205 protein-coding genes, 4 tRNA genes and 1 pseudogene (1 of these 210 cut by a window edge) are annotated in these 230,686 nt (G+C 58.9%); 99 read left to right on the plus strand and 111 right to left on the minus strand.

Annotated elements, in window-relative coordinates:
• The first annotated feature begins 58 nt into the window (after positions 1-58).
• The 4 genes from HY29_RS00005 to HY29_RS00020 all read left to right on the plus strand — a co-directional run bounded on the left by HY29_RS00005 (position 59) and on the right by HY29_RS00020 (position 1,914).
• Positions 59-370, plus strand: a complete 312-nt coding sequence (locus tag HY29_RS00005; RefSeq protein WP_034789507.1) for a DUF736 domain-containing protein — start codon at positions 59-61, stop codon at positions 368-370.
• 17 nt (positions 371-387) lie between these two features.
• Positions 388-768: a helix-turn-helix transcriptional regulator gene (locus HY29_RS00010; protein WP_081811140.1), complete on the plus strand. Its 381-nt coding sequence runs from the start codon at positions 388-390 to the stop codon at positions 766-768.
• A gap of 91 nt (positions 769-859) precedes the next feature.
• Positions 860-1,315, plus strand: a complete 456-nt coding sequence (locus HY29_RS00015) for a mobile mystery protein A (protein ID WP_034789509.1) — start codon at positions 860-862, stop codon at positions 1,313-1,315.
• Positions 1,315-1,914, plus strand: coding sequence for a mobile mystery protein B (locus HY29_RS00020; RefSeq protein ID WP_034789510.1), 600 nt, complete (start codon positions 1,315-1,317; stop codon positions 1,912-1,914). The genes HY29_RS00015 and HY29_RS00020 overlap by 1 nt, the downstream gene beginning before the upstream one ends.
• A 27-nt stretch (positions 1,915-1,941) precedes the next feature.
• Here HY29_RS00020 and HY29_RS00025 read toward each other — a convergent pair whose 3' ends face one another.
• On the minus strand, positions 1,942-3,216 hold the full coding sequence (locus HY29_RS00025) for a tyrosine-type recombinase/integrase (RefSeq protein ID WP_034789512.1): 1,275 nt from the start codon (positions 3,214-3,216) through the stop codon (positions 1,942-1,944).
• 293 nt (positions 3,217-3,509) lie between these two features.
• Positions 3,510-5,072, minus strand: coding sequence for a glutamine-hydrolyzing GMP synthase (guaA, locus tag HY29_RS00030; protein ID WP_034789518.1), 1,563 nt, complete (start codon positions 5,070-5,072; stop codon positions 3,510-3,512).
• Positions 5,073-5,583: 511 nt separating this feature from the next.
• Between guaA and HY29_RS18110 the strand changes: the two genes are divergently transcribed.
• The gene (locus tag HY29_RS18110) at positions 5,584-6,738 is read left to right on the plus strand and encodes an aspartyl/asparaginyl beta-hydroxylase domain-containing protein (RefSeq protein ID WP_051600948.1); all 1,155 of its coding nucleotides are present in this window, start codon (positions 5,584-5,586) and stop codon (positions 6,736-6,738) included.
• On the opposite strand, the gene HY29_RS00040 is transcribed toward HY29_RS18110, so the two are convergent.
• Positions 6,739-8,046 carry an RsmB/NOP family class I SAM-dependent RNA methyltransferase gene (locus HY29_RS00040; protein WP_034789520.1) on the minus strand — a complete coding sequence of 436 codons (1,308 nt, stop codon included), beginning with the start codon at positions 8,044-8,046 and terminating at the stop codon, positions 6,739-6,741.
• A 170-nt stretch (positions 8,047-8,216) separates the two neighbouring features.
• Between HY29_RS00040 and HY29_RS18115 the strand changes: the two genes are divergently transcribed.
• Positions 8,217-8,828, plus strand: a complete 612-nt coding sequence (locus HY29_RS18115; RefSeq protein WP_051600949.1) for a GNAT family N-acetyltransferase — start codon at positions 8,217-8,219, stop codon at positions 8,826-8,828.
• A 50-nt stretch (positions 8,829-8,878) separates the two neighbouring features.
• On the opposite strand, the gene HY29_RS00050 is transcribed toward HY29_RS18115, so the two are convergent.
• The 3 genes from HY29_RS00050 to HY29_RS00060 all read right to left on the minus strand — a co-directional run bounded on the left by HY29_RS00050 (position 8,879) and on the right by HY29_RS00060 (position 11,521).
• On the minus strand, positions 8,879-9,340 hold the full coding sequence (locus HY29_RS00050; protein WP_155838147.1) for a hypothetical protein: 462 nt from the start codon (positions 9,338-9,340) through the stop codon (positions 8,879-8,881).
• A 185-nt stretch (positions 9,341-9,525) separates the two neighbouring features.
• Positions 9,526-10,980 (minus strand): IMP dehydrogenase, encoded by a 1,455-nt coding sequence (gene guaB / locus HY29_RS00055; RefSeq protein ID WP_034789523.1) that lies wholly within the window; start codon positions 10,978-10,980, stop codon positions 9,526-9,528.
• Positions 10,981-11,107: 127 nt separating this feature from the next.
• Positions 11,108-11,521 (minus strand): hypothetical protein, encoded by a 414-nt coding sequence (locus tag HY29_RS00060; protein WP_034790360.1) that lies wholly within the window; start codon positions 11,519-11,521, stop codon positions 11,108-11,110.
• A 265-nt stretch (positions 11,522-11,786) separates the two neighbouring features.
• On the opposite strand from HY29_RS00060, the gene HY29_RS00065 reads away from it, so the two are divergent.
• Positions 11,787-12,083 (plus strand): dodecin family protein, encoded by a 297-nt coding sequence (locus HY29_RS00065; protein WP_051600951.1) that lies wholly within the window; start codon positions 11,787-11,789, stop codon positions 12,081-12,083.
• On the opposite strand, the gene HY29_RS00070 is transcribed toward HY29_RS00065, so the two are convergent.
• Together HY29_RS00070 and HY29_RS00075 are read right to left on the minus strand one after the other, a co-directional pair.
• Positions 12,080-12,787 (minus strand): RlmE family RNA methyltransferase, encoded by a 708-nt coding sequence (locus tag HY29_RS00070; RefSeq protein WP_034789525.1) that lies wholly within the window; start codon positions 12,785-12,787, stop codon positions 12,080-12,082. The two genes, HY29_RS00065 and HY29_RS00070, sit on opposite strands and share 4 nt — an antisense overlap.
• Positions 12,777-13,934: a Ppx/GppA phosphatase family protein gene (locus HY29_RS00075; protein ID WP_051600952.1), complete on the minus strand. Its 1,158-nt coding sequence runs from the start codon at positions 13,932-13,934 to the stop codon at positions 12,777-12,779. The genes HY29_RS00070 and HY29_RS00075 overlap by 11 nt, the downstream gene beginning before the upstream one ends.
• Before the next feature lie 174 nt (positions 13,935-14,108).
• Here HY29_RS00075 and hspQ point away from each other — a divergent pair, with 174 nt between their 5' ends.
• Entirely contained in the window at positions 14,109-14,438 is a 330-nt protein-coding gene (gene hspQ / locus HY29_RS00080) for a heat shock protein HspQ (protein WP_422119907.1), read from the plus strand.
• Positions 14,439-14,468: 30 nt separating this feature from the next.
• On the opposite strand, the gene HY29_RS00085 is transcribed toward hspQ, so the two are convergent.
• Both HY29_RS00085 and rfaE2 read right to left on the minus strand, forming a co-directional pair.
• Positions 14,469-16,244: an SLC13 family permease gene (locus HY29_RS00085; RefSeq protein ID WP_034789528.1), complete on the minus strand. Its 1,776-nt coding sequence runs from the start codon at positions 16,242-16,244 to the stop codon at positions 14,469-14,471.
• 81 nt (positions 16,245-16,325) lie between these two features.
• Positions 16,326-17,786, minus strand: a complete 1,461-nt coding sequence (gene rfaE2 / locus HY29_RS00090) for a D-glycero-beta-D-manno-heptose 1-phosphate adenylyltransferase (RefSeq protein ID WP_034789529.1) — start codon at positions 17,784-17,786, stop codon at positions 16,326-16,328.
• Between the two features lie 158 nt (positions 17,787-17,944).
• On the opposite strand from rfaE2, the gene HY29_RS00095 reads away from it, so the two are divergent.
• From HY29_RS00095 to HY29_RS00115, 5 genes are all read left to right on the plus strand, one after another.
• Positions 17,945-19,402: a cryptochrome/photolyase family protein gene (locus HY29_RS00095; RefSeq protein ID WP_081811144.1), complete on the plus strand. Its 1,458-nt coding sequence runs from the start codon at positions 17,945-17,947 to the stop codon at positions 19,400-19,402.
• Positions 19,399-20,715, plus strand: a complete 1,317-nt coding sequence (locus HY29_RS00100; protein WP_034789530.1) for an NAD(P)/FAD-dependent oxidoreductase — start codon at positions 19,399-19,401, stop codon at positions 20,713-20,715. The genes HY29_RS00095 and HY29_RS00100 overlap by 4 nt, the downstream gene beginning before the upstream one ends.
• Positions 20,712-21,521, plus strand: a complete 810-nt coding sequence (locus HY29_RS00105; RefSeq protein ID WP_051600953.1) for a DUF1365 domain-containing protein — start codon at positions 20,712-20,714, stop codon at positions 21,519-21,521. Before HY29_RS00100 ends, HY29_RS00105 begins: the two co-directional genes overlap by 4 nt.
• Positions 21,518-22,741 carry an SAM-dependent methyltransferase gene (locus tag HY29_RS00110; protein WP_034789532.1) on the plus strand — a complete coding sequence of 408 codons (1,224 nt, stop codon included), beginning with the start codon at positions 21,518-21,520 and terminating at the stop codon, positions 22,739-22,741. The genes HY29_RS00105 and HY29_RS00110 overlap by 4 nt, the downstream gene beginning before the upstream one ends.
• Before the next feature lie 170 nt (positions 22,742-22,911).
• A complete protein-coding gene (locus HY29_RS00115) occupies positions 22,912-23,598 on the plus strand; it encodes a hypothetical protein (protein ID WP_034789533.1) in 687 nt (228 codons plus the stop codon).
• 81 nt (positions 23,599-23,679) lie between these two features.
• On the opposite strand, the gene HY29_RS00120 is transcribed toward HY29_RS00115, so the two are convergent.
• The 3 genes from HY29_RS00120 to tpiA all read right to left on the minus strand — a co-directional run bounded on the left by HY29_RS00120 (position 23,680) and on the right by tpiA (position 26,746).
• Positions 23,680-25,317: a CTP synthase gene (locus HY29_RS00120; protein WP_034789535.1), complete on the minus strand. Its 1,638-nt coding sequence runs from the start codon at positions 25,315-25,317 to the stop codon at positions 23,680-23,682.
• A gap of 63 nt (positions 25,318-25,380) precedes the next feature.
• Positions 25,381-25,902: a preprotein translocase subunit SecG gene (gene secG / locus HY29_RS18120; protein WP_051600954.1), complete on the minus strand. Its 522-nt coding sequence runs from the start codon at positions 25,900-25,902 to the stop codon at positions 25,381-25,383.
• 94 nt (positions 25,903-25,996) lie between these two features.
• Positions 25,997-26,746 carry a triose-phosphate isomerase gene (gene tpiA, locus HY29_RS00130; protein WP_034789538.1) on the minus strand — a complete coding sequence of 250 codons (750 nt, stop codon included), beginning with the start codon at positions 26,744-26,746 and terminating at the stop codon, positions 25,997-25,999.
• An 85-nt stretch (positions 26,747-26,831) separates the two neighbouring features.
• Between tpiA and HY29_RS00135 the strand changes: the two genes are divergently transcribed.
• From HY29_RS00135 to HY29_RS00145, 3 genes are read left to right on the plus strand one after another with little or no spacing between them, the layout of a single operon-like run.
• Positions 26,832-28,745, plus strand: coding sequence for a peptidylprolyl isomerase (locus HY29_RS00135; protein WP_034789545.1), 1,914 nt, complete (start codon positions 26,832-26,834; stop codon positions 28,743-28,745).
• On the plus strand, positions 28,742-30,169 hold the full coding sequence (gene trpE, locus HY29_RS00140; RefSeq protein ID WP_034789547.1) for an anthranilate synthase component I: 1,428 nt from the start codon (positions 28,742-28,744) through the stop codon (positions 30,167-30,169). The genes HY29_RS00135 and trpE overlap by 4 nt, the downstream gene beginning before the upstream one ends.
• A complete protein-coding gene (locus tag HY29_RS00145) occupies positions 30,166-30,750 on the plus strand; it encodes an anthranilate synthase component II (protein WP_034789548.1) in 585 nt (194 codons plus the stop codon). Before trpE ends, HY29_RS00145 begins: the two co-directional genes overlap by 4 nt.
• On the opposite strand, the gene HY29_RS00150 is transcribed toward HY29_RS00145, so the two are convergent.
• Positions 30,747-31,223, minus strand: coding sequence for a pyridoxamine 5'-phosphate oxidase family protein (locus tag HY29_RS00150; protein WP_034789550.1), 477 nt, complete (start codon positions 31,221-31,223; stop codon positions 30,747-30,749). The two genes, HY29_RS00145 and HY29_RS00150, sit on opposite strands and share 4 nt — an antisense overlap.
• Positions 31,224-31,385: 162 nt before the next feature.
• Here HY29_RS00150 and trpD point away from each other — a divergent pair, with 162 nt between their 5' ends.
• Genes trpD through lexA form a run of 3 tightly spaced genes read left to right on the plus strand, consistent with a single transcriptional unit; the run spans position 31,386 to position 33,964 of the window.
• Positions 31,386-32,420 carry an anthranilate phosphoribosyltransferase gene (gene trpD, locus HY29_RS00155; protein WP_034789551.1) on the plus strand — a complete coding sequence of 345 codons (1,035 nt, stop codon included), beginning with the start codon at positions 31,386-31,388 and terminating at the stop codon, positions 32,418-32,420.
• Positions 32,417-33,220 (plus strand): indole-3-glycerol phosphate synthase TrpC, encoded by an 804-nt coding sequence (gene trpC, locus HY29_RS00160; RefSeq protein WP_034789553.1) that lies wholly within the window; start codon positions 32,417-32,419, stop codon positions 33,218-33,220. Before trpD ends, trpC begins: the two co-directional genes overlap by 4 nt.
• A gap of 60 nt (positions 33,221-33,280) precedes the next feature.
• Positions 33,281-33,964 (plus strand): transcriptional repressor LexA, encoded by a 684-nt coding sequence (lexA, locus tag HY29_RS00165; protein WP_034789555.1) that lies wholly within the window; start codon positions 33,281-33,283, stop codon positions 33,962-33,964.
• Here lexA and HY29_RS00170 read toward each other — a convergent pair.
• Positions 33,961-36,078 (minus strand): ComEC/Rec2 family competence protein, encoded by a 2,118-nt coding sequence (locus HY29_RS00170; RefSeq protein WP_051600955.1) that lies wholly within the window; start codon positions 36,076-36,078, stop codon positions 33,961-33,963. The two genes, lexA and HY29_RS00170, sit on opposite strands and share 4 nt — an antisense overlap.
• A gap of 18 nt (positions 36,079-36,096) precedes the next feature.
• On the opposite strand from HY29_RS00170, the gene gltX reads away from it, so the two are divergent.
• Entirely contained in the window at positions 36,097-37,566 is a 1,470-nt protein-coding gene (gene gltX / locus HY29_RS00175) for a glutamate--tRNA ligase (protein ID WP_034789558.1), read from the plus strand.
• A gap of 39 nt (positions 37,567-37,605) precedes the next feature.
• Positions 37,606-38,910 carry a citrate synthase gene (gltA, locus tag HY29_RS00180; protein WP_034789560.1) on the plus strand — a complete coding sequence of 435 codons (1,305 nt, stop codon included), beginning with the start codon at positions 37,606-37,608 and terminating at the stop codon, positions 38,908-38,910.
• An 84-nt stretch (positions 38,911-38,994) separates the two neighbouring features.
• Here the strand turns inward: gltA and HY29_RS00185 are convergent, their stop codons facing one another.
• Positions 38,995-39,153, minus strand: coding sequence for an entericidin A/B family lipoprotein (locus HY29_RS00185; protein ID WP_034789562.1), 159 nt, complete (start codon positions 39,151-39,153; stop codon positions 38,995-38,997).
• A 158-nt stretch (positions 39,154-39,311) separates the two neighbouring features.
• Between HY29_RS00185 and purQ the strand changes: the two genes are divergently transcribed.
• Together purQ and HY29_RS00195 are read left to right on the plus strand one after the other, a co-directional pair.
• On the plus strand, positions 39,312-39,980 hold the full coding sequence (gene purQ / locus HY29_RS00190; protein ID WP_034789568.1) for a phosphoribosylformylglycinamidine synthase subunit PurQ: 669 nt from the start codon (positions 39,312-39,314) through the stop codon (positions 39,978-39,980).
• Positions 39,981-40,016: 36 nt separating this feature from the next.
• The gene (locus HY29_RS00195; RefSeq protein ID WP_034789570.1) at positions 40,017-41,027 is read left to right on the plus strand and encodes an adenosine deaminase; all 1,011 of its coding nucleotides are present in this window, start codon (positions 40,017-40,019) and stop codon (positions 41,025-41,027) included.
• 85 nt (positions 41,028-41,112) lie between these two features.
• On the opposite strand, the gene HY29_RS00200 is transcribed toward HY29_RS00195, so the two are convergent.
• Entirely contained in the window at positions 41,113-41,451 is a 339-nt protein-coding gene (locus tag HY29_RS00200; protein ID WP_034789571.1) for a hypothetical protein, read from the minus strand.
• Between the two features lie 419 nt (positions 41,452-41,870).
• Between HY29_RS00200 and HY29_RS00205 the strand changes: the two genes are divergently transcribed.
• Positions 41,871-44,291, plus strand: coding sequence for a TonB-dependent receptor plug domain-containing protein (locus tag HY29_RS00205; RefSeq protein ID WP_155838150.1), 2,421 nt, complete (start codon positions 41,871-41,873; stop codon positions 44,289-44,291).
• A 116-nt stretch (positions 44,292-44,407) separates the two neighbouring features.
• Here the strand turns inward: HY29_RS00205 and HY29_RS00210 are convergent, their stop codons facing one another.
• Positions 44,408-45,037, minus strand: coding sequence for a hypothetical protein (locus tag HY29_RS00210; RefSeq protein WP_155838151.1), 630 nt, complete (start codon positions 45,035-45,037; stop codon positions 44,408-44,410).
• Between the two features lie 162 nt (positions 45,038-45,199).
• Between HY29_RS00210 and purL the strand changes: the two genes are divergently transcribed.
• Positions 45,200-47,467, plus strand: a complete 2,268-nt coding sequence (gene purL, locus HY29_RS00215; protein WP_034789580.1) for a phosphoribosylformylglycinamidine synthase subunit PurL — start codon at positions 45,200-45,202, stop codon at positions 47,465-47,467.
• A 63-nt stretch (positions 47,468-47,530) separates the two neighbouring features.
• Here the strand turns inward: purL and HY29_RS00220 are convergent, their stop codons facing one another.
• Together HY29_RS00220 and HY29_RS00225 are read right to left on the minus strand one after the other, a co-directional pair.
• Positions 47,531-48,148: a porin family protein gene (locus HY29_RS00220; protein WP_034789581.1), complete on the minus strand. Its 618-nt coding sequence runs from the start codon at positions 48,146-48,148 to the stop codon at positions 47,531-47,533.
• 349 nt (positions 48,149-48,497) lie between these two features.
• On the minus strand, positions 48,498-49,493 hold the full coding sequence (locus tag HY29_RS00225; protein WP_051600956.1) for a M20/M25/M40 family metallo-hydrolase: 996 nt from the start codon (positions 49,491-49,493) through the stop codon (positions 48,498-48,500).
• Positions 49,494-49,634: 141 nt separating this feature from the next.
• On the opposite strand from HY29_RS00225, the gene HY29_RS00230 reads away from it, so the two are divergent.
• From HY29_RS00230 to grxD, 3 genes are all read left to right on the plus strand, one after another.
• On the plus strand, positions 49,635-49,871 hold the full coding sequence (locus tag HY29_RS00230; RefSeq protein WP_034789583.1) for a BolA/IbaG family iron-sulfur metabolism protein: 237 nt from the start codon (positions 49,635-49,637) through the stop codon (positions 49,869-49,871).
• 70 nt (positions 49,872-49,941) lie between these two features.
• Positions 49,942-51,813, plus strand: coding sequence for a M2 family metallopeptidase (locus tag HY29_RS00235; RefSeq protein WP_034789586.1), 1,872 nt, complete (start codon positions 49,942-49,944; stop codon positions 51,811-51,813).
• 79 nt (positions 51,814-51,892) lie between these two features.
• A complete protein-coding gene (grxD, locus tag HY29_RS00240) occupies positions 51,893-52,231 on the plus strand; it encodes a Grx4 family monothiol glutaredoxin (RefSeq protein WP_034789589.1) in 339 nt (112 codons plus the stop codon).
• 3 nt (positions 52,232-52,234) lie between these two features.
• On the opposite strand, the gene HY29_RS00245 is transcribed toward grxD, so the two are convergent.
• Positions 52,235-52,474, minus strand: coding sequence for a hypothetical protein (locus HY29_RS00245; RefSeq protein ID WP_162176652.1), 240 nt, complete (start codon positions 52,472-52,474; stop codon positions 52,235-52,237).
• Between the two features lie 213 nt (positions 52,475-52,687).
• On the opposite strand from HY29_RS00245, the gene rimO reads away from it, so the two are divergent.
• On the plus strand, positions 52,688-54,043 hold the full coding sequence (gene rimO, locus HY29_RS00250; RefSeq protein WP_034789594.1) for a 30S ribosomal protein S12 methylthiotransferase RimO: 1,356 nt from the start codon (positions 52,688-52,690) through the stop codon (positions 54,041-54,043).
• Here the strand turns inward: rimO and HY29_RS00255 are convergent.
• Positions 54,025-54,729, minus strand: coding sequence for a DJ-1/PfpI family protein (locus tag HY29_RS00255; protein ID WP_034789597.1), 705 nt, complete (start codon positions 54,727-54,729; stop codon positions 54,025-54,027). The genes rimO and HY29_RS00255 overlap by 19 nt on opposite strands.
• Positions 54,730-54,795: 66 nt before the next feature.
• Between HY29_RS00255 and HY29_RS00260 the strand changes: the two genes are divergently transcribed.
• The 3 genes from HY29_RS00260 to HY29_RS18130 all read left to right on the plus strand — a co-directional run bounded on the left by HY29_RS00260 (position 54,796) and on the right by HY29_RS18130 (position 57,462).
• Positions 54,796-55,761, plus strand: coding sequence for a GlxA family transcriptional regulator (locus HY29_RS00260; RefSeq protein ID WP_034790442.1), 966 nt, complete (start codon positions 54,796-54,798; stop codon positions 55,759-55,761).
• 100 nt (positions 55,762-55,861) lie between these two features.
• Entirely contained in the window at positions 55,862-56,785 is a 924-nt protein-coding gene (locus HY29_RS18125) for a GIN domain-containing protein (protein WP_051600957.1), read from the plus strand.
• Between the two features lie 23 nt (positions 56,786-56,808).
• Complete coding sequence (locus tag HY29_RS18130) at positions 56,809-57,462, plus strand: GIN domain-containing protein (RefSeq protein ID WP_051600958.1); 654 nt, start codon at positions 56,809-56,811, stop codon at positions 57,460-57,462.
• Here the strand turns inward: HY29_RS18130 and HY29_RS00275 are convergent.
• Positions 57,459-58,286 (minus strand): PPK2 family polyphosphate kinase, encoded by an 828-nt coding sequence (locus HY29_RS00275; RefSeq protein WP_034789604.1) that lies wholly within the window; start codon positions 58,284-58,286, stop codon positions 57,459-57,461. The two genes, HY29_RS18130 and HY29_RS00275, sit on opposite strands and share 4 nt — an antisense overlap.
• A gap of 76 nt (positions 58,287-58,362) precedes the next feature.
• Complete coding sequence (gene rpsD / locus HY29_RS00280; RefSeq protein WP_034789607.1) at positions 58,363-58,980, minus strand: 30S ribosomal protein S4; 618 nt, start codon at positions 58,978-58,980, stop codon at positions 58,363-58,365.
• A 178-nt stretch (positions 58,981-59,158) separates the two neighbouring features.
• Here rpsD and HY29_RS00285 point away from each other — a divergent pair, with 178 nt between their 5' ends.
• A complete protein-coding gene (locus HY29_RS00285; protein WP_034789612.1) occupies positions 59,159-59,974 on the plus strand; it encodes an SDR family NAD(P)-dependent oxidoreductase in 816 nt (271 codons plus the stop codon).
• A 5-nt stretch (positions 59,975-59,979) separates the two neighbouring features.
• Here HY29_RS00285 and HY29_RS00290 read toward each other — a convergent pair whose 3' ends face one another.
• A complete protein-coding gene (locus HY29_RS00290; protein ID WP_034789614.1) occupies positions 59,980-61,185 on the minus strand; it encodes a CaiB/BaiF CoA transferase family protein in 1,206 nt (401 codons plus the stop codon).
• Positions 61,186-61,442: 257 nt separating this feature from the next.
• Here HY29_RS00290 and HY29_RS00295 point away from each other — a divergent pair, with 257 nt between their 5' ends.
• Both HY29_RS00295 and HY29_RS00300 read left to right on the plus strand, forming a co-directional pair.
• Positions 61,443-63,362 (plus strand): propionyl-CoA synthetase, encoded by a 1,920-nt coding sequence (locus HY29_RS00295; protein ID WP_034789617.1) that lies wholly within the window; start codon positions 61,443-61,445, stop codon positions 63,360-63,362.
• An 81-nt stretch (positions 63,363-63,443) separates the two neighbouring features.
• Entirely contained in the window at positions 63,444-64,745 is a 1,302-nt protein-coding gene (locus tag HY29_RS00300; RefSeq protein ID WP_051600959.1) for a glycosyltransferase, read from the plus strand.
• On the opposite strand, the gene HY29_RS00305 is transcribed toward HY29_RS00300, so the two are convergent.
• The gene (locus HY29_RS00305; protein WP_034789619.1) at positions 64,735-65,676 is read right to left on the minus strand and encodes an isopenicillin N synthase family dioxygenase; all 942 of its coding nucleotides are present in this window, start codon (positions 65,674-65,676) and stop codon (positions 64,735-64,737) included. The genes HY29_RS00300 and HY29_RS00305 overlap by 11 nt on opposite strands.
• A 228-nt stretch (positions 65,677-65,904) precedes the next feature.
• On the opposite strand from HY29_RS00305, the gene HY29_RS00310 reads away from it, so the two are divergent.
• From HY29_RS00310 to HY29_RS00325, 4 genes are all read left to right on the plus strand, one after another.
• Positions 65,905-65,994, plus strand: a tRNA-Ser gene (locus tag HY29_RS00310).
• Between the two features lie 153 nt (positions 65,995-66,147).
• Positions 66,148-68,526 carry a glycoside hydrolase family 3 N-terminal domain-containing protein gene (locus tag HY29_RS00315; protein ID WP_241765093.1) on the plus strand — a complete coding sequence of 793 codons (2,379 nt, stop codon included), beginning with the start codon at positions 66,148-66,150 and terminating at the stop codon, positions 68,524-68,526.
• Positions 68,523-69,545: an SMP-30/gluconolactonase/LRE family protein gene (locus HY29_RS00320; RefSeq protein WP_034789635.1), complete on the plus strand. Its 1,023-nt coding sequence runs from the start codon at positions 68,523-68,525 to the stop codon at positions 69,543-69,545. Before HY29_RS00315 ends, HY29_RS00320 begins: the two co-directional genes overlap by 4 nt.
• Positions 69,536-70,909, plus strand: coding sequence for a GntP family permease (locus HY29_RS00325; RefSeq protein WP_051600960.1), 1,374 nt, complete (start codon positions 69,536-69,538; stop codon positions 70,907-70,909). The genes HY29_RS00320 and HY29_RS00325 overlap by 10 nt, the downstream gene beginning before the upstream one ends.
• Here the strand turns inward: HY29_RS00325 and HY29_RS00330 are convergent, their stop codons facing one another.
• Positions 70,910-71,680, minus strand: coding sequence for a thiazole synthase (locus HY29_RS00330; RefSeq protein WP_155838152.1), 771 nt, complete (start codon positions 71,678-71,680; stop codon positions 70,910-70,912).
• A gap of 59 nt (positions 71,681-71,739) precedes the next feature.
• Positions 71,740-71,952, minus strand: coding sequence for a sulfur carrier protein ThiS (thiS, locus tag HY29_RS00335; protein ID WP_034789654.1), 213 nt, complete (start codon positions 71,950-71,952; stop codon positions 71,740-71,742).
• A 62-nt stretch (positions 71,953-72,014) separates the two neighbouring features.
• On the opposite strand from thiS, the gene HY29_RS00340 reads away from it, so the two are divergent.
• The 4 genes from HY29_RS00340 to aat all read left to right on the plus strand — a co-directional run bounded on the left by HY29_RS00340 (position 72,015) and on the right by aat (position 75,135).
• The gene (locus HY29_RS00340) at positions 72,015-72,458 is read left to right on the plus strand and encodes a type II 3-dehydroquinate dehydratase (protein WP_034789657.1); all 444 of its coding nucleotides are present in this window, start codon (positions 72,015-72,017) and stop codon (positions 72,456-72,458) included.
• A 6-nt stretch (positions 72,459-72,464) separates the two neighbouring features.
• Positions 72,465-72,941: an acetyl-CoA carboxylase biotin carboxyl carrier protein gene (gene accB / locus HY29_RS00345; protein WP_034789663.1), complete on the plus strand. Its 477-nt coding sequence runs from the start codon at positions 72,465-72,467 to the stop codon at positions 72,939-72,941.
• A gap of 1 nt (position 72,942) precedes the next feature.
• Positions 72,943-74,313: an acetyl-CoA carboxylase biotin carboxylase subunit gene (gene accC, locus HY29_RS00350; protein WP_034789672.1), complete on the plus strand. Its 1,371-nt coding sequence runs from the start codon at positions 72,943-72,945 to the stop codon at positions 74,311-74,313.
• Positions 74,314-74,388: 75 nt separating this feature from the next.
• Positions 74,389-75,135, plus strand: a complete 747-nt coding sequence (aat, locus tag HY29_RS18745; RefSeq protein ID WP_081811175.1) for a leucyl/phenylalanyl-tRNA--protein transferase — start codon at positions 74,389-74,391, stop codon at positions 75,133-75,135.
• A 35-nt stretch (positions 75,136-75,170) separates the two neighbouring features.
• Here the strand turns inward: aat and HY29_RS19660 are convergent.
• From HY29_RS19660 to HY29_RS00370, 3 genes and pseudogenes are all read right to left on the minus strand, one after another.
• A pseudogene (locus HY29_RS19660) lies at positions 75,171-75,524 on the minus strand (DUF2155 domain-containing protein); the annotation flags it as partial.
• Complete coding sequence (gene mlaD / locus HY29_RS00365) at positions 75,524-76,087, minus strand: outer membrane lipid asymmetry maintenance protein MlaD (protein ID WP_051600962.1); 564 nt, start codon at positions 76,085-76,087, stop codon at positions 75,524-75,526. The pseudogene HY29_RS19660 and the gene mlaD, both read right to left, overlap by 1 nt.
• Positions 76,080-76,472: an NADH:ubiquinone oxidoreductase subunit NDUFA12 gene (locus HY29_RS00370; RefSeq protein WP_034789679.1), complete on the minus strand. Its 393-nt coding sequence runs from the start codon at positions 76,470-76,472 to the stop codon at positions 76,080-76,082. Before HY29_RS00370 ends, mlaD begins: the two co-directional genes overlap by 8 nt.
• A gap of 197 nt (positions 76,473-76,669) precedes the next feature.
• Between HY29_RS00370 and HY29_RS19545 the strand changes: the two genes are divergently transcribed.
• Together HY29_RS19545 and HY29_RS18135 are read left to right on the plus strand one after the other, a co-directional pair.
• The gene (locus tag HY29_RS19545; RefSeq protein WP_034789680.1) at positions 76,670-78,910 is read left to right on the plus strand and encodes a TSCPD domain-containing protein; all 2,241 of its coding nucleotides are present in this window, start codon (positions 76,670-76,672) and stop codon (positions 78,908-78,910) included.
• 181 nt (positions 78,911-79,091) lie between these two features.
• Positions 79,092-79,835, plus strand: a complete 744-nt coding sequence (locus tag HY29_RS18135) for a pentapeptide repeat-containing protein (RefSeq protein ID WP_051600963.1) — start codon at positions 79,092-79,094, stop codon at positions 79,833-79,835.
• 60 nt (positions 79,836-79,895) lie between these two features.
• On the opposite strand, the gene aspS is transcribed toward HY29_RS18135, so the two are convergent.
• Positions 79,896-81,728 (minus strand): aspartate--tRNA ligase, encoded by a 1,833-nt coding sequence (aspS, locus tag HY29_RS00385; protein WP_034789682.1) that lies wholly within the window; start codon positions 81,726-81,728, stop codon positions 79,896-79,898.
• A 97-nt stretch (positions 81,729-81,825) separates the two neighbouring features.
• On the opposite strand from aspS, the gene rnd reads away from it, so the two are divergent.
• The gene (gene rnd, locus HY29_RS00390) at positions 81,826-82,992 is read left to right on the plus strand and encodes a ribonuclease D (protein WP_034789685.1); all 1,167 of its coding nucleotides are present in this window, start codon (positions 81,826-81,828) and stop codon (positions 82,990-82,992) included.
• 9 nt (positions 82,993-83,001) lie between these two features.
• Here rnd and HY29_RS00395 read toward each other — a convergent pair whose 3' ends face one another.
• Genes HY29_RS00395 through HY29_RS00410 form a run of 4 tightly spaced genes read right to left on the minus strand, consistent with a single transcriptional unit; the run spans position 83,002 to position 88,424 of the window.
• Complete coding sequence (locus tag HY29_RS00395) at positions 83,002-84,480, minus strand: Ppx/GppA family phosphatase (protein WP_051600964.1); 1,479 nt, start codon at positions 84,478-84,480, stop codon at positions 83,002-83,004.
• Positions 84,480-86,654: an RNA degradosome polyphosphate kinase gene (locus tag HY29_RS00400; protein ID WP_081811150.1), complete on the minus strand. Its 2,175-nt coding sequence runs from the start codon at positions 86,652-86,654 to the stop codon at positions 84,480-84,482. The genes HY29_RS00395 and HY29_RS00400 overlap by 1 nt, the downstream gene beginning before the upstream one ends.
• 25 nt (positions 86,655-86,679) lie before the next feature.
• On the minus strand, positions 86,680-87,405 hold the full coding sequence (locus HY29_RS00405; protein ID WP_034789688.1) for a P-loop NTPase family protein: 726 nt from the start codon (positions 87,403-87,405) through the stop codon (positions 86,680-86,682).
• Positions 87,402-88,424: a hypothetical protein gene (locus HY29_RS00410; RefSeq protein ID WP_034789697.1), complete on the minus strand. Its 1,023-nt coding sequence runs from the start codon at positions 88,422-88,424 to the stop codon at positions 87,402-87,404. The genes HY29_RS00405 and HY29_RS00410 overlap by 4 nt, the downstream gene beginning before the upstream one ends.
• Before the next feature lie 106 nt (positions 88,425-88,530).
• On the opposite strand from HY29_RS00410, the gene purM reads away from it, so the two are divergent.
• The 4 genes from purM to HY29_RS00430 all read left to right on the plus strand — a co-directional run bounded on the left by purM (position 88,531) and on the right by HY29_RS00430 (position 92,765).
• Positions 88,531-89,556 carry a phosphoribosylformylglycinamidine cyclo-ligase gene (purM, locus tag HY29_RS00415; RefSeq protein ID WP_034790493.1) on the plus strand — a complete coding sequence of 342 codons (1,026 nt, stop codon included), beginning with the start codon at positions 88,531-88,533 and terminating at the stop codon, positions 89,554-89,556.
• Positions 89,553-90,143, plus strand: a complete 591-nt coding sequence (gene purN / locus HY29_RS00420) for a phosphoribosylglycinamide formyltransferase (RefSeq protein WP_034789698.1) — start codon at positions 89,553-89,555, stop codon at positions 90,141-90,143. Before purM ends, purN begins: the two co-directional genes overlap by 4 nt.
• 119 nt (positions 90,144-90,262) lie before the next feature.
• Complete coding sequence (locus HY29_RS00425) at positions 90,263-90,640, plus strand: hypothetical protein (protein ID WP_034789700.1); 378 nt, start codon at positions 90,263-90,265, stop codon at positions 90,638-90,640.
• A gap of 169 nt (positions 90,641-90,809) precedes the next feature.
• Positions 90,810-92,765 carry a hypothetical protein gene (locus HY29_RS00430; RefSeq protein WP_034789703.1) on the plus strand — a complete coding sequence of 652 codons (1,956 nt, stop codon included), beginning with the start codon at positions 90,810-90,812 and terminating at the stop codon, positions 92,763-92,765.
• Positions 92,766-92,833: 68 nt separating this feature from the next.
• Here the strand turns inward: HY29_RS00430 and ndk are convergent, their stop codons facing one another.
• Positions 92,834-93,256: a nucleoside-diphosphate kinase gene (ndk, locus tag HY29_RS00435; RefSeq protein WP_034789706.1), complete on the minus strand. Its 423-nt coding sequence runs from the start codon at positions 93,254-93,256 to the stop codon at positions 92,834-92,836.
• 144 nt (positions 93,257-93,400) lie between these two features.
• On the opposite strand from ndk, the gene HY29_RS00440 reads away from it, so the two are divergent.
• Complete coding sequence (locus HY29_RS00440; protein WP_034789709.1) at positions 93,401-93,733, plus strand: zinc ribbon domain-containing protein YjdM; 333 nt, start codon at positions 93,401-93,403, stop codon at positions 93,731-93,733.
• 4 nt (positions 93,734-93,737) lie between these two features.
• Here the strand turns inward: HY29_RS00440 and HY29_RS00445 are convergent, their stop codons facing one another.
• Positions 93,738-94,211: a DNA polymerase III subunit chi gene (locus tag HY29_RS00445; protein WP_034789712.1), complete on the minus strand. Its 474-nt coding sequence runs from the start codon at positions 94,209-94,211 to the stop codon at positions 93,738-93,740.
• A gap of 5 nt (positions 94,212-94,216) precedes the next feature.
• A complete protein-coding gene (locus tag HY29_RS00450; protein ID WP_034789714.1) occupies positions 94,217-95,683 on the minus strand; it encodes a leucyl aminopeptidase in 1,467 nt (488 codons plus the stop codon).
• A gap of 116 nt (positions 95,684-95,799) precedes the next feature.
• Between HY29_RS00450 and HY29_RS00455 the strand changes: the two genes are divergently transcribed.
• The 7 genes from HY29_RS00455 to rpmG all read left to right on the plus strand — a co-directional run bounded on the left by HY29_RS00455 (position 95,800) and on the right by rpmG (position 104,649).
• Complete coding sequence (locus HY29_RS00455) at positions 95,800-96,942, plus strand: LptF/LptG family permease (RefSeq protein ID WP_051600965.1); 1,143 nt, start codon at positions 95,800-95,802, stop codon at positions 96,940-96,942.
• Positions 96,942-98,063 (plus strand): LPS export ABC transporter permease LptG, encoded by a 1,122-nt coding sequence (gene lptG / locus HY29_RS00460; RefSeq protein WP_034789717.1) that lies wholly within the window; start codon positions 96,942-96,944, stop codon positions 98,061-98,063. The genes HY29_RS00455 and lptG overlap by 1 nt, the downstream gene beginning before the upstream one ends.
• 67 nt (positions 98,064-98,130) lie before the next feature.
• Positions 98,131-100,731, plus strand: coding sequence for a type I DNA topoisomerase (gene topA, locus HY29_RS00465; protein ID WP_034789719.1), 2,601 nt, complete (start codon positions 98,131-98,133; stop codon positions 100,729-100,731).
• A gap of 62 nt (positions 100,732-100,793) precedes the next feature.
• Positions 100,794-101,288 carry a hypothetical protein gene (locus tag HY29_RS00470; protein ID WP_155838153.1) on the plus strand — a complete coding sequence of 165 codons (495 nt, stop codon included), beginning with the start codon at positions 100,794-100,796 and terminating at the stop codon, positions 101,286-101,288.
• A gap of 72 nt (positions 101,289-101,360) precedes the next feature.
• Entirely contained in the window at positions 101,361-103,649 is a 2,289-nt protein-coding gene (gene rnr / locus HY29_RS00475) for a ribonuclease R (protein WP_034789725.1), read from the plus strand.
• A 4-nt stretch (positions 103,650-103,653) separates the two neighbouring features.
• The gene (locus HY29_RS00480; RefSeq protein WP_034789728.1) at positions 103,654-104,397 is read left to right on the plus strand and encodes an NUDIX hydrolase; all 744 of its coding nucleotides are present in this window, start codon (positions 103,654-103,656) and stop codon (positions 104,395-104,397) included.
• An 84-nt stretch (positions 104,398-104,481) separates the two neighbouring features.
• A complete protein-coding gene (gene rpmG / locus HY29_RS00485) occupies positions 104,482-104,649 on the plus strand; it encodes a 50S ribosomal protein L33 (protein ID WP_034789743.1) in 168 nt (55 codons plus the stop codon).
• Positions 104,650-104,710: 61 nt separating this feature from the next.
• Here the strand turns inward: rpmG and HY29_RS00490 are convergent, their stop codons facing one another.
• Genes HY29_RS00490 through HY29_RS00500 form a run of 3 tightly spaced genes read right to left on the minus strand, consistent with a single transcriptional unit; the run spans position 104,711 to position 107,731 of the window.
• Positions 104,711-105,937: an MFS transporter gene (locus HY29_RS00490; RefSeq protein WP_034790497.1), complete on the minus strand. Its 1,227-nt coding sequence runs from the start codon at positions 105,935-105,937 to the stop codon at positions 104,711-104,713.
• Between the two features lie 37 nt (positions 105,938-105,974).
• Positions 105,975-107,345 carry a PleD family two-component system response regulator gene (locus HY29_RS00495; RefSeq protein ID WP_034789745.1) on the minus strand — a complete coding sequence of 457 codons (1,371 nt, stop codon included), beginning with the start codon at positions 107,343-107,345 and terminating at the stop codon, positions 105,975-105,977.
• The gene (locus HY29_RS00500) at positions 107,342-107,731 is read right to left on the minus strand and encodes a response regulator (protein ID WP_034789747.1); all 390 of its coding nucleotides are present in this window, start codon (positions 107,729-107,731) and stop codon (positions 107,342-107,344) included. The genes HY29_RS00495 and HY29_RS00500 overlap by 4 nt, the downstream gene beginning before the upstream one ends.
• 137 nt (positions 107,732-107,868) lie before the next feature.
• Between HY29_RS00500 and HY29_RS00505 the strand changes: the two genes are divergently transcribed.
• The 7 genes from HY29_RS00505 (at position 107,869) to HY29_RS00535 (ending at position 113,214) form a co-directional block, all read left to right on the plus strand.
• Positions 107,869-109,140, plus strand: coding sequence for a DNA polymerase IV (locus HY29_RS00505; protein WP_034789749.1), 1,272 nt, complete (start codon positions 107,869-107,871; stop codon positions 109,138-109,140).
• Positions 109,141-109,223: 83 nt separating this feature from the next.
• Positions 109,224-109,685, plus strand: coding sequence for a RidA family protein (locus HY29_RS00510; RefSeq protein ID WP_034789751.1), 462 nt, complete (start codon positions 109,224-109,226; stop codon positions 109,683-109,685).
• Between the two features lie 6 nt (positions 109,686-109,691).
• Positions 109,692-110,417 (plus strand): glycerophosphodiester phosphodiesterase family protein, encoded by a 726-nt coding sequence (locus tag HY29_RS18140; RefSeq protein ID WP_051600966.1) that lies wholly within the window; start codon positions 109,692-109,694, stop codon positions 110,415-110,417.
• Positions 110,418-110,426: 9 nt separating this feature from the next.
• Entirely contained in the window at positions 110,427-111,593 is a 1,167-nt protein-coding gene (locus HY29_RS00520) for a GNAT family N-acetyltransferase (protein ID WP_034789753.1), read from the plus strand.
• Between the two features lie 29 nt (positions 111,594-111,622).
• Positions 111,623-111,997, plus strand: coding sequence for a hypothetical protein (locus HY29_RS00525; protein ID WP_155838154.1), 375 nt, complete (start codon positions 111,623-111,625; stop codon positions 111,995-111,997).
• Complete coding sequence (locus HY29_RS00530) at positions 111,994-112,428, plus strand: HIT family protein (RefSeq protein WP_034789757.1); 435 nt, start codon at positions 111,994-111,996, stop codon at positions 112,426-112,428. The genes HY29_RS00525 and HY29_RS00530 overlap by 4 nt, the downstream gene beginning before the upstream one ends.
• A 51-nt stretch (positions 112,429-112,479) precedes the next feature.
• Entirely contained in the window at positions 112,480-113,214 is a 735-nt protein-coding gene (locus HY29_RS00535) for a LuxR family transcriptional regulator (protein WP_081811151.1), read from the plus strand.
• Positions 113,215-113,223: 9 nt separating this feature from the next.
• Here the strand turns inward: HY29_RS00535 and gatB are convergent, their stop codons facing one another.
• A complete protein-coding gene (gene gatB / locus HY29_RS00540; RefSeq protein ID WP_034789760.1) occupies positions 113,224-114,735 on the minus strand; it encodes an Asp-tRNA(Asn)/Glu-tRNA(Gln) amidotransferase subunit GatB in 1,512 nt (503 codons plus the stop codon).
• Positions 114,736-114,889: 154 nt separating this feature from the next.
• Here gatB and HY29_RS00545 point away from each other — a divergent pair, with 154 nt between their 5' ends.
• Complete coding sequence (locus HY29_RS00545) at positions 114,890-115,267, plus strand: hypothetical protein (RefSeq protein WP_034789770.1); 378 nt, start codon at positions 114,890-114,892, stop codon at positions 115,265-115,267.
• A gap of 215 nt (positions 115,268-115,482) precedes the next feature.
• The gene (locus tag HY29_RS00550) at positions 115,483-116,367 is read left to right on the plus strand and encodes a mechanosensitive ion channel family protein (protein WP_034789773.1); all 885 of its coding nucleotides are present in this window, start codon (positions 115,483-115,485) and stop codon (positions 116,365-116,367) included.
• 177 nt (positions 116,368-116,544) lie between these two features.
• Here HY29_RS00550 and HY29_RS00555 read toward each other — a convergent pair whose 3' ends face one another.
• Both HY29_RS00555 and gatA read right to left on the minus strand, forming a co-directional pair.
• On the minus strand, positions 116,545-117,024 hold the full coding sequence (locus HY29_RS00555; RefSeq protein WP_034789776.1) for a hypothetical protein: 480 nt from the start codon (positions 117,022-117,024) through the stop codon (positions 116,545-116,547).
• Between the two features lie 10 nt (positions 117,025-117,034).
• A complete protein-coding gene (gatA, locus tag HY29_RS00560) occupies positions 117,035-118,507 on the minus strand; it encodes an Asp-tRNA(Asn)/Glu-tRNA(Gln) amidotransferase subunit GatA (RefSeq protein ID WP_034789779.1) in 1,473 nt (490 codons plus the stop codon).
• Between the two features lie 137 nt (positions 118,508-118,644).
• Here gatA and HY29_RS00565 point away from each other — a divergent pair, with 137 nt between their 5' ends.
• Positions 118,645-119,085: a DUF6491 family protein gene (locus HY29_RS00565; RefSeq protein ID WP_034789782.1), complete on the plus strand. Its 441-nt coding sequence runs from the start codon at positions 118,645-118,647 to the stop codon at positions 119,083-119,085.
• A gap of 33 nt (positions 119,086-119,118) precedes the next feature.
• The gene (locus HY29_RS00570) at positions 119,119-119,502 is read left to right on the plus strand and encodes an SET domain-containing protein (RefSeq protein WP_162176653.1); all 384 of its coding nucleotides are present in this window, start codon (positions 119,119-119,121) and stop codon (positions 119,500-119,502) included.
• Positions 119,503-119,505: 3 nt separating this feature from the next.
• On the opposite strand, the gene gatC is transcribed toward HY29_RS00570, so the two are convergent.
• Complete coding sequence (gene gatC / locus HY29_RS00575; RefSeq protein ID WP_034789806.1) at positions 119,506-119,793, minus strand: Asp-tRNA(Asn)/Glu-tRNA(Gln) amidotransferase subunit GatC; 288 nt, start codon at positions 119,791-119,793, stop codon at positions 119,506-119,508.
• Between the two features lie 79 nt (positions 119,794-119,872).
• Here gatC and ruvX point away from each other — a divergent pair, with 79 nt between their 5' ends.
• The 10 genes from ruvX to rsmA all read left to right on the plus strand — a co-directional run bounded on the left by ruvX (position 119,873) and on the right by rsmA (position 130,954).
• Complete coding sequence (ruvX, locus tag HY29_RS00580) at positions 119,873-120,331, plus strand: Holliday junction resolvase RuvX (RefSeq protein ID WP_034789857.1); 459 nt, start codon at positions 119,873-119,875, stop codon at positions 120,329-120,331.
• Positions 120,328-121,242, plus strand: coding sequence for an AEC family transporter (locus HY29_RS00585; protein ID WP_034789858.1), 915 nt, complete (start codon positions 120,328-120,330; stop codon positions 121,240-121,242). Before ruvX ends, HY29_RS00585 begins: the two co-directional genes overlap by 4 nt.
• Before the next feature lie 56 nt (positions 121,243-121,298).
• Positions 121,299-122,246 (plus strand): aspartate carbamoyltransferase catalytic subunit, encoded by a 948-nt coding sequence (locus tag HY29_RS00590; protein WP_034789859.1) that lies wholly within the window; start codon positions 121,299-121,301, stop codon positions 122,244-122,246.
• Positions 122,243-123,523, plus strand: coding sequence for a dihydroorotase (gene pyrC, locus HY29_RS00595; protein ID WP_034789860.1), 1,281 nt, complete (start codon positions 122,243-122,245; stop codon positions 123,521-123,523). The genes HY29_RS00590 and pyrC overlap by 4 nt, the downstream gene beginning before the upstream one ends.
• A gap of 68 nt (positions 123,524-123,591) precedes the next feature.
• Positions 123,592-124,209: a glycerol-3-phosphate 1-O-acyltransferase PlsY gene (gene plsY / locus HY29_RS00600; protein WP_034789861.1), complete on the plus strand. Its 618-nt coding sequence runs from the start codon at positions 123,592-123,594 to the stop codon at positions 124,207-124,209.
• The gene (gene dprA / locus HY29_RS00605; RefSeq protein WP_034789862.1) at positions 124,206-125,312 is read left to right on the plus strand and encodes a DNA-processing protein DprA; all 1,107 of its coding nucleotides are present in this window, start codon (positions 124,206-124,208) and stop codon (positions 125,310-125,312) included. Before plsY ends, dprA begins: the two co-directional genes overlap by 4 nt.
• A gap of 161 nt (positions 125,313-125,473) precedes the next feature.
• A complete protein-coding gene (locus tag HY29_RS00610; protein ID WP_155838155.1) occupies positions 125,474-127,663 on the plus strand; it encodes an LPS-assembly protein LptD in 2,190 nt (729 codons plus the stop codon).
• 160 nt (positions 127,664-127,823) lie between these two features.
• Positions 127,824-129,068, plus strand: a complete 1,245-nt coding sequence (locus HY29_RS00615) for a peptidylprolyl isomerase (RefSeq protein WP_034789864.1) — start codon at positions 127,824-127,826, stop codon at positions 129,066-129,068.
• Positions 129,069-129,119: 51 nt separating this feature from the next.
• Positions 129,120-130,115, plus strand: coding sequence for a 4-hydroxythreonine-4-phosphate dehydrogenase PdxA (pdxA, locus tag HY29_RS00620; protein WP_241765097.1), 996 nt, complete (start codon positions 129,120-129,122; stop codon positions 130,113-130,115).
• A complete protein-coding gene (gene rsmA, locus HY29_RS00625; protein WP_051600969.1) occupies positions 130,112-130,954 on the plus strand; it encodes a 16S rRNA (adenine(1518)-N(6)/adenine(1519)-N(6))-dimethyltransferase RsmA in 843 nt (280 codons plus the stop codon). Before pdxA ends, rsmA begins: the two co-directional genes overlap by 4 nt.
• A 58-nt stretch (positions 130,955-131,012) precedes the next feature.
• On the opposite strand, the gene katG is transcribed toward rsmA, so the two are convergent.
• The 15 genes from katG to HY29_RS00700 all read right to left on the minus strand — a co-directional run bounded on the left by katG (position 131,013) and on the right by HY29_RS00700 (position 148,109).
• Complete coding sequence (katG, locus tag HY29_RS00630) at positions 131,013-133,205, minus strand: catalase/peroxidase HPI (RefSeq protein ID WP_034790504.1); 2,193 nt, start codon at positions 133,203-133,205, stop codon at positions 131,013-131,015.
• Between the two features lie 268 nt (positions 133,206-133,473).
• Entirely contained in the window at positions 133,474-135,627 is a 2,154-nt protein-coding gene (locus tag HY29_RS00635) for a sodium-translocating pyrophosphatase (protein WP_034789895.1), read from the minus strand.
• Between the two features lie 142 nt (positions 135,628-135,769).
• Positions 135,770-136,711 carry a thiamine-phosphate kinase gene (gene thiL / locus HY29_RS00640; protein WP_051600970.1) on the minus strand — a complete coding sequence of 314 codons (942 nt, stop codon included), beginning with the start codon at positions 136,709-136,711 and terminating at the stop codon, positions 135,770-135,772.
• A 26-nt stretch (positions 136,712-136,737) separates the two neighbouring features.
• Positions 136,738-137,697: an acetyl-CoA carboxylase carboxyltransferase subunit alpha gene (locus tag HY29_RS00645; RefSeq protein WP_034789897.1), complete on the minus strand. Its 960-nt coding sequence runs from the start codon at positions 137,695-137,697 to the stop codon at positions 136,738-136,740.
• 47 nt (positions 137,698-137,744) lie between these two features.
• Positions 137,745-138,665 carry a type II secretion system F family protein gene (locus tag HY29_RS00650; protein WP_034789899.1) on the minus strand — a complete coding sequence of 307 codons (921 nt, stop codon included), beginning with the start codon at positions 138,663-138,665 and terminating at the stop codon, positions 137,745-137,747.
• 13 nt (positions 138,666-138,678) lie between these two features.
• Complete coding sequence (locus HY29_RS00655; protein ID WP_241765098.1) at positions 138,679-139,662, minus strand: type II secretion system F family protein; 984 nt, start codon at positions 139,660-139,662, stop codon at positions 138,679-138,681.
• A 12-nt stretch (positions 139,663-139,674) separates the two neighbouring features.
• The gene (locus HY29_RS00660) at positions 139,675-141,075 is read right to left on the minus strand and encodes a TadA family conjugal transfer-associated ATPase (protein WP_034789902.1); all 1,401 of its coding nucleotides are present in this window, start codon (positions 141,073-141,075) and stop codon (positions 139,675-139,677) included.
• A complete protein-coding gene (locus HY29_RS00665; protein WP_034789916.1) occupies positions 141,072-142,286 on the minus strand; it encodes a CpaE/TadZ family protein in 1,215 nt (404 codons plus the stop codon). Before HY29_RS00665 ends, HY29_RS00660 begins: the two co-directional genes overlap by 4 nt.
• Entirely contained in the window at positions 142,286-142,555 is a 270-nt protein-coding gene (locus tag HY29_RS00670) for a hypothetical protein (RefSeq protein WP_034789936.1), read from the minus strand. The genes HY29_RS00665 and HY29_RS00670 overlap by 1 nt, the downstream gene beginning before the upstream one ends.
• Before the next feature lie 10 nt (positions 142,556-142,565).
• The gene (locus HY29_RS00675; RefSeq protein ID WP_051600971.1) at positions 142,566-143,855 is read right to left on the minus strand and encodes a type II and III secretion system protein family protein; all 1,290 of its coding nucleotides are present in this window, start codon (positions 143,853-143,855) and stop codon (positions 142,566-142,568) included.
• Positions 143,855-144,742: a Flp pilus assembly protein CpaB gene (cpaB, locus tag HY29_RS18145; RefSeq protein WP_162176654.1), complete on the minus strand. Its 888-nt coding sequence runs from the start codon at positions 144,740-144,742 to the stop codon at positions 143,855-143,857. Before cpaB ends, HY29_RS00675 begins: the two co-directional genes overlap by 1 nt.
• A 179-nt stretch (positions 144,743-144,921) precedes the next feature.
• Entirely contained in the window at positions 144,922-145,911 is a 990-nt protein-coding gene (locus tag HY29_RS00685; protein ID WP_034789938.1) for a threonine ammonia-lyase, read from the minus strand.
• A gap of 46 nt (positions 145,912-145,957) precedes the next feature.
• A complete protein-coding gene (gene galU, locus HY29_RS00690) occupies positions 145,958-146,830 on the minus strand; it encodes a UTP--glucose-1-phosphate uridylyltransferase GalU (protein ID WP_034789941.1) in 873 nt (290 codons plus the stop codon).
• A 112-nt stretch (positions 146,831-146,942) separates the two neighbouring features.
• Positions 146,943-147,209, minus strand: a complete 267-nt coding sequence (locus HY29_RS00695; RefSeq protein ID WP_034789943.1) for a hypothetical protein — start codon at positions 147,207-147,209, stop codon at positions 146,943-146,945.
• Between the two features lie 132 nt (positions 147,210-147,341).
• On the minus strand, positions 147,342-148,109 hold the full coding sequence (locus tag HY29_RS00700) for an SDR family NAD(P)-dependent oxidoreductase (protein WP_034789944.1): 768 nt from the start codon (positions 148,107-148,109) through the stop codon (positions 147,342-147,344).
• A 59-nt stretch (positions 148,110-148,168) separates the two neighbouring features.
• Between HY29_RS00700 and HY29_RS00705 the strand changes: the two genes are divergently transcribed.
• Genes HY29_RS00705 through HY29_RS00715 form a run of 3 tightly spaced genes read left to right on the plus strand, consistent with a single transcriptional unit; the run spans position 148,169 to position 151,074 of the window.
• A complete protein-coding gene (locus HY29_RS00705) occupies positions 148,169-149,290 on the plus strand; it encodes a Re/Si-specific NAD(P)(+) transhydrogenase subunit alpha (protein ID WP_034789946.1) in 1,122 nt (373 codons plus the stop codon).
• Positions 149,287-149,652: a proton-translocating transhydrogenase family protein gene (locus HY29_RS00710; RefSeq protein ID WP_081811152.1), complete on the plus strand. Its 366-nt coding sequence runs from the start codon at positions 149,287-149,289 to the stop codon at positions 149,650-149,652. The genes HY29_RS00705 and HY29_RS00710 overlap by 4 nt, the downstream gene beginning before the upstream one ends.
• Before the next feature lie 3 nt (positions 149,653-149,655).
• The gene (locus HY29_RS00715; protein WP_034789953.1) at positions 149,656-151,074 is read left to right on the plus strand and encodes an NAD(P)(+) transhydrogenase (Re/Si-specific) subunit beta; all 1,419 of its coding nucleotides are present in this window, start codon (positions 149,656-149,658) and stop codon (positions 151,072-151,074) included.
• Here the strand turns inward: HY29_RS00715 and folK are convergent.
• The 5 genes from folK to HY29_RS00740 form a co-directional block, all read right to left on the minus strand.
• Positions 151,071-151,595: a 2-amino-4-hydroxy-6-hydroxymethyldihydropteridine diphosphokinase gene (gene folK, locus HY29_RS00720; protein WP_081811153.1), complete on the minus strand. Its 525-nt coding sequence runs from the start codon at positions 151,593-151,595 to the stop codon at positions 151,071-151,073. The two genes, HY29_RS00715 and folK, sit on opposite strands and share 4 nt — an antisense overlap.
• On the minus strand, positions 151,588-151,953 hold the full coding sequence (gene folB / locus HY29_RS00725; protein ID WP_034789956.1) for a dihydroneopterin aldolase: 366 nt from the start codon (positions 151,951-151,953) through the stop codon (positions 151,588-151,590). Before folB ends, folK begins: the two co-directional genes overlap by 8 nt.
• Positions 151,950-152,786, minus strand: a complete 837-nt coding sequence (gene folP / locus HY29_RS00730) for a dihydropteroate synthase (protein ID WP_034789959.1) — start codon at positions 152,784-152,786, stop codon at positions 151,950-151,952. Before folP ends, folB begins: the two co-directional genes overlap by 4 nt.
• Before the next feature lie 400 nt (positions 152,787-153,186).
• Positions 153,187-153,585, minus strand: a complete 399-nt coding sequence (locus HY29_RS00735) for a hypothetical protein (RefSeq protein ID WP_034789964.1) — start codon at positions 153,583-153,585, stop codon at positions 153,187-153,189.
• A gap of 170 nt (positions 153,586-153,755) precedes the next feature.
• Positions 153,756-153,831 (minus strand) — tRNA-Lys (locus HY29_RS00740).
• 100 nt (positions 153,832-153,931) lie between these two features.
• Here HY29_RS00740 and HY29_RS00745 point away from each other — a divergent pair.
• Complete coding sequence (locus HY29_RS00745; RefSeq protein WP_155838156.1) at positions 153,932-154,705, plus strand: hypothetical protein; 774 nt, start codon at positions 153,932-153,934, stop codon at positions 154,703-154,705.
• Here the strand turns inward: HY29_RS00745 and tgt are convergent.
• The 4 genes from tgt to HY29_RS00765 form a co-directional block, all read right to left on the minus strand.
• Positions 154,614-155,756: a tRNA guanosine(34) transglycosylase Tgt gene (gene tgt, locus HY29_RS00750; protein WP_034789968.1), complete on the minus strand. Its 1,143-nt coding sequence runs from the start codon at positions 155,754-155,756 to the stop codon at positions 154,614-154,616. The two genes, HY29_RS00745 and tgt, sit on opposite strands and share 92 nt — an antisense overlap.
• Positions 155,757-155,803: 47 nt before the next feature.
• Complete coding sequence (locus tag HY29_RS00755; RefSeq protein WP_051600973.1) at positions 155,804-156,796, minus strand: amidohydrolase family protein; 993 nt, start codon at positions 156,794-156,796, stop codon at positions 155,804-155,806.
• Positions 156,797-156,892: 96 nt separating this feature from the next.
• Entirely contained in the window at positions 156,893-157,780 is an 888-nt protein-coding gene (locus tag HY29_RS00760; protein WP_051595031.1) for a division plane positioning ATPase MipZ, read from the minus strand.
• A 46-nt stretch (positions 157,781-157,826) separates the two neighbouring features.
• The gene (locus tag HY29_RS00765; protein WP_034789977.1) at positions 157,827-158,276 is read right to left on the minus strand and encodes a hypothetical protein; all 450 of its coding nucleotides are present in this window, start codon (positions 158,274-158,276) and stop codon (positions 157,827-157,829) included.
• Between the two features lie 68 nt (positions 158,277-158,344).
• Here HY29_RS00765 and panC point away from each other — a divergent pair, with 68 nt between their 5' ends.
• Positions 158,345-159,223 (plus strand): pantoate--beta-alanine ligase, encoded by an 879-nt coding sequence (gene panC, locus HY29_RS00770; RefSeq protein WP_081811154.1) that lies wholly within the window; start codon positions 158,345-158,347, stop codon positions 159,221-159,223.
• Here panC and hisC read toward each other — a convergent pair.
• The 4 genes from hisC to xylB all read right to left on the minus strand — a co-directional run bounded on the left by hisC (position 159,207) and on the right by xylB (position 164,362).
• On the minus strand, positions 159,207-160,298 hold the full coding sequence (gene hisC, locus HY29_RS00775) for a histidinol-phosphate transaminase (RefSeq protein WP_034789981.1): 1,092 nt from the start codon (positions 160,296-160,298) through the stop codon (positions 159,207-159,209). The two genes, panC and hisC, sit on opposite strands and share 17 nt — an antisense overlap.
• 53 nt (positions 160,299-160,351) lie before the next feature.
• On the minus strand, positions 160,352-161,392 hold the full coding sequence (locus tag HY29_RS00780) for a LacI family DNA-binding transcriptional regulator (RefSeq protein ID WP_051600974.1): 1,041 nt from the start codon (positions 161,390-161,392) through the stop codon (positions 160,352-160,354).
• 165 nt (positions 161,393-161,557) lie between these two features.
• Positions 161,558-162,904 (minus strand): xylose isomerase, encoded by a 1,347-nt coding sequence (gene xylA / locus HY29_RS00785; RefSeq protein WP_051600975.1) that lies wholly within the window; start codon positions 162,902-162,904, stop codon positions 161,558-161,560.
• A 12-nt stretch (positions 162,905-162,916) separates the two neighbouring features.
• On the minus strand, positions 162,917-164,362 hold the full coding sequence (gene xylB / locus HY29_RS00790; RefSeq protein WP_034789983.1) for a xylulokinase: 1,446 nt from the start codon (positions 164,360-164,362) through the stop codon (positions 162,917-162,919).
• A gap of 180 nt (positions 164,363-164,542) precedes the next feature.
• Between xylB and HY29_RS00795 the strand changes: the two genes are divergently transcribed.
• Complete coding sequence (locus tag HY29_RS00795; protein WP_051600976.1) at positions 164,543-165,505, plus strand: aldose 1-epimerase; 963 nt, start codon at positions 164,543-164,545, stop codon at positions 165,503-165,505.
• 9 nt (positions 165,506-165,514) lie between these two features.
• On the opposite strand, the gene HY29_RS00800 is transcribed toward HY29_RS00795, so the two are convergent.
• Both HY29_RS00800 and HY29_RS00805 read right to left on the minus strand, forming a co-directional pair.
• The gene (locus HY29_RS00800) at positions 165,515-166,573 is read right to left on the minus strand and encodes a LacI family DNA-binding transcriptional regulator (RefSeq protein WP_034789985.1); all 1,059 of its coding nucleotides are present in this window, start codon (positions 166,571-166,573) and stop codon (positions 165,515-165,517) included.
• Between the two features lie 140 nt (positions 166,574-166,713).
• Positions 166,714-167,838 carry an endo-1,4-beta-xylanase gene (locus HY29_RS00805; RefSeq protein WP_034789987.1) on the minus strand — a complete coding sequence of 375 codons (1,125 nt, stop codon included), beginning with the start codon at positions 167,836-167,838 and terminating at the stop codon, positions 166,714-166,716.
• 168 nt (positions 167,839-168,006) lie between these two features.
• On the opposite strand from HY29_RS00805, the gene HY29_RS00810 reads away from it, so the two are divergent.
• Complete coding sequence (locus tag HY29_RS00810; protein ID WP_051600977.1) at positions 168,007-169,701, plus strand: glycoside hydrolase family 43 protein; 1,695 nt, start codon at positions 168,007-168,009, stop codon at positions 169,699-169,701.
• A gap of 61 nt (positions 169,702-169,762) precedes the next feature.
• Here the strand turns inward: HY29_RS00810 and HY29_RS00815 are convergent, their stop codons facing one another.
• The 9 genes from HY29_RS00815 to HY29_RS00855 all read right to left on the minus strand — a co-directional run bounded on the left by HY29_RS00815 (position 169,763) and on the right by HY29_RS00855 (position 182,392).
• Complete coding sequence (locus HY29_RS00815) at positions 169,763-172,351, minus strand: glycoside hydrolase family 3 protein (RefSeq protein WP_206741896.1); 2,589 nt, start codon at positions 172,349-172,351, stop codon at positions 169,763-169,765.
• A gap of 71 nt (positions 172,352-172,422) precedes the next feature.
• Entirely contained in the window at positions 172,423-173,850 is a 1,428-nt protein-coding gene (locus HY29_RS00820; RefSeq protein WP_034789990.1) for a sugar porter family MFS transporter, read from the minus strand.
• Positions 173,851-174,083: 233 nt separating this feature from the next.
• The gene (locus tag HY29_RS00825; protein WP_155838157.1) at positions 174,084-174,464 is read right to left on the minus strand and encodes a hypothetical protein; all 381 of its coding nucleotides are present in this window, start codon (positions 174,462-174,464) and stop codon (positions 174,084-174,086) included.
• Positions 174,465-174,558: 94 nt separating this feature from the next.
• Entirely contained in the window at positions 174,559-175,584 is a 1,026-nt protein-coding gene (locus tag HY29_RS00830) for a DUF3137 domain-containing protein (protein WP_034789997.1), read from the minus strand.
• Positions 175,585-175,623: 39 nt separating this feature from the next.
• Positions 175,624-176,613 (minus strand): isoaspartyl peptidase/L-asparaginase family protein, encoded by a 990-nt coding sequence (locus HY29_RS00835; protein WP_034789999.1) that lies wholly within the window; start codon positions 176,611-176,613, stop codon positions 175,624-175,626.
• Positions 176,614-176,656: 43 nt separating this feature from the next.
• Entirely contained in the window at positions 176,657-179,395 is a 2,739-nt protein-coding gene (locus tag HY29_RS00840; protein ID WP_034790001.1) for a valine--tRNA ligase, read from the minus strand.
• Positions 179,396-179,477: 82 nt separating this feature from the next.
• Complete coding sequence (locus tag HY29_RS00845; RefSeq protein WP_051600979.1) at positions 179,478-180,221, minus strand: DUF2497 domain-containing protein; 744 nt, start codon at positions 180,219-180,221, stop codon at positions 179,478-179,480.
• Between the two features lie 111 nt (positions 180,222-180,332).
• Entirely contained in the window at positions 180,333-181,622 is a 1,290-nt protein-coding gene (locus HY29_RS00850) for a TolC family outer membrane protein (RefSeq protein ID WP_051600980.1), read from the minus strand.
• 116 nt (positions 181,623-181,738) lie between these two features.
• A complete protein-coding gene (locus HY29_RS00855) occupies positions 181,739-182,392 on the minus strand; it encodes a protein-L-isoaspartate O-methyltransferase family protein (RefSeq protein ID WP_034790006.1) in 654 nt (217 codons plus the stop codon).
• A 153-nt stretch (positions 182,393-182,545) separates the two neighbouring features.
• Here HY29_RS00855 and HY29_RS00860 point away from each other — a divergent pair.
• A tRNA-Cys gene (locus HY29_RS00860) sits at positions 182,546-182,619 on the plus strand.
• A 325-nt stretch (positions 182,620-182,944) separates the two neighbouring features.
• Positions 182,945-183,020, plus strand: a tRNA-Asn gene (locus HY29_RS00865).
• Positions 183,021-183,149: 129 nt separating this feature from the next.
• Here HY29_RS00865 and HY29_RS00870 read toward each other — a convergent pair.
• The 4 genes from HY29_RS00870 to HY29_RS00885 form a co-directional block, all read right to left on the minus strand.
• Positions 183,150-183,740 (minus strand): exopolysaccharide biosynthesis protein, encoded by a 591-nt coding sequence (locus HY29_RS00870; protein WP_034790008.1) that lies wholly within the window; start codon positions 183,738-183,740, stop codon positions 183,150-183,152.
• Positions 183,740-185,116, minus strand: coding sequence for an L-serine ammonia-lyase (locus HY29_RS00875; RefSeq protein WP_034790010.1), 1,377 nt, complete (start codon positions 185,114-185,116; stop codon positions 183,740-183,742). Before HY29_RS00875 ends, HY29_RS00870 begins: the two co-directional genes overlap by 1 nt.
• 70 nt (positions 185,117-185,186) lie before the next feature.
• Positions 185,187-186,371: an FAD-dependent monooxygenase gene (locus HY29_RS00880; RefSeq protein ID WP_034790012.1), complete on the minus strand. Its 1,185-nt coding sequence runs from the start codon at positions 186,369-186,371 to the stop codon at positions 185,187-185,189.
• A gap of 26 nt (positions 186,372-186,397) precedes the next feature.
• A complete protein-coding gene (locus HY29_RS00885; RefSeq protein ID WP_034790546.1) occupies positions 186,398-186,601 on the minus strand; it encodes a zinc-finger domain-containing protein in 204 nt (67 codons plus the stop codon).
• Positions 186,602-186,719: 118 nt separating this feature from the next.
• On the opposite strand from HY29_RS00885, the gene HY29_RS00890 reads away from it, so the two are divergent.
• Positions 186,720-187,673: an ABC transporter ATP-binding protein gene (locus tag HY29_RS00890; protein WP_034790014.1), complete on the plus strand. Its 954-nt coding sequence runs from the start codon at positions 186,720-186,722 to the stop codon at positions 187,671-187,673.
• 57 nt (positions 187,674-187,730) lie between these two features.
• On the opposite strand, the gene trxA is transcribed toward HY29_RS00890, so the two are convergent.
• Genes trxA through tsaE form a run of 6 tightly spaced genes read right to left on the minus strand, consistent with a single transcriptional unit; the run spans position 187,731 to position 197,021 of the window.
• On the minus strand, positions 187,731-188,051 hold the full coding sequence (gene trxA / locus HY29_RS00895) for a thioredoxin (RefSeq protein ID WP_034790016.1): 321 nt from the start codon (positions 188,049-188,051) through the stop codon (positions 187,731-187,733).
• Between the two features lie 58 nt (positions 188,052-188,109).
• Complete coding sequence (gene addA, locus HY29_RS00900) at positions 188,110-191,634, minus strand: double-strand break repair helicase AddA (protein WP_051600981.1); 3,525 nt, start codon at positions 191,632-191,634, stop codon at positions 188,110-188,112.
• Entirely contained in the window at positions 191,627-194,686 is a 3,060-nt protein-coding gene (addB, locus tag HY29_RS00905) for a double-strand break repair protein AddB (RefSeq protein WP_034790018.1), read from the minus strand. The genes addA and addB overlap by 8 nt, the downstream gene beginning before the upstream one ends.
• Complete coding sequence (locus HY29_RS00910; RefSeq protein WP_034790020.1) at positions 194,676-195,404, minus strand: nucleotidyltransferase family protein; 729 nt, start codon at positions 195,402-195,404, stop codon at positions 194,676-194,678. Before HY29_RS00910 ends, addB begins: the two co-directional genes overlap by 11 nt.
• Positions 195,401-196,495, minus strand: a complete 1,095-nt coding sequence (locus HY29_RS00915; protein WP_034790022.1) for an aminoglycoside phosphotransferase family protein — start codon at positions 196,493-196,495, stop codon at positions 195,401-195,403. Before HY29_RS00915 ends, HY29_RS00910 begins: the two co-directional genes overlap by 4 nt.
• On the minus strand, positions 196,479-197,021 hold the full coding sequence (gene tsaE, locus HY29_RS00920; RefSeq protein WP_338390427.1) for a tRNA (adenosine(37)-N6)-threonylcarbamoyltransferase complex ATPase subunit type 1 TsaE: 543 nt from the start codon (positions 197,019-197,021) through the stop codon (positions 196,479-196,481). Before tsaE ends, HY29_RS00915 begins: the two co-directional genes overlap by 17 nt.
• Positions 197,022-197,101: 80 nt before the next feature.
• Between tsaE and HY29_RS00925 the strand changes: the two genes are divergently transcribed.
• The 3 genes from HY29_RS00925 (at position 197,102) to HY29_RS00935 (ending at position 199,608) form a co-directional block, all read left to right on the plus strand.
• On the plus strand, positions 197,102-198,346 hold the full coding sequence (locus HY29_RS00925) for an NAD(P)/FAD-dependent oxidoreductase (protein WP_034790023.1): 1,245 nt from the start codon (positions 197,102-197,104) through the stop codon (positions 198,344-198,346).
• A 17-nt stretch (positions 198,347-198,363) separates the two neighbouring features.
• The gene (locus tag HY29_RS00930) at positions 198,364-198,684 is read left to right on the plus strand and encodes a 2Fe-2S iron-sulfur cluster-binding protein (RefSeq protein WP_034790026.1); all 321 of its coding nucleotides are present in this window, start codon (positions 198,364-198,366) and stop codon (positions 198,682-198,684) included.
• A gap of 135 nt (positions 198,685-198,819) precedes the next feature.
• Positions 198,820-199,608 (plus strand): thioesterase family protein, encoded by a 789-nt coding sequence (locus tag HY29_RS00935; protein ID WP_034790048.1) that lies wholly within the window; start codon positions 198,820-198,822, stop codon positions 199,606-199,608.
• A gap of 6 nt (positions 199,609-199,614) precedes the next feature.
• Here HY29_RS00935 and HY29_RS00940 read toward each other — a convergent pair whose 3' ends face one another.
• On the minus strand, positions 199,615-200,547 hold the full coding sequence (locus HY29_RS00940) for a toll/interleukin-1 receptor domain-containing protein (protein ID WP_034790049.1): 933 nt from the start codon (positions 200,545-200,547) through the stop codon (positions 199,615-199,617).
• Between the two features lie 146 nt (positions 200,548-200,693).
• On the opposite strand from HY29_RS00940, the gene ychF reads away from it, so the two are divergent.
• Entirely contained in the window at positions 200,694-201,791 is a 1,098-nt protein-coding gene (gene ychF, locus HY29_RS00945) for a redox-regulated ATPase YchF (RefSeq protein ID WP_034790051.1), read from the plus strand.
• A gap of 42 nt (positions 201,792-201,833) precedes the next feature.
• Here ychF and HY29_RS00950 read toward each other — a convergent pair whose 3' ends face one another.
• Both HY29_RS00950 and HY29_RS00955 read right to left on the minus strand, forming a co-directional pair.
• Positions 201,834-202,874: an acyltransferase family protein gene (locus tag HY29_RS00950; protein ID WP_051600982.1), complete on the minus strand. Its 1,041-nt coding sequence runs from the start codon at positions 202,872-202,874 to the stop codon at positions 201,834-201,836.
• Between the two features lie 102 nt (positions 202,875-202,976).
• The gene (locus tag HY29_RS00955) at positions 202,977-204,041 is read right to left on the minus strand and encodes an ATP-grasp domain-containing protein (RefSeq protein ID WP_034790055.1); all 1,065 of its coding nucleotides are present in this window, start codon (positions 204,039-204,041) and stop codon (positions 202,977-202,979) included.
• 387 nt (positions 204,042-204,428) lie between these two features.
• Here HY29_RS00955 and HY29_RS00960 point away from each other — a divergent pair, with 387 nt between their 5' ends.
• Positions 204,429-205,214 (plus strand): enoyl-CoA hydratase/isomerase family protein, encoded by a 786-nt coding sequence (locus tag HY29_RS00960; protein ID WP_034790057.1) that lies wholly within the window; start codon positions 204,429-204,431, stop codon positions 205,212-205,214.
• An 87-nt stretch (positions 205,215-205,301) separates the two neighbouring features.
• Here the strand turns inward: HY29_RS00960 and HY29_RS00965 are convergent, their stop codons facing one another.
• Entirely contained in the window at positions 205,302-205,676 is a 375-nt protein-coding gene (locus HY29_RS00965; RefSeq protein WP_155838158.1) for a hypothetical protein, read from the minus strand.
• A gap of 255 nt (positions 205,677-205,931) precedes the next feature.
• Between HY29_RS00965 and HY29_RS18150 the strand changes: the two genes are divergently transcribed.
• Positions 205,932-206,651 (plus strand): 4'-phosphopantetheinyl transferase family protein, encoded by a 720-nt coding sequence (locus HY29_RS18150; RefSeq protein ID WP_051600983.1) that lies wholly within the window; start codon positions 205,932-205,934, stop codon positions 206,649-206,651.
• Positions 206,652-206,655: 4 nt separating this feature from the next.
• On the opposite strand, the gene HY29_RS00975 is transcribed toward HY29_RS18150, so the two are convergent.
• From HY29_RS00975 to aceB, 4 genes are all read right to left on the minus strand, one after another.
• The gene (locus HY29_RS00975) at positions 206,656-207,096 is read right to left on the minus strand and encodes a universal stress protein (protein ID WP_034790061.1); all 441 of its coding nucleotides are present in this window, start codon (positions 207,094-207,096) and stop codon (positions 206,656-206,658) included.
• Positions 207,097-207,098: 2 nt separating this feature from the next.
• Positions 207,099-208,718, minus strand: a complete 1,620-nt coding sequence (locus tag HY29_RS00980; RefSeq protein WP_051600984.1) for a BCCT family transporter — start codon at positions 208,716-208,718, stop codon at positions 207,099-207,101.
• Between the two features lie 478 nt (positions 208,719-209,196).
• Positions 209,197-210,819: an isocitrate lyase gene (locus HY29_RS00985; protein WP_034790063.1), complete on the minus strand. Its 1,623-nt coding sequence runs from the start codon at positions 210,817-210,819 to the stop codon at positions 209,197-209,199.
• 45 nt (positions 210,820-210,864) lie between these two features.
• The gene (gene aceB, locus HY29_RS00990) at positions 210,865-212,502 is read right to left on the minus strand and encodes a malate synthase A (RefSeq protein ID WP_051601020.1); all 1,638 of its coding nucleotides are present in this window, start codon (positions 212,500-212,502) and stop codon (positions 210,865-210,867) included.
• Between the two features lie 155 nt (positions 212,503-212,657).
• Between aceB and HY29_RS00995 the strand changes: the two genes are divergently transcribed.
• Positions 212,658-214,097, plus strand: coding sequence for a helix-turn-helix domain-containing protein (locus HY29_RS00995; protein ID WP_034790065.1), 1,440 nt, complete (start codon positions 212,658-212,660; stop codon positions 214,095-214,097).
• Between the two features lie 29 nt (positions 214,098-214,126).
• Here HY29_RS00995 and HY29_RS01000 read toward each other — a convergent pair whose 3' ends face one another.
• From HY29_RS01000 to HY29_RS01025, 6 genes are all read right to left on the minus strand, one after another.
• Positions 214,127-215,539: an alanine/glycine:cation symporter family protein gene (locus HY29_RS01000; RefSeq protein WP_034790087.1), complete on the minus strand. Its 1,413-nt coding sequence runs from the start codon at positions 215,537-215,539 to the stop codon at positions 214,127-214,129.
• 42 nt (positions 215,540-215,581) lie between these two features.
• Positions 215,582-216,556, minus strand: coding sequence for a hypothetical protein (locus tag HY29_RS01005; protein ID WP_034790090.1), 975 nt, complete (start codon positions 216,554-216,556; stop codon positions 215,582-215,584).
• A gap of 42 nt (positions 216,557-216,598) precedes the next feature.
• Complete coding sequence (locus HY29_RS01010) at positions 216,599-218,383, minus strand: amidohydrolase family protein (protein WP_051600985.1); 1,785 nt, start codon at positions 218,381-218,383, stop codon at positions 216,599-216,601.
• A 7-nt stretch (positions 218,384-218,390) separates the two neighbouring features.
• Complete coding sequence (locus tag HY29_RS01015; RefSeq protein ID WP_034790092.1) at positions 218,391-219,638, minus strand: amidohydrolase family protein; 1,248 nt, start codon at positions 219,636-219,638, stop codon at positions 218,391-218,393.
• Positions 219,638-220,975 (minus strand): amidohydrolase, encoded by a 1,338-nt coding sequence (locus HY29_RS01020; RefSeq protein ID WP_051600986.1) that lies wholly within the window; start codon positions 220,973-220,975, stop codon positions 219,638-219,640. Before HY29_RS01020 ends, HY29_RS01015 begins: the two co-directional genes overlap by 1 nt.
• A 91-nt stretch (positions 220,976-221,066) precedes the next feature.
• Entirely contained in the window at positions 221,067-224,033 is a 2,967-nt protein-coding gene (locus HY29_RS01025; RefSeq protein WP_034790095.1) for a TonB-dependent receptor domain-containing protein, read from the minus strand.
• 384 nt (positions 224,034-224,417) lie between these two features.
• Between HY29_RS01025 and HY29_RS01030 the strand changes: the two genes are divergently transcribed.
• Positions 224,418-224,897, plus strand: coding sequence for an Lrp/AsnC family transcriptional regulator (locus HY29_RS01030; RefSeq protein ID WP_034790097.1), 480 nt, complete (start codon positions 224,418-224,420; stop codon positions 224,895-224,897).
• 239 nt (positions 224,898-225,136) lie between these two features.
• Here the strand turns inward: HY29_RS01030 and HY29_RS01035 are convergent, their stop codons facing one another.
• Together HY29_RS01035 and HY29_RS01040 are read right to left on the minus strand one after the other, a co-directional pair.
• Positions 225,137-226,882: a sulfatase family protein gene (locus tag HY29_RS01035; protein ID WP_051600987.1), complete on the minus strand. Its 1,746-nt coding sequence runs from the start codon at positions 226,880-226,882 to the stop codon at positions 225,137-225,139.
• Positions 226,879-228,354, minus strand: coding sequence for an MFS transporter (locus tag HY29_RS01040; RefSeq protein ID WP_081811159.1), 1,476 nt, complete (start codon positions 228,352-228,354; stop codon positions 226,879-226,881). The genes HY29_RS01035 and HY29_RS01040 overlap by 4 nt, the downstream gene beginning before the upstream one ends.
• 20 nt (positions 228,355-228,374) lie before the next feature.
• On the opposite strand from HY29_RS01040, the gene HY29_RS01045 reads away from it, so the two are divergent.
• Together HY29_RS01045 and HY29_RS01050 are read left to right on the plus strand one after the other, a co-directional pair.
• Entirely contained in the window at positions 228,375-229,055 is a 681-nt protein-coding gene (locus HY29_RS01045) for a TetR/AcrR family transcriptional regulator (protein ID WP_051600988.1), read from the plus strand.
• 99 nt (positions 229,056-229,154) lie between these two features.
• Positions 229,155-230,686 carry the 5' portion of a TonB-dependent receptor gene (locus HY29_RS01050; RefSeq protein WP_034790101.1) on the plus strand. The gene runs 760 nt beyond the window's last position, so 1,532 of the gene's 2,292 nt are visible here — the first part of the coding sequence; the start codon lies at positions 229,155-229,157; its stop codon lies beyond the right edge, outside the window.

Genomic DNA, 230,686 nt, shown 5'->3' on the forward strand with positions numbered 1-230,686 from the left:
CCGGGTTCAAGCGGGCCCGCAAGGCCCTTCATGCCAGAGCCAGCAAAGGAGACTAGAGATGGCAACAATTGGTACCTTCAGCCAGAAGGACGGAAAATGGACCGGGACGATCCGGACCATGACGATCAATGTGAAAGCGCAGATGGTGCCGGTTGCCGAACCGGCAGAAGGCGGGCCGGCTTACCGCATCTTCGCAGGCGGCGCCGAGCTAGGTGCGGCCTGGCAGGAAGAGAGCAAGGATGGCGAAACCCCCTACCTCGCCGTGAAGCTGGATGATCCGGGGTTCGACAAGCCAATCCGGGCTGCCTTCTTCGAGAAGGAAGAGGATGGTAGCGGCGTGCTGGTCTGGAACCGGCAGAAGCTGAACTGAACCGGAGACGTGTCGTCATGGGATATGAATTGCGGACAGGCGGACTGGAGTCGCTCAAGCACCTCGCAAAGGATGTCTATTCCTTTGGTCCGGGGCCCGGGTCCAACGCGAAATCGTCCCGTGACGACACGTTTCGCCAGCTCATCGCCAACAACAGGACTGTGCGGCGCCCCGAATTGCGCAAACTGGTTCCCCTGTCTGACACGACGATCTACGAACTTGAACGTCGGGGGAAATTTCCAAAGCGCTTCTACCTAACACCCAAATGCGTCGTCTGGCCGCTCAAGGACGTGCTCGAATGGATCGAGGAGCGTCGGCGTATTACTGAAGACGGGCGGCCCGAAGACACGCCTGTTCCCGACGTTCATCAGCGGAAGAGCCGCCCGACATGTAATTGAGCGCCACAAAACAGGTAGCGGCCTGTTTACAAAATATTTTAAATAAGGATATAGCCTGTTTTTAGAATCGTAAAAAACAGGTTGCAGCCTTATGAAAAAGACCCGCCAACGCTCGCGCCAGGCCCTGGACCAGCGTTTCTCGACCATTCGGGAAGCGGTAGATTTTGCGCGGCCAAAGTCAGGTTGGGTACGGACGCTTCGGGAGGCGCTGGGCATGACCCGTATCCAGCTCGGAAAACGCATGTCGATCACGCCGCAAAGTCTTGCTGACATCGAACGCTCTGAAACCGAGGGGAAGATCCGCTTGGAAACGCTTGAACGTGCTGCCGACGCGCTTGATTGCGAAGTTGTCTACTTCCTCCTGCCGCGGGACCGGCTAGAGCAACGCGTCATGAACCGCGCCCGTGAAATCGCGGCGAAACAGATCCGAGCCATCTCTCATACAATGGCCATGGAAGATCAGGCTGTGCCTGACAAGGAACTGAATGAGCGGATCGACCGGTTCATACGAGAGAGCCTCGATGAGCGCGACCTCTGGGAGTCCTGATGACTGACCTGTTTCAGGAACCAGACGACGCAACGCCCCTCGATCCTGACGAACGGGCAGGACTTCTGCAGGACTGGATCGCAACACGCGCTGAACTGAACGCTGCAGAGCAGGACAATATCGATACCGCCGCCGCCTGGGTCTTCCGGCGGCGGCGCGCACCCATCCTCAGCGTCGAATTCACGAACGACCTGCATCGCCGGATGTTCAATGACGTCTGGGCGTGGGCAGGCACTTACCGCGCGACCGAACGCAATGTCGGCGTCGCGCCTTATATGATCGGCGTCCAGATGGCCCAGCTATTCGACGACGCAAATTACTGGGTCGACCACGAGACCTATCCCGCCGACGAGATTGCAGTTCGCCTGCATCACCGGCTCGTCGCCATTCACCCTTATCCCAATGGGAACGGGCGCCTTTCTCGCATGATGGCCGACCTCCTGATCCAACGCTTGGGCCAACCAGCCTTCAGCTGGGGCAGCGAGGTCCTGGGTGGCCAGATTGCTGACATGGGCGAGCTCAGAGGCCAATACATTGCAGCCCTGCGTGCGGCGGACCGCCATGACATCACTGCCCTGATGGAATTTGCACGGTCATGAGGCCAACATTGGCGCTTGCGAGCAAGATTATGGATCGAATTTAGGATCAAGCTGGAGATCAAAACCCAATTCAGCCGATGCCGGCGGCGTAAGCACCGGTTGCCTTTGATGCCCTTGTGACCACGCATCGATTGTGTCCGCCCATTCCTGCATCATGTGACGCCGGCCATCGGCATACTCGGCCTTGTTATAGACACCGCGTGACGTGCGACGGTCTTCATGGGCGAGCGCCTTTTCGACCCAGTCCCGATTGAAGCCGAGCTCATTCAGAAGCGTAGAACCGGTGCGCCTCAGATCGTGGACGGTGAACCGTTCCAGCGGCAACCCCGCCTCCTGAGCCGTTTCCCAGGCCGCCGAGGTTAGTCGATTGAGCGTGGCGTTTGAGATCGGCTTGTAGCAGTCGTAGCGGGACGGAAAGACATAGCGCGATCCTCCAGCGCAGGTCTTGAGTGCCACAAGAATATCAAGCGCCTGACGTGACAGATAGACATTGTGAGGCAGTCCCGTCTTCATCCGCTCCTTCGGGATGGACCAGACCGCGTTGTCGAAACTGATTTCGTCCCAGGTCGCCAGGCTGACTTCGGATTTCCGCTTCATGGTAAGCAAGATGAATTTCAGCCCGAGCTTGAGCGTTGGGGTCGCGATCAGCTCTTCGAGCACGCTGTAGAAGATCCTGATCTCGAGCGGTGAGAGAGACCGGTCCCGCGGGCGCACTTTGGCGATAGAGGCCGGCGCAACTTCGTCAGCAGGATTATCGACCTTCACGCCATGCAGCCTGGCATATTTGTAGATCAGATGGACAAATTCCCGAACGTGAAGCGCCGTAGACGGAGCGCCACGCTTCTTCACCTTCCCGCACAGGGCCCGGAGATCCTCCGGTGTAACCTCACTCAGCAGGTAGCTCCCAAAAGCGGGAAGGATGTCCCTGTTCAGAATGTGCCGGCGCATGTCGCGCGTGCTCTCGGCCATGTCATCGCTGTCGATCCATCGATTGGCCATGTCGGAGAATGAACCCGCTTCGGACAGGCGCGTCTTTGACCGCTTCTTCTCCTTGGCCGGCGAAACACCAGACTCTACGAGCCGCCTCGCATCCATGCATTTCTCGCGAGCCGCTGCCAAACCGACGCCCCCGCTCCCGTAACGCCCGATGGTCAGCGTCTCTCGACGCCCATTGATCCGGTAGTCATACCGGAACGTCACAGTCCCTACAGGTGAGACGGTTACATACATGCCATCCCGATCCGCGACCTTGTAAGTTTTATTCTTTGGTTTCAACGCCTTGATGGCTACGTCTGTCAGCATCCTAACCCTTTCCGGTCATTTTTACCGTCACTCGAAATGGCGACGGTAAAACCTGACTTTTCCCTGTTCTTTCAATTGCCTAGCTCTCTATTTTTACCGTCAGGGGCAATTTTGGCTTGACGGTAAATGGCAATTTAGAGGGATAGGCCGGGAACGCATACCGTCAGCTTTACCGTCACCGGCTCGCATTTGGCGGTAAAAAATGGTGATAGGAGTCGAAAGAAATACGCCACTAAGCGTTTGAACCTAATGGCGTTTTTAAAAGATTTCGAAAGATCATGAGAGTGATGAAATCATTCCCACTCGATCGTGCCGGGGGGTTTACTGGTCACGTCATAGACGACGCGGTTCACGCCTTTGACTTCATTGATGATGCGTGTTGCAACGCGGCCGAGGAAGTCATGCTCGAACGGATAATAATCCGCGGTCATACCATCTGTTGAGGTCACCGCGCGCAAGGCGAGCACAGCTTCATAGGTACGCTCATCGCCCATCACGCCGACCGTATTGACCGGTAGCAGTACGCTGAACGCCTGCCAGATTTCATCATAAAGCCCCGCCTTGCGGATCTCGTCGATATAGATCGCATCGGCCTTGCGCAGCGTGTCTGCTTTCTCGCGGGTAATCTCGCCCGGAATACGGATAGCAAGGCCCGGCCCCGGGAATGGATGGCGGCCAATGAAGCTATCCGGCAGGCCAAGCTCGCGGCCCAGCGCCCGCACTTCGTCCTTGAACAGTTCACGCAGCGGCTCAACCAGTTTCATGTTCATGCGTTCCGGCAGGCCGCCCACATTGTGATGGCTCTTGATCGTCACACTCGGCCCGCCAATGGCCGATACACTCTCGATCACATCCGGGTACAGAGTGCCTTGCGCCAGGAAGTCTGCGCCGCCGATCTTCTTCGCTTCTTCTTCGAACACATCAATGAAGAGGCCGCCAATGATCTTGCGCTTGCGTTCCGGGTCCGACACACCATCAAGCTTGCCGAGGAACAGGTCTGACGCATCCACGTGCACCAGCGGAATATTGTAATGCTCGCGGAACAGGCTGACCACCTGCTCGCTCTCGCCTTGGCGCATCAACCCGTGATCGACATAAACGCAAGTCAGCTGCTCGCCGATCGCTTCGTGGATCAACACTGCCGCAACGGAGGAGTCGACGCCGCCGGAAAGTCCGCAGATCACGCGCCCCTTGCCCACCTGCTCGCGGATCTTTTCGATCGCCTCGGCGCGATAGGCCGCCATTGTCCAGTCGCCTTTCAGGCCGGCTACGCCATGCGTGAAATTACGCAGCAATTCGCGCCCGTGAACCGTGTGAACGACTTCAGGGTGGAACTGCGTACCGTAAAATTTCCGCTCCGGGTCTGCGATGATGGCATAGGGCGCCCCGGGAGATTTCGCGATCACACCAAAGCCGGGTGCCATCTCGGCGACATGGTCACCATGGCTCATCCAGACCTGCTCTGTATCGCCGCCATGGAACAGGTCTGACAGGATCGGGTCATCTACAACCTTCTCGATGAAGGCCCGCCCGAATTCACGGCTGGTGCCGCTCTCAACCTTGCCGCCCAGCTGCTCCATCATCACCTGCTGACCATAGCAGATGCCCAGCACAGGCACGCCCAGCTCGAAGATGGCATCATCGGCGCGCGGGCTGTCTTCCCATGTCACACTGGAAGGTCCACCAGACAGGATCACGGCCTGCGGCCCATAGGCCTCCAGAAAGGCGCCATCCACCTTGTTGAACGGGTGAATTTCACAATAGACGCCGCTCTCACGCAGGCGGCGGGCGATCAGCTGCGTCACCTGGCTGCCGAAGTCGACAATGAGGGCGCGTTCGTGTCTCTGCTCAGTCATGTCGCCCGATAGCCGAGGAAGAAGGATTCGTCCATATCCGGCAGGCGTCTTGGGCCGTTTAAACTGCAATCATGCGCGCTTCAACGGCGTCTCGCTTTCCAGCCACTGGCTGACCTGATGGCCAAAGCGAAGTTTTACCCCGTCCACACACGCCATGCTGATCCGGCATTGAGACAGCGCAGACTGTGACCATGCCTCTACCTGGACATCCGAGAATAAGGCAGGAACACAGCCGGATGGAACAGCCCAAAGGGCCCGAATGGCTTCAGATACAGGCCCTGCGGTGAAAGCGCGATGCTGAGGCACAGGCTGATGAACGCGACCGGAAAGGCGAACAGAATGACAATGAAAACAAGTATGGCGCGTCCCTCACCTCAAACCCGAATATCGCCATCCCGCACGTTCCATGACAAGCCCCGATGAAATGCCCGGCGCCACCGCAGCGCACCGCCTTGACGGCTTGCGACCCATCTGCCCTATGCTCCCCTCTGCTGCCAAGAGAGGCCCGAGCATGGATGCAAAGCTACAGCAGGCCCGCAACATAGCGAGACAAGGCATGCAGGCGCTTTCTCAGCGTCAGGGCGCCGCCGCAGAGGCCGCCTTTGGGCAGGCCATCGAACTCGGCTGGACTGGCGCGGACATATGGATTCTCCTGTCACACGCCCGCTCTCTGAAAAAGGATATCACCGGCACGGAAGCCGCGCTGCAAAAGGCCCTAAGCCTTGAGCCGGAAAACCCGCGCGCCCTGCTCTATATGGGGTCCTTTCTGGAATCGTGCAGCCAGCATCTCCGTGCACGGTCATTCTATGAGCAAGGCATATCTTTTGCCGTAGCGGCGCAGGACCAGACACCCGAACTGGCAGACCTGATAAACCGCGCGCGGCGGTTTCTCGCCAATATGCCCAAGGATGTCCGCCACCCGGTCGATGATTTCATCGACGTGCACAATCTGGGCGGCGACCCCGAAGATGAATTGCTGATCCAGTCACTGCAGATCCTGGCAGAGCGCAAACGCCCCTTCGTGTCTCAGCCCTCACGCTTTCTCTATGCAGGACTGCCCAATCGCCAGTTTTTCCGGCGCGACGAATTAGAGTGGACCGGCGCGCTGGAAAGCCAGACAGACGCTATAAGGACGGAACTGGAAGGGTTGTTGGCCCGGCCCGAGGCCTCACGTTTCGCTCCCTATGTCGAAAGCAACAGTCAGAAAGGGGCACCGAACGACACCCCGATGACGAACAATCCGGACTGGAGCGCATTCTATCTAATGAAACAGGGCAAACGCGTGGAGGAGAACATTGCACTCTGCCCGCAAACTATGGCCGCGATAGAGGCCATAGGCGATGATGCCTTCCCCTCGCCCCAGCCATCTGTGCTATTCTCACAATTGAAGCCCGGCACGCGTATCCCGGCGCATGTCGGCATGTTTAATACGCGTCTGATCTGTCACCTGCCGCTGATCATTCCGGAAAAATGCGGCTTCCGCGTGGGGAATGAGACGCGCGAATGGACACCCGGCGAGATGTTCATCTTCGACGACTCCATCAATCACGAAGCCTGGAACGAAAGTGCCGAGCCTCGCTTCATCCTGATTTTTGAAATCTGGCGTCCGGAACTGTCAGCCCGCCAGCGTCGCTTACTAACGGAATTGTTCGCCCCAGGCTTTTGATTAGCCTGCCTTGCGCAGCACCGCGAAGAAGAATCCATCCGTGCCGGCGCGGCGTGGCGTCAGACGCACGCTGCCTGTTGGTCCGCGATAGCGTTTCACGGCGGCGGCGCCCTCTTCCGTCAGCAGGCCGGAGGCAATCGCCGACTCTGCCGCATCTTCCTCCGTAAACTCTGGATGCGTCGCCAGGAAACCCGCCACGCGGTCCTCATCTTCTTCCATCAGGAAAGAGCACGTCGCATAGAGCAGCCGCCCGCCGGGCTTCACGAAAGCACTCGCGGCCGCAAGGATCTCTTCCTGCTCCTGCATGCGTTTTTCCAACTGCTTCTCTTTCAGGCGCCATTTCGCGTCCGGGCGGCGACGCCAGGTGCCGGTGCCGGTGCAGGGCGCGTCCACGAAGACGAGATCCATCTGCGCTGTCAGGTCGACCAGCTGCGTTGGCTCGCTTGGGTGAACCAGCTGCACATTGTGCGCGCCGGAGCGTTTCAGACGCGGGATCAACGCTGAGAGGCGACGTCCGTCAATGTCATAGGCAAAGATCTGTCCCTTGCCCCGCATCTGTGCCGCGATGGCTAGCGTCTTGCCGCCGCCGCCCGCGCAATAGTCCAGCACCTGCTCGCCCGCTTGCGCATGGGCTGCAGCCGCCGCGATCTGGGAGCCTGCATCCTGCACCTCGACCCAGCCCTTGGAATAGGCCGGAATGCTCTCAAGGCTCGCCTCGCGTTCGCTCGGATCGCGCGCAGGGATGTGGAACGCATTGACCAGCAGCGGAGACTCCTCAGCCTTTGCGCTGCGCAGCGGTTGGGACGCCTTCTCCGCATCCACTTTCAGCGTGTTTACCCGCAAATCGACATCCGCGCGCACCGCCATGGCCTGCGCCTCGACGACCGCCTCCTCGGCGAACACACGCGCCATCATCGGCGCCATCCATTCCGGGAAATCCCCCTGCACATGCGGCGGCGCGACCGGGTCTGGCGCCATGACCAGACGTTCGCGCTCTTCCAGCGTCAGCTTGCTGGGCGCGTGGTCTTCATCCATCGCGTCGTCAATCTGGCGGATATTCCAGCCCCAGGCATGTGCCAGCGCACCCAGGATCAGGCCGCGTGGGCTGTCATCCCCCATGGCGTGGGCAATGGAGTTGCGCTTGCGCAGCGCGTCCAGCACAAGGCCGCTGACCCAGGCCCGGTCCTTGGACCCGGCATAGCGCGCCCGCTTGCCCCAGTCCCGCGCAGCCGACTTCACCGGTTGATGCCGGTTCAGCACGTCTGTCAGAACATCGATAGCTGCTGCGATACGTCCGCCATTGCGCATGGGAATTGCCTCACGGGTTCAAATCAAGCGCCCTGTTAGCGCGCGAGGCCCGATAAGGGAACCTGCGGTGTCAGCAGCACTCCAGGGCTCGCCGGCCCCGCTTCAATGCATCGCCTTGCCCGGGCACGGGAATTGTCGTCCTATGCCGTCGACTGTAAGGGAGCCGCTATATGCTGGAACTGAACCTGCCGCAGGAGATCAAGCCCGCCAACCCGCTTGACTGGCAGGCGCTGGGCGACATCACCGCAGAGGCCTTCTCGGACGATCCCGTCAACCGCTGGATATTTGGCAATGAAGACGCGATCCGGGCCACCTTCCGCCTTCTGGCGCGGGACGTCTATCTGCGGCATGGCCTCTGTCACATCATCGGGGATGATGCGGCCTCGATGTGGTGCATGCATGATGCGAGCCGCGAGCCGAGCCCGCTCAGCACGCTCAAGCTCGGCTGGTCCCTTCTCACCAAAGGCTCAAAAGGCGCGCTTGGCCGCGCCATGAAAGCAGGCGACGTGATGGACAAGCATCACCCGAAACAGCCTCACCTCTACCTCTTCACCATCGGCACACGGAAGGCTGCGCGCGGCAAAGGCTATGGCAAGCTGCTGATGAGAACGATGCTGGAGGGCGCAGACCGTGACGGCCTGCCCTGCTATCTGGAAAACTCGAACCCGGACAATACCGGCTTTTACATGAGCCACGGCTTCGAACGCATGCAACTCTTCGAAGTCGGCGAAGGCAGCCCCCCGCTAGAGGCGATGTGGCGAGATGCGCGTCCCTCGCAATGACCATCACCATCAAAGTCGCAACCGCCCAGTTCGCCTGGGGCGCAGGTCAGCTAGCAGCCGTCACCACTGCGTTGCCATCTTGAGGAATTGAAAATGGTTGCGGTGCCCTCGCCTGTTTCAACTTCGAAGCTGCTGGAGACGCGCACCAGGTTGAAGGCGTAGTGAACACGTAGATTCCCGCTTAGCGGCCCGCAAGTGATCTGCGCATCCATTGTGGTCAGATTACCATTGGAACTGAAATTCTCTTCCGAGATCACGCACTGGCGATCAGCATATGTCTTGAGGAAGGTCTGATCCACCGCGCTCAGCGAGTTGTTGCTATCGTCGATGCATATTGACCCGCTACTGGTTTCACGCTCGTTCTTGGTGCCGTCCGGCATCGTCTGAGTCATAAAAGAGGTATCGGTCCAGGCACCTTTACCGAAGTCACCCGATGCCTGGGCCACAGCTGGTAGTCCAGGCAAACCCATGGCCAGTCCGGCCAACGCCACACCCATGATGGAAGGTCTCATTTATTGCGTCCCCTAAAGCAGTATTGAGCGATCAGACTAGTCGCGGCCTTCACCCCGTCAAGTCGGATACGCTACCGCCCCATCAGAAAGCTCGGCCTCAACGGCACTCGCACGGCACTCATGGCCAGCTGTGTCCACAGCCTCACCTTCTCGGTTACGCGGGTCTTGGCGCGGAAACGCTCTGCCTACCGCGTCAGCGAATAGTTCGGGCTTTCCCGCGTCATCTGCACGTCGTGGACATGGCTTTCCTGCAGGCCAGCGCCGGTAATTTGGACAAACTCCGCCTTCTGATGAAGCTCGTTGATATCCTTTGCGCCGACATAGCCCATGGCTGCGCGAAGCCCGCCGACCATCTGGTGTACGATCGGCCCCAGCGGACCCTTGAATGGCACCTGGCCTTCAATGCCTTCCGGCACCAGCTTCTCCTGCGCCGCATCCTTCTGAAAATAGCGGTCGGCTGAGCCGCGGGCCATGGCGCCGAGGCTGCCCATGCCGCGATAGGCCTTGTACGAACGACCCTGATAGAGGAACACTTCACCCGGCGCTTCTTCCGTGCCTGCGAACATGGAGCCCATCATCGCCGTGGAGGCCCCGGCGGCCAGCGCCTTGGCAAAGTCGCCCGAGAATTTGATCCCGCCATCGGCAATCACGGGAATTCCGCTTGCCTGAGCGGCATTCGCGCACGCCTCAATCGCCGTCAGCTGTGGCACGCCTACACCGGCAACGATCCGCGTGGTGCAGATGGAGCCCGGCCCGATGCCAACCTTCACGGCATCCGCGCCCGCATCGATCAGTGCCTTGGTGGCTTCGGCGGTCGCAACATTGCCTGCAATGATCTGCACGGAGTTTGATATCTTCTTCGCGCGTGTCACGGCATCAGCAACGGATTTGGAGTGTCCGTGCGCTGTGTCGATCACAACGCAGTCCGCCCCGGCCTCGATCAGCGCTTCGGTGCGCTCAAACCCTTCATCGCCCACGGTAGACGCAGCGGCGACGCGCAGGCGTCCTGCGGCGTCCTTGGCGGCGTTCGGGTTCACGGCGGCCTTGTCCATGTCCTTCACGGTCAGCAGACCCACACAGCGATTATCATCATCCACGATCACGAGGCGCTCGATCCGGTGCTTGTGCAGCAGGCGGCGGGCCTCTTCATTGGACGTATCCATCTTTACCGTCACGACCTCGCGGGTCATCAGGTTGGCGACTTTCTCATTCTTGTCGTCAGCAAAGCGCGTGTCACGGTTCGTGATGATGCCAACCACCTTGCCGGACTCGTCCACAACAGGCACGCCGGAGAAACCGGTGCGCTGCTTCAGCTCGATCAGTTCACCCAGGCTGGCGGTCGGGTTAATCGTGAGCGGGTTCATCACCACGCCGCTCTCATATTTCTTCACCATGGCGACTTCGCCGGCTTGCTGCTCGACTGTGAAGTTGCGGTGGATCACACCGATGCCGCCGGCCTGCGCCATGGCAATGGCCAGGCGCGCCTCGGTGACGGTGTCCATCGCCGCAGAGATCAGCGGAATGTTCAGCGGAATGGCTTTGGTGAGGAAGGTGGAAACGTTGACTTCCGCGGGCATGACCTCGCTTGCGCCAGGCTGCAGAAGCACGTCGTCGAAGGTAATGGCTTGTCGGATTTTCATCTGGGGAGCTCCCTTTTTGGCCCCATAAGGGAGTCGCGGGCCTTTGTGAAGTCCTCTCCTGAAAATCCTGCTGCAAGACAGCCATTCACGGATGAATGGGCTTTTGCCTGTCCGGGGCTGCGCTCAATCAGTCGACACAGATTGTCGGCGCGGCCTTGCCATCTTCGACGGTGGCATAGCAACCAAACGGGCTGTCGGTGACCTGGCAGGTGCCGGTAACGGTCTCGTCTGGCTGGGGCATCGTCTCACCGATATTCAGGCGGCACTGGCCAAGGCAGTCATCATTGTCGGAACAGGTCTTGCCGGCATCGGCATAAGTCTGCACGCATTGCTGCCAGCCCAGCATGCCATCGCGGCGCACTTCCCCGCCCGCGGCTTCACATTCGGCGCGCTCAGCCGCTGTGGCGAGCTCACCATCAAAACTGATCTTCTCATATGGGTCAGTGCCGCCGCCATAGGCCTGATCTTCGCCATAGACCTCCTGAAGATAGGCACATCCGGCCAGCAGAAGGAAAGACGCAAGAAGAAGAACACGGCGCATATAATGGATTCCTTGGGATGAGGGCAGATCTGGCATCCGCTCCGGAAAATAGCAGATTATGCCGGGTCTACGCGTCAAGAAAGCGAAAACCTAGCAGCGACAACAGCATCTGCGCACGTGGTACCCCCCGGACAGCGGCGCGCTACCGGGTTGGCACGGTATTAGCATCGGAAAATGGAACGATATGAAGACGTGCCGCATAAATACGGTAACCCTCGATTTCATCGGGGTGACAAGTCAGAAGACTAAAGGAAGCACAATAAACATGGGATCAGCCGCTGGGATTGAACGCCAAATCATCGGGACATCCAATGTCTCCGTCGATGACGCGATTGAACGCGGCCTGACAGCGGCGCACATCAAATATGGTGCCCCCACCTGGTTCAATGTCGGCAATGTCCGCGGAATTATCGATAATGGCCGCGTATCCCACTATGAAGTCACGCTGGAACTTGGCTTCGATACGGCTGAAAAAGCCCCTGAAGCAGGCGACTATTTCCGCTCTGCCTGCCGCGGCAAGCCCCTTCACCGCATGCGCCCCAGCCTGGATGTGCGCTACTAGCCCTTGAAGCCCTTTGCCACCACGAAGATTTCCGGACTGCCGGCCCGGCTGGCGGGCGGCTTGATATGTTTCACGGTCTTGAAGTGCGCCTTAAGTGTGTCGAGCACATCCTTGGTTGCGCCGCCCTGAAACACTTTCGAACAGAAATTCCCGCCGGGCGCGAGGTGCTCAATGGCAAACGCCACGGCCATCTCGACCAAGGCAACAGTGCGCAAATGGTCCGTTTGCTTGTGGCCCGTCGTATTGGCCGCCATGTCTGACAGGACGAGGTCCGGTTTCCCGGTCAGCCCCTTCAGCAGCTCGGCCACATCGTCGGCTTCGGTTGCATCTCCCAGCACGATATAAGCGCCCGGCACCGGTTCCACCGGCAGCAAGTCAATTCCGGCAACTTCACTCGCACCCTTCTCGACCGCTACCTGCAGCCAGCCTCCCGGCGCACAGCCAAGATCGACCACCCGCTGGCCTTTGCGCAGCAGGCCTATTTTCTCGTCAATTTCGAGCAGCTTGTACGCCGCTCGCGCACGATAGCCTTCATCCTTGGCCTTGCGGACATAGGGGTCCTGCAACTGGCGCTCGATCCAGCGCTTTGAGCTTTCATTCTTGGCCCGGTGCGCCGTTACCTTGCGCTCATTCATCTGGCGGCCAGATGTGTTTTTGTCCGTCTTGCCAGGGCCCTTCCAGCGGCGCTTGTTATCATCCGGCATGTCCAGCTTCTCCGCTATTCGTATTAGATGTAGATGCCTGGGCCGTTTCATGGCCTGCCTCGCCGGCCTTCTTGCCACCGCGCCCGCCACGGCGTTTTCGGCGCGGTTTCTTCTGGCCGTACATCATGCTCAGCAACAGGCCTTCTCTCAGGCCCCGGTCACCAACCCGCATGCGCCCGGCCGGGAAGGACGTCCATAGGGATTCCAGGATCGCACAGCCTGCCAGCATCAACCCGGCACGCTCTTCCCCAATCGTCGGCAGCGCCGCACGGCCTTCCGGCCCGGACTCCACCAGCAGGCGCAGAACATCCTGCCCTGACTTTCGGCTCAGCCAGGTGCCGTCCACACGGTCCCGGCGATAGCGGTCCAGCTTCAGGTGCACCCCTGCAAGACATGTCACCGTGCCAGACGTGCCAATCAGATGCGCGCCGCGCTGGCCCATGGCAGACCGTATGGCGGGCGTCCCCTGCCAGGCATCAATCACGCCCGTGCAGTGTTCCATCATTGCGGTGTAGGATTCTGTCTCAGGCAAATGCGCGAAGGCCTCGGTCAGTGTCACGACGCCCAGCGGCAGGCTCGTCCAGTTCTGGATCGGCGCGCGATGGATCAGCCCTTTCAGGCCATTGGCCCGCGCCATCTCGGCATTCAGCCAAGACAATTCAGTTGAGCCGCCGCCAATATCCACGACCAGCACGGATGGTGCATCTCCGCCGATCAGGTCATGACAGCCAATGCTGGCCAGCCGGGCCTCTTCCTTGGCACCGATGATCTTGAAGGTCAGACCGGTTTCCTCATGCACGCGCTGGATGAAGTCCGGGCCGTTCTCGGCCTTGCGGCAGGCTTCCGTCGCAATGCAGCGGACCTTGCCGACGCCGTGGGATTTCAGTTTCCGACGGATTGCGTGCATCGCATCCATGGCGCGCTCAATGGAGGCATCGGACAGGCGGCCCGTCTCGTGCAGGCCCTCCCCCAGTCTTGCGATCTGGGAATGCGAATCGACCACACGGAAAGTCTTCCCGTGCGGCGCTGCCACCAGCAGGCGGCAATTATTTGTCCCAAGATCTACGGCAGCATACAGCTCCGAGGCCTTGGCGGGGCGCGGTCGGCCGCGATTACCGCGCCGTCCCGCTGCTTTTTTGTCAGCCATAGTGTGGCCCAAATTTATGTCTTGTTGCATGGTGTACCACAGGAGCGGGAAATGGCCAGACGCACATCTCTCTTCGGGTGGCTGCGACGCAGCAAAAAGAACGGAGGTCGCAAGACCTCTGAAGGCGCCCTATTGCTCGATAAACCCGTCAATCCTGACCATCGTTACAATGACGTGACCCCCCTGGTCGCCAAGTTCCAGATCGGCCAGGTTGTGCGCCACCGGCACTTCCCTTTCCGGGGCATCATCTTTGACGTGGATCCTGTATTTGCGAATACAGAAGACTGGTATGAATCCATCCCGGAAGAAGTGCGCCCCCGCAAGGATCAGCCCTTCTACCACCTGTTCGCGGAGAATGAGCGCACGCACTATGTCGCTTACGTCTCTGAGCAGAATCTGGTGCCGGACGAGTCAGACACGCCGCTCAACCATCCGGACATTCCGGAATGGTTCGACATGACCCCGCGTGGCACCTACGAACTGAAAAAAGGCGTCGCCAACTAGGCTGGCCGGCCTCACGCCAAGCTGTAATATTCAGTGCAGATAGAACATGTAGATCGCCAGGCTCGTTGCCAGGCCGACCATCAGATTCATTGGCACCCCGATCTTCAGGAAGTCAGAGAAGCGGTAATTGCCTGCCGCGTGCACAATCGTATTCGTCTGATAGCCGATCGGGGAGGCAAAGCTCGCACTTGCCCCGAACATGACCGCCACGACCAGGGCGCGCGGATCGATCCCCAACTGGCCGCCCACAGCGATTACCAGCGGGGTCATGATGACGGCCACAGCAGTATTGGTCACCACTTCCGTCAGGCCGGAGGTCAGTAGGTAGATCAACAGCACCAGCCAGAATGGCGACGCCATCCTCAGCACAGGCTCCAGCCCGCTGACCAGCGCCTCGACACCGCCCGCAGACTGCAGCCCCTCCCCGACCATCAGCATCGCCACAATCAGCGCCAGGACGCTTGCATCCATCGCTTCAAAGGCATCGTTCAGCGTCAGACAGCCAAAGGCCAGCACGGCTCCCACACCGATCATGGAGGTAATCAACAGCGGCACGCCCAGCACGGCAGACGACAGGATCACCGCCAACAGGATCGCAATCGCCAAGGGCCCACGCTTGCGGCGGAACGGCTCCACTTTCAGCGACCGGTCGATTACCAGCCCGCTTGACGTTGCCAGATCTCTCAGCTCCACCTCAGTGCCATCGATGATCATGCGGTCTCCGGCCTTGAGGCGCGCATTTGCCAGGTTTGGCCCCGGTAGGCTGCCGAACCGGGTCAGTCCGCGCACCGTCACCGCATGACGTGACAGGTATGACATGTCGGAAATGCGCCGCCCGATATTCGGATCGTTCGGCGTTACAGTTGCATGAGCATGTTCTTCTTCGCCCGCTTCATGCTGGCGAAGCTTGATGCCAATCCGGAACAGACCGCTATCGATCAGCGTGATCAGCTCCTCCAGATTGGCCCTCAGGGTAATACGGTCACCCGCTTTCAGCTCCGCGCCCTCCTGGGTGATGGCCAAGCGCTGATTTCCCCGGTTCAGAGAGACGATGTTGATACCCTTCTTGGTCAGTTCCGGCACGGCCTCTGCCAGCTTGCCTTCTGCCGCAGAGTCTTCACGGACAAACACATCCGTCAGATAGGAGGTATCCAGCGCCAGCGCCTTCACATCGCCCTGCTCTTTCGGCAGTAACAACCAGCCGAGCCCCAGAAGCATCGCAATCCCGCAGGCAAAGGTCACAAGCCCCACAGGCGTGATCTCGAAAATCGTGAACCGCTCCAGTCCGCTCTCGTGCGCCACACCGGCGACCAGCAAGTTCGTGGACGTCCCGATCAGCGTGCATGTGCCGCCAAGGATCGAAATATACGATAGCGGGATGAGCAGCTTCTTCTCGGAAATCTTCAGCCGCTGGGCCAGCTCGATCACAATCGGCAGCAGGATGACGACCACGGCCGTATTGTTCACAAAGGCCGAGGCAATCGAAACGGTCGCGCCCAGTAACAGCAACGCCCCCATCGTGGACGTATCGGCCACTTTCAGCACCGTCGCCGCCAGGGCATCCAGCACACCGGTCCGCCTGAGAGAGGCGGCCAGAATGAACATCGCCCCGATCGTGATTGGCGCGCTATTGGAGAACGCAGACGCAATGCCGTCCTGGTTCAGATAGCCAAGCAACAGGAAACTTGCTGCCCCGATCAGTGCCAAGGCTGCTGCGGGCAGCAATTCCAGGAAAAAGCCTACAAACATCAGCGCCAGAATGCTGAGGGAAATCAGGGCAGCATGCTCTGAAAGAAACAGCTCCATATGGGCGATCCTGTAGTAAAACTTCCAGTGACAACGCCCGCCTATCGCGCTGGTTGCATTAGACGGTACAGCTTTTCAGGCCTATTTCGTCTGGGCCCGCTCAATCGCCGCTGTGGTTGACTGGCCATCGACCAGCGGAACGATATGCACACTGCCGCCGCGTGCCTGAACAATGTCAGCCCCGACAATCGTGTCGATGGAATAATCTCCGCCCTTGACCAGCAAATCCGGCTGCAGCGCCTCAATCAGGTTCAGCGGCGTGTCTTCCTCAAACACAACGACCGCATCCACCGCCGTCAAGCCGGAAAGAACGCGCGCCCGAGAGTCGGCATTGTTGACCGGCCGGGACGGCCCTTTCAGGCGAGATACCGAAGCATCCGAATTCAGCCCCACCACGAGGCGGCCGCAACGCGACTTCGCCTCTTCCAGCACGCGCAGATGTCCAGGGTGGAGGATATCAAAACAGCCATTGGTAAACCCGACCGTCAGGCCAGTATCACGCCAGGCTTCCACTTGGGCCTTCGCCGCGTCCAGAGACAGATAGCTGACACCGCCATTGCGCAGGCCCATCAGCAACGCGGTCTCCAGCTCCGCCGCGGACACCGTAGCTGTCCCTGCCTTGCCGACGGCAATGCCAGAGGCTGCAATCGCCAGGCTCACGGCATCTGACAGGCTCGCCCCACCTGCGAGCCCCAGCGCCAGAGCGGCAATGCTCGTATCGCCCGCGCCGGAGACGTCATACACTTCACGCGCCTGCCCGCTATGATGCTGCGGGGCGTCTCCTTCCTCGGCAAAGCTCATGCCCTTGGCAGCGCGTGTCACGACAACGGATTTTGCCGGCAATACGGATTGCGCGGCTGTCAGCGCGGTTTCGATCTCCTGATCCGACTCCACCGGCAGGCCCAGCGCAATTGCCAATTCGCTCGCATTCGGCTTCAGCAGGTCTACCGCGCCATAGCGCGCAAAATCCCGCCCTTTCGGGTCGGCGATCACGGGCACGCCATTTTCTGCGCCAGCCTTCAGCGCGGCGGCGATCACACCATCCGTCACGGCGCCCTTGGCATAGTCTGACAGGATGATCACGGCAGCATTCGCCGCCTCATCCGCAATGGAGGCAATCAGCTCAGCCTCGGATGCGGGATCGATCGTGGCTGTGTCCTCGGCGTCCACGCGCAGCAATTGCTGTCCCCCAGCCACAAAGCGCGTCTTCAGCGTCGTGCTGCGCCCGCGCATGGCGATCAGGTCGGCTTCAATGCCCTCGATATTGCCCAGCAATTCGGCCAGCTCCCGCCCCTCGGCATCATCCCCGACAACGCCCAGAAGGCTCGCAGACATACCAAGAGACGACAGGTTGCGCGCCACATTCCCCGCGCCGCCCGGCATGGCGGCTTCACGCGCCCGCCGCATGATCGGCACCGGCGCTTCCGGGGAAATCCGCGTGACGCTGCCATAGACGAATCGATCCAGCATCACGTCGCCAACACATACTACGCGCTTGCCAGAAGCGGCCCGGATCAGACCTGTTAGGGGTCCACCTGTCATGACGTCTACCTGTCTTTACGGGTGGGTGATTCCACGCCTTCTGGTCCACCTATAACCGCGCAGACACAGGGGCGGAAGGCTAAGCGGTGATAAGCTTGATCCAGTTGGCTGGTTCACGCGTAAAGACAACGCAACACCCGATAAGACTTGAGGAAATCGTGACGCAATCTGCCCCCGCCATTGTCTGGTTCCGTGAAGATCTCAGATTGACGGACAACCCTGCCCTGCAGGCAGCCGTGTCGTCAGGCCGTCCACTCGTGCTGCTCTATATTCATGATGAAGTAACCAAGGGCCTGCGCCAGCTGGGTGGCGCCTCCAAATGGTGGCTCGACAAATCCCTTAAGGCTCTCGCCGCTGACATCGAAGAGGCAGGCGCACAGCTCACCCTGCGCTCGGGCAAATCCGCTGATGCTCTGGATGAGGTCATCGAGGAAACCGGCGCGGACGCGATCTTCTGGAACCGTCGCTATGACAAGCCGGAGCGAGATCTGGATGCCGCTATCAAGGAAGATCTCAAATCTCGCGGCCTCTCCGTCAGCAGCTATAATGCCCGCCTGCTGAACGAGCCCTGGGAAATCGAAACCAATGCGGGCGGCTACTACAAGGTGTTCACGCCCTACTGGAAAGCCGCAAGCCAGGGCTATCGCCCCGCACCGACCCTCGGAAAGGCCTCCACCCTGTCCGGCCCGAAGGTGACGTCGGAGAAGCTGAAAGATTGGGGGCTGCACCCGTCCGGGCCCGATTGGTCAACCGGCTTTGACGACGACTGGACCCCCGGCGAAGCAGGCGCGATCCGGCGGCTGAAGGATTTTCTCGACGGCCCGGTCAATGGCTACAAGCAAAACCGTAATCGTCCGGACCTGGACGAGTCCACGTCAGGTCTCTCCCCCCATTTGCGCTTCGGCGAAATCGGCCCGGCCCAGATATGGCGCGCCGTTCAGGCGGGGATGGAGTCCGGTCAGGTGAACGAGACTGACGGCCGGAACTTCCTGTCGGAAATCGGCTGGCGCGAATTCTCCTACAGCCTGCTCTACTACAATCCGGATATCTCGACCGAGAATTACAACGAGTCCTTCCAGCATATGCCCTGGCGCACGGACAGTTCCGCCTATGCGGCCTGGACCAAGGGCCAGACCGGCTATCCCATCGTCGATGCCGGCATGCGCCAGCTCTGGCAGACCGGCTGGATGCATAATCGTGTACGGATGATTGTCGCCTCCTTCCTGACCAAGCACCTCCTCCTGCCCTGGCAGAAGGGAGAAGAATGGTTCTGGGATACGCTGGTCGATGCAGACCCCGCCAACAATCCCGCCAGCTGGCAATGGACGGCTGGCTCCGGCGCCGACGCCGCCCCCTATTTCCGTATCTTCAATCCGATCACTCAGGGTGAGAAGTTTGACGAGACAGGAGACTATGTCCGCACATGGTGCCCGGAACTGAAAGACCTGCCGCTGAAGCATCTTCACGCGCCGTGGGAGGCCGATGACGACACGCTGGAAAAGGCAGGTGTCAAACTTGGCGAAACCTACCCCAAACCTATTGTTGAGCATTCCGGCGCGCGTCAGCGTGCGCTCGATGCTTATGATACCCTCAAGGAAAAGAGAGACGCTGCATGAAACGCATCGCCATCATTGGTTCCGGCATTTCCGGACTAGGGGCAGCCTATGCCCTTAAGGACACTGCCGAGGTAACGGTCTTCGAGAAATCAGATCGCGCCGGAGGCCATGCGTGCACGCACATCTTTGACTATGACGGCCACGAGACCGCCGTCGATCTTGGCTTCATCGTCTACAACGCCCTGAACTATCCGAACCTGATTGGCTTCTTTGATGCCCTGAACGTATCAACACAGGCGTCTGACATGAGCTTTGCCGTATCTGATCCGGATGGCTGGGAATGGGCCTCCACGCTGAAAGGCATCTTTGCCCAGCGCCGCAATTTGCTCAGCCCCAGATTTCACCGTTTCTGGCGCACCATTCTGAAGTTCAATGATATCGCGAGAGAAGAGCTTGCCTCCGGCGCCATCCAGGACACGACCCTTGGCGCGTGGCTGGACCGGCATGGTTTCTCTGCAGAGTTTCGCTCGAACTACATCCTGCCCATGGGCGCAGCGATCTGGTCCACATGCGAGAAGAAGATGCTGGACTATCCGGCCATCAGCTTCTTCCAGTTTTTCGACAATCACCGCCTGATGCACAAGGAGCGCCCGAAATGGCGCACCGTCGCTGGCGGCAGTCGTAACTATGTCGACCGCGTCGCGCGTTTGCTGGGCCCACGGCTACGTTTGAATACCGGGGTGCAGCGCATCTTCCCCTTTGGTGAGCACGTCGCGGTCGTCACAGATGCTGGCAGGACTCACGTCTTTGATGATGTGATTATTGCCACCCATTCAGATCAGGCCCAGCGCATGGTGGAAGGCAAGTTCGACGAGCAATCCTTCCTGCTCCGCTCTGTCCGCTATCGCCCGAACCGCATCTATCTTCACCGTGACCCGGCGCTGATGCCGTCCCGCAAGGCGGCATGGGCCAGCTGGAACGTGCTGAAGCAGGATAGCGGCGACATCTGCCTCTCCTATTGGATGAACCGCCTGCAGGGCCTGCCGGATGAGCGCCCTGTCTTCATCACGCTGAACCCGGATACCCCGCCGCGCGATGATCTCACCTTCCTGAAATACAATTTCGACCATCCGCAATTCGACGCGGCTGCTGAAGCGGCCGTGCGTGGGCTGAACCGCATCCAGGGCCAGGATGGCCTCTGGATCGCCGGCGCATGGATGGGGCGCGGCTTCCATGAGGACGGCCTGAAGTCAGGACTCTCTGCGGCGCTCTCCCTTGGTGGTCAGGTGCCGTGGCAGGCCGAAGGGGTGGACATTATCCAGCCCTCCCGCAAACTGCGCGCTGTGCCCGCTGCTGCAGAGGTGTCTGTTTGACCTCCCCCGCCCTCAATCTGTGGACCGGCCAGACCGTGCATGTGCGCTACAAGCCGTTTGAGCGCCGCTTTGCCTATGATCTCGTCCTGATCGATGTGGACATTGACCGCTTGGACGAAGCCGCGCGCTCATCGCCTTTGTTCAGCGTCAATGGCTCTGGCCTGTTCGCCTTTCATGAGGCTGACCATGGCCCCCGCCAGAAAGGCGCGGCCCTGCGCCCCTGGGCGGAAGACATGCTGTCTGGCGCTGGTGTGGATCTGGACGGCGGCGCGATCCGCCTCGTCACCTTTCCGCGCCACCTGTTCTACAAATTCGCGCCGCTCTCGCTCTGGTATGGCTATGGCCCGGACGGAGAACTGCGCGGCATCATCTATGAAGTGAACAATACGTTCGGAGAGCATCATTGCTATGTCGCCAAGGTCTCAGGCGCCCGCGATGTTCATGCCGCGCCGAAATCCTTTCACGTCTCGCCCTTCTTTGACGTCACAGGAACCTATTGTTTCACCCTGCGTTCGCCGGAAGATAAGCTGGGAGTTGTCGTGGAAAGCCTGAAAGACGGAAACCGCCTGCACATGGCCAATATCACAGCGCGAAAGCGTCCTGCGACAACAGCGAATTTGCTGAAACTCTCCCTGAAAAATCCCCTTTCCACGCTTGGTGTCACGCTAGGCATTCACTGGCAGGCATTGCAGATCTGGCGGCGCGGCGCGAAGTATCGCTCAAAACCTGACGCGCCGGAATCGCCCGCGACGATTGCATCCGGCTTACAAATGCGTAATCCTGACAGCAGGAGGGATGCCGCATGACCCAGGTCATACTTGCCAGCAGCCAGTCCATTCGGAACCTGAAAAGTGTTCCGACCAGCTTTCGACTGGCCGCCTTTGCTCTGCTCAAGACCAGCAAGGGACACATCACATTTGTCCTGCCGGATGACCGTGCCCTGAAGTTCCAGAATGACCAGCCCGGCCCGGACGCGACCATCATCGTGCATGATTATGACTTTGTGAAACGCGCCATGGCCGGCGGCGATGTCGGCTTTGCCGAGGCCTATATGGATGGCCAATGGTCCACGCCAAATCTGACCGAAGTGCTGCGCTTCTTCTCCGCGAATTTTGACAAGGTCGGCAAGCTGGCTGTTGGCGGCGTCATCGTGCGTTGGGCCAACATGATCCGCCACATGTTCAATCGCAATTCCAAGGAAGGTGCAAAGAAGAACATCATGGCCCATTATGATCTGGGCAATGATTTCTACAGCCTTTGGCTGGACCCCTCCATGACCTATTCGTCGGCCATGTTCGACAGCCCGAACATGAGCCTACAACAGGGCCAGCACAACAAGTATCAGAACATCTGTGACCGGATCAATGCCGGGCCGACCTCTGAGATTCTTGAGATCGGCTGCGGCTGGGGCGGGTTTGCCGAATACGCCGCCAAGCACCGCGGATCAAAAGTCACCTGCCTCACCATCTCCCCATCCCAGCGCGAATACGCCATGGCCCGCATGCAGCGCGAAGGCCTGTCAGAACGCGTCGATATCCGCCTCGAAGACTATCGCGACCATAAGGGTACCTATGATGGGGTCGCCTCTATTGAAATGTTCGAAGCCGTCGGTGAATCCTACTGGCCGAGCTATTTCGCGAAAATCTATGAGAGCCTGAAACAGGGCGGCAAGGCCGCGCTTCAGATCATTACCATCGATGACGAGCTGTTTCCGCGCTATCGCAAACGCGTGGACTTCATCCAGCGCCACATCTTTCCGGGCGGCATGCTGCCCAGCGAAACGGCGCTGAAGGAAGAGTTCCAGACCGCTGGCCTGCGCCATGACGGCGTCACCTATTTCGGTCAGGACTATGCCCGCACCTGTCATGAATGGGCTCGCGCCTTCAATGACAAATGGGACGAGATCAAGCAGATGGAATTCGACGAACCCTTCCGCCGCATGTGGAACTTCTACCTCTCCTATTGCGAAGCAGGCTTCCTCGACGGTCGCATCAATGTTGGCCAGTTCCAGGTCTCGAAAGCTTAAAATCCCAAGTTTCAAAAGCGCTTTGGTTCCGTAAAATCCGTAGGTTTTTCCGGGGCCAAGGCGGGGATAACTTCCCCGAAATCCCGCACGGTCCTGAATTAAATCATTTAAATACAGCGCATCAGGAATTCTGAATCCTGCGCAAAGCGCGCTGCTCCATCCTCAGTGGTATGGATTTGCGCTACACGCCCCCACCGCAGATACGCGCCGCTGTCTGGCTGATGCTGAATGTGCTGAGCACGGAGCTTGTCCGCCTGTTCGCGCAGTATGGCATCAATCGCCATACGCCGCTTCTGCCGCGTCGTGTGATCGAAAGTGTCAGCCGCTTCCTGTCTCAGGCCGAGCCTGCCCTGCGCCGCTGTCTTTGGCTTGCCGCCGCTGAGCTTGGCGCCCTGCCCGCCTCAGTCCGCACATCGAAGCAAAGCGCAGCCTCTCGCCCGAGCACCCCTTCCGATGCGCCAAAGCGAGACTCCCAGCCCCTCTTCCGCCTGTTCGAAACGAAGGGCGCAAAGCGCCCCGGCACTGTCCCGCCAACTCCCATTCGCACGACCGGCCCACGCATCCGCTTTCTGGATACGGACGACATACCGGACATCCATGAATATCCGAAATTGCCGGAAGATATCCTGCCGGCGAAACGTCTCGTCCGCCGTCTGACGGCCCTCGACCATGCGCTGGACTTTCGCCAGGATTATATCGACACGATCCGCCGGCATCTCGGCACAGCGCGCACCATGATTGCAAAGGCATCGAAACGCCTGTTCCATCGCGGGCCGCTTACGCGGCTGCAAGGTGAGACCGCCCGTCTGCTGGAACAGGAAGCGCACGATGTGCAGCCCTGGTTCAACTCCTCCTGAGCCTACATTCCCCAAAAGCAAAACGCCCGGCCGGAGTTTCCTCCGCGCCGGGCGCTTGTGCTGCTTTCAGAAAATGCCGGTCTAAACCAGACGGCTCTGCTTCACGGCGGCTTCAATAAAGCTCGCAAACAGAGGGTGCGGTTCAAACGGGCGGGATTTCAGCTCCGGGTGATACTGCACGCCAATGAACCATGGATGGTCCGGCAGCTCGAAAATCTCCGGCAGCTTTCCGTCCGGTGACAATCCGGAGAACAGGCCGCCTGCCTTTTCGAGTGCTTCCATGTAAGCAGCGTTCACCTCATAGCGGTGACGGTGACGCTCGGAGATGTCCTGCGTGCCATAGATCTCGGCAACCTTGCTGCCTTCCTTCAGGCGAGCCGGATAGGCGCCCAGGCGCATCGTGCCGCCCTTGTCGGTTTTCTCGTCGCGCAGAACGGTCTCGTTGCCCTTGGTCCACTCTTCCATCAGGCCGACCAGCGGCTCCGGTGTCTCAGGGTCATTCTCGCTCGTGTTCGCGTCGATGATGCCCGCCATGTTACGCGCCGCCTCGATGACGGACAGCTGCATGCCATAGCAGATGCCAAAGCAGGGCACCTTGCGCTCACGCGCAAACCGCGCCGCACGCATCTTGCCATAGGCCCCGCGTTCCCCGAAGCCGCCCGGCAGGATGATGCCATGCACGCCTTCCAGAATGTCGAGCGGGCGGTGCTCGTCATCGAATTCCTCGGAATTGATAAGGCGCACATCCACTTTCACCTTGTTGGCGAGGCCGCCATGGGCCAGCGCTTCGGCGACGGATTTGTAGGCATCCGGCACATCGGTGTACTTGCCGACCAGGCCGATGCAGACATTGCCATCGGGATGATGCGTCGTGTGGGCAATCTCATGCCAGCCGGACAGGTCCGGCTCCGGCGCGTCATCAATACGGAAATGGGCAAGCACTTCCTTGTCCAGACCTTCTGTGTGGTAGGATTCCGGCACATCATAGATGTGGCCCACATCGCGCGCTTCGATCACGCTGGACGGGCGCACATTACAGAAGCTGGCAATCTTGCCCTTCTCATTCTCCGGAATCGGCCGGTCACAGCGGCACAGCAGGATGTGTGGCTGGATACCGATGGAGCGCAGCTCCTTCACGGAGTGCTGAGTCGGCTTGGTCTTCATCTCGCCCGCGGCCGGAATGTAGGGCAGCAGCGTCAGATGGATAAAGCAGGCGCGTTCTGGTCCCAGTTCCTGGCCCAGCTGGCGGATCGCCTCGAAGAAGGGCAGGCCTTCAATGTCGCCCACCGTGCCGCCGATTTCGCACAGCACGAACTCCACATCCTCACCCGGATCGGACAGGACGAAATCCTTGATCTCGTTCGTCACATGCGGGATCACCTGGATGGTCGCGCCGAGATAGTCGCCGCGGCGTTCCTTCTCGATGATGTGCTTGTAGATGCGGCCTGTCGTGATGTTGTCCGACTGGCGGGCCGAAACGCCGGTAAAGCGCTCATAGTGGCCAAGGTCCAGATCAGTCTCCGCCCCGTCATCGGTGACATAGACCTCGCCATGCTGGCGGGGGCTCATCGTGCCGGGGTCGACGTTCAGATAAGGGTCAAGCTTGCGCAGGCGGACCTTGTAGCCACGTGCCTGCAGCAAAGCGCCGAGTGCTGCGGAAGCGATACCCTTGCCAAGGGAGGACACCACGCCGCCTGTAATAAAAATATAGCGGATCATGGGATCACCCTGATGCCGTGATTCGGAAATATTTGACGCAGGGAAAACACCTACGCGGCGCAATTATTGGGGATTACTTTCCCCGTCGTCACCTTCCGGCGCAGTCTCCGTAGCCGTGGCCTCATCTTCAGGGGCCAATTCCACAGGCGTATCGACGGTCGGGTCTGTCAGGGTTTCGGGCACACTGTCTGCAGCCTCAGCTTCTGCCTCGCCCAGGCCTTCCTGGCCTTCCAGCAGCGGAGCTGTCGGATCCAGAATGTCTGTTGGATCCAGCAGGTCTGTCGCGCTTCCGGTGCCCGTGTCTGTCTCATCCGCGCCAAGCGCCCGCTCGACTTCCGTGCGGGTGTCATTGTTGCGGTTGGCAAGGGTCGTCAGCGCCAGGCTGGTGACAAAGAAGATGCCGCCAAAGATGATCGTGGACCGCACCAGAGCGCCAGCAGCGCCCCGTCCGGACATCATTGCGCCAGCACCACCGCCGCCGCCACCGCCCAGTCCAAGGCCACCGCCTTCGGACTTCTGAAGCAGCACGAGGCCAGTCATCACGATACTCGCAATGATATGAACGGTGAGTATGACAGTCTGCATGACGGGTGCGTCCCAGTGAAATTCAAGCGGCCCGCATATCGTTATTGAACGCGGACGCCAAGCCTTGAGCTTCAGTCTTGTTTAATTTGGCAGTCTACTTTGCTTGCGCGTAGATGGCGAGGAAGTCGGCTGCCTTCAAGCTGGCACCGCCAATTAGACCGCCATTTACGTCATCTACGGCCAAAATCTCCCCTGCATTGTCCGGTTTCATGCTGCCACCATACAGCAACGGGATGAGATCTGCCTTTTCCGGGCCGAATCGCTCGCCCAAGCGGGCGCGAATTGCGCGGTGCACTTCGTCAATCTGTTCCACACTGGCAACTTCGCCCGTGCCGATGGCCCAAATTGGTTCATATGCGATGACAATTTGTTCGGCGTCTGCACCTGCGGGAATCGAGCCTTCGATCTGGCTGGCCACGAAGCCCAGCGTCTCGCCCGCCTTGCGCTGTTCCAGGCTTTCCCCAATGCAGATGATCGGCGTCAGGCCTGCCCGAAGGGCTGCTTCGGCCTGCGCTGCGACCGTTTCATTCGTTTCGGCATGGTCCATGCGGCGTTCGGAATGGCCAACAATGACATGCGATGCGCCCGCATCTGCAAGCATTTCAGCAGATATGTCGCCTGTATGCGCGCCGCTGGCAGCCGTGTGACACGTCTCCCCGCCCACCTTCAGCGCAGAGCCCTCAGCAGCCTCTGCGGCAAGGGCCAGAAGGGTCGCCGGCACGCAGAGCAGAACCTCCACCCCTTCGCGTCCATTCCCCAGTTCGGAAGCGACCGTCCGGATTTCCCCAAGGCTTTCTTTGAGCCCATTCATTTTCCAGTTACCGGCTATCAGTGTTCTGGCCATAAGCTATCCCTATCTTGAAAGACATTGCCGGGTCGCCTAGCAAGCACTGGACCACCCCTCAACCTGCCAGAAAGACGCTGCCGATATGCTAGCCTTGATGAAAAGCCTGATGAACTCCTTCGTCGGGAAAATTATTGTCATGATCATCATCGCGGGGATGGCGTTCTGGGGCGTTGACCAGATGTTTGCGCAGATCCGGGGCGGCCTGGGGTCAAACCTTGCTGCTTCAGGCAGCCGCTCGATCGATCCGCAGGATTTTGACCGCCGCGTCGAGAGCGTGATCCGGAACATCAATGCCGAGTCGGAAGAGCCGATGACGAAGACCCAGCTGCTGGAACAGGGCATGATTGACCAGCTGTTCCAGATGGAAGCTGCCAAGCTCACCCTGCTCGGCTTTGCCGAGTCTATCGGCATCCACCCGTCTGCTGATGCTGTGGTAGAGGAACTGAAGACGGTTGACGCCTTCAAGAACCCGCTCACCGGCGCGCTGGATCTCGATACCTATCGCCAGGTGCTCTACAGCAGCCGCGTCAGCCAGAAGGAATACGAGCAGCAGGTCGCCGATGATCTGATCCTCAAGGCTCTGCGCAATGGCGCCAATGCCGCGATCTATCCAGCCAAGACGCTATCGAATCTGCAGGCGCGCTATATCGGCGAGGAGCGTGAGGTTGCCTGGTATCTGCTGGACGCCACCAAGCTGCCGGAACCTGCCGCCCCGACGGATGAGGAAGTGCGCGCCTTCTATGACGAGAACCTCGAAAGCCTGAAACAGCCTGAGCGCCGCATGATCGACATGCTGAAAATGTCGTCGGAAGACTTCATCTCCCAGGTTACCGTGACCGATCAGGAAATCGCCACGATCTATGAGGCCAGCAAGACCGAGCGCTATTCAGAGCCGGACACCCGCACCTATGTGGAGCTGTATTTCGATACACGCGAAGCGGCCCGTTTGGCCTTTGGCCTGCTCGCGGCCGGCGGAGACTCTGCCAGCCTTCAGGGTGTGGCCAATCGCGAAACCAAGACAGGCCGCAAGGAAGGCACGGCTGACAAGGATCTGGCCGAAGCCATGTTCGGCCCCGGCAAGCAGAGCGGTGCCCTGTTCGGCCCGGTCGAGCGCGGAAACCAATGGATGGTTGCGCGCCTGATGTCTGTTCAGCCGGGCGCTGTGCTGCCGCTGGAACAGGTGGAACAGGAAATTCGCGACCAGCTTTCCCGCGAGCGCGCTGAAGTCCTGCTGTATCAGAAAATGGAAGACCTCGACCGTGCCATCGGCGCCGGCTACCCGCTCAGCCAGATTGCTGAGGAGCTGAATGTTCCGATCATGACCTTCGCCCCGGTTGGCCCGCAAGGCGTGACCGAGGAAGGCGCGCCCATTGTCAGCCTGATCAATGCCGGTGACGCCTTCACACAGGCCTTCCAGATTCCAGTGGGTGAAACCAGCAACCGCTATGACGGACAGACCGGTATCTACCTGACATCGCCGCGCGAGATCATCGAGGCCTACACGCCGGAATTCGACCAGATCAAGGATCGCGTCCGCCGCAACCTGACGCGCGAGCGGGAAAGCAATGCCCGCCAGACGGCTCTGGACCAACTCAAGGCTCGACTGGAATCCGGCGAGACCACGCTGGAAGCCGAGGCCCGCAAATCCGACACTGAAGTCGAAGGCCCGCCTGCCCCGATCTCGCGTCGCAATGCAGCCGACACCGGTCTGCCAACCCAGGCCATCGCCTCTATCTTCTCCGGCAAGGAAGGCGAAGTCTTCACCTTCCCGAGCCGCGACGGCAATATTGTCCTGGTCCTTGAAGTGCTCAGCATTACGCCGCCGAACGAAACCCAGATGGCCAGCCTCGCACCGATTGCCGACACATCGCTGATCTCGTCCCTGCAGTCTGATCTCAATCAGGCTCTGGATGGGGAAATCCAGGCTTATATGAAACTGCGCACCAATGACGGCGCCCTCAACGCCTACAAAGCGACGATCTCGACAGACCAATGAGTAAGGCAAAACTGATCGTCCGGCGGCGCATCGGGGATATTGAAACACCCGTTGCAGCCATGCTGAAGCTCGGCGACGAGACGCCCGGCAGCTTTCTGTTCGAGTCCATTGCGGGCGGCGAACGTCTGGGCCGCTATTCCTTTATCGGGCTGGAACCGGACCGCTGGTTCCGCATCCTGAATGGCACGGCAGAGATCGCCAGCGATGCAGCATTCTCTGATGCCAAAGCGCAGGATGGCGACCCCGTCACCGCACTGAAGGCGTTTGTGCGCGACGCCCGCGCCTCGGCTGACGAGGCCCTGCCGCCCATGGCGTCCGGTGCGTTCGGCTATGTCGGTTATGACATGATCCAGTATGTCGAGCCGGTGGAGATCACCAAGCCGGACATGCTGAACGTGCCCGAGGCCCTGCTGGTCGTGCCGCGTGTCGTGATCGTGTTCGATCACATCTATCAGGAGATCCTGCTGATCGGCCGCGTTGAAGATGGCCGGGATGCAGAGATCAATGCCCTGCTGGATGAGGTAGAGGAAAAGCTGGAGCGCCTGCCCCAGATGCCGCCCAAGGACCAGGCCCCAGTGCCGGTCGAGCCGGTCTCGAATACCTCTCAGGAGCGCTATTTCGAGATGGTCGAAAGCTGCAAGGACTATATCCGTGCAGGCGACATCTTCCAGGTTGTGCCCAGCCAGCGTTTCTCGACGCCCTTTCCGCGCAGATCCATCAGCTTCTATCGCGCCCTGCGCCGACTGAACCCGTCTGCCTTCATGTTCCACATGAATCTGGGCGATGTCTGCCTTGTCGGCTCCAGCCCGGAAATTCTCGTGCGCGTCCGCGATGGCCGCGTCGCCATCCGCCCGATTGCAGGCACCCGTCCGCGCAGTGGCGATGCCGAGGAAGACGCCCGCCGCGCAGACGACCTGCTGAACGATCCAAAAGAGATCGCCGAGCATCTGATGCTGCTGGACCTTGGCCGCAATGATGTGGGCCGCGTCGCCGCCTATGGCAGCGTGACGGTCACCGAGCAGTTTATCGTGGAGCGCTATTCCCACGTCATGCACATAGTCAGCCATGTCGAGGGAGACTTGCGCGAGGGCCTCGACAGTGTGGATGCGCTGTTTGCCGGCTTCCCGGCGGGCACTGTTTCCGGCGCGCCAAAGATCCGAGCCATGCAGATCATCGACGAGATGGAAACCCATCGCCGCGGCATCTATGGCGGCGCGGTCGGCTATTTCGGCTGGAATGGCGATCTGGATACCTGCATCGCCCTGCGCACGGCAGTCATCAAGGATGGCCAGCTGCACATTCAGGCCGGCGGCGGAGTCGTGCTCGATTCCAAGCCGCAATACGAATATGACGAAACCGTCCACAAGGCAGGCGCCCTGCGCCGTGCTGCCGAACTGGCCGCCTCCTATGAGTTTGACCAATGAGCGCGAAGAAGAAGCACGTCCTCGTCATCGACAATTATGACAGCTTCACCTGGAATCTCGTCCACTATCTGGAAGAGCTGGGCGCAGAGACGCGCGTTGTGCGCAATGATGAGCTGACGGTTGAGGAAGCGCTGGCGAGCGGTGCGGATGGCATCCTGCTGTCGCCGGGGCCCTGCTCTCCCAATGAGGCGGGAATCTGTGTCGCGCTGATCCAGAAGGCGCCAAAGAGCCTGCCGATTCTGGGTGTCTGCCTTGGCCACCAATCCATCGGCCAGGCCTTTGGCGGCGAGGTGATTACCGCGCGCGAAATTCGCCATGGCAAGCTGTCAGACATCCACCAGAAAGGCGGCGACCTGTTCGAGGGCCTGCCGGAAACCTATCGCGTCGTGCGTTATCACTCCCTGGCCGTGAAGCCGGATGATCTGCCCGATGTGCTGGTGGCCGATGCCTTCACCGATGATGGGGAAGTCATGGCCCTGCACCACAAGACGCGGCCGATCTATGGTGTGCAATTCCATCCGGAAAGCATTCTCACCGAACACGGCCACGCCTTGCTCAAGAACTGGCTGGACAAGCTCTAGAAGCGAATCTCGAAATGCTCGCCAATGTCCGGTTTGGAATCGGTGAGGTTTGCCTTGGCCACTTCGAACATGAAGACGGCGCCATTCTTGGCGGTCCAGACTTCACCGTCCTTGAGGGACAGCTTCAGCAGCTGGACATCCGGATCATTCTTGCCGTCTTCGTACCAGCTGGCGGCAACGAAGCTCCAATACTCTTCCAGCTTCTGTGGGTTGATCTCTGGCGTGATGCGTCCCCGCAAGCTGGCATAGAGGCCCTTCTTGTCATTGCACAGAATATAGTGGGCATCCTGACCATCGGCATGATCGGTCATGTAGGTGCCCTTGGCCGTGATGAACCAGATTTCTTTACGGCTTTCGTCCACATAGTGGGACATCGGCACGGCGCGGCCATCAATCACCAGCATGCCGGTTCGGCAATCATCCAGCCTGTCCCAGAATTTCTCGGCCTGTTCGTTTTCTGCAATCTTCGTCATGAGGGGGAATCTCCATTGTCCGGTATCTGCAGTCTGAACGCCGCTCTCCTGCCCCCAGTTCCATCAGCTTTGCCGGATTGCGACACGCAATTGCCGGTTCAGGGTTGATTTCATCGCCCGCGGCAACCTATGCACCAGCGGACGTAATCCCAAAGGCATGACATGTCAGAAGAAACTTCCCTTACCATTGCCCTGAAGGCCGTTGCGCGCCGCCAGCCTCTCGACCGGGAGACTCTGGAAGGCGCCTTCGACATGCTGCTGTCCGGCGAGGCTTCCCCGGAAGAGACCGGCGCGTTTCTGATGGGCCTGACCGTGCGCGGCGAGACCGCGGATGAGTTGACCGCAGGCGCCACCATCATGCGCCAGCATGCCCGCAAGGTGCATGTGGAAGGCCCGGTCCTCGACACGTGCGGCACGGGCGGGCTGACCTGGAAGAGCCTGAACACATCAACTGCCAGCGCCATTGTGATCGCGGCCTGTGGTGGCCGGGTCGCCAAGCATGGCAACCGCTCGGTACCGCCGAAATCCGGCTCCGCTGATGTGCTGGAAGCCCTGGGTGTGAACCTTGATATTGATGAAGAGACGTTTCTGAACTGCCTTGATGGCGCAGGCGTCGCCTTCCTCTATGCGCGCAGCCATCACAGCGCGATGCGCCATGTTGCACCGGTTCGCTCCAAGCTGGGCATTCGCACCATCTTCAATCTGCTGGGCCCGCTCAGCAATCCGGCAAGCGCCGAGTATCAGGTGCTGGGCGTTCCGGCGCCGGAATGGGTGCGCCCGATGGCAGAGACGCTGAACCGGCTGGGCACCCAGCGCGCCTGGGTCGTGCATGGCCTGGACGGCATTGACGAGATCTCCATCGCGGGCACGACAAAGGTCTGCGAAGTCAAAGACGGTGAGCTGCGCGAGTTTGAAATCACGCCGGCTGATGCAGGCCTGGAGACGAGCCCGCTCTCCACACTGGAAGGCTCCAGCGTTCAGGAGAACGCCCTCGCGCTGACAGACCTGCTGGATGGCAATGAAGGCCCGTTCCGCGATGTTGTTCTGCTGAATGCGGCCGCAGGGCTCCACGTCTTCGGCAAGGCTGACAGCCTGAAGGAAGGCGTCGCCATGGCGGCCGATGCAATCGACACCGGCCGCGCGCGTGATACGCTTCGCAAACTTGTTGCCTTCTCCAATGGACAGACGCCCGAATGACCACCGCCCTCGACCGCATCATTGAGTACAAGGTGGACGAGGTTGCCACGCTGAAGCGTGAGCGTCCTCTGGCAGACCTTGAAGCCCGCCTTAAGACGGCGCGGCAGCCGCGCGGCTTTGCGAAGGCGCTGGATCTGGTTGCGGCCCGCGACGAGAATGCCCTGATCTGCGAGCTGAAGCGCAAGAGCCCGTCTGCCGGGGACATCCTGCCCGGTGCTGATCCGGTGGCCATCGCGCAGGAATATGAGCATGGCGGCGCGGCCTGTCTCTCCGTGCTGACAGATGGGCCGAGCTTTGGCGGGAGCCTGGATGACTTTCAGGCCATCCGCTCGGTCGTCAGCCTGCCGATGCTGCGCAAGGATTTCATGATCGATCCCTATCAGGTGGTCGAATCACGGGCCTATGGCGCGGACTGTGTTCTGGTCATCATGGCCTGCCTCAGCGATGCCCAGGCAGAAGAGCTGACCGGCACAGCGCTGGAACTCGGCATGGATGTATTGCTGGAAACCCATGATGAGGAAGAGCTGGAACGCGCGCTGAAACTGCCGTCTCCCCTGATTGGCGTGAACAACCGAGACCTGAAGCGCATGGTCACGGATCTCAGCACGACGGAGCGGCTCGGCCCCCTGATTCCAGAGGGCAAAGTGCTGGTCGCCGAAAGCGGCGTTTCGTCTATCGAGAGCATAGACCGATTGCGCAAAACCGGCGCCCGGCGCTTTCTGATCGGCGAAAGCCTTATGAAAATGGAAGAAGGGCGCGCCCAACTAGTCACAAAAATGAGGGTAACGGGCACAGATTGACCCGAAGCATGAACACATGTAGAACATAAGTGAACACAGATTCGCTTAAGGGAGTGCCCGGTGCTTACCAGTAAACAGAAGGAATTGCTGCTCTTTATCAATGAGCGCATTCAGGAGACAGGCGTTTCGCCGTCATTCGATGAGATGAAGGATGCGCTGAACCTCGCCTCCAAATCTGGCATCCACCGCCTCATCACGGCACTTGAGGAACGCGGCTTCATCCGCCGCCTCGCGCATCGTGCCCGCGCACTGGAAGTGCTGAAGCTGCCGGAATCTGCCACCCCGGCCACGGCCCCGCGTGGACGTAAGGAATTCAAGCCGGCTCTCGTCGCTACAGGCCAGCCTGCGCCAGAGCCGACCTCTCGCACGGTGCCGCTGATTGGCCGCATCGCGGCGGGTCTGCCAATCTCTGCCATTCAGGAAGACAATGGCCAGGTGAATGCGCCGGATGGCCTTCCCGAGGGCGATGAACATTTCGCGCTGGTCGTGCAGGGCGATTCCATGATCGATGCCGGCATCCTGGAAGGCGACATCGTGATCTGCCGCCGCACAGACACCGCAAATACAGGCGACATTGTTGTCGCTCTGATCGATGGCGAAGAAGCCACGCTGAAGCGCCTGCGCCGCAAGGGCGCCTCTGTGGCACTGGAAGCCGCGAACCCCGCCTTTGAGACCCGCATTTTCGGACCCGACCGGGTACAGGTTCAGGGCCGCCTGGTCGCGCTGGTCCGCCGGTACGACTAGTCAGGTTCTGCAGAAGCCGGACAGGGTTTCCAGAGACGCGGATGGCAGATGCCTCGCGTCTCTGTCATGGCCCCGTCGGTCTTCAGTGTGATGCCATTCAGGCGCAGCACATCTGCCCAATAGATCGGACTCGCGCAGCCAGCCTGCGTGCCAGACACGGCTTGGCGGAGTTCATACGCGGCCTGCGTTTCCGGTATGCAGGTGGCGCTTGGCAGGTCAGGATCATTGAGGGCAATTCGGCCTGCGCCTGTCTCAAGGATGCAAGGCCAAGCAGAGCAAAGCCCTGCCGGTTCCAGCGCGCTGAAGCGCATGGGTGAGAGGCCGTCGCCGTCGATATAGGCAAGCCGCGCGACATCTCCGTCTGCTTGCCGCACGAAGACATCTCCAGATGGGCTCCAGTGCACAGCCATGGCAGGCGCGGCCATCCAGATCCAGACCGCAGGCCCGATCGCCAATGCAGGCAAGAGCGCCCTGCCCCATCCCTTCGCCATGACCGAGACCGCCAGAGCGAGGCTCAACAAGGCCAGTGTCAGGCCCGGCATCTGCTTGCCTGCTGACAGCATTGACGGGGCATGATCGGCGCAGAAATGCGCAATCATCAGGATCACTTCCAGCGAGTATCCAAACAGGCGCAGGCCGAAATCGCCATATCCGAAGGGCGTCAGGATCAGGGCAAAGGCCGCCAGCGGCGCGGTCGCAAAGGTGATGACCGGCATGGCCAGCAGGTTTGCGAGCAGGCCCAGCCCGGCCAGACGGTCAAAATGATAGAGCGCAAAAGGCGCAGTGGCTGTGCCCGCGACGAATGAGGTGACGGCCAGCGATGACCAGCTATAGCTTAGCTTGCCCATCACACGCTCCCGCGTTGCGCGGCGGTTCGTCCATGCTTCATAGGTCGCGATCAGCGCGCCGGAGGCTGCAAACGACATCTGGAAACCGGGCGTCATGACGCTTTCCGGCTGCATCAGCACGACAAGGATCATGGCAATCGCGAAAGACCGCATACTGAGCGCAGCTCGGTCGAACAGCACCGCGCCAAACACAACGGCAGACATGATGAAAGCACGCTGGGTGGAAACGCTCGCACCAGAGACGATGAGGTAAGCGAGGCTGGCCATCAGCGCGACAATGGCGGCGGGCTTCTGCACAGCCACGCGCAGGGCCAGCGGTTCGATCAGGGCCAGCGCGCGCCAGGTGAGGAAATAGACCAGCCCGCCAACAATCGCCATGTGCAGGCCGGATATCGCAAGCAGGTGCGCAAGACCGGAATTGCGCAGGGCCTCCTGATCCTCCAGCCGCATATAGCTGCGGTCTCCGGAAATCAGCGCGGCGGCAAAGCCCCCGGCCCGTTCCCCTGCCGCCTGCTGGACATGTCCCGCCAGTTGCCGGCGTAGCGCGGCTATCCTGAGGCCGATCTGGTGCCCCCATCCCGACGGCGCGCCCAGCGTGCCACCCCGGCAGCGGCCCTGCACATAGCCGACACCGCCCAATTGCTGGAACCAGGCCTGCCGCTGGAAATCATATTCCCCCGCCATGGAGGGCGCAGGCGGCGGCCGCACCACGGCCCAGCAGCGCACAAACCTGCCGGGCGAGACTTCCAGCCGGGCGCGGTGGGTCAGGCGCACATATTTCGGTGTCTCGGCGAGCGAATGCCGCGCCATGGCGTGGACCTGAATGCGCAGGCGCGGCCCCTTTGCGCCGGGCTCCACCTCTGTCAGCCAGCCTTCCAGCATGACAGGCCGGGCCTGACCCTCAACAACCGGAGCCGCAACCAGATACGACCGCAGACTGGCCGCCCCCGCTCCCAGCGCAACACCGAACAGCATCCATATGGCGAGTTGCACGCCATCCAGAACAAGGCTGCGGCGGCTGAGGATAACCAGCAAAAGCGCGCCAAGTGGCAGGGAGATCATCGCCCAGAGCGGCGGCTCCCACGGCAAGAGAAAGTACGCGCCCGCGCCCGCCGTCATGGAAAAAGCGAGCAGCAATGGCCGCACATCCACCGAGGCAATCGACCAGAGACCGCCCCATTCAACTGTATTGTGAGCGCGCTGCCCCTTGCCTTTGCTCGCAGTCTTGTGTTTCTGCGGCGCAGGCGCACGTATCGCGCCTGTCATGCGGAGCCTGCCTGTCCTATGAGCGTCATTACGCGTTTTGCCCCCTCTCCCACCGGCATGTTGCATATTGGAGGGGCTCGGACAGCACTTTTCAACTATCTCTATGCGAAACGGCACAACGGGAAGTTTCTTCTCCGCATCGAAGATACCGACCGCGAGCGCTCTACCGATGAAGCGACCGCCGCGATTCTCGAAGGCATGGAATGGCTTGGCCTGACGGCAGATGAGAAGCCGCTGATGCAGTTCTCCCGCGCTGGCCGTCATACGGAAGTTGCGCTCGACATGGTCTCCCGTGGCACGGCCTTCCGCTGCTATGCCACGCAGGAAGAGCTGCAGGCCCGCCGCGAGCTGGGCGAGGAAAAGCGCCAGGCCGCCAAGGCGGAAGGCATTTCCGAAGACGAGAAATCCACCTTGCTGGCTGAGGCCAATGATCTGCTGGGGCCTTACCGCTCCCCCTGGCGCGATGGCGCACCTGCCCCGTCAGAAGACGCCCCCTATACGATCCGCCTGCGCGCGCCGGATGGCGGAGACCGGATTGTTGACGATGGCGTACAGGGCACGGTCCGCATTCAGGCGAGCGAACTGGATGACATGATCCTGCTGCGCGCCGATGGCACGCCGACCTATATGCTGGCCGTTGTGGTCGACGACCATGATATGGGCGTGACCCATGTCATCCGCGGCGATGACCATCTGCGCAACACATTCCGCCAGATCCCGATTTATGAAGCCATGGGCTGGGACATTCCGAAATATGCGCATGTTCCGCTGATCCACGGCCCGGATGGCGCCAAACTGTCCAAGCGCCACGGCGCGCTTTCCACGCTGGCTTATCGCGAGATGGGCTATCTGCCGGAAGCCATGAAGGCCTACCTGTTGCGCCTCGGCTGGAGCCATGGCGACCAGGAGATTTTCACGGATGATGAGGCCGCCGCCTTGTTCGACATCAGCGGCATCAACAAGGCCCCAGCGCGGCTGGACCTTGAGAAGCTGGGGCAGATCAATTCCCACTTCATGCGCCAGGCAGATGATGAGCGCCTGTTCGGCCTGCTGAAACCCTCTCTGGAAGCAGAAAAGCCTCTGACTGAGGCGGAAACGGCCCGCATTCGCGCCGCCCTGCCCGAGATGAAGGATCGCGGCACCACACTGCCCGAACTGGCTGAAGCATTTGCCTTCCTGAAGGACATTCGCCCGATCGAATTGAACAAGAAAGCCCGCAAGGCTCTCAAGGGAGAAGGACTTGACCGCCTCGCCGGTCTGCGCGACGAACTGCAGCAATTGCCGCAATGGTCAGCGGAGACTATATCAAGCGCAATTGGTTCCTATTGCACCGCACAAGACCTATCTATGGGACAGGTAGGTCCGCCGCTGCGCGCAGCATTGACTGGGGGGCTTCCCGCGCCGGATATCGCGCCGGTGCTGGAGTGGCTGGGCCGAGATGAAGCAATGGGACGGATTGATGATCAAATTGCGCAGGGCCGGGAATAGCCCCGGGCTCGCGCTGTAGTGAACAAGAAGGGCAAGTTGATGGAAAATAAAGTGAAAGACGCCGGTACAGCCAAGATTGAGGTAGACGGCAAGACCTATGAGCTTCCGGTTTATTCCGGCACCCACGGACCGAATGTTGTCGACGTCCGCAAATTCTACGCCCAGTCCGGCCAGTTCACCTTTGACCCGGGCTTCACCTCTACCGCCAGCTGCGAAAGCCAGATCACCTTTATCGACGGTGAAGAAGGCATTCTTCTGCACCGCGGTTACCCGATTGGCCAACTGGCCGGCAAAGCCACTTTCCCTGAAGTCTGCTATCTGATCCTGAACGGCGAACTGCCGAGCAAAAGCGATCTCGGCACCTTTAACGAAGAGATCAAACAGCACACCCTGCTCCACACCCAGCTGGACCGCTTCTTTGACGGTTTCCGCCGTGACAGCCACCCGATGGCCATGCTGACCGGCGCTGTTGGCGCGATGGCATCCTTCTATCCTGGCGCCATGGACAGCGAAGATCCGGAAGAACGCCGGCTGGCTTCCATCCGCCTGATCGCGAAAATGCCGACGCTGTGCGCCCGTATCCTGAAGTACACTATGGGCCAGAAATTCGTCGATCCACGCAACGAACTGTCCTATGCCGAGAACTTCCTCAGCATGTGCTTCTCCGTCACGGCGGAAGACTACAATGTTGACCCGAAGATCGCGAGAGCGATGGACCGCTTCTTCATCCTGCACGCAGACCATGAGCAGAACGCCTCCACCTCCACGGTGCGTCTGGCTGGTTCTTCGGGCGCGCACCCGTTCGCAGCTGTCGCCGCTGGCGTTGCCTGTCTGTGGGGCCCGAGCCATGGCGGCGCGAACGAGGCCTGCCTCAACATGCTGCACGAGATCGGCAGCGTTGACCGCATTCCGGAATTCATCGCCCGCGCGAAAGACAAGAATGACAGCTTCCGCCTGATGGGCTTTGGCCACCGCGTCTACAAGAACTACGACCCGCGCGCGACCGTGATGCGCGAGTCCGCTCACGAGGTTCTGGACCTCCTGGGCCTGAAGGATCAGCCGATCCTGAAAGTTGCCATGGAGCTGGAGCGGATTGCCCTGGAAGACGAATACTTCGTCGACAAGAAGCTCTATCCGAATGTCGACTTCTATTCCGGCATCATCCTGGATGCGATCGGCTTCCCGAAGCAGATGTTCACCGTGCTGTTCGCCCTGGCCCGTACCGTTGGCTGGATTGCCCAGCTGAACGAAATGCTGGACGATCCGACCCAGCGTATCGGCCGTCCGCGCCAGATCTATACCGGCGCCGCGATGCGCGACTATGTGCCGATGGATCAGCGCTAAGCGCGCCTCCTGTCACAGGACATGAAAAAGGCCCCGGCATTGCGCCCGGGGCCTTTCTTTTTGGGAACTATTCGGGAGCCCCGGTCAGTCTTTCTTGGTGATCTTGTCTTTCACATCCCGCGCCGTATCGGAGACGACTTCTCCGCCAGCCTGAACGTCCTTTCCGACGCCCTCGACCGTGTTGCAGGCTGTCACCATGGGCAGCGCGGACAGCGCAAGGGCGGCAATCAGGATTTTCTTCATCTCTCGTCTCCCAGACAGTTAAAGCGCTGACAGAATGTGCCTGAAGCCGGATTTCGGCAAGGCGGCAGCGGCGTATGCGGCAATCGGCCTGCTCTTATGACGCAATGACGGCAAAAGCCTGTTCCCTTCCTGCCCGACTCCCTGCTAAAGGCCTGCGCATGAAAACTGCCGTGATTGTCTTCCCCGGATCGAATTGTGACCGCGACGCGCATGACGCCCTCGCCAAGGTAACGGGCAAGGCCCCTGCCATGGTGTGGCACAAGGATGGGACCATCCCCGAGGGCACGGACCTCGTCATGGTGCCGGGCGGCTTCTCCTATGGGGACTATCTGCGCTGCGGTGCGATGGCTGGCAATTCTCCGGTCATCTCACAGCTGCACGCCCATGCTGAACGCGGCGGTTACGTTCTCGGCGTCTGCAATGGCTTCCAGATTTTGTGTGAAACCGGCCTTCTGCCAGGGGCGCTGATGCGCAACGCTTCGCTTAACTTTGTCTGCCGGCCGCAGGCCCTGAGTGTGGAAAGCGCGAACACTGCCTACACATCCGCTTATGACAGCAAGCGCGAGGTGATCATTCCGGTCGCCCATCATGACGGCAACTACTTTGCCGATGATGCAACCCTGGACGCGCTGGAAGGCGAAGGCCGTGTGGCATTCCGTTACAGCAATGGTCAGAACCCGAATGGCTCTGCCCGCGACATTGCCGGTATCCTCAGCGAGAATGGCCGCGTACTGGGCATGATGCCTCACCCTGAGCGCGCAATTGGCGGTCATGAGGGCGGCACAGACGGTCTCGCCGTATTCGAAAGCTTGCTCTCAGCCGCCTGATCCGGCTCTATGGGCCTGCCTGACAGGAGCCCTCACATGTCTGCACATTCCGATCTCATCGCCCGCCTGCCGAAGGCTGAGCTGCACCTTCATATCGAAGGCAGTTTCGAGCCGGAACTGATGATGGCGATTGCAGAGCGCAACCGGATCGACATTCCGTTCAAGACGCTGGAAGAGGCCAAGGCCGCTTACGACTTCTCGAACCTTCAGGAATTCCTGGATATCTACTATCAGGGCATGAATGTGCTGCGCACCGAGCAGGACTTTCATGACATGACCTGGGCCTATCTGGAGCGCGTGAGACAGGACAATGTTGTCCATGTCGAAATGTTCTTCGACCCGCAAGCCCATACCGAGCGCGGCGTGCCTTTCGGTGTCGTGGCCGAGGGCATTCTGGCGGCGCTGAAACGCGGTGAGGCCGAGCTGGGCATTACGTCGGAACTGATCATGAGCTTCCTGCGCCACCTGTCAGAGGGCGACGGCTTTGTCCTGCTGGACGAGTCCATTCCGTGGCACGAGCATTTCATTGGGGTGGGTCTGGACAGTTCAGAGGTCGGTCACCCTCCCCTGAAGTTCAAAGGCCTGTTCGAGCGCTGCCGGGAGCTGGGCTTCAAGCTGTGCCTGCATGCCGGCGAGGAAGGCCCGCCTGAATATGTGCGCGAAGCCCTGCTGGATATTGGTGCAGACCGCATCGATCATGGCAATCGCGCCATGGAAGACCCTGCCCTGATCCAGGTGCTGCGCGATACGCAGACACCGCTGACCAATTGCCCGCTATCCAATCTGTCGCTCTGCGTACTGGATGATTTGAAAAAGAGCCCCGTGAAGACGCAGCTCGAAGAAGGCTTGCTGGTCTGCGTGAACTCAGACGATCCGGCCTATTTTGGCGGCTACATGAACCAGAATTACGAAGCGATTACAGACGCGCTGGACCTGTCCGCAGACCAGATCATCCAGCTCGCGCGGAACAGCTTTACAGGCAGCTTCCTCAGCCAATCACAAAAAGACCTGCACCTGTCTGAAATAGATCGCGTCATAGCCGGCTGAGAAAAGAGACAAAGATCACTGACAGGTCAAAAGGGGCGCAGACGCGCAGCCGCTCCCGCGCCCCTCTTCTATGCTAACTTAATTTTTAAGTCCCGCACGGACAGATTTCTTCAACAAGTCCGCAATACTGTTTGCAAAAATAACCATCATTATATGTGATGACGCAGCCCGGAGGGGCCTTGTAGCCTTCGCACGGCTTATCAGGTGGGAAAATTTGCCGCCCCGTATCAAGATTTACAGAAGAAACCTTGATCACACGCGCTTCATTCTGGTCGAGCGTATAGCCCAAATCATTCAGCGCCTTTTGAACAGAGTGTGCAGACTGGGGCGCAGCCGCTGCATCCGGGCTGTCTGTGCTTGGTAATGCAAAAGCAGACATGGATGCCGTGAACAGAATAGCACCTAAAATAAAACCAGCTTTCATGGGAAACCTCCTGAGTCTTAAATTCATTACGCCCTACCAAAAGTAATATTACCACAACTAAAGGTAGACATTAAGATCCTCTTTTGCCCGTTATCCGATATAATTCGACTCCAGGGACTACCAGAGGAGGCTGGCGCCTTCCCCTTCCCGTAACAAATTGATTCCTTTGTGAATAAGCCGTGGCCCAATGGGGTTAAGTACAGCTGACTGTGCAGATGCCTAATTCTTGTTCAGCTGAATAAGTTTCACTATTGGCTGTGTTTATCAGGCGACAAATGTGTGACGCTGAAAGCACAATTCTGAAGTGACTTGCGTTAATCCAGCAATTTCTTGCCTTACAGCCCTGTAACCTCCCCCCGGAGGCGACTACTTCTTGCCTGTGGGGCGTAGTAATCATAATTACAGGAGTAAACTGCAAGATGACCAAGTTGCGGACATTGCTCGTTACGGCTTCTTCCTTTGCCGTGGCTGCAGCTATCTCTCCCGCGTTCGCTCAAGATGACACAACCCAGTCATCGGACGAATTGCGGCAGGGTGAAATCGTCGTCACCGGTACACGCACGGCAAACCGGACAGCACTGGAAACAGCTGTTCCTGTCGATGTGTTCCCGGTGGAAGAACTGACCGAGACCGGCCGTGTGGAACTGAACCAGATTCTGGCCACAACCGTGCCGAGCTTCAACTTCAACCAGACAGCCATCAATGACGGTACGGACATCATCCGCCCCGCCACCCTGCGCGGCCTGTCTCCTGACCAGACGCTGGTACTGCTGAACGGCAAGCGCCGTCACATCTCTGCGCTGATCAACATCAACGGCTCTGTGGGTCGCGGCTCTGCTGCTGTGGACCTCAACTCCATCCCGACCAGCGCCATTGGCAACGTTCAGGTTCTGCGTGACGGTGCCTCTGCCCAGTATGGCTCTGACGCTATCGCAGGCGTGATCAACGTCATCCTGCGTGAAGCAGATCATGGTGGCGGCCTGAACATTCGCTACGGCGCTCATGTCACCGATCTGGAAGGCCTGGACCGCAGCGAAGTTGATGGTCAGACGACCAATATTGGCGGCTGGGCTGGCTTCGGCCTCGGCAACAATGGCTTCCTGACAGTCTCCGGCGAATACTCCCTGCGCCAGCGCAGCAACCGCGCCGGCCTGGATCCACGTCAGCAATTTCCTGACACCCCTGCTTATGCCGAAGCAGAGCGCACCTTCGACCGCCTGAACCATGTCTATGGCAACGGCCGTATGGAGAACATCAACTTCTTCTTCAATTCCGGCTATACGCTGAACAACGGCGTAGAGCTCTACGCTTTTGGTGGCGTTCAGGAACGTGAGGCGGAAAGCCCGGGCTTCTATCGCCGCGCAATCGATTCCCGCAACATCCCCTCCATCTATCCGGGCGGCTTCCTGCCGATTATCGGCGGTGACGTGACGGACTACAGCCTTGGTGGCGGCTTCCGCGGTACGGCTTCTGGCTGGGACTATGATGTCAGCGCAGTCTATGGCTCCAACGAGCTGGACTATTCTGTCAACAACTCCCTGAACGTGTCGCTTGGACCGGACAGCCAAACGTCCTTCGATGCCGGTTCTCTGGCATTCGATCAGCTCACGATCAATGCAGATGTCGTCAAAACATTCTACAACATGCTGCCGGGCGAAACGTCTCTGGCCTTTGGTGTGGAATATCGTGACGAGACCTTCGAAATCACGGCAGGTGAGCCGGCTTCCTACATCCAGGGCCCGTTCCCTGGCGCTGCGGGCAGCCAGGTGTTCCCAGGCTTCACACCCGAATCCGAAGTGGATGAAGGTCGCGATGCTGCCGGTATCTATGGCGAAATCGAATGGGTTCCGAATGAGAAGACGCTTCTCTCCGCAGCTGTGCGGTATGAAGACTATTCTGACTTCGGTGATGCTGTAACCGGCAAGGTTGCAGGTCGTTACGAGTTCACGGACCAGATTGCTGTTCGCGGTGCGATCGCCACTGGCTTCCGCGCTCCAAGCCTTCAGCAGCAATACTTCACGGCGATTTCCACCAACTTCATTGATGGTGTGCCGTTTGAAGTGGGTACGTTCCCGGCAACGTCTCCTGCAGCCCTCGCCCTTGGCGGTGGCCAGCTGGATGCTGAAGAATCGACCAGCTACTCCCTGGGTACGGTGATCACGCCAACGAATGACTGGTTCGTCACCATCGACGCCTACCAGATCAATATCGACGACCAGATCTTCCTGACGGAAAACCTGGGTGGCGACGATGTTGATGACGTTCTGGCAGATGCCGGGGTGACCGGTGTTCAGCGGGTTCGCTTCTTCCAGAACGGTATCGAAACCGAAACCAAGGGTGTCGACATCGTTACGAAGTATGGCTTCGACTTCGACGCCATGGGTACGCTGGATGTGTCTGCTGCATTCAACTATTCAAAGACGGAAGTCACTTACGTTCCTGAGAACACAGTGATCCCGTCTCTGACTCTGTTCGGCCGTGACCGTACGCTGACCCTTGAGGAAAGCGCTCCGGAAACCAAGCTGATCTTGAACGCGGACTATTCCTACCAGCAGGCCGACTTCAACGTGCGTGCGACCCGCTATGGCGACGTTCTGGTGCCATCCACCAACCCCGACAATGACTTCACTCTGGAATCCGACTGGATCCTCGACGCCTCTGTCGACTTCCATGTCTCAGAGAAGTTCAGCGTTGGCATCGGTGCGGACAACATCCTGGACGAGTATCCAACCATGACGCCGGACGGCCTGAGCTTTAACGGGATCTTCCCGTACTCAAGCCGCAGCCCGTATGGCTTCTCCGGTCGCTTCGTCTACGCCCGCGCCAGCTATAACTGGTAAGCAGGCGATCTTTCATCGGCGCCTTGCGGCCTGATGTAATGACAAGCTGAAACAAAGCTGGCCCGTCTCATATGAGGCGGGCCAGTTTCGTTCAGGGGATTGAACTTTCTTGGGGATCAGGTGCCAGAATCGGCGGGGGCTTCTTCGCCCGTCTCTTCCGTGTCTGCCCCTTCGAGATTGGACTCGATCGGCGGACGACATGACTCGATCAATTCCTCAACCATCGGGTCTGTCGGCATCACGTAAGCGCTATCGCCTGCGACGAAGCGAAGGTCGCCGTCACCATTGGCCAGAGCATTGGCCGCCGTTGAGCGGGTATCGAACATACCCACGATTTCCTGACTCTCTTCATCGACCTGGGCCACGATGGCCGCATTGCTGGCCGAGGTGAAAACCCCGACCTGGGACGGAGCGTCCTTGCCCGCAAATGTGCGGCGCAGAACCAGCACGTTCTGGGCATTTTCACCTGCAAAGGCGTCTGGCTGCTGGCAGGTGATCGACAGGCTGACCGCGCCATCTTCCGACATGTAGGCCACTTGCTGGCCGCGGGGCGTATCGGTCTTCTCCCACGCGCCTTTGACTTCGGTCACTTGGATCTCAGGAGCCTTGTCGGCTTTCTTGGCGTCCTTGTCGGCGGAATTAATGGGGGCTGGGGCCGGCATGGCCTCTCCATCCGCCTTGGTGACGTTCTGCCCGCAGGCTGCGGCAAGCAGGGGTGCTGCCAGGATAATCAGATGTTGTTTCACGGTCGGCTCCTTTCCAAAGCTGCCTGTTTCCATTGTTTCAAACGCCCTTACCCACGGAAGGCTTCGTTAAAATGCGTTCATTTCGCGAAAACCGGCCTTCTGAGGCCTCTCAACGGCAATAGAGTCTGGCGACTCGTGGCGATTGCGGCTAAAGCGCCGGGCATGACTGACACATCCGCGATCCTCGCCCACCTCACCGCCGAGCAGGACGAAACTGCCGGCTTGGAACATGGCATCAAGGCCGATGAATGGGAGCGACTTGTTACCCGTCTCGAGCGTAAGCCGAACCTTGTAGAACTCGGCATCTATTCGGTGATGTGGTCCGAGCATTGCTCCTACAAATCATCCCGCCGTCACCTGTCGAAATTCCCGACCAAGAATGACCGCGTGATCCAGGGGCCGGGCGAAAATGCCGGTGTGATCGACATTGGCGATGGCCAGGCCGCCATCTTCAAGATGGAGAGCCACAACCACCCCTCCTATATCGAGCCCTATCAGGGCGCTGCGACCGGCGTTGGCGGCATTTTGCGCGATGTTTTCACCATGGGCGCGCGGCCGATTGCGCTGGTCAATGCGCTGCGCTTTGGCTCGCCTGACCATCCAAAGACCCGCAGCCTAGTCTCCGGCGTCGTGGCGGGCATTGGCGGCTATGGCAATTGCGTCGGCGTGCCGACCGTTGCGGGCGAGACGCAGTTCGACGAGGGCTATGATGGCAACATCCTGGTCAATGCGATGGCGGTTGGCCTCGCCGATCAGGACAAGATCTTCTATGCGCGGGGCGCAACGCCGGGTAATCCGATCTTCTATGTCGGCTCCAAGACGGGCCGCGACGGCATCCATGGCGCAACCATGGCGTCTGCCGAATTCTCCGAAGGTGACGAAGAGAAACGTCCGACCGTACAGGTCGGCGACCCGTTCACCGAGAAGCTGCTCATCGAAGCCTGTCTGGAACTGATGGCGACGGACGCCATCCAAGCGATCCAGGACATGGGCGCCGCGGGCCTGACCTCCTCCTCCGTCGAAATGGCGGCCAGTGGCGGAGAGAATGGCGAAGGCATTGGCGTGGTCATGGACCTCGACAAGGTGCCCCAGCGCGAGGAAGGCATGACCGCTTACGAGATCATGCTGTCGGAGAGCCAGGAGCGCATGCTGATGGTGCTCTACCCCGACAAGATTGATGTCGCGAAAGCCGTGTTCGACAAATACGATCTCTCCGCAGAAGTCATTGGGCACACCACGGATACGGGTCACCTCGTGCTGACGCAGTTTGGCGAGACCGTCTGCTACATTCCCGTTGCCCCGCTCGCCGAAGACGCACCGAACTATGACCGCCCATGGAACGAGCCGCCGAAGCGGGCAGCTTTTGACGTCACGAAGTATGACGCGCCAAGCGATCATGGCGAGACACTGCTGAAGCTGATGTCCTGCCCTGACATGGCCTCCAAGCGTTGGATCTGGGAACAATATGACCGCCATGTGATGGGCGACACGGTCGATAGCTCTCAGTCCCAGGGGGACGCAGCGATTGTGCGCATTCACGACACGAACAAGGCACTGGCCATCTGTTCCGATTGTAACCCGCATTATGTGGCGGCAGACCCGTTCGAAGGCGGCAAGGCCGTTGTGGCAGAGGCCTATCGCAACCTCTCTGCCGTTGGCGCGACACCGATTGCGATCACGGACAATCTGAATTTCGGGAACCCGGAAAAGCCGAATACGATGGGCTATATCGTAAAGGCGATCGAAGGCATGGCAGAAGCCTGCCGGGACCTCGACTTCCCTGTCGTGTCCGGGAACGTGTCGCTCTACAATGAGACCGATGGCAAGGCGATCCCGCCGACCCCTGTTGTGGGCGGCGTGGGCCTGATCGAAGACCTCACCAAAGTGGCAACGCTGAAAGGTGCGCAGGAGGGTGATGTTGCCTTCCTGATTGGGGCGGACGGAAATGAGCTTGGCGCGTCCCTCTACGCCCGCACCATTCTGGGCCTCAAAGGCGAAGCACTCGGCACCTCCCCCACAGTGGATCTGACAGAGACGGTGCGTATCAGTACGGCAGTCCGCAAACTGATCAAGGATGGCGCTGTACGCGCCGTGCATGATGTCAGCGATGGGGGCGTTGCCTGCACGCTGACAGAAATGGCGCTTGCGAGTGGCGTCGGCGTGGAAATCTACGGGCCAGACTCCGGTCATGCGGGATACCTGTTCGGGGAAGACCAGAACCGGTTCGTGATTGCTGTCGATGCGGCTGATGAAGAAGTCACGCACCAGAAACTGAAAGACCTTGGCCTGCCCTATACATACATCGGCAAGTTCAAGGGTGATGTGATTGAGTTCGCACTGGTGGGCGCAGAGCGGCAGTCCATTTCGCTCGCGAAGCTGCGCGAGGCCCACGAAGGCTGGCTGCCGACTTACATGAATTCCGTGGACTGAATGTGAAAAGCCCCTCCCGCATTCTGCGAGAGGGGCAATGCCTTCAGCTACAATAGCGTTCGATTAGAACTTGTAGCCGAGACCCAGCATCACACCATTGGTGTCGGTGCTGTCGAAGGAATAGTAGGTGTAGTCACCACGCAGTTCCCAATTGTCATTGAGGTCATAGGTCATACCTGCGCCGATGGCCGGGCCATCTGCAGAATCCTCAATGTTGATGGCGGTGCCACCTGGCGTGTTCACGGATGCGTCCACGTCGATATAGGCATAACCTGCACGAGCGAAGAGATTCATACGCTCCGTAACCGGCAGGTCTGCGCGGCCATAGAGACCGACCAGATAGTTCAGGCCGATATCGCCTGATGCGCCGATGACGTCTTCAAAGTCACCATCATCATTGTCATCAAGATTGAACTCGTCTTCGTCGACATTGTAGTCGAACTCACCATCATCAATGCCGCTGGCCAGTTCACCTTCAAGGCTGAAGACATTGTTGAACTTGTAGCCAAGACGTGCGGCGATGCCATTGGTATCCACACCGCTGTCAGCACCATCCGGCTTGATGTCCAGATACTGATACCCGCCGTCCAGATAGAGGCCTGTGTCATTGTCATAAGACTGGGCATTCGCCGTTGCTGCCAGACCCGTAGCTGCAGAGGCAATCAGAATATACTTAAACATGTGGTCTCCTTTAAGACAAAATCAGCTCCCGCCAGATCGACGAGACCACAAGGAAACCGTGTCCGAACTGTGTTCGTTCCGATGACAATTCCGCAAGCTGCAGCAGTTGCAGCAAAGCCACATATTCTTAACGCGGATTAACCGCGCATGAAGTTGTTTTAATGGAACTTTTCCAGTTCCACGGTCTGAAATCTGCAAGCCCCCTCAGGGGTATGCGCAGTGATGCAGGAACCAAAACGAAAGCAAGGCGTAACGCAGGGTTGCTCAGAACAAGAAACACATATTGGGCCCTCAAAAGGTTGACTGTCGGGCCTTAAAGTATACTCTGTACACGCCTGTTATTAGGGCTTTAATAGTTGCCCTCAATCCACGCATCGGACTTTTTGGCAGCCAGCGCGATCGTATCCCCTGCCCTGAGAAAAAAGTCATGTGTGATGTTCACATAATCATCGGAAGGCTGGTGATAGCCGGCATGGTCCTCAACGCCGAAGTAAAGGAACGGAATTCCGGCCGTATAAAAGGCGCCATGGTCGGATGCCTCCGTCCAGTCATCATGCCCAAGCTCCGGCTGGTCATGCCCGACAAGAAGTGACACAGGCGCTTCGGCCGCGATCTCTTCGACCAGCGGCAACAGCGCGGGCGTGTGGTATGTGCCCGCCACATAAAGCTCGCCTGCCTCCGAGCGGCTGACCATGTCGAGATTGATATTGAGAGCCACGCGCTTCATATCGAGGGCGTCTGACGCAACCAGCGCTTTGGCGCCTTGCAGCCCGATCTCTTCGCCATCCAGAGCGGCAAAGGCGACATCATGCGCAGGACGGTGGCGTTTGAAGTATTCAGCAATCGCGATCATGGCCGCCACGCCCGACGCATTGTCATCTGCGCCATTATAGATCTCACCATCTATCACGCCGAGATGATCATAGTGCGCCGTGATGACCAGCATCGGCCCCTTGCCGGGTGTCTTGCCAGGCATCCAGCCAAGCACATTCACGCCCTCTTCCGGCAATTTATCATCTGACGCGTCCTCCGGTGCCGTAATCGGGAATGGATGTTTGTAATTGTCGCCAACAGGTTCCAGCCCAATTGTCTCGTAGCGCTTCAGGATGAAATTCATCGCGGCATCTGCGCCTTCGGTGCCGGTACGGCGGCCCTGCAGGGCATCCGAGGAAAGCGTCTCCGTCAGGTTCAGCATGGCCGGCCCGTCAATATACTGGGTCTGATAATGCGTGAGGGCAGCAGCCTGATCAGAATTATCACGCGTCGACAGAAAGAAGACGACTCCCCCGATGATCGTCAGGACGAGCAGGATTTCGGAAATAATAAAGGCGCGGCCGATCTTCATGAGATGGAGGTCCTGTATGCTATGAAAGACGCGAATACCCTATTCGCATGGCGCGTCTCTCACAACGCCCGTGCACCGATGCTTGACGCCGCACGCCGGAAACGCCACCTGTGCCCGGCACCAGGATGAAGGAAGACTGCCATGGCCATGTCCCGCGATACGTTGCTTGGATATCTGACGGATGCATTTCCGGAAGCAGAGATCACGCTGACGGACCTCGCCGGAGATGACAATCACTGGCAGGCGGAGATCGTCAGCCCGCAATTCGCCGGACTGCCCCGGGTTAAACAGCATCAGATGGTATATTCTGCCCTGAAAGGCGCGATGGGCGGGGAACTTCATGCGCTGGCACTGAAGACAAAGGCCCCATCTTCTTGAACAAGCTGGATTGACGCAACGAACGGTTCGCGGTTGTTTGCCCTGCATCCAAGGATGAGGAAACAACCTTATGAAACGTTTGACCCTGACAAGCAGCGTGATCGCGCTGAGTCTTGTGCTGGCCTCGTGCGCCGCGCCGGAAAGCTCTGAAGCGACAAAGACTGATCTGGCTGAAACGACAACAGAAGCCCCAGCCGAAACCGACCACGCTGCAGAGATCGCCGAAGCGCGCGCTTTCCTTGAGATGGCGGAAGCAAAGCTGGCCGCGCAGAGCAAGATTGCCGCGCAGGCCTACTGGAACCAGGCGACCAACATTACCGAAGAGACCAATGCTGCAGCCGCAGAGGCTGGTGCTGTCTCGACCAAGCTGGCCGTGTCGCTGGCCAATGAGTCCAAGAAGTTCGATGTGGATGTCCTGCCGGCAGACCTTGCCCGCAAGATGAACATCCTGCGCTCCAGCATCACCATTCCAGCCCCGTCTACCCCCGGCGCGGCGGAAGAGCTTTCCAAGATAACGACCAATCTGGACGCCACCTATGGCACCGGCAAGTTCACCTATAAGGGCGAAGCGCTCAATCTGGACCAGCTGTCCACGATCATCGAAACCAGCCGCGACCCGGAAGAGCTGAAAGCCGTCTGGGAAGGCTGGCGTACGATCTCTCCTCCAATGAAGGATGACTATGCTCGCATGGTCGAGATCGCCAATGAAGGCGCCGAGGAACTGGGCTTCCCTAGCCTGGATCAGATGTGGCTGTCTGGCTACGACATGCCACCGGAAGACATGGAAGCGGAAGTCGAGCGCCTGTGGACGCAGGTCGAGCCGCTCTACAAGGAGCTGCATTGCTACACGCGCGCCAAGCTAAACGAGAAATATGGCGACGATGTACAGCCACGCACCGGCCCGATCCGCGCCGATCTGCTCGGGAATATGTGGGCCCAGCAATGGTCCAGCATCTATGACATCGTGAAGCCGGCCGATGTGGTCGCGCCAAGCTATGATTTGACAGAGCAGCTTCAGGAAAAAGGCTACACGCCGATCAAGATGGTGGAGACCGGCGAAGCCTTCTTCACGTCACTGGGCTTCGATCCGCTGCCGAAGACGTTCTGGGAACGCTCCATGATTGTGCGCCCGGCGGATCGGGAAGTGGTTTGCCACGCCTCTGCCTGGGACCTGGACGATGAGGACGATGTCCGCATCAAGATGTGTACTGAGGTGAACGCGGAAGACTTCTACACCGTGCACCACGAGCTGGGTCACAATTTCTACCAGCGCGCCTACAAGGATCAGGACTATCTTTACAAGAACGGCGCACATGATGGCTTCCATGAAGCGATCGGTGACTTTGTCGGCCTGTCCATCACGCCAATCTACCTGCAGCAAATCGGCCTGATCACGGAAGACCAGATCCCGCCGGCAGACGCCGATACGGCGCTGCTGCTGAACACGGCGCTCGACAAGATCGCCTTCCTTCCCTTTGCTCTGACCGTAGATGGCTGGCGCTGGGATGTGCTGTCGGGCAAAACTGCACCGGAAGCGTACAATCAGGCCTGGTGGGATCTGCGCCTGAAGAACCAGGGTCTTGTACCGCCAGCCCCGCGTCCGGCCGATGCGTTTGACCCCGGCGCGAAGTACCACGTTCCGGGCAACACGCCCTATCTGCGGTATTTCCTGAGCTACATTCTGCAGTTCCAGTTCCACAAAGCCGCCTGTGAGCAGGCCGGATGGGAAGGCCCGCTGCATCGCTGTTCCATCTATGACAACAAGGAAGTTGGCGAGCGCTTCAACGCCATGCTGGAAGCGGGTGCATCAGAGCCTTGGCCGGACACGCTGGAGAAGTTCACTGGCACCCGCCAAATGGATGGCAGCGCGATCATCGAATACTTCGATCCGCTGATGCTGTACCTGAAAGACCAGAACGCCGACGAAAGCTGCGGCTGGTAATATCACTTACCCGGCAGCTTCGCTTCTTGACGCTGCCGGGTATCCACCACACATGCTGTGCAGACAGCGGAGATATCTAATGACTGATCAAGCCACACTCGACGCCATCGGCAAGGCCGTGAAGAGCAATGACGTTGTCCTTTTCATGAAAGGCACGCCGACCTTCCCGCAGTGCGGTTTCTCATCCGTCGTGGTTCAGGTGCTCGATTATCTTGGCGTGGAATATGTCTCCACCAACGTTCTCGAAGATCAGGCTGTCCGCGAAGGCATCAAGGTCTATTCCGAATGGCCGACCATCCCGCAGCTTTACGTCAAAGGCGAGTTCGTTGGCGGCTGTGACATCGTCAAAGAGATGTTCGAAAGCGGCGAGCTGCGCGACTTCCTGAAGGAAAAAGGCATTGAGCTGGAAGAGGCCTAAGCCTCAGCCCTGCTCTGCCGCATAATTTGCAACCATTTGATACGCATCCATCGGGCTGTCAGCCTGTACGATGGCGGGTGATGCCAGGAACATGGCGCTGAACGCCAAGCCGGCCATATAGCCCTTACGGCGACGGAATGGCATCGGATAACAGGCTTTCGCGGCACGGCGCCATTGCTTCAGCGTGTACCAAACCAGGTAGACGCCAAGCAGCGCGAGGCCCCAGCCTGCCAGATTAATCATCCATCCTTCCATATTCGCCTCTACTATCGAGTGTTCACCCGATATCATGGCTAACAGAGTGACATTTCCACGACTCCAAGTTTTTGGACCAATTTGGGACAAGGCCTGCAACGAAGTGGTAACCATATTTCAGCCTGCATGGAGGACATGAGGGTTGGGCGGCTCTGTCGGCATGGTCTTCCCAGACATTGGCTTTCGTTATAGCAGGACGCGATGAACACGACACCGATTGCCCCTGCCCCGATCCGGCCCGCGAAATCCCCGAAAGTGGGGATTGTGTCCCTTGGCTGCCCAAAGGCGCTGGTGGATTCCGAGCGTATCATTACGCGGCTACGTGCCGAAGGGTATCAGATTGCGCCGGATTATGATGGCGCAGACCTTGTGCTGGTGAATACGTGCGGTTTCATCGACAGCGCTCGCGATGAAAGCCTGGATGCCATCGGTGAGGCCATCGAGGCAAATGGCAAGGTGATCGTGACGGGCTGCCTCGGCGCAGAGCCCGACGTGATCGAGAAAGCCCACCCTAAAGTGCTCGCGATTACCGGGCCGCACCAGTACGAAGCGGTCATGGACGCGGTGCATACACATCTGACGCCGCCGCACAATCCTCACCTTGATCTGGTGCCGGAAGCTGGCCTGCGCCTGACGCCTCGCCATTATGCGTATTTGAAGATCTCGGAAGGCTGCAACAATCGTTGCTCCTTCTGCATCATTCCAAAATTACGCGGAGACCTCGCCTCCCGGCCGATCCACCACGTGCTGACGGAAGCCGAGCGCCTGGTCGGCGCAGGTGTGAAGGAATTGCTGGTGATCAGCCAGGACACGTCCGCCTACGGCCTGGATGTACGCTACAAACCGGAAACCTGGCGCGGCACTGAGTATCAAACGCGCTTCCTTGATCTGGCAAAGGGGCTCGGCAGCCTCGGCGTCTGGACGCGGATGCACTATGTCTACCCTTACCCGCATGTAGATGATGTCATCCCGCTGATGGCGGAAGGCCTGATCACACCCTATCTGGACATCCCGTTCCAGCATGCCTCTGCCCCGGTCCTGAAGGCCATGAAGCGTCCAGCCAAGCAGGACCGCGTTCTGGAGCGTATCCAGCAATGGCGCCGGGACGTGCCGGAGCTTGCCATCCGCTCGACATTCATTGTCGGTTTTCCCGGTGAGACGGACGAGGACTTCGACATCTTGCTGGACTTCATCCGCGAAGCCAGGATCGACCGGGCGGGTTGTTTCAAATACGAGAACGTCGCCCATGCCGACAGCCGTGACCTGCCCGGGCATATCCCCGAAGAGGTCAAGGAAGAACGCTGGCACCGCTTCATGGAAGTTCAGGCGCAGATCTCTGCAGACCGGGCAGCCGCTCAGGTCGGCACGGTTCAGGATGTCATCCTCGACGGCCCTGGCGAAGAGCCGGGGGAGATGATTGGCCGGACGAAAGCCGATGCGCCGGAAGTCGATGCCGTGGTTTACCTGGAGAATGCGAGCCACCTGAAGTCAGGTGATATTGTCCCGGCAAAGATTACCGGCGCCGACGATTACGACCTCTACGGGGCTCCCGCCTGAGCGCGCATCAGCTCACCCGCCTCATGGGCTTCGGCCCGCCGGGAATCCATCAGCTTGGACATGTGAGCATTGTAGGCTGAAAGCGTTGCCGCCTCAGCCAGTTCCGGACGTCCTCCGGGGAATGGCGGAGCTGGCGCGTACTCATAGCCGAGCGTCAGGGCCTTGGCGTAATCCTCTCCGGCAATCTCAGCCACCATCGTCAGGGCGAAATCGATCCCGGCGGTGACACCGCCGCCCGTGAAAGTATTGCCATCGCGCACAACGCGGCCCTCATCGATGACGGCGCCGAACTCGGTCAGCAACTCCCGCCATGCCCAGTGGCATGCAGCCCGCTTCCCCTGAAGCAGCCCTGCCGCGCCAAGAATAAGCGAGCCGGTGCAAACTGATGTGACATAGGTCGCGCTCTGCCCAAGGCGGCGAACATGACCCACGAAGTCTTCATCCAAAGCGACTTTCGTCGCGGTTAAGCCACCCGGCACACAGAGGAGATCGCATTGTTCGATTTCAGAGAGTTTCGACGTACGTCCGATGACAAGATTGCCTTCCGCGAGAATGTCACCGCCATCCCGGCTCGCAATTATGGTTTGGGCATCGGGTAGTCGGCACAAGACCTGGTGCGGTCCGGTAAAGTCTAGCTGCGTCATGTTATCGTAGACGGCGAACACGGTGGTGAATGTCTGGCTCATGGCTGCCTCCTTGCTGACCCGTCTTCCATGGACTATGTCTGCGTTGGCAGAAAGGACATTGTTCCCATGTTTTCAGCCAACTCCTGCCCCCGCGAAATCGGCGTGCTCATTTTTGAAGACTTCCAGCTGTTGGACGCTGCAGGTCCCATTTCCGTTTTCGAGATGCCCGTCCGCGGTATGTCGCCGCCGCCTTACCGCCTGACGCTCTATTCAATGGCAGGCGGCGCGGTCCGCGCATCCAGCGGCGTTCGCATGCATTCGGAGATACTCCCCGACAGCCTTACACTGGACACGTTGGTCGTCTCCGGGGGTGAAGGCACGCGAGAGGCCATGCATGACGCGGATTTCCTCAATGCCATTCGCGACGTATCCAGCCGCACCCGGCGGACAACATCTGTTTGTTCAGGAGCCATGTTGCTCGCTGCTGCAGGGCTTCTTGACGGTCGGCGCGCCACAACGCACTGGCGCCGGTGCCCGGACATGGCGCGGCACTTTCCCGACGTGACCGTAGAAGCAGACCGGATCTTCGTTCAGGATGGCAAGTTCTGGACATCTGCAGGCATTACGGCTGGGATTGATCTCGCTTTGGCTCTGGTAGAGGAGGACCTTGGCGCAGAGGTCACGCGCCGGGCCGCGCAAGAGTTGGTGGTCCATCACCGCAGGCATGGCGGCCAGTCTCAGTTCTCCGTCATGCAGGATGTGAAACTGCTGTCTGGACGCTTTGAACCTCTCATCGACTGGATTCGTGCAAATCTGGCCAGCGACCTGAAAGTTGAGCAAATCGCCGAACAAGTCGGGATGAGCCCAAGGAATTTTGCACGGGTTTTCCGGTCCGAAATCGGCAGCACACCCGCAAGATTCGTGGAGAAGCTGCGGTTGGAATCAGCTCGCCAACACGTCGAGACCACGGGCATATCTCTGAATGAAATTGCCCGGAAAACAGGGTTTGGCGACAGTGAACGCATGCGGACCGCCTTCGTCCGGGCCTATGGACAACCCCCAATGGTGCTGCGGCGGCAAGGCCGAAACTGACCGGATCCGATTACAAGAACCACAGTTTTATCGAAATTCGACGATTGACATATCGTATTTCGATATAAATATGGGGAATATAAAGTTCTGGAGAATACTCATGAAACGCACAGCCATCTCTGTTGCCGCGCTCACCCTTGCGGCTATGCCTGCCCTCGCCGAGACCAAATCCTATGATGTGTCAGATTTCGACGCTGTCGATGTGAGCGGCGCCATTGTTGTCGAATACACGCAAGGGTCGTCGCACTCCGTCACTGTGGACCAAAAGGATGGCGACTTCTCCGACATCCTGATCGAAACCAAGGGCGACGAGTTGCAAATCAAGCGCAAGAGCCTGGAAAAGGCCAAATGGCGCAAAAACATGTCGATCAGGTACAAGAATGGCGAACTGGTCGTCAAAGTGAATGGCGATGTGAAGCCGAGCTACAAGGTCACTGTTACCTCTCCCTCGATTACCGAACTGGATGTTTCCCAGTCCTCCATGCTAACGGCGGAAAATATCTCGGCCGACGAGCTGGAACTCGACAGCTCTTCCAGCGCATCCCTCACTGTCAGCGGCAATTCGAAGAAAACAAGCATCGAAGCCTCATCAAGCTCTGATGTGGACGCAGAAGACCTGATCAGTGACAAGTTGAACATTGATGCCTCTTCCAGCGCAGATGTAAGCGCAAGCGCGTCTGGCGCGGGCCCGGTCGATGTGGAAGCGTCTTCAAGCTCCGATGTGGAAGTCTCCATTTCTGGCCTGCCGAATGTCGAAATAGACGCATCCTCAAGCGCAGACATTTCTGTTGAGGGAACCTGCAACATGATCGACATCGAGGCGTCTTCCTCTGCCGATGTGGATGCCGATGACCTGATCTGCATGTCGGCCAAGGTCGCGGCATCCAGCAGTGCAGATGTCGGCGTCCACGCATCCAAATCCATCACGGCGTCAGCCAATAGCGGCGGTGACGTCATTGTCCACGGTGACCCGGCTGAGCGTGATGTCAGCAAATCAAGCGGCGGCGACGTCGACTTCAACTAATCCCTGAACGGAAGGAAACTCTCATGAAAAAGCGCATTCTGTTCGCGGCAGCCTCCGCTGCCCTTGCAATCACCGCCTTCGCGCCATCCAGCTACGCTGATGTCAGCAAGACTTATGATGTCTCCAATTTTGATGAACTGGACGTGGCCGCAGGGGTAGAAGTGAAATTCACGACTGGCCCTGACTATTCGTTACGCGCAGATTTCACCAAGGGTGGGCCTGACGATGTGAAAGTCCGTCAGGATGGTGACCGCCTCTATCTTGCCCGCAAGAACACCTCCAGCCTGAGCAACAAGAAGATGCGCGTCACCTTCCATGTGACCGCGCCGAATCTGGAGGAGATCGAAGCGAGCTCCGGCTCCTCCCTTCTCGCGGAAGGGCTGAAGGCGGATGATATGGTGATCAACGTCTCCAGCGGTGCATCCGTCTCTGCCTATGGCAGCTGCAACAAGCTGAACATCAAGGCCTCGTCAGGTGGCTCGGCCAATGCGAAGGAGCTGACCTGCAAGAGCGTGAAAGCCGGCGCCAATAGCGGCGGGTCCGTCCGCGCCTATGCGAGCGACGAAGCCAAGAGCAAAACATCCAGCGGAGGCAGTGTCGACATTTACGGCAACCCTGCCTCACGATCCGCCAACAAATCCATGAGTGGCGGATCTACCGACTTCCACGGCGGCTAACCGATATCGAAATCGTCCGGCTTGTATCCCGGGTTTGGCCATTCGAGATTCATATCTTCGAGGGCCCCGCGGACAAGCCGGGCGATCATCGCATTCCGGCGCGTTCGGCTGTCTGACGGGATGACGTACCAGGGCGCATGCTCAGTGGAACAGCGTTCGATTGCTGTCTCATATGCCGCCATGAATTTCGTCCAGTCCTTGCGATCTTCCAGATCTCCCGGATTGAACTTCCACAGCTTGTGCGGCTCAACCAGGCGCTCGGCCAGGCGCTCGCCCTGCTCTTCATGTCCGACATTGAGCATGCATTTGACGATGATGATACCATTCTGTGTAAGGTGTTTCTCGAAAGCGTTGATTTGGTCATAGCGCTGATCAATCTCTTCCGCGCTGGCCCAGCCGCGGACTTTCACCACCAGAACATCTTCATAGTGTGAACGGTCGAAAATGCCGATATGCCCCTTTTTGGGCACGGCATTGTGGACGCGCCAAAGATAGTCACGCGCCAGCTCGTTCGCGCTCGGCGCCTTGAACGCCTTCACCTCCATGCCGAGTGGAGTCGTGTCAGCAAACACACCCCGAATGGTGCCGGACTTGCCCGCTGTGTCCATGCCCTGAAGCATCACCAGAATCGATTGCTTCTTGTGGGCGTACAGCATGTCTTTCAGCTCATTGATGACAGCAGCGTCCTTTTTCAGGCTAGTCTTGGCGTCATCCTTGTTGGCGAAGATGTCATCGTCCCGCGTTGGCCGCTCGGCAAGGCTGAAGGGCTTGCCAGGTTTTGCGATGAGGTGATCGCGCACATGCTTGATGCTGGGTATGTCCATATGGGGCAGGTCTCCAAAAAGAAAGGCCGCACCAGTCTGGCGCGGCCCATCATATAGTTCAAGAAATTCAGTCCTCTTAAGAGGAGTAGAATTCGACCACCTGTGCCGGTTCCATCTGGACCGGGTATGGCACGTCGGAGAGTTCCGGAACGCGCACATAAGTGGCTGACATCGCTTTCGGGTCGACTTCGACATATTCCGGAACGTCACGCTCCGGGCTGCCGAGTGCTTCAAGCACCAGAGCCAGGTTACGGGACTTTTCGCGGATCTGAACAACATCGCCCGCTTTCAGGCGGACAGAACCGATATTGCAGCGGCGACCATTCACCATCACGTGACCGTGGTTGATGAACTGACGGGCAGCAAAGATCGTCGGAACAAATTTCGCGCGATACACAACGGCATCAAGACGGGATTCGAGCAGACCGATCAGGTTCTCGGAGGTGTTGCCCTTCATGCGGTTCGCATCTTCGTAAATACGAAGGAACTGCTTCTCCGTGATGTCGCCGTAGTAGCCTTTCAGCTTCTGCTTCGCCATCAGCTGCATACCATAGTCGGACGTCTTGCTGCGACGGCTTTGACCGTGCTGGCCCGGCTTGTAGTTACGCTTGTTTACAGGAGATTTGGGGCGGCCCCAGATGTTTTCACCGACGCGACGGTCGATTTTGTACTTCGCGCTATGGCGACGAGACATGGTAGTACCTCATTATCGACGCGGGCCGGTGGGCGACGCTCATTCGCACCCACGATTTCAACGGCGGCACCGCACCATCCCGTTGTGAAGCGCGGGGTAAACACCAAACATCTTCTTCCGTCAAGCTGCGCACCTGCTACAGGTAGAGGTAATCATAAAGACCATAAGGGAGGAAAACATGGGTTTACTGGACGGACGTGTGGCAATTGTCACGGGCGCAGGCAGCGGGATCGGGCTGGCAGCTGCGGAAGCACTGGCTCAGGAGGGCGCCGCAGTGCTGGCGACAGACATTGACGAGGACGGCCTCAAAGTCACCGCCAGCCGCATCAAGGCGAATGGCGGCACCGTGGAGACCCTGCAACAGGATGTGACCGATGAGGCGATGTGGGATACCGCTTTTGAGACAGCCGAAAGCAAGCTCGGTGCGCCCTCTATCCTGATCAATAATGCCGGTATTGCAATTGGCGGGGCTATAGCGGACTTTTCGCTGGATGACTGGCAACGCCAGATGAGCGTGAATGTCGATAGTGTCTTCCTGGGCACGCGTGCAGCGATCCGGCGGATGCAGGAAAATGGCGGCTCCATCGTGAACATCTCATCCGTCGCCGGTCTGAAGGGCGCAGCGGGCCTCAGCGCCTATTGCACGTCCAAGGGGGCGGTGCGTCTGTTCACAAAGTCCGCTGCCGTGGAATGCGCTCAGATGGGCTGGCCGATCCGCGTGAATTCGGTCCATCCCGGCATCATCGACACGCCGATCTGGCAGAAGTCCATCTCAAGGCTAACCGAAACCATGGACGCGGAGACGGCCAGTATCATGACAGCGCCAGATGGCTCCAACGAAATGAATGTTGCGCTTCTGGGCGCACAATCCTCTCCGATGGGCCGGGCCGGACGGCCAGACGAGGTGGCAAACCTGATCGTCTTCCTGGCGTCAGACAAGTCCAGCTATATCAACGGACAGGAACATGTCGTCGATGGCGCGATGACGGCCTGACGCGCTCAGACAATCCCCGACTGTTTCAGCTTTTCGACCTGCTCTGGCGTCAGCTCCAGCAGGTCAGTCAGCACATCAGCTGTGTGCTGGCCGAGGCGGTCGGGGCCTGCCCAGCGGATCTTGCCGGGCGTACCGGTCAGGCGCGGGACGATGTTCTGCTGCAGGATGCCAGGCCAGCGCTCTGATGGCACTTCCACAAGCGATTGACGTGCCTTGTAGTGCGGATCTTCCAGCATGTCGGAGGCCCGGAATACCTTACCCACGGGGACGGCCGCCTCGACCATCTCGGCTTCGATTTCGTCAATCGTGCGGCTGGACGTCCATTCATTGATAATGGCGTCCAGCTCGGCCATGTTCTCGCCGCGCCCCGCATGCGTGTTGAAACGCGGATCGTCTTTCAGGTCTGGCTGGCCAATGGCCTTGCAAAGGCGCGCAAAGACGGTCGGCTGATTGGCGGCAATGATGACCATGCCGTCCCTGCCATCATAGATGTTGGACGGCGCGATGGACGGCAGGACGGATCCTGAGCGTTCGCGCGTATAGTCTTCAAACTGGTATTCCGGCACCAGTCCCTCCATGAAGGCCAGGACGGATTCATAGATGCTGGTATCGATCATCTGGCCTTCGCCGGTCTTCTCGCGGTGGTGTAGAGCCGCCAGCGCGCCGAAGGCCGAAAAGAGACCGGCCAGACTGTCACCCAGTGAGATGCCCGCCCGGGAGGGCTTGCGGTCCGGCTCCCCCATCAGATAGCGCACACCGCCCATCGCCTCACCGACCGAGGCATATCCCGGTCTCGAAGAATATGGTCCGGTCTGGCCGTAGCCGGATACGCGGATCATGATCAGGCCTGGATTGACCTTTTTGAGCTCCTCATATCCCAGCCCCCATTTCTCCAGAGTGCCGGGTCGGAAATTCTCAACCAGAAAGTCAGCCTCCGAGACAAGTTGCTTCAGAAGGCCTTGCCCCTCCTCGGTCCGCAAATTCAGCGTGATGCAGCGCTTGCCGCGCGCACAGACACTCCACCAGAGCGGAAAGCCATCACGGCCCCATTCGCGCAGCGGATCGCCCTGCCCTGGCGGTTCGACCTTGATCACATCAGCGCCCATATCCGCAAACATCTGGCCGCAAAATGGCCCCGCCACCAACTGGCCGAGCTCAATGACCCGCAGATCCGTCAGCGGACCTGACCGCTCTGTGCTGGTTTCTGTCATATGCTCCTCCGGTATAATTCTGGCTGAGATCATTCCTCCGGACTTTATGCCGGGGAAGTCAATCTCTCCCCCTGTTTCCCTTCTAGACAGATGCGACCGATTTACCCAATCCGGCTTCAATCACCCATTTGTCACCCCGGATTAGACTAAAGGCGTATTGTCTTGTGTCGCATCAGGCGTAACAGCTAAGATCAGGCCTCGCTTGGGACAGCTCTCTCCTTGCCCGTCTCTGTTATAGGAGGCCAAGGGAGAAATGCATGACCAGCTACAAAGACGTCTACACTTCATGGAAATCTGCGCCGGAAGCCTTCTGGGCAGAGGCGGCCAAGGCCATAGACTGGGTGAAACCAGCGGACGCGGTTTTTGATCCTGACCAAGGCGTTTACGGGCGCTGGTTTGCAGGTGCCGAATGCAACACGGCCTACAATTGCCTCGACCGTCATGTGGAGGCAGGCCGGGGTGAGCAGAACGCCCTAATCTATGACAGTCCGATCACTGGGGCACAAAAGACCTATACCTATTCAGAGTTACTGGAAGAGGTCGCGACGTTTGCTGCGGCGTTGCAATCACGCGGCATCAACAAGGGTGACCGCGTGGTGATCTATATGCCGATGATCCCGCAGGCTGCAATTGCCATGCTGGCTTGCGCGCGTATTGGCGCCATTCATTCCGTGGTCTTTGGCGGCTTTGCCCCGCACGAGCTGGCGACCCGGATTGATGATGCGACGCCGAAGGCAATGATCTGCGCGTCCTGTGGCATCGAGCCGAACCGTATCATCCCGTACAAGCCGCTTGTCGATGAGGCGATCAACCTCTCCCACCATAAACCGGACACCTGCATCGTTTTCCAGCGTGAGCAAGTGACGGCAAATCTGGATCACGACCGGGATGCTGACTGGATGGACCTGATGCAGGATATGTCAGCCAGGGGTGAGCGCGCTGACTGCGTGGCTGTTGCGGCCACAGATCCGCTTTATGTGCTCTACACTTCCGGCACGACTGGAAAACCGAAAGGCGTCGTGCGTGATACTGGCGGTCACATGGTGGCGCTGAAATGGTCGATGGAGAACGTTTATGGCGTGAAGCCGGGTGAAGTCTTCTGGGCTGCATCCGATGTCGGCTGGGTCGTGGGGCACTCCTACATCGTATACGCATCATTACTGCTGGGCTGCACCACAGTAATGTTCGAAGGCAAACCCGTCGGCACACCTGATGCAGGTGTTTTCTGGCGAATGATTGATGAGCACAAGATTTCCGTCCTTTTCACCGCGCCGACAGCTCTGCGCGCGATCAAAAAGGAAGACCCGCAAGGCAGTTTGCTGAAGGATTACGACATCAGCAGCCTGCGCACCCTGTTCCTGGCCGGCGAACGCGCCGACCCGGATACCATACAGTGGTCGGAGAAACTTCTGGATATCCCCGTCATCGACCATTGGTGGCAGACGGAAACCGGCTGGACGATCGCAGGCAATCCGATGGGCATTGAGCACTTACCAGTCAAATACGGATCGTCCACCGTGCCGATGCCGGGATATGAAATCCATATTCTGGATGAGGGGGGCCATGAAGTGCCGCGCGGAGACCTTGGCGCAATCTGTGTAAAGCTGCCCCTTCCCCCCGGATGCCTGCCGACGCTGTGGAAGAATGATGACCGCTTCCGTGATAGCTATCTGGCAAACTTCCCCGGCTATTATGAAACCGCTGATGCGGGATACATGGACGAGGATGGCTATCTCCACATCATGGCGCGCACGGATGATATCATCAATGTCGCGGGCCACCGCCTCTCCACGGGTGGTATGGAAGAAGTGCTCTCCGCCCACCCGGCCGTAGCGGAGTGCGCGGTGGTTAGCGTCGCAGACAGCTTGAAAGGCCAGGTGCCGGTTGGCTTCATCATCCTGAAGGCAGGCGTTGATGAGCCCTCCGAACAGATTGAAGCCGAATGTGTGAAGCTTGTCCGTGAACATATCGGCGCGGTCGCTTCGCTAAGGAAGGTGATGACGGTGGGCCGCCTTCCCAAAACACGCTCCGGCAAGATCCTGCGCGCAACGATACGCAAGATCGCAGATGGAGAAGATTGGGCCATGCCAGCCACGGTGGATGATCCGAAAATCTTCAATGAAATTGAGGGCGTCATGAAATACCACAAGGTCGGCGCAATGCCCCCAACCGAATAGTGGCTTCCACTCTATTGCATTGAAGTTTCGGCGATATACGCCTATCGAAAAGGTCATGCGTTACCAAGAGAGCGTGGACCAATGAGCCAACTGCGCGGATTGCTCTGCACCTATGGAACCCGTGGCGATGTGGAGCCCTTTCTAGCACTGGCTCAGCGGCTAAAGTCTTTCGGTGCGGACGTAACTCTGGCCACATCGAAACGCTATCAGGAGTGGATCGAGCAAGCAGGCATCACATGCTTCCCTATGTCGGATGCCCCTCTGGCACTGATCGACTCTCCAGATGGCAAAATGATGCTGGAAGGTGGCGTCAGTGTTTTCAAGCGCATGGCCGCAGGAATGGGTCTTGCCAAAAAGTCTGCTCCCCTCACGGAGCAAATGATCGCAGACAGCTGGGACGCCGCACAGGCCTGCTCTCCTGACTTCATCGTCTTCCATTCCAAGCAATTCGGTGCACCACACATTGCAGAGAAACTGGGCATCCCGGCCTTCCTTGGACTGCTGCAGCCGATGATAGTTCCGACGCGGGAGTTCCCGGCCATGGGCCTGCCCTCGCTGTCTCTGCCGGGATACAATTGGTTGACCTATACACTGGTCAGCAAGGGCTTTGCCGCACAGCGCAAGAGTGTAAACCATTTTCGGGAAAGCAGTCTGGGCCTGCCGCCTGTGCGCTCCTCGGCTCAGGTTCTCTTCCCCCAAGGGCGCGGCTCCATTCCCATCCTTCACGCGATCAGCCCATCGGTTCTGAAACGCCCGGATGACTGGCCGGATCATGCCCACATCACTGGATACTGGTTCCTCAAGAAAGAGACCGATTTTACGCCCTCAGAGGATCTGACAAGATTTCTGGAGGCTGGACCGCCTCCAGTCTTTGTCGGCTTTGGCAGCATGACGAGTTCAGACCCGGAGCAACTTGCCCACATCGTGACGGGGGCGCTGAAACAGGCCGGCGTGCGCGGTATCATTGGTTCCGGATGGGCAGATCTGAAAATTGAGACATCTGACGAAGTCATCGCAATCGGCCCCACAGCCTATGATTGGCTGTTCCCGAAAATGTCTGCTGTGGTGCATCATGGCGGCGCAGGCACGACTGCAGAGGGCTTTCGCGCAGGCGTACCTTGCGTGGTCTGCCCCTTCTTCGGGGATCAGCCTGGCTGGGCGAGACTGAGTGAAGAACTGGGCGTCGGCGCAAGGCCAGTTCCTCGCAAGAAGCTGACGGCAGACAGGCTCGCGGCGTCCATCACAGATGCGGTATCAAATACGGCGTTACGCGTGAATGCCGCGAAACTTGCCAAGGACATGGCCAAAGAGGACGGCGTTGCGACCGCCCTTGATCTGATTTTCCAGCATGTGCGCCCTAAAGGCGATCAATTCAGGCTTTGACGAGGCCGATCTCTCTCAAACGCTCCATCAGATAGTCCTGAGCCGTAATTGCTGGCTCGGCCTTGCCACCTTCAGCGACGCAGCCCGGCAGCGGATCTATCAGATAGTCCTGATTGAAGTGCAGGAAGAAGGGTGTCGAATAGCGCGGAAATTTGGCGCGTTCCGGCGTCGGGTTCAGCACACGGTGCGTGGTCGACGGCAGCACGCCCGCCGTGAGCCGTTGCAGCATGTCTCCGCAATTGATCACCAGCGCGCCCTCAGGCGGGTTCACGTCCAGCCACTTGCCAGAGCGGTGTAGCGCCTGCAGGCCCGCCTCTTCCGCGCCCAGCAGCAAGGTGATGACATTGATGTCTTCATGCGCCCCTGCCCTCACAGTGCCTTCCGGCGGCGGGCTCATCTGCGGCGGATAGTGCAGCAGACGCAGAATGGAATTGCCAAAATTGACCTTGTCATCGAACCAGCCTTCCGAGAGGCCCAGATGCAGCGCGACCCCTTCCAGGATCTGGCGGCCCATCTCATCAAGCGCATTGTAAAGCGCGCGCGTGCTGTCATCGAAGGACGCGACTTCAGGCACAGAGGGCGTATCCGTCATGGTCGCGCGATACGGGCTGTCTGCGGGCAGATCCCGGCCTGTGTGCCAGAACTCTTTCAGGTCGGCATAGGCGTTGCCCTTGGCGTTTTCGGTGCCGAATGCGGTATAGCCACGCTGGCCGCCGCCCTCGCGGCCATCATATTGGGCTTTCACCTCTTCAGGCAGGTCGAAGAAGGCCTTGGTTGCCGCCAGATTGCGATCAATGATGCCCTGGTCGACCGTGTGCTCCGAGACGACGGCAAAACCGGTTTCCCGAAAAGACTGGCACAACGCGTCGCCAAACGCTTTCTTGTCCTGGCGGAACAAGGAGAATGGAACCGGCTTGAAATACTCTGTCATCGTGATCGCCTGCCTCTTTATCGGGAGTTTAGAGGCATATTTTATCACATGTCTTCAAGCCTGCCACACGGCCAGTTCACATAGCGGCAATATGGCGTAGCTTGAAATGGCTAGAGAAATCTGCCCGACCTCCGCTTTCTTGCAGCTCGGAGTGAACATTTTCCCGTCTCACGGGGTAACAGGGCTTGCGATCAGGTTAGGCTTTCACTAGACCGCTATTTCCGCGCTGGAGAGGTGGCCGAGTGGCTGAAGGCGCGCCCCTGCTAAGGGCGTATACGTTAACGCGTATCGAGGGTTCGAATCCCTTCCTCTCCGCCACTTTCCCAATCAATGCAGATTGATATCCTACCCTGCCTTGTCACATCCAAGCCTGTAACCGTTTTCATGTTAGCGTTGACAACGTTGTTCAGGCGAACAAAACTCCCCCTGAAACACGTACGCAAAAATGCGCGACCATGGGGAGGATTATACATGACCGATAGCCGGATACGCTTGCGTTTGCCTTTAGTTCTGATGGGGCTGGGCTTTGCGCTGGTCGGCAGTTCCTGTGCCACCCCTTCCCCGCAAACAACCGAATCGGTTGCCGAAGCCACGCCGACAGAAGTGCCCCCGGAAGCCTGCAAGCCCATCGACAGCCTGACGACGGCCAGCACGAGGGTAAAAGATCTGATCGCCCAAATGACATTGGACGAGAAACTCGGTCAGCTGAATCAGGCCGCTGGAGGGCGCAGCAAATCCCTGAATTCCAAACTGACACCTGAAGAACTGGAAAAGGTCCGCCGGGGCGAGATCGGCTCTTATTTGCATGTCGCCGGAGCGGAGCCCCTGGGAGAGCTTCAGAGAGTGGCGGTAGAGGAAAGTCGACTAGGCATCCCCCTACTCTTCGCCATGGATGTGGTTCACGGCTACCGTACCATTTTCCCGGTACCGATCGCGATGGCCGCCACCTGGGATCCGGAAGACTGGAAACAGGCTGCAGCAATCTCTGCTGACGAATCCTCGGCCGCTGGCCTGCACTGGACCTTCGCGCCGATGGTCGATATTGCCCGTGACCCGCGCTGGGGACGGATCGTCGAAGGGGCTGGAGCAGATCCCTATCTTGGGGCGCGCATGGCCAAAGCACAGGTCGAGGGCTATCAGGGCACGGACCTCTCTTCTCCCGAAACCATCCTTGCCACAACCAAGCATTTCGGCGCCTATGGCGCGCCGACAGGCGGACGTGACTATGGCAGCGCTGACATCAGCGAGCAGAGCCTGATGGAAATCTACATGCCGCCATTCTATGCGGCGACGCGTGCTGGCACAGGCTCCATGATGACGGCTTTCAATGATATTGCTGGCGTACCGACGACGGCGAATGAAACCTTGATCGACGGCCTGTTGCGCGAAAAGTGGGGCTTTGACGGGATGATCGTCTCGGACTGGAACGCTATTGCAGAGCTGATGAATCATGGCGTGGCCGCGACACGGGAAGAAGCCGGCGTGCTGGCGCTTAAAGCGGGCGTCGACATGGACATGACCAGCAATGTTCTGCCCGCAGATATCCGAAATGCGGTGCAGGCTGATGACTGCCTTATGCAGGACCTGGATGCCGCAGTGGCACGCATTCTGACGGCCAAGGAGCGTCTCGGCCTATTTGATGCGCCCATGGCCTATCATGATGCCCAGCGGGAAAAAGAGACATTACTCAGCCCGCAACACCGCCAGGCCGCTCGTAAAGCCGCCACGCGCGCCATGGTACTACTGAAGAACAAGAACGGCGCCCTGCCCCTGTCCAGCTCACCGCAAACCATTGCCGTGATTGGCGGACTTGCTGAAGACAAGATGACCCAGCTGGGGTCATGGCGCGCACAGGGCAAGCCTGAAGATGTGGTCTCGCTTCTGGACGGATTGAAGCAGAATGCGCCTGAAGGCACACGGATCACCTATGCGGCAGGGGCTTTTCCAAAGGGCGATGGAGAGGCGACCCTCGACACAGCAATAGCAACCGCCTCAGCGGCTGACCGTATTCTGCTCGTCATCGGTGAGGACTATGACCTTTCCGGTGAGGCGCGCAGCCGGTCCGACATTACCTTGCCTCGCAATCAGGCAGCGCTGGCGGAGGCGATGTTCGCCACCGGCAAACCTGTCACGATCATTCTGGTCACGGGGCGTCCGCTGGCCATTGAGAGCGAGGCCGCTCAGGCAGACGCCGTACTGAACACCTGGATGCTGGGCGTCGAAGCCGGCAACGCGTTGGCAGACGTAATCTGGGGCAAGACATCGCCTGCAGGACGCCTGCCTATAGAATTCCCGAGACGGACAGGTGCTGTACCGCACACCTATTCAGAATATCCTGGTGGTCGCCCGGCGGATCCTGACCTCACAAAGGATACCAATAGGTTCATGGATATTCCGATCACGCCGCTCTTCCAATTCGGGCATGGTCTCAGCTATTCACAGTTTGAGTATGGAGAGCTGAACGCGGCGGCCAGTACAGTACAGACAGGAGAAGACATCATTCTAAGCATTCCGGTTACCAATACCGGTAAGATGGATGCGGACGAAGTCATTCAGCTCTACATGCGTGACCCATATGCCAGTATTGCCCGGCCGAAGCGTGAGTTGCGCGGGTTCCAGCGCGTCAACATTCCGGCTGGAGAAACAAGAACGCTCACCTTTACACTCAGCCCGGATCAGGCCGCGATCTACAAAAGCGGACAAGGCTGGGTTGTCGAGCCGGGTAAACTGGAATTTGTGGTCGGGGCCTCAGCTGCTGATATACGCAGTAGCACCGAGATTACGCTGACCCAGCAAACGATAACCGGCACACCGGCAAGTGCCCTTTCGACAAGGACGCGCATCGAATGACCTACACACGCAGACTGTTTCTCGCCTCTGCTGCTGGCACCGGACTCGCTTCGGCCTGCGCCATGCCGCACCTGCCTTCCTTGCAGAAATCCCTGGATGTCGAAATCCTGGACAAGTCTGCGCGAGACCTGATCAGTCCAGGGGCAAGGCTGGACGTTCTAGCCTCCGGCTATACCTGGAGCGAAGGTCCCGTCTGGGACAGAAAGCGCCGATGCTTGTACTTCTCGGATGTTCCAGAGAATACTTGCTGGAAGTGGACCGAAGATGAAGGCGCGACGGTTTTCCTGCGCCCGTCGGGCGCGCCAGCGGACGAGACAAATGGCTTTCGGGAGCCCGGCGCGAATGGCTTGGCGATCAGTCATGATGGCCGCCTCCTGATCTGCAATCACGGCCGACGGGCCGTGCAGTCGATGGACATAGACACCAAACAACGCACAACTCTGGTAAGCGCATATGATGGCAAGCCGCTGAATAGTCCGAACGATGTTGTCGAAGCGTCAGACGGAACGCTGTTCTTTACGGATCCGCCCTACGGGCTGGAAGGTATGAATGACTCTCCATTAAAGGCCCAGGATGCCAATGGCGTCTATCGCTTCTCGCCTGATGGTAGCCTGACTCGCGTCATCAGTACAATGACGTTCCCGAACGGCGTGGCGCTCTCACCGGATGAGACAACGCTATATGTCACACAGTCTGATCCGGATGCTGCTCACCTGCTGCGGATGGGACTGGGTGGCACGGAACCGGAACTCCTTTTCGATGCAGCGCCCTATATGGCAGAGGACGCTCCGGGCCTGCCGGATGGCCTCGCCATTGACGAGACAGGCCACATTTTCACAACCGGCCCCGGCGGCGTTTTCATCCTGTCTGCTGACGGCATACCGCTTGCGCGCATCAAGACCGGCAAGGCAACCGCCAATTGCTGCTTCGGTGATCCTGACGGACGAACCCTTTACCTGACGGCGCATGACACATTGATGCGTATCCGGACGAGAACACGCGGGCTGGGATGGAGCTGATCGAGAGCCTTCAGGCCTACCAGCCTCTCATCGCGGCAGGGCTTGGGATTGCAGCCCTGCTGGTCCTGATCCTGAAAGCAAGATTGAATGCGTTTGCCGCCTTGCTGCTGATCAGCATTTTCAGCGCCCTTGCCGCTGGGCTGACACCCGATCAGTCCTTTGCGACAATCACAAGCGGCATGGGGGGCACACTGGGCTTCATTGCGACGATCATCGGCCTCGGTGCCTTGTTCGGCGCAATCCTGCAGGCCTCCGGCGCGCTTCAGGCGCTCGCGTCAAAGCTCTCCAACACAGCGAGCTTCAGGACGAACCAATGGCAAGTCGCGGGCATCGCCCTTCTGGCCTCCACGCCTGTCTTCTTTGATGTGGGATTGATCATTCTGGCGCCATTGATCCTGACAATGGCGCACGCCAAATCCCGCGCGCCTCTGGCGCTTGGTCTGCCCCTGATGGCAGGTCTGGCTGTGGGCCATGCCTTTCTACCGCCCACACCGGGACCCGTCGCAATTGCCGAATTGCTGGGTGCGCAACTGGGCTGGGTGATCCTGTTCGGGGCGATCTGTGGCACAGTGGCTCTGGCTGTCTCAGGGCCGCTGCTCGCCGTGTTTCTTGAACGGCAAAGCCTGCTCCCGGAAGGCGACTCAGAGTTCGACTTCGAAACTGTAGAGCCCGCAGACCCGGCAGCATCTACAGACCGGTTTGGCCGCGCCGTGTTTCTTATTGTGCTGCCTCTGGCGCTGATCCTGCTGGGGACGCTCGCGGAGCTGCTACCGGCCGGACCCTTGCGATACATTCTGGCGGTCACGGGACACCCTTTCAGCGCGCTGCTGATTGCCTGTGGCGCAACATGGGTCCTGCTCTATCCCGCGACACCGGAGAGCCGAAAACTGATGTCGGACGCCATGGCCAAGGCTTTTGAGCCAACAGGCGCCGTTATCCTCGTCACGGGCGCTGGCGGGGCATTCAAGCAGGTTTTGGTGGACACCGGCGCAGGCACCCAGATTGCGGATGCTGCACTAAGCGTAGGCTTTGGCGCGCTTCTGACAGGCTATGTGCTGGCGGTCATCCTGCGCCTTGCCCAGGGTAGCGCGACCGTCGCCATGATCACATCAGCCGGGCTGACTGCGCCCCTACTGATTGCTGCGCCGCTGACCCCACCGCAATTGGGGCTCCTGACAATCGCCATCGCCGCCGGGGCCAGCACAGCCAGTCATGTGAATGATAGCGGTTTCTGGCTGGTCGGGCGGATCTTCGGAATCACCCCGGGCGAAACGCTCCGCACATGGACGGTCTCCACAACCCTGATCAGTGTTGTCGGTTTTGCGATGTGCTCGCTGATTTACGTGTTACTGGCCGTCTTCTGATCAGATCAGCCCGGCAAGTGGGGAGCTTGGATCAGCATACATCTTCTTGGGCATGCGACCGGCGAGGTAGGCTTCACGGCCTGCAATCACCGCATGCTTCATGGCGCTGGCCATAAGGATCGGATCCTTGGCGGCGGCGATAGCCGTGTTCATCAGCACGCCGTCACAGCCAAGTTCCATCGCCATGGCCGCGTCAGACGCCGTACCGACACCTGCATCCACGATCACCGGGACACGTGTCTGCTCCACGATGAGGCGAATATTCACCGGGTTCATGATTCCAAGACCGGAACCAATCAGGCTGCCAAGCGGCATGATCGCGCAACACCCAGCGTCCTCAAGCATCTTCGCGTAGACCGGATCATCCGAGCAGTACACCATCACCTCAAAGCCATCGGCGATCAGGGCCTTGGCCGCTTCGAGCGTCTCCGGCATGTTCGGATAAAGCGTTTTCTGGTCTGCCAGCACTTCCAGCTTCACCAGATTCCAACCGCCCGCCTCGCGCGCCAGGCGCAGCGTGCGAACAGCTTCGTCCGCCGTGTAGCACCCAGCCGTGTTGGGCAGATAGGTGAACTCGTCCGGTTTGACGAAATCCGTCAGCCGCTCCTGATCTGGGTCAGAGAGATTCACGCGGCGTAGCGCGACCGTGACAATCTCGGCACCGGCGGCACGTGCCGCATCGGCATTCTGCTGGTAGGATTTATACTTTCCGGTCCCGACAATCAGGCGGGAATTATAGGTTTTGCCGGCAATGGTAAGGGAATCTGTCAAAGGTCTAACCTTGGTCTGGTAGGAAATAGAGTGGAGCGATATCTTGCCAGTTTAGAGGCCTAGCCCCCACCCACGAACTGGACAAGCTCGATCCGGTCACCCTCTTCGATGACCGTGCTGGCATGTTCGGATTTGGGGACGATCTCAAGATTGCGCTCGATTGCAATTCCGCGCTGATCCTTGCCTGACTCGCCTGCCAGTTGCGTAACAAGCATCGCAATCGTCGTCCCGGGCTCTACTGAGCGCGTCTCGCCATTGACTGTAACCAGCATTCGAGTTTTCTCCGTTCATCTGCCCCTTGCCTTGCCAGGCGATACAGAGCAAGACGGACACTATGTCTAAACCGGTATATGTACTTGGAGGCCCCAACCTCAACCTTCTCGGCTCACGTGAGCCGGAGATTTATGGCCGCGACACGTTGGAAGACATCCACACACGGCTGAGAGTGCTGGCAGGCGAGCTTCCGCTGGAAACCCGTCAGACGAATCACGAGGGTGAGTTGGTAAGCTGGATTCAGGAAGGCTCGGCCAAAGGCTCAGCCATTATCCTGAACGCAGCTGCATATACGCATACCTCAATTGCAGTGCATGATGCACTCAAGGCCTGTACGGTACCGGTTATAGAAGTTCATCTATCAAATCCGGCGGCGCGCGATGCGTTTCGTCAGGTGAATTATGTTTCCCCCGCTGTGAAGGCCACGATTGCGGGCCTGGGTGCCTATGGCTATGAGCTGGCGCTTTTGGCGGTTAAGACCCTTCTGGGCCAGAAAGAGACCTGATATTTCATGAGTACGACAAAGAACAAGCTGGATACCGGCCTCGTCCGGGAACTCGCAGCCATCCTGCGTGAAGCTGACCTCGGCGAACTCGAAGTTGAGCATGAGGGCCTTCGCATTCGCGTTAGCAAGCCTGCCGCGCCGGTCGTTCAGGCCGCCGCTTACGCGCCTGCCCCGGCAGCAGCGCCCGCCGCCCCTGCTGCGGCAGCCGCGAGCGCCCCGACAGCTGAAGCAGCTGCGCCTGCTGCCTCCGACAATGCCATCAAATCCCCCATGGTCGGCACAGCCTACCTGTCACCTGAGCCGGGCGCGAAAGCCTTCGTCTCCGTAGGCGACAAGGTGAAAAAAGGCGATACCCTGATGCTGGTTGAAGCCATGAAGACCTTCAACCCGGTCGAGTCCGACAAGGCGGGTGTCGTTAAAGAGATTTATGTTACCGACGCCCAGCCAGTCGAATATGGCGAAGCTCTGATACTGATCGAGTAATATGGCCGAGCAACCTGTCATCAAGAAGGTTCTCATCGCTAATCGCGGCGAGATTGCCTTGAGAATTCACCGCGCATGCAAGGAAATGGGGCTGTCTACGGTCGTGGTCCATTCCGAAGCAGACAAGGATGCCATGGCGGTTCGCCTGGCTGACGAGAGTGTCTGCATCGGCCCGGCGCCTTCCTCGCAAAGCTATCTGAAGAAGTCGCAGATCCTGGCCGCTGCCGAGATTACCGGCGCAGATGCGATCCACCCCGGCTATGGCTTCCTGTCAGAGAACGCCCAGTTCGCCGAGATGGTCGAAGCACACGGTCTGGCCTTTATCGGCCCGACTGCTGAGCATATCCGCATCATGGGCGACAAGATTGCGGCTAAGCAGGCCATGATCGAGGCTGGCGTCCCCTGTGTGCCAGGCTCTGAAGGCGCTCTTTCAAGCATTGCCGAGGCCAAGAAAGCGGCCAAGAAGATCGGCTTCCCTGTTCTGGTAAAGGCCTCAGCTGGCGGCGGTGGCCGCGGCATGAAGCTGGCCATGACAGAGGGCGACCTGGAAAACGCTGTCCGCACTGCAAAGACCGAGGCGAAAGCTGCCTTCGGTGATGATGCCGTATATCTGGAAAAATACCTTCAGGGGCCACGTCACATCGAAGTGCAGGTCATTGCCGATACGCATGGCAACGTCGCACACTTGTGGGAACGGGACTGCTCTCTGCAGCGCCGCAACCAGAAGGTCTTTGAGGAAGCCCCATCGCCTGCTCTCAATCAGGCGCAGCGCGAAGAAATCGGCGGCATCGTTGCCCGCGCGATGGAAAAGCTGGGCTATCGCGGCGCCGGCACCATCGAATTCCTCTATGAGGACGGCAAGTTCTACTTCATCGAAATGAACACCCGCCTTCAGGTAGAGCACCCCGTTACGGAGATGATCACGGGCATCGACTTGGTGCGCGAACAGATCCGCATCGCCGAAGGCAAGGAACTGTCATTCCGCCAGGAAGACGTCATGCTGGTGGGTCACGCGATTGAGTGCCGGATCAATGCCGAGCATCCGGAGACATTCATTCCGTCACCCGGCCTGATCACGGACTTCCACGCCCCTGGCGGCCCCGATGTTCGCCTCGATAGCGCTGCCTATGCAGGCTATCGCATTCCGCCGCATTACGACTCGCTGATCGGCAAGCTGATCGTGCATGGCCGTACCCGTCGTGAGTGCCTTATGCGCTTGCGCCGCGCCCTGTCCGAGATGGTCGTCGGCGGCGTCTTCACTACGCTGGACCTGCACCGCAGGCTGGTTGAAAACGAAGACGTTCTGGCCGGTGAGTACAATATCCACTGGCTGGAAAAATTCCTTGCTGACGCAAAAGAGGCTGGCGAGTAATCCTGCTGCAGCCCAATGCCAGCAGCATCATTTTGGAGGGTGGACATCTGAGTGTCCGCCCTCACATATGAAGCCATGTCTTCACGCTTTGGTACGTCTGATCTGCTAGCCTGCTACAGGCGTGGCGTCTTCCCGATGGGAGATGCTCGCAATGATCCGAACCTTTTCCTGGTTGATCCGGACATGCGCGGGATCATCCCGCTCAAGGGCTTTCATGTGCCAAAGCGGCTTGCCCGGACCGTGAAGCAGGATCCGTTCACTGTCACCGCTGACCAGGCCTTTACGCGCGTCATGGAAATGTGCGCCGAGAGCACGGCAGGACGCGAGAGCACATGGATCAACTCCCCAATCCTGAACCTGTACAGCGCCCTGCATCGTGAGGGGCACGCCCACTCCATCGAGTGCTGGGACGGCGAAGATCTTGTTGGCGGCCTTTATGGCGTCTCTGTCGGCGGCGCGTTCTTTGGGGAGAGTATGTTTTCCCGCGCGACCGACGCCTCCAAGATCGCACTGGTGCATCTTGTCGCGCGTTTACTGACGGGAGGATATGTTCTGCTGGACGCGCAATTCCACAATCCGCACCTTGAACAGTTCGGCCTTTACGAAGTGCCGCGTGCGGAGTTCAAGAAAATGCTGAGAAATGCCCTGACCGTAGAGGCCGATTTCTATTGTGGGTCTTCGACTGCGGACGGATCCTCGACGATTTCGATGCCTGGCGGCACTTCATCATCATATGTCACGTCATCATCATCCGGTACCGATGCTTTAGACGGCAATTTCACCGGGTCCGGTGCGCTGCAGCGGATCACCCAGATGTCGTAAACGGGATGTTCCAGAGCGCTGAGGCCTGGGGAGGATGCATACATCCAGCCGGAAAAAAGCTCCGGATTTTCATCGCTGACCGTGTTCACATCCTCGGCAGCAACGGCAGCCTCCATCGTTTCGACGGCAACGGGCTGCGTGGAGTTGATCTTGAGAAACGCCGCGCTCTCCGGCGCTTCTTCAGGCGGAGTCTGATAGCAAACCTTCAGCTCTACCTTCAAAGAGCCGAATACGACCGGCTCACCAACCTTGACCTCAATATCCGTGGATCGGCCGGTGATCTTGTCCAGCGCGCGCAGGGTTGCGCGATCCTTCTGCACATAGGTCGCGGCATGCGCCGCCCCAGCCACAACAGCGCAGATTGCGAGGGCAGAGACAGCGAATTTCATTATTGATAATCCTCGTCAGGGTATGAATCATCACTTGCGCCAGATGCATCGCCCGCAGGCTTGGCTGCAGACGCCCCAGATGCAGCCGCATCCGAGTTGCCACTATCATCCCCACCGTTTCCTGATGCGAAAGAAGCAAACAACGTCAGCAGGTCCACACTGCCACGCGTGTAAATGATCTCACCTGAGCCATCCTTGGCGATGTTGTCGAAGCTGCCGCCGGGTTCCAGTGCCACATAGCTGCCGCCCAGAAGGCCATCCGTGGAGACGCGGGCATCCGTGTCTTCAGGCAGGTCCCATTTGTCGTCCACGCTCAATGTGACGACAGCCTCAAAGCGCTTGGGGTCTCCCTCAACCGCCTTGACGATGCCCGCCTTGACCCCGGCAATACGCACATCGGTACCACGTGATACACCTGAGATATTATTGAAGCGCGCCGTCACCTGATACTGATCACCGGATGCTTTCACATCCGTTCCCTGGCCAATTGCGAACCACAGGAATACGCCCGCAACGGCAACGACGAGTGCACCAATCAGGGTTTCAAACAGTGATTCACGCATCAGGCGTCCAAGCCTCATAGTCTCCGGTCGCCTTCTGGCGTGCCCGGTCATTGGAAATGCTGCCCTTCGGCTTTGTAGCGTATGGCGTGCCGGTCATGTTCGGCTTGTGATCTGTCTCCCAGTCACGGCGGGTAAGCGGCATACGGGTCGGCGGCTCGTCCACAGTATGGTGCAGCCAGCCATGCCAGTCCGCTGGAACCTTCGACGGCTCTGCGAGGCCCTTGTACATCACGTAGCGGCGCTTGCGCCCTTCGAGGGACGGCTTGCGCTCCTCGAAATAGCGATTGCCATACTCATCGGTGCCGACATAGGTCGAGCGCCGTTTGATGTCGAAGGAAGCTCCGAGCGTGTGCCCGCTCCACCAGGTGAAAATCTGTTTCAGCATCGTCTTGATGTCCTGACCTGTCTTGTTGGCCGTAATATGGCGTCTTCGCGGCAGTTAATCCATAGAGCAGCCGCAGGCAATGCGACGCACAAAACTCATTTCACATTGGCGATTTTGAGGCAGCTCAGCTTGATACAATGTCTGCGAAGGGTCACCCTGTTTGGAATGATTCGCCATTATTTCGCAGGGAGGCGGGAATGACCAAGGCCGAGCTGAACTCCATACTACAGGCTGCGGAGATGGATGGCTTGCTGTCAGGCCCGCTTGATCTCGTTGATATCTGGCGCGCGGCAGGCCGCCACCGCAGGCCGGCAACGCCCGAATCGCTGCGCAATGTAACGTCCGCCTATGCATCCGCCAGCCTGCTGGAGGCCACTCAGATCGCCACAGCGGAAATGCTGGAGCGCCTTGGCAACGCCCCGCGTAATGCCGAACTGGCCGAAGCCGTCGCTTCTGGCCTGCCACAGGACATCCTTGAAGAGGCTCTGCGCCAGCCTGATGGCATCCTGCGCACGGCAGATGCCTTGCGCATCGCTGCCGTGAACACGCCTCCCCCGCCACCTGCCGTCTTTGCCGCGGACAGTGTTGAAGAGGATATCGAGTCGGAGCTGCTCGAAGCGCTGAAGGAAGGCGCCGAAATCATTCTGGCGCAAACGGACCTTCCGGCCTCGCGCACGTCTTGCCGACTGCTGGATGTCTCACTGGCCGTCAGCCCTGAGGGCTTGGAGGCAGACCTTCTGACTTCCGTGACAGATGCTGCCTCAAAGAGCCTGGGCGATGGCCTGCTACTGATTCACGGTCTCGGCGCCGCCGTCATGTCTCTCGGCCTGGCCTATGACAGCGATGAAGGCCGCGAGATGGCCGCTGCGATCTGTGCACTCATCAAAGCCGTGGCGACCGGCGCTTCCCTCTCAGCCACCCATGCAACAAGTCTGGGTATTGAGGCGCGGCGGGCCAGCAGCAAGAAGGCCTGCCAGGTAAAAATTCTACCGATCAGCGACCTGCCGGACATTATGCCTGATTGCGATAGCGATGCGAGTGGACCGGTCACGACCGTCCTCGCCTTTTCCGACGATGGCCCCACTCTGACACGCAGCGCGCGTCTCGCCATTGCCAGAAAAGCCCCTGAATCCCTCCCGATCATTTTGCAACGCATGGCCAATGGAGGCGCAGATGATCTTGAAAGCGCACTTGGTGCCGACAGGCTAAAAGATCGGGGCTTTTCTGAAGCGGCTCTGGACCGCGTCAAACGCGCCTTGAGCGAAGGCTTGCCGCTGAATGCCGCGTTCTCCCGCTGGGTACTCGGCGATGAGATCATCAGCCAGGATCTGAAGCTGCAGCCCGAGAATTTTGATTCGGATGGCTGCGGGTTGCTCTCCGCCATGGGCTTTTCCCGCAAGGATATTGCCGCTGCTGAGGCGGCTGTAGGCGGAGCCACAGAGAACATTGCCGCAGAAGCGATCGCAAGCTGCGGACTGGATACTACCGTTTCGCCCGAGGCCGAGATCGCATTTGCCAAAGCCTGCGCCGAGGCACTGGGCGATGATGTCATGGTTCGAATCACGGGGCGCGCCGGCCTGGACATGGCCGATGCTGCGCTGGATGCGGGGCTCTCCACCCTGCTCATCGGGATTCGTGCGCCTGCGGGCGATGAGGTGGCCGAGCGCATGGAACACATCCTCAGTCTGGCAGAAGAACTGGCCTCCGAAGCGGAGGCGCCTGTCATGGCTTCCGGGTCCATGGCGACAAGTCAGAGCGGGTCTCGCACGCGACTCCCGGACCGGCGCAAGGGCTACATCCAGAAGGCCTCCGTCGGCGGTCACAAAGTGTATCTTCACACGGGTGAGTTCGAAGACGGCTCCTTGGGCGAGATCTTCCTGGATATGCACAAGGAAGGCGCCGCTTTCCGCAGCCTGATGAACAATTTCGCCATCGCGACCTCCATTGGCCTGCAATATGGCGTGCCGCTGGAAGAATATGTGGATGCCTTTGTGTTCACCCGATTCGAACCTGCCGGTGCGGTGACGGGCAATGACCGCATCACCAAGGCCACCTCGATTCTTGACTATATCTTCCGCGAATTGGCCGTGTCCTATCTCGGCCGGGATGATCTGGCAGAAGTGGACGTGACCCATGATGGCCTGGGGCGAGGCGAAGGCGATGCCACCCGCCAGCCTGCCGCCTTTACCGAGGAAGCCGCCCAGATCATTTCCCGCGGCTTCTCACGGGGCCAATTGCCAGACAATATCGTAATTCTGGACAAGAAACGCGAAGAAAAGCTGACCGAGGAAGAGGCTGAAGCTGAGCAGCAGGACATGCCTGAATACCTAACAGAGGCCTGCCCGGCCTGTGGCAGCTTCACGTTGTTCCAGATCAGCGAGGATGGCGATGTAGAATGCGATACGTGCGGCGAAGAAGGTCGCCAAACGCTCGATTAGAGACACTCATTACTGTTCCGTAACAGAGTATCCGCGCGTTTCTACTGTCGCAGTCTCAGATGGTCAGTGGAGTTTACGCCGCGTTAGACCCCATGGCGTAATTGCAACACTTGCTCCTGTTTTATCAGTTCTTACTGTTTGTTCAGTTTGGAGTGACAAAACAACGCGATATGCCAATTGCATGACCCGTACAGGTTTCGCCCTCGTCTCCATGCTGGCTGTCGCCATGAGCGCGCCAGAGGCCTCAGCGCAAGGCCAGGCTGTCGCTTGGTCGCCTGGCTATGCCGGTGCCTGTGGGCAGTGCGACCTGTCAGGCCGCAACCTGACAGGCTGGGATCTTACGGGCGGCAATTACTCAGGCGCGAATTTCGAATACTCCTTCATGCGCAGTATTGAAGCCGGAAATGCCAATTTCGAGCAGGCAAAGGTGACAGGCGCAGACATGCGCGGTGCCATCCTGACATCGGCAAAGCTGTCCGGAGCGATTCTTTCGGATGCCCGCCTGCAGGGGGTTCGCGCAACCGGCGCAGAATTCCGCAACGCCACGATGCAGGGCATCAGCCTGCAGGGCGCCCTTCTGGTCGGCGCAAACTTCGCCTCATCGGATATGACCAGAGCGCGGCTGGATTCAGCAGACCTTTCCGGGGCCAATATGACTGGCAGCTGGCTGAATGACGGCATCCTGACCGGGGCCATATTCAATGGCGCCAACATGACCGGCGTAAGCCTGAACAATGCCCGTGTGGACGGCGCATCCTTCAAGGATGTCCGGTTCATCGATGCAGACCTCAGCCATCTGGCTGGTCTGGAAACGGCTGACTTCACAGGCGCATGCGTCTCTCTCAGCACACAGCTGCCTGAGGAGCTAACGCTGCCACTCTGCTCCATGCCTACGCTCAGCCCTGCCCTGATCGCAGCGCAATAAAGCGCACGAAAAAGGGCGGAACTTCCGTCCCGCCCTCTTTCATCATTGCACTGCCTGAAATCAGGATTTCATCTGCGGCGCCATGCGGATGTTCAGCTCTTTCAGCTGACGCTCGTCCACCGGGCTCGGCGCGCCCATCATCAGGTCGCGTGCCTGCTGGTTCATCGGGAACAGCGTCACATCGCGAATGTTCTCCGCATCAGCCAACAGCATGACAATCCTGTCGACGCCCGGCGCAATACCGCCGTGCGGCGGGGCACCATAACGGAACGCGTTCAGCATGCCGCCGAACTCCGTCTCGACAACGTCAGCACCATACCCAGCCAGCTCAAAAGCTTTCAGCATCAGTTCCGGGCTATGGTTCCGGATCGCGCCTGAGGATAGCTCAACACCGTTGCAGACGATGTCATACTGGTAGGCCTTCAGATCCAGCAGCTTTTCTTCTGTATCGGCAGCCAACAGCGCATCCATCCCGCCTTGCGGCATGGAGAACGGGTTGTGGCTGAAGTCGATCTTCTTGTTGTCTTCGTCCCATTCATACATCGGGAAGTCGACAATCCAGCAGAGACGGAAGACACCATCTTCGATCAGCTCCAGTTCTTCGCCAATCTTCGTGCGTGCTGCACCAGCCAGCTTGTAGGCATCGCCTTTCTTGCCGGCTGAGAAGAAGATGCCGTCGCCAGCGCCAAGGCCCAGCTTTTCAAGCAGCGCAGCCAGATGGGCTGGCTCAAAATTCTTCAGGACCGGGTCCTGGCTGTCGACACCGCCGCCGTCGGCTTCCTTCAGGCGAGCATAGCCGAGGCCTGGCGCCTGCATCTCTTTCTTCGCCCATTTATCGAGCTCATCGAAGAATTTGCGGGATTTCTCGGCAGCTGCTTTCGGCGCCGGGATCGCGATCACACGGCCACCGCCACCGATGATCTTCGCAAAGATGCCAAAGCCGGTCTTGCTGTCATCCTCGAAGAAGTCCGACACATCAGCCAGCTCGATCGGATTGCGAAGGTCCGGCTTATCGGAGCCATACTTTGCCATCGCTTCGGCATACGGGATCCGCGGGAATGGACCTTCCGGCACCTTTCGGCCCTTGCTTTCCCAGTCGGCGAACTCATCGAACACGCCGCGCATGACGGGCTCAATCGCACCGAACACGTCTTCCTGCGTGACAAAGCTCATCTCGATATCGAGCTGATAGAACTCGCCCGGAGACCGGTCTGCGCGCGCGTCTTCGTCACGGAAGCAAGGCGCAATCTGGAAGTACCTGTCAAAGCCGGACACCATTAGCAGCTGCTTGAACTGCTGCGGCGCCTGCGGAAGCGCGTAGAACTCACCAGGGTGAATACGGCTCGGCACCAGAAAGTCGCGTGCGCCTTCCGGGCTGGAGGCCGTGAGGATCGGTGTCTGATACTCAGTAAAGCCTTGCTCCAGCATCCGGCGACGCAGGCTGGCGATGACCTGGCTGCGCAGGATCATGTTCTTGTGCAGCGTCTCACGGCGCAGATCCAGATAGCGGTGCTTCAGGCGGATGTCTTCCGGATAGTCCGGCTCGCCGAAGACTGGCAGGGGCAGCTCGGACGCTTCGGACTGGACGGTGACTTCGCCCGCAACCACTTCAATCTCGCCTGTGGCGAGGTTCGGGTTCACGAGGCTTTCATCGCGGGCGACGACCTTGCCTTCCAGCGTGATGACGCTTTCTGCGCGCAGGCGCTCAACCGTTCCAAAGCCGGGAGACCCCGGATTGAAGACGACCTGAGTCAGCCCGTAATGGTCACGCAGGTCGATAAACATCACCCCGCCATGGTCGCGACGGCGGTGCAACCAGCCAGACAGTTTAACGGTTTCCCCGACATGGGACTTGCGAAGCTCCCCGCAGGTGTGGGTGCGATAGGCGTGCATCGGATGCTCTCTCCGGAAATTCGGTCCAATAATTTTAAGGCGCGAAAGGCATTCAAGCTCTCGCAATTGTCAAGGCGATGCGATACGCAAGCGCGCGATGACTGACAACACCCTGACTCCCATTACTGAGCAATCCGCGCTGGAAGACCTGTGCGGAAAGCTCGCTGAATCCGACTTTATCTGTGTCGACACCGAATTTCACCGGGAAACAACATATTGGCCGGAACTCTGTCTTGTTCAGGCCTCTGCCCCCGGCGTTGAAGGCCTGATCGACCCACTGGCCGAGGATCTGGACATCGGGCCCTTCCTGGACCTGATCGCCGCAGACAACCGGATCAAGGTTTTCCATGCCGCACGGCAGGACATCGAGATCTTCAATCGCCTGATCGGCCACCCTCCGGGCCCGATCTTCGACACTCAGATCGCCGCAATGGCGCTCGGCCTTGGTGATTCGATCTCCTACGACAATCTGGTTCAGCGCGTTCTGAAGCGTCAGATCGACAAATCCAGCCAGTTTACGGACTGGACGCGCCGTCCGCTGAGCCAGAAACAGCTGATCTACGCGCTCGGGGATGTCACGCATTTGCGCGATGCCTACCTCAAAATGCGCGATGAACTGGAAGAAACCGGCCGCATGGGCTGGGTACGTGAAGAAATGGCGGATCTCGAAGATCCCGCAAAATACGACACTGACCCTAACAATGCCTGGCAACGTCTGAAGCTGCGCAAGCCGAAGAAAGACTATGCCGCCATCGTCGTGGCCGTCGCCGCATGGCGCGAATCCTTGGCGCAGGAGCTGGACAAGCCCCGCCGCCGCATTCTGAAGGATGATGCGATCCAGGAAATCGCCAGCCAGAAGCCGCGTAGCGAAGCTGATTTCAACCAGCTGAGAGCCGTGCCGAACGGATTCATCCGCTCAAAGCATGGTCAGGGCCTGATCGAAGCGGTTGTCGATGCCATTGAAAATCCGGACGCCTACGCCCCGGAAATGGAGAAGCGCCCGCAGAATGCCCAGATCCCCGCAGGTGCGCCGGAACTTCTGAAAGTGCTGCTGAAGCATGTGTCGGACGAAAACAATGTCGTGCCGCGCCTGATCGCGAACGCTGCAGATATCGACCGTATCGCACGCGGCGAAACCGGCAGCGACATCGCCGCGATGCAGGGCTGGCGCTATGACATGTTTGGTCAGAAGGCCCAGGCGCTGCTGAATGGCAAGCTGGCCGTCTCTTTCGAAGGCGGTCAGGTTCGCCTGTTTGACGTCTAGGCAAACGCGCTAATCAATTGATGTGTCCGGCTTCAGGTTCAGCTGGCTGGCCGTCTGCGACAGCCGTCGGCGAACTGTATCCGACACCATGGCCTCGTCTGCCTTGCCAACGCGCAGTTGCAGCGTATCCCCGCGCCTTACCAGATTGGCACGTCGCAGGATCGGTCCGGACCGCCCTGAAAACACAGCGCCCAGCCGCATTGCACTACCGATCTGGCGTGCCCGCTCATCCTGTTCCGGCGTCGTCAGGCCTTCATATTCGGCAGGGCGTTTGAAATCCTTCTCGTACCGGCAGCCAATGGCGTAGGCGATCAAGGCCCGTTCGCTGTGGGAAAGCCCTGCATAGGGTGCCCGCAAAGCCTGATCATAAGCCATGATGGACCGGTGATCGGGGTGAAAGCGCCCTGCACTGTCGGCCATCATACAGGCGGCCTGCTCAATGCGCTTGTCCGCAGCGGGTGAGCCGAACAGGTCCGGTTCTGGAGCAAGCGCCGGTGCGATGAAATCATGCAAAGCCTGACCGAACTGGATCTGGTTATGGTCCAGGCGGGCGAAAGCGATCACGCCATCCATCAGCGGATCGGCTGTCGGCGTCCCGGTCAGGTCACGCAGCACCCCTTCCCTCAGACCGCTGGACGATATGCTGACACCTTCCAGCGCACTCATTGCCAGGATTTCCTGCAAGAGCATCGCGGCAATCGGGAGATGCTTCGCCCGTCTCTTGTCGATTGCTTCGAGCATGGACCGAGATGCCGCATTGGTCATGCTGTCGAGACACACCTTGGTGACACGAGACGCCTGGCTCTCGGTCATCTGATAGCCCTGCAGCACCTGCAGCGAGTAATTTTCCAGCTGCATGTTCAGCTTAGCCAGGGTTCGCCACGCGCCGCCCACCGCGTAGAATCGGCCGCTGGCGCTGGACAGGACGCGGGATTTCTTCAACTCTGCACGGATGGTCTTGCGCAGGGTCTTTGGATCGAAGTCTCCTTCCGCCAGGGATAACGGGCCCAGCATCAGGCTTTCTCCCCGTGCAGAGCGGCCACCGACACGTTTGAACTCAAGGCTGGAGCCACCAAGGTCACCAATAATGCCCTCGGGCTTGTAGAAGCTCGCCTCCACACCCAGCGCAGACAGGCGCGCCTCATCTTCCCCGGAGAGCGTGAGGATTTTACGCCCCAGAACACGCGAAGCCGTCTTGATAAAATCAGGCCCGTCCTCTGCGGACCGCACAGCAGCCGTCGCCACAGCCGTAAAGTTCCGCAGACCCAGCGCCTTCAGAATGGCCCGGTAGCGGCCCAGCGCCCGGATCGCTGCCTCTCTGCCCTCGACAGAGAGATGCCCCGTGCGCATCAGCCCCTGGCCGAGACCCGCCATGACCTTTTCATTGAAGGTCGGCAAGATGGAGGCCCCAAGCACATCATAAATCACCAGACGGACAGAGTTTGATCCGATGTCGATGATCCCGGCACGTTCCGATTTCGGAAACATCAGCTAATGACACCCTTCTTGGGTTGCAGTCGCGGCGGCAAGCTCACTTCCAGTGCGCTGCCCCGACCGGAGAGGCTGGGATTGTCCATGAAATAGGTATGCGCCGAGAAAGGCTTCGAACTGCCCGATGTCTCAACACGCGAATAATCGCCATCCTCATTCATGATCCAGCTTTGCTGTTCGTCATTCAGATTGGCCACCATGATCTGGTTCATCACCTGGCGATGCACAGTCGGGTTCTCGATCGGCACCAGCGCCTCGACACGGCGGTTGAGATTGCGCGGCATCCAGTCAGCGGAAGAGATGAAGACTTTTGCATTCGGAGACGGCAGCGACTCTCCGTTGGCAAAGCACACGACTCGCGAATGCTCCAGGAAGCGGCCCACAATACTCTTCACAGAGATGTTCTCTGACATACCGGGCACACCAGGACGCAGGCAGCAAATGCCGCGCACGACGAGAATGATCGGTACCCCGGACTGGCTGGCCTTGTAGAGGGCATCAATAACTTCCCCATCGACCAGCGAATTCATCTTAGCCCAGATGCCGCTTGGCTTGCCCTTTTTGGCATGCGCCGCTTCGGCCTCGATCATGCTAATCAGCTTTTCCTTGAGGTTCAGCGGAGACATGGACAGCTTTTCAAGCACAGGTCCGACTTCCGGCGGATCGCGATAGGCTGTTACAAAGTTGAACAGCCGGTTCGCATCACGCCCCAGCGCCGGGTCTGCCGTGAACAGGGAAAGGTCTGTATAGATACGCGCATTGATCGGGTGATAATTGCCGGTGCCGTAATGGGTATAGCTGCGCAGCTCCTGCCCCTCGCGGCGCACAACCAAAGAGACTTTGGCATGCGTCTTGTACTCAATAAATCCGTACACGACTTGAACGCCTGCGCGTTCCAGGTCTCGTGCCAGACGCAAGTTTGCCTCTTCATCGAAGCGCGCCTTGATCTCGACCAGGGCGGTGACGTTCTTGCCTGCCTCTGCGGCCTCGATCAGAGCCGCCACAATCGGGGAATTGTTCGTTGTGCGATACAGGGTCTGCTTGATCGCAACGACCTGCGGGTCGGCCGCAGCCTGGCGAACAAACTGCACCACGACATCAAATGTCTCGAACGGGTGATGGACCAGAATGTCCTTCGCCCGGATCGCTGCAAAGCAATCACCGCCCATTTCCCGGATACGCTCCGGATAGCGCGGTTCATAGGACGGGAATTGCAAATCCGGCCGGTCGTCCACGATCAGCTCTGACAGCTGCGCCATGCCGAGGATACCATCATACAGAACGATATCTTCCTGCTCGGCGCCAATCTCTCGCGTAATCAATTCACGCAAATCCGTTGGCGCACTGGACTGCATCCGGATGCGGACAATACGTCCGCGCCGACGCTGTTTCAGCAGAACCTCGAATTCCCGGATCAGGTCTTCGGCCTCTTCCTCGATCTCGATGTCGCTGTCGCGGATTACGCGGAACAGACAGCGGTCCTTCTCTTCAAATCCGGGGAAAAGCTCTTCCAGGAACATGCCGATCACATCTTCCAGGGCAATAAAACGCAGCGTGCTTTTCGTACCATTGGGCAGACGGATGAAACGGCGCACAAAGGCTGGCAGCGGAATGATGCCAACATGCTGCTCGCCGCCCCGCTTTGAGACCAGATTGATGGCGACCGAAAAGCCGAGATTGGGAATGAACGGAAACGGATGGGCCGGGTCCACCGCCAGAGGGGTCAGTACCGGGAAGATATTCTTGCGGAAATAGGTGTCGAGTTCGGCCTTGTCCTTGCGGGTTAGCTCGCTGACAGCCAGAACGTCGATGCCCTCCGCATGCATTTCTTCCTTCAGGTTTTTCCAGCACGCCTGCTGGTCCGCGATCAGTTGCAGGGAAGCCTGCTCAATCCGCGTTACCTGTTGAGCCGGCGTCAGCCCATCCTGGCTGGCCTTGACCACGCCTGCCCGCACCTGCTCCCGAAGGCCCGCATAGCGCACCATCTCGAACTCATCGAGATTGCTCGCCGAGATAGACAGGAAGCGCAGACGCTCCAGCAGCGGATGATCCGGATTGGCGGCCTCATCAAGGACACGGCGGTTGAATTCCAGCCAGGACAGTTCCCGGTTGATGAATCGCTGCGGCGAGTGCATCTGCTGTTTCAGGCTTTGTGTTGCCCCATCCGGCATCAGGCGCGCTCCGTGTGTGTATCCACTACAATAGTGACCTCTGATCCGGGTCCGACCAGCCAAGCTCTTCAAGAACTTCCCGCGCCAACGGCACAGATGGGGCTCGTCCGGTCAATGTGACCCGCTCACTCAGTCTTTCCGCAAAGGTTTCGATTGCCTCATAGGAAAGATCCAGTCTTGGCACCAGATATTTAACAACCTCCGGATCGAGTTTGAGAAAATGCTTCTTTGCTGCCATTTCCAGGCGCGCTTTCAGCATGGGTTCGTCCGGATCATCAATCTCGACAACAGGAAGGGCATTGAGGCGGGACTTCAGATCAGCAGAAGATGTATGCCATTGGCCTGGGCTGCGGCGTGACGTCAGCAATGCCCGTCCGGTTCCCGCCGAAATCATGTTGATCAGGGTCAGCAGGCTGTCCATCTTCTTTACCTGGTCGGCGTCGTCGATCACGACATGCGCACCGGCCAGCGTCGACAGCTCCTTTTCGCGCATACGGGAAAACTCGTGCGCGGAATAAAACCGTCCCTCGAATTCCTGACACCATGCACGACCAAGCGCGGTCAGGCCTGACCTTGCAGGTCCCTTCACGCACACAACCGGAAACGGCCAGTTCTCAGGCCCGCTCAGGATGGAAACGGCCGTCTCGTTCGCAGCCGTCACCAGCAGGGAGTCCAGTGTGGGCTGCTTCTCCGGAAATCCGAGGCTCAGCTGGCTTGGCGTAGAGGCCTTATGCGCGCCAGTCTTGCTCACTGTCCCCCCAATGATGCCGAAACGGCCGAGCGCAATACCCAGCCATGGTCATCCTGGGACAGGGAAACGCCGCGCTGCAGCAGATCATTCTGCAGCCGTGGCGGGTCTCCCGCATAGGAGAAGTTCACCAGCGCGCCATCCCGGGCGATGGCATCGATCTTGAGATCAGAGATGAAGGGAGACCGCGCAAGCGCGCCGCGCAGCGTGTTCCATTCCGCCAGGGACGTATAGCGCACGCTGGCTTTCGCGGCGGTGCGCTCTCCGCTGCGGATGATGGAGGTGCGCTTCCAGTTCTCGTCCAGCAATTTCAGCATAGCGACCACCGCACCATCCATCGTCTGCGCATAGGGCGTCGTACCGATCGTTTCCGTGCCAGCCGTGGTGACGACGGACACTGTCACGCGCCACGCATTCTCACTGCCGGAGAGTTCCGCCAGGATGCCCCGCCGCGCGCCAAGCGCGGAGGCCTCTGGCGAGAGTTCCATCCAGTTGCTGAATTGCGTGTAGCCACCACCGCTGGATGTCACATAGGGCGAAAGCGTTTCGCTGCGGCCCGTGCCCAGCGTTTCGCGCCACGCATATTCCAGCACATCATTGGACGCCAGCGGCACCAGAAGAGACATGGGTGCCTGCGTATCGACATAGGGCACGCCCAGCGAGTCGAGATGCGCGCGCACCATGCGTGGATTGTAAACGACCGCCAAAGTGCCGCGATAACGCCCGGCGCCGGCTGTTTCTTCCTGCACATCAACGGCGGCCGACAGGCGATTGGCCAGCGCGTAATCGATCGGCACGCCGCCTGCGGCAATGACATCTTCCGGCAGGGTAATGCGCTCAATCAGGATGCGCGCGCCTTTGGTCCGCGCAGCGCCCATGGCCTGCTCACGTGCCTGGATCAGGCTGTCGGCCACTTCATCCACCTCGATATTGGAGACAGTGTAGACATCACGCGTGTCTGCGTGCGCACTGAAACCAGACGCAATCGCGACGAAAAGCGAAGCGAGAAAAATACGAATCATGGTCAACGGCCTCCGTGTAGCATTTCTTTTAGCAAGCCCAGGCTGAAGCTGGAACCGCAAGCGGCACTGGCAGAGACGTTTTCCCCATGCTAACGCGCAGGTCATGATGAGTGATACGCCCAAAACGCCCCTTTCCTACCGCGATGCCGGTGTCGATATTGAGGCAGGAGAAAGGCTGGTTGAGGCCATTGGCCCGCTGGCAAAAGCAACCGCCCGTGCTGGTGTCATGGGAGGTCTCGGCGGCTTCGGCGCGCTGTTTGACCTGAAGGCCTCGGGCTATGAAGACCCGATCCTGGTCTCGGGCACGGATGGCGTCGGCACAAAGCTGATGCTGGCCTTTGAGACGGGCATTCACAACACAGTCGGGATCGACCTGGTCGCCATGTGCGCCAATGATGTGCTGGCACAGGGCGCTGAACCCCTGTTTTTCCTGGATTATTTTGCAACTGGAAAACTTGAGGCGGGCATTGCAGAAGCCGTAATTGCCGGCATCGCCGAAGGCTGCCGCCAGTCTGGCTGCGCACTGGTTGGCGGCGAAACGGCAGAGATGCCAGGCATGTACCCGCCGGGCCATTACGATCTGGCGGGCTTCGTTGTCGGCGCCGTGGACCGCGCCAAGGTTCTGCCCCGCATGGGTGACATGGCCGAAGGCGACGTGCTGATCGGCATCGCCTCATCCGGCCCGCACTCAAACGGTTATTCCCTGATCCGCCGCATTGTGGAGCGTGAAGGCCTGTCTTACGAGGCGTCCTCTCCCTTCTCGAATGAGAGCCTGGGGGAAGCGCTGCTGACGCCCACGCGCCTTTATTCCGATGCTGCCCTGCCACTGATCAAGGGGGACCTTATCAAGGGCCTCGCCCACATCACCGGCGGCGGCATCACCGAGAACACGCCGCGCATGTGCCCGGACCATCTCTCCCCCCGCATTGACCGGTCGGCCTGGACACCCAAACCCGTCTTCGAATGGCTTCAGGAAGCAGGCGGCGTTGAGCTGGACGAGATGCACCGCACCTTCAACATGGGCATCGGCATGATCTTCGCTGCTGCGCCAGACAAGGTGGACTCCGTGATTGCCCAGCTGAAAGAGGCCGGTGAGCAGCCCGTCATCCTCGGGGATCTCGTCAGCGAATGACACGCCTCAATCTGGCTATCCTGATTTCCGGGCGCGGCTCCAACATGAAGGCGCTGCTGGAAGCGGCGCGCGATCCCGCCTATCCGGCAAGGCCAGTCATGGTCCTCTCCAACCGCCCGGATGCGGGCGGGCTTGAAACTGCTACAGCCGAAGGCGTCGCAACGGCCGTCGTTGACCACAAGGATTTCGGCAAGGACCGCGAGGCTTTTGAGCGCGCTATGGACGCCAAGCTTGAAGCCGCCGGCACGGAGATTATCGCGCTGGCCGGATTCATGCGCGTGCTGACTCCCTGGTTTGTGGAGAAATGGTCGGGCCGCCTGATCAATATCCACCCGTCCCTGCTGCCGAAATACAAGGGCTTGGACACGCATCAGCGCGCCATTGATGCGGGCGATGCGGAGGCTGGCTGCAGCGTGCACTGGGTCACCGCAGGCGTGGATGAAGGCGCGGTCATTCAGCAGGCCCGCGTGCCGATCCAGCCCGGTGACACAGCCGATGCCCTTGCCGCGCGCATCCTGCCCGAAGAGCACAGCCTCTATCCCGCAGCCCTGGCCAAGGCCTGCGCAGAGATCAAGGCGCGCGCTTAGCCCTTCCAATAGACCCGGTCCTCATCCCCCTCCGTTAAAGGCGGAGGTGGCCTGCAGAGAAGACGGGGAAATCGCACTCCAATTCGTCGCATAGAGCGCCCCTGTAGGCTCTCGTCACGATGCCTGCTGTCTCGCTCTTCTCTCCCATGCCGGGTCTCCCCTGGTATCTGCTGCCCATCTGGCCGCTGATCTATCTGCGCATCCTGCGTCTGAAGGCATGGTTCCGGCAGAATGGCGGCCCCGGCTCACAGATGCTCTGGGGCGTGATGAAGAATGGCCGCGTCATCGTGCTCAGCCTGTCGGATGACCTATCCGTGCCACGTCCGTGCTCTTTTCGTGCGCCTGTGTCTGGCAGGCTCGGTGCGGCGCTGAGCGGTGAAGATTTCGTTCGACCTCCGCACCTGCGTGCCACGCCCACGCTGGCGTCAGCTGCGCCACATGTCCTGCTCATGCTCAGCGAAAGCGCAAATCACGCCCCCCCACGCCCGGACACCTGACCTCGGATTCAAATCCTGAAACCAACAACCGGAGGGCCCCCACCTGTCCGGACACCTGTGCTGAAAGCATGAAGTTCAGATAAGACAAGAACGCCCCCCTTTAGGGGTATGCCATGAGCGCAAATCCAGACTAGCGTGTGTTTCATTGCGACGCTGGAGAACCGATTAGATGTTCCGACTTGTTATTTCTGCCTTTTTGCTCTTGTTGGTCGCAAGCCCCGCCATGGCTTGGGATAGCTTTCCCGCCACCTTCGGCGGGTATAACTGCATGGGGAAAACGTCCAAGAAGGCGACGACCTGCATCCACCCTTCCAGCCGATACCTGAAATCCGAGGCCGGTCCCGTCGAGGTAAGTTACAAACTGCTGCGGGCGCGTAATGCCAAGGATCTGAAGGCGCTCTTCGCCGCCCAGGGGCTTGATGAAGCAGCCATCGCGGCTGTGGCGGCCCGAAAGGGGCTTTCAGAAAAGGAGCTTGTCTCGAAACTGGTCGTGCGCGGCGTGGTAACGGTGGAAGGACAGCGCGAAATCCTGCCGCCAGTCTACCCCTATGTGTTTCCGATTTCAGACAGGATTTTTCTGGTCAGGCGGTTTGACGACACCTACGGCCTGATAAACCTGAACGAGTCCCCCGCCGCCAAGCCCATCGACATCGCCTTCGACGAGGTGATCGAACTGGACGAGTTCACGCTGAAACCCCTTCGCCTTGTTTTCAAGGGCCGATCCAATCAAGGCTATATGTGTTACACGATGATATCATCGGTCGACGGCAGTGTGACCCGGATAGACAATGTCGTTGGCGGCGCGTCAGACCCATCGCATTCATGGGCAACCATACGTGAAAACGCGCGGAAGGACTTTTGGGTATTCGGTCCGGAATATATCGGATTCAACGTGCGGATCGATCCGCAAACACCGGCGCACACGCCCGAGATAAATGCCGCCGACGCGCTCGTCATCGTGAACACCGATACCGGCTATATCGAGCGCATGGATACGCCCATGCAATGGATCCTTTTGCCGGACGAACACTACGAATGGCATAACGACCACTGGACCGCGATGTACCAGGTTGGCGACGTGAAGGAGGGTCTCGAAATCTCAGGTCGTTCCATGTTGCTGCCCTATGACGAAACAGGCGCACCAATTGAATCTTCCTTCCAGGGCCAACCGCTGATCGGGATGGTGCCGTTCGTGCAGAATGAGAATAATTGGAAAAATGGCCTCATGGCCGGCGAGATATGGGCCCTGGCTTATGCAGATGGCGATGATCTGACATTCCGCATGGTTGAGGCCTACAATTTTGATCTGGCCAATCCAACGCCGCCGTTGAATGAACTGGCGGAAGTCTCCGATATCTGGATGGGTCGTTCTGACGAGGATGACGTCGAAAGCCTTCTCTCCGAGGAAGAGCGCGAGTCCAGTTTTGGCAGGACCGTGTTTGGCAAGCCGTTTCTCGCCGTGAAGGACATCAATCAATCCGCCGACGGCACCGGTGTGGCCTATAGTCTACCGGAATGGTCTGCGTTTGATATTCGCACGAACCCGATCAAGTACAGAAACGTCACGACGATTATGTGGAACTCCGAGAATTCCTTCAGCGCAGCAGGCAAAAGCACAACGCCGCAGGAAGCGGTCAACGCACAGCATGTCAACACGATCAGGCAAGCTATATTCAACGCGCCGGGCGCGGTGGAAGCGCGAGCTGTCGCAGCGCTCGAACGTCAGAACGAGGAATATGTTGCAGAGGCGCACCGGATCATGGCGGGCGCACAAAGCACGACGCGCGACAACGCAACGCTCCGGAAGGCTGCCCTGGTTTCAGGGGGCGACATCGTCTCCTTCTACTTCAACAAAAATCGCAACATGCCGGATGTGATCTTTGCCTCGAATGTCTGCGGGCAATTCGGAAACGACAGCAATGAATGCCTGACGGTGCTGCCATGGCTGAATACTTATTGGGCGGAGAAGGAACGTGATCGGCAGCGGGAACTCGAACGAAACGCAACGCGGGTCGCCAATGCTGAGGAAGAACGCCAACGGGCCATGACACGCGAAAGCTATACCGGCCCCAAGAAGCCGGAAATCCAGTATTGCTGGAGCGAAAACGGCTTCTGGAATTGCTAGACTGAATCAAAAAAGGCCGCACCTTCCGGCGCGGCCCTTAAAAATCTCACCTGCCCGAAGGCAGAACCTTAGCCGACGATCTCGGCTTCGGAGAAGAACTGGGCGATCTCGATCGCAGCGTTCTCTTCAGAGTCCGAACCGTGGACAGAGTTTTCGCCGATGGATTTCGCGAACAGTTTGCGGACCGTGCCGTCAGCGGCTTCTTCCGGGTTCGTTGCGCCCATCACTTCGCGGTGTGCGGCAACGGCGTTTTCGCCTTCCAGAACCTGCACGACAACCGGGCCGGAGGTCATGAATTCAACCAGTTCACCAAAGAACGGACGCTCGCGGTGAACGCCATAGAAGCGCTCGGCCTGCTCTTGCGTCATGCGAATACGGCGCTGGGCGATGATGCGCAGGCCGGCTTTTTCGAAGACGGCATTGATGGCGCCGGTCAGGTTACGCTCGGTGGCGTCAGGCTTGATGATGGAAAAGGTACGCTGCACAGCCATGATGACTTCCTGTTTATGGGGGAAACTGTTTCTCGCGGGCCTATAACCGGGCCCACTCGCCGGGGCAAGCATGGAAGGCGGCTCTTGCGCAGATCGGTTCTGCGGCCTAGGGCGATCCCTGTAACAGTTTCAAGGATTTCGCGGATGAGCACGCTTCCCCCCTGCCCCAAATGTGGCTCCGAGTTCACCTATGAAGACGGCGCGCTGCTGATCTGCCCGGAATGCGCCCATGAATGGAGCGCCACGGAATCGGAAGATACCGGAAGCGGCATCAAGGACTCCAATGGCAACCCGCTCGCCGATGGCGACTCGGTTGTCGTGATCAAGGATCTGAAGGTCAAAGGCAGCTCGCTCGTCGTGAAACGCGGCACCAAGGTGAAAAACATCCGCCTCGTCGACGGCGACCACGACATTGACTGCAAGATTGACGGCATCGGCCAGATGAGCCTCAAGTCCGAGTTCGTGAAGAAGGCGTAGGCAGCTATTTTCCGGCTTCGTTCCAGCCACCACTTGATGTCTGCTGGAAATAGCGCGTCACAAGGCCAGCATCCTTGGCGGCCTTGAATTGCTGGCGGGCGAGACTGCGCGTGTCATGGTCGCCATCATCGAACATGACCATGCAGCGCGTGTAAGGCGCATCAACCGGCGCCGTGGTTCCATCCATCAGGAACAGAGCATTGGCGGTGTTCACATTCTCCACCTTGTCGGCCAGCAGAATGGGCTGGCGCGAAGCATCGAGGCCCGGCGCTTCGGCCTGGCCATGAGGCAGGAAGGTCCGCTCGTCAAAGGTCCATAGGAAGGCGTCGAGCGCAGCCCGGCGCTCAGGATTCGGGCTGACGGCCAGAACCCGCCAGCCCACCTCCAGGCATTTCTGCATGAGCGGCGCCGCAGCCTGCTCCAGCGTAGTGCGGGAGAGATGGTAGAACCACCATTCCGGCTTTGGCGCCTCAGTCATACTAATCAGCTTTCGTAATTGTCAGCGATCCAGCGATCCAGCAGGCGCGGACCGAAGCCGGATGCCCAGCTGACATCGAAGGCCGCTTTCTCGCCCTCAACCCAGGCCACACCGGCAATGTCGATGTGCGCCCATTTCACGCCATCCTTCACAAAGCGCTTCAGGAATTGCGCCGCCGTGATGGAACCCGCCGCACGGCCGCCAATATTGCGCATGTCCGCGAATTTGGACTTCAGAAGCGCGTCATATTCCGGGCCCAGCGGCAGGCGCCAGACGCGCTCGCCTTCGGCCTGGCCAGCCTTGGACAACTCGTCCGCCAGATCGTCGCTGGCGGTGAAAAGGCCGGCATGATGGTGGCCGAGGGAAATCACGATTGCGCCGGTCAGAGTCGCAAGGTCAATCATGGCTTTCGGCTTGAAATGCTCCTGCGCATACCAGAGCACATCGCACAGAACGAGACGGCCTTCGGCGTCAGTGTTCTGCACTTCGATGGTCTGGCCAGACGCGGACTTCAGAATGTCACCCGGGCGGATCGCATTTCCGTCCGGCATATTCTCGACCAGGCCAACCAGGCCGATGACATTGACCTTCGCCTTACGCTCGGCGAGCGCGCGGATCGTGCCGGTCACAGCCGCTGCGCCGCCCATATCACCGCGCATGTCTTCCATGCCTGGCCCAGGCTTCAGGGAGATGCCACCCGTATCGAAGCAGACGCCCTTGCCGATCAGGATCACCGGATCATCGCCTTCCGCGCCGCCCATCCATTTCATGATGCCGAGCTGGCTTTCCTTCGCGCTGCCCTGGCCGACGCCCAGCATGGAGTTCATGCCCAGCTTGGCGAGCTGCTCTTCGCCGAGCACTTCGACTTCAACACCAAGATCGCTCATGTCTTTCAGCCGGCCCGCAAAGGAAGCCGGATAGAGGTCGTTCGGCGGCAGATTTACCAGGGTCCGCGCCAGCATGGTGCCTTCGGCGCCAGCGTTCAGAGGCTCAAACGCTTTTTCAGCGGCGGCAACATCATCAACGATGAAGGTGACGCTTTCCAGAGTCGGCTTCTGATCATCTTTCAGCTTGGTGAAATAGTCATCAAACCGGTAGGCCGCGAGCTTCGCGCCGACTGCCATACGCGCTGCATCTTCAGCGGAAGCGGCATGAATGGCGAGAGATTTAAAGCCGCTGCCGGAGTGGGACTTGTAAAGATTGGCGCCCAGGCCTTCCAGAACACGCGCATCGCGCTTGTCTGTCTTGCCACCACCAATCAGCACAGCCCGGCGGGTGTCACTGCCTTTCGGCATCACGATGAGAGATTGCTGATCTTTCTTGCCGGAAAAGCGACTGCCTTCCATGGCTTCTGCCAGCAGGTCGCCTGAGGCAGTATTCAAATCAGCTGCCGCAGCAGGCAAACCGCCGTCCTCATCAACGATAAAGGCAACGATCTCGGCTTTGGCATTGTCTGCGAATGTGATTTTCATATGCGGATTCTCCATTTGCAGCGGAAACTAAACGTCGACGCGCGCAGCGCAACTCGTTAGCTAGGGAAATATCACCCGTTTCTGAAGGATTCTGCGAAAAGCCTGCCTTACGCCCTATGACCAAAGTCCAGACATATCTGTTTTTCGAAGTCCTGAGGGCTGTGGTCATCATTGTCGGTGGGCTGTCCATGCTTGCCCTTCTCGCGCAGGGCCTCTCGCGGACCGACCTGATTCTGGAGAACCGCCAGTCCGCGGCCACCTACTTCTACATTGTCATGCTGGGCGCACCGCAGATCATTGCCTTGTTGCTGCCGCTCGCTTTGTTCGTGGCCAGCGTCTGGTCCCTCAATCGCATTCACAAGGATAGCGAGATCGTCGTCGCTCAGGCCGCCGGCATGACCCGCTGGCAGGTCGCCTCGCCGCTGATCCGCCTCGCCGTCATCTGCGCAATTGCCCATTTAACCGTCAATCTGTGGGTCCAGCCGCTGGCACAGCGCGCGATGCGGGAAACCGTCGCGACAGCGCGGGCGGACCTGGCTGCCGCCTTGATCCGGCCCGGCCAGTTTACCAATAATGGCGGTCAGCTGACCTTCTATGCTCGTGAACAGGTGGGCGGCGAGCTGAGAGGCGTGCTGATCTCCGACATGACGGACGCAGAACACCCGACAGACATTCTGGCCCGCAGCGCGGCGCTAATCGAAGTGGACGGCAAGCCGACCCTTCTTCTGCGCGATGCGACTAGCCAGCAACTGGACGAGAACGAGCAGCTTTCCATTCTGGAGTTTGACCAGTATTTGTTCGATCTCAGCGAGTTCATGAAGGAGGAATCAGACCTCGTGCTGAAAGCCTCCGACAAATACCTCTACGAACTCTTTTTCGTGGACCGGACCAATTATTTCGAACTGAAAGAAGCCGATGCCTTCCTGGCAGAGGCAAATAGCCGAATGACCACGCCGCTGCTGAATATCGTCATGGTCCTTCTGGCAATCTATGCCGTGCTGGGCGGCGATTTCAGCCGAAAGGGCTACAGCCGCCGGATCGGCTATGCGACAGGCGGCGCCATTGGCATTCTGATTGTGCAGCTTGTCCTACAGTCTCAGGCGGCGAGTGACCCGGCGCTGAATATCCTGCAGTGGCTGGCGCCGTTGTCAGCGATTGGTTTGCTCAGCTACATCTATTTTGGGCGCGGCAGGCATCTGGGCAAAATCGAACGCCCGCATATTGATCTGTTCCGCGGCGCAGGAGGCGCGGCCAGCTGATGCCCCTGTTTTCCCGTATTCAGTTTTACATTCTGAAAGAGTGCCTGACCGGACTTGCCCTTGTGCTGGGCATCCTGCTGCTGGCGATCCTGATGATCGATGTGGTGGAGCAGCTGCGGACGGTCGGCGGCGATGTCTCACTCAGCATTCTCGGCGCGGTGCGCCTGTCCCTGATGAAGCTGCCCCAGATTGTCGAGCAGACGCTGCCCTTTGCCTTGCTGGTTGCGTCCATGATGGCTTTCACGCGCCTGAACCGCCGCTCCGAACTGTCGATCATCCGCGCGAGTGGTATTTCCGCCTGGCGCTTCCTGACCCCGGTCATGGTGCTTGGACTTTTCATGGGCCTGTTCACGATGATGGTGCTGAACCCCTTCGCCGCACGCCTGACGGAATCCTTCGAGATGACCCGCGACCGCCTGCTGAATGAAGGCCGGCCCACGCTTTCGGTCTCCGATACCGGCATCTGGCTGCGCCAGGGTGATGAAACGAACCAGATCGTGATCCATGCCAAGCGCGTGGAAGAAGGCGGCGTGAACCTTCAAGATGTGAAGATGATCCAGGAGGAGCGCCTCTACGCCAATGGGCGCCCGACCAATGATTTCGCCTTTGCCCGCCGCATTGATGCCGACCGGGCGATCCTGCGTGATGGCTTCTGGCAGCTGGAAGGCGTGGTGGAGAACATCCCTAACCAGCCGACAGAGCGCAAAGCCAATCTGGCCATTCCGACAACGCTGGATGCCAGCACGCTGCTCGACAAGTTTGCTTCGCCCAACACGATCGGCTTCTGGGACCTTCCCCATTTCGTGCGCCAGACCCAGGCAGCGGGCCTGGATGCCTCGCGCTACAAAATGCAGCTCAGCGCGCTTCTGGCCCTTCCGGCATTGTTTGTGGCGATGGCCCTGATCGGCGCGGTGGTTTGTCTGCGTCTTCAGCGCATGGGCGGCAATTCCCAGCTGCTGGCCATCGGATCACTTGCAGCTGTGGGACTGTATTTCTTTACCCAATTCTCTTCCAGCCTGGGAGCGACCGGCGCCGCGCCTCCTATAGTGGCTGCTTGGAGTCCGCCGTTATTTGTCTTGTTCTGTACCCTCACCTACATCGCCTACAAAGAAGACGGCTGATCACAGCACGGCCTTGACAGCCCACGTCTCCGCCCCCCATCTCTCGCCGCCTTAAAGAGGTAAGCGCATGAAACTTGTTGTCGTCGAGTCGCCCGCCAAGGCAAAAACCATCAATAAATACCTCGGCAAGGACTATAAGGTCCTGGCGTCGTACGGCCATATCCGCGATCTGCCCTCTAAGAACGGGTCGGTGGACCCGGACAATGATTTCGAAATGATCTGGGAGGCGGATTCCAAATCGTCCAAGCGAATCTCCGAAATCGCCTCCGCGCTGAAGGAAGCCGACACGCTTATTCTCGCGACCGACCCGGATCGCGAAGGAGAGGCCATTTCCTGGCACCTGGTCGAAGCCTTGCGCAAGCGCCGCGCCCTGAAGAAGGACACGCCGGTCGAGCGCGTCGTCTTCAACGCCATCACCAAGAACGCCGTGACCACTGCGATGGAGCACCCTCGCCAGATCGACGCCGAGCTGGTGGACGCCTATCTCGCCCGCCGCGCGCTGGATTATCTGGTCGGCTTCAACCTGTCGCCGGTGCTGTGGCGCAAGCTGCCCGGCAGCCGCTCGGCTGGTCGCGTTCAGTCTGTGGCGCTGCGCATTGTCTGCGATCGCGAGAATGAGATTGAGCTCTTCAAGCCTGAGGAATACTGGAACGTGCTGGCCAGTCTGCGCGCGCCGGACGGGACGGATTTCGAAACCCGCCTCTACAGCCTGGATGGCGAGACGCTGAAGAAATTCACGCTCGGCAACAAGGGCGACGCCGACAAGGCGCTGGAGATCGTGCGCGGCGGTGGCTATTCCGTCAGCTCGGTTGAGGCAAAGCCGGTCAAACGCAACCCGCCGCCGCCCTTCATTACGTCCACGCTTCAGCAGGAGGCCTCCCGCAAGCTGGGCTTCACGGCCAAGCGTACCATGCAGGCTGCCCAGAAGCTCTACGAGGAAGGCCGCATCACCTATATGCGGACCGATGGCGTGAACATGGCCGAGGAAGCCTATGTGGCTGCCCGCTCCATGATCCAGTCGAATTATGGCGCGCGGTATCTTCCGGAAAAGACACGCCGCTATTCTTCAAAGGCGAAGAATGCGCAGGAGGCTCACGAAGCCATCCGCCCGACCAATTTCGACCTGCGCCCGGAAGAGTATCATGGCGATGGAGATCTGAAGAAGCTCTACACGCTGGTCTGGCGCCGTGCAGTCGCCTCGCAAATGGAAACCGCCCGCTTTGAGCGTACAACCATCGACCTGACCTCCAAGGACAAGCGCGCTGTTCTACGCGCGACCGGCCAGGTTCTGGTGTTTGATGGCTATATCAAGCTCTACACAGAAGGCCGCGACGAGGGTGATGACGGCGACGATGCCGAGAACCGCCTGCCGAAAATGCAGGAAGGCCAGCATGCCGATTTGCTGAAGGCCGACGCGACACAGCACTTCACCACGCCGCCGCCGCGCTACACCGAAGCCTCGCTGGTCAAGAAGCTGGAAGAGCTCGGAATCGGCCGCCCGTCGACCTATGCTTCCACGCTGTCGACGCTGGAAGACCGCGGCTATGTGCGCCTGGAAAAGAAACAGCTGATCCCCGAAGACAAGGGCCGCCTCGTGACGGCGTTCCTTGAGAACTTCTTCCAGCGCTATGTGGAGTATGACTTCACTGCCGGCCTGGAAGAGAAGCTGGACATCATCTCTGACGGCAAGCTCGACTGGAAAACCTTCCTGAAGGAGTTCTGGCAGCAATTCATTTCCGATGTCGACCAGACGAAAGACCTGCGCGTTTCTGAAGTGCTGGATGTTCTGAACGAGGAACTCGGCGCCTATGTGTTCCCGCGCCAGGATGCCGATGGCAATCCGGTCGAGAATCCGCGTCAGTGCCCACTCTGCAAAGAGGGTGAGCTGTCGATGAAGCTCGGCCGCTATGGCGCGTTTGTCGGCTGCTCCCGTCACCCGGAGTGCAAATATACGCGGCAATTCTCCGCCACGGGCGAGCAAAGCGCGATCAATCCGGATGGCGAGGAACTGGGCATCCACCCGGAAACGGGCCAGACCGTGTTCCTCAAGACCGGCCGCTTTGGCCCCTATGTCGAGATGGCAACGGACGACAAGCCGAAGCGTGCTTCGCTAACCAAGGCCGAGAAGGAAAACCCGCAGGCCCTGACACTGGACCGCGCCGTAGAGCTGCTCTCCCTGCCCCGCGAAGTCGGCAAGCACCCGGAAGATGGCGAGCCGATCCTGGCGAATTTCGGTCGCTTCGGCCCTTATGTTCAGCACGGCAAGACCTATGCGAACCTGAAAGACCCGAATGATGTCTTCACCATCGGCCTGAACCATGCGGTCACGCTGATCGCAGACAAGAAGGCCAAGGGCGCAGCCCGCGGCGCGGCGACGGCGCTCAAATCCCTGGGCGATCACCCGGATGGTGGTGCAATCGAGGTCTTCGAAGGCCGCTATGGCCCTTATGTGAAGCATGGCAAGACCAACGCCACTCTGCCCAAGGATGTGACGCCGGATACGGTGACGCTGGAACAGGCCATCGAGCTGATCAACGCGAAGGCAGCCAAAGGCGGCAAGAAGAAAGCCCCGGCGAAGAAAGCTGCCGCCAAGAAGCCTGCGGCAAAGAAAAAGGCCCCCGCGAAGAAAAAACCGGCGGCGAAAAAGGACTCAAATCCGGAAGGGTAAGCAAAGCAATCAGCTTGATTCAGTTCGCATACACGGGCAATATCCCTACCTAGGGAGGCCTAATGCGAAAAATATCCCCACTTCTGATTGCGGCCGTTTTCTGTCCTTCATTGGTTAGCTTCGCCGATACTGTAGCTACTTGCTCAGGGGATTCTGCAGGCAGATCCTACTATATGTATGGAGGCATTATTCCAGAGGGCGAATCTGGTTTTGGTGAAGACTCCACCCCTAGTATGAAGGTTTCTCTCACCCTTTCAGATGAAGGAAACTGGGATATTTTATGGGTCGATGCACGAAATGAGATTTACTCAGCTAGAGATTCAGGTGGCAACGTTTCATTTATCGGCATTGGAGCCACTGGCTTCTCAATCGGTGTAGTCTATAACACGGATGTCGGGTTGGTGACTGGTATTTACGCCTTATCACTTCGCCCGGACAACAAATGGGAGTTGAGTATTTCCCAGCAAAAACAATTAAATAGTTTCACAAACACCGGCTTCGAAGTGGTCGCTTGCCAATATGTAGATCTCGACAACATCATCGAGAAAATACGATAAGAGTGTTTGCATCAAGCCGCTTTGCAGTAAAAACCCGCGCAATTTGGCGCGAGTCCGCTTATATGCGGGTGTATGAGTTTTCCAGATAAGCAAACGGTCCTCGATTATATACGGGACCATCCGAACGCCACCACGAAGCAGGACATTGCGCGCGGCCTGAAAGTTAAAGGCCGCGACCGCGCCACTTTGCGCGAGATCCTGAAGGAACTGGAGCAGGACGGCACGCTTGAGCGCACAGGCAAACGCGCCTGGGCACAGGCCGACCGCCCGCCCCCGACCGGCGTGGTACAATTCACCCACCAGGACGAGAATGGAGACCTGATCGGCAAGGCCGTTGGCGACAATGGCCCCTTCGGCCCGGACATCATCTATACCGGCCTCTCCGGCAAGCCACGCGGCAAGGTGACCGAGCCCGGCGAAGGCGACCGCGCGCTCTGCAAGATCAAGCTGGTCGATGGCGTGTGGCAGGCCCGCGCGCTGACCGTGCTGGAGAAGCGGCTGAGCAATTCGATTGTCGGCCTCTATTCGCAGGGCCCGCGCGGCGGCAAGGTGACCCCGTCCAACCGTAAGGAACGCCGCGAATTCCTGATTCAGGAAGCGGACCGCAATGGCGCAGAAGATGGCGATCTCGTCATCACGGTGCCAAAGCCCCAGGCCCGGCGCCAGTATGGCCCGAACCTTGGCATTGTACGCGAAGTGATCGGCCATATTGATGACCCGCGCTCAGCTAGCCTGCTGGCCATTCATGCGCACGATATTCCGGTCGAGTTTCCGGAAGCCGCATTGGAACAGGCACGCGATCCGAAACCGGCAAAGGCCGAACGCGAAGACCTGACGCAAATCCCGCTGATTACCATCGACCCGCATGATGCCCGCGACCATGACGATGCCGTCTTCGCCGAGCAGCTGGACGATGGCTGGCGCGTGATTGTCGCGATTGCCGATGTTGCCGCTTACGTCACCGAGAATTCTCCGTTGGACCGCGAAGCCCTGAAGCGCGGCAACTCCACCTACTTCCCCGACCGGGTTGTGCCGATGCTGCCCTTTGAGCTGTCTGCGGACGAATGCTCCCTACGTGAGGGCGAACTGCGCCGGTGCATGGCGGTGGAGATGATCTTCGACAAATCCGGCACCAAGCGCTCCCACCGCTTTATTCGCGGCATGATGAAGTCTGCCGCCAAGCTCTCCTATCAGGAGGCCCAGGCAGCGATTGATGGCAAGCCGGGCGGCAAGGCCGGCGAGATGCTGGAGGATGTGCTGAAGCCGCTCTGGGGCGCATACGCCGCTGTGGCCCGGGCGCGGGACAAACGCTCCCCGCTTGATCTCGACCTGCCGGAGCGCCGCATTATCTTCTCCGAGGACGGAGAGATTGAAGGCATCATCACCAAGGAACGCCTTGAGGCCCACCGCCTGATCGAGGAGTTCATGATCCAGGCAAACGTGGCCGCTGCGGAAACGCTGGAAAAGCAGAAAAGCCCGCTGGTCTATCGTGTGCATGATGTGCCGAGCGATGCGAAGATCGCAGCCTTTGCGGAATTCCTGCAGACGATCGACATGAAATGGCATGTTGGCGAGCGCCCGCAGACAGAGAAATTCAACCGCCTGCTGAAGGATATTCAGGACGGAGACTATGCCCAGATGGTGACGCAGATGGTGCTGCGCACACAGGCACAGGCGATCTATTCGGAAGAAAATCTCGGCCATTTCGGCCTGAACCTTGTACGCTATGCCCACTTCACCTCTCCGATCCGCCGCTATGCCGATTTGATCGTGCACCGTGCACTGATTGCGGCTCTGAACCTTGGGCCGGATGGCCTGTCGAAAGACATGTCCGTACGGCTGGAGGAGATTGCAGAGCATATTTCCGGCACGGAGCGCCGCTCCATGGCTGCGGAACGCGAAGCAACAGACCGCTACCTCGCCATCTTCCTGGCTGACCGGGTAGGCGCAGAGTTCGAGGGTCGCATCACCGGTGTCACCGGCGCAGGCCTGTTTGTGGCGCTGGCGGGGTCCGGCGCGGATGGCTTTATCCCCATCTCATCCATCTCTGACGATTATTGGGTGCTGGATGATGCCGCCATGCAGATCTATGCGCGCGGCTCTGGCAAGACCTATGGCCTCGGCCAGATCGTGAAGGTGCGCCTGAAGGAAGTGACACCATTGCAGGGCGGTCTGCTGCTGGAAATGCTGTCAGAGCCCATGCCCGCCCCAAAGGGCCGCAGAGAGGCGCGTAGCAAGACAGATGCAGATAGACCCTCCCGCAGAGGCGCTCCGGGTCGTATCAAGTCCAAACAGAGTGGAAAACCGAAATTCAGCAAGAAGACCTTGCCCAAGCACAAGCGGCGCGGCCGCAAGAAGTAGATTTATGCCTGATACTGCCCCGAAGACTGGTCTGATCGGATCGGCCTATGACAAGGAAGATGTCGGCGATGTCGTCGAGACCGGAAAGCGCAGCCTGCGACCGAAAGATGCGGCAACGCTGATTCTGGTGCGCCGGGATGCCTCCCAGCCGCGCGTCCTGATGGGCAAGCGCTCTGGCGGGCATGTCTTCATGCCGGACAAATATGTCTTTCCAGGCGGACGCGTAGACCCCGAAGACGGCCGGGCGACCTCTTATTGCGAGCTCCGGCCTGAAGTGGAGGCCAAGCTGCGCATCCAGGCGCGCCGCAAGCCACGCGCCTTCGGCCTGACTGCCATCCGCGAGACATTCGAGGAAACCGGCCTTCTGGTGGCGCGTGAGGCGGAAATGCCGGACACTTATGTCAAAGGCTGGAAGCGCTTCCACGCGCTGGACGCAGCGCCGCATCTGTCTCCGCTCACCTTCATTGGTCGGGCTGTCACGCCGCCCTACAGACCGCGCCGATTCGATGCCCGATTCTTCATGGCAGAGGCCGAAGAGGCACTGATTGACGAGCGTCCACCGGTCGACGGCGCTGAGCTGTCAGACCTGCAATGGGTGACGCTGAAAGACGCTCTGGACCTGGATTTGCCCAATGTGACGCGTTTTATGCTGGGCGAAATCGAGGAAAGGCTGGAAAAACCGGACCTGCAACGCGGCCCGCCCTTCCTGAAATGGACGCGCAGCGGACACAGTTCAGACCGCCTCTAGCAGCAATGGCGCTTGACTTCCGGTCCGCACCTCGCCATTAAGCCGCTTTCCTGTTTCAGACGCTAACATAAGCGAGCTTTCGTCATGGCCAAACCAGCCACCATCAAGATCCGCCTCAACTCGACGGCCGACACCGGCTTCTTCTATGTGACGAAGAAAAACCCGCGCAACATGACCGAGAAAATGGTCAAGCGTAAATACGACCCGGTTGCCAAGAAGCACGTCGAGTTCAAAGAAGGCAAGATCAAGTAAGATCCTGTTTTCTGTGAAGATTTCAGAAAGCCCGCTCAATGAGCGGGTTTTTTGTTGCCTGCTACTCTTCCGGCGCGCCGTGATGCAGGTCTCGCGTTTTGCGGATGCCGGGAAACATACCGGCCCATGCGGCGGCAATACCTACAGCGGCATAGCCCCCGGCCACCACGGTAAACACCGCGCCCCATTTGGCTGCCATGAATCCGGCCCGCGCCTCGCCAAGTTCATTGGACGCGCCCAGGAAAATGGAATTCACCGCATTCACTCGGCCGCGCACCTGATCCGGCGTCCAGAGCTGTACAAGCACCTCGCGGATATAGACTGACACCATGTCGAACGCCCCGACGCACATCAGGGCCAGGATGGACAGCCACGCGACTGTAGAGTGGCCGAATACGACCGTTGCCAGACCGAACAGGGCGACAGAAATGAACAGGATGATGCCAGCATGATCCTTGATCGGGAATGCTGTAATGATGCCCAGCATGATCAGCGCGCCTATCCCTGGCGCGGCGCGCAGCAGGCCCAACCCTTCTTCCCCGATGTGCAGGATGTCGCGCGCATAGATTGGCAGCAGCGCCACCGCGCCGCCAAGCAAAACAGCAAACAGATCGAGCGAGATCGCCCCTAGAACGATCTTCTGCTTCAAGACATAGCTGAAGCCCCCCAGCAGCGTGCTGAGGCTTGTGGGCTCACGCTCAATGCGCTGTTCAGGCTTCGGGATGGAGAAGATGAGCACAGCCGCGATGCCGAACAGGACAACTGCCGTCGCATAGGCTGCGCCATGATAGAGACCGTAGAGCAAGCCGCCCGCGACAGGCCCGAAGATAGACGCCGCCTGCCATGAGGAAGCGATCCAGCCAACGGCATTCGCGAAATCCTCTCGCGGCACCAGATTGACCGCCAGGCTGGATGAGGCTGGCGTAAAGAATGCCCTGGCACATCCAAATACGGTCAGCGTGCCCAGCACGACAAGCGGCTGGAAAGTGCCCGTGACAGCCAGAAACAGGATCATCGCCGCACAGGCCAGTTCTACCGTAACCGCAACGCCCATGACATTACGGCGGCCGAGCCGATCCGCCGTAACGCCGGTGACGACCACAAGCAGCAAGGCTGGCAGGAATTGAACCAGTCCGATCCACCCTAGCAGAGCCGCATTCTGGGTCAGATCATACATCTGCCAGGCGACCGCCACAGACACGATCTGCGCTGCCAGCGATGTCAGGAAGCGCGACAGGAAATATCTGCGATAGGAGGAATGGCGAAATGCCGCGAACCGGTCAGTCATGATGCGGCCCACTGAGCCCGTATCAGCCGGAAGTCAATCAGGCGGCCTGATTCTCTACGCGGTTCCGGCCAGAGGACTTGGCCTGATAGAGCGCCACATCGGCGCGCTTGACCAGATCAGCCACCGTGTCTTCCGGCCCCAGTACGGTACCGACGCCCGCGCTAACCGTGATGCTGATCTCGCGCTCTCCCTTGTTCACCGAAAAGGGCTGGGCTGCGACGGCCTGACGAATACGCTCAGCCGCAGCGCAGGCAAGGTCTCCTGGGGTCTCCGGCATGATGACGAGGAATTCCTCGCCGCCCGGCCTGCAGACCACGTCCAGCGCCCTCACATTGGATTTCAGGCGACTGGCAACTTCGATGAGCACTTCATCGCCAGCGTCATGGCCATAGGTGTCGTTGACGGATTTGAAGTGGTCGATATCCGCCATCATGACGGAAACAGGCGCACCGCCCATAACCGCGCGGCGCATGAAAGAGTCGAGCTGATTCGTCATGAATCGGCGATTGTAGAGCCCGGTCAGCTGGTCGATGATGGACAGCTCAAGCCCGCGGTCCACGCGCTCTCTCAGCATGTCGATATAGCGGGCACGGCGAGCCTGTGTGCGGACCCGCGCCAGCAATTCCTGCCGATCCACCGGAGAGAAGATCACATCGCTGGCGCCAAGCTCCAGGCCCTTACCGGCGCGCTGCTGGTCTTCGGGATCACACAGTAGAAGAATGGACAGCGAGCGTGTGGCTTCATTGGATTTGAAATGCGCGCATAGCTTGAGGGCGTCAAAACGGTCGCTGAGCATCGACAGCAACAGGATATCCACGCCCTGTTCCGCAAGGTCTGAAAGCCCGCCTGCCTCTATCAGCGTAACGGCATTATGGCCGCCCGATCGCAGCATGTCCGCAATGCGGGCAGAGCTGCGCGGATTGTCGTCCACCACGAATACACGGGCTGGCTTGTCGCGAATTCTCTGCAGCGGGTTTTCGTTCAATTCGTCCCTCAGGCCACTACTGGCCTGCCGCTGGCGAAGTTCAGCGGCAACGGAATTGTAGCGTGTCAGCGCCCCGATCCGCGACATAAGCGCGAAATCTTCAAATGGCTTGGTCAGGAAGTCTTCCGCGCCCGCATCCAGTCCGCGGATACGGTCTTCAGTGTCATTCAGGGCCGTTACCATGACGACCGGAATGTGAGCGGTCTCGTTGTCAGCTTTCAGGCGCTTGCAGACCTCATATCCATCCATGCCCGGCATCATGACGTCCAGCAGGATAATATCCGGCTGTTCATCCTTGGCTCGGCCAAGCGCCTGCATGCCGTTTTCGGCAAGCAAAACAGTATAGTATTGAGCTTCTAGTCGAGCTCTGAGCAGACGCCGGTTGGCTTCAATATCATCAACAACGAGGATTCTGGCACTCACGCCGCCTCCTTGGGCATCAATGCCTCAACCGCCTTGATGAAAGTTGATATCTGGATGGGTTTGGAGAGATACCCCTCACAACCCGCTTCGCGCACACGCTGTTCGTCTGCCCGCATGGCAAATGCGGTGACAGCCAGCACCGGAATGTGCGCGACCTTGTCATCATCTTTCAACCAGCGCGTAATATCCAGGCCGGAAACTTCGGGCAGCTGGATATCCATGATGATGAGATCGGGCAGTTCCCTGCGGGCGATCTCAACGGCTTTTGCGCCATCACGGCACTGGTAAGTCTCGAAGCCATAGGCGTCCAACAAGTCGCAAAACAAGCGCATGTTGAGTTCATTGTCCTCAACAACCAGAACTTTCCTGGTTTGCGTCTTAGTCATGATGATTGCGGATGCCTTTGGTTCTGGGCGATTCTAGGAGTTGAATTCCAGCTACACTCTAATTCCTTAACACGGGTTTACGAGTTTCTGTCGAACCGATTGCTCGAATTCGAGGAACATGGCAAGAACATCCTGAAATGTATACTTTATGCCGTGAATGCTACCACATGGCCGACGAGGCACATGATGTCTGCCCGCAATGTGCTGGGCGGCGCGTTCTTCAGCACCCAGCCCTCAGATCGCTCACCATTGCCCACATGGATTGCGACGCCTTCTTCGCGGCAATCGAGAAGCGTGACAACCCAGACCTGAAAGACAAACCCGTCATCGTCGGCGGCGGTCAGCGCGGCGTGGTGGCGACCTGCTGCTACATTGCACGCCTGTATGGCGTGCGGTCTGCGATGCCGATGTTCAAGGCGCTGAAGGCCTGTCCGGATGCTGTCGTGGTTCGCCCGAATGGCGACAAATACCGCGAGGCAGCGCAGCAGATCCGCGCAAAGATGGGGGCCCTGACGCCGCTTGTGCAGCCGGTCTCTGTGGATGAGGCGTATATGGATCTCTCAGGCACGGAAGCGGTGCATGGCGCGCCACCGGCGGCATCCCTCGCTCGCCTTGCGGCCGAGATCGAGCGGGACATCGGCGTGACCGTTTCGATAGGCCTCTCAGTGAACAAGTTTCTCGCCAAGACCGCCAGCGAACTGGACAAGCCCCGCGGCTTTGCCGCCATCTCGGTGGAAGAGGCAGAAAGCCTGCTGGGCCCGAAACCCATTGGCTTCCTGCATGGGGTTGGGCCCAAACTGGCCGCACGACTCGAATCGGATGGTTACGATCTGGTGGAAGACATCCACCGCGCCGACGTGAAAACGCTAATTTCACGCTATGGCGAGACAGGCATGTGGCTGAAACAGCGGGCGCATGGCATCGACAACAGGCCTGTACGCATCGACGAAGAACGTAAATCCGTTTCAGCCGAAACCACCTTTAACGAGGATGTCTCCGATGCCGCATGGCTGGAGGACCAACTTTGGCGGTTGTGCGTGAAGACGGCGGACCGCGCAAAGAAAACCGGCCTGGACGGCGGCGTCGTGACGCTGAAACTGAAGACTGCCGATTTCCGGACGCTGACCCGCCGCGTCTCTCTTTCGGAACCGACACAGCTGGCACAGACTGTCTTCCGGGCCGCCAGAGTATTGCTGGCGAAGGAGACGCGGGCGCGTGTGCGCTATCGCCTGATCGGGGTTGGCCTGTCCGAACTCTCTGATCACAAAGCTGATGGCGCAGACCTGCTGGACCCGTTGATCGCCAAGCGCGCGGCAGCCGAGCGCGCCTCTGATATTGCGCGGGAAAAGTTCGGCACGGACGCTGTGATCACCGGCCGGGCTGCGCGGATGAAAAAGCTGCAACCCTGATACTCGTATTTTCAATCTCCCGCCCCTTGCCGAGCGCGGCAGGCAGGGTCTAGGGACGCAGGGACACCAACAAGGAGCATTTCATGTCCACACCAGAAGCTCGTCTCGACGCCCTCGGCATCGTCCTGCCAGCGCCGATGAAACCTGTCGCCACCTATGTGCCATACGTTCAGACAGGCAATCTGCTGTTTGTCTCCGGTCAGGTCAGCGCATCTCCGGACGGACTCATCAAAGGCCGCCTTGGCGAGGATATGGAACTGTCTGCAGGCCAGCAGGCCGCGCGTATTTGCGGCATCAATCTGATCTCGCAGTGCCACGCGGCCCTGGGCGATCTGTCCCGTATCAAGCGTGTGGTGAAACTTGGTGGGTTTGTGAATGCCGCCCCTGGCTTCACCGACATTCCGCAAGTCATCAATGGCTGTTCAGACCTCATGGCTGAAGTCTTCGGCGATGCCGGCAAGCATGCCCGCTCGGCTGTTTCCTGCCCGGAACTGCCCCTCGGCGTAGCCGTCGAAGTGGACGGCATCTTCGAGATTGCAGGCTAAGACACTATGGCGGAGCGGTTCTTCCCTGCAGACTATGCCTACGCCCATAGAGGGCTATGGGGCGCAGGCTGTGTGGAGAACACGCTCCCCGCTTTTCAGGCCGCAATCGAGGCTGGCCTGGGCATTGAATTCGATGTGCGACTGACGGCAGATGACGAGATCGTCGTGTTTCACGATAGCGATCTCTCGCGCCTCTCCGACCACACTGACAAGATCAACCAGCTATCCTGCGAACAGCTTCAGGCCGTGCAGCTTATTCTGGGGGTCCGCATCCCTACTTTCCGCGAATTGCTGGACATCTGGCCACGCCACCTGCCGCTGCTAACCGAAATGAAGGTCGACAAGGACACAGACCCGGCCGCGCTGGCACAGCAGACAGGTGAAATGCTGCTGGCCTATGATGGCCTGGCGGCCGCGATGAGCTTTTCCGAGGCCTGCGTGCGTGCGCTTCCGGAGGGCCTGATGCGCGGTCAACTCGTCGGGCCCACCGAGACAATTGGGACTGAGAGTTTCAAGAGCGTCATCGAGCGCGCCCTGTCGGATGGCATTGACTATGTGGCGGTCAATATCTCCGACGTAAGCAAAGCGGCGGAACTGATCCCCGCAGACTATCCGCGTGTTACATGGACGGTGCGTACCGAAGGGGAAGCACGCGAAGCCGCAGATAAAAAAGCGGCAATCATCTTCGAACTGCTCGCCCCGGCACTGGTCACAGGCATCGCCTTGCCCTAGTTTCGAGGTATGGACGATACCGCGCTGAAAATCAGTTTTGCTTCAGCGCTGGCCGATGTCAGCCCCGAAGAATGGAACGCCGTCGCAAACCCGAAAGGCGTTCGCTATGATCCGTTCCTCAAATGGGAATTCCTGGAAAGCATGGAAAGCTCCGGCGCGGCCAGCGCAGCGACGGGCTGGATGCCGCGCCACATCTTGCTGCGGGATGCATCCGGAAAACTCAAAGCCGCCATGCCGCTCTATGGCAAGAGCCATTCGCGCGGAGAGTTTGTGTTCGACCATTCCTGGGCCGATGCGTTTGAACGCGCCGGCGGGGTCTATTATCCGAAACTGCTGGGCGCCGTACCGTTCACGCCCGTGACCGGACGCCGCTTTCTGGTGGAGCCCGGCCCGGATGAAGCGCGCCTGAAGACCGCCTTGCTCTCAGGCGCGATCCAGTTGGCCGAAAGCAATGAACTCTCCTCTTTGCATATCAACTTCCTGCCAAAGGAAGACGCAGAGATGATGGAACGCAACGGCCTGTTATTACGCACGGACCAGCAATTTCACTGGCAGAACAAAGACTATCATACGTTCACAGATTTTCTGGATGACCTCTCTTCTGCCAAACGCAAGAATTTGCGCAAGGAGCGGCAAAAGGCTCAACAAGGGCTGGAGTTTGTGCATCTGCGCGGAGACGAAATAACCGAAGAGCATCTCGATACGTTCTTCGTCTTCTACATGGACACGGGCAGCCGCAAATGGGGGTCGCCCTATCTGACCCGCCAGGCCTTTTCCCTGCTGCGCGAGCGTATGGCCGACGACTTGCTGTTTATCTTTGCGATGGAGAATGGCGTGCCGATTGGCGGCGCCATGAATCTGGTCGGGTCGGACACGCTCTATGGCCGCTATTGGGGTTGCACCGTCCACAGACCAATGCTGCACTTCGAGACCTGCTATTATCAGGCCATCGACTATGCCATCGAGCATGGACTGGAATTCGTGGAAGCTGGCGCTCAGGGCGGTCACAAGCTCGCGCGCGGCTATGCGCCCGTGACAACCTACTCCACGCACTGGATCGCCCATCCGGGCCTGCGCAATGCCGTTGCAGACTATCTGGAGCGCGAACGCGAAGCCGTGGAATCCGATATAGAATATCTGAGCGAACGCACGCCTTTCAAGAAAGGTGAGCCATGACGGCCGTAATAATCCGACGCACAACGGGCATGGAAGAAGCCGCTGTGATTACGTCTGCCTTGCAAGCAGGCGGTTACTCACCTTCAATCTCCAATTTTCACCATGCGGTGAATAACTGGCTGCTCGTGCCGGCGCTTGGAGGTGTGCACATCTATCTACCCGCCCAGGAATATGAATCGGCGAAGGCATATTTGCGTGAATTGCACGCTTCTGCCGCCAAGACGCTTGAGGCAGAATTCGGCCCAGCTGACATGAAACCCCTCAAATCAAGGCGCATAAGGGGCATGCTTACCCTGATATTGCTGAGCACTCACATTGCAGTCCTTTATCTGATATTCCGCGGTGCCTTAAGTTTAAAGCAGCGCCTGCTCCCCACTCAAAAGAAAGGACTCCCTCAACAATGACCCTGCACGCAACCTATGACCCCGACAATATCTTCGCCAAGATGCTGCGCGGAGAGATCCCCTGCGTGAAAGTGTATGAGGATGATGTGGCCCTGGCCTTCATGGATGTCTTTCCGCAGTCTGAAGGGCACACGCTTGTGATCCCGAAAGGCGTTGAAGCTCGCAACTTCCTGGAAATGCCCACGGACAAGCTTGGGGCCTACATGCAACGTGTACAGAAAGTTGCAAAAGCTGTGGAGCAAGGCCTGTCCCCCGACGGCCTGGTCGTCACGCAATTCAATGGCAGCGCGGCTGGGCAAACCGTATTCCATCTGCACTTCCACATCATCCCCCGCTGGGAAGGCAAGGATCTGGGCCGCCACGCAGGCGGCGGAATGGCCGATACTGAAGTATTGGGCGAGCTTGCCACACGAATCCAAGCCAAATTGTAGATTAATCCATATTAATGGAGTATACAGGCGTTCTCACATAAGGGTGGACGCGTGAGAATATCTCTCAGGGACTTCATAGAGAGAGCGAACGACACTGAGGATACTGAGGCGTTATTTCGCTCATTCGATCAACTCGTCAGGCAATATGGCATAGACGTTTCGTCTTACCATATCCTGGCAGAGCAATTGCGCAGGGTGCCGCTGGAGGCAGGCATGATACGCCATACCTTCCCTGTGGAATGGTCCGAGAGATATCTCAGTGAAAAGTATGCTGACATTGACCCCCTCTTGAGTCAGGCGCGCTCTGAAGCATATCCGTTTCACTGGTTCAAAGTCGAAGACAAGATGAAGCTGTCGCAGCAGCAACGCGTCTTCCTGAAGGAGCTGAAGCAGGCTGGCTTGAGAGATGGCCTTGCCATACCGATCTTCGGCCCCATCGGCACCATGGCCTTTTTCGGACTTGGCAGCATGACCGGACCGCTGGACCTGGAAGCGCAAGATATCGCTGAGCTGCAACTGGCGTGTCAGTACACGCACAACACATTCATCACGCTTTCTGCAGACTTCCCCATCAGGGAACCTGTCCCGCCGCTCTCACCGAGAGAAACGGAAATCCTCACACTTGTAGCGGCAGGACTATCCAACATCGCGATAGCCGAAAAGCTCGGCATTACGGAAAACACTGTCGACACGATCCTGCGCCGCGCCTTCAAGAAGCTTGGGGCGAACAACCGGATTACGGCCGTCCTGAAAGGAATAGGCTCCGGCCTGATCCTGCCGGAGTAAGCCCCGTTCCTAGAGGCCCAGCTTTGCCTTCAGGATATCATTCACGGCTTTCGGATTGGCCTTGCCACCAGAAGCTTTCATGACCTGACCGACAAACCAGCCCATCGTCTTCGGCTTTTCCTTGACCTGAGCCACCTGCTCCGGATTGGCCGCGATGATCTCATCGACAACTTTCTCGATGGCGCCGGTGTCCGTGACCTGCTTAAGGCCATGCTTTTCGACAATGTCTGCCGCTTCGCCTTCGCCCTCAATCATCCGGGCAAAGACGTCCTTGGCAATCTTTCCGCTGATCGTGTCATTGGAAATCAACTCGATCAGGCCACCCAGGCTGGCAGCAGAAACCGGGCTGTCCGACAGCTCCATATCCTGCTTGTTCAGATAACCGAAAAGCTCTTGCGTCACCCAGTTGGCAGCGAGTTTCGGGTCGCGGCCCTTGGCGACTTCTTCAAAGAAATCAGCTTTCTCTGCATCCGCGCTGAGCACGCCGGCATCATAGCGCGAAAGGCCATAATCGGCCTCAAAGCGGGCGCGCTTCTCATCCGGCAGTTCCGGCAGGCTTTCGCGAATCTCGTCGACCCAAGCCTGCTCGAATTCCAGAGGCAGCAGGTCCGGATCCGGGAAATAGCGGTAATCATGCGCGTCTTCCTTGGAGCGCATGGACCGCGTTTCGACCTTTACAGGGTCAAACAGGCGCGTTTCCTGATCGACGACGCCGCCATCCTCCAGAATTTCGATCTGACGGCGGGCTTCATATTCGATCGCCTGCTGAATGAAGCGGAAGGAGTTCATGTTCTTCAGCTCGCAGCGCGTGCCCAGATGGCTGAAATCACCCGTTTCGCGGAATTTCTCATACTGACCCGGGCGACAAACGGAGACGTTCACGTCAGCGCGCAGATTGCCCTTGTCCATATCGCCATCACACGTGCCCAGCGCGATCACGATGGCACGCAGCTTCTTAACATAGGCCGCCGCTTCCGCAGGCGTGCGGACATCCGGCTTGGAGACGATCTCCATCAGCGCCACGCCAGAGCGGTTCAGGTCCACATAGGTGGAGCTCGGGTCCATATCGTGGATGGACTTGCCGGCATCCTGCTCCAGGTGCAGGCGCTCGATCCGGCACGGGAAGGAATAGGCCTCGCCGCCATGGGCTGGCTCAACGTCCACTTCAATCTCGCCTTCGCCGATAATCGGATGGGCGAACTGGCTGATCTGATAGCCCTGCGGCAGGTCAGGATAGAAATAGTTCTTCCGATCAAACCGGCTCCAGGTATTGATCTGGGCCTTAAGGCCCAGGCCCGTCCGAATCGCCTGTTCAACACAGAACTTGTTAATGACCGGCAGCATGCCCGGCATCGCCGCATCCACGAGGGAGACATTGCAGTTCGGATCAGAGCCGAATGCCGTGGACGCGCCCGAAAAGAGCTTTGCATTGGAAGAGACCTGGGCATGAACTTCGAGGCCCATGACAAGCTCCCAATCGCCGGTTTCGCCCTTGATTGTATACGGTGTGCGCGCTGACATATTCTTCTCTGCTAACAGTCTGTTTCAACGGCTCTTCTAGCCGTCGTCTCCCCCGACTGTCGAGCCGGTAATCCCATTGGATTGGCCTGCCCCCTTCCAATTTGTCGCATATCGTTGGATATTCGGGCACGTGGAGGAAACAAGGGGCCGTAGAATGCTCTTCAAAATGATGATGGATGCGTCCCGCCATGAGGAAAAACCTGTCGTTCGCGGCTTCCTCAAGCATCTGATCTTTGGCTTTTCGGTCGGGGTCGCTGTCGGCACGATCATGCTGATGTGCCTGCTCTTGTCGCTCAAGAACATGGATCTGGGAATGCCATGGATCTGGGCGCTGGCGATGATCCTGCAATGCGGACCGATTGGCGGTCTCATCGGCATCGGCGTGTATGTGTCCAGGATCACAACCCGCGATGAGGATGACGAGGATGACCAAGGTGGCCCCGGTGGCAATGCGGCGGAAGAAACAGCAGATCAGATTGTTGTTCGGCCTGCCGGACATGGCGCTGGTACGCTGAAGCCCTCAAAGGCCTAGGGTGGGCCTCAATTAGGATCCCCGTGATTAGCCAGATATGATTCACTGTATTCAATAATGATTACCGTGATGAGGGATCTTTCTTTTCAGAATGATTTCGGGTGATGTCCTGAAATTGCGGAATGTATTTTGCTCCGAAATGGGTAATGAAGAGGCAGCGGTATAAGCGTCTCTATGCGTAAACGGCCGGACCGAATGAATGGGGCAAACCACAAATGACGTGGAAAACGATTGAGAGCTGGGAGGCGCACCTTCATCCCGACAGATGGTCTGGTGCGCTGATCATCCTCGCGATGTTCCTGATCGCCGGACTTTTGCTATCGCGCATACTCAAACGGACGATCCTTCTGATCGTTGCGCGCGACCACGACAATCGCCTCGACCGCATGTCCATCGCGTTTCTCTCGAAGGTCGCGAGCGCTTTTGTCTGGATCCTGGTCCTGATGCTCTACGCGCACATGATCCCGGCGCTCGACAAACTAGCCACGGCCTTGTTGGCAAGCGTTTCAGTCGCGTCTGTTGTCTTCGGCCTGGCCGCACAATCGACCCTCTCGAATTTCGTGGCAGGCTTCAGCCTGATCTTCTATCGCCCGTTTCGGCTTGGCGATAAATTGCAGATCACCGCGCCGGGTGGCGTCGAAACCGGGATCGTGGAGGACGTGTCGCTGGGTTACACCATGCTGAAAACCTACGATAATCGTCGGGTCATTATCTCGAACGCCTCAATTTCAAGCTCGACCATGATCAACCTGTCCGCCAAGGAACTGCGGACCATGGCGATGATCCCGATCTCGATCGGCTATGACTCCGATATCGATAAGGCGCGCGCGCTGATCCTGGAAGTTGCCGCAGGGCTTCCCGATATCCAGGAGGTTCTCAATTGCCCGGTCACCAATCTGGGCGCCTCTAGCGTCGATTTCAGTCTTCGCGTTTGGTGCGCGGATTCTACCATTGCGGCCGGCGTCAAGAACACCGTGCTCGAAGCCGTGAAGAAGCGCTTCGACGCAGCCGGGATCGAGATTCCTTACGCTTACCAGAACGTTGTGATCAAAGAGCTGCCAAAATCGATCGAGCAGGAAAAATCGGGCGAGACCGAGTGATCAGGAACCAATTCTAATCAAGATTCATATAATGCTTGGAGCGTCATTCACGGGTACTCCGGATTCGTTGATCTGGAGGGCGTGTGTGTGGCCAAGCCCAAGCGTTATGATTAAGGGCGGAAGACTGCGCCACCCCTGAACGCACCCCATCCACTGGTCTGGAAAAGTTGGTTTTGACTAGTCGTCGTTCAGCTTGCCAGCGGCCTTGGCACGGCGCACACGCTCTGCGCGGGCGGCCATACGGTCCTTGATCGGCGCGGACTGTGAGACACGCAGCGGGGAAGCATCGTCTTCCTCTGTAGGAGCAGCAGGCGGCGGCGTATCATCCTCCAGCTTGCCTTCCTCGATCAGCTGTTTGCGGCGCGCCGCAAGACGGGCCTCACGCGCAGCCTGCGCAGAGCTTTTGCCGGAGAACATGCCGGATAGTCTGGAAGTTGCCGCTCCGCCTGACTGGCCAGCCTCTTCAGCGCGGCGTTTGCGGCGTGAGAGGATCCGAGTAATGCGGAAAGCAACATAGGCCGCCACCAGAAACGCGACCAGCAACATGCCGCGCATCTCCGGCGCAAACAGGCTGTAGCCATATTGCGCCATCATCCCCCACATCAAAGCGAGGCTGAAGACGAGAAGAATACCGAAGAGTGTCAGAAACCGGGTCATGCCCCGAAGACTACCACCACTTTTCAGGCTTTGCCACGAAGCCGGCTGCACGTTCCAATTCGCCGCCCACGCGGAAGCAGGCCGCCTCGTCCAGCGCCTTGCCGATCACCTGCAGGCCAAGCGGCAGTCCGCCAGCAGACAGGCCAGCCGGAATGGAGATGCCCGGCAAACCTGCCAGGTTTGCCGTTACCGTGAAGACGTCATTCAGGTACATCTCCACCGGATCACCACTCTTTTCGCCAAAGGCAAAGGCCGGTGACGGGCAGGTTGGCGTCAGGATGGCATCGCAGCTTTCAAAGGCTTCGACAAAATCATTGAGGATCTTCGTGCGAACCTTCTGAGCACGCAGATAATAGGCATCGTAATAGCCAGACGAGAGCACATAGGTGCCGATCATCAGGCGGCGCTGCACTTCGGCGCCAAAGCCGTCAGCGCGGGTCGCCTCATAGGTGCCAGCCAGATTGTCCCCATCGACACGAGCGCCGTAGCGCATGCCGTCATAGCGGGCGAGGTTTGAGGAGGCCTCGGCCGGGGCCACGATGTAGTAGGCTGGCAGAGCGTATTTTGTATGCGGCAGGCTGATGTCGACTATCTCGGCACCTGCGGCTTTCAGCCATTCGATGCCTTGCTCCCACAGCTTGTCGATTTCCTCCGACATGCCGTCCATGCGGTATTCCTTTGGAATGCCGATGCGCATGCCTTTGACGCCCTTGGCCACATCGCTGCGCCAGTCCGGCGTCTCAATGTTCAGGGACGTGGAATCCTTCGGGTCATGGCTGCACATGGCTTCCAGCAGGATTGCGCTGTCTTCGACCGTCTTGGAAATCGGGCCCGCCTGGTCCAGCGAGGAGGCAAATGCCACCATGCCGTAGCGGCTGGCGCGGCCATAAGTCGGCTTGATCCCGACTGTGCCGGTAAAGGCTGCAGGCTGGCGGATGGAGCCGCCCGTATCTGATGCCGTCGCCGCGAGACACAGATCGCCAGCGACCGCCGCTGCAGAGCCACCTGAAGAGCCACCCGGCGTCAGATCCCGATTGTCTCCCTCACGGCGCCACGGGTTTACCACAGGCCCGAAGCGCGACGTCTCGTTGGAAGAGCCCATGGCGAACTCGTCCATGTTCAGCTTGCCGAGCATGACGGCGCCCTGATCCCAGAGGTTTTGCGTCACCGTCGACTCATAAGTCGGCGTGAACTCGCCCAGAATGTTGCTGCACGCCGTCGTGCGTACACCGGCCGTGCAGTACAGATCCTTGATGCCGAGTGGTGCACCTTCCAGCTTGCCGCCCTCGCCCTTGGCCAGACGCGCATCGGAAGCGTCTGCCATGGCCAGAGCCTTTTCCGGCGTCTCGACAACATAGGCGTTCAAAACACGTGACTGCTCGATTGCCTGGATGAAATCCTGCGTTATCTCGCGCGCAGAAAAGGATTTGGCCTTCAGGCCATCCAGGGCAGCAGCAAGGGTCAGCTTGGTCAGTTCGGTCATGGAGCACGCTCTTTGTAGATTCAGACCGCTTGCTATGACGTCTTGCAGGGAAAGTTCAAGTCTCCGTGAGCCTTCTTGTCAGTTGAACCAGCCTGGAGCAGGCTGTTTTTCAACATCAAACAATGTGTGAGGAATCCATGCGCCCCCTACTCTACACACTTGCAGCCCCCATTTTCCTGGCGGCCTGCGCCTCAACCCCGGCCGGCGAACAAACACCTCGCGGTGTCGCCAAATATGCCGATGACCCGCGCCTAGGCGAACAAGTCGACCGCATCTGCTTTGCCAGCTCAATTGACAATTTCGGCAACAATACCCGTGATACACTGACCGTTCGCGAAGGACGTGACCATTACCTGATCGAAGTGATGGGCGCGTGCACAAATCTGGATGATGCCATGAGAGTCGGGCTCGTCTCGACGGGCAGTTGTTTGCGGGACATGGACTCGATCATCGTATCGACCCAGATCATGGACAGCCCAAGCGACAGCCCGTTCGATACCCAGCGCTGTGTGGTGAAGTCCATCCACAAATGGAACCCGGACGCCGAAGAATCTTCGACTGAGCCCCAGGAAGACTAGTGGCTGCACTGTAAAGGCATGCTACAAAGCGGCATGCCAGAAAACATACAGGCCTCAATGATTGAGGTACGCCAATCCCCTTTTCACGGTCGCGGCCTGTTCGCGACCGTTTCCATTTCTTCGGGGGAGGTGATCGCCGTCTATCCCCTGCTCATACTCAGCGAGGAAGACACGGAAGCGGTGCGGAAAACGCGCCTCTATCACTATGTTTTCTATGTTGATGAAAACGCCGAGGGAAAGATGCGCGCGGCCATCGCTTTTGGCCTGATCTCGATGTGCAATCATAGCCCGGAGGCGAACGCCGTCTTCGAAGTGGATGGCGAAGCACAGACGGTCACGCTAAGCGCCGGACAGGATATTGCCGCCGGCACCGAAATTCTGATCGATTATGAAGAGTTCGCTGAAGAAGCGATCTGATGTCTATTCGACCGCCTTCGGCACAACGAAGAAGCCATCTTCGCTGCGCGGGGCATTAGCCAGAACCTGATCCTGGATATTGCCATCGGTTACGACATCTTCGCGCATGGGCAGTTTGGTCTCGACGACAGAGGTCATCGGCTCCACGCCGTCCACGTCGACTTCGTTCAACTGGTCGATCCAGCCCATGATGCTATTCAGCTCACCGGTCAGGTCTTCCACATGTTCCTCGGTCACGGCGATACGCGACAGGCGGGCAACCTTGCGTACATCATCCTTCGTAACACTCATGTCTGGCTCCAGTCCGGCAGTTTGAATGGCTCGAATACGCCATAGGCAAGCTCGCTTCAAGGCGCTATGTGGGCTGCAAATGCCTGTAACTGATCTCGCAGACTTTCCGCGCACTGGCGCCCTTCTCGGACTGGACCCGGGTACCAAGACGCTGGGCGTCGCCTCAGCCGATGCGCTGCGCATGATTGCCAGCCCTGTGGAGACCATTCCGCGCGGCAAGAAGCTGGCCCCTGTTCTGGACCGCCTGTTCCACATCTATGATGACCGGCGCGCCGTGGGGCTCGTCATGGGCCTGCCCCTGAATATGGATGGTAGCGAAGGCCCGCGCGCCCAGTCTGTCCGCGCCATGGCCTGGCACATCCTGCAGAGGCGCGACGTGCCCCTGCTGTTTCAGGATGAGCGCCTCTCCACCGCCGAGGCCGAGCGCGCAATGATCTCTGCCGATATCTCACGCCGCCGCAGGGCCGAACGGATCGATGCCTCAGCCGCTGCGATCATCCTGAAAGACGCCCTGCATAATCTGGCACAGCTGCCGTGAGCGGCTTTCTCTATGCCCTGCTTCCGGTCATCGCGATCGTATCGCTGGGGCATATCCTGTCTGTCCGCAAATGGATTCCCACCGAGAGCTGGCGCGCTATTGAGCGTTTGTCCTATGTCGTCCTGTTCCCGGCCCTGATCATCCGGACTCTGGCCAATGCGCCGTTCGAGACCGCCCCCTGGGGACTCGCTGCGGCGCTGATCCTGGCGCAGCTTACACTTGGCGCTTTTGGCCTTCTGGGGCGGTTCATGCCGAACATGCCCGGCCCGGCCGTTGGCTCAGTCATCCAATCCAATGTGCGCTGGAACACAATGATTGGTCTCTCCATCGGCAGTCTCCTGTTCGGGGAGCAGGGATTGGCACTGGTCACCATTGCCGCCGCCGTGATGATCCCGACGGCCAACATCATCTCCGTCTACGCGCTGATCTCCCATGCCGAAAACCTGCATGGACCTAAACCCAACCCGTTTGTTGCCTTGTTCAGGAACCCGATCGTACTCGCCTGTATTCTTGGCCTCGCCCTCGCGGCCGCGAACATCTCCCTGCCCCGACTGCTGGATGACAGTTTGCGTATCCTGGGCGATGCGGCGTTGGCGCTTGGCCTGTTGGCGGCCGGGGCGGGTGTGGACCTGTCAGCCCTGCGCCGCGCCGGGCCACGCACTTTCGGCTGGTCTCTTGTCAGACTGCTCGGCCTGCCGGCTCTGGCGGTTGGCTTTTGCGTCTTGCTAGGCGTGACAGGCATGCCGCTGGTCGTTGCCCTGATCTGCGCGGCCACGCCTACCGCGACCAGCTCTTACATCCTGTCCAAGGAACTTGGCGGCGATGCGCCCCTGGCGGCTAACCTGATTGCTGTGGAGACCGTGCTCGCCATGGTCACCATGCCTGCGCTTTATCTGCTTCTCACCAGCTGAGGGCCTTGCCCGAAGCCAGAATCGCGCCTAAACCGCCGAAAATCGAAAGGGCCTCCATGAGCAAGGCGGCATATCACTACACCTTCGAGCACGAGCATTTGTTAGGCATTGAAGGCCTTCACCCGCTCGATATCACTCACATTCTGGACCTCGCGAATGAGTATGCGGAAGCGACTCGGGCGGGCCAGCGCGCCGATCCGGTCTTGTCCGGAAAGACGGTGGTGAACCTGTTCTTCGAGAACTCCACCCGCACGATGAGCAGTTTCGAGATTGCCGCTCGCCGTCTTGGCGCGGATGTCATCTCGATGCCGGTGGCTCAGTCTTCGGTCAAAAAGGGCGAGACCCTGATCGATACGGCGATGACACTGAACGCCATGAAACCGGATGTGCTGGTGGTCCGTCACTCGGCCTCCGGTGGTGCAAAGCTGCTGTCTCGCAAGGTCGATTGCGCGGTCATCAATGCTGGCGACGGCACGCACGAGCACCCGACGCAAGGTCTGCTCGATACGCTGACGATCCGCCGCAACAAGGGCCGGGTCGAAGGCCTGAAAGTGGTCATCTGCGGAGACATTGCGCACTCCCGCGTTGCCCGCTCCACCACTCAGGCGCTGCACCTGCTCGGCGCAGAGGTGCATTTGTGTGCGCCGCGTACGCTGTTGCCCTCGGGAACAGAGACATGGGGCGCAGCCTCTGCCACGTCTGACTTTGACGCCGCCCTGCAAGGCGCGGATGTCGTGATGATGCTGCGTCTGCAGCTAGAACGGATGGACGGCGCCTATTTGCCCAGCCGACGCGAGTATTTCAGCTATTTCGGCCTGACGCAGGAACGTCTCTCCCTCGCCCGGAAAGACGCCATCGTGATGCACCCCGGCCCGATGAACCGGGGCATTGAGATTGAAAGCGCGATTGCCGATGGCGACCGCTCTGTGATTACCGAACAGGTCGAAATGGGCGTCGCTGTGCGTGAAGCCGTCCTTCACCTGCTGGCAGGAGGCCGCTCATGAGTCTCTCCATATACAATGCCCGCCTTCTGGACCCGGCTACTGGCCTGGACGAGACCGGCGCGGTTCTGATCGAGCATGGTCTCCTGACCGCGATCAGCCCCGGCGCGACGGGACCACATTCTGATGCAAAAGAAAGCCTGGATGCTGGCGGGCTCTGCCTCGCACCAGGCCTGATCGACCTACGCGTCAAAACCGGCGAGCCCGGCGATGAGCAGAAAGAAACGCTGGCGACGGCCTCCCGCGCCGCTGTTGCGGGCGGGGTGACAAGTCTGGTCGTCATGCCGGACACAAAGCCCGTGATTGATGATGTGGCACTTGTCCGCTTCATCTCGGATCGGGCGAAGACCAGCGCCAAAGCACGCATCTACCCGGCAGGTGCGCTGACGACGGGTCTCAAAGGCGAGGCGATGGCCGAGATCGGACTGATGGCAGATGCCGGCGCGGTTCTGTTCACCAATGGTGACGAGCCGCTGCAGAATGCCTCCATCCTGAAGCGCGCCATGACTTACGCCGCTAGCCGTGGCGCGATCATCATGTCCAGGCCTGACGACCGCGCCCTGAAAGGGTCCGGCGTCATGAATGGCGGCGCGTTCGCCGCCCGCAAGGGTCTTGCCGGTATCCCGCGCGAAGCTGAATGGATCGGCGCTGCACGGGACCTGATGTTGGCAGAGACCACAGGGTGTACGCTGATATTGGATCAGGTATCGACACCGCGCACGCTGGAACTTGTCGCGAAATCCCGCTCGGAAGGCGCGAGCGTCTTCACGACGGTCGCCGCCCACAGCCTGTTCTTCAATGAACTCGATATCGGCGACTATCTCACCTATTGCAAAGTTAACCCGCCCTTCCGGGATGAGGACACGCGGCTCGCCATGATCCAGGCGCTGAAAGCAGGTGAAATTGATGCCGTCGTATCGGCCCACGATCCGCAGCCACCAGAAGAAAAACGCCTGCCATTCGGAGAGGCGAGCTTTGGCGCGGCCGGTCTGGAGACCACGCTCGCCGCCCTGCTCAGCCTTGTCCATGATGGTCCTCTCAGCCTGCTGGAAGCGTTGGCACCGATCACCTGCCGCCCGGCAGACATGATTGGCCTGCCGCAAGGCCGACTCGCTGAAGAGGCGCCTGCTGATCTGATCCTGTTTGATCTGGGCAAGCCATGGCTGTGCGAGCGTGAGCATCTTCGCTCCCGCTCGACCAACTCCCCCTTTGACGGCCGCCGCCTTCAGGGACGGGTGATGCAGACTTTCATTGCTGGCGAATGCGTATTCACACGTTGATAATACGAGACTCTTGCTAGCCTGACGTTTCGTCCGTAGGCTTTCAATCGGGAATTTAGGAGAATGGGATGGAGGCCTCACTGGCATTTCCACTCGCGGCAATCTGCGGCTATCTGGCGGGGTCTATCCCCTTTGGGCTGCTGATTACCAAGGCTGCGGGACTGGGAGACATCCGGCAAATCGGCTCCGGTAATATCGGCGCGACCAATGTGCTGCGCACCGGCCGCAAGGATCTGGCGCTTGCCACCTTGCTGCTGGACAGTCTGAAAGCGGGGCTTCTCGCCCTTGGCTTTGGCCTGCTGGCTGGCCGGGAGGTCGGCTTCATGGCTGGCGCTGCAGCCTTTGTCGGGCATTGCTATCCCATCTGGCTGGGTTTCAAGGGCGGCAAAGGTGTCGCGACCTATGCGGGACTGTTGCCCTTTGTTTCTCTGCCAGGCTTCTACGTCGCCGCACCCATCTGGCTTGGTCTGTTCGCCGTCACGCGGATTTCCTCGCTCGCCGCGCTGACAGCAGCTGCGCTCGTTCCGCCTGGCGCTTGGCTGCTGGGGGAGCGCAACAATTTCATTCTGGGTGGTCTGGCCCTGCTGTCCCTTTTCGTTTTCTGGACGCACCGCGCAAATCTCGGCCGCTTGCTGAAAGGTCAGGAACCTCGCTTAGGCGCCAAGAAGGAAAAGCCGGACGCATGACACCGGGACGGCCACTGACAGACCAGGAACGTCTGGAGTGGCTGCGACTGGCCCGAACGCCCTATGTCGGCCCGGTCACCTTCTTCCAATTGCTCCACCGTTACAAATCAGCCAGCGCCGCCCTTGAGGCACTGCCGGAACTAACTCGCAAGAGCCGCTCCGGCCGCGAACTGGTACCGCCTGCCCCAGATATGGTTGAGCGCGAACTTGCTGCGACAGAAAGATATGGCGCACGCATCATCGCGAGTTGCGAACCAGACTATCCGCAATTGCTGAAGGCGCTCGATCCCCCTCCACCTGTTCTGACAGCGCTCGGAAATCTCGACCTTGCCCACAAGCCCACCGTTGCCATAGTCGGTGCACGCAATGCCTCCGCAGCAGGCAAGAAGCTCGCACGGGACATTGCGAGCGATCTGGGCAAGGCAGGTTTCGTAACGGTCTCTGGCCTGGCGCTCGGCATTGATGGGGAAGCTCACGCCGCGAGTTTGCAATCTGGCACGATTGCCGTGCTCGGCGGCGCAGTTGATCACATCTACCCGCCCCAGCATGATCGCCTTTATGCCGAGATCGCAGAGAATGGCCTGATCCTGTCCGAAAGCTATTTTGGATATCGCGCCAAGGCGCAGGATTTCCCCCGCCGTAATCGCATCGTGACGGGACTGGCACGGGGGGTTGTCGTGGTCGAGGCCGCAGAAAGATCCGGCTCGCTCATTTCCGCGCGCATGGCCGGGGAACAGGGCCGCGAAGTGATGGCCGTCCCCGGCTCACCGCTGGACCCGCGCTCGGCAGGCACCAATCGCCTGATCCGTCAGGGTGCTACACTGGTGCGCAATGCGGACGACATTCTGGAAATGCTTTCAAGCCTGCCCTTTGCCGGCATGGCCTCAGACACAACGCTTTATGAAGGTGAGCCGTCAGATGACCTGCCGGAAGGCCTGGAGGAGAGAGTGCGTCAGGCCCTTTCGCCTAGCCCGATGCCTATTGATGAGATTGCCCGCGCGGCTGGCGCAACTCCGGCGCAATGCGCCGCAATTCTTATGGAGTTGGAACTGTCAGGCGATGCCGTGACACTGCCGGGCGGTCTGGCAGCGCTTGCCTTTTAAGGCATGTGTCATCGCTGCATCTTAAAACATATGAAAATTCAGCCATAAGCGCCTCATGGCTGGACGATTCCCGCCTTCCTCTCTAAGCCTTCTGGAAACCATGTGCCCGCGCGGCACGAACTGCGCTTGCGGGCGCGCAGATAGTCGTAAGGGTACGCGTTTTGGCAAAATGGCATCATGTTGCAGCTGCATTGGGTATGGCGGCCTGCCTGCCATGGTGTGCAGTTGCTCAGGAAGGCAACGCAGAACCGGCAGCTCCTGCACAAGATGAACGCGTTGTTCTGGAAGCAGACTATGTCTACGAGGTACGCGACGAGAACAAGCTGGTCGCAGAAGGCAATGTAGAAGCCCTGTATCAGGGCCGTATCCTGCGGGCAGACAAGCTGGTCTACGACCGCACAACCGATCGCGTTCGCGCGTCAGGAAATATCGTCATTATCGACACGGATGGCAGCCAGCAATTCGCTGACGAAATCGAGGTCGATTCCAAGCTGGCGGATGGCTACGCAATTGGTTTTTCAGCGCGTCTTGCTGACGGTGCAACAGTGGCAGCCAATTCCGCCATTCGGCAGGGGGATGGCGTCGATGCTCTGGATCAGGTTGTCTACACAGCCTGCCCCGTCTGCGAAGACCATAAAACACCAACCTGGTCTATCCGCGCCCGCCGCGCTGTGCTGGACCAGGAAAGCCAGATGATGTCGTACCGCGATGCGGTGGTTGAAGTGGCCGGTATCCCGGTCTTTTACTTCCCCTTCCTCGCACACCCGGACCCGAACTCTGACCGCCGCTCCGGATTGCTGATCCCGTCTGCAGGACTTTCCTCAAAGCTCGGCTTATTTTATCAGCAGCCTTATTATTGGGCGATTTCCGACTCTTCGGAGATGACCATCTCCCCCTTGGTCAGCCAGAATGTAAATCCTCTGATGGAACTGGACTTCCGAAAGAAATTCTATTCCGGCTCGATCAACTTCAATACAAGCTTCACCAAGGAGCAAGACTTCGACAGCGATGGTGAGCTGTTCGGTGAGGATACCTGGCGCAGCCACATCTATGGTAGCGGCCTGTTCGCCATCAATAATCACTGGAAATGGGGCTTTGGCGTCGAGCACCAGTCAGACGATCTTTATGATCGCCGTTACGACATTGACGGTCAGGACAGGCAACGCGGACTATATGCAAGCCAGCCTCGGCGCTTGCTATCGCAATTGTTCCTCGTCGGGCAAGGTGATGATTACTACACCGATGTTGCTTTACTGAAGTTTCAAGGCCTTCGTGCAGGTGATGATGATGGCGAGCTACCAACGGCCACCCCCATATTCTTCGGCCAGAAATACTGGGATTTGGGCAAGTTTGGCTATGCGAGCGTAGATGCATCCAGCGCGATCCTCAGCCGCGATCTCGGCGCGGATTCCCGGCGCGTCAGCCTCGGCGGTGACTGGACGGATCTGAACATCCTGCCTGGCGGTTTTACCTTGAAAACCTTCGCCGAAGCGCGCGGCGACTACTACGCCCTGGACAAGGACGTATCCGGCAAGGCCAATGTCTCCCGCTTCGTCGGCAATATTGGCACCCAGCTCGCCTATCCCATGATCCGGCCGGGTGAAGTGGTGGATATTACTGTCGAACCAGCCGTTATGGTTGCTTGGGGCCTGTCCAATGTAAACGATCCCGCCATCCCCAACGAAGACAGCCAGCTATTTGAATTTGATGAGTCGACCCTTTACGAGGCGAACAGTTTCGGCGGCTACGATTTGTATGAAGGCGATGGCAAATTGTCTGCCGGCCTGACAACGCGCGCTGTATGGAAGAATGGCCTTGACCTCAGCACGACAGTTGGCCGGCGCTGGCGTTCCCGGCCCGATCCCAACTTTAATGATGCCAGCAATCTTGATGGCACGTCATCCGACTGGGTTGTCGCCGCTTCCGCCAAATATGGCGAAGCATTCCGAGTGGATACCAGAGCGCGTCTGGATGAGGACGGCCTGCAACTCAATCGTATCGATACGACTGTATCCACACGCTTCGATCGCTTCCGCGCTGTGGGGCAGCATTACTACACGATCAGCAACCGTGACGCCGTGCAGCCCAACGTAACGCAAGGTATCTTCCTGCGCGGTGAAATACAGGTGACCGACCAATACTCTTTCTTCTTCGGTCAGTTGCGGGATATCGAGCAAAAGCTTAATGCGAGACAGCAATACGGCATCGCTTTCGAGGATGACTGCTCCAGGTTTGAGCTGGTCTACGAACGATCCGAACTCACGGACCGGACCCTGGGCCCGGAAGAGAGCTTCATGATCCGTTTCTCCCTGAAAACAATTGGAGATTTCGGGTCCAACGAGTTTGATTGATTCGCTGTTTCCGGGGCGTGAAGAGCGCCGCTCTTTTCCTAATTTCCTGTAAGATATCAGGGGGCACTGCCCTGATACGTTGCGCAGGCTCACAGGACTAGTATGGTCCGCTTGAACAGTACGCCATGGGGCCCGGTGGGGCACTCAACGGAGGCCATAAATGGTACGTCAGATCTTTGCCGCTATATCGGTTTTCGCGCTGTCCCTGACAGGCGCCGCGGCGGCTCAGGACGCCAGCAGTCAGGAACGCCTGGCGCTTGAAGGCATCGCAGCCATCGTTAACGACCAGCCGATTTCCTATTCCGATGTGCGCCAGCGCGCGCGTCTGCTACTGCTAAGCTTTGGGGGGCAACAGCCCAGCCAGGAGCAGATTCAGCAGATCACCGGCCAGGCTCTAGAGCAGCTGATCGATGAGCGGCTTCAGCTTGAAAAAGCCTCTGAGTACGAAATGGAGATTGAGCCCGAAGCCATTAATGGCGCCGTCGACGACATGGCACGCCAGTCCGGCGCAACGGGTGAACAGCTGAAACAGCAATTGCTGTCAGCTGGCGTCAATCCAGCCAGCCTTGAAGACCAGATGAAAGCCGAGATCGCCTGGAGCCGCGTTATGTCTGGCCTCTATGGCAGCCGTATCCGTATCTCCGACAACCAGGTGGATGACCAGATGGAGCGTCTGCGCAGCTCCCTGAAGAAAACCCAGTACCGCGTTGCCGAGATCTTTCTATACGCGCCAGACCCGGAAACAAAGGAACAGGCCCTCCAGGCGGCAGGAACCATTATCGAACAGCTTAATCAGGGCGCCGATTTCCGCATTGCAGCCCAGCGCATCTCCTCTGCCCCAACAGCGGCGACTGGCGGGGACATGGGCTGGATTACGGCAGAAGATCTTGAGCCTGAACTGGCCAGCGCCATCCAGGCCTCGGCCCCGCCTAGCCTGCTGAAGCCGATTGCTGTGGCTGACGGGGTCTACATTCTGAATGTCCTCGCCAAGCGCGAACCTGCAAAGCTGACCACGAAGGTTGACCTGAAGCGTCTGCAAGTCACAGACGGCTCGGAAGCGGACCTGCAAGCCGCTCTGGATACGATCCAGTCCTGCGATGACGTGCAAAGCACTGCCAACTCAAAATCCAACCTGCGCTATGCAGATATCAAGGATATTGATGTCGACGAACTGGGCCCGGAAGGCAAAACCCTGGTGCTGAACACGGAAGTTGGCCAGCCGACAGATATCTTCTCAGCGGGCCGCGGCCTTGCCGTGATGTATGTCTGCCGCCGCGAAGATGGCGCCGAGGCTCTGCCGTCCCGCGAGGACATGAAGAACTCCCTGAAAGACCGGGAACTCAACATGATCTCCGAGCGCGAGCTGCGTGACCTGCGCCGCGAAGCGACGATTATCTATCGCTAAGGCCTTGCGTCACCTCGCGTTTAGGTCAAAACCGCACGCGTGAGTGAAACCGTGACCAAACCTCTTGCCTTGACCATGGGCGACCCCGCCGGGGTTGGCCCACAAATCACCATGGCGGCCTGGCAGCAGCTGCGAGATTCGCCGCAGCACGGCTTCTTCGTCATTGGTGCGCCGGAGCTTTATGCCCCACATATGGCGGTTGAGATTATCAATCACCCAGATGAGGCACCGGAGATATTTCAGAAGGCCCTGCCCGTTCTGCCACTGGCCAACATGCCCCTCCCCAAACCCGGCCAGCCAGACAGTGACACAGCGCCAGCGATCATCAAGACTATTGAGACCGCGGTCTCTCTCTGTCTTGAAGGCCAGGCCGATGCCGTTGTTACCAATCCGATCAACAAGGCCCTGCTCTATGGTGCGGGCTTCAAGCATCCGGGGCATACTGAGTTCATAGCAGCGCTGTGCGAGTCTGCCTCCAAGAGGCCAACACAACCGGTCATGCTTTTGACAGGCGGCGGTCTGCGTGTTGCGCTCGCGACCATCCACATACCATTGCGCGAAGCCTGCAACGCGTTGACGACATCCGCTCTGATCGCGCTTGGGCAAATTGTATCGACGTCCATGCGACAGGATTTTGGCCTACTTGCCCCCAAGATTGCCTTCACCGGCTTAAACCCACATGCGGGTGAAAACGGCACGATCGGGCGCGAAGAGGTCGAGATCATCAATCCTGCAGCAGAGCAATTGCGCGCAGCCGGCATCGATATCAGCGATGCACGCTCTGCTGATACGGTCTTCGCCGAGGCCCTGACAGGCCGGTTTGATGCCATCATCGCCATGACACATGATCAGGGTCTGATCCCTGTAAAAACACTGGATATCTGGGGCGGCGTAAACAGTACGCTGGGCCTGCCTATCGTACGTACGAGCCCGGATCATGGCACGGGATATGATGCTGCCGCCGAAGGTAATGCACGGCCTGACAGCCTGATCGCAGCCATAAAACAATCCCGTCTGATGACGGATAATCGCAAGAGACTGGCATGAATGCTGACCCGACACCTCCCGGCCTGACACAGGCGACCGCCAGAAAAGCGCTCGGCCAGCACTTCCTGTTCGATCCGGATATCCTTCGCCGCACGGCCCTGGCCGCAGGGCCGATTGAAGGCCGGACAGTTATCGAGGTTGGCCCCGGCCCTGGCGGCCTGACACGCGCACTTCTGGACAATGGCGCGGCCAAACTTATCGCCGTTGAGGCAGACGAGCGCTTTGCCGAGGCGCTCAAGACATGGCCAGAACACGCTGAAGGCCGTCTGCATGTAATCCTGAAGGATGCCCGCAAGGTGAAGTGGGAATCCATGCTGACAGAGCTGGGCGCGGATATGCCGGCGATGATTATTGCAAATCTTCCGTATAATGTTGGAACCCCCCTGCTCATCAACTGGCTGAAATCCGGCCCATGGCGCGGAGACATGGCTCTGATGTTTCAGAAGGAAGTGGCCGAGCGGGTCTGCGCTGCGCCGGGAACGGACCATTACGGACGCCTCGCTGTGCTGACTCATGCCGTAACCAAGCCCCACATGGCATTCACCCTGCCGCCGGGTGCCTTCCGCCCGCCGCCAAAAGTGGATAGCGCTGTCGCCGTGCTACATCCTCTGCCGGAGGGCGAGGCATACCCGCACTTGGCCAAGCTGGAAGAGGTCGCCGGCGCAGCCTTTGGACAGAGACGCAAGATGCTGCGCGCCGCGCTAAAGCCCCTCGCCAAGCGGCATGGCATCAAGGCGGCTGAATGGCTGAAGGAGATCGGCATAGACCCGACCGCACGCGCCGAAACCCTGACGCAGGAAGAATTCCAGCGCATGGCGTCTTCCCTGATCAAGTCATAGAAAAAACGGCGCCCTGGTTTCCCGGAGCGCCGTCTTCTTGTTTCAGCAGATAGCCGGATCAGGCGAGATCGAACCGATCCGCATCCATCACCTTGGTCCATGCAGAGACAAAGTCCTGCACAAACTTTTCCTTGGCATCTTCCTGCGCATAAACTTCGGAAAGCGCGCGCAGCTGTGAGTTTGACCCGAACACGAGGTCAACCCGCGTCCCCGTCCATTTCACATTATCCGTCTTGCGGTCACGGCCCTCAAAGACGTGTTTGGAATCGCCCTTGGCTTTCCAGGCCGTCTCCATATCCAGAAGGTTCACGAAGAAATCATTCGTGAGCTTTCCTGGACGCTCCGTAAACACACCATGTTTTGACCCGGCATGATTGGCGCCCAGGACCCGCAGGCCGCCGACCAGCACAGTCATTTCAGGCGCGGACAGGGTCAGCAATTGTGCACGGTCTACCAGCAACTCTTCAGCGGGCACGGAATACTCAACCTGCAGATAGTTGCGGAAGCCATCGGCTTTCGGTTCCAACACATCGAAGGAATCGGCATCCGTCTGCTCATCAGTTGCATCAGTACGCCCCGGCGTGAATGGCACGGCAACAGAGTGGCCAGCATCTCTGGCAGCCTTTTCTACAGCCGCGCAGCCACCGAGAACAATCAGATCGGCCATGGAGACTTTCTTGCCGCCCGTCTGGGCATAGTTGAAAGCCTTCTGGACGCTTTCCAGCAGTTTCAGCACCTTCTCCAACTGCACCGGCTGGTTCACTTCCCAGTCTTTCTGCGGAGCCAGGCGTATACGCGCCCCATTGGCACCACCGCGCTTGTCTGAGCCACGGAACGTGGATGCAGAGGCCCATGCGGTCGTCACAAGCTCGGCTACTGTCAGGCCGGAAGACATGATCTTGTCTTTCAGATCAGCAATGTCGGCCGCATCAATCAGTTCATGATCCACAGCCGGAACCGGATCTTGCCAGACCAATTCCTCACTCGGAACTTCCTCACCCAGGTAACGCGAGACCGGGCCCATATCGCGGTGGGTCAGTTTGAACCAGGCGCGGGCGAAAGCATCGGCAAACTGGTCAGGGTTCTGATGGAAGCGGCGAGAGATTTTCTCATATTCCGGATCCATACGCATCGCCATGTCAGCCGTCGTCATGATTGTGACCTGCTTGCCGGAGGAGTCATGCGCTTTCGGCGCCATGTCTTCTTCCTTCACGTCTTTCGGCTGCCACTGCCAGGCACCGGCCGGGCTCTTCACGAGTTCCCATTCATAACCGAACAGCATGTCGAAATAGCCATTGTCCCATTTGATCGGATTGGGCGTCCAGGCGCCTTCAATGCCGCTGGTGATGGTGTCATCGCCATTGCCAATGCCGAAATTGCTTGTCCAGCCAAGCCCCTGTTCCGCAATGTCTGCGCCTTCCGGTTCTGCGCCGACCATGCCGGCATCACCAGCGCCGTGGCATTTCCCGAAAGTATGGCCGCCGGCGGTCAGCGCGACGGTCTCTTCGTCATTCATGGCCATGCGAGCGAATGTTTCGCGGATGTCCTTGCCCGAAGCAATCGGGTCAGGTTTTCCGTCCGGGCCTTCCGGGTTCACATAGATGAGGCCCATCTGAACTGCGGCCAGCGGATTCTCCAGCACACGCTCACCGCTGTAGCGGCTGTTCGGCTTGTCGCTTGTTGCAAGCCATTCCATTTCCGTGCCCCAGTAGATGTCTTTCTCGGGTTCGAAAATATCTTCACGGCCACCGCCATACCCAAAGGTCTTGCCGCCCATGGACTCAATGGCGCAATTGCCGGCCAGGATCATGAGATCCGCCCAGGAAATCTTGTTTCCGTATTTCTTCTTGATTGGCCACAGCAGACGCCGTGCCTTGTCGAGGTTGGCATTATCCGGCCAGCTGTTCAGAGGCGCGAAGCGCTGGCTGCCAGAAGAAGACCCACCGCGGCCGTCACCGGTCCGATAGGTACCGGCGCTGTGCCACGCCATACGAATGAAGAAGGGGCCATAATGGCCATAGTCTGCCGGCCACCAATCCTGGGAGTCGGTCATCAGATCATAAAGGTCCTGCTTGATGGCCTTCAGGTCCAGCTTTTTGAACTCTTTGGCGTAGCTGAACTCACCGCCCAGCGGATTGCCGAGTACGGGGTTCTGATGAAGAATGCTCAAATCAAGCTGGTTTGGCCACCAGTCGCGGTTGCTGCGTCCGCGCATGCCATGCATCACCGGACACTTGCCCTCTGGGGTCATGTCATTTCCGTCCATAGTACTCTCCCAATATATATTTGGTTGCTGCGACCTGGTCGGGATTGCTCGGCCAGGCTGGATACATCTTCCGCGAACATATTCAGGATTTCCGGTCCGGATCTGTCTGCGATCATGGGACAATACCCCAATCAATTGAATAGAACCAATTGATACAATCCGGACATGATATAGTAATTATCTATGGATAAGCTACGTGCATGAAAAAGCCCCCGGCGATCTGACACCGGGGGCCCCTTGAAAGGAAAGGCTTTTACAGGCCGGCGAGCACAGCCAGCAGAAGCAACGCCACGATGTTCGTGATCTTGATCATCGGGTTCACGGCCGGACCAGCAGTGTCCTTATAGGGATCGCCCACTGTATCGCCTGTCACAGCAGCCTTGTGGGCTTCCGAGCCCTTGCCGCCATGATGGCCGTCTTCGATATACTTCTTGGCATTGTCCCAGGCCCCGCCACCGGAGGTCATCGAGATGGCCACAAACAGGCCCGTCACGATCACGCCCAGCAGCATCGCGCCGACCGCGGCCAGAGCGGCTCCCTTGCCTGCGATCACGAAGATCACGGCAAACAGCACGATCGGCGAGAGCACCGGCAGCAGCGATGGCACGATCATTTCCTTGATCGCGGCCTTGGTCAGCAGGTCCACTGCGCGGCCATAGTCCGGCTTCACTTCGCCTTTCATGATGCCCGGCATTTCACGGAACTGGCGACGCACTTCCTCGACCACAGCCTGAGCTGCGCGGCCAACGGCCATCATCGACATGCCACCGAACAGGAAGGGCAACAGACCGCCAAACAGAAGGCCAACCACAACGTAAGGGTTCGCGATCGAGAAGTTGACGGAGACATTATAGAAGAAATCCCCCTCCACGGCGCGCGCCGAGAAGTATTTGAGGTCTTCCGAATATGCCGCGAACAGAACGAGCGCGCCAAGACCGGCTGAGCCAATGGCATAGCCCTTGGTTACGGCCTTGGTCGTATTGCCCACTGCGTCGAGCGCGTCTGTCGTGTCACGCACTTCTGATGGCAGTTCCGCCATCTCGGCGATCCCGCCCGCATTGTCCGTCACCGGGCCGAAGGCATCCAGTGCAATGATGATCCCGGCCAGGGCCAGCATGGTCGTCGTTGCGATGGCAATGCCAAACAGGCCAGCCAGATTATAGGTCAGGATAATGCCCGCAATGATCACGAGCGCGGGAAGCGCCGTAGATTCAAGCGACACAGCCAGCCCCTGGATCACGTTTGTGCCGTGACCGGACTCGGATGCCTTTGCGACAGACCGCACCGGCCGATACTTGGTCTCGGTATAGTAAGCCGTGATGACAACAATCAGCCCGGTAACGACCAGACCGGCCACGCCGCAGATAAACAGGTCCAGCCCGGTGATCTCACCGGTCAGGCCCAATTCAGCTGCTGCACCATCCATGACGCCGAAGCCGGCCGGCATGACGGTCGCGATGGCCAGTGCCAGGCCGCCAATCGACAGAACGCCTGTCACGATCAATCCTTTATACAGCGCGCCCATGACATCTGTTTTGCCGGGCCCGAGGTTCACAAAGAACGTGCCAACGATGGATGTCAGGATGCAGACTGCGGCAATCGCCAGCGGCAAAAGCATGATCTCGGTGATGTAGCTGGAGCCTGCGAAATAGATCGCGCCGAGCACCATGGTCGCAACCAGCGTCACGGCATAGGTCTCGAACAGGTCAGCCGCCATACCGGCACAGTCACCGACATTATCGCCCACATTGTCTGCAATCGTCGCAGCATTACGCGGATCATCCTCCGGTATGCCTGCTTCCACCTTGCCGACCATGTCTCCGCCGACATCCGCGCCCTTGGTGAAGATGCCACCGCCAAGACGCGCAAAGATCGAGATCAGAGACGCACCGAAGCCGAGCGCAACAAGAGAGTCGATGATCTGGCGCTTCTCTTCCTCAACCGTAAGGTCGAGACCAACCACCATGGTCAGCAGGCCGTAATAGATCACGATCCCCAGCAGCGCGAGACCGACCACAAGCATGCCTGTGATCGCGCCGGATTTAAACGCCAGCTTAAGCCCGGCATTGAGGCCAGACTTGGCCGCTTCCGTCGTGCGCACGTTTGCCTGAACAGACACTTTCATGCCGATGAAACCGGCAGCGCCCGAAAGAACAGCGCCAATAATAAAGCCGAGCGGTGCATGCCAGTTACGAAATGCGACAGCCAGAAGCACAACAACGACGACGCCGACTATGGCGATCGTCCGGTATTGTCGGCCGAGATAGGCGTTAGCGCCTTCTTGAATTGCTTGAGCGATTTCGCGCATTCGCGCGTCACCCGACGGGGCCTTCATGATCGAATTGATCTGAAGCCAGCCATAAAGGACTGACAAGACGCCCGCTGCTAGAGCGAGATAATACCACATGGGTTAGGTTTCCTCCCTTAAAAACAGACTTCAACGCCAGGTTATACCCTGATCATGTACTGCTTATTATAGGTATCTAGCCTGCCCGCCCTGTTCATTATAGGCAATATCGCTCGCTTAAAGGGCGAGTCAGCCCAGATCCTCACCATCCATGCTCAAAGCCGAGGGTTTCGGGGAGGTTAACGCGATCCCCCTGCCACAAAGCCCTCAAGCCAGGGGCAGCGGTCATTTCGCCAATAATCTCAATATCCATTACAGAGTCAGCGGCGAGGGAGAGGATTTCGTCCCGCTTGTTTTTTTCGGCTGAAAACAGGACCTGATAGTCATCGCCCCATGTCATGAGCCGTAGAGCTTCAGACAGATCACGAGGATTCCCGGCGAGAGAAATATTTTCGAGATTGATCTCAATCCCGCATCCGGACGCTTTTGCCATCTGTGCAGCGTCTCCGAGCAGGCCATCCGATACGTCCATGGCTGCTGAAGCGTGCTGGCCAACCAGCCCCGCAATGCGGGCGATGGGCAGTTGAGGCTCCCGATACGCGGTCACCCAGCGATCCTCTGTATCGCCGCGCTGCAGAGCGTCAAAGCCGAGACAGGCTGCACCGATCTGCCCCGTAAGCCAGACATCCTGACCCGGCCTGGCACCCATGCGCCGCACGGGTCGCGCGCCCTGGCAAACCCCGGTCAGGGTGAGAGACAGGAACAGGCCCGCAGTCGCCCTTACTGTATCGCCGCCCAACAGCTGGATGCTATGCACAGCCAACTCGTCCCCGAGGGCCTTGGCGAAGTCTGCAAGGTCAGATTCCGGCCTCTGCTGAGGCCAGCCCAGTGTCAGCAGGGCTTCAGCGGGCAAAGCCCCGGCAGAATAGATGTCGGAGACATTCACACGGACCAGCTTCCGCGCGACAGAGCCGAGCGGATCATCGGCGCGGAAGTGAACGCCTTCCACCATCGCGTCGACAGTCGCCACCACAGGTGCGCTGCCTGCCCGGCTCAATTCGGCGACGTCATCCATAAGCCCCGCAGCCCCGGATGAGCGGGCCAGCGGCGCGAAATAGCTGGAGATCCAGTCCTTCTCGGGCATTCTGTCAGGCCAGCGGGCCTACGGCACTACAGCCCTTCGCGGCCGATGGCGTAGAAACGCTCCTTGCGTTGGGTGCGCAGCTCAGCCGGGCTCATGCCTTCCAGCTCTTTCAGCGCCGCATCCAGCGCCTTGGCCGCATTTGCCATGGCCCGCTTCGGATCGCGATGTGCGCCGCCGACAGGCTCCTTCACCACATCGTCGATAACCTTGGTCTTCAACAGGTCCGGCGCAGTGATCTTCATCGCTTCGGCAGCATCCTTGGCCTTGCCGGCATCGCGATACAGGATCGATGCGCAGCCTTCCGGAGAGATCACGGAATAGATGGCATGCTCCATCATCAGCACCTTATTGGCTGCTGCGATACCGATGGCACCGCCAGACATGCCTTCGCCAATGATCAGCGTCACGAACGGCACGCCCAGGGAAAGGCCGCGCTGGGTACCGCGGGCAATGGCTTCTGCCTGGCCGCGCTCTTCACCGCCCTTGCCGGGATAGGCGCCTTGCGTATCCGGGAAGCTCAGCACCGGCAGATCGAATTTCTCGGCCAGGTCCATCAGGCGGACAGCTTTGCGATAGCCTTCCGGGTGCGCCATGCCGAAATTGTGCTTCAGGCGCTTCTCGATGGTGCGGCCCTTCTCGTGACCCATAATGACGACAGGACGGCCCTTGAAGCGCGCAAGACCGCCAACAATGGCGTCGTCATTGCCATACACACGGTCACCCGCCAGTTCTTCGAAATCCTCGAAGACGTTCTCAATGAAATCAGAGAAGTGCGGACGGTCCGGATGCCGGGCCACCTGGGTTTTGCGCCATGCGTTCAGATCCTTGTACAGGTCTTTCAGCTGCTTTGTGGACTTGGCCTTCAGCTTTGTCAGCTCGTCCTTGATTGACGGACCATCCTTGCTGGCGGCAAGCGCCTCCAGTTCGGAAATCTTCGCGTCCAGCTCCGCAATGGGCTTTTCGAAGTCGAGATATGTCATGCTCATGGCCCTTAGTTAGCAATGCCAGGCTGACTCGCCTAGCAACGATTTCACTAAAACACGCCTTGCATCTTCACGATGGCAGGCAGGGTCAACACCCCCATAAGTACTGGAAACACGAAGAAAATCAAAGGAAGGGTCATTTTCGCTGGCAAAGCCATGGCTTTCTCCTCTGCAACGAGGATGCGGCGCTGACGCATATCAGCCGAAAATATTCGCAGGGTCTGGCCCAGACTTGTCCCCATTTCCTCAGCCTGGCGCAGCATTGTGGCCAGCGATCCAGCCTCTTCAATGGCCATCCGATCCGCAAAGGCGCGCCAGGCATTCTTGCGCGGCTTGCCCGCTCTCAGCTCCAGAGACAGCGTGCGCATATATCCGGAAATGATCGGATGGCGTGTTTCCAGCTCTTCCCCGACCCGCTGTACAGACGCATCCAGGCTCAGGCCCGCCTCAACACACGCTACCATAAGATCCATCATGTCCGGGAAGCCAGCCGAGCACATCTGCTCGCGTTGTTTTGCCTTGTTGGAGAGATAGAAGTCAGGTGCCAGCAGCCCGACAATCACCACTCCGATGGCAACCATCAGCATCATCATGCCGGACAGGTTCAGATAGGGCAGCGCGAACAGCAGGAGGACAGGCGGCACGACAAGACACACCAGCCGCGCCACATAATAGCGCCCCACGGCATTGGGCCCAGTAAAGCCCGCCTTGTTCAGCTTGCCTCGCACCGCGCTGACGGCCTCTTCATTTTGCGGGGTTGCCTTGTTGGCCAGCCCGATGACGGCGCGGCCTATACGGCTTTCATTTCGGGGCGCATCCTCGCGCGGCCGGGAATCCCTGCGCTCCAGGCGGCGCTCCAGATCTTCTTTGGCGCGCCAGCTGCGCACAAAAGCCAGAATGGCAGGCAAAGCCAGGAAACCGGCCAGCGCCAACATCACGATGGGGATAAGGGTTGCGAGAGAAAAGCTCATCTATCCTCCCCGCCTACATCTTGAAATTGATCATTTTGCGCATGACCAGATTTCCAATCGCCATCCAGATGAATAGGGCCGGGAACGCAATCTTGATCAGCGGATCGTCAATCACATCGCCATAGAATTCCGGGCGCAGCGTGTGGATTGCCCCCATCACCATAAAGGGGGCCGCCGTCAGGATCATGGCAGAGACACGCCCCTCGGAGGAAGCAGCCTTGACCTTCAGGCGCATGGTCTGACGTTCACGGATGGTTGTGGTGTTGGCTTTCAGCAATTCGCACAGATTGCCGCCTGTGCGCTCCTGCAGGCGCACGGTTGCCGAGAACAGCTCGACATCTGGGTCCCCTGCGCGGATCGCCATGCGCTGCACGGCATTGGTTAGCGACATGCCGTAGGAAACCTCATCCGCCGCCATGCCGAATTCCGTGCCGATAGGATCAGGCATCTCGCGCGCCACCAGCGCCACGGCCGTGGCAACGGGGTGACCCGCCTCAAGGCTGCGGCAGACAATCTGCAGCGCATCCGGTAATTGCTGGGACAGCTTTTTCATGCGCCGTCCCGCAACGAATTTAAGCCCGACAATAGGCCCAGCCATAAAGACAATCAGCGCAACCGCTGCAGCGATGGGCCACCCTCCAACGAAGCGAATATAGGCGAACGCGGCAATCGCTCCTGCGATCGCAGCCATGCCAAACCAGCGCACGGGCTGGAATGGCAAACCTGACTGTACGGCCAGCTGGTTGAACCATTGCACAGGCATCGACAGATTGCCGTCCTTGTCGAGTCCCCGGCTCTTGCGAAGCTCGATCATGGCTTCGTTGCTACTCTCAAAACGCTCTTTGAACTGAAGCCTCCGGTTCACAATGCGGTGAGTCTGCGCATTCGTGACCATGCCTACAACCGACTGGATCGCAAGAAAAATTGCTCCCACCGCCATAACGGCAGGGATCACGAGAACCATGCTGATACTGGAGAGGTCAGGCAGTGAGAGCAAGTCGATGGGGCCTTAGAAACGCGTTGACGGATCAAACAGACCAGCTGGCATATGTACGCCGCGCCGTTCCATCTCATCCAGGAATTGCGGGCGCAGTCCCGTGGCTGCGAAGTGACCAAGCACCTTGCCTTCATCGGTTGTGCCGGTGCGCTCGAACCGGAAGATTTCCTGCATCTGGACAACCGCGCCTTCCATGCCGGTAATCTCGGCAATGGACACGACCTTCCGAGAGCCATCTGACAGGCGCGTGGCCTGAACTATGAAGTTTACAGCAGAGGCGATCTGCCCACGGATGGCTTCTTCAGAGATCTTCATTCCGCCCATCATCACCATCTGCTCCAGACGGGTCAGGGCATCACGCGGATTGTTGGCGTGGATCGTGGCCATAGAGCCTTCATGGCCTGTATTCATGGCCTGAAGCATGTCGAACGCTTCCTCAGAGCGTACCTCGCCCAGGATCACCCGGTCAGGACGCATCCGCAGCGCGTTCTTGACCAGTTCCCGCTGGCGAATTTCACCCTTGCCCTCGATATTCGGGGGACGGGTTTCCATGCGCGCGACATGCGGCTGTTGCAGCTGCAGCTCGGCGGCGTCCTCAATCGTGATGAGACGCTCATCCGGACTGATCGCAGACGACAGCGCGTTCAGAAGCGTCGTCTTGCCGGAGCCAGTACCGCCGGAAATTACGGTTGAAGCGCGGCACTTCACGGCGCCCAGAATAAAGTCTGCAACGGGCTGGGGAATGGCGCCGAAGCCGACCAGCTTATCCATGGTCAGCGGAGACTTTGAGAATTTCCGGATGGACACCAACGGGCCATCAATGGCGATGGGGGATACGGCCGCGTTCACACGGCTGCCATCCAGAAGACGCGCATCGACCAGCGGCTGGCTTTCATCAACGCGGCGCCCCACCGCGGACACAATACGCTGCACAATACGCAGCAAATGGTCATTGTCGGCAAAGCGCACAGGCGCAATCTGCAGCTTGCCGTGACGCTCGACATAGACCTGATTGCAGCCATTGATCAGAATATCCGCAATGGAGTCGTCCTTGAGCAGAGGTTCAATCGGTCCAAGGCCTGTCATCTCGTCCATCACAGCGTCGGCAAAGCTTGCCTCTTCCGCCGCGGACATGGCCATGTCTTCTTTTTTGATGATCTCTGACACGATCCCCCGCACACGCCGACGCATCGTCTCGTCATCCAGCTTGTCGAGGGCGGAAAGGTCCAACTCGTCGATCAGTTTGGCATGGATGCGCAGCTTCGCATCCAGTTGATCAAAGCCTTTTGTGTCGTTTGACGGAACAGGCACGGGCTGAACCGGCTTTGGCGCGGCAACAGGCGTCACGACTTGCGTCTGCGTGACAGTTTCCTCGGGCTTGCTGCTTCCTCCGGAGAATCCAAATCGGCTCATTTCGCGCGCCTCCTGCCTGTCGTGTTCGCCTTTGCCGACACGCCTTCAGGCAACAGGAAGTCCACAAAACTTGCGACATCCGCGACCAGCGCGCTCTTCGGTTTCACATCCGCAATGGGCTTGCCCAGATTGACGGCTGTACGTGCCGCGTCCCAGTCAGAGGTAATGGTTGCATCGATTTTCCGGTCGATGGCTTTCTCGGCCTTGTCTACCGCAAACTCAGCGCGGAATCGCTTCTTGGGGAACATCCGGTTCAGCACCAGTTTGGCCTTGCCCGCATCGCCGCGCAGGATATCCACCTCGCGCGCCATATCCGCTGCAGCATGAAGGCTTGGCACAGTCAGCTCACTGACGATAATCGCCTCATCGACCGCACCAAGAACTGGCTTGGTCCAGGGCATCATATGGCGCGGCATGTCCACAAACACATATTGAAACTCTGCGCATGCGACATCCAGAAGGCGTAGAATGGCCGCCTCACTGCCCAGGGCGTCAGCATCTGGATTGCGTGGCGCCGTGATAACGGACACGCCATCAGGATGCTCATAGCACCATGCGGCCAACAGGCGCGCATCAAGACGTTCCGGCGCCGCCGACAGCGCAGGCAGGTCCAGCTTCGGCACAGCCTCCAGAAACGAACTCGTCATGCCGTCTGCCAGATTCAAGTCTACAAGACAGACTTTGGCCCCGCGCACTTTCTCTGCAATGGCAAAGGCGCTCTCGATGGCCATGGTCGTCACCCCGGCACCGCCGACAGCGCCGCGGAACGCCCAGCAGACCGCAGAGGAGCGAACATCGCCGCCCTGCTCCGCCTTCTCGGCAGTCTCTTTCAACCGCTCCACCGCCTCGACGATATCGGAGGCTTGCGCAGATACAGGCAGAATATCCGAAGCCCCCAGCTTCATCAGGGCCCGAACGATGTGTACAGGCAAATTATCGGAGACCATCAGAACAGCCGTATCCGGTTGCTCCATGGCCAGGCCCAGCACAATCTGCTCGACACCCGCGACGCCATGCTCCAGCAACAGAAGCGCGCCGCCATAGGCCTGCACGGCTTTGGCGGGCTCCATCTGCGACAGATCGATCACATCGCGGCAGACCGTGCGCAATTGCGCCATGATCTCTGGCCCTGCCAGCGCCGCAATCGCCGGTATCTGGCGCAAGGGCGCAGAGCCGGCTTCACCGTCCAGTTTTCTTGCTGCCGATGACATCAGCTCCCTCCCGTTGTGCCGGAAGATGCCTGACGCAGTTCCTTCGTCTTGCCCTCATTCAGCGCCTTTACGGCTTGCGCCGCGCGAACACCCGATGTGGTTTCAACGGCTTTTGAATTCGGCAAAGCCACATCGCGAACAGACTGCATTGCGATATTGTCAGCCGTTGCCTGACCCAGAAGATAGCCTTCCTGCTGCTCCTGTGTGGCGCAGGCCGCAGGCAGGCAGACGATGGCGATCAGCCCCAAAGCTCTTGATACGGTTTTCATCTCTCGGTCCTTAGTTCACACCGGGCGGCATGGTTGTCTTGTTCAGAAGGAACAGCTCGGAATCGCTCGGTTCTGCAAAAGCTTGGAGAGGATTGGCGAGCAGTTCCGGGTGCGCGGCGGGCTGCACCATGCGCGGTATGATGATGATCACCAGTTCGCTCTCATTGCGCTGATAGCGCTTTGAAGAGAACAGCGAGCCCAACACGGGCACATTGCCCAGCCAGGGCGTCTGGCGCACATCATTGGAATAGTCATTCTGCAGAAGTCCGGCGATTGCAAAAGCCTGCCCGTCATGCAGCTCAACAGTCGTGTCTGCGCGGCGCACGGAAATTCCAGGGATCTCGATGTTGGACGCGCGAATACCATTCGCCCGGTCCAATTGCGACACTTCCGGCCGTACGCGCAAATTCACCAGCCCATCCCCCAGCACAGTCGGGGTGAAATCCAGGCTGACGCCGAACTTCTTGAACTCGACAGTGATCTCGCCATTACTGGTGGCCACAGGAATGGGGAATTCACCCCCGGCCAGGAAGCTGGCCGTATCACCGGAAAGCGCCACAAGGTTTGGCTCTGCCAGCGTACGGATGATGCCCTTGGCTTCCAGCGCGCGCAGCTGAATGTCGATATTCTCTCCGCCCACATTGGTGAACAGGGCAATCGTCTTCGAAGCCAGACCGGAGATCGAGCTGGACTCTGTTGAGGTGTAAACGTCTCTGGCGTCGATCGTATTGCCAAAGCCGATTTCCTTCACCGCTGTGCGGCTGGCTTCCAGGAAGCGCACCTCCAGCAGCACCTGCTGGCTCTGCCCGACTGACAATCCATTGGCGACACCGCCCGGCACGTAGCGCTCAGCCAGTTGCACCGCCATTTCGGCTGCCGCAGCCGTGGTCAGCTTGCCATCCAGAAACACCCCATCATGCACAGGGTACACGGATATATCTTCACCCGGCAAAAGATTGCCGAGATCACTGCGCAACTCATCAAGGCTCAGTTCTACCTCGACGTCGATCAGTTCGGAAATCTCCCCTTCGGCATTGTAGATAAGAACGGTTGTGGAGCCCGGCACCTTGCCGCGCAAAAAGAAAGAACGGTTGGAGGTTGCCATGGCTTCGGCAATCTCGGGGTCTGCCACGACCAGCGTGGCGAAGGCTTCATCTGCCTCAATGACCGTAGAGCGTCCCTTTTCCAGCACCAGAATTTGCGCCTCGGGGGCAGAGGTGCGCTCCGTCCAGGCAAAGGCCGGTATGGTCAGGCTTAAACACGCCAGAGCACAGGCGGCGATACGCATCAGACCAGTCATCAGCTCGCCTCCTCTGCCAGGGTTTTGGGTTTGGAAACCGGGGCATCAATCTGGGTTTCCTTGTCACCATTAATAACGCGCACATTGGTCGTACGCTGCGCAGTTGCCCGCGTCGGTGCACGTCGCACAATCGTGCGTTTGGGCTCGGCTTTCACGACAGACACAACGTCCGCCTCTTCCGCACGACCGATCAGCGCCAGCCCCAAAGCGCCTTGCGTTCCCGCTGCGCCAAGGGCGAGGGCACCTTCGGGCGTGACTTCCAGGGTTACGGTATTGGACGGGACCGCACCTTCCATGTTGGACTCGAAGGTCTGATCGATAGCCAGCACTTTCACATTGCGCAGAACAGGCCGGGCGACCATCTTGCCTGAGACCCGCATCTGGTCGCCATCCTGGAAGCGGGCCGTGTCGCCAGGCTCTTTCTCGATGAATTCGTTCACGTCCACACGGTCACCTGGCAGCACGAACCCGGCAACGCCTGTATCACTCCGAACCGTGATTGCCACGGCGCGCATACCCGGCTCAATCGCAGCGGCCAATGTCAGCAGATTGCTCGCCTCATCCAGCTTGGCTGTCATGATCGGTTCGCCCGGCAAAATCAGGCCACGCGCATAGCGTACGGTTTCCAAGTCAGCGGCGTTTCGCAAAACCCCTTCTGGCACGGCATTGGCAGGCCATTCGACGCTGCGCACCTGCGCACCGGTGACTTCCTCTCCCGGCTCGATTGCGTTCGCTGCGACCAGAACACTTGCCATCTCGACGGCGGCCATTTGCGGCTGCGCGGCGGCGTCATTATTGTCAGCGGTCATATAATAGCGGCCCAGAAAGACTGCGCCGATCCCCAGCACCGCAGATAGTCCCAGACTTAAAAGCGGAGTCACTTTCATTCTGAATGCCCTCTTGCGCGCATAATGCGCTCTCATCAGCATTCATCATGAATCAGAAGGCTATAAGGTCTCTTGAAGACCTGCAGGCAAATCTGCGCCGCTTGCAGAACGGCGCGTTAACCATACTGAAAGGTCCAAAACCACGGAGTTAACCCGGCCTGCGCAATACCGCATACACCTTAAGGAGAAATTATACTCGCATAGGTTTCAGCATCAACATTGCCGCCCGTCGCCATAATCCCGATGCGTTTGCCCTTCATTCCCTCGGGAACACCGCGCAAGACGGCCGCCAGGGCCGCCGCTCCGCCGGGCTCAACCACGATCTTCAGATAGCGGAAGGCCAGACGCATGGCCTCACGCACTTCATCGTCAGAAACAACCATACCGCCCGCGAACAGACGTTTACCAAGCGCGTAAGTATATTTCTCGCCTGGTGACGGCGTCAGGATCGCATCGCAGATAGACCGCGTGCCCGGCGCATTGTGGCAAAGCTCTCCACTCGCCAGAGAGCGCGCCCAGTCATCATGGCCTTCCGGCTCAGCTGTCCAGATGGACGTTTCCGGAGAGAGGCCTTCCATGGCAAGCGCAATGCCGCTCGTCAGGCCGCCACCGCCTGCGCAACAGACGAGATGGTCCAGCGGCCCGCCCAGCGCTTCGGCCTGCCGCGCGAATTCCATGCCGGCTGTGCCCTGCCCTGCAATAATGTGCGGGTCATCATAACTCGGCACCAGCACCGCGCCGCGTTCCGCCGCAATGCGCTCGGATATTTCTTCCCGGCTTTCAGAGTTGCGATCATACAGATGGACTTCGCCGCCATCGGCCTTGACGCCATCAACCTTGATCTGGGGGGCATCCTTCGGCATCACAATCAGCGCTGGCATACCCAGCAGCCGCGCCGCACGCGCAACGCCTTGCGCATGATTGCCGGAAGAGAACGCGACCACACCTGCCGTACGCTGACTATGGGGTATCTGTGATAACCGGTTCATGGCGCCGCGGATCTTGAAGCTACCCGTCACTTGCAGGCACTCTGCTTTGATCAAGACCGTCGCCCCTGCACGCTCATCAAGCGCAGGGTGCGTCAGAACTGGGGTTTCACGCGCAACGCCGCGCACCCGGTTTTCGGCTGCGGCGACATCTTTGAATTCGGGAAGATCAGTTTGGGACATGTGGTCGGATTAGCCACATTACCCCATCCTGAAAAGCCACAATGTGTTACAGATTGCTCGCATATTGCTTGACCAGAGATTTGGCCGCGTCGGCAATCTCTTCATTGTCGAGGGCGTGCGCCAGAACAGCTTCGAAATAGCCGGCCTTGGAGCCGCAATCATATTCCTTGCCGTCAAACTCGTAGGCATAGAAATCCTGGCTTTCCATCTGGCGCGCCATGGCGTCGGTCAGCTGGATCTCACCACCTGCACCAGGGTCCTGGTCTTCCAGAAGGCCAAACACTTCCGGCTGCAGAATATAGCGACCTGTGATCTTGAGATTGGATGGCGCGCTCTCGACCGGTGGCTTCTCAACCATGCCTGACATCTTGATCAGACGACCGTCACGAGAGACCGGCGCAATCACGCCATAAGACGAGACGCGTTCCATCGGCACCGGGTCCACGGCGACGATATTGCCGCCTACCTTGTTGTAGGCTTCCACCATCTGGGCGAGGCCGGAAGGCTGTGCCTTGACGATCACGTCCGGCAGAAGAATGGCGAATGGCTCATTGCCGATAATGTCCCGCGCGCACCAGACGGCATGCCCAAGCCCCAACGGAGACTGCTGGCGTACAAAGCTGGCAGCACCTGCTGGCAGAGTGGTTGCGCGCACCTGCTCCAGAATGGCGTCCTTGCCCTTCTTCTCCAGCGCGACTTCCAGCTCGTAAGGAATATCGAAATAGTCCTCGATCGCGCCTTTGTTGCGGCCCGTCACGAAGACAATGTGCTCGATCCCGGCTTCCAGGGCTTCGTCCACGACATACTGCAAGGCCGGACGGTCGACGACCGGCAACAGCTCTTTCGGGATGGCTTTCGTGGCCGGAAGAACTCGGGTTCCGAATCCGGCAACCGGAAGAACAGCTTTTCTTACACGCATGGGGCAAAGGCTCCTTGAGACGGAATAGGCGAGTGATGTCTCTGAAGTTTAGGGTTAAATCGGGTGAAGGCCAGTTATGGCCCTTTATCTGTCAGAATTGGTCGGCGGATGCCTAAATCCAACCCAAGCTGTAGACGCTCAGAGCAGCAACGCTCATCGCCAGGCACAGAATGAGAATGGTTGAGAGTGAACTGCGAATGCTTGGCCCTTTCGGGACCGCAAGCTCTTCAGCGATACGGGCTTGAAGATAACGTGCCGGGGACTTTCCATGAGCGCTGGCATCAAATGTCTGCTCTGGAGCGGCCCGGCTGTTCTCGCCTGTATTTTCCGCTACGAATCCATCTTCGTGCAATTCGGGTTTGGGGTTTGGCAAAGCCATAAATCAAGTCTCCGAAAGGTCTACGGAACTTGTCTCACAAGAGGCCTAATCTTTACCTAACATAATCTGTGGGACTGATTCGATTCGGCGGCTCAGCCCCACTTTTTATAGTTTTGATTATTCTACGAAGGTCTAGAGGGGTGACAGGCTGTGCCCGCCATCCACAACAAGGGTCGCCCCCGTCATATAGCTGCCCTCATCAGACGCCAGCAGCAGCAACGGCCCCGTCAGTTCCTTGTATTCCCCGAAGCGGCGCATCACGACGCGCTTGCGCATCTTCTCGCCATACTCGGAATCCAGGAATTCATCATTGATGGCTGTCTTGAAATAGCCGGGGGCAATGGCGTTTACGCGAATGCCATAGCGCGCTGATTCCACCGCCATGTTGCGCGTAAGATGGTCAACAGCCGCCTTCGAGGCCGCATAGGCGGAAATCATCTGCGACGTGCCCAGCCCGGTGATCGACGCAATGTTGATGATCGAGCCGCCCTGGCCCGCATCCATCAGGGCCTTAGTGCCATGCTTCGCCACGCGCCACACGCCGGTGAGGTTCGTGTCGATGACGGTGTTCCAGTCTTTCTCCTCCATCTCCCAGTACCAGCCTTCGCGCGACATGCCGGAATTGTTCACGACAATGTCGCAAGGATGGCCCAGCGCTTCCTTTACTTCGGCGAACGCACCCGAAACGCTATCTTCGGATGTAACATCCATGGCGACCGGCAGGGCCTTGCCACCCTTCTTCTCGATCTCTGCCGCAACCTCTTCCAGCTTCTCCAGACGGCGCGCAGCGAGGACAACTTGGGCGCCAGCCTCGGCCAAAACTCCGGCAAAATGTCGACCGAGCCCACTGGACGCCCCGGTAACCAAAGCCGTCTTTTTAGATAAACTGAACAATCTCATGCCCTCCGAATAAAAAATATTAGTTGTGTGCCGCAAGAATTTTCCTCTATCCCAGACATATGAAAATATCTGTTCTGAGGGAGAGGCGATCTGGTGAGACCCGTGTGGCGGCTACACCAGAAACCGTCAAGAAGCTGGTGGCCAATGGCCACTCGATTACAATTGAGTCCGGCGCGGGCACTATCGCAGGTTTCCCTGACGATAGCTTTTCTGAAGTCGGCGCGACCATAGCGAAGGATGCCGCGTCGGCTGCATCCGGTGCCGACATCGTCTTCAAGGTGCGTGCACCCGAAGCCGATGAAATGGCTACGCTGCCGGAAGGCGTCGCGCTGATCGCCCTGATGGAGCCATCAAGTCTGGACGCTGCGCCGCTGAATGCGAGGAAGATTGCGGCCCTGTCCATGGAATTCACGCCACGCATCACGCGAGCCCAAAGCATGGATGCCCTGTCATCCCAGTCAAACCTGGCCGGTTACCGCGCCGTGATCGAAGGCGCGCAGATCTATGGCCGGGCCATGCCGATGATGATGACCGCCGCAGGCACCATCGCCCCGGCCAAAGTCTTCGTCATGGGCGCAGGTGTTGCCGGTCTTCAGGCCATCGCAACCGCTCGCCGTCTGGGCGCAGTTGTGACCGCCACGGATGTGCGCCCCGCCGCCAAGGAACAAGTCGCCTCGCTGGGCGCAAAGTTCATCGCGGTAGAGGATGAAGAGTTCAAGGCCGCCGAAACGGCTGGCGGCTATGCCAAGGAAATGTCGAAAGAGTATCAGGCAAAACAAGCCGAACTGACCGCAAACCATATTGCCAAACAAGACATCGTCGTCACCACGGCCCTGATTCCGGGCCGTCCGGCCCCGGTGCTCGTGTCGGAAGACATGGTGAAAACCATGAAGCCCGGCGCAGTTATCGTCGATATGGCCGTCAGCCAGGGCGGCAATTGTCCGCTGTCCGAGCCGGATCGGGTTGTTGACGTGAACGGCGTGAAAGTGGCCGGTTTCTCGAACCTGCCCGCGCGTCTGCCCGCAGATGCCTCATCACTGTTTGCAAAGAATCTGCTCGCCTTCCTGCCGCTCGTAACGGCCGAGGATGGCAGCCTCAATCTCGACACCGAAGACGAAATCGTCACCGCCATGCTCCTGACCAAGGGCGGCGAGACGGTGAACGAAAGGATCAAATCATGAAGCGCGCACTCCTGACGCTTGCCGCGGCCAGCTTTGCGCTGCCCGCGTTCGCTGATGCCGGCGGCATCAACTCCACTGTATTGCTTGCGGCCCTTTTCGCCATGGCCTGCTTCGTCGGCTATTATGTCGTCTGGAGCGTAACTCCGGCCCTGCATACTCCGCTAATGGCTGTGACCAACGCCATCTCCTCCGTCATCATCGTTGGCGCGCTGGTTGCCACGGCAACGCTCGGCCTCACCTCTGACAATTGGGTCTCCAAGATCCTCGGCACGGTCGCCGTGATTCTCGCCAGCGTGAACATTTTCGGCGGCTTCCTCGTCACCCAGCGCATGCTGGCCATGTACAAGAAGAAGGGGGACTAAGCCGTGGACAGTTTTCACTCTACCTGGGCGCCGCTGCTCTATCTCGTCGCCGGTATCCTCTTCATCCTGGCCCTGCGCGGTCTCTCCAGCCCGGCGACAAGCCGCAAGGGTAATCGCAATGGGATGATCGGCATGGGCATCGCGGTCGCCACGACCCTCGCCCTGCTCTGGAACGAACTCGACGTCACAACCTGGGGGCTGATCCTCGGCGGTGTCGCAATTGGTGGCACCATTGGCGCCATCATCGCACGTCGTATTCCAATGACGGCCATGCCGCAGCTGGTTGCAGCCTTCCACAGCCTCGTCGGCCTCGCCGCCGTTCTTGTGGCCGCCGCCGCGCTCTACTCGCCCGTTCAGTTCAGCATCATGGGTGCCGAAGGCATCAAGATGGCTTCCCTGATCGAGCTTGGTCTCGGCTCCGCCATTGGTGCGTTGACCTTTACGGGCTCGGTCATCGCGTTTGCCAAACTGAACGGCAACATGTCCGGCGCGCCCATCATGCTGCCGGCACGTCACATTCTGAACATCCTGATCGCTGGCGGCATCATTGCCCTTCTGGTTGTCCTGATTCAGACAGGCGGCACGGCTCAATGGGCCTTCTGGGGGCTGACCGTTCTTGCCCTGATCCTGGGCATCACGCTGATCATCCCGATTGGCGGCGCGGACATGCCGGTCGTCGTGTCGATGCTGAACTCCTATTCCGGCTGGGCGGCTGCCGCTCTCGGCTTCACGCTCGGCAATTTCGCGCTGATTATCACAGGTGCCCTTGTTGGCTCGTCCGGTGCGATCCTGTCCTACATCATGTGTAAGGGCATGAACCGCAGCTTCATCTCGGTGATCCTTGGCGGCTTTGGTGGTGACGACACCGCAACGGCGGATGCGGGTGCACAAGCAGATCGTCCATTCAAGCGTGGTTCAGCCGAAGACGCAGCCTTCATCATGAAGAATGCCTCCAAGGTGATCATCGTGCCGGGCTACGGCATGGCGGTGGCTCAGGCCCAGCACGCCCTGAAAGAGATGTGCGACAAGCTGAAGGAAGAAGGCGTCGAAGTGAAATACGCCATCCACCCTGTTGCGGGCCGGATGCCGGGTCACATGAACGTCCTGCTGGCTGAGGCTCAAGTGCCTTATGATGAAGTCTTCGAACTGGAAGACATCAACTCAGACTTCCGCAATTCTGAAGTTGCCTTCGTCATCGGCGCCAATGATGTGACCAACCCGGCCGCAAAGACAGACACCACCTCACCGATCTATGGCATGCCGGTTCTGGATGTTGAGAATGCCGGGACGGTTCTGTTCATCAAACGCTCTATGGGGTCCGGATATGCGGGCATCCAGAATGAGCTTTTCTTCCGCGACAACACGATGATGCTGCTCGCAGATGCGAAGAAGATGGTCGAGGATATCGTGAAAAATCTCTAGCGAGTACGCAGCGACGCGAATTGCCGTGTCGCTGCCTCGTCCAGTTCACACATTTGGTCGGCCGCCTTCTCTCTGAGGGCGGCCGTCATGCTTTTGATGGCCTGCGATCCAATCTTCCAGTCCGGCACCAGTTCACTCAGGGGTTCCAGCACGAAGCGCCGCTCGGCAATGCGCGGATGCGGGATCACCAGGGTCTCCGTATCCACCTCAACGCCCGGCATCAGCAAAATGTCGACATCCATCTCCCTCGGGCCCCAGCGCATACGCGCCTGACGGCCAAGCTTTGCCTCTACCGCCTTGCACGCCGACAGCAGATCGGCAGGCTCCAGATCCGTATTGATCAGAAGGCAGAGGTTTAGAAAGTCTGGCTGATCCGCAACGCCCCAGGGCGCACTTCGATAGAGACGCGAGACAGAGCCAAGCGTGACACCAGGCGTCGCCGCAAGCAAGTCGACCGCTCGCGCCAGAGCGGCTTCCCGGTCCCCGAGATTTGTCCCGAGACCGAGCGCAGCCTCAGCCATTGCGCGACCGTGTGATGGCAACGCCGACATGGTCCACCAGATGGCGGATCGGGGCGGAAGGTTTGCGAACCGTAACGGTCACTTCCTCGACAATCTCCCATTTCTCCAGAATGGCGGACGCAATCCGCTCGGCAAAGGTCTCGATGAGATTGAACACGGTCTTGCCGGACAGCTCCTCTGCCAGATCACAGACCTCCCCATAATGGACGGTCTCTTCCATCAGGTCGGTGGAGGTGGCCGGCTCTGCAAGGCGGCAGTCGATGTCGATGAAGAATTTCTGGCCGAGCGATTTCTCGGCGGTGTGAACACCGTGAAAGCCATGCAGGCAAAGGTTCGTTACAAAAATACGGTCGGTCAACGGGCACTCCCAATAGACTGGATCATGTCGAGCGCCTCACGGTGCTCAGCCACATCATGGACGCGGAGGATTGCAGCGCCGCGTTGTACGCTGTCGAGATTGGCGGCAAGCGTGCCGATCAGGCGGTCTTCCACAGGCTTGCCGGTCAGGCGCCCGATAAAGGATTTTCGCGACACGCCAACCAGAACCGGGCAGCCCGTCTCCACCAACGCATCAAGATGCGCCAGCACACCAAAATTCTGCTCATATGTCTTGCCGAAACCGACGCCGGGATCGAGCAGGATATGCTTGCGGGGTATGCCAGCCTGCCTGGCCATGTCGAAGGTGCGCCCGAAGAAATCCATCATGTCCTGACGCAGGTCTATGTCTGCATCCGCCTCGCCTCGATTATAGGTGATGCAAACGAGGCTTTCGGTTTCGGCCACAGTATCGGCCATGCCCTCATCGCGCGTCATGCCCCACACATCATTGACGATGACCGCGCCAGCCTTTGCTGCGCGCCGGGCAATCTCTGCCTTGTAGGTATCGATGGAAACCGGAAGCCCGTCCTGTGAGGTCAGGCTGGCAATGGGCCCGGCCACACGTGCCCATTCGTCTTCCAGACTGACGGCCTCTCCGCCAGGACGTGTGGACTCTCCACCAATATCCAGAATGTCAGCGCCCTGCTGCGCCATCTCGGCGGCATGGGTCAGGGCTGTGGCGAGGGAATCGTGCTGTCCGCCATCAGAAAAGGAATCCGGCGTCACGTTCAGAATGCCCATGATGAGCGGCGTCTTACGGGAAAGACGGTCAAGCAAGCGCTCGCGCACCGCGATCCGGTCGGCCTTCTCCATCCGTGCATCCTTTCTGCGCTGAACCGTTAGCGCCTGCACGCGGCCGGAACAACTGGCAGACTGCCGCAATCCGACAAAGCTGGCCGGTTTTTCTGAATTATAACAAAGCCTGTGAGGATAGTTTTCCGACCCCTTGGTTGGCGGGCATATACTCAGGCCTGTCGCGGGCTTTGACATGGGCGCGCGGCGGGTCCGAAGCCTTGGGGGGCCTCCGTATCATCCTCCAGGCTTCACGCGGATGGACGTCGCCCATGTGCACAGGGGCGTATCATATCCACTCCAACCCATGAATTTGTTCCTGTCACACATGGAGCGCTGCTCCATCCGCAAGGACCGAAATACAAAAAACCGGACGGGCAAGGCCCGGTCCGGCTTTAAGTGCTGATCTGGAAGATCTGATCTAGTCTTTGGTTTCGACGCCCGGATCATTCTTAGAATAGGCGTCTTCCAGTTCTTGTGTATCAGGCGCGGGCTTCAGCGCGCCCGGCGTGGCGCTTTCTGCGCCCTTGTCTGAGTTGAGAGTATCTGGCGCATTTGGAAAACGGCCATCCCTAGGCATCAGAACAGGATTGTTGCCCTCGTCGAGATGCTCCGCGCGTTCTGCAGCGGTTTCTTTAGGCTGCGGGCGGTCTTTCTGACCGTCATCCCTCAGGAAGCCATGCTCGCCATCGCGGGGTTCGTCTCCGCGGCGAAAGCCTGCCTGGTCTGTATCTTTGCGTCCGGGTGTTTCGCCATCGCCTCGCTGCTCGCTCAGGTCTTCGCGGCGCTGGGGGTCAAGATCTGTCTCATACTTGCTCATGATGATCTCCTTTCAGGAAACCAACGGACGAAGCCGCCCGGATGTTCCGGGACAAGAGCCTGATTGCCAGATTAATTCGCAGCCATCACCGGAAAGCCCCGCACATTACATGATGGCGGCAAAGCCGAACCGGGACCGGTTTCAGCTCTGATTATTTCTCGGGGGGAGTATGGTGTGCCCTACAGGGTTCGAACCTGTGACCTACTGATTAAAAGTCAGTTGCTCTACCAACTGAGCTAAGGGCACCTCCAGAACGCGCGATTTAGGCGACCAGACGGGTGCGGTCAACCGCCTGATGCAGCCTATGGCTTGATGTCGCCATAATTTTCGCATCACCCTCCCGATTATGTTGAGATTTACACCCTTTTTACTAACACTTCTGTTGCTCGGCGCCTGTGCGAGCCAGCCTGCCCCTGTCGAACAGAAGGCGCAGGACGATGATTCTCTCACCGAAAATGTCGAGCAGGCTGCCGGAACTGCCTATTCGAAGACGCGTGAGGGATTCGCCGATGCCGCTCTTTCCCCGCTTGAAGACCTGAATCTTCGTCGGCAGGAAATTCCGCCTATTCTGAAAGGCGTCGAAAGCCCCTATGACTTGCCGACGGATCTTGGCTGTAAAGATATCAACCGCCTGCTGGCCCAACTGGATCAGGTACTCGGCCCCGATTGGGATACGCCTGTTCCGGACGAACGCTTGAGGACAGAGAAGCTGGCTGACTCAGCGTCACAAGCGACGCTCAATGCCGTAGCTTCAGAGGCGAGAGGCCTGATCCCCTTCCGCGGCATCATCCGCCAGGCGACCGGCGCGGAAAGCCATCAGAAGAAGTACAATCTCGCCTACAAGATCGGGGCGCAGCGCCGGGCCTATCTGAAGGGTATGGGATTGGCCAAAGGGTGCCCCCTGCCCGCACGTCCGAACTTCACGGTGAAGCGGGAAGAGAATGCGGTCACATATAAAGGCGACAGCCCTGTCTCGCAGGCTCCGTCGCAAGCCTATGATGACTACCAGCAGAAACAGCTGGACAATCTTACGCCCGTTCATCCTTCGGGGACGACTTCGTCGACGCCCAAGCCGTCTGAAGTCGGGACCGAAGCGCTTCAAACCGTCCCTCAGCAATAGAGTCGCGGATCTCCTGCATCAGGGCCTGGAAGAAGGCCGTGTTGTGCCAGCTGAGCAGCATGGGGCCGAGATACTCCCCGGCCTTGAACAGGTGATGGTAATAGGCGCGTGAATAGTCCTGGCTCGCCGGGCAATTCACGGCCTCGTCCAGCGGTGACAAATCTTCAGCGAATTTGGCGTTCTTCACATTGACCGGCCCATCCCAGGTCCAGGCCTGTCCGTGACGACCGGAACGGGTTGGCAGGACGCAATCGAACATGTCGATCCCGCGCGCAACACTTTCCACCAGATCGATCGGCTTGCCGACGCCCATCACATAGCGTGGCAGATGATCCGGCAGGTGCGGCACCGTCAAATCGATGGTCGCGCACATTTGCTCATGCCCCTCACCCACCGCGAGACCGCCCAGCGCGATGCCTCCGAACCCCTGCGAGACGACGCCCTTGGCAGACTTCTCCCTCAGGTCCGCATAATTGGAACCCTGAATGATGCCGAACAGGGTCTGGCTATCGCGATCTCCGAAGGCCTCAAGACTGCGCTGGCCCCAGTCGAGCGAGAGGTCCAGGCTTCGCTCGGCCTCCTCATGCGAACAGGGATAGTCCGTGCATTCGTCCAGCTGCATGGAGATGTCAGCGCCGAGCAGGTCTGCCTGAATCTCGATGCTGCGCGCCGGGGTCAGCCGGTGCGTGGAGCCATCAATATGGCTCTGAAAGGTCACGCCGTCCGGGTCCATCTTGCGCAACTGTGCCAGCGACCAGACCTGAAAGCCTCCGCTATCGGTCAGCATCGGGCCATCCCAGTGCGCGAAGGCATGCAGGCCGCCAAGACGCTGCACGCGCTCAGCGCCCGGACGCAGCATCAGGTGATATGTATTGCCGAGGATGATATCCGCCCCGGCATCCTTCACCTGATCCATATACAGCGCCTTCACGGTGCCGGCGGTGCCCACGGGCATAAAAGCGGGCGTGCGAATGTCTCCGCGCGGCGTCTTCAGAACGCCGGCGCGGGCCTTGCCTTCGGTGGCTTTGATCTCAAACGGGAATGTTGCCATGGGCCGGGCCTATACGGGCTTCCCCGCCATCTGCCTAGTCTGCAGCCTCAGAGTCGATAGATGCGCCGCGCCGTGACTTCGAACAGAGCGCGCTGCTCCACCTCTGAATACTTGGCGGCAATCTTCTTCAGGCCGTTCCAGAGAACCGGATAGCTGATCGACAAGCGATCCACAGGGAAGTTGCTTTCAAGCATACAGCGCCCTGCCCCAAAACATTCGATCATGTGGTCATACCAGCGCTGTTGGGACTCCACGAACTCATCCGAGCTTGGCGGCAAGTCACGCTCATGCCAGCCCCATCCATTGTCCGGCATGGCGAGCCCGCCGAGTTTCGCGACCACGTTCGGGCACTTCGCGATCTCTGCGACATCTTCCTTCCATTGGGCGAAGATCTCTTCGCGCTTGCCGGCATATGGCCCAACGCCAATCGGCGTTCCGAAATGGTCAAGCACCAGCGTCGTATTGGGGACGGCTCTGGCGAGATCCAGAAAGTCCTGATTCTGGTGGTGATAGTGCCAGGTGTCATAGGTCAGGCCACGTTCCCCCAGACGCGCGACGCCCTGACGGAACTCATCATCTGCATAAAGACGTTCGGGAGCTCTGCCCGGAATGCGCAGCGTTGCGCCGCTCGTGTCGCGAGAGCCCGCATGGCGGATGCCGCGGAACAGGCCATCGGAGGCTTCAATATGGGCGTCCAATACTTCATCAAGATCTGCGCTGCGTAGGTCTGCATGGCCGATGATGGCCGCAATATAGGGTCCGCCACGCGCTTTCATGTCCTTGGCGGCCGCTGTCACGAATTCGGTCTCGCCAACAGGCTTCAGATGGTCCGGGCCATCCTCGCGATAGGCGGCGCCGCATTCCATGAAGATGGTCTGTTTCACATTATGGCCGCTGGTCAGATCGGCCAGGAACTCGTCGACATTGTAATGCATGTCCGGCTGCGGCCAGAGGTGATGGTGGGGATCAATGATCTCGCGGTCCGGATCGATGATCTCTTCCTGAACCTGCGCCAGCCAGTCACTATTATTGAACACCATGCACACTTCCTCCTGTTCGTAGAGGCTAATGTGGGGGCCAAAATGCAGAAAGGCCAGCACCTGGCTGGCCTGACTGACTCTAATTCTTTGTAATCTCTAGAATTCGATCTCTGCGCCGACGAGTTCCGGCAGCTGCAGGACTATCAGCAGATCGCGCATTTCCTGACGGGCGGCCACATGGCTCATCGTGAAGGAGACGTTGGACCCCTTCTCTGTCAGGTCCAGCAAGGTCAGGCCGGCCGGGAACAGTTCGCGATAGATCACCCGTTCTGACAGGCCCGGCGCAAGACGGAAGCCGATACGCTTGGAGAGGTTCGTCAGAGCCTCGCCCACACGCTCCTTGTTGCGTGCGGCAAGCGGAGACATCCGGTTGCGCATCACGATCCAGTCGATGGGACGGCGGGATGTCTGCGCCTTTTTCTTCCGGCAGGACCAGACCATTTCGGAATAGAAGCTCGGCCGGATCACTTCCAGCGTTTGCGGGTTCACATCGCCCAGCAGGTCAAAATCGACAAAGCTGTCATTCAGCGGCGTGATCAGCGTATCGGCATTCACATGCGCAAGACGCGACAGATAGGTGTCGCCACCCGGGCCATCGATGATGATGAAGTCACACGCCTTTTTAAGGCGCGCCACGCTGCTGAGGAAACGCTGGGTTTCTTCGGATTCGGCGCGGTCGAGGTCGCGCTCGGTCGAGGCATCGACGCGAACGATTTCCGGCATGGGAAGCTTCGCGCCGGTAGACTGCATCCAGCGAAGGCGATTTTCGAGATAGCGGGTCAGACTGCGCTGGCGGACATCGAGGTCGATCACGCCGACCTTCTTGCCCATGCGCATAAGGGCCACCGACAAGTGCATCGATACAGTCGACTTGCCGGCGCCGCCCTTTTCGTTACCCACGACAATGACACGGGCCTCGCGCTGCTGCGCTGACAGGTCCGGGCCACCTACCGTCTCCAGTGGGGCGAATCCATCAGCGGGCATGTTCGAGGGCTCCTTCAGCAGTTCGTCTCGTAGGTACTATAGTGATTCAGGCAACCTGCGAGAGGTCACGCTGCGTCGTCTTTTCGCTGGCGATCACATCCATGAAGAGGTCAGCATCCTCCATCGGCGCGTCTGCATAATAAGGTGCCATAGGTTCACCATCGAAGAGGACATCGTCGGACATGATCGGTCCGAAGGCTGCATCGACCGGAAGCTCAGCGCCGACTGGCTGATGAGCTGAGATTTCGGACAGCAGGTTGCGAAGCGTCCCGAGTGCACCGGCAACGCGGCCGAGATCGCGGGAGTACACTTCTGCCGCTTCCGTGACAGGCGTGCCATCGCGGTCAAACATCCATTCATCAACCATGCTTGGACTGATATAGCGTGTGCGCGCCTCTGGAGCGGCCACGACCGGACGTTTAGACTTGCCAGCTGCCAAGCGAAGCCCAACAGAAAGCGCGAATGATTTAATCGGAGCAAGGATGCGGTGTGTCATGTGTTTAAAATTCCTCCGAATGGGTTAACAGGGCGTTTACACAATCCTCAGACGGGACGTTTTTCAAAGTGAATTCGAAGACAGATACGTTAACACCTGCGGTGCAGACGCGGGCCGATCTTCAAAGCCAGATTCGCGCGTGGCGCCAAGCCGGTGAAACTATTGGATTTGTTCCGACCATGGGGGCCCTGCACTCGGGTCATTTGTCCCTGGTCCGCCTTGCGAAAAAAAATGCCACCAAGGTGATCGCGAGCATCTTTGTTAACCCGACCCAGTTCGCGCCGGGCGAAGACTTCGACACGTATCCACGCGACGAATCAGCTGACCGCGCGAAACTTGATTCTGCCGGCTGTGACCTCGTCTACCTGCCGACCGTCGAGGAGATGTATCCGGACGGCACGAAGACGAATGTGCGGGTGGAAGAAATGTCGGACCTGCTGGACGGCATCTATCGACCGCACTTCTTCTATGGCGTGGCAACGGTCGTCGCGCGTCTCTTCCTGCACACGCAGCCGGATGTCGCCGTGTTTGGGGAGAAGGATTACCAGCAGCTGCAAATTATCCGGCGCATGGTGCGCGATCTGGGCTTCCCGATCGAGATCATCGGCGGCGAGACAGCGCGGGACGCTGATGGCCTGGCCCAGTCTTCACGCAACCTCTACCTCACCCCGGAAGAACGCCGGATTGCCCCCGCCATGCAGGCAGCGCTGCACCGCGCTTCGGTACGCCTATCCAATGGGACATTGCCATCCATAGCGCTGGAGGAAGCGCGTGGCCTGATCATGGCGGCCGGTTTTACGGATATGAACTATGTCAGCCTGGTCGACCCGGCGACGCTGGAAGACCTGCCGGACGCGCCCCTGCCCGAGGGCACTGTCGCGCGCTTGCTGGCCGCAGCCTGGCTCGGCAAGACGCGCCTGATCGACAACATCAGTGTGACGCGGTGAACTCCCGAAGGGCCGCCAGCACTGTCTCATTGTCCTCGGCAGAGCCCACGCTGATCCGCAAGCGCGTCGGAAGGCCATAGCCACCTACAGCGCGCACCAGAATGTTGCGTGTCTTGAGGAACTCATTGGCGGCATCTGCCCGCTCGGATGAGCCAAAATCCGGAAGAACAAAGTTCGCATGGCTGGGCGGCGTCGGCAGGCCCATCGCGTTCAATGCGTCCATCATTTTGGTGCGCCATTCGGCATTATGCTCACGGCTTTTCGTCAGGAATTCCTCATCCTGAATGCTGGCCATGCCCGCTGCGACGGCCAGGCCGTTGACGTTGAACGGGCCGCGAATACGCTGAAATGTCTGCATAATCTCGTCCGGCATGTACGCCCAACCGAGACGCATTGCAGCAAGGCCGTGGATTTTCGAGAAGGTGCGCATCATCACTGTATTGGCGCGGCGGTCCACCAGATCGCGAATCTGCGCCTCATAGTCCGGGCTGACATATTCGGCATAGGCGCCATCCACAACGAACAAGACGTGCGGCGGCAAGCTGTCCTGAAGGCGCTCCAGATCCTCCACCTTCATCATCGTTCCCGTCGGGTTGTTCGGGTTCGCCAGGAACAGGATCTTGGTCTTGTCGGTCACCGCGCCGAGGATGGCGTTCGCCCCTGCGGTCAAATCCGTCTCAGGCACTGTGACGGTCTCAGCACCATGAGACAGCGCGGAGACGCGGTACATGGAAAAGGCGTGCTCAGTGAACAGGATCTCGTCACCCGGCCCGGCATAGCATTGCGTCAGCAGGTGAATGATCTCGTCAGAGCCTGAAGACACGACAATACGCGACGCCTCCGCGATACCTGTTGCCTCGGCAATCGTCTCCCGCAAGGCGCGGTATTCGGGGTCCGGATAGATATGGACCTCTTCAGCAGCAGCCTTCATGGCCTCAACCGCCTTGGGGCTTGGCCCGAAGGGATTTTCGTTAGAGGCGAGCATGATCACATGCCCGGTTGAGCCTTTCAGCTTGCCACCGGGAACGTAGGGCTTGGTCAGCGCGATATGCGGCAGGGGTTGTATGCGTGTCATCGCCACGCGGCTTACACGAAAGCCTCAGCGCTGGGAACTGGTCGAATTGCGTCTCAGCCGTGTGGCGGCGCCGTCGATTCCCGGAGGACGAGCCGGTAATCCAGCACTTCCTGGCGGGGGTCCTCTGAAGGGTTCCCCGCCTCTTCAAGCAGAATGCGGACCGCGGCGGCCGCCAGTTCGCGGCTGGGCTGGTAGACCGTAGTCAGCGAGGGGCTGATCGTGGAAGCGAGCGGCGTGTCATCGAAGCCGACGACGGAGAGGTCTTTGGGAACGCTGATCTGACGGCGATAGGCCGCTGCCAGAACGCCTGCGGCCATGTCGTCATTGCTGGCGAAGATAGCGGTCGGTGGATTGGGCAGGTCCAGCAGCGTTTCAGCGCAGCTGATACCGGAATCAAAGGCGAAATTGCCTTGGCAAATCAGGTCCGGATCGAGCGCTAGACCCGCCTTTTCCATGGCAGCAACATAGCCCTTGTGACGCAGATTCGCCTGGGTGTGGCTCTCCGGCCCTCGGATAAAGCCGATCCGCTTGTGACCAAGGCCGATCAGATACTCGGTCATTTCCTGACCCGCAGCGATATCATCCATCGAGACGTTCAGGCCCTGCCCCTCTTCAGAGGCGGAGATCCGCACGAACGGAATACGCCGGTCACGCAGTTCAGCGACGAGGTTCTGGTCATCGGACAGGGGCGGCGTCAGAACGGCGCCAGCCAGCTTCGTTTCGGCGCGCAGGGCCAGCAGAGATGGGTGATTGTCGCTGCAGTCTTCGGCGATAAGGCTGTAGCCTTCGGCCTGACAGCGCTGCAGAGCGCCAAGCTGAACCTCACCGATATAGTTGCGGGAGGGGTTTGCGTAAAAGAGACAGATAATGTGGCTCTGCCGGGCACGCAGGTTTCGTGCATTGTGATTGGTGCGATAGTCCAGCGTGCGGACCGCCTCCATCACCTTCTGCCGGGTTTCCTCACGGACATTGGTCTCGCCGTTCAGCACGCGGCTGACTGTCTTGAAAGACACGCCAGCTTCGCGGGCGACATCAATAATGGTTGCAGGTCGGCCCTTTGGGGGTGTGCTGTGCATGTTGAGGCCGTCCGGCATGGTTTATCCCTTGTCACGCCCCGGCAGTGGCATCAGCGCGCAAGGTACAAGCGTGCAAAACCGTTCAGCCACATGGGTCACGTGGACTGAAACTAGCTTGTTTTTCTTTATAATGACAAGACCTTGCCGAAGTTTCTATCCGGCAAGGTCCTTTAAGCAACGTGCCTATTTCAGGCTGCGGTTCACCAGGTTTTCCAGCATTTCCTGGCGGCCGCTGGTGTGGGACGGGTTGAGGCCCGCGGCGGCTGCCTTGTCGGCAATGCTCTCAAGGCTCGCGCCATCGGACAGCATCATCTTGCCAAGGTCACTGCCTTCCCAGCCGGCATAGCGCTCAGCCTTGAATTTCGCGATCTCGCCTTTCTCGATGATGTCCGCTGCTGACAGCAGTGCACGGGCCAGCGCGTCGACGCCGCCGACATGGGCGTAGAACAGGTCATCCAGATCGCTGGACTGGCGGCGCACCTTGGCATCAAAGTTGAACCCACCGGTATCGAGGCCGCCAGACGGCAGCAGCTCAATCAGGGCCAACGTGATGTCACGAACGTCCAGATTGAACTGGTCCGTGTCCCACCCATTTTGGTAGTTACCACAATTGATGTCGATAGAGCCCATGATGCCCAGAGAGACAGCTGTTGCAATTTCATGCGCGAAGCTGTGGCCGGACAGTGTGGAGTGGTTCGGCTCGATATTCACATGCACTTCCTTTTCCAGGCCGAAGCGCTGAAGGAAACCGTGAATGGTTGCAGAGTCGAAATCATACTGATGATACATCGGCTCGTGCGGTTTCGGCTCAATCAGGATTTTGCCTTTGAAGCCGATCTTGTGCTTGTGCTCCACAACCATGGAAAGGAAGCGGCCGAAATTGTTCAGCTCACGGTCCAGGCTGGTATTGAGCAGGGTGTCATAGCCTTCCCGGCCACCCCACAGAACATAGTTCTCACCGCCCAGCTGGTTGGTGGCTTCCAGACAGTCACGGATCTGGCGCACGGCGCAGGCCGCAACTTCCGGGTTCGGATTGGTCAGGCCGCCAGCGGCAAAGCGCGGATTGCTGAACAGGTTTGCCGTGCCCCACAGCAGCTTCACGCCGGTAGCTTCCTGATAGGCAGCCAGACGATCTGCAGAACGCTTCAGATTGTTTGAGAGTTCATCCGGCGTTGCGGAGTCTTCCGTCACATCGACATCGTGGAAGCAGTAATAAGGCAGGCCCAGCTTGGTGAAGAACTCAAATGCGGCAGCCATCTTGGCGTCGGCCGCGGCGCGATCATTCGCGGCGCCGTGCCACGGGCGGTCCGTTGTGCCTGCGCCGAAGATGTCAAAGCCATCCCAGCAGAATGTATGCCAGTAGCACACGGCCATGCGCAAATGGTCTTCCATGCGCTTGCCAAGAACCATCTGGTCCTTGTTGTAGTAACGATAGGCCAGCATATTGTTGCTATCCGGGCCTTCATACTTGATCGGGTCGATCCCTTTGAAAACGGGATCGCTATCTACCTTGATCTCACCGTCAGCCATAATTCGTTCTCCTTAGAAAGCATCTTTCAGCATACGGTACAGTGTACCGAATTTCTCATATTTCGGGGCCAGCTTGTCCTGGTCGCTGTCTTTGGGCTCCACGATCTGGAGCACTTCAGGCGCCTCGAACATGTCTTCGACGTCTCCGCCCAGAGTCGCAAAGCGGGCAAGCCGTGCTGCGCCATAGGCCGGGCCGGTTGCGGCGCCGTCCCGGTAGACCATCGGGCAATCCAGAACCGCAGACAGGATGCGCCCCCAATAGGTGGACTGAGCCCCGCCGCCGATTACCGAAATGCTGTGGACATCAACACCGGACTCGACCAGCGCTTTGAACCCATCCGCCATGCCAAAGGCCACACCCTCCAGTACGGCCTGACCGATCTGTGCAGGGCCGGAATCATGCCCCAGACCGAACAGAACACCTGACGCATGCGGATTATTGTGGGGCGTGCGTTCACCTGAAAGATACGGGAGGAAGTGTTCAGGTCCCCCGAGGCTAGCCTCGGTTTGCGCGCGCCTGACAAGGTCTCCAGCGTCAGGTGTTCCGGTCAGTTTGACAGCCCAGTCAAGGCAACTGGCCGCACTCAGCATGACAGACATCAAATGCCAGCGGTCCGGCAGGGCATGACAGAAAGCATGCGCCGCAGAGCCGGGATTTGACCTGAATGTATTGCCCGCCACAAAAATCACACCGGAGGTACCAAGCGAGAGAAGGGCTTCGCCTTCATCAATCACCCCCACCCCGACAGCGCCGGCAGCGTTGTCACCGCCGCCCGCCACAACCGGAACGCGCTGCATGCCCCAGGCCTCAGCGGCCTCCTGGCGCAGCACACCGGTGACTTCATGGCCCTCATACAGCTTCGGCATATTGGCTTCGGTGAGACCGCAGGCCGCGAGCAGCTCGCCACACCATTTGCGGTTTTCAACATCCATCCACAGCGTGCCGGAAGAATCAGACATGTCGGACGCAAGGTCACCCGTCATCCGTAGGCGCACGTAATCCTTGGGCAGAAGAACAGCGTGGATTTTTTCGAAGATTTGAGGCTCGTGACGGCGCACCCATTCCAGCTTAGGCGCGGTAAAGCCCGGCATGACCAGATTGCCGCCCTTGCTGACAAATTCAGGCGTAGACTCCTGCAGCTCCCGGCACTCTTCAAAGCTGCGCCCATCATTCCAGAGAATGGCCGGTCGGAGCGGTGCCAGGGATTTGTCGAGCAGCGTCGCGCCATGCATCTGGCCAGAGAGGCCAATGGCCTTCACGCCATGACGGCGGTTCACGTCCAGTTTCGCGACAGCCATGTTCGTGGCCGTCCACCAGTCAGACGGGTTCTGCTCAGACCAAAGCGGCTTCGGACGGGAAATCGGCAGATCAGCCTGGCTGACCTCTACCTGGCGTCCGCTCTCATCAATGAGCGCTGCCTTGACGCTGGATGTGCCGATGTCGATGCCAAGAAACACGATTTACTACCCTCCCGCTGGCAAATTTTTCTGAGCTTGCCTCGCAAATGATACCGCTATCATTTCAATTCGAACCTCGCAAGACTCGATTGAACGCGAACTGCTCAGACGCACTAAATTTCCCTATTTTGCCTGTTTTGACGGGGTATCCGGGCAGATTGCACCGGATTTGGCCTTTTCATGACAACGTTCCCATGCTTTCTGGCGCCGACTCAACACAGAAAACAGGCGGCGGCCCTCAAAGGCACGTCGAATGCGAGCATGACCCTGCACCTCTCCCATGGCCCCTGCGAATTGGCCCTTCTGCCGGAAATTGGCGGCTCAACGGGGGCCTTCACCTATAAGGGCATGGACATCCTGCGCCCCTTCCCCACAGCCGAGGTCGACGCCTCAGCCGGGCCGCTGGAGAGCGCGGGCTTTCCGCTTTTTCCATTTTCAGGGCGTATTCAGAATGCCGCCTTCACCTGGAATGGTCATCAGATTGAGCTGGAGCCAAACTTCCCGCCAGAGCCGCACGCCATTCACGGGCAGGCCTGGCAGAACCCGTGGACGGCTAAGAAGACAGGTGAGGCAAGCGCCCGCATGATCTATGAGCACACGCCCGGAAACTGGCCCTGGGCCTATCGCGCCGAACAGCTGTTCGAACTGACAGAAGACGGCCTGACGCTGACCATGCACCTGACGAATACCGGAACCGAGACCATGCCCGCCGGTATGGGGTGGCACCCCTATTTCCCCCGTCACGATGCGCGCCTGATGGTGAACGTCAAAGGCATCTGGCGGTCCGGTGAAGATATGATCCCCACTGAAGTGATCTCCCCCTCAGAAGACGAAGACCTGACGATCTGGCGGGAAGTCGACAGCCTGTCTCTGGACAATGCCTTTGTCGCGGAAGAGCCGGAAGCCGCGATCTATTGGCCCGCGCGTAAGATCCGTGTGGATATCAGCGCCGATCCGGTCATGAGCCATACCGTGGTCTACACGCCCAAAGGACAGGACTTTTTCTGCGTGGAGCCCGTGACCCATTCGCCTGACGCGGTCAACAGCACACATGGCGCAGACGTGACAGGACTGCAGACACTCGCAGGCGGCGAAACTTTGACAGGCGCGCTACACCTGACCGTGCATGAAGTGGCCGACTAAGCGCCTACCTTAGGATGTCAGCTTACGGACAGAGTCGCGTTCGATGACAGAAACATCCATTACGGCGTTACGCTGACTGCTGTCTGTATCATCACCATTCGAGATGTAATTCGCCAGCAGATCAACGGATTGATAGCCCATCTCGGCAATCGGCTGCCGTACTGTGGTCAACTGAGGCCAGATCGCGCTGGCAATCGGTGTATCATCGTACCCGACCACGGAAATGTCTTCCGGCACACGCTTGCCATGGCGGAACGCTGACGCGATCACACCAGCAGCCATGTCATCATTGCTGGCAAAAATGGCTGTAGGCAGATCAGCCAGGGCCAACATGGCGTCTGCCGCTTCCATGCCACTGCGATAGGTAAACTTGCCCTGTTTGACGAGCGCCGGATCAACCTCCAGGCCATGCGCCTCCATGGCTTTCATAAAGCCTCTGTGGCGGCGATGCGAAGACATCTGATCCTCGGCGCCGATGACAAAACCAATGCGCTTATGACCGCGTTCAATGAGGTACTCCGTCATCCGCGTTGCGGCGGCCTCATCGTCAATTGCCAGGCTGATGCCGGCCTCTTCAGCAGATTTCGGGGCGATCAGAACGGCGGGAAGGCCCGCCTCGTCCAGCTTGCTGAGCAGCAAGTCATCCTCGCTGAGCGGCGGTACGACGAGGATTCCATCCAGACCTGCACCGCTAAGGCGTTCAACCAATTGGTCCACGTCAGACGGCTCGATATAGGAGGAGAAATCTTCCAGCACGAGGTGGTGGCCCGCTTCGCGGCAGCGGTTCATCGCGCCAATCAAAAGCTCGCTGAGATAGCTGTTGCTGGGATTGTTGAAGATCATGCCGATGAACAGCGAGCTGCCACCAGCAAGGCTGCGCGCAAGCAGGTTTGGCCGGTATTTCAGTTCCCGAATGGCTTCCTCGACGCGTTCACGCGTGGCTTGGCGCACGACATTCCTGCCGTTCAGCACGCGGGAGACGGTCATCTGCGAGACGCCTGCCAGTTCTGCCACTTCCTTGATCGTGGCATGCTGGCGCCTGCCATTTCTTGAAACTTTCTCGGCCATTTTCAATCCTGTACGCCCCCTCAGCGTGTCCCCCTTTTTTGGCTACGTGCTCTGGTCCTGCTGCCACTAATTCGGGGGGACCTGAAACCGTTTCTGCAAGATTTTCAAGCCAATTCAGGCAGTAAGAGAGAAACCTGCAACTAAGCGAGCCTGTCTGGGGCAGACTTCAGCGCGGATGCAACAGCATCCCTCATAAGCTTTGGACGGTACTGGCTGTCATACAGGGTGGGGCGTTTTTCAATGCCATCCTCACGTGGCTTGAAGCCCTGCAGCCAGTTCTGATTGTCCACCATGCCCCAGATCAGCAGGTCTTTTGTCTGCGGATAGCTGAACATCATGTCGAGATAATCACGCGTATAGGCCGCCATTTCGCGATCGCGTTGGGCGATCCCTGGCGCCATCTGGGTATCATTGACGTCGAATTCGGTTAGATAGAGGTCAAGCCCCATCCCGACGACTTCATCGACGAAGCCACGCCAGAGACGCTGTTGCGTGGCGTTGAAGGCAGATGGCGGCGCATCGTTGGAATGGCTCTGAATGCCGAGCGCATGGATCGGCACATCATGCTTCTTCAGCCTCTCCAGCAGCCTCAGAACACCGGCGCGGTGCGTCTCATGAGACGGCTCCCAGCTCATATAATCATTATAGGCGAGCGTCGCATTTGGCGCTGCTGCATGCGCGGTGCGGAAGGCAAAGTCGATCACTTCCGGCCCCATGGCCCGGGTCAGGGATGTTTCGCGAATATCTCCCGTCTCCGGGTCGATCGTCTCGTTCACGACATCCCAGGAATAGATGAATCCTGCATCATGGGAGGCAACTCTGGTAATGTAATCCCCAAGCAGGGCTTCGGCCTCAGCGAGGTTGGCGAATTGCGTTTCGTTGACCCATTTCGGCAGCCATTGTGAATGCTGCCACAGCAAGGTGTGCCCGCGCATACCCAGACCATTAGCCTTGGCAAAGGCGACCAGCTTGTCACCCGGCGCGAAGTTCAATTCACCAGGCTCGGGCTGGATCACATACATCTTGTGGGCATTATCAGCGACGATGACCGCGCAATCGCGCAGCACGATCTCCACGTATTTCGGATCGTCCAGCTGTTGCGGCGCAATGGCTGTACCGAAGCGGATGCCCTTTGCCGCGGCCAGGTCTTTCAGCGGAGCGGTCTCAGTGCCCAAAGGCGGAACGTCTGTGCCGGAAGACGCGCAGGCCGCAGCGGCAGCACTGGCAGACATGAGGGCAAGCGCGTGGCGTCTGGTGAATGTCATCTTCGTTTTCCTCCCTTGGCGCGCAGGGCTTCAATGGCCCTTGGCTTTTGATTTATGATACCGCTATCATGGAAAATCAAACAAGGTCCATACCAAGAAAAAACATGAGGGAGAGAGACATTGCGACGATCCGGAAACCGAAAATTCATCCTGGCGGCCAGTGCAGGCATGATGGCCCTGCTGGCAGGCTGCGCGGAAAGAGCCGCCCTGCCCGAGCAGACTGAAGAGAGCAGTGAAGCGGCCTTCGAATACCTGACCTATAAAGGCCAGGACGCCATCTTCGATACACCGCTGGCGGACAATCAGGCGCGTAATCCAATTCTTGCTGGCTTTTATCCCGATCCCAGCATCACGCAGGTGGGCGGAGATTATTACCTCGTGAATTCCACCTTCGCCTATTATCCCGGCATCCCGGTGTTCCACAGCAAGGATCTGATCAACTGGACGCAAATTGGCAATGTCATCGACCGACCGGACATGCTGGATTTCGGCAAGCTTGGCGTATCCCGCGGCGTCTTTGCCCCAACCATCGAGTATCATGATGGCCTGTTTCATGTCGTGAACACGTGTGTCGACTGCGGCGGCAATTTCGTCGTTGCGGCATCGGACCCGGCAGGGCCATGGTCTGATCCGGTCTGGGTGCCGGAGGTCGGCGGGATCGACCCTTCGATCTTTTTTGATCTCGATGGCAAGGCCTACATGATCAACAATGACGAGCCGGAAGGCGGCTCCAACTATGAAGGGCACCGCGCCATCTGGATCCGCGAGATCGACCCGAAAACCTTCCAGCCTATTGGCGAGGCCGTGGTGGCCGTGAATGGCGGTGTACGGATTGAAGATAAGCCGATCTGGATTGAGGGGCCTCACCTCTATCGTATTGGAGACGAATACCTGCTCAGCATGGCGGAGGGCGGCACCGGGCCGCAGCATTCTCAGGTTGTCTTCAAATCAGACAGTCCGCTTGGGCCCTTCACGCCCTATGAAGGCAACCCCGTACTGACGCAAAGAGACCTGCCGGAAGACCGCACCAATCCTGTTACCTCAGTCGGCCATGCGGATTTTGCGCAGGACGCTGCCGGAAACTGGTGGGCCGTATTCCTTGGCACCCGGCCCTATCGCGGCAACCAGTACAATACTGGCCGGGAGACTTTCCTGCTGCCCGTGACCTGGGAAGACGGCTTTCCCCGCATCGGCCCCGAACGCGGCGAGGAAGTGCCTTATGTGATCCAGAAGCCGGATCTGCCGGATCAGCCTGCCGCCCCCCTGCCCCTGACTGGTAACTTCACCGTCACACAGGAATTTGATGGCGATACGCTGCCGCTCAACTGGATGACCGTCCGTGTGCCACAGGAAGACTGGTACAGTATGGAAGACGGCAAGCTGATCCTGAAAAAGCGCCCGGTCGGCCTGGGTGATTTCGGCCATCCCTCCTTCGCGGCGCGGCGCCAACAGCACATGAATGCTGAAGCCTCCACCGAACTCAGCTTCACGCCCGCAAGCGCGGAGGAAGAAGCCGGCATCGCCGCATTCCAGAATGATGACTTCTATTACGCGCTGGGCGTATCCTTGAACGCAAGGGGTAAGCGCATCATCCGGGTGCGCAAGCGTGCAGGCGGCGAGACGGACGCGGAAGGCGAGATAGTTGCGGAAGTGCCCGCCCTGTCCTCAGAGGGGCAGCCCATCAAGCTGAAAATCACAGCGCGGGCGGACCGCTATGATTTCCATCAGGCCGCCCCTGGCGGCGAGTGGGAAGCCGTAGCGATGGATCAGGATGGCACGATCCTCAGTACAGATACCGCAGGCGGCTTCGTCGGCACCATGCTGGGGCTCTACGCACAGTCTGAGCGCAGCTCTGCCGACTGAACAAGAAAACGGGCGTGCACCTTATGATGCGCGCCCGATATTATAACTGCGCTAGCTGTATTTATTCAGCGCACTCTGCATCGCCGGTCGCGGGGGCAAAGTGAACATCCGCAATGGCAACACTGCCCGCCTCGTCAGAACTGAACGCAGCCGGCACCATCACCATGGACAGGTCCGCCAGACCGATGCAAGCACCGGGCACCCGATACTCGGCCCACTCATCACTACTCACTGTGACGGTCTCTGTGCCCGCGCACTCGCCATTCTGCTGGCAATTGCCACTAACGACCAGTTGATGTCTGCCGCCGTCTGGCTGCTTTGCCGCGAAGATGAGATCCATTGCTGTATCCGCTGACCCGCTGATTTTCACCGGTAGGCCCATCGAAACGAAGACCAGTCTGCCTTGGCTGCCCGGCCCCCAATTCAGAACAAGGCCGTCTTCCTGAATTTTGTAATCGGCGCGGCCAACTTCAAAGCTTCCGACTTCCGTCGCGCCCTGCTGAAGGGGCACATAATCGCCGCCATACACCAGCATGCCGCTCCAGCTGCCACGCGTCTTGCCGGAAGAGAAGATCTCACGCGGATCGCCGTCCTTCAGGTCTTCTTCGGTCAGGCCGGAGTCTTCAGAGACAGGCCCGAGATTTGGCGCGTCATCGCCATAGCTGAGGCCATAGCCATAAGCGAAGAGCGGATCATAGCCCGCTTCCCCCGGATTGGGCTGGTAGCCTTTCGCCTTGGCAGGCCATGAGAAGGACAGACGTCCGGTAAAGTTATATTCAGGCTCTGTCTGGAACAGGACATCAGCGACACCGCCGCCTTCCGTGCCCGGCCACCAGGCCGCAACAAAGGCATCAGAATCGTTCAGCTCCGGGTTCACCCAGAGCGGCCGACCAGACAGGAACACCGAAACCACCGGAATGCCTTTATCCTTGTAGGTCTTCAGGTGCTCCGTATCGAAATCGTTCGGGCGGAAGTCCAGATTGTTCACGTCGCCCACGCCTTCGGCATAGGGGTTTTCGCCATAGACGGCGATGACAACATCCGCCTTGGCATCAGACGTACCTTCCGGATCGAAGATGAGCTTTCCGCCACCCGGCAGAAGCGCTTCTTCGATGCCCTCAAGGATCGACTCGCCATTCGGGAAATAGCTGTTGTCATAGCCGCCACCCTGCCAGGAGAGCGTCCACCCACCAGCAGCCTTGGCAATAGTATCAGCGCCATCGCCGATCACCAGCACGGTCTTGTCCGTGCTGAGCGGCAGGATATTGTCGTCATTCTTCAACAGGACCAGAGACTCGCGCACGGCACGGCGGGCCAGCGCCCGCGCCTCGTCAGAGGCCAGCAGGCTTTCTTCATTCGCGCCGGGGCGCTCGCTCGGCGCGGCTTTGTCGAAGATGCCATAGGCCAGCTTCACGCGCAGAATACGGCGCACAGCATCGTCCAGACGCTCCATCGGAATATCGCCATTCTGAACATGTCTCAGCGTGGATTCGTAAATGCCTTTCCAGCTGTCTGGCGCCATGTACATGTCGAGCCCGGCATTCATCGATTGCGGGCAATCCGTGTTCGTACAGCCCGGTACCTGGCCATGACCGTTCCAGTCCCCGACCACAAAGCCTGTAAAGCCGAGACGGTCTTTCAGGATCTCGGTCAGCATGGCGTGGCTACCATGCATCTTCACGCCATCCCAGCTGGAGAAGGAAGACATCACGGTCTGTACACCGGCTTCAAGCGCGGTGAAGTATCCTTGCGCGTGAATGTCGATCAGTTCCTGCTCGCTGATCTCAGCGTTGCCCTGGTCGTGGCCATCCTTGGTGCCGCCATCGGCGACATAATGTTTTGCACTGGAGATGACGCGGCCATTGCCCAGGAAGTCTTCCTGCCCCGGCACACCCTGCAGACCATGCACAATACGCTCGGCATAGGCAGCGACGATTTCCGGACGCTCGGAATAGCCCTCATAGGTGCGGCCCCAGCGATCATCCTGCGGCGTGGCAATTGTGGGCGCGAAGGTCCAGTCATGGCCAGAGACGATAAGTTCCTGCGCCGTGATGCGTGCTATGTCCTCGATCAGATCCGGATCATTCGTGGCGCCCAGACCAATATTGTGCGGGAATACAGTGGCCCCGAACAGATTCGCATGTCCGTGCACGGCATCGATGCCCCAGATGACCGGAATGGCGATCTCAACGCCTTCGGGGTCAATAGACGCATTCCAGTAAGCATCGGCTGCTTCCAGCCAGGCTTCCTTGCTGGCGAACGGTTCGTCGCCCGGCGCAGAGCTGCCGCCGCTGAGCACGGAGCCGAGGCGATATTTCTTCACGTCTTCGGGTGTCAGAGAGTCAGTGTCCCCCTGGATCACCTGCCCGACCTTCTGCTCCAGCGTCATCTTAGACATGATGTCATCAATGCGTGCCTCAATGGCGGGGTCGAGCGCCGGAACCGTAATGTCCGGCCACAGGCTGGGCGTGACGGTAACATCCGTCTCCGTCATCAGCGGGGTGGATACAGGCTCTACCGTTTCAATAACGGTCTCGGTCACTTGGACCTCTTCAGGCTCGGACGTGTGCGCACAGGCACTCAGCAAGGCAACGCATGCCGCGCCGCCCATCAACTTAAGTATGGATGATTTTCGGATCTTGTTGGACATAACTTCCTCCCACGGAATTTTATGTAAAATAGCCCCCGCCGGTATTCCGGCAGGGGCCTGAAATTGCGGGCTTAGCCCTGCATGTCTTCGAGTTCGAGACCTTTGGTTTCCTTCACCGCCCAGACAACGAAGAAGACAGAGATCAGCGCGCACACGGCATAGAAGCCATAAGCACCTGTCAGTCCGAAACCGGCCGTTGCCAGCATGATCGGGAAGGTCATCGTGATCGCGAAATTGGCGATCCATTGCGCAAATCCGGAGACGGCCAAACCTGCACCGCGCACCTGGTTCGGGAACATCTCGCCCAGTGCAACCCACATGACCGGACCCCAGGATGCGTTGAAGAACATCACATATGCATTGGCCGCCAGAAGCGCGATCAGACCATAGCTGCCCGGAAGGCTGACAACACCGTCGATCCGCACAGCCTGCGAGAAGCAGAAGGTCACGATCGCGAGTGTCACTGCCATGCCAGCTGAGCCAACCAAGAGCAGCGGCTTACGACCAATCCGGTCGATCAGAAGAAGGGCAATGATCACGGCAACGATCGAGACCGCACCGGAGATGACGTTGATCAGGAGCGCATCGCCTTCAGAGAAGCCGACCGCCTGCCACAGAACAGCGCCATAATAGAACACAACATTGATACCAACGAGCTGTTGGAACACGGCGAGGCCGATACCGACCCAGACAATCGGACGGAAGCCGAACTTGCCAAGCGCGTCGCGGATGGACGGCTTGTGATCGTTCGCGAGGGATTCCTCAATCTCATCCACCTTGCGGTTTGCCGCTTTCGAGCCTGCCAGACGCGTCAGAACAGACCGGGCGCGTTCCGAAGAGCCCTGAGCCACCAGAAAGCGCGGGCTTTCCGGAATGAACAGCAGCGCGACCAGGAAGAAGATTGCCGGCAGAAGCTCTACCCAGAACATCCAGCGCCAGCCTTCATAACCCATCAGCCATTCGTTCAAGGCGGAACCGCCCGTAGCTTGCGCGATCAGATAGTTGGAGAGGAACGCAATGAAGAGACCGGAAATGATCGCCACCTGCTGGATCGAGGAGAGCCGTCCGCGATACTTGGCGGGGGCAACCTCTGAAATATAGGCCGGTGACATGACGCTCGCGGCGCCAACGGCAAGACCGCCGATCACGCGATAGACGACGAATTCCGCTGACGAGCCTGACACGCCAGAGCCCCAGGCGGAGATGATGAAACAGATCGCAGCGGCGATCATCATCGTACGGCGACCAAAGGCATCTGACAGGCTGCCCGCAAGCGCTGCCCCGACAGCGCAGCCAAGCAGCATGGACGCGACGTTGAAGCCCGTGCCGATATCCTGAGACTGGAATGCGGCCTTCAGCCCTTCGACCGTCCCGTTGATCACGCCCGAATCGAAGCCGAACAGGAAACCGCCAATGGTCGCGACAGCGGTAATCAGAAGGACTTGCGCAAAGCTGCCCTCCCCGGATTCCGCCTGTGGATTCAGTGATGCGTCGCTCATGCGCGCCCTCCCATGTTTGCAGTGACAGGTCAGTTCCTGCCACATGTCTTTATAATCGAAGCTATGCCCCGTTTTTGATTTGAGAACTAGGACCCCATGGAAAACAGTCTGTCAACGTTGACATAACTACAAATTCCCAAGTTCGCTCTCAACCAAACGAAGTTTATGCTAGCGCAAACATAAACTGCCCGGCAACGGGCCGGGCAGTCCAGAAGAAAATTGTTTTCGGGGGTTTATTCTTCAGTTGAGCAGGTCTGATTATAGGCCGCGATATCCTGGTTCAGCTGACGCACCGTGGCCTGCAGGGCCTGTTCGGACTGCATCAGCTGTTTCTTCCCGGCCTCATAGGCCTGCTTGGCTTCATCTGCCTTGGCTGCGTGCCCAGCGGATGCCAGGCGCAGCGTTTCAGCATCTTCCCACGCTTCGCCGCGCGTCTCGACCACGACCGCCAGCTCATCACGCTTAGCTTTCATCTCCTCGATCTCGGCCGCCTTTGGCGCGAGCGTTGCCTGCATCGCCTTGCAGCGCTTAATGTCCGCTGCGGTCATGGCATCAGCCATCGCACCCTGGGCTGCCAGAGCAACAATCATCGCGGTCACGGTAGTCCTGATCATGGAGAGGCCCTTTCTGCAAGTTCCCGGTTTTTCTTGCATATTTCCACTGAAGCAAAGCTGAACAAGTCTGCCCAGACACTGCCGCATTTGCCCCTCAGTCGCCGCGTTCCTGCTCTGCCCGGCGGCGGCCGGCCAAGACGGCGTCAATAATCTGGAACATGGCGGAAAAATCACTGAGCAGCTCCTTCACGCGGTCCACACTGTCGAAGGGTTTGAACATGCTGCCGGGCTCAAACAGGTTTCCGCCCTCCAGCGTGATATACATCTGGCCTTCATTGAAAGCGCACTTCAAACGTCCGCCATGGAAGGCATCCTCCAGATCGACGAGCTTCTGCATCAGGTCCGGCGTCAGCAGGAATCGGCTTTCGACCTGGTCTGTGGTGTACACCTCAAAGATCTTTTCGAATCTCGGGTCTTCCAGAGCAGCACGCTGCAACCCTTTGCCGCCGCCGAATCGATTGAAGATGCCAGCATCGCGCGTCACCAGCGTGCGGCCATAGAATGTCTTGGGGAAATCAAATCGCAGACACTGCCCCTGAAACACGGTGACCCAACTTGTCTTGGTTCGCCCCTTGGAATCAGTGCTCGTACGGCGTTCTTCCAGATGCGCCTCGAACAGTTCGAAATCGACGCCATGACGCTGGCCGGTCAGATGGTCCTCATAGCTGGCCCTGTCCCAGCTGGGTACGATGCCCACATCATGATGCTTGTAGATCGTATCAACCGCACCCGGTTCGGCCGTGAAGTTCAGCCCCAGATGCTGCGCAACCGGCAGGACGATCAGATCCTTGGCCTCACGCCCTACTTTCCGGACATCCCGGCCGCCCCAATACAGATAGCCCACGCCGACAATGACGGAGATGAACGCCACAATAGGCTGCCGAATGACAATCAGACCGATCACAACGCCCAGCGCCGCCACAGCAATGCCGACATAGCGCGCCTTGCGTGCCTTTGAGACGGCATCCTGGCGGTCCCCCTCACGTGCCAGCAGGGCCGGACGGATCTCCTCCTGATAGACGCGCGGAAAGTCCCGGAACTCCTCGGGCAGATCCTTCAGGCTATGGACCACGTCCGGGTCCAGCCCGCCTGCTTCCATGTCTGTGCGCTCATCCGTCATGCAAAGTGTCCTCGATAAGTGGCAGCCCGAGATGGTCCGTCATTCGTCACCATAGATGGCGGTCTCGCTACCGGAGGCGTCGATCATGCCGCGATACATGCCTTCGGAATTGAATTCGAAGGCATAGTGGCCGTCTCCGTCAATCACGATGACGCCGCCATCGCCGCCCAGTGCGGCCACCTCGCCAAGCGCGACGCGCGACGCCTCATTAATGCTTTCGCCAGCCAGCTTCACGCGGTCGCAAATCGTCTTCGCCACGCCGACACGGATGAAGTATTCGCCATGCCCGGTGGCAGAGACAGCGCAGACGCCGTTTTCGGCATAGGTCGCAGCGCCGATCAGGGGCGAATCGCCCACACGGCCCATGGCCTTCGCGGTCATGCCGCCCGTCGTGGTCGCAGCCGCCAGATTGCCCTGGGAATCAATAGCTACAGCACCAACCGTGCCATGCCGGTCTGCCGCCTGGCGGACCTGCTCTTCCAGAACACGCTCAAGCGACTGGCGACGACGATCGGTGTCGAAATAGGAATTGTCGACGATTTCCAGATGCTGCGACTCAGCAAAGCGATCTGCGCCCTCCCCGGCGAACATGACATGCTCTGACTTGTCCATGACAGCTCGCGCCGCCTTGATCGGGTTCTTTACGCGAGTGACGCCTGTGACAGCGCCGGCATTCCTGTCGCGGCCATCCATGATCGATGCGTCCAGCTCATGCACACCTGCCGCCGTGAACACAGCGCCATAGCCAGCATTGAAGAGCGGATCATCTTCCATCGGGATGACGGCTGCCTCAACCGCATCCAGTGCGCTGCCGCCGTTGCGCAGTATGTCTGCCCCGGCCTCGAGTGCGGTTTGAAGGGCAGCGGTATAGGCCACTTCCTTTTCGGGCGTCATGCCATCCCGCGTGATGACGCCCGCCCCGCCATGGATCACCAGCCGCCACTCAGGCACGTCCGCCTCCGGCTTCGGGGCTGTGGCACAGGCACTGAGCGCAGCCGCCGCAGCGATTGCGAAAATACGAAGGATCATGAGGGAGGCTCCTGTTCATTTGATGACAGGATGCCCCCATTGATCAGAGACCTTCAAGCCCCTTGCGGGCCGCTTGCAGTTTTTCCCGGCGCGCCGTCCAGTCACGGACACGCTCACGGTTCTCTTCGACGATCTCTTCCGGCGCCCGTGAGACGAAATTCTCATTGGAGAGCTTCTTCTCTGTGGACGTGATGTCCTTGTCGAGTTGGCCGAGTTCCTTGTCGAGGCGCTTGCGGACTTCTTCGATGTCCACAAAGTCTGCAATGGACAACGCAGACATGGTCTCACCAACCACAACCGAGACAGCCCCTTCCGGAGAGGTTTCCGTCATGGAGATCTCCTCAAGGCGCGCCAGGCGCTTCAGAACATCTTCGTGGCGCATCGCCCGCTGCTCGATCTCTGAGGTTGCATTGACCAGCGTCAGCGGCACGCGAGAGCCTGCCGGCACACCCAGATCATTCCGCAGGGAGCGGATTTCGGTAATCATGTCGATTACCCAGTCGATCTCGGCCGTGGCGGCTTCATCCGTGAACGGCTCGCCTGACGGCCAGCTCTGGCTCATCAGGAAGCCCTTGCTTGCCGCGCGGCCCGGAGAGCGACGTTCCCACAATTCTTCCGTCACGAACGGCATGAAGGGATGCAACAGTTTCAGCGTCTCATCCAGAACATAGCCACACACCGCGCGGGTTTCCTGCTTGTCGGTATCGTCCATGCCGGCCAGCAGCGGCTTGATCAGCTCAAGATACCAGTCGCACAGCGTGTTCCAGATGAATTTGTAGAGCGCGTCCGAAGCTTCATTGAAGCGATAGTCTTCCAGACCACGCGTCACATCTGCCGCGCATTTGGACAGCTCGCTGAGGATCCAGCGGTTCACCGGGCTCTTCACCGCGGCATAATCCATCTCGCCCGGTGCGCCGCATTCATTCATCTCGGCGAAGCGAGCCGCGTTCCACAGCTTGGTGGAGAAGTTGCGATAGCCTTCCACGCGCTGTTTCGACAGGCGGATATTGCGGCCCTGCGCCGCCATCGCCGTCATAGTGAAGCGCAGCGCATCCGCGCCATATGCGTCCACCAGTTCCAGCGGGTCCATGGCATTGCCTTTGGACTTGGACATCTTCTGGCCCTTCTCGTCCAGGACGAGCGCGTGGATGTAGATATCCGGGAACGGAACTTCACCCATGAATTCGAGGCCCATCATCATCATCCGGGCAACCCAGAAGAAGATGATGTCGAACGCCGTAATCACCGTCGCCGTCGGATAGAAGGTCTCCAGCTCCGGCGTCTTGTCCGGCCAGCCCATGGTCGTGAACGGCCACAGCGCGGAAGAGAACCACGTGTCGAGGACGTCTTCGTCCCGAACCAGTTTCTTGCCTTTGCCTGCCTCGGCCTGCGCCTCTTCTTCAGAATACGCGACATAGACGTTGCCGTCTTCGTCATACCAGGCCGGAATCCGGTGTCCCCACCAAAGCTGGCGGGAGACGCACCAGGGCTGGATGTTGTCCATCCAGTTGTAATAGGTCTTTTCCCAGTTTTCGGGCACGAATCGGGTCTTGCCGGTTTTCACCGCTTCAATGGCGGGCTGGGCCATCGTCTTGGCGTCGACATACCATTGATCCGTCATCCAGGGTTCGATGACCACATTGGAGCGATCGCCAAAAGGCTGCTCGATCTTCAGGTCTTCGATTTCCTGCAGCAATTCAGCCGCCTCAAAGGCTTCGACCACCTTATTGCGCGCCTCGAACCGGTCGAGCCCGCGATAGTCTGCCGGGATGCCCGCCGCATCAGCCTCACCGCCATCCACAATGGAGGCAACGGAATTCAGAATGTTCAGCGGCGTGTGGCCCGCGCGCTTGCCGACTTCAAAATCGTTGAAGTCATGCGCCGGGGTGATCTTCACCGCACCTGAGCCCTTTTCCGGGTCTGCATAGTCATCGGCAATGATCGGCACGCGGCGGCCAACAATCGGCAGCTCCACGAACTTGCCGATCAGACCCGCATAGCGCTCGTCTTCCGGGTGCACAGCCACGCCGGTATCGCCCAGCATGGTTTCCGGACGGGACGTCGCGACAACGATATAGTTGCGCGTCTCGGTGCCCGTGACATTGCCTTCTTCATCCTTGACCGGATGCTCATATGTAACGCCATCGGCCAGCGGATAGCGCAGGTGCCAGTAATGGCCCGGCACTTCGCGCTGGTCGACTTCGAGGTCTGAAATCGCCGTCTGGAAGTGCGGGTCCCAGTTCACGAGGCGCTTGTCGCGATAAATCAGGCCCTTCTTGTAAAGCTCGACAAACACCTTGGTGACGGCTCGCATCATGTTGTTGTCGGGGTCATTCCGGTCGCCCATCGTGAAAGCTTCGCGCGACCAGTCACAGGATGCGCCAAGGCGCTTCAGCTGGCCCACAATCGCGCCGCCCGATTCCTCACGCCACGCCCAGACACGGTCGACAAAGGCGTCCCGTCCCATGGAGCGGCGGTCTTGATTGCCTTCTTCAGCCAGCTTGCGCTCAACCACCATTTGCGTCGCGATGCCGGCATGGTCCGTTCCCGGTTGCCACAGCACATTCTTGCCGCGCATCCGCTCAAACCGGATCAGCAGATCCTGCAGCGTGTTGTTCAGCGCGTGGCCCATATGCAGCACGCCAGTGACGTTTGGCGGCGGAATGACGATGGAATAGGCCTGCGCAGAGGTATCGCCGGATGGCTTGAAGCATCCGGACTTTTCCCAGGCCTCGTACAGGCGCGGTTCGGCTTCGGCGGGATCAAATCTTTGGTCGAGCATCGTTTCAGGCGTATTCCAGTGTAAAAGAAAAGGCGCGCCGGTTAAGGCGCGCCCTTCCCTATAACGTTTTTATCGGGTGAGGCTAGCGCGCCATGCGGGCAATGCGCTGTACTTCTGCTTCTACCTTCTCTTCGACGATGGCCGGAAGGTTGGCATCCAGCCATTCCTTGATCATCGGCTTGAGAAGCTCGCGGACGAGGCCTTCGAGCGTGTTGTCGCTGCCCATGTCCATTTTGGAGATGAGTTTGCCGAGGGCGCCAGCCGCTGCATCAGCGGTTTGGTCATCGGTCAGAACGGTTTGCTGGTAACGGGCGGTAGCCGCCATGTCTTCCTCCACGGGTGCGGGCTCCGGCGCAGGCGCCGGGGCAGCGTTTTCAGGTTCAGGTGCAGTTTCGATTTCCGGCTCCGGAGCCGTTTCTTCTTGAATGTAGGTAACTTCCTTCAGCAGGTTCAGTACCGCTTCATCAGGCTCTGCCTGTTCGGGCTCGGGCTCAGCCTTGGCTTCTTCGCTAATCGCGCGGGCATTGCCGAGCATGTCTTCAAAGCTGGGCGTGGACTCGTCCGTGGCATCTTCTTCCTCGACATCGAAGCTTTCAAAATCCGCCTCAAAGGCAGCTTCTTCGCCGAACATCACATCGTCCAGTTCCTGATCGGCGTCCGCCAGATCCAGACTCTCAAAGGCCTCTTCGTCAGACACCTCTTCAGCTTTTGCTTCTTCCGCCGGGGCAGCAGCGGGAGACGGAGCGACGTCATCATCAGAAATGATCTTGCGGATCGACGCGAGGATTTCCTCCATCGTCGGTTCCTTGTGCGCTTCATTGGCCATCAGTATGCCCCTTGATGTTTCCCGTGCGAATCTTCACCCCTTAACCGCTAAGGCGAGAGTGTTAACAACCGTTTATCATCGTTAACCTGAGTCCGGGCCGCCGTCAGGGGATCAGAGCAATTCCGGTGACAATTGACCCGTTGCCCGCAGCAGGTTGAACGCCGCCACATAGGCGTCGCGCTCAGCCTCTACCAGCGCAAGACGCGATTCGAACAATTGCTGTTCCTGATCCAGCACGTCCAGCGTGGTGCGGACACCAACAGCCAGTTCTTCCTTCGCCCCATCATACGCAATCTCGGCCGCCTCGACCTGACGGCGCGAGGCCTCAATGGAGCGCAGGGATGCCTCGTGCAGATACCAGGACCGAGCCACTTGAGAGCGAATCTGGCGCTGCAGCGTGTCTATCTGCTGACGCGCCTGAGAACGCTGCAGCTTGGCTGAGCGAACCTGGCTCTTGATCAAACCGCCCGAAAGCAGCGGAATCCTGCCTTGCGCAACCGCTGATACGGTCGTGTCACGCTGGGTGATGTCATTGTAGGTTTCCTGAACCGAGGCCGTGCCGACAATGCTGACCTGCGGCTTGTACTGCCCGCGAGCCACCTCAATGGCTTCAGACGCGGCGCGCTCAGAATACCGCGCAGCAACAAGATCCGGATTGTTGTCGAGCGCGATTTGTACGGCCAGCTCCAGCGTTTCCGGCAGAGGCGGCACAGGCGGTGGCGGAACCAGGTCGCCCGGCGCGTTGCCGGTCAGGAATTCATAATTCGCAATACTGCCCTCAAGCGTCGCTTGCGCCCCGGCCAGAGAGGCCCGCGCACCTTCAAGGCGCGCCTGAGACAGGGAAACGTCTGTGCGGGTGACAACGCCCACATCGAAGCGATCATTCGCGGCGCGAACCTGCTCGCCCGTCACCTCGACATTGTTCTGGCGAATGGCAACGGCTTCGCGGTCGCGGCGGACATCCATATAGGCGGTGACGACCTGAAGGGTCAGATCCTGCAGCGCCGAATCATATTGCGCTTCTGCGGCGCTGACACCTGCGGTCGCCTGACGAATGCCGGCGCGGACGCGGCCGCCAGTGTAGATGGGCTTGGATGCCTGCACCTGCGCATTCGCAATCGTGCGGTCGCCTGTATAGCCCGGAAAAGCCGCCAGGGGCGAATTGGTGTCGACATATTCGTACCCGGCGCTGCCGGAGAGATTGACCGACGCATTACCCTCCGCGCGGGCTTGGGCGACGTTTTCCTTGGCAATATCCGTTTCAACGCGCTGGGCTTCGAGGCCGGGATTTGTCATCCGCGCAGCCGCTACAGCGTCAGACAGGGTCTCGGCGTGCGCAGCCAGCGGCCCCGCCATCATCAATGCAAACGTGGAAACCGTTAGGGAATGGCGGAATTTCATGCGTGACTCCTAAAGAGGCCAGTCTTACCGGTCCCCTATATAGAGACCCGTTAGCCAAGAGTGAACGGTGTTCACTTTTCGGGAGTCTTAATGCCGCAGCCTCGCGGCGCAAGAAACTAGAAAACGAAGGCTTTTTTCTTGTCGAACTGGCTGAATTTCGGCGGGAAGGCATCAAACCCTTCGCGCGCAGAGACCGTCTCACCCGCCCGCGTAAAGACTTTGCCTCGGCCAAGGCCTTCGCCTTTCATCTCGACCAATGCCAGACGGCCGCCCTCACCCAGCTGGTTTGTCCATGCTTCCGGCACGGTTTCAACCATGCCGCAGACATAGATCACATCAAAGGGTGCCTGATCCGGCAGGCCTTCCGCCAGCTTGCCCTCAACGGCGACGGCCTGATCGATGCCCATGGCAGCGAAGCGCTCAGACATGGCGTCGACCAGCGCGGTGTCTTCTTCCAGCGCGATAACTGTTTCAGCCAAGCGGCTGATCAGGGCGACTTCATATCCCGCACCCGCACCGATCACGAGCACAATATCTGTTGGCTTGATCGCAGCGATCTTGATCAGTTTGCCCGTATCGCGCGGCGTCCACAGCGCGCGGCCTTCAGAGGTTGCGATTTCGAGTTCTGAATACGCAACAGACTTACGCGAGCTTGGCACGAAGGATTCGCGCGGCGTTCTCAGGAAAGCGGATACGATTTCCGGGTCCGAAACATCATTCGGGCGAATCTGGCTATCGACCATGATTTCGCGGGCAAGCTCGTAATTCATCTCGAATTCCCTTTCGGGCTAGGTCATTAGAGGGTGTTGAGATGCCCTTTATCACGGGTTTCGGGCGGCGCAATGCGTGATAAACGCACGCAGCCTGAAAAGGACAGATTGCAACGCGCGAAGTTCGTTGCTAGTGACGCGCCTCTGGTTGCTGGCTCTGTGGCGGAGTGGTGACGCAGCGGATTGCAAATCCGTGTACGCCGGTTCGATTCCGGCCGGAGCCTCCAGAACCTTTTCCGACATCCCGGAGACGACTCACCACCCACCGCTTTCCAGCGGCGGGGCGTCTCTGCGCGATGTCATGATTTCTCAATAGTAAATACAGTTTCGGCAATTTTCAGGCCCGCGTTTGCAAAGCGTTTACAGCCCGTTAACCAATTTGGGCGATGTTGATCCTGTCTTCTCTTGGAGACACCCACCATCACCCAACGCCTCGGCGGGAGCTTCAAGTCTCCCGCCTTTTTTTTGGGAAAACTGCAGGTTTTTGTCAGTCGAGAGCAGATCGGGGCTTGCACCCAAAATCGGGTCTGCTATTCACCCGTCTCCAGCTGTTCCGCGATAGCTCAGTTGGTAGAGCAGGCGACTGTTAATCGCCCGGTCGTAGGTTCGAGTCCTACTCGCGGAGCCACTTTCCCCCAACATTATCAGGCACATTTCAGTATCCATGCGCAGCATGGTTTTGGCTGAGCCGCAGCGCATGCATTTGGTGAACGGCCGAACACAATGGCGCGAATCTTCCCTTCCCGCGCATCCGGTTCTAGCTGAACATACGCTCCCAGAGATGAAGCATCAGCCACAAACTGCCCATAAGGGCTCCACCCGCCAGAATCAGCACAACGCCGTCCCGCGCCGTCAGTGCGAGGCCAAACAGCAAAACGGTCAGCGAGGGCAAGAGCGGGCCAAAGGGAATCAGCCCCAGAGGGAATGTTATCAGCGCCGCCCCGATACAAACCAAAGCAACCAGTTGCACGAAAGGCGGCTCTGTCAGGATTGCCAGGCGGGGTTTCAGGAACCGGTCGATCTGAGAGACATAGGGCTCAGCGATCTCGATTCCCTGAATCAGGGCTGACCGTGGAAACTCGAAACTCAGGACGCGGGATGGCAACCATGGATACTTCTTGCCGAACAGAATCTGCCCCGCCATCAGCAGGATAATCAACGCCACCAGCCAGTTCGCACCCGGTATGACGGTCAATGGGCTGAGCGCAATAAACCCCAGCAGAAGCAGAATGGGGCCGTAAGATCGCCGCCCGACCGCGTTGAGCATGGCCTCAACACTCACCTGTTCGCCGGAAGTGCGGTCTTCCAGGCTTCTCAGAAGCGTGCCGAGGTCTTTGACTTGTGCCATCAGCACTCCACGACGTTAACGGCGAGACCACCCTGACTGGTTTCCTTGTATTTGGAGGACATGTCGAGCCCTGTCTGCCGCATGGTCTCGATCACCTGATCCAGAGAGACGCGCGAATGGCCTGTCGCGTGAAGAGAGAGCCGCGCCGCGTTCACAGCTTTTACCGCACCAATCGCGTTGCGTTCGATACAGGGAATTTGCACGAGACCGCCGACCGGGTCGCAGGTAAGGCCCAGATTGTGCTCCATGCCGATCTCGGCCGCATTCGTCACCTGCTGCGGGGTTGCCCCCCACACCGCCGCCAGGCCAGCAGCCGCCATGGAACAGGCCACACCGACCTCGCCCTGGCAGCCCATCTCAGCACCGGATATTGATGCGCGCTGCTTGTAGAGAATGCCCACGGCGCCAGCCGTGAGAAGGAATGTCCGCATACGCTCGGTACGATCTTCCGTGTCGGCGCAATAATGGCGAATGACGGATGGAATAATCCCGGCGGCCCCATTCGTCGGTGCGGTCACCACCTGCCCGCCCGAAGCATTCTCCTCATTCACCGCCATGGCATATACGTTCAGCCAGTCGAATAATTGCTCGCGCTCATTGTCTCCGCTTCCGCTGACCAACTTGGTCCAGAGGCCGGGCGCCCGGCGCTTGACCTTCAGGCCGCCCGGAAGCTCTCCCTCACGGGACAGGCCCCGATCAATACAGCCCAGCATCACGTCGGCAATCCGGTCCAGCGCAGCAAGCGTTTCCTCGCGCGGGCGCATGGCATCTTCATTGGCCAGGGTAATTTCCTGAATGCTCAGGCCTTCATGATCACACATTGCGAGCAGTTCGGCAGCAGAGGTGTAGGCATGCGGCACCTTTGGGCCGGTCGGCACAAGGTCATCCTCCAGCGGGCGTTCCAGCTGCTTTTGCGAGGCGATGAAGCCGCCGCCTGTGGAATACCAGGTTTCATCGGCCAGTACATCATCGCCTGCGCCAAATGCCTTCAGGCGCATGCCATTGGGGTGTAGCTCCGGAATGACATCATAGGCCATCACGATATCACGCTCAGGGTCAAAAGCGATGTCATGCTCACCGGCCAGCTTGATGCGTTTTGTCTTGCGGATATCGGCTTCACTGGCTTCGGCCTCGTCAGGGTCCAGCGTCTCGGGCTCAAACCCGGCCAGCCCCAACAAAACAGCTTTCGGCGTCGCGTGCCCTGCCCCGGTCAAAGCCAGTGAGCCTTGCAGCTCCACCTCAACTCTTTCGACATCGCCGAGCCCATGCCTATCCCGTAGGGCAGAGATAAACCGCCCGGCAATCCGGATAGGCCCCACAGTATGGGAACTGGAAGGACCGATACCAACGCGAAAGAGATCAAGAACAGAAAGCATGCAAACCCGTCAGATATTTAAATAATGGAATCGAAACAGGACTGTTTCGTATAAGACAGATAGCGACGTGTCAGCTGCAGGTCACGTCATGACGATACAGCCAGTCATTCCGGGAATGCACAAAGCCCTTCATCGTTCGCCCAGCGATCCACATCGGCCCATAGGTCGACATCTGAGTCAACGGATTGCGGCGATGGAAAAGCCGCGCATTGGCGCGCGCTCCGGCCTGCACGCGGCTGGTACGGGGCTTACGCGCTGTTTCATAGGCCTTCAGGGCGGTTTCCGGCGTTGCCTCGCCTGACAGATGCTGCGCCAGCACATAGGCATCCTCGATGGCCATCACCGCGCCTTGCGCCAGGAAGGGCAGCATCGGATGGCAGGCATCGCCAAGCAGCGTCACTCGGCCATCGCACCAGCGCGGCAGCTCATCCCGGTCATACAGTGCCCAACGATGCAGCACGTCTGCCTTTTCAAGGATCGTTGTGACAGCGGGATTCCAGCCCTGAAAGTCTCTCAGCGCATCCTCGCGAGAGCCTTCCGCTGTCCAGGATTCGACAAGCTGTTCCTTGCGCTCCACCACGCCGACAAGGTTTGCCAGCGAGCCGCCCCGCAGCAGATACGTGACGGCATGTCTGCGCGAGCCCACCCACACGCTGGCCGTCGGGGGCGGTGCATGGTCTCCAAGGGAGGCCACGGGTGCGACAGCCCGCCAGGCCGTCATGCCGGTATAGCGCGGGGCATCCGGCCCCAGCATCTGCGCGCGGATCACGGAATGGATGCCATCGGCGCCCACCAGCACATCGCCCTCAAACACGTCGCCAGACTGCAGCTGCAGCCGGACACCTGTCTCATCCTGACTGTAGGAGGCTGCCTTGCAGCCCAGATGGATGCTACCCGGCTGACGCTCCAGCAGCACCTCTTTCAGCGCGTCGACCATGTCGGCCCGGTGGACGTGCAGATAATCTGCGCCCCAACGGTTGATGGCGGCCTTGCGAAGCGGAATATCGAACAGGCGGCGGCCACTGCGGCCCATACGCATCTCAAGCGCTTTGGGGCGGAACGCATCACGCGAAACCCGCGCCGCGACGCCCAGCGCCTTCAGCACTTTCATGCCATTCGGACTGACCTGAATGCCTGCGCCAACTTCGTCCAGAACACCGGCCTGCTCAAACACCAGGACGTCATGGCCCAGACGTTGGAGCGCAACGGCCGCTGTCAGGCCTCCTATGCCTCCGCCTGCTATCAGGACACGCATCAGGAAACCTCACTTATCGAGAAAAACTATTGGGCGCTGGAAGGGTCTTCCCGGCCACCGATCAAAATGAAGCGCCGGTCGCAGTATTTGCACTCGACAAAATCTTCATCACCCATCTCATACCAGACGCGCGGATGGCCCAGCGCGCCGCCGCCCCCATTGCAGGAAACCTTGCGGCTGGTCACCATGGATACTTCCGGCGGATCAAACACATCGCGTTTAGTGGACATGACTTGTCTTTCCATCTGCAATTTCTGCGGCACCGGTTGCCCATAGTGCTACTCGACCCTACCTAGATTGCGCCGCCGTAAGGTGCAAGATCGTATGGACAGAGTGAAAAGGCCCAGCATGTCATCCACGAAAACGGCCCCCGACTTCGCTATTAAAGTCTCAAATCTCCAAAAAACCTACAAAGCCTCGGGAAAAATGCCCGAAAAGCATGCTTTGAAAGGGATCAATCTGGAGGTTCCGCGAGGGTCGATCTTCGGATTGCTCGGACCAAATGGCGCAGGTAAATCCACGTTTATCAACATTCTGGCCGGTCTGGTGAACAAGACATCCGGCTCTGCCAGCATCTGGGGACTCGATATCGACGAGCATCCCCGCCAGAGCCGCGCGGCCATCGGCGTCGTGAATCAGGAGATCGTAGCAGACCCCTTCTTCACCCCCATGGAGATGCTGGAACTTATGGCCGGCTTCTATGGCGTCCCGAAATCCGAACGCCGCAGCCTTGAGATTCTCACCGCCGTTGGCCTGGACGATAAGAAAGACGCCTATGTCCGCCAGCTGTCCGGCGGCATGAAGCGCCGCCTGATGGTGGCGAAAGCCCTTGTCCACAATCCACCCGTCCTGATCCTGGACGAGCCGACCGCCGGCGTGGACGTCGAACTGCGCCGCTCGATGTGGGAATATGTGCAGGAGCTGCACAACAATGGTACGACCATCATTCTGACGACTCACTATCTGGAAGAAGCCGAAGAGCTTTGCGACACCATCGCCATTGTGAACCATGGGGAGATTGTCGCCTGCGAATCGACACCTTCGCTGCTCTCACGCCTCGACTACAAGACACTGGTCATCACACCGCGTGAGCCGCTGGCCGCCCTTCCGGATGCCCTGTCAGGCATGGATGCCGCGATCACGCCGTCCGGAGACCTGCAGATCACCTTCCGCACCAGCGAAACCGGAATTGGCCGCCTGCTGGAGCTGGTCCGCTCCAATGGCATCAGCGTCGCAGACCTTGAAACCAAGGCACCGGACCTTGAAGACGTCTTCATCTCGCTGACCAGCGAAACGGTCTAACAAAAACGCCGGCGATCTCTCGCCGGCGTTTTTTTATGTCTTCAGGGCAGATGCGGATCAGACGCTCTGCTTGATCCAGTCAGCAATCGCCTGCTTGCTCATCGCACCGAGATGCGTTGCGGCAACCTTGCCATCCTTGAACATCACCAGCGTCGGCAGACCGCGCACGCCATATTTGGACGGCGCAATCGGGTTTTCGTCGACATTGATCTTGGCGACCTTCACCTTGCCGTCGAGTTCGTCAGAGACGGCCTCGATGTGGGGTGACATCTGTTTGCACGGGCCGCACCATTCAGCCCAGAAGTCCACCACGACGGGGACATCGGAAGAACCGATCACACCGTCAAAATCATCGTCTGTTACATTGATCGCAGCCATAGCGTGAATCCTCAGGTTTCGTTTTGCCTGAATGATACATAGAGACTCTTCTGTGAAGTCAAACCGGCCTCTCGGCACCCTTTAGAGCTGCTAAAAGCAGATCTTCAGGCAAAAACATCAACCGGGGCCCGTCTGTCCAGCACAGCGCAGCCCGCACCGTACGGCCGGGATAGGCCCGCCTCAGCACCGCCCAATACGCCCCCATCTGCGCCAGATAAGTGTCTGCAACGCCGTCCGGCGTGTCCGGCGCAGGCTGGTCTGTCTTGAAATCGACGATCAGGACATCGTGGGTCGTCACCACCAGACGGTCGACCCGGCCATTGATGACCAGTCCCTTCGGCAATTCCGGCGCTGTGCCGACAATGGCGGCTTCAGCCCGTCCACCCGGTGCGAATAGCGCCTTCATCTCAGGTGCCTGCAGCACGGTCATGGCCGCCTGCTTCATCTCTCGCCGGTCTTCCTCTTCCAACTCGGGCAAGCGCGCAAGATAGGTCTCTGCAGCAGCATCTCTCTGCTCGGCCGGCAACTGCGGCAGGTATTCGAACAAAGTGTGGATGATACGGCCCCGGCGCAGGCGCGCCTCCCGTGTCTTGCCAAAGGGCGCAAGCACTGGCGTCTTCTGGCCCAGCAGGGTCGTCGCCGCACTGTAGCGCCGCGCCGTCTCGGCATGTGGCGGCGTGCGGAACACCCAGTCCGGCAAAGTATGGCGGTCTTCTTCCTGCCCGGACCCGTCAATCGACAGCGGCGTGAGATCGCCATAGCGCATCATGCCGTCTTCATCGGCTTCCACGCCCAGCCGGTTCATCGCCCGCTCGCACAGCGCATACCAGCTGCGCGTGTGATAGCCAGGCGCCGCTGCGCCATGCCAGTGGCCGGCAATGATCAGCCTGTCCTGCGCCCGCGTCAGCGCCACATAGAGCAGCCGGCGGAATTCTTCTTCTGACTTCGCATTGGCAATCGCCCGCGCCAAAGCCGCCCCTGGAATGTCGCCATCCTTGCGGGGGGACCAGATCGGCAGGCCGTCCACATCGAACAGCGTATCGGAAACCGTCTTCGGCCCGGCGGTCGTATCCGGCATCACGACGACAGGCGCCTGCAGGCCCTTGGCCCCGTGCACGGTCATTACCCTCACCTGCCCTTCCGGGGCGGCGAGGTCGCGTTTGATCTCGACTGTCTTGGATTCCATCTCGGCCACAAAGGCCTGCATGGAGGACGGCCCGCTTGCGTCAAAGGCCTGCGTGCGGGCGATCAGAGCCTGAACCGGATCATGCGCTGGTGTCCCCAGACGCGCATTGATCTTTTCCCACCCCGTCGTGCCATCCGCCGCTGGCACATCCAGAACCGCAGACAGGAATTCGAATGGCGGCAGATGGCGCTGCGCCAGCAGGCCAGACAGGAAAGCCACCGCCTGCTGCACCTCAGGCCGCGTATCTGCCTGCATCCGGGACCAGAGCGTTTCCCCGCGCCCGCGACCTGCCCCAAAGCGATAGAGATACCGGTCATCATCAACAAAGCCGACAAATGGCCCGCGCAGGATTTCCGCCAGCGTCAGATCGCGCTCCGGTCTGAGTGCAAAGCGCATCAGATTGAGGCAATCCTGCACGCCGATATGATCTGTCAGCTTCAGCCGGTCCGCGCCCGCCACCGGCAGACCTTCTGACTTAAGCGCCGAAATCATCGCATCGAACAAGCCACCCGTCCGACTGCGGACGAGAATGAGAATGTCCTCGGCGCGCATGCGGCGGCGCTTCCAGTCGCGATTTGGCAGCTCCTCCCAGACCGTCTCTCCGCGGTCGACCATCTCGCGCAATTGCCGTGCAATCTGCTTGGCCAGCCGCGCCTTCGGAGAGGATGACCGCATCGCGTTCACCGGACGGGACCAGGCATCTTCATCCGCCTCCTCGGCGCGCTCTTCGACCGGCCACAGCTCAACCAGGCCCGGCTGGTTTGCCCGCCGGGCCGTGTGTTTCACCTGCTCTGCAGAGAAAGGCGGATGATTGTCAGCGGCAACATCCACCGGCGGCGCAGAATTCCAGACGGCGTCCACATAGGACAGCACTTCAGGCGACGAACGGAACGACATCTCCATGGTCAGAGAGCGCAGCTCTGAATCCATCTTGCCCTTTTCCTGTTCCTGCGCACGCAGCTGGGCAGGCTCTGCGCCCTGGAAGGAATAGATGGATTGCTTCTCGTCGCCCACAACGAACAGGGTACGCGGGTCCTGTTGGCGCTCGGCGCCTTCTCCGGCAAAGAATTCCTTCGTCAGTTCCGAGATCAAGTCCCATTGCAGCGGGCTCGTGTCCTGCGCCTCATCCAGCAGGACGTGACTTATCCCGCCATCCAGCTTGTAGAGAACCCAGTCAGACATGCCCCGGCTCTTCAGCAAGTCATGCGTGCTGCGGATCAGGTCATCAAAATCCAGCGCGCCGCGCTTGCGCTTTTCCTGCTGGTAGGCGCGCACAGCCGGCAGGCCGACTTTCAGCAGCGCCATGTTGCGCTCCACCGCTGCCGCAAGCCGCAGCTTCTCCGCCAGCTCCATCACACGGCTGACTTCAGACCCGATCGGGTCCGCCGTGGAGAACAGGCCAACCACATTCGCGTCTTTCCCGGCGCCGGCATTGTAGAGCCGCGAATATGGCTTCTGCGTCCCAAAGAACGCGCCCTTATAGGCGTGCCATCGTGCCTCTGCAGTCTCTTCCAGCAGGGCGGCCTCCACCGCGGCCGCCGTGCGCAGGTCATCCCGTTTGCCAGAGGCATGAAGAGAAATCAGCGCTTCCCGCAAAGCCGTAACCGGCATCTCTTCGCCCATGGCGAGATCTAGAATATCCGCCGCGCTGCCCTCCGGCGCATTTAGCCCATCGCGCAGGGCCTGCTCCATCCGGTCATGATCAAATTCATGCGCCTCGGCGAAATCCAGGAAGGGCTGGATGCGATAGCGCATGGCGTTCAGCGGCAGATCAGCCCCCTCATGCCCACCTTCCGTGGCCAGAAGATCCAGCGCCTCGGGATGCTCTGTCTGCGCCTTCAGCACGGCTGCACCGCGCGCCTGACGCCAGATGGCATCGGCCTCGTCTTCCTCAATCTCTGTAAAGCCTGGCAGAACCCCCGCCTCCAGCGGGAACCGCCGCAGGATACGCGCACAGAAGGCGTGGATGGTCTCGATCCGCAGGCCGCCCGGCGTTTCCAGAGCGCGTGCAAACAGGGCCCGCGCCCCGCGCAGATCATCCGCCGTGTAGGCCGCCTTGTCCCGGCCCTCCAGCCGCGAGAGTTCTTCGCGCAGCTTCTCGTCCCGCATGATCGACCATTTTCCGAGCGTACGGAACAGGCGCGACAGCATCTCGTTCGCGGCTGCTTTGGTATAGGTGATGCACAGAATGGAATCCGGCCGCGCACCTTCCCGTCCGTCTTCCCGGCGCAGCAACAGGCGCGCCACGCGATCGATCAGAACCTTCGTCTTGCCGCTACCGGCATTCGCCATCACGAACACCGGATAGGCCGGATTGGCAGAGGACAGCTGCGCCGCATTGGCCCGGCGATAGTCCTCTGTATCCGGAGGGGTCACAGGCATCATGTCGTCAGCCATCACTTCCCTCCCCGTCTTCAGTGTCGCCCGCCCATTCGGCGCGGCGGGCCAGCAAATTGAAGCCATTGTCATATTTGACAAATTTCACACGCGGCGCTGACAGGAAGGCCGCCGAAGGGTTACGATACTGCACGATCAGGCGCCGCAGGCCCTCTTCGGCCAGTTCCGCCATCTCTGCTGGCTCAGATGGCAAATTATGCTTGCCTCCCAATGTGAACGCATCCGGCTTGGCCTTAAAGGCCACATAGTGCAGCTGGTCCACACGCGCGGCGGGCACTTTCTCATAGCCGCCCTGCTGAGCGATCAGTGCCTGCAGCGGCATTTGCTGGCTGAGGCCCGCGCCCACTTCCTTCTCACGCGGCGGATTGCCGGTCTTGAAATCGACTATGACAATCTCGCCGGTCGAATTCATCTCGATCCGGTCCGCTGTCGCGCTGAGGCGGAATGGCTCACCCTCCAGATCCAGCTCTATGCTACCGCGCACCTCGAATTTCGGCCTGCCGCCGCCGATGTCTCGGTCCTTGCGCCAATTGACATACCACTCCGACGTGCGCGCCCAGACCGCCTTGCGCGCCGCCCAGGCTTCCTCCGTCTCGCCCACGCGCATCAGTTCCCGGTGCAGCAATTCCAGCAGATAGTCCGCGGTCTTGGGTTTGCCGGCTTCCTCGAAGTCTTCCAGTGCCTTGTGCACCGCCGTACCGCGCGGCGCCGGGCCCAGATCTCCGCCCAGCGGATCAACCTTCACAAGGCCGATCACCTGCTCAGCCCACAGAGCATAAGGGTCACGCTGCAACGTATCCACGCGCGTGACGGACAGTTTCTTCGGCCAGCCTTCCGGCCGCATGGTCGGCATGGGCTCGACAGAAAAATCCTGAGGGGAGGCATCGACGCCCTGCTGCTTCAGCGCTTCGGACAGTTTCAGCGGGTCCAGTCCTTCCGGGCTCAGCATCACTTTTGCCTTGTCGTCCAGTGCGCCTTCGGCCAGCGTCTTCAGACGCCAGACCCAGCGGGACGCCACCGCAGGCGCATCATTGCGGCGCGCGGAATAGACCAGCGTGACATCCGGCGCGGAGGCCAGCTGAGCGAAATCATGCGCGGCCAGGCCCATCCGGTCCTCCGGATCGCTCAGGCCCAATTGCTGGCGGAAATGCCTCGGCAGGAACGCATCCGGTGCAGGACGCTTCGGCCAGACATCCTCATTCAGGCCCGCCAGGATCACGCGGTCGGCTGATTGCAGCCGCGCCTCCAGAGGCCCCCAGATGAACAGATTCGGATGCTCATCCTGTTTCAGGCTGACTGTCATTTGCGCGGCCTGTGAATTGACCAGCTCGGCCAGCGCAGACGGTGGCATCGGCGTCAGGTAGGAAGACACTTCGCTGACAAACTCCAGAAGACGGCTCGCCGCCGCGCCGTCTTCTCCGGCCCATGGCAAGGGCGTCTCGCTGACCGCCGCCGCGAGCAGCGCGATCCGCTCCAGCCCATCACCGCCGGCAATGTCTCCCATCTGGCTAAGGTCCGCGCCAGTCGCCTCAAATATGTCGATCAGCTTGCCGACAAGCTCTTGCGCCTCCGCCTGATGCTCATCCGTGAAGTTCGGATAGGGCTCAATCTCGTGGCGTGTACGGATGCTTTCCTTCAGCCCGTCAAGGCTGGTCCAGCGGCGCGGGCCGCGCAGGAAGTACAGCTCAAGATTTGAGAGGCCAGGCATGGGCGCGGCCAGTTTATGATTCAGCACAGACACGAGCAGCGTCGGGTCCGACGGGTCAGTCGCCCATTGCGCGCAAAGGCCAATGAAGCTGCCCGCCAGCGTGCGGCTAAGGGGCATACCGGCCGATGGTGGCGCGTCCACGCCCCAACGCCGCAGCAGCGCAGACACCCGGCGCGCCAGCCCGGCATCCGGCGTAATCAGCGCAGCAGTGCGTCCCGCCTGCTCCAGAGTCTCGCGCAGGATAAGTGCCACGCAGGCTGCCTCATCGGCCTCATCTGCCGCTTCTATGATCGACAGGCCTTGAAGCGCATCTGCCGCAAAGGCCTCGACACTCACCTCCGCCGCGCCGGCCAACTGGTCCAGCGTGTCGCGCCAGTCCGCCGTTGCATCCGCTGGGGCGAGCGCCTCATGAATCATCCGGCGGCGCGCCTGACGGTCCCGCGCCAGAGACGCGCCCGGCCATTGCGAGACGGCCTCAGGTGCCACCTCCAAATGGTTCAGCGTCTGGAACAACACATTCTGCGGGTGGCCAACTTCGCCCAGGATTGAGACGCGCGCCTCTTCATCCGCATCGAGATCAAGCCCAGGCAACACGATCATGCCGCGCGGCAATTGCAAGGCCGCCTTCATAAGTTCCCGGCCTGCCGGGGTCGCGCCGGTAGACCCCGCAATGATCACCGGTGCCTCAGGCGGATGTGCCAGCCACGCCGCCGCAGTCGCCTGCGCGGCCTTGAGGCGTCGCTCCAATGGGTCAGACACGCCCTGCTCTTCCAGCAAGGCAGGCCAGGCTGTAGTGATGATCTCCAGGAATTTGGCGGAGCTTTCCCAGTGTTTGGCAAGGTCTGCATCCTTGACGAGATTGGGCAGCTCGCCCCAATCCGTATCCGGACTGAGATGCGCCTGATCCAGCAGACGGGACAGTTCCATCGCCGCAGACAGTGCAGACGAGGCCGGAAGCTCCGTCTCGTAATTCACCCGGTAAAAAGTTTGCGCCATGGAGGCCAGCAGGCCGAGGCGCTTGCCCGGTGACAGGGCTGGCGGCAGGTCGATCAGGCTGCTCTCGGCAACGGGCGGCAGTTCGTCACTTTCCAGATCCCCCAACGCGCGGATTTCCGGCGGCAGGATCGGGCTTTCATCGGCCGCCTCGAACAGGGCGGCAGACAGGGCCCGCGCCGAGCGCCGGTTCGGCACATAGATGATCGCATCAGCCAGCGCATCGGGGTGTTTCGACAGATGAACATCCTCGGCCAGCGCCCGGGCAAACACCTTCAGAAAGTCCTCTCCCGGCGGAATGGTCCAGACCCTGGGCCGATCCGCGCCGAACAGTTTCCCGTCACTCGCCATGGCACATCAGCCACATTTCGGCATCCTTGACCGCTTGCGGGTCTCCCACATGCAGCCAGAAATCATCCAGCGGCAGGCCATGCAGCCGGCCAGCCTCGACCAGCGGCCCCCAGATGCGCCACGCTACAGAGAATGGCTCAACCGGCTGGGACAGGAAGGCCTGCGGCTTCAGGATACGCACACCGGCATAGGCCCAGGGCGCAGTCGCGGCATCGCCGTGCCGCGTCAGACGGCCGTGCTCATCGCGCGTGAAGTCGCCCGCTCCGGCAAAGCCAAGGCATCGCTGTGTATCGGCCAGCAGCAACAGCTCATCCATTTGGTCCGGGTCAAATGCGCCCGCCATATCCAGAAAGGGCTTTGGCGACAGGCTGCCCCAGAACGCATCTGTGTTGACCACGAAGACAGGCTCCTCGCCGAGCAGTGGCGCCGCCTTGGCAAGCCCGCCGCCCGTCTCCAGCAATTGGTCGCGCTCGTCCGAGAAGACGATCTCGAAATCATCACGCCCTGAGAGATGCTGCTCAATCATGTCGGCGCACCAGTGCACATTCACGACAAGGCGCTTCACCCCGGCTGCGCTCAATGGATTCAGCAGCCGATCCATCAGGGCCTTGCCATTCACCTCGATCAGCGGCTTCGGCATGTGATCTGTCAGCGGCCTCATCCGTGTGCCCAGCCCGGCGGCCAGAACCATGGCGGTGTGTGGTACAGAAATGCTCATGCCAGCCCCGTGAAAACGAAAGGTGTTGCCTCGCGCACAAAGGCGGCCATCGACTGAAGCGCCGGGTGCTGAAGGTTTTTCGCCAGCACTTTCAACTGTCTCGGCTGGAACTCAGCATAGCGCGGTTTGCCATCGCGGTGTTGCAGACGAGAAAAGACCCCTGCGATGCGCAGGGCATTCAGCGCGCCGATCACGGCGAGACGCTCTTCAAAGGCGGCGCGCTCTTTCCCCGTACCATCCAGATAGCGCCGGATCACGGCCTCTGCCACATCCGGCGAAACGTCTCGGCGCGCATCCTGGGTCAGCATGGCGATGTCCCATGCGTCCCAGCCTTTCACGGCATCCTGAAAGTCCAGCAGGCCGATCCTACCACCGCCCAGCCATAGCAAATTCTCGGCGTGAAAATCGCGCAGCGTCAGGGTGCGCGGAAAGGCCATGGCCTGCTCGATCAGCGCATCGCGCTCTGCTTCCCAGCGCTGTCGCATCTCGCCGGTCAGCTTGTCGTGTCCCACTTCCGCAGGCAGCCAGTCCGCGTAGAGGTCTGCATTGCTGGCAAGGGCCAGACGGTCAAATTCCAGAATGGGCCAGATTTCGCCGTCGCGGCTCAGCACATCCGGCACCGGATGCTCATGCAGGGCGACCAGCACGTCCATGGCCGCAAGATAGGCGTCCTGCTCGGCCACTGTACCGGCTTCGATCTGCCGGGCGATTTCCTTGCGCCCTCCAAAATCCTCAATCAGGGCAAAGCCCAACTCGGAATCATGGGCATGTACCTCTGGCGCGGCGAAGCCGAGCGATCGCAAATGCTGTGCAATCAGAACGAAGGCATCCACGCGAGAGGCTGCCAGCCGGGTCTGCGCGTTCCAGCCCATCTGGTTGCGCAGCTCATCGCTCGCCTCCGGGGGGCATGGGTCTGCCTCAATGCGGGGGGCATCCATCAGAATGGCCTTTGCCCCATCCGGGCGTGTCAGGCGAATATACCTGCGGGTAGACGCATCCTGATCCAGCGGGCGCAGCTCAGCGCCATCCCAGCCCTGCTTTGCCAGGAAGGATGTTATCTGCCGTTCGCGCTCGCTAGAATCGGAAGTCATCAAGCCGTGTTTGCCAGTCTTCGCCGCATGGCACCAGCCTTACAATCCGCTGGTCGCCGTCAAACTCAAGATGGACATCCAGACGCCAGGCAGGCAGCTGGTCCCCCGCCTTGTCTGGCCATTCCAGAATGGCAACGCCCTGGTCTGTCTCATCCCAGCCCAGTTCGTGCAGATCCTCCGGGCTTTCGAGGCGATAGAGATCAAAATGCCAGATCGGGAAGGCATCCGTCTCGTAGATCTGGACCAGCGTATAGGTGGGGCTGGGGACCTCTTCCTCTTCACCCAGAAGGAACTGGATGAGTCCGCGCGTCATCGTTGTCTTTCCGGCGCCCAATCCACCGTGCAGCGCAAGGACATCTCCGGGCTGCAAAATTGTCGCAAGAGCTGCCCCAAAGGAACGGGTTTTCTTGTCCGAGGGAAGATGAAAGGTTTTCTCCATACACCGAGCCATATAAAACAGCGCAGCGAAACGCCATCCTTTCTGTTGTGAATGCGGCATTTGGCTTGATGACATACCTTGCGGCATTAGGCAGATTGGCTTAGAAAATGTAAAAAATGACGCCAGCGTCACGAATTTTGGCGTCTAGAACAGTGGGGAGGAAAGGTTTGGACCTTTCGGACGCAAAGAAGATTGTCATCCTGGGCGGTGGCCAGGCTGGAGCACAAGCTATCCAGTCGCTTCGCATGGGTGGCTATGAAGGTGAGCTGACCCTTATCGGGGATGAGCCATCTCTGCCCTATCAGCGCCCACCACTTTCCAAGGCCTATATGAAGGGAGAGTTCGCCGAAGAGCGCCTCTTCTTCAAACCGGCGGCCTGGTATGAAGACAACAAGGTCGAGCTGATCCTGTCGACCCCGGCATCACGCATCGACCGGAAAAACCAGATCGTTGAAATGGCCCATGGCGCGCATGTCGAGTATGACGCGCTGGTCATCGCGACAGGCTCTCGCCCGCGCAGCCTGCCGCTGGACGGCGCTGACCTTGAAAATGTGCACGATCTGCGCGGCCTTTCGGATGTTGAGCGTATCCAGCCGCAAATGGTTGAAGGCCGCAACATGGTCATCATCGGCGCCGGCTATATCGGACTCGAAGCCGCCGCCGTGGCCCGTCAGATGGGCCTGTCCGCCACAGTTCTGGAAATGGCGCCGCGCGTGCTGGCGCGTGTGACCAGCCCGGTCATGAGCGAATTTTACGAAGCCGAGCACCGCCGTCAGGGCGTCGATATTCGCACGAATGCGCGTCTCGCCCGCCTTGAAGGCAAGGATGGCAAAGTTACCGCGGCCATTCTGGAAGACGGCACTTCCCTGCCCGCAGATCTCGTTCTGGTCGGCATCGGCATTCTGCCGAATGAAGAATTGGCCAATGAAGCCGGCATCGCCTGCAATAATGGCATCCTGGTAGACCGCGACGCCCGCACGTCTGATCCGCGCATTTTTGCGGCCGGTGATTGTGCCAGCCGTCCGCTGGTCCATTATGGCCGCTCATCGCGCCTCGAAAGCGTGCATAACGCCATTGAGCAAGGAAAGCTCGCCGCGGCCGCCATTCTGGGCAAGCCCCGCCCGCCAGAGGATTGCCCCTGGTTCTGGTCTGACCAGTATGATCTGAAGCTGCAGATTGCCGGCCTCAGCCAGGGCTATGACCAGATCGTGGTGCGTGGATCGCCTGAAGATCGCAAATTTGCAGCCTTTTACCTCAAGAATGGCACACTGATTGCGGTAGATGCCGTCAACAGTGCCCCGGAATTCCTGGCCTCAAAAAAGCTCATTATGATGGGTGCAAAGGTTGAGCCGGATACGCTTAGCGATACAACAGTCTCGATGAAAGACATTGCCGCTGCTGCTGCAGCCTGAAGGAGAGAAACCCGCCCATGGCAAAAATCACCTATATTGATCATGATGGTACCGAACGCGTCGTTGAAGCCAAAAACGGCGAAACGGTCATGGAAGCTGCCGTGAAGAACTCCATTCCCGGCATTGATGCCGACTGCGGCGGCGCTTGCGCCTGCGCCACCTGCCACGTCTATGTGGATCAGTCCTTCATGGACAAGGTGGGCGAGCAGCAGGAAATGGAAAAGTCCATGCTGGACTTCGCTGAAAATGTTCAGGAAAATTCCCGCCTGTCCTGCCAGATTACCATCTCTGATGAGTTGGATGGCATGCGCGTGACCACGCCGGAAAGCCAGCACTAAGACAGGCCCTGCGGTCTGATTTCAAAATACGCTCCGCGTAAAACCGGAGCGTATTTTTTTGCTGCATACCCTAGCGACACACATTGGTTCCTTTTTGGAACCCGATTATCCTGCCCCGTGCAAGAGGATATAGAGATGGACTTCACACAGCTGATGAACAGCGCGATTGCCTCTGGCAATACACGGCTGACCTTTCATGTTCCGGAAGAGTGGATGCAGGGCCGCACCACTTATGGCGGCCTGACTGGTGCGATGTGCCTGAAGACGGCGCAGCGCCTGGCAGGTGACCGGCCCATCCGCTCGGCGCAGGTTGCGTTCGTCGGCCCGGTCTCTGGTGATGTGATCTGCCAGGCTGTTGTCCTGCGCGAGGGCAAGAACACCATCTTCGTGAATGTCCGGATGACCGGCAGTGAGGGCGTAGCCGCCGACTCCATCTTTGCCTTTGGCATGAACCGCACCTCGGCGCTGGACTTTGCCAACCTCCCCGCCCCGGATGTGACGGCGCCGGATGAGACAGAAAGCTATTTTGGCGACAGCCCGCTGCGCCCCGCCTTCACGCGGAACTTCAACATGCGCCTCGTCGCAGGCTCGCGCCCCATCTCAGGCGCTGCGGAAGGCGATATCTCTCTCTGGATGCGCCACAAGGATACAGAGCTGACACCGGATGCCGTTTCGGTGCTGGCCCTCGCCGACGCCCCGCCACCTGCCGCGCTCTCCATGCTGTCCGGCCCGGCGCGCATCAGCTCCATGACCTGGATGGCGGAATTCCTGACTGATGACATTCAAACCGATGATGGCTGGTTCCTGGCGCGGCACATCGCCGATACCTCGCGCGATGGCTATAGCAGCCAGTCCATGACGCTGTGGAACAGCCGCCGCGAGCCGATCATGATCGGGCGGCAGACCATCGCAGTCTTCGGCTAGGCCGGCCTAGTCCTCGGGCTCTTCCGTATCATTGATGATCGGGCCCGGCTCCAGCACCTTTATGAGGGATGCCGGCACTTGTCCGGCCGGGCAGGCTTCTGTCAGGCGATAGGCATTGCCCACAGGTGGCAGGCCCGCCTGCGTTGTCGCGGGCGCAATGGTCTGCGACCGGAAAACCCAGCTCATGAAGAACATGACCACAATCGCCGCGCCAACCGCCGCGAGCGTGCCCCAGCCCATGCCGAGATCCTCTGCCTTGGCGGCTGCGCCTCCATTTGCACTTGCTGCTGTGGTGGACGTAGGTGCGCGCGGCGCCGGACGGCTTGAAGAGGCCTGGCTGTACTTGGAAGACGGCGCCTTGACGGAGGCCGCTGCCAGCGCTGCAGCGCCCGCCGCTTCAGCCGCAGGGGGCGGTTTGATGCCGAGGGCTTTCTCACGCTTTTTCTTCGCATCGATCGCCAGTGGGTCTTCCGGGTGAGCCTCAAGCCAGGCGTCACGCTCTTCCTCGTCCTTGGAGCCGTAGCCCATCCATTCGCGCAGATCGGTCCGGTCCTGGCGTTTACCCAGTTCTTCAACGAGCTGGTAGAAGCCCTCCGGCATTTTGCGGGAGGTCATGCCCTCCAGCGAATAGCGCTTGTCCTGCTTGAAGGGCTGGTAGGGAATTGTCTTGTCGAGACTGGCCTGCGCCAGCATCCCTGGCCGGGAATGGCCAACAGAGGCCGCCGCACGCACCCAGTCGCTCTTCACGGCGTTTTCGGACCATATCACGAGCATGGATTCCGAATTGCCGGCATTGCGCGCATCTTTCGCGTCAAAGGTATTGTCGGTCTGCTTCTGATCGAACCAGACCTTGAACTTCAATGACCTCAAACGGCGCGCTACCAGCTTCGCCATATCGCGATCTTCTATCGCGGAGACCAGGAAAACATCATATGCCATGCGTGTTACCTCTTGATGTAACCCGCCAAGCATACCCATAGACCTTACTAATTCCACCCAATTCCGCTGTAAGGCGATAAATCAGCCTGTTTTTCGGTTGGAAATCCGGGTATTCGCGCGACGAGACAAATTATGAGGAGGCCATTATGGGCTTCAAATGTGGCATCGTGGGCCTGCCGAACGTCGGCAAATCCACCCTGTTCAACGCCCTGACCCAGACGGCAGCGGCGCAGGCGGCAAACTATCCTTTCTGCACGATTGAGCCGAATGTCGGCGAAGTGGCTGTGCCAGAACCCCGCCTGGCGAAGCTGGCAGAGATTGCCGGCTCCAAGGAAATCATTCCCGCGCGCATGAACTTTGTAGACATTGCCGGCCTGGTCGAAGGCGCCTCCAAAGGCGAAGGTCTGGGCAACAAATTCCTGGCCAACATCCGCGAGACGGATGCCATCATCTATGTGCTACGCTGTTTCGAGAATGACGACATCACGCATGTCAGCGGCAAGGTGGACCCGGTCGCCGACTATGAAGTCGTTGAGACAGAGCTGATGCTGGCCGATCTTGAGAGCCTGGAAAAGCGTAAAGCGGGCGTCATCAAGAAAGCCAATTCCGGTGACAAGGAAGCCAAGGCACAGGTTGCCCTGATAGACCTTGCCCTGGCCGAACTGGTCGAGGGCCGCCCGGCCCGCCGCGCCGATGTCTCCAAGGACGACATGAAGGCCTGGAACATGCTGCAGCTGCTGACGTCAAAGCCTGTGCTGTTCGTGGCCAATGTCGACGAAGAGAGCGCCGCAAACGGCAATGACTATTCCAAGCGCGTCGTGGAGCGCGCCGCCGAGGAAGACGCAGCCTGTGTCGTGATATCCGCCCAGATCGAAAGCGAACTGGCCCTGCTGGATGATGATGACCGCGCCGAATATCTGGAAACGCTGGGCCTGGAAGAGCCGGGCCTGACCCGCCTGATCCATACCGGTTACAATCTGCTGGGCCTGCAAACCTATTTCACGGTCGGCCCGAAAGAGGCCCGCGCCTGGACCATCAAGGAAGGCTGGACCGCCCCGAAAGCGGCTGGCGTCATCCATGGTGACTTTGAACGCGGCTTCATCCGTGCGGAAACCATTGCCTTTGAGGACTATGTTGCCTGCGGCGGTGAGAACGGCGCGAAGGATGCGGGCAAGATGCGCGCAGAAGGCAAGGAATACATCGTCCAGGACGGCGATGTGCTGCACTTCCGCTTCAACGTTTAAGCCACAGCCCCCTGCCCGGCTTTCCCGCCGGGCATCACGGCCCTACAGCGCCCCATCCGCGCGCAACGCACGCCTGCGCAGATGATGTGTCAGCGAGGCCCATTGCGGGCGCTCATATAGAATGCGCATCGATGTGTGCCGCACGCAGGCATGGAACAGCAAAGGCAGGCCAACACAGAAGGCCAGCGTCAGCGCTGTGGCCAGCCCGACATCCCCGAATGGCGCGCCTGTTCTGGGCAACACGAACCGCAGCATGAAGGCGAGCGGGAACGCATAGGTCAGATAGATGACGATGGAATTGCGCCCGCAATAGCGCAGGAAGCCCGCCCATCTGAAACGCGACAGAAGCGCAGAGACAACGCACACAGCCGTCGCCCCGGCAATGCCCATCACAAAGCTGGTCAGGAACATGTAGTGCATCTCATGCTGCACCATCCACCAGTTGAGCACGGCCCAGATGAGCAACCCGCCGAGCCCCAGAAGAGGATACTTCGCAGCCCGCTTGGCAAAGGCGAAGATCTGCGGCGCAAAGGCGTACCCGATATAGAAATAGACATAGCGGTTGCAGAACCGGTCCACCACATTCCAGCCCGTATCAATGATGACGAGTTGGTAGAGGGATTGCAGTATCAGAGCGCCGAGCAGGACAATCCAGACCGGCACATTCCGCACCAGCCATGTCACGGCATAGAAGACCAGCAGCATGTGGACAAACCACAGCGAATTGGTCGGCTCGATAAAGCTCATCAGCCATATTTTGGCAAAATAGAGCGGACTGGATGTGAGGGTGCCGAACTCAAGAATGCCCAGCTGCAAGGTCACCCACAATGTATAGAAATAGATGAAGTGGACGATCTTGCGGTCAATATAGTCTGTAACAGGACCATGTATGCTGCGGCTGAGGAAGAGGCCGGCAATCAGGAAAAAATCAGGAATTCGGAACGGATAGGCAAACTCCACAATGGGGCGCATCCAGCCCTGCCCGTTCAGCAGATATTCCACATTGTGCACCGCATGCAGCATCACCACAAGAATGATGCAGATGCCCTTGGCGTAATCTACCCAGCCGATCCGGTCTTCCACTTTCCCCCTCCAAAAGCTGCACACACAAGGGCGTCCCAACCCCTGTTTGCAACATTTCAGCCACATTTATCCAGACTTTGAGAGGATTGGCCTGTATTCTTCCTATTGGGAAGACACAATCGTGAGAGCAGGCTTGTCGGCCTTGAGGCGCGCGAAGTTTTCGGCAATCCAGTCAAAGGACTTGTTCACTCGTGCCACGGCATCGCGTTCGGCAGACAGAACACTTTTGCGGCCGTCCGGCAGATGGAAGTAGGGATTGGCCTCCCAGATCAGGATCGATCCGTCTGGACGCAGGCTGTAATCCAGCGCGGCAAAGTCCAGCCCCATCACGGAGACCGCGCGGACCAGATCGTCATGTCCCTGAGGGACTTCAGAGAAATACTGTTTGTCGACCGCAATCATCTCGTCCAGCAATTGACGATGATAGCCGAAACGGCGTGCGAAATTGCGGCGCGGTCTTTCCTCCCTGGCGAACAGCGAATTGGACAGGCCGACAATACGATCCTTCGAGAAGAAGAGATGGCTGCCGATCACGCGGTCCTGGAAGACAATGGCGCGCGCCTTGTGGTGAAAGCGGTAGAACAGGCTGTCAGCGTCCCAACCCGCGCGGCGATATTCCTCGCGCACATCATGGCACTTCAGCACAACGGCCGGCAGGAGATCATCGAGAGTGATGCGCTCTACATCGCTTTTGGAATCGACCTGGATGACATTTCGCTGGGCGTGTTCCTGGTCGCTGCGGATCAGGCAGGGGAAGCCGACCTTCTCAATAGCAGAGTTGAGTTCACTCGGGCTCTGCACCGCCACCGCCTTTGCGGCCGGTACATCATGCTCCTGCCAGATGCGGGCCTGACGGGATTTTGTCGTCAGGCTCAAAGCATCGGGGTGGTTGACGATCTTGATGCCGGCATCCTGCGCGGCCTTCGCGATCTCCAGCGCTTCCAGATAGCATTCCGGATATTTCTGCTTAAGCGGATCGCCCAGCCAAAAGATTACGAGTGAGATGTCAGAAAGGTCGGGTTTGCCGGTGCCTGTACGATGGAGGCGCATGTCCACCAGAAGTGGATTGTCTGTCGTGGCCAGCCTGCGCAGGAAGGCGTCCCCTGTCGGAACGCACCGACCGCGCTTTTCCCCATGTGCCACAACCAGAATGTTACTCTTCGTCACCGTCTGATGTCTCCCCGGGTGCTATATAAATCCAGGATTAGCGTTCTGCTGATCCTATAGTATTCATTTAGGCAAGCGCTATGCCATACAATAAGTAGAGACACGTGATAGCGTGGCACTTCTTCACATATCGTAAGTCTTATCTGTCGTTTTGCGATTTCAAACCACTCGACTCATCTTGTTGTACGGCAAAGAAGGGTATCAGCCGCGTGGTCTTGAAGCAGTCTTTCATCTTCGGTTTTACAGACGCAACGCCACGGCGCAGACATAAACCGGGGCCCACTCCACGTTGCAGGGGCAACCGGCGTGCCATATCGGGGCTGGCCCTTGGGGGGCCACTGGCCTAAATCGGGGCACTCCCAATCGAACAGACAAGAGGCCCGAGCCATGACGTCATCCTCCATTCGCCTGAAGCTAAATGACGAAACGGCCGAGATCATTCTGGACAAGCCGGAAAAGCGCAACGCGCTGTCATCCGACATGTGGGGCGCGATCCCTGCCCTTGTCGATCAGGCTGTTGCCGAGAAGACGGTCAAGGTGATCATCCTGCATGGCGGCACGGCGGGCGCGTTCGCAGCTGGCGCGGACATTTCCGAATTCGAGGTGATCTACGCCACCGAAGAAGCGGCGCAGGCCTCCGCCGACACCATCACACGCACAGTGAACAGCCTGGCCAATTGCCCGAAGCCTGTGATCGCCTCCATTGAAGGGGCGTGCGTGGGCGGCGGCGTCAGCCTGGCCATGGCCGCAGATCTGCGCGTCGCGGCGGAGGGCTCTCGCTTTGCGGTGACACCTGCGCGGCTGGGCATCGTCTATCCGGCGGATGATACACGCCGCCTGGCAGAGATTGTCGGCGTGCCCAATGCGAAGGACATTCTTCTGACAGGCCGCTTGTTCGACGGCGAGGAAGCCTTCCGTATGGGGCTGATCAACCGGCTGGTCCCGAAGGGGCAGGCACTGAGCGCGGCGTATGAGATGGCGGGGGCCATGGGGGCCGTCTCGCAATGGTCCACCCGCGCGATCAAGCAGATGTTCGAAGGCGTCAGCCAGGGCTGGGACAATGCCACGCCAGAGGCGAATGCGTTGTTCCTGAGTGGCTTCACGAATGAAGACTTTCAGGATGGCTACAAGGCCTTCCTTGAGAAGCGGCCCGCGAAATTCACATTCCGCTAGACAGAGTTACGTTTCTGCCAGCACGTGCGCCCGGCATGGCGGGGGCCATCCGGTAAGGGGAGCTGAGTTCGGGCAGGAAGTTCCGTATCAGGACGTGTCGATAGCGGGCGCTGAGTGAACAGCACGCAATTCTGCGATTGCAGCTTCCATGACGTTGCACAGCGCGCTCAGCAAGAGCGGCTGGGCGTCCTCTGCAAACTCAATTGGCAGGTCACTGCCCAGCGCCGGGCGTTCCCAGGCGGGCACAGCAGGCGCTTCATATTTGTAGAGATTTTTCGGTTTTGGCTTCGGGCGGTCGGACGCGTATTTCAAACGGACGGAGCCATAGCGTGTGATGCGCAACAGGAAGTGCTGCCCGGTCTCTTTCTGATATTTCGCGATGGCCCAAAGTTGCAGCCACAACCACGGCCAGAAGACCGGGTGGACATAGGCAAAAGCCGGGGCAAAGCGCGGATCTGTCATGTTCCCAATATACACCGGGAACGGAGGGTGTCGGACAAGTTTATTTTTACCCCAGTGTTTGCTGCAGGTTGGGGCGGAAAATTTGTGGGATAAGTGACCGGGATGACAAGGAGGCAAGCTTGCGCCTGGGGCCCAGACGCGCGATGGATGAGGGGAGCGTAAAAGCCGGAGGCCGCCATTCCGAACTCCCCTTCCCGTCAGGCCGTCAGGGCCGAGCAGCTTTCAGCCTATCAAAGCGTGCCCCTTCGGCATGTGATGGGGAAGGTTGCAACGACTGACCTGCCCGCGCTGGAGGAGGATGGCGTACATATCTGGTTGCTGCCCAGCCCGTGCCCTGCACCGGAGATGGCGAGCGTGCTCTCAGCGGAAGAGCGCGATCGCGTGGACTGCCTTGTCATGCCAGAGCACCGCGTACGCTTCACAGCGTTTCATGGCCTCACGCGGTACATCCTCAGCGCATATGGCGCAGGCCTGCCAGCGGAGCTGAGCTTTGTGGCTGGCCAGAAGGGCAAACCGGGGCTCGTCACGCGTGACGGCACGGCGCTGAGTTTCAATCTGTCTCACTCTGCTGACCGGGCGGTGCTGGCCATCAGCCTCGGGGGAGAGCTGGGGGTGGACATTGAGGCAGTTCGCCAGATCGACCAGATGCAGGCGCTGGCCCGCAATACATTCGCGCCAGCCGAGACGAACGCCATCCTCGCCTTGCCGCAAGCGCAGCAGATGGAAGCGTTCCTGACCTGCTGGACGCGCAAGGAAGCCCTGATCAAGGCCGACGGTCGCGGCATGGGTGTGCCGCTGAAGGAGTTTGAAGTGACAGTCTATCCAGCCGAGCCCGCGCGCCTGCTGCGCGCGGAGGGACGCGCCAGCACTCTACTCGAATTTGAGCTGAATGACCTGCCCGCCCTGCCCGGCTACAAGGCCGCCCTTGCGACAACCGGGACCGGGCGCGCGCTCACCTGCTTCCAGATCGTGTGACCCGCTAGCGGACGACGAAAACCGAGCATTTGGATTTCAGGGAAATGCTCGATGCCTTGGAGCCAAGCACATGCTCGACCATTTTGGTCGGGCCTGATTGCAGGATGATGAGATCGATCTTGCGCTTCTCTGCGACGCGAACAACTTCATGCACCACGGATTCATGGATGGTGAACAAGGGCTCTATCGTGACATCCAGCTTCTCGGATTGCCGACGGACATATTCCAGAAATTCCGGTTTGCGCTTCTCCGGGACATCGGAGATGTGCTTGCCCAGCGGAAAGGCCACCGTCATCAGTGTGAGGTTCGACGACATGGCCTTGGCCATCCATCCTGCCAGGTTCAGCGCCTTGTCGGCGTGATCCTTGTGCTTCATGTCGACAAGAACAAGGATGTTCTTTGGCGCGAAGTTCAGGTCTTCCAGCGTCACTTCATTGTCTGACATGCTTATCCCTCCTCGGCGGCAAGCTCTGCCGCTTTCTTGGCTTGCCGTTTTTCATCCAACAGCCCGACTAGCAGACTGACACAGGCCAGCAACAAGATAATCGCGAATGGCGTGGCCGTAGCGATAATACCTGATTGTAGCGATTTGAGCGTGGACTTGCCACCACCATACAAAAGGACGGAGGCGAGCACACCGAGCACGAACACCCAGAACAGGCGCTGCAAGGCAGGAGAGGTCGTCTTGCCGCCTGCCGTAATACTGTCCACGACCAGCGCACCGGAGTCAGCTGACGTGACGATGAAGACAAGCAGCAGAATCAGAGACGCAGATGCTGTGACAGCGAAGAAGGGCATCTCTGAGAGCAGCTGGAACAGGACAAGCGAGACCTCGCCAATGCCTCCAGACAGGGCGGTATTTTCCCCATTGTAGACGTCGATAGCTGCCGAACCAAAGCCGGTGAACCATACGACGCTGATAAAGGAAGGCACCAGCAGAACGGAGATCACATATGTACGCACGCTGCGCCCACGCGAAATGCGGGCGATGAACATGCCGACAAAGGGCGACCAGGAAATCCACCAGGCCCAGTAGAAGATGGTCCAGGCATGGAACCATTCGGTATCCTCACGGCCGACCCAGGTCATCAGGGACGGCGCTTCAACGAAATAGGTGCCAATATTTTCAAAAATGCCGGTCAGGATGCTGACAGTCGGCCCGAAGAAAATGACGAAGAGGAGCAGAAGACCGGCGATGATCATGTTGATGTTCGACAGGAGTTTCACGCCGCCATCCACGCCGCGCCACACCGAGATGCCGGCAATGCCGGTCATCACCAGGATCAGCACGACCTGAGCCCCCAGACCGGCATCAAACCCCACCAGGAAGCCAACGCCTGTCGCCGCCTGTGTGGCGCCAATGCCAATGGTAGTGGCAAGACCGAAGATGGTGGAGATAACGGCCAGAATGTCGATGATGTGGCCCGGCCAACCCCAGATACGATCCCCGATCAGGGGGTAGAAGACAGACCGGATCGTCATCGGCAAGCCGCGGCTATGCGCGAAATAGCCTAGCGACAGGCCGACCACGGCATAGATGCTCCAGGGCGTCAGGCACCAATGGAACAGCGTTGCTCCGAAGGCCAGACGTTTCGCCTCTTCAGTCCCGGCCGCAGCATTCAGCGGCGTGCCCCCCCAGTCGCTGTAGAAGGCCAGCGGCTCAGCTGCGCCATAGAACATGAAGCCAATCCCGATGCCGGCCGCAAACAGCATGGCGATCCAGGAGAAGAAACCGAATTCCGGTTCCGCGTCCGGCCCACCCAAACGGATGGAGCCGAGAGAGGAAATGGCCAGTCCGGCACAAAATAGCGCCACGACTGTCGGGATCAGAGCGAAGAACCAGTCCAGATTGACGAGCGTCGCGTCTTTCATGGCCGTCACGCCAGCGCGAACCTCATTCGGCATGGCGAGCGAGAGGGCCACAAAACCGAGTACGATGGCCGCGCTGATGAAGAAAACAGGGTTGTGAACATCCAGACCCGCGAAGTTGACATTGTCGTCACCAACCGTGTGGTCTGTGTCGTAGCTATACTCGCTCTCTTCTATCTGCTCGTTCTCATCCGTCATATGTCTACAGCTCACTCTTCCTGAAAATCACGCGAAGCGAAAAAGGCTCCGCACCGAGACCCATGTCCATGAGGCCATGGCATGCGGGACGCCACCAAGCACCGTCGATCCGAGGCACCCTTGCGAAGGAAATATGCTGGGCTAATCGATAGACCGCCTGCCCGGTTGCTCATGCTGACCGGCTTCCCCGCCTTGCGGACCGCACGCCTCATCTGCATGGAGCGCTACGAGTCCCGGATTTGAACCTCACCCCACCAGTTAAATTTTCAGACAGGTAAGTCAATGCTTTGGCCGCCGAAAGGCTGTTGTGCCCGCAGGCAGAGCAAGCGCGCGTCACAGAGGCTTCCGGCGGGTGAACATGTTTCGACACTCTAAGTATTTGAGAACGCAGAATGGAGTTAGAGCCCCGGCGCCAGAACAAAAAAAGCCCGGCCGAAGCCGGGCTGAAAGGTATGGAGAGTAGGATTGAGACGATAAATCAGGCGACGTTTTCGAACTGATTCATCGTGTTGTGCACGCCGCCCGCCTTCAGGGCGCGCTCACCGGCCACCATTTCCTTGAACGTATCGCCAAGGTCGGAGCCGACTTCGTGCTGGTGTTTCACTGCCGACACGCCATTGCGGATTTCGCGGCGCTGGATCGTCTGCACATAGGCGGCCATCTTGTTCTCGCCGAAATAGCCCTTGGAGAGCTCGTCCATGGCGAAGGCCGTCATGTGGAAGGTTGGCAGTGTAATCAGGTTGTGGAAGACACCGGCGCGGTCGCTAATGTCGTACTGGAAGCGCTTCAGGCGGGCATCCGCTTCCTGGCCGAGTTCCGTTTCGTCAAAGCGCGCGGACATAAGCTCTGCCTCCGGATATTCCCCGTCGGAGATCTTGCCAGCTTCCAGCCAGTCCGCACGCACCTGTTTGCGCAGATTGAGCGTCCAGTTGAAGCTGGGGCTGTTATTGTAGGTCAGCTTTGCATTCGGAACGACTTCCTTGATGCGGTTCACCATGCCGGCAATGACGTCGACGTTTGGTGTATCGGTTTCGATCCAGAGCAGGTCTGCGCCGCCAATGGTGAGGCTGGAGATACAGTCTTCCACCACACGGTCAGCGCCCGTGCCTTCGCGGAACTTGTAGAGGCCGTTCGCCAGACGTACCGGCTTGACCAGCTTGCCGTCTTTCTGGAGGGCAACGTCCCCATCTTTCAGCGGGTTAGCTGGCGTGATGTCTTCGGTATCGAGCCATTTGATGTATTCGGAGGCCAGATCGCCGGGCTGTTGGGAGACCGGGATCTTCTGCGTCAGGCCAGCGCCGAGGCTGTCTGTCCGCGCCACGATGACGCCATCGTCAACGCCCAGTTCCTCAAAGGCCAGACGGCAGGCGCGCAGCTTTTCGATGAAGTCTTCACGCGGCACCGTAACCTTGCCATCCTGGTGGCCGCACTGTTTGGCGTCAGACACCTGGTTCTCGATTTGAATACAGCAGGCACCGGCCTTGATCATTTCCTTGGCGAGCAGATAGGTCGCGTGCTCATTGCCGAAACCGGCATCGATGTCAGCAATGATCGGCACGACATGGGATTCGAACGTGTCGATGCGCTGAACGATGGTTTCGATCACATCGGCAGGCGCGCCTTTTTCCTTGGCAGACTTCAGCTCACGGAACAGATCATTCAGGGCAACTTCGTCGGCCTGACGCAGGGAGACATAGATCTCCTCGATCAGGTCCACGACAGCGGTTTTCTCATGCATGGACTGGTCAGGCTGGTGACCGAAGCGGTTGCGCAGGCCGGCAACCATCCAGCCGGACAGGTACACATAGGTGCCCTTGGCCGTGCCGCGCATGCGCTTCACGGATTTGATCATCTGGTGGGCGTGATAGCCGGACCAGCAGCCGAGCGACTGGGTGAACTTGCCATGGTCCGCATCATAAGCGGCCATGTCTTCGCGCATTACGCCAGCCATTTCGCGGGCGATATCCAGATGCGTGGAGTAGGTGTTCTGAAGCTTCAGCTGAACAATATCATCAATGCTGATGCCGGCTGGGGTGACGCCATCGGGATAGCGTTTCAGAACTTCAGCGCGCAATTGGTCATAGGTGGGGCGTTTAGACATTATCGTGTCTCCTTGTGGGGGTGCTTGGATGTTTGGGTATTCAGATCAGTCGAGATTGCGCAGTGCCTCGTAGGCGGGGAGCGTCAGGAAGTCCGGTAGGTCTTTGCCTGTTGCGGTCTCGCTGAAGATTTTCGCGGCGAGTTCATAGCGGCCCTGATCATAGGCCTCGGCGCCGATCATTTCCCGAATGGCGGTCAACTCTTCATCGAGGATGGAGCGGAACCATTGCGCGGTGAATTGCCTTGCCTCGCCACTGTCGGTCTTCACGTCAGCCTTGTGGTGGATCCACTGCCAGATCTGGCTGCGGGAAATTTCCGCCGTGGCGGCATCTTCCATCAGATTGTGGATCGGCACAGCGCCGCGGCCATTCAGCCATGCGGCCGTATATTCGATGCCGACGGAAATATTCGTCCGTACACCAGACTCTGTGATCTCGCCCGTATGTGGCTTGAGCAGATCCTTCTGGCCGATCGGCGGGAAGCTGCGCTGGGACAGAACCTGGTTACAGGCGGGCATGTGCTGGTTGAAGACATCCATGGCCACCGGAACCAGTGCGGGGTGCGCCACCCAGGTGCCGTCATGCCCGGCGCGAACTTCGCGCAGTTTGTCAGCCTTCACCTTTTCGAAAGCGGCGTCATTGGCGGCCTCATCATTCTTGACCGGGATCTGCGCTGCCATGCCGCCCATCGCATGGGCACGGCGGCTGTGGCAGGTCTTGATAAGCAGCAGCGAGTAGGCCTTCAGGAAGGCGCGGTCCATGCCGACCTGGGCGCGGTCCGGCAGTACATATTGGCCATGCTGGCGCAGCGTCTTGATGTAGGAGAAGATGTAGTCCCAGCGGCCACAATTCAGACCCGCAGCGTGACGGCGCAGCTCATAGAGGATCTCGTCCATCTCGAACGCGGCCGGCAGGGTTTCGATCAGCACCGTTGCCTTGATCGTGCCGACCGGAATGCCCAGCGCCTTCTGAGCGTGCTCGAACACTTCATCCCAGAGGCGCGCCTCAAGATGGCTTTCCAGTTTGGGCAGGTAATAGAACGGGCCCACGCCCTGCTCGGTCAGCTTGGCGCCATTGTGGAAGATGTGCAGGCCGAAATCGAACAGGCTGGCCGACATGGGCTGACCATCTACCAAGAGGTGGGCCTCTTCCATATGCCAGCCGCGCGGACGCACGATCATGATGGCGATCTCGTCATTCAGGCTGTAGGATTTGCCATTCTTCGGGTCGCTATAGGCAAGCTCGCCATTGGCGAAATCCTGCATATTGACCTGACCTTCGATCATGTTCGTGAAGGTGGGCGAAGAGGCATCCTCAAAATCCGCCATGAACATCTTTGCGCCGGAGTTCAGCGCGTTGATCATCATCTTGCGATCCACAGGACCGGTGATTTCCACGCGGCGGTCTTTCAGCACGGCGGGGATGGGCTCGACCTCCCAGCAACCATTCCGGACATTCTTTGTCTCCGGCAGGAAGTCCGGCAGCTCGCCTGCGTCGAAGCGGGCCTGACGGGCCACTCGGGCGGCGAGCAGTTCGCGGCGGCGCGGGCCGAAGGTGCGCTCCAGTTCGGCCAGAAAGGCCAGGGCTTCTGGTGTCAGGACGCGCTCAACACCTTCCGCATTTCCGGCGATCTCTACCGAATTGGCTTGGTTTGACGGCTTTTCGAGGATGGCTGTTGCAGACACGATCACAAACTCCCTTGCATTGCTTTGTTGACACAACACTATTTACAGGGAGGCGATAAATCCAGTACATCAATGTTTGTATTGGGTTTTTTAGTTTGTCGTGTAAACATTAACACGATTGTTTTGTAATGTTTGTAACATTTGAGAGTGCCTTCATGAGTGTCCGGAAAGAAAAAATCCTAATTGGCCCAAGGCTCAGGCGGCTTCGCCGGACGCTTGGGATCACGCAGGCACAAATGGGCGAAGACCTGGGAGTCTCGGCCAGCTACATTAATCTGATTGAAGGCAATCAGCGCCCGATCAGCGCGAACCTGCTGGTGACGCTGGCGCAGGTCTATGATTTCGACATGACAGATGTCGGCGGCGCAGGCGATGCACGGCTTGTGTCTGAATTGCTGGAGGCGCTGCGGGACCCCGCGCTGGAGGCCGGGCCTGTCGGCAAGAATGACGCGGAAGACATCGTCAACGCAAACCCGGATATCGCACGGGCCTTTCTGCGCCTCTACACAAATCACCGTGAACTGAGCATGCGCCTCTATTCAGACGCCAACCCGCTGGCCGACCGGGAAAAGGTGGAAGTGCTGGAGCAGTCTGACCGCAGCGTGGATTCGGTGCGCGAGTTCTTCCATGTTCACCGCAACTATTTCCCGGAACTGGAAGCAGAAGCGGAGAAGTTGTCGTCTGAACTGTTCCTGAGCACAGACGAGCCGCACACAACGCTGACGGACCGCCTGAAGACCAAACACAATTACCAGGTGCGCATCGTGCCGACGCATGTGATGCCGAACCAGTTGCGCTATTTCGACCGGCACCACCGGCGGATTGATCTGTCGGAATTGCTGCGCCAGTCAGGTCGCCGTTTTCAGCTGGCGGTGCAGGTGGCCCTTCTGGAATACGCCCCCCTCTTCCGGGAGCATGTCGACCGCGCCGGCCTGCCAGACCGGAGCGCCGAGGAACTGGCCTATCTGAGCCTGGCGAACTATTTCGCCGCCGCACTTCTGATGCCCTATTCCCGCTTCCTGAAGGAATGCGAGGCGACAAAGTATGATGTCGAATTGCTGAGCCATCGCTTCGGCGCAAGCTTTGAGCAGGTTGCCCACCGCATGACGACGCTGCAGAAGCCCGATGCACGTGGCATCCCGTTCTTCTTTGTCCGGATGGACAGTGCAGGCAATGTCTCAAAGCGCTTCAGCGCAGGGCGGTTTCACTTTTCGAAATTCGGCGGTGCCTGCCCGCTCTGGAACATCCATGATTGTTTCGCCACGCCGGGACAAGTGCGGACACAGATCATCGAGATGCCGGACAATACGACCTATTTCTCGATTGCGCGCACGATGTCCCGTGCGGAAGGTGCCTATGACCAGCACCAGACGAAATACGCCATCGGCCTAGGCTGTGACATCGCCTATGCGCCGCGGCTGATCTATGCGCAGAACCTGAACCTTGAGGCCATGACGCCAGAGAAGATCGGCGTGAACTGCTATATGTGCGAACGGGAAAACTGCCCATCGCGCGCGCACGCCCCGCTCAACAAGAAGCTGATCTTCGACACGCGGTCGCGCGGTGTCTCCGTCTTCCGGTTCGAGACGGATTAGCTTTGCGTGCAGCCCAGCCCGGCTGGAGCCTAGAGCTCCCCGCCAGCCTCAGCCACGGCCCGCTCGCCCTTCCGCGCGAAGTAGCGCCGTGTCTCCTTGACCACTTTGGGAGAGAGGATGAGCGCCGAGACGAGGGTCGGAACGGACATCAGCGCAAAACTGAGATCGATGAAGTTCAGAATCACATCCATAGACGCGATCGCGCCGAGCAGTATCGTGCCTACATAGAACGCCGCATAGATGTTCACCCGCCCTGCCCCGAACAGGAAGGAAAAGCACTTCATTCCGTAATATGAATAAGAGAAGAGCGACGAGATGCCGAACGCCAGGATGCAGAGCAGCAGGATATAGCCGCCAAAGCCCGGATATGCAGCCTCGAAGGCATTTGCCGTTAGCGTGACGCCGCTGCCGTCTCCGGTCTGCCAGACACCGGTCATCAGGATGGCCAGCGCTGTCATCGTGCACACGATCAACGTGTCGATCACCGGACCCAGCATTGCGACGAGACCCTCATGCACGGGCTCTGACGTCTTGGCCGCGCCATGCGCCATCGGCGCTGTGCCGAGACCCGCTTCATTGGAGAAGGCCGCCCGGCGCACGCCCAGCAGGATGAGACCGCCCAGTGCGCCGCCGAACATCGGCTCTCCGCCAAAGAAGTTTGCGCCAAAGGCATCGGTGAAAATCAGGGTGAGGTACTTCGGCACCTCGGAGATATTGATCAGGATGATACCGACAACGGCCACGACATAGACCACCACCATGGCCGGCACCAGCAGGGCCGTCGCATGGCTGATCCGCGTCAGGCCCCCAAACACAACCGCGGCGGTCAGGGCCATCAGTGTCACGCCGATTACAGCGCTGGCCATGCCAGCCGATGTGAGACCTGCGGGCTCAAGGGCGATCTCGCGGACGGCCTGGGTCAGCTGGTTGGCATTGAAGATCGGCAGGCAACCCGCCATACCGGCGATGCAGAACCAGATGGCAAGCGGCTTCCACCTTTTGCCGAGGCCTTCCACGATGACATACATCGGGCCGCCCTGCAGCACGCCGGCAGAATCCCGTCCGCGATACATGACCGCCAGCGAACATGTGAAGTATTTCGTCGCCATGCCGAGAATGGCCGAAATCCACATCCAGAAGATCGCGCCCGGCCCGCCCATCTTGATGGCCACGGCTACGCCCGCAATGTTGCCCATGCCGATGGTTGCCGCCAGTGCAACCGACAGCGCCTGGAAGTGGCTGACAAGCCCCGGCGAAGAGGTGCTGTCATGCTTGCCAGCCAGCACGCCGAGCGCCAGCTGGAAGTGGCGGAATGGCAAGCCACGCGAATACAGGAAGAAGAACAGGCCCGCGCCTGACACCAGGAAGACCAGCGGCGGCCCCCAGACAAAGTTCGCGGCTTGTCCGATAAACGCTACGAACCGCGCCGCGAAAAATTCCATGTAGTATGTCAGTTCTGGCACAGATACCCCCTGCTATCCCGACTAGTTTTGAGCCTGATAAACGGCCTCTTCCTTCTCGGCGCAAATATATGCCCAGATATTCCAGACATTCGTGGCCAGAACCTGGGCACGCAGCTCATTTGCTGTCGCGACATCACCATTGAAACCGGCCCAGTTCGACAGGGCATAGGCAATCGTGGCGTCACGGGCATTCCACTCTTCTAGTGGCTTGGCCGGGTCAAGGATTTCATCCGCAGACATGAGTCCCTTATAGAACATGACGCGCTTATAATAGGGATAAGTCTTGTCTGCCTCTATGTCCGCCGGAATGCGCTGCAGAATGGCTTCAGCCTTCGCGTCTTCGCCATTCTTTCGGTAGATATTGTACAGCCAGTCGACCACACCGATCAGCATGTCGTTCGATGAGGCGGTCTCAAGACAATGCTCATACGCCATGGCGGCGCTGTCATAATCCTGAGTCAGGTAATAATAGATGCCGAGGTGATACCAGATCCAGTGCTCGTAAGAGCCATGCGGCTGCCCACCCTTCATCTCGATAGAGGGCGTCGCTTCAAGATTAACCAGTTCCAGGGCCTCATCCAGATCGGCATGGGCTTTTTCGATCTCTCTGACCGTCAGATAGCGATGCGCGCGGTGGCGGCGAAGCTTGAAGGAGTCCGGATGCAGGAGAATGCCCTCAGAATAGGCTCCGATGGCCTCCTGATACTGCCCGTTGCCGGCAAGTTCAGCGCCGAGTTCCAAAAACGCGTCTTCGGTAGGCGCGTTTGAGGCGAGCAATGCATTGATCTTCGCCTGGGCATCAAGTTCAGGGGCCGTGTTGTTTCTGTACAGCGGCTGGCCGAGGAACGAAATTGCCTGAACCTCTCCGCCCACCATGGGGAGAGACTCCTCCATGGCCTGTTCAGAGACAGCGGCCTGCGAAGAATATGCTCCGTTGGTGGCACATCCCGAAAGAAGGAATGCTGCCCCGCATACGCCATAGAAAAGTGTTTTCATGTCCTTACCTCAAATCGCATGAGCCTGCCTTCAGAGGGCGCCTCAGTAGAATTCCACATTGTCGATTTCTAGCCAGACGGACTGAGCCGCCTCGCCATGCCTGCCGAAAGAGACATCCAGCAAGCCGGTCACGTCCAGCGGCGCACCATTCTCTGCCTTAAGGGAGGCAAAGCCGATCTCGACCGTTTTCCATTCCGGGCTGGCGACAAAGCTCTCCTGTCCCTCTCCCGTCGTGGAGGAGACGGCGATGTCATATGTGCCACTGCCGCGCGCTTCAAACCGCACGCCGGTAAAGGCGCTGGCATCGACGGGCACAAACTCGCCCGGCGAGAACGGCAGCGTTACAAAGGCAAATGGGTCGTCCTTCAGCGCCATGTCTGCGGCCATGTGCAGCGCCTTGCCGCCACTCACACGCTCAACACGGCCTATCATGACTTCCGACCTGGGCAGGCCGGAATCATATGTCTTGGACAGCTTCGCCCCGTACTTCGTTGTCAGATCATCTGACTCAAAGTCATCAATCATGGCCTGCGCCGGAATGGCAGATGGTCTTGCTCCGCCTTGCGGTTTGGTCAGCTCGCCATCAGTAACCACTTGCACCCCGTCCACGAAGACATCTTTGACATTCCGCATGTCGGAGATGTTGTCCCAGGGTTGCCCCTCGACCAGAATGAAGTCTGCGCGCTTGCCGGCCTCGATGCTACCGCGATCGTCTTCCAGCTTCAGAACGGTCGCACTGTTGGCTGTCGCCGCTTGCAGAGCCTGTGCGGGTGTCAGGCCGAAATCCACCAGGAGTTCCAGCTCTCTCAAATCAGCCTCGCCAAAGGGATTGTTGTCGATGCCCTGATCGGTTCCGAGGGCGACACGGATGCCAGCGTCAAGGAAGGTCTTCATGTTCGCGCGGGAACGCGCCTGCCGGTAGAGGACCATCGCGGCTGATACCTTGCTCATTTCCGCGAGTTCATCCTCGAAGGGTTCGTAGACGGTCAGGGTTGGGGAATAGAGGACGTCATGTTCCTGCATCAGGCTGACAAGTTCGTCATCTGCATCCATATCCTGAATGGCGTGCACGATGGCTGTTACCCCCGCTTCGGAAGCGATCTTCCCGCCTTTCACTGTCACGGTGTGAGTGAGCACAGGTAGCCCCGCCTCAGAAGCCGTATCAACGACAGCCTCCAGAGCATCCTCATTGATGCTGGTCAGGTTGACCACGCCGCCATAGCGCCAGCCATCGGCGAACACCTTGATGGCGTCCGGCTTGTAAGGCAGCAGAGCCTCAACGGCCGCCTGCCCTTCGCGCGCTGAAAAAATGACTTTCGTCATGTTCTCATCGCCCCATTCTGTTCCGTGTCCGTATGGCACGCCCATGCGAGCCGCATAGAAAACGTGCGGAGACGCTATGGTCTTGTGATAGGCGCGCTTGCTCTCAAAGGATTCCGGAGAGGAATGGAAATCTGTCGCGGTTGTGACACCAGCCTTCAAAAGGTCCGTGGCAATAGACGCGCGGGTCGCCCCATTCATGCCGGTCCAATGTGTGTGGACATCAATCATGCCGGGCAGCAGGGCCAACCCATCCGCATCCACAATGCGTGTGCCGGACGGATAATCGGTGATCGTGTCCGCTACCGCAGAGAACCGTCCGTCAATGACCAGGACATCGCCTTCATGCACCGAGCCATCCGTTACGTCAAAGATGTCTGCATCGCGGATCAGGAGCGCCTCTGCCGAAGCAGATGACACGGACGCGCAGCCCGTCAGGCCAGCAGAGCCGAACGTTACACAGCACACGGCAAATATTCGTTTCAGAGCAGTCTTGTTGCCGATCATAATCTCATTACTCCCCGGATTTCATGTATTTTTCGCGCAGAATGATCTGCCTGTCGGCCTTGGGCTGAGCCTCGCCGCCGATATAGAGGACGACCAGATCGGTCAGCGGCTGCAGCGGATCGCCTGACCAGACGGCGATATCCGCGTCCTGCCCCACAGCGATTTCGCCGGCTGTGGTATCACCGAACATGCGCGCGGGATTGACCGTGATCGCCTTGATCGCGTCTTCATATGGCAAGCCGTTCGCAACGGCCATGCCGGCATGATAGCGCGTAAGCCGGACATCATGGCCGTCACGATTGCTTGTCAGGGCAAGCTTCACACCTGCCGCGTTGAGACGCGTAGCATTCTCGATGGACGCCTGAACCTGATCAAAATTCGAAGGCAGATTATCAATAGGGTTGAGGACCACAGAAGCATCTGCATCAGCGATCTCATCCGCCACGGCCCAGCCCTCAGCAGCGCCGACCAGAACCATTTTGAGGTTCAGGGCCTTGCCGATCTTGAGCATCTGGGAAATGTCGGACGCGCGGTCCACTTCGATGATGAGCGGTGCCTCGCCCCTTGCGACAGGCGCGAGCGCCTCAAGGTCCGCAAGTGTCCAGTTCTTCTGGGTCAGGCCGGACATGTCCCCCGGCGTCTCCTTCGCGGCATAGGTGGCTGCATCTTCCAACAGTGCCTTCAGCATAGGGAAGACAGCGGCGCGGCCGGTTTTCACGCCGCGCAGATTAAGCGTCACACCGGCATGCGGTAAGATGATCGGGTCTTGCCCTGCGCCAGTATCGATGACAGCCGCCTGCCCGCCAAAGCTCAGCTTTTCCAGACTGCCGCGTCCGAGGCCTGGCGTGACAATGGCGCGGCTGATGCCACCATTGCGTGCAACCGGGATCAACGTCGATGCCGGATTGACCGCGTACTGGATTTCGACACTCGCAGAGAGATCCGATGTCTTCGCTGAGCTGTCATTGGCATTGGCGCGGTCATTCACCTCCACCACACCCAGCGTTGTATTCGCGGCGACCAAGCCGGGTGTGATAACCCGCCCGGTCATGTCGATGATGTCTGCGCCTGCGGGCACGGTAACGGCCACACCGACTGCTGCAATCTTGCCATTTTCGATGACGATGGAGGCGTCCTCCAGTTCACCCGCAGAACCCGCGGTCAGAACTTTCGCATGTTCCAGAACCAGGGTCTGGGCCTGCAGGGGCAGCGTCACGAAGGCCGCCACGCAAAGGGATGTCATGAGTTTCAGCATTACTGGACCTCCTCACCATACTGGCCTGCCAGGAAGTCCGAGGACTCCTCATCTGTTTCCGCATCATCCACGACGGACACGCCATCGATAAAGACTTTGTCTGCAACACTGTAGACGTCGAACGGGTCGCCAGACCACAGCACGATGTCAGCCATCTTGCCGGGCTCAAGCGTTCCGGTCTGGTCTGCAATGCCCATCAGTTCGGCCGGGTCCGCCGTGATCCACTTGATCGCGGTTTCATATCCGAAATCATATCCGGCCCGGCGCGCTGATGCCAGGGCAAGCGCGGCTTCGGTATTCATATGCTGTATAAGGATGGAGTTGTCTGAGTGCAGAGCCATCTTCACGCCGGCATCCTCCAGAAAGCCAGGGGTTGCATCTGAGGCGTCATAGGCCTCCATCTTGAAGCCCCAGCGCCGCGCCCATGTCGCAACACCAATGTCTTCAGCCTTCAATAGGGGGGCAATCTTGTAGGCCTCGGTCGCATGGTGGAAGGCCCCGATCTTGAAGCCATATTCATGCGAGATGTCGATCAGATGCGCCATCTCGTCCGCGCGGTAGCAGTGCACGACGGGAATGATTTCCCCATCCAGTACCTTAGCCATCGTCTCCAGCTGTAAGTCTACCGGGGCGGACGGGTCAGCCTCGTGCTTTTCCTTGTACTCACGCGCCTTGGCCCAGGCCTTGCGGAATTCAGACATCACGCCCATGCGGGTGAAAGGCTTCTTGCCTGCCCCGCCATATATCTTTATCGGGTTTTCCCCACATGCCATCTTCAGGAAGTATGGCGCATTCGGAAACTTCATTTCCTTTACGGTAGCCGCTTCGACATTCTTCAGTGTAACGCCTTTACCCGCGATCAGATTTGTAGAGCCGGGCAGGATTGTCAGCGTCGTGACGCCGCCGCGCCGAGCTTTCTCAAAGCCCGGATCCTGTGGCCAGACAGCATCCTCTGCGCTGATACCCGCCGTGTTGTTTCCGGTCTTCTCGTTCAGATCCATGTTCGACGGCAACAAAGGCGTCGGATACACGCCCAGATGGGAGTGTGGATCAATGAGACCAGGCGTAACCCAGCGGCCCTCTGCATCAATGATTTCAGCATTCCCGGGCACCTTGACAGTCTTGCCGACCGAAACGATGCGGCCATTTGCGAAAACCACAGTGCCATCCTCAATCAAGGGCGATGATGCCGTAAGAATGTTCGCATGCGTGATCGCGATGGGACGGGCCTGCTCGCCCGCAACCGCTGTCTGTTCCTGTCGGACCTCTTTGGCACTCGCGCAGGAAGGCAATAAAGCCACCGCGCTCAGCAGGGTTGTCACAAGCAGTTTTTTCATCACGAACTCCCAATATGGAAAAGCGGGTTATTCTTGGAAATACACCCCGCCAGGTCGAACCGGGCGGGGTGTATCAGTTTACATCAGATCATTAGAAATTGATGGTCGCGCCGACAAAGATGTAACGGCCCTGGGCATCATAGACCTGGGGATAGGTGTTCCCGCGGCCATCCGTTTCCCCGCCGCCATAACCGGAGAGGGATGTCAGAGGCGGGTCCTGATCGAAGATATTGTTCACACCCGCACGAAGACGCAGATTTTCAGAGACTTCATAGCGTGCCGCGAGATCGAAGTAAGATGTCGCATCCAGCTTGTTCACTGGTGTGGGAGCAGAAGAATACTGATCCACCGAGGAAATGTACCGCCAGCTGAAGATGGTCGACAGCTTGTCGCGCGACCAGTCCAGCGCCACACGGTGACGATATTCCGGAGCCGGATTGTTACAGGCATCGCCATGATATCCGGCACAATCCAGCTCAGGTGAGCCCGGCAGGGACTGTGATGCCAGCTCGCCAAGGATTGTTGAGGCATAGGAGATTTTCATATCGCCTGCATTGTCCAGGCCGAAGCGATCAAGACCGAAGCCATAAGATGCGCTGATGTCAAAACCATTTGTCTTCAGAACACCGGTATTGATGAGCGTGCTCTGGATATAAGACTCACCACTTACCAGGAACAGTGTACCTGCGGAGTCACGATTGATCAGACTACAATAGTTTGCATCGCCCGTGTCCAGACACTGGCCCAGCGTCTCGCTCGGGTCGACCATACCGATAAAGCCGTCAACTTCGATGGAGAAGTAGTCGACGCTGGCCACAAAGCCGGGCAGATAGCTCGGCTCGTAGACAAAGCCGCCCGTCCAGGTATCAGAGATTTCCGGATCGAGGTTCGGGTTCCCGCCAGCCAGGGTTGGAATGTTATCCGCGCTATCCAGGATCGTGCCATATTGAGCTGCCGTAACACCAGTTCTCATGCAATCGTCCAGAGAACGGAAGGGCTCTGGCGTTGTCGTATTCGGATCGAAATCACCTGCACACGGATCTTTCAGGCCATTGGGCTGACCAGAGAGCGTGCCGCGGCTGAACTCTTGCGGCGCGAACAATTCGATCGGGTTCGGTGACCGCGTAGCCCGCTGATACTGCGTGCGCAGTCTCAGGTCTGAAATTGGACGCCAGGAAGCACCGAAGGAATAAGTATTCTGTGTCCCTGTGGTGTCATAGTAATCAGAGTAGCGATATGCGGCAGAGAGCGTCAGCTCTTCAGCAAACGGCATGTCCTGAAGGATCGGGGCCTGGAATTCTGTGAAGAGTTCGTAGACCGGCACTTCACCTGCAACAGCAACGCGCTGACTGGTCGTCGTGTCGCTGGAATCCGGCGTCAGGGAAAGTGAGTCCTTACGGTACTCAAAGCCGATTGCGGCGCTGACACCTTCTGATGCGAACGGGCTAACAACGCCCCAGCGCTCAAGGTTTTCAGAGAGCGTGCCGCCAATGACGGTTTGCTCCGTATCCCCTACACGCAGAGTTGGCATGGTCACATAATTAGACGCCGCCTGCGTGATGCCATTGGGAGAAAAGACATCAAACGGAATACAGTTTGGATCTTCGCCCGTCAAAACAGAACGGCAGACGATGTCGCCAGTATCCGGATCTGTCACAGCATCCAGAGCGCGCGTGACGCGGGAAGTGGACACATCATTCAGCAGCAATTCGGTGTAGTCGACTTTTGCGTGCTGGGCGAACAGCTCATACTCGACCCCGCCGAAGACTTCACCGCGAATTCCGCCAACAACACGCTGGGTATTGAGGTGGAAATTGTTGACGCGCGGATAGTCCATATTCCGGCGGCCAATTCTCAGCGGTGCTCTCGTAACGCCGTCATTGTCGACAAATACGTTGCCCGCATCACAGAAGGTCGCCAGCATTTCAGACGTCAGCAACGGGTTATCGCAATTGATGGAAGATGTACGACCAAGGGCGAGACCGCCCGGACCGACCTGAGCTTCCGTCTTATTGTCCGTGACGGAGAAATCCATGAAGAATTCCATGTTTTCCATCAGGTCGTAGCGGACGAATGCGCCATAGGTGTAGCGTTCGCGTGGGCGCTGCAGATAGTTGCCTGCGGCAAAGTTGTAGGCATCTGTAGACTGATTGAAGTTCCGCAGATCTCCGCTGGCTTCGTCTACCACCAAATTGAATCCGTCTGATCCTGTACGGGAGTAGCGTGTCAGGCGCGGCATGGAGCCGGAGCCGCTACAGCCGAAATCCGTGCCATCGTTACGTGTGGTGAACGGGCAGGACGTGATGTCACGGTCTTCCCAGCGTACCGCATTATCCTTGGAGTAGCCGGCATAGGCGGTGATGTTGCCGCGGCCATCATCAAAGTTCTTGCCCGCGACCAGGTTCAGGTCTCCGGACTCACCATCGAAGATGCTGTCCGGGTTCGGTTGGCCGTAGTCGGACAGTACGCGCTCGACATCTGAATTGTTGTTGCCAGCCTGGAAAAGGCTGCCCTGAACATCCAGCTCAAGGCCTTCAAAGTCGCGCTTCATGATGAAGTTCACAACACCGGCGACAGCGTCAGAACCGTAGACGGCCGTTGCACCACCGGTGAGAACTTCAACGCGGTCGATCAGCTGGGAGGGAATCTGGTTCAGGTCAGCCGCCACATTGATGGGCGAGCCATACGGAAGGCGCTTGCCGTCCACCAGCACGAGCGTTCTATTTGCGCCAAGGCCGCGAAGGTTTACCGTTGCCTGCGCGCCGTTCACGCCTGATGTGGAGCCCTGCCCCGATGCCACTTGCGGCAGCGTTCCAAGCAGATCTTCAACGCGCGTCACACCGCGCACATCAACTTCACCGCCATCCAGAACAGCCACAGAGCTGCTGGAGGTCAGATTGGCATTACCGAGACGGCTACCTGTGATAACCACCGTGTCGAAGGCGACTTCTTCATCCGTGTCGTCGACTTGAGCCATCGCACCGCCAGCCAGGGCGGCAGCCAGGACGATTGACGACGCGCCCCGGACAAGAATTGAGCTTCTGGATTTTCTAAACATGCTTCCCCTCATGAAAGACTAGAGTTTGTTTTGCGTGATCCTGATAAACGCGAAATCTGGAGCGCGGACGCGTATTGAGAGCCGCAGTTGAAGTCCACTCACAAGCCGTTTTAAGTTCACTTACAAACGATTGTGGTGTTGAACCTTCCCAGTTTTTTTCGAGATATCCCTCTCACTTTAGATTTGCCGAGCGCACACAGCCCGAAAGTGCAAACACACGCAGAAATCTCCCTCGGTACGCCACGACCCTGTACTTCTGACGGGCTCTTGATGTGACGATAATATAAAGGCTAAGGGGGCATCATTGGGAAGTACACCGAAATTTTTTAAGTTTTATCCCATTTTTTGCTTATAATCTGGTATTTTTGGGATAATATCACCATTATGAGCAAACTCGCGAAACTAGATGATATCGATCGCCGCATCCTGAATGCCCTTCAGCAGGACGCTTCCCTCTCGATTCAGGACATTGCTGACAAGGTCGGCCTCTCCACAAATCCATGCTGGCGCCGTATAAAACGCCTTGAGGATGAAGGCGTCATCCTGAGGCGCGTGGCGCTGCTCGATCCCGCAACAGTGGGCCTGGGCATCACTGTCTTTGTATCTGTACGCACAGAAAATCACAGCAAGTCATGGCTTGATGTGTTTGCCCGCTCAGTCGACATAATCCCTGAAATCATTGAGTGCCACCGCCTGACCGGCAAGGATGACTACCTTCTTAAAATCCAGGTTGGCAGCATCGACCATTATGATCATGTCTATAAACGGTTTGTCGAACTCGTCCCGAATCTGGTTGATGTCTCCTCTACATTCTCGATGGAGACCGTGAAGTTCTCGACCTCGCTCAGCCTTCCCTCCAGCTGATCTCCAAGTTCAAACTGGGTGCAAATACCCTGGATACGGGAATCTGCATGCCCCGATATTGAAGAAATATCGCAGCATATGTTTTTCCAATTTTTCCATGATGTGAATGATTCTATGTGATGAGAGGTCACATTTCACCCATAATTTACCCTTTGGTTGAGCCGCGCATCAACGCAAGCGAGCGCGCAGAACCACTAGCCGCCACAGGCAGTCGGTTCCGCCCACAAGGGCGAATTTCTCTATTGGCGTTCCCGCCACTCTTCAGCGTTAACACAGGCCTCAACAATATCGCTGGCCTTATATCCATAGCGGATTGCAATCGCCTCGACGCAAGATTGCGCGGGAACCGTCTGCCCTGATACATAGACCTGCCATTCGGCATCCTGAGCCCCCAGCGGACGCCATGCCAGTGAAGCACCCCTTGTGCCTGAAGAGATATCCAACCGGGCGGCACCATCCTTGTCTCGCAGCAGCCTCAGCACCGGCAAACTCGTGACGGGCTGCTGCCCACCGGGCCACATCTCGTTGACCATCTCGGCTTCAGGAAGCGCCGACAGGTCTGGCGTCTCCGCAAGCCATCCGTCCAACGCTGAGCTGAGACGAGCCAGTACATCTGTCAACGCTGCATCCTGGGCCAAATTGCGCATCTCATCAGGGTCAGAAAACGTATCATAAAGCTCAATGAGCGGCCGCGGAGTGTCAAAATATTGCTCAAGAGAGGGCGGTAAATCGCCCTTCATATGCAACCCATTGAGCGCTTGCATGGATCGTAGCTCCTCACGAAACGCAACAGGCTGAAAAAAGGGCACATCATTTTGATAGTTCAAAATGAGCTTGTATCTCTCATCCCGAACAGCCTTTACACGATCCATCCAGGCGTCCATCCGATCACTAGACGCAAAGATGTATTGATTTGGATCCTCTCTGTTGTCGCCCAGGAAATTTTTCCCCTGAAGCCAGTCAGGCACAGGAGCGCCTGCGAGACTGAGCAGCGTGGGGGCGAAATCCACAAAGCTGATCATCTCGTCACGGACTTCCCCTGCATAATTTCCACCTGGAAAACGGATCATCATCGGCACCTTGATGCCCGAATCATAAATGGAACGCTTTGCGCGTGGAAACCCGTCCCCATGGTCGGTCGTGACGATGACAAATGTACTATCCGCAAGACCTTCCCGTTCAAGATCCGAGAGGAGCTGAGCCAGCTTCTTCTCTGTAAAAGTGATATTGTCGTATTGTGTTGCAATCTCTTCACGGACTTCTTCCGTATCCGGCAACCATGGCGGCACGATCACGGCGGCAGGATCCGTCACTCTTTCCTTGCCCGCCAGTAGCCGAGCATTGCGCGCACCAACACTCTTGGCCAATTCGGTGTCACGCACAGGCACTTCAGGAAACAGGAAGGATTCATGCGTCGTCGCCAGTGTGACCATGCCGAAGAAGGGTTGGCCTGGTTTGCGTCCTCGCCAACTGGCATTGACGTCATCCTGATTCCAAATGGTCAGGGGTGTACCAAACTGATAATCCTTCTTGTTGGAAATGACCCAACCGCCATAGCCGACAAAGGTATAGTATCCAGCCTGGCGCATAAGCTCCGGAAAGGCTTTCACCTCCGGCGGTGGAACAGAAGCATAGCCAATCTCGAACCCGGCAGGATCATACTCTGTACCAAATGCGTGAGTTCTCATATGCTGCGCGCCAAGCGTCTGTTGGTGGACACCCGTAATCAAGGCCGCACGTGATGGGGCGCAGACGCCTGCAGTTGTAAACGTGTTCGGATAGATGACACTTTGCCCGGCGAAGGCATCAAGAACCGGTGTGGTGGCGACCGGATCGCCAAAGGCCCCAACCTTCTGGCTCATATCTTCAAACACAACGAGCAAAATGTTTGGCCTGACTGCGGCAACCTTTTCAGCAGGCCTGATATGTTGACATGCGTGCAGGCAAAGCAAACCACACATCATGAGCGTCCGCATCAGCATCATACAGACTCCCTCTCTTTCAGAAGCGCAACGATTTCCTCATGCCGCCGTCCCTTAAGCGGATAGAACTGCATAATCAGCGTGGCCAGCAAAGCGAAAATGGCGGGCAGCAAAAATGCCATTAGGCGCAATCCAGACAGAGTCTGCGAAGATTGATCCGTATTGGCGACATATCCAATAGCTTGAAGGATCAGTCCGACGGCACCAACACCCAAACCGCTTGCCGCCTTTTGAGAGAACTGGAACAGTCCGAAGAATATACTCTCATCTCTGATCCCTGTCTTCCATTCTCCATATTCCACAGTGTCTGGAAGCATGGCCCAGAAAGCGACAATCGTGGCAGCCATGCCGATACCCGCCAGGATAACAAACAAGAAAAACAGGCCCTTGTCTTCTGGTGCCAGGACATACAACGCAAAAAGAGCACATGCGTTGAGCAGAAGCCCAACTGTCAGCACACGGGATTTTGATGTCATCCGCGCCAGCGCTGTCCAAGCCAGAACGGCTGCAGCCGCCGCTATAGTATATAACGTAAGCGCTTCGCGTACTGCGGCAGGTTCACCAATGATATAGCGCGCATAATAAACTATGGACTTAGTGAAGACCGTAGAGGCAAGTGCATTGAGAACGACGCCCGCAAACAATATCCAGAAGGCGTGATTACCTCTGGTCACCTTCAATGTATCCCGGAGACTGAGAGATTTTGCATCAGTCTCCACACGCTCCCGCACGCTGAAGAAGGCGAGAAGGAAAACTCCCTCCGCAAAGCAGGCATAGACCACAGCGGTCAGCATGTAACCGCGGATCAAATCCCCCTGCCCAAATCTTTCAGCAAGCCAGGGTGTGAGAAAGGCGGTTGCGATTGCGCCCATGGTTGCGAATTGCATGCGCGCCCCTGACAAGGATGTGCGCGCCTTGCCGCTCGTCGTCATTGCGGCAGATATTGACGCATACGGAACACCAAAGACTGTATAGACTGTTCGGAATAGGAAGTGACTAAGAAAGCAGGCCAGTGTTACGGATGAGGCCCACAATACCGGAGCGGCAAACAACAACACAAAGCTTGCCCCAAGAGCCGGACCAGCAAAAAGGAGGTAAGGACGATACCGGCCGAACCGCGAGCGTGTGCGCGATGCAATCACCCCCATAAAAGGATCTGTCACAGCATCCCACAACAGGGCTGTCATGAAGATCGTCCCGGCAATGCCCGGCTCAAGCCCCACGACATCGGTATAGTAATAGAGGAGATATAGGTTCAGTCCGGTATAGAACAGGTTTAGGCCGAAGTCGCCAGAGCCGTATCCTATGACCATTGATAACGGTAGAGCTCGCGCTCCTTTCGCATTCGACATTCCCTTCCTCCCCGTATTTATTGATAAGTTCCTAGCATAACAATTCATCCGTTTGGAAGATTTTAATGCCATAACATGTATAGTTCCAGAAAAGGCTATAAGGCTGGCTTTAGTAAATTCCATAGCGAGTGGAGACGACACGTATGGCCGGAAAGACCGCGCGCAAGCCTGTACAGGCAAGATCAGAAGCCACCAAGGCCCGCATTCTGGAGGTTGCCCGCCACCATTTTGCCGAGCGTGGCTTTGAAGCTGCCAACACACGCGACATAGCGAATGATGCCGATGCCTCGCATGCCATGATCCGCTATCACTTTGGAACCAAGGATAATCTTTGGCGGGAAGCTGTGGCAGATATGTTCCAGCGTCTTCGCAAAGAGCTGGGATTTGAAAACGGCACACCGCCGGAACTGAACACTATAAATGGCTACAGGGAATTCTTACGCCGCTATATCTACTATTGCGCAAGGCATCCCGAGCATGCCCGCATCATGATTTCAGAATCGGTTCGGGGCGGCGAGAGACTTCACTGGATGGTGGAGAACTTCATCCAGCCCGGACATGCAGTGTATGCAGGCCCCACAAAGAAGCACATGGATAACGGGGATCTGCCAAGCGCCTGGCACCCTTCCCTGATCTTCATGATCACCTCCATTTGCCAGATGCCATTCGTTTTGGCGGCAGAAGCCCAGGAACTCTATGGGGTCGACATGCTGTCGGACTCCGCCATCGAGGCCCACATCGATTCTGTCTTGGCCTTCCTGCTGAGAGACCCATCCAGAATGCGCAGTGACTGGCCCGCCCTGCCAGACTGGCTAACCAATTAGGCCAACCTTCGCCAAGGCTGGTTGACATTATTTCAACGACATGAAATCCATCCACTTGGATGAAAACTGGATCAATCCAGATTCCCAGGGAGGACAATCATGTTTAATAATCATCTCAACATCACAGCTTCATGCATCGTCTTGGCATCATGCCTGGCGATGCCAGCTTTCGCACAAGACGCAGACAGCGATGCCGAACGCACGCTAGAAACCGTCATGGTCACAGCAACCAAACGTCCTGAGACCTTGCAGAATGTTCCGGTCGCCGTCTCAGCCAAATCCGGGCAGGACCTTGAAAATTCCGGCGTCTCTTCGATTGAGGGCCTGGCGACCCTGGTTCCATCCCTGACATTCACGCAAAGCTCCAATGAGCTGAACAGCTCCGTCCGTATACGCGGCGTGGGAACGGAAGTCTTTTCATCGGGCGTAGAGCCTAGCGTCTCCTTTGTCGTGGATGATGTTGTTCTGGCGCGACAAGGCCAGGGGTTTCAGGATCTGGTCGACATAGAACGTGTAGAAGTTCTGCGCGGACCGCAAAGCACCCTGTTCGGAAAGAATGCCTCTGCCGGCGTCATCTCAGTCACGACGAAGGCACCCAGCGATACACTTTCAGGCAAGATCGACATCACAGCAGCAGAAGGTGATGAATATGCCCTTCGCGGAACAATTTCAGGCCCGCTTTCAAAGACAGTATCCGGCCGCCTCACCGGCTTCACGAAATCCCTCAAAGGGCATATTAAAAACATTCCAGACGGGCGGGACCTGAATGGTTATGACAATTGGGGTATGCGCGGCAAGCTGCTGATCGAGCCCAGCAGCGCTTTGGATATAACCCTCATCGCAGACTATCGCGACACACAGCAAGATTGCTGCGCTTACCAGATCCGCGACACATCAACCGCACTGAACCCGGTTGTTGGCGCAACCCTGGACGCTTTGCTTAATCCCGTTGTCGCGAGCCCCGAGAACCGCCAGACACATCTTAATGCGCCTGTATACAATAATAGCGAACAGTGGGGTGTTTCCGGGAAGGCGGAATATAGCTTTGATAATGGCTATATATTCACATCCATCACGGCCCATCGCGAGTGGGACTTTGAGAACAATCTGGATGTTGATGCGCTGAGCTTCGAAGATCCGATGCCTGGTGTTGTAACGTTCGACCTAAACAGCGGGCAGACAAACCTGACACAGACGTCTCAAGAGTTCCGTCTTGCATCGCCTGAATGGGAAAACTTCGATTATGTGATTGGGGCCTATTTCTTTGAACTGGATCTGGACCGCTCTTTCCGCCGCCGTATTGAAGCGATGACAGGACTGGGCGCTGTTGCCCAGAGTGGTCAATTCAATGGCTCCGTTGGTAACAAGAATTATGCCGTGTTCGGCAGCGGTAACTGGAGGCTCGGACAGGGCACTACGATTTTTGGCGGACTGCGCCTTTTGAACGAAACGCTCGATTACCAGGTCTATCGCGATCCGACCAATACACTTCAACCGGGAGATTTCCCGCTTGGAGGATCGGCTGGAACCTTCGCAGATATTGATGGTGATACATCTGATACGGCTCTGGTCGGAAATGTCGGCATACGCCATCAATGGAACGACGATCTGATGACCTATGTACGTTACGC

The organism is Hyphomonas beringensis (assembly GCF_000682755.1).
Classification (GTDB): domain Bacteria; phylum Pseudomonadota; class Alphaproteobacteria; order Caulobacterales; family Hyphomonadaceae; genus Hyphomonas; species Hyphomonas beringensis.

Bases quoted from the DNA above. Each gene is read 5' to 3' on its own strand.
- secG (WP_051600954.1), bottom strand. From the start codon at position 25,902: ATGCAGACTGTCATACTCACCGTTCATATCATTGCGAGTATCGTGATG.
- rimO (WP_034789594.1), top strand. From the start codon at position 52,688: ATGAACACGACACCGATTGCCCCTGCCCCGATCCGGCCCGCGAAATCC.
- addB (WP_034790018.1), bottom strand. From the start codon at position 194,686: ATGGCGAGTGACGGGAAACTGTTCGGCGCGGATCGGCCCAGGGTCTGG.
- HY29_RS00550 (WP_034789773.1), top strand. From the start codon at position 115,483: ATGACGTGGAAAACGATTGAGAGCTGGGAGGCGCACCTTCATCCCGAC.
- HY29_RS00170 (WP_051600955.1), bottom strand. From the start codon at position 36,078: ATGACAGGCGCGATACGTGCGCCTGCGCCGCAGAAACACAAGACTGCG.
- HY29_RS00870 (WP_034790008.1), bottom strand. From the start codon at position 183,740: ATGGCACAAGTCAAAGACCTCGGCACGCTTCTGAGAAGCCTGGAAGAC.
- HY29_RS00135 (WP_034789545.1), top strand. From the start codon at position 26,832: ATGCTAGCCTTGATGAAAAGCCTGATGAACTCCTTCGTCGGGAAAATT.
- HY29_RS00445 (WP_034789712.1), bottom strand. From the start codon at position 94,211: ATGACTGAGGCGCCAAAGCCGGAATGGTGGTTCTACCATCTCTCCCGC.
- aspS (WP_034789682.1), bottom strand. From the start codon at position 81,728: ATGCACGCCTATCGCACCCACACCTGCGGGGAGCTTCGCAAGTCCCAT.
- HY29_RS00070 (WP_034789525.1), bottom strand. From the start codon at position 12,787: ATGCCGGATGATAACAAGCGCCGCTGGAAGGGCCCTGGCAAGACGGAC.
- HY29_RS00995 (WP_034790065.1), top strand. From the start codon at position 212,658: ATGAGTGTCCGGAAAGAAAAAATCCTAATTGGCCCAAGGCTCAGGCGG.
- HY29_RS01045 (WP_051600988.1), top strand. From the start codon at position 228,375: ATGGCCGGAAAGACCGCGCGCAAGCCTGTACAGGCAAGATCAGAAGCC.
- tsaE (WP_338390427.1), bottom strand. From the start codon at position 197,021: ATGCCGCAAGGTATGTCATCAAGCCAAATGCCGCATTCACAACAGAAA.
- HY29_RS00545 (WP_034789770.1), top strand. From the start codon at position 114,890: ATGCTCTTCAAAATGATGATGGATGCGTCCCGCCATGAGGAAAAACCT.
- aat (WP_081811175.1), top strand. From the start codon at position 74,389: ATGTCTTCACGCTTTGGTACGTCTGATCTGCTAGCCTGCTACAGGCGT.
- HY29_RS00230 (WP_034789583.1), top strand. From the start codon at position 49,635: ATGGCCATGTCCCGCGATACGTTGCTTGGATATCTGACGGATGCATTT.
- HY29_RS00295 (WP_034789617.1), top strand. From the start codon at position 61,443: ATGACCAGCTACAAAGACGTCTACACTTCATGGAAATCTGCGCCGGAA.
- HY29_RS00235 (WP_034789586.1), top strand. From the start codon at position 49,942: ATGAAACGTTTGACCCTGACAAGCAGCGTGATCGCGCTGAGTCTTGTG.
- katG (WP_034790504.1), bottom strand. From the start codon at position 133,205: ATGACCCCAGAGGGCAAGTGTCCGGTGATGCATGGCATGCGCGGACGC.
- HY29_RS00305 (WP_034789619.1), bottom strand. From the start codon at position 65,676: ATGACAGAGTATTTCAAGCCGGTTCCATTCTCCTTGTTCCGCCAGGAC.
- HY29_RS00510 (WP_034789751.1), top strand. From the start codon at position 109,224: ATGTCCACACCAGAAGCTCGTCTCGACGCCCTCGGCATCGTCCTGCCA.
- HY29_RS18130 (WP_051600958.1), top strand. From the start codon at position 56,809: ATGAAAAAGCGCATTCTGTTCGCGGCAGCCTCCGCTGCCCTTGCAATC.
- HY29_RS00825 (WP_155838157.1), bottom strand. From the start codon at position 174,464: ATGATCAGGACTACCGTGACCGCGATGATTGTTGCTCTGGCAGCCCAG.
- HY29_RS00615 (WP_034789864.1), top strand. From the start codon at position 127,824: ATGGTACGTCAGATCTTTGCCGCTATATCGGTTTTCGCGCTGTCCCTG.
- HY29_RS00395 (WP_051600964.1), bottom strand. From the start codon at position 84,480: ATGTTTCCGAAATCGGAACGTGCCGGGATCATCGACATCGGATCAAAC.
- HY29_RS01025 (WP_034790095.1), bottom strand. From the start codon at position 224,033: ATGTTTAGAAAATCCAGAAGCTCAATTCTTGTCCGGGGCGCGTCGTCA.
- addA (WP_051600981.1), bottom strand. From the start codon at position 191,634: ATGGCTGACGACATGATGCCTGTGACCCCTCCGGATACAGAGGACTAT.
- HY29_RS00410 (WP_034789697.1), bottom strand. From the start codon at position 88,424: ATGATTCGTATTTTTCTCGCTTCGCTTTTCGTCGCGATTGCGTCTGGT.
- HY29_RS00910 (WP_034790020.1), bottom strand. From the start codon at position 195,404: ATGAGCATTTCTGTACCACACACCGCCATGGTTCTGGCCGCCGGGCTG.
- HY29_RS00670 (WP_034789936.1), bottom strand. From the start codon at position 142,555: ATGAAAACCGTATCAAGAGCTTTGGGGCTGATCGCCATCGTCTGCCTG.
- thiL (WP_051600970.1), bottom strand. From the start codon at position 136,711: ATGCCCGAGAAGGACTGGATCTCCAGCTATTTCGCGCCGCTGGCCCGC.
- HY29_RS00665 (WP_034789916.1), bottom strand. From the start codon at position 142,286: ATGTCATCGGCAGCAAGAAAACTGGACGGTGAAGCCGGCTCTGCGCCC.
- HY29_RS00220 (WP_034789581.1), bottom strand. From the start codon at position 48,148: ATGTTTAAGTATATTCTGATTGCCTCTGCAGCTACGGGTCTGGCAGCA.
- HY29_RS00225 (WP_051600956.1), bottom strand. From the start codon at position 49,493: ATGAAGATCGGCCGCGCCTTTATTATTTCCGAAATCCTGCTCGTCCTG.
- HY29_RS18150 (WP_051600983.1), top strand. From the start codon at position 205,932: ATGGGGAAGGTTGCAACGACTGACCTGCCCGCGCTGGAGGAGGATGGC.
- HY29_RS00245 (WP_162176652.1), bottom strand. From the start codon at position 52,474: ATGATTAATCTGGCAGGCTGGGGCCTCGCGCTGCTTGGCGTCTACCTG.
- HY29_RS00780 (WP_051600974.1), bottom strand. From the start codon at position 161,392: ATGCCGGACGGCCTCAACATGCACAGCACACCCCCAAAGGGCCGACCT.
- lptG (WP_034789717.1), top strand. From the start codon at position 96,942: ATGCCCCTGTTTTCCCGTATTCAGTTTTACATTCTGAAAGAGTGCCTG.
- galU (WP_034789941.1), bottom strand. From the start codon at position 146,830: ATGCGTGTAAGAAAAGCTGTTCTTCCGGTTGCCGGATTCGGAACCCGA.
- HY29_RS00010 (WP_081811140.1), top strand. From the start codon at position 388: ATGGGATATGAATTGCGGACAGGCGGACTGGAGTCGCTCAAGCACCTC.
- HY29_RS00935 (WP_034790048.1), top strand. From the start codon at position 198,820: ATGGACTTCACACAGCTGATGAACAGCGCGATTGCCTCTGGCAATACA.
- HY29_RS01035 (WP_051600987.1), bottom strand. From the start codon at position 226,882: ATGATGCTGATGCGGACGCTCATGATGTGTGGTTTGCTTTGCCTGCAC.
- HY29_RS00115 (WP_034789533.1), top strand. From the start codon at position 22,912: ATGGATTTGCGCTACACGCCCCCACCGCAGATACGCGCCGCTGTCTGG.
- HY29_RS00650 (WP_034789899.1), bottom strand. From the start codon at position 138,665: ATGAGCTTTTCTCTCGCAACCCTTATCCCCATCGTGATGTTGGCGCTG.
- HY29_RS00805 (WP_034789987.1), bottom strand. From the start codon at position 167,838: ATGACATTCACCAGACGCCACGCGCTTGCCCTCATGTCTGCCAGTGCT.
- HY29_RS00765 (WP_034789977.1), bottom strand. From the start codon at position 158,276: ATGACACACCGCATCCTTGCTCCGATTAAATCATTCGCGCTTTCTGTT.
- HY29_RS00340 (WP_034789657.1), top strand. From the start codon at position 72,015: ATGTCTAAACCGGTATATGTACTTGGAGGCCCCAACCTCAACCTTCTC.
- HY29_RS00590 (WP_034789859.1), top strand. From the start codon at position 121,299: ATGAGCAAGGCGGCATATCACTACACCTTCGAGCACGAGCATTTGTTA.
- HY29_RS00145 (WP_034789548.1), top strand. From the start codon at position 30,166: ATGAGCGCGAAGAAGAAGCACGTCCTCGTCATCGACAATTATGACAGC.
- cpaB (WP_162176654.1), bottom strand. From the start codon at position 144,742: ATGAAAGTGACTCCGCTTTTAAGTCTGGGACTATCTGCGGTGCTGGGG.
- HY29_RS00100 (WP_034789530.1), top strand. From the start codon at position 19,399: ATGAAACGCATCGCCATCATTGGTTCCGGCATTTCCGGACTAGGGGCA.
- rpmG (WP_034789743.1), top strand. From the start codon at position 104,482: ATGGCCAAACCAGCCACCATCAAGATCCGCCTCAACTCGACGGCCGAC.
- HY29_RS00040 (WP_034789520.1), bottom strand. From the start codon at position 8,046: ATGCGCAATGGCGGACGTATCGCAGCAGCTATCGATGTTCTGACAGAC.
- HY29_RS00975 (WP_034790061.1), bottom strand. From the start codon at position 207,096: ATGTCAGACAATGAAGTGACGCTGGAAGACCTGAACTTCGCGCCAAAG.
- HY29_RS00440 (WP_034789709.1), top strand. From the start codon at position 93,401: ATGAGCACGCTTCCCCCCTGCCCCAAATGTGGCTCCGAGTTCACCTAT.
- tpiA (WP_034789538.1), bottom strand. From the start codon at position 26,746: ATGGCCAGAACACTGATAGCCGGTAACTGGAAAATGAATGGGCTCAAA.
- HY29_RS18125 (WP_051600957.1), top strand. From the start codon at position 55,862: ATGAAACGCACAGCCATCTCTGTTGCCGCGCTCACCCTTGCGGCTATG.
- HY29_RS00025 (WP_034789512.1), bottom strand. From the start codon at position 3,216: ATGCTGACAGACGTAGCCATCAAGGCGTTGAAACCAAAGAATAAAACT.
- pyrC (WP_034789860.1), top strand. From the start codon at position 122,243: ATGAGTCTCTCCATATACAATGCCCGCCTTCTGGACCCGGCTACTGGC.
- HY29_RS00840 (WP_034790001.1), bottom strand. From the start codon at position 179,395: ATGCTCGACCAAAGATTTGATCCCGCCGAAGCCGAACCGCGCCTGTAC.
- HY29_RS00880 (WP_034790012.1), bottom strand. From the start codon at position 186,371: ATGCGTGTCCTGATAGCAGGCGGAGGCATAGGAGGCCTGACAGCGGCC.
- HY29_RS00980 (WP_051600984.1), bottom strand. From the start codon at position 208,718: ATGACGGATGAGAACGAGCAGATAGAAGAGAGCGAGTATAGCTACGAC.
- HY29_RS00490 (WP_034790497.1), bottom strand. From the start codon at position 105,937: ATGACTGACCGGTTCGCGGCATTTCGCCATTCCTCCTATCGCAGATAT.
- mlaD (WP_051600962.1), bottom strand. From the start codon at position 76,087: ATGCGTGAATCACTGTTTGAAACCCTGATTGGTGCACTCGTCGTTGCC.
- purN (WP_034789698.1), top strand. From the start codon at position 89,553: ATGACACGCCTCAATCTGGCTATCCTGATTTCCGGGCGCGGCTCCAAC.
- ruvX (WP_034789857.1), top strand. From the start codon at position 119,873: ATGCCTGTAACTGATCTCGCAGACTTTCCGCGCACTGGCGCCCTTCTC.
- HY29_RS00675 (WP_051600971.1), bottom strand. From the start codon at position 143,855: ATGACTGGTCTGATGCGTATCGCCGCCTGTGCTCTGGCGTGTTTAAGC.
- HY29_RS00965 (WP_155838158.1), bottom strand. From the start codon at position 205,676: ATGACAGATCCGCGCTTTGCCCCGGCTTTTGCCTATGTCCACCCGGTC.
- accB (WP_034789663.1), top strand. From the start codon at position 72,465: ATGAGTACGACAAAGAACAAGCTGGATACCGGCCTCGTCCGGGAACTC.
- HY29_RS00370 (WP_034789679.1), bottom strand. From the start codon at position 76,472: ATGCTGAAACAGATTTTCACCTGGTGGAGCGGGCACACGCTCGGAGCT.
- HY29_RS00260 (WP_034790442.1), top strand. From the start codon at position 54,796: ATGTTTTCAGCCAACTCCTGCCCCCGCGAAATCGGCGTGCTCATTTTT.
- HY29_RS00530 (WP_034789757.1), top strand. From the start codon at position 111,994: ATGACCCTGCACGCAACCTATGACCCCGACAATATCTTCGCCAAGATG.
- HY29_RS00185 (WP_034789562.1), bottom strand. From the start codon at position 39,153: ATGAAGAAAATCCTGATTGCCGCCCTTGCGCTGTCCGCGCTGCCCATG.
- HY29_RS00205 (WP_155838150.1), top strand. From the start codon at position 41,871: ATGACCAAGTTGCGGACATTGCTCGTTACGGCTTCTTCCTTTGCCGTG.
- purL (WP_034789580.1), top strand. From the start codon at position 45,200: ATGACTGACACATCCGCGATCCTCGCCCACCTCACCGCCGAGCAGGAC.
- HY29_RS00325 (WP_051600960.1), top strand. From the start codon at position 69,536: ATGGAGCTGATCGAGAGCCTTCAGGCCTACCAGCCTCTCATCGCGGCA.
- HY29_RS00660 (WP_034789902.1), bottom strand. From the start codon at position 141,075: ATGAGCCGATTTGGATTCTCCGGAGGAAGCAGCAAGCCCGAGGAAACT.
- rnd (WP_034789685.1), top strand. From the start codon at position 81,826: ATGACTGACAACACCCTGACTCCCATTACTGAGCAATCCGCGCTGGAA.
- purM (WP_034790493.1), top strand. From the start codon at position 88,531: ATGAGTGATACGCCCAAAACGCCCCTTTCCTACCGCGATGCCGGTGTC.
- grxD (WP_034789589.1), top strand. From the start codon at position 51,893: ATGACTGATCAAGCCACACTCGACGCCATCGGCAAGGCCGTGAAGAGC.
- HY29_RS00745 (WP_155838156.1), top strand. From the start codon at position 153,932: ATGTTGAGATTTACACCCTTTTTACTAACACTTCTGTTGCTCGGCGCC.
- hisC (WP_034789981.1), bottom strand. From the start codon at position 160,298: ATGACACGCATACAACCCCTGCCGCATATCGCGCTGACCAAGCCCTAC.
- HY29_RS00290 (WP_034789614.1), bottom strand. From the start codon at position 61,185: ATGACAGAAACCAGCACAGAGCGGTCAGGTCCGCTGACGGATCTGCGG.
- HY29_RS00480 (WP_034789728.1), top strand. From the start codon at position 103,654: ATGCCTGATACTGCCCCGAAGACTGGTCTGATCGGATCGGCCTATGAC.
- HY29_RS00700 (WP_034789944.1), bottom strand. From the start codon at position 148,109: ATGAGATTGTTCAGTTTATCTAAAAAGACGGCTTTGGTTACCGGGGCG.
- HY29_RS01040 (WP_081811159.1), bottom strand. From the start codon at position 228,354: ATGGAATTTACTAAAGCCAGCCTTATAGCCTTTTCTGGAACTATACAT.
- gltX (WP_034789558.1), top strand. From the start codon at position 36,097: ATGAGCGTCATTACGCGTTTTGCCCCCTCTCCCACCGGCATGTTGCAT.
- HY29_RS01015 (WP_034790092.1), bottom strand. From the start codon at position 219,638: ATGCTGAAACTCATGACATCCCTTTGCGTGGCGGCCTTCGTGACGCTG.
- rpsD (WP_034789607.1), bottom strand. From the start codon at position 58,980: ATGTCTCGTCGCCATAGCGCGAAGTACAAAATCGACCGTCGCGTCGGT.
- HY29_RS00555 (WP_034789776.1), bottom strand. From the start codon at position 117,024: ATGACCCGGTTTCTGACACTCTTCGGTATTCTTCTCGTCTTCAGCCTC.
- HY29_RS18115 (WP_051600949.1), top strand. From the start codon at position 8,217: ATGCTGGAACTGAACCTGCCGCAGGAGATCAAGCCCGCCAACCCGCTT.
- purQ (WP_034789568.1), top strand. From the start codon at position 39,312: ATGAAAACTGCCGTGATTGTCTTCCCCGGATCGAATTGTGACCGCGAC.
- HY29_RS00500 (WP_034789747.1), bottom strand. From the start codon at position 107,731: ATGACTAAGACGCAAACCAGGAAAGTTCTGGTTGTTGAGGACAATGAA.
- HY29_RS00200 (WP_034789571.1), bottom strand. From the start codon at position 41,451: ATGAAAGCTGGTTTTATTTTAGGTGCTATTCTGTTCACGGCATCCATG.
- HY29_RS00875 (WP_034790010.1), bottom strand. From the start codon at position 185,116: ATGCTTTCTGTTCTTGATCTCTTTCGCGTTGGTATCGGTCCTTCCAGT.
- xylA (WP_051600975.1), bottom strand. From the start codon at position 162,904: ATGGCTGACGGTGAGATCAAGGTAGATAGCGATCCCGTTTTCAAAGGG.
- HY29_RS00065 (WP_051600951.1), top strand. From the start codon at position 11,787: ATGGGATCAGCCGCTGGGATTGAACGCCAAATCATCGGGACATCCAAT.
- tgt (WP_034789968.1), bottom strand. From the start codon at position 155,756: ATGGCAACATTCCCGTTTGAGATCAAAGCCACCGAAGGCAAGGCCCGC.
- HY29_RS00645 (WP_034789897.1), bottom strand. From the start codon at position 137,697: ATGAGCATGACATATCTCGACTTCGAAAAGCCCATTGCGGAGCTGGAC.
- HY29_RS00855 (WP_034790006.1), bottom strand. From the start codon at position 182,392: ATGAATTACGAGCTTGCCCGCGAAATCATGGTCGATAGCCAGATTCGC.
- HY29_RS00315 (WP_241765093.1), top strand. From the start codon at position 66,148: ATGACCGATAGCCGGATACGCTTGCGTTTGCCTTTAGTTCTGATGGGG.
- HY29_RS00815 (WP_206741896.1), bottom strand. From the start codon at position 172,351: ATGTCCAACAAGATCCGAAAATCATCCATACTTAAGTTGATGGGCGGC.
- gatB (WP_034789760.1), bottom strand. From the start codon at position 114,735: ATGTCAGCGCGCACACCGTATACAATCAAGGGCGAAACCGGCGATTGG.
- HY29_RS00505 (WP_034789749.1), top strand. From the start codon at position 107,869: ATGTATACTTTATGCCGTGAATGCTACCACATGGCCGACGAGGCACAT.
- guaA (WP_034789518.1), bottom strand. From the start codon at position 5,072: ATGACTGAGCAGAGACACGAACGCGCCCTCATTGTCGACTTCGGCAGC.
- HY29_RS19545 (WP_034789680.1), top strand. From the start codon at position 76,670: ATGACCAAGGCCGAGCTGAACTCCATACTACAGGCTGCGGAGATGGAT.
- HY29_RS18110 (WP_051600948.1), top strand. From the start codon at position 5,584: ATGGATGCAAAGCTACAGCAGGCCCGCAACATAGCGAGACAAGGCATG.
- HY29_RS18135 (WP_051600963.1), top strand. From the start codon at position 79,092: ATGACCCGTACAGGTTTCGCCCTCGTCTCCATGCTGGCTGTCGCCATG.
- HY29_RS00710 (WP_081811152.1), top strand. From the start codon at position 149,287: ATGAAGCGCGCACTCCTGACGCTTGCCGCGGCCAGCTTTGCGCTGCCC.
- HY29_RS00930 (WP_034790026.1), top strand. From the start codon at position 198,364: ATGGCAAAAATCACCTATATTGATCATGATGGTACCGAACGCGTCGTT.
- HY29_RS00820 (WP_034789990.1), bottom strand. From the start codon at position 173,850: ATGAGCGACGCATCACTGAATCCACAGGCGGAATCCGGGGAGGGCAGC.
- HY29_RS00430 (WP_034789703.1), top strand. From the start codon at position 90,810: ATGTTCCGACTTGTTATTTCTGCCTTTTTGCTCTTGTTGGTCGCAAGC.
- HY29_RS00760 (WP_051595031.1), bottom strand. From the start codon at position 157,780: ATGCCCGCTGATGGATTCGCCCCACTGGAGACGGTAGGTGGCCCGGAC.
- HY29_RS00285 (WP_034789612.1), top strand. From the start codon at position 59,159: ATGGGTTTACTGGACGGACGTGTGGCAATTGTCACGGGCGCAGGCAGC.
- HY29_RS01005 (WP_034790090.1), bottom strand. From the start codon at position 216,556: ATGAAAACACTTTTCTATGGCGTATGCGGGGCAGCATTCCTTCTTTCG.
- HY29_RS00755 (WP_051600973.1), bottom strand. From the start codon at position 156,796: ATGGTGTTCAATAATAGTGACTGGCTGGCGCAGGTTCAGGAAGAGATC.
- ndk (WP_034789706.1), bottom strand. From the start codon at position 93,256: ATGGCTGTGCAGCGTACCTTTTCCATCATCAAGCCTGACGCCACCGAG.
- HY29_RS00075 (WP_051600952.1), bottom strand. From the start codon at position 13,934: ATGGCTGACAAAAAAGCAGCGGGACGGCGCGGTAATCGCGGCCGACCG.
- HY29_RS00470 (WP_155838153.1), top strand. From the start codon at position 100,794: ATGCGAAAAATATCCCCACTTCTGATTGCGGCCGTTTTCTGTCCTTCA.
- rsmA (WP_051600969.1), top strand. From the start codon at position 130,112: ATGAATGCTGACCCGACACCTCCCGGCCTGACACAGGCGACCGCCAGA.
- gatA (WP_034789779.1), bottom strand. From the start codon at position 118,507: ATGACCGAACTGACCAAGCTGACCCTTGCTGCTGCCCTGGATGGCCTG.
- HY29_RS00110 (WP_034789532.1), top strand. From the start codon at position 21,518: ATGACCCAGGTCATACTTGCCAGCAGCCAGTCCATTCGGAACCTGAAA.
- HY29_RS01020 (WP_051600986.1), bottom strand. From the start codon at position 220,975: ATGAAAAAACTGCTTGTGACAACCCTGCTGAGCGCGGTGGCTTTATTG.
- HY29_RS00255 (WP_034789597.1), bottom strand. From the start codon at position 54,729: ATGAGCCAGACATTCACCACCGTGTTCGCCGTCTACGATAACATGACG.
- HY29_RS00570 (WP_162176653.1), top strand. From the start codon at position 119,119: ATGCCAGAAAACATACAGGCCTCAATGATTGAGGTACGCCAATCCCCT.
- HY29_RS00835 (WP_034789999.1), bottom strand. From the start codon at position 176,613: ATGATCCTTCGTATTTTCGCAATCGCTGCGGCGGCTGCGCTCAGTGCC.
- HY29_RS00810 (WP_051600977.1), top strand. From the start codon at position 168,007: ATGATGGCCCTGCTGGCAGGCTGCGCGGAAAGAGCCGCCCTGCCCGAG.
- HY29_RS00915 (WP_034790022.1), bottom strand. From the start codon at position 196,495: ATGACTTCCGATTCTAGCGAGCGCGAACGGCAGATAACATCCTTCCTG.
- HY29_RS01030 (WP_034790097.1), top strand. From the start codon at position 224,418: ATGAGCAAACTCGCGAAACTAGATGATATCGATCGCCGCATCCTGAAT.
- plsY (WP_034789861.1), top strand. From the start codon at position 123,592: ATGGAGGCCTCACTGGCATTTCCACTCGCGGCAATCTGCGGCTATCTG.
- HY29_RS00985 (WP_034790063.1), bottom strand. From the start codon at position 210,819: ATGTCTAAACGCCCCACCTATGACCAATTGCGCGCTGAAGTTCTGAAA.
- HY29_RS00685 (WP_034789938.1), bottom strand. From the start codon at position 145,911: ATGTCCCAAACTGATCTTCCCGAATTCAAAGATGTCGCCGCAGCCGAA.
- HY29_RS00050 (WP_155838147.1), bottom strand. From the start codon at position 9,340: ATGAGACCTTCCATCATGGGTGTGGCGTTGGCCGGACTGGCCATGGGT.
- HY29_RS01010 (WP_051600985.1), bottom strand. From the start codon at position 218,383: ATGATCGGCAACAAGACTGCTCTGAAACGAATATTTGCCGTGTGCTGT.
- dprA (WP_034789862.1), top strand. From the start codon at position 124,206: ATGACACCGGGACGGCCACTGACAGACCAGGAACGTCTGGAGTGGCTG.
- HY29_RS00060 (WP_034790360.1), bottom strand. From the start codon at position 11,521: ATGCGCCGTGTTCTTCTTCTTGCGTCTTTCCTTCTGCTGGCCGGATGT.
- rfaE2 (WP_034789529.1), bottom strand. From the start codon at position 17,786: ATGACAGGTGGACCCCTAACAGGTCTGATCCGGGCCGCTTCTGGCAAG.
- ychF (WP_034790051.1), top strand. From the start codon at position 200,694: ATGGGCTTCAAATGTGGCATCGTGGGCCTGCCGAACGTCGGCAAATCC.
- thiS (WP_034789654.1), bottom strand. From the start codon at position 71,952: ATGCTGGTTACAGTCAATGGCGAGACGCGCTCAGTAGAGCCCGGGACG.
- topA (WP_034789719.1), top strand. From the start codon at position 98,131: ATGAAACTTGTTGTCGTCGAGTCGCCCGCCAAGGCAAAAACCATCAAT.
- HY29_RS18140 (WP_051600966.1), top strand. From the start codon at position 109,692: ATGGCGGAGCGGTTCTTCCCTGCAGACTATGCCTACGCCCATAGAGGG.
- HY29_RS00800 (WP_034789985.1), bottom strand. From the start codon at position 166,573: ATGGCCGAGAAAGTTTCAAGAAATGGCAGGCGCCAGCATGCCACGATC.
- HY29_RS00400 (WP_081811150.1), bottom strand. From the start codon at position 86,654: ATGCCGGATGGGGCAACACAAAGCCTGAAACAGCAGATGCACTCGCCG.
- HY29_RS00450 (WP_034789714.1), bottom strand. From the start codon at position 95,683: ATGAAAATCACATTCGCAGACAATGCCAAAGCCGAGATCGTTGCCTTT.
- gltA (WP_034789560.1), top strand. From the start codon at position 37,606: ATGGAAAATAAAGTGAAAGACGCCGGTACAGCCAAGATTGAGGTAGAC.
- HY29_RS00695 (WP_034789943.1), bottom strand. From the start codon at position 147,209: ATGGCTTTGCCAAACCCCAAACCCGAATTGCACGAAGATGGATTCGTA.
- HY29_RS00425 (WP_034789700.1), top strand. From the start codon at position 90,263: ATGCCTGCTGTCTCGCTCTTCTCTCCCATGCCGGGTCTCCCCTGGTAT.
- HY29_RS00455 (WP_051600965.1), top strand. From the start codon at position 95,800: ATGACCAAAGTCCAGACATATCTGTTTTTCGAAGTCCTGAGGGCTGTG.
- HY29_RS00735 (WP_034789964.1), bottom strand. From the start codon at position 153,585: ATGAGCAAGTATGAGACAGATCTTGACCCCCAGCGCCGCGAAGACCTG.
- HY29_RS00520 (WP_034789753.1), top strand. From the start codon at position 110,427: ATGGACGATACCGCGCTGAAAATCAGTTTTGCTTCAGCGCTGGCCGAT.
- HY29_RS00525 (WP_155838154.1), top strand. From the start codon at position 111,623: ATGGAAGAAGCCGCTGTGATTACGTCTGCCTTGCAAGCAGGCGGTTAC.
- HY29_RS00565 (WP_034789782.1), top strand. From the start codon at position 118,645: ATGCGCCCCCTACTCTACACACTTGCAGCCCCCATTTTCCTGGCGGCC.
- HY29_RS00005 (WP_034789507.1), top strand. From the start codon at position 59: ATGGCAACAATTGGTACCTTCAGCCAGAAGGACGGAAAATGGACCGGG.
- folP (WP_034789959.1), bottom strand. From the start codon at position 152,786: ATGGAGAAGGCCGACCGGATCGCGGTGCGCGAGCGCTTGCTTGACCGT.
- gatC (WP_034789806.1), bottom strand. From the start codon at position 119,793: ATGAGTGTTACGAAGGATGATGTACGCAAGGTTGCCCGCCTGTCGCGT.
- HY29_RS00830 (WP_034789997.1), bottom strand. From the start codon at position 175,584: ATGACGGATGAGCGCACAGACATGGAAGCAGGCGGGCTGGACCCGGAC.
- HY29_RS01000 (WP_034790087.1), bottom strand. From the start codon at position 215,539: ATGGAATTTTTCGCGGCGCGGTTCGTAGCGTTTATCGGACAAGCCGCG.
- HY29_RS00275 (WP_034789604.1), bottom strand. From the start codon at position 58,286: ATGGACATACCCAGCATCAAGCATGTGCGCGATCACCTCATCGCAAAA.
- HY29_RS00890 (WP_034790014.1), top strand. From the start codon at position 186,720: ATGTCATCCACGAAAACGGCCCCCGACTTCGCTATTAAAGTCTCAAAT.
- HY29_RS00705 (WP_034789946.1), top strand. From the start codon at position 148,169: ATGAAAATATCTGTTCTGAGGGAGAGGCGATCTGGTGAGACCCGTGTG.
- HY29_RS00635 (WP_034789895.1), bottom strand. From the start codon at position 135,627: ATGTGGTATTATCTCGCTCTAGCAGCGGGCGTCTTGTCAGTCCTTTAT.
- trpD (WP_034789551.1), top strand. From the start codon at position 31,386: ATGTCAGAAGAAACTTCCCTTACCATTGCCCTGAAGGCCGTTGCGCGC.
- HY29_RS00320 (WP_034789635.1), top strand. From the start codon at position 68,523: ATGACCTACACACGCAGACTGTTTCTCGCCTCTGCTGCTGGCACCGGA.
- rnr (WP_034789725.1), top strand. From the start codon at position 101,361: ATGAGTTTTCCAGATAAGCAAACGGTCCTCGATTATATACGGGACCAT.
- HY29_RS00120 (WP_034789535.1), bottom strand. From the start codon at position 25,317: ATGATCCGCTATATTTTTATTACAGGCGGCGTGGTGTCCTCCCTTGGC.
- HY29_RS00960 (WP_034790057.1), top strand. From the start codon at position 204,429: ATGACGTCATCCTCCATTCGCCTGAAGCTAAATGACGAAACGGCCGAG.
- HY29_RS00195 (WP_034789570.1), top strand. From the start codon at position 40,017: ATGTCTGCACATTCCGATCTCATCGCCCGCCTGCCGAAGGCTGAGCTG.
- HY29_RS00845 (WP_051600979.1), bottom strand. From the start codon at position 180,221: ATGGCCAATGAAGCGCACAAGGAACCGACGATGGAGGAAATCCTCGCG.
- HY29_RS00850 (WP_051600980.1), bottom strand. From the start codon at position 181,622: ATGAAATTCCGCCATTCCCTAACGGTTTCCACGTTTGCATTGATGATG.
- guaB (WP_034789523.1), bottom strand. From the start codon at position 10,980: ATGAAAATCCGACAAGCCATTACCTTCGACGACGTGCTTCTGCAGCCT.
- HY29_RS00940 (WP_034790049.1), bottom strand. From the start codon at position 200,547: ATGGCATATGATGTTTTCCTGGTCTCCGCGATAGAAGATCGCGATATG.
- HY29_RS00795 (WP_051600976.1), top strand. From the start codon at position 164,543: ATGACAACGTTCCCATGCTTTCTGGCGCCGACTCAACACAGAAAACAG.
- trpC (WP_034789553.1), top strand. From the start codon at position 32,417: ATGACCACCGCCCTCGACCGCATCATTGAGTACAAGGTGGACGAGGTT.
- HY29_RS00150 (WP_034789550.1), bottom strand. From the start codon at position 31,223: ATGACGAAGATTGCAGAAAACGAACAGGCCGAGAAATTCTGGGACAGG.
- HY29_RS00085 (WP_034789528.1), bottom strand. From the start codon at position 16,244: ATGGAGCTGTTTCTTTCAGAGCATGCTGCCCTGATTTCCCTCAGCATT.
- accC (WP_034789672.1), top strand. From the start codon at position 72,943: ATGGCCGAGCAACCTGTCATCAAGAAGGTTCTCATCGCTAATCGCGGC.
- HY29_RS00015 (WP_034789509.1), top strand. From the start codon at position 860: ATGAAAAAGACCCGCCAACGCTCGCGCCAGGCCCTGGACCAGCGTTTC.
- folK (WP_081811153.1), bottom strand. From the start codon at position 151,595: ATGGCTGAGGCTGCGCTCGGTCTCGGGACAAATCTCGGGGACCGGGAA.
- HY29_RS00885 (WP_034790546.1), bottom strand. From the start codon at position 186,601: ATGTCCACTAAACGCGATGTGTTTGATCCGCCGGAAGTATCCATGGTG.
- trpE (WP_034789547.1), top strand. From the start codon at position 28,742: ATGAGTAAGGCAAAACTGATCGTCCGGCGGCGCATCGGGGATATTGAA.
- HY29_RS00300 (WP_051600959.1), top strand. From the start codon at position 63,444: ATGAGCCAACTGCGCGGATTGCTCTGCACCTATGGAACCCGTGGCGAT.
- HY29_RS00020 (WP_034789510.1), top strand. From the start codon at position 1,315: ATGACTGACCTGTTTCAGGAACCAGACGACGCAACGCCCCTCGATCCT.
- trxA (WP_034790016.1), bottom strand. From the start codon at position 188,051: ATGGCTGCGATCAATGTAACAGACGATGATTTTGACGGTGTGATCGGT.